The organism is Lewinella sp. JB7 (assembly GCF_024297185.1).
Lineage (GTDB): Bacteria > Bacteroidota > Bacteroidia > Chitinophagales > Saprospiraceae > Neolewinella.
Window position 1 is genome coordinate 230,685 of the sequence record NZ_JANCTD010000001.1, and the last position, 165,110, is coordinate 395,794.

The following is a 165,110-nucleotide window of genomic DNA, read 5'->3' on the forward strand; positions in this document are numbered from 1 at the left end:
ACGTCGACGCGGCGGGCTCCCTGACGAAGGCCATCGAGGACGTACAGACCTTTTTCCGGGAAAATGCCGTACAACTGCCCATCACGGTGGAGGTGCGTAACCTGGTCGAATTGATGGAAGTGCTGGAGGTCGGGCAAATCGACCGGATCATGCTCGATAACTTCGAAATTCCCCTGCTTCGGGAAGCCGTGGCGCACGTCGACCGGCGGTACGAAACCGAAGCCAGTGGTGGCATTACGCTGGACAGCATTCGTGCCGTCGCGGAAACGGGGGTAGATTTCATCTCCGTCGGTGCCCTCACCCACTCGGCCGTCAGCCTGGATCTGAGCCTTAAGGTAATCAAGTAAAAGACCGGCATCCGCCCATCCGAAGAAGGGGAATGCCGGTCCTACCCTTACCTGCTGCTCGTCTGTGGGTGAAGAAAACGCGCCTGGATTTGTCTAAGCGGTAGACGGACCGGGGTCAGGCATCACTACGTTGCAAAAATGTCCTCCCTCCGGTCCCCGGTTAAAGGATGAAAAAGGGAAGTATGCCGATCTGGGTTCAGAAGGGCAAGTCTTCGGCCGGAGTGACGGCGGTCCGTTCGGCCTTCTTCGCGGTCCGGCGCTTCGTGGTTTTCTTCGGTGCCGGCTCGGCTACCGCCATTTCCGCAAACTCGGGCTCGGCATCGATTTCGGTGGAATTCCGCTCCTTGGATCCGAGGAATGAAAACTCCTCCAGGATGATTTCCGCAGTCGTCCGCTGTTGATCGTGCTTGTCGGTCCACTTGTTGTAGCGGAGTGCGCCGGTCAGGGCTATTTGGGTGCCCTTCGTGAGGTAGCGCTCGAGGACGTCGACCACTTTTCCGAAGGCCTTGACCCGGTGCCATTCGGTGCGGTCGATCTTCTCCCCCTCGCGGTTGCGGTAGGTGTCGTTGGTGGCCAGGCTGAACTCGATTACCCGACTGCCGCTGGGAAGCGTCTTGCAGATGGGAAGCTGACCGACGTTGCCGATGAGGGTTACACTATTACGTACATTCATGATAAAAAGGATTGGTAATGGCTCGTGCCCCTTGTCGCATTAATATCGGACACGAGCATTGGTGAAGTAATTGCCGCCGCCTGATCGCTCGGTGAAGCAGTACACATTGCTTTCAATCGGTGACGATGCAAAGGTGAGGGCGGCCCAATCCAATAGTCGTCATTTAGACGTATGCTTGCGTATATAAACGAATGTAAACGTTTACTAACGATGAATATGTAGCATATATCGCTATTAATCAGTTACTTATGTGGATTTTGGTGGGATGGGAGCTGTCGCACTTTTTTTACTTTATTTTATGGCGACCAGGGCAGGAAGCACGGTGTGCGGCGTTCACCCAAACAAATTCACGGTGCCTCACGGTTTGGATTACATGACTGACTTCCCTATTCACTCCGTACTGGCTCGCTGCGCCGCGGCCGTCGCCGCAAAACCGCCCGCCGCGATGTTCGGTTTACGCGACGAAGGGTACGATACTCTGTACGAACAACTGATCAGCAGCATCATCAGCGTACGGACGTACGACGAGACGAGCACGGAAGTCAGTCGCAGATTATTCGCGCTGGCACGTACGCCCGAGGAAATGATCCGACTAGATCGCGAGACGCTCATCGATGCCATCAGTAAAGCAACCTTTCCGGGCGACAAGGCGGACAACATACTGGCGCTCAGCCACCGCATCGTGGCGGATTACGGAGGTGAGACGCCGGCGGATTTCGACCAGCTCACCGCCTTCCGGGGCGTGGGGCCGAAAGTGGCGAGCCTGGCTCTGGGTGTCGCGCTAAATCATCCCATCATCGCCGTCGATATTCACGTGCACCGCATTACGAATCGCTGGGGCTACGTAGCCACGAAAACGCCCGACCAGACCCGCAATGCCCTCACAAATAAACTCCCGCGCGACCTCTGGATCGAGATCAACCGCGTCCTGGTCCCCTTCGGAAAACACGTCTGCACCGGTACGCGCCCTAAGTGTCACAGCTGCCCGGTGGTTGATGACTGTGCGAGGGTGGGGGTAAAGTGGTAGCGTGGTACGAATAGTAATGTGGTATCAATTACAAATACCACACTACTATCGTACTACACGACTATCATACCATACTACTATCGTACCACACTACTATCGTACCATACTACTATCGTACCACATTACCATTTCACTTAACCACCACCTCCACCAAATATTCCTCCCCAAACTCTTCATTCAGCCGAGTGCGGATGCCTTCCCTGACCATGGTCAGTTGATTGCGGAGCGGCGCGTTGTTGACGTAGACGTACAGTTTACGGTTACGGACCAGAAAGTCGCGGGTATGCTGGGCAACGTGCTTGCCGAAGAATTTTTCCCACACCATCTTAGTGCGGGCCTTGAAGTAGCCGGCTTCGTTGTGACTGTTGCGGAGGAGACGCATGAACGCGACCTTCAACTCCTGGGGTTCGGGCTTTTTCGGCGGCGTTTTGTACATGGCGATTATTCTTCCTCTAAGAACCGTTTCCACTCGGCTTCGTTGCGTGCTACGCCGTCGACGACGAGAAATCGCTCCCAGTCGACGTTCGGATTATGACTGATGAGGGAGGTGATGCGCTCCGGATCGGTGTCCGTAATGAAAAGTTGACCGAAGGCCGAGCTCATGACAAGATCGAGGAGTTGCTTTACCCTCTCCCGGTCGAGTTTATCGAAGATATCGTCGAGCAGGAGGATGGGCGTGCGGTTGGTACTGGCTTCCAGCAAGCGATACTGGGCGAGCTTCAGGGAGAGTACGAACGATTTGAGTTGGCCCTGACTGGCGACGCGTCTTAGCGGGTGCTCGTTCTGGGTAAATACGAGTTCGTCCCGGTGAACGCCACCGGAGGTCCGTTGCAGGATGCGGTCCTTTTCCGCGCGTTCGCTCAGGAGAGACTCCCAGTCGGTGCCCGTGAGATGCGATTTGTACTCCAACCCCACTTCCTCCCGTTGGCCACTGATGGCGGCGTACGCCTGGGTAAGCAAGTCCGTAAAGGGGTCTACGAACGCCTGGCGTTTTTGGTGTATGTATTCGGCCGGGGCCTTCATCTGGGCGTCGTACACGCTGAGTAGCCCCGTGTGATCGTGGTGTCCTTCGAGTTCCTTCAGGCGGGCGTTGCGATTGTCCAGCAGCCGGTTGTAGGCAATGAGGTGATTGAGGTACTGCGGATCGGTCTGGCTGAGGCTGTTGTCGAGTAGTTTGCGGCGGGTGGCACTTCCCTCCAGGACCAGATTGATGTCGTCGGGGGTCACGATTACCACCGGGTAGCGGCCTACGTGCTCGCTGATACGGTCGTAGGCGGTACCGTTGCGCTCGATCACCTTGCGCTGGCGCTTGCGGAGCTTGACTACGATGCGGTCCTCGCGTTCGTCATCGAGGGTGAAGGTTCCGTCGATCCGGGCCACTCGATCCCCGTGACGAATGTTGTACTGGTCCACGCTGTTTCCGTAGCCCTTACTCATGCAGAGGTAGTAGATCGCCTCCAGCAGATTCGTCTTACCCGCCCCGTTGAAACCCACGAAGCAGTTCAGCCGCGGCGAAAAGCTCAGGCGCTGCTGAGCGTAATTCTTGAACTGGGTGAGCCGAAGGTGAGAAAGGTACAAGGAGAAGGACGATTTACAGTATGCGATGTACAATGTACCATTTTGCTCCACACGGTTCAGACGCAACACTTGGGCGGGGCCGCGGGTGCAAGGGCGGACACGGAAAAGCAAGCTAGGAGTAAATTCTATACGTCAAATGGCCGATTTCAAATTTTGCTCCGCACGGCACAGACGCAACACTTGGGCGGGGCCGCGGGTGCAGAGACATATACTGAAATAGCAAGCCACTAATCCACGAAGAAATTTAGCTGAGGCACGGCCGATCCGGGTAAAGAATATCAGCAGCAAGCAAAGGCGGAAATTTTAGACAGTCAATTTTAAATTTTACACCGCTACGTCATGCTCCCGCAAAGCGGCATTCAGACTGGTTTTCTTATCCGTACTTTCCTTCCGCTTCCCGATGATCAGCGCGCAGCTCACCTGATAGTCGCCGGCGGGAAACGACTTCGTATAACTTCCGGGAATGACTACGGAACGCTCGGGCACCACGCCCCGGTGAGTGACGGGTTCCGGACCGGTAACGTCGATGATGCGGGTGCTTTGGGTCAGCACGACGTTTGCGCCCAGTACGGCTTCCTTCCGTACCCGAACGCCCTCCACGACAATCGACCGCGAGCCGATGAAGCAGTCGTCCTCGATAATGGTGGGAGTAGCCTGTAGGGGTTCGAGGACACCCCCGATGCCTACCCCGCCGCTGAGGTGGACGTTGCGTCCGATCTGTCCGCAGCTGCCGACCGTGGCCCAGGTATCGACCATGGTGCCGCTGCCCACCCAGGCGCCGATGTTGACGTAGCTGGGCATCATGATGACGCCGCTTTCGAGGTAGGCTCCGTAGCGGGCTACGGCGTGGGGTACGACGCGCACCCCCTGGCTCGCGTAATCGCGCTTGAGTTCCATTTTGTCGTGAAACTCAAAGGGGCCTACCTCCACCGTTTCCATGTTCCGGATCGGAAAGTAGAGCACGACTGCCTTCTTCACCCAGTCATTGACGACCCAGTCACCGTCCTGACCCGGTTCGGCTACGCGCAGGCGGCCCTTGTCGAGTTCCTCGATGACGGCATTGATGGCTTCCCGGGTAGCGGTTTCCTGGAGGAGCGCGCGGTTGTCCCAGGCGGATTCTATGGTTTGACGAAGGTCTTGCATCTTGGTATAGCTGGTAAGCGGGCAAAGATGCGGAAAGTCCGGACAATGGGCTGGAATCAGCGCGGAGCCTTATATTCAGGGTACACTCTATCCGAACCCAGACTATGGCGACCGCCTACCGTATGTTACTCGTCGGCCTTCTGGCAAGCGTCCTGCCGCTATGCTTGCCCGCCCAGGAGACGACCGAACCGGTTCCGGCGCCGAATACGCGGGAGGAAATGCTGGTGCGGGGACTGGCGTATCTGGAAGCTGGTGAGCACGCACCGGCCCGGGAACTACTGATCTGCGTGGCCTTCGGCGAGGCGGATACGATATGGGAGGACAGTCTTTCCGGCCTGGCGCTGCATAAGCTCGGCGTGGTGGCCTTCAACGAGGCGAACGACTCGCTCGCCGCACACTGGTTCCGGGAGGCCATTACCGTGCGCGACCGTTACTACAAGGGCCCCCACAACGATCGTGCACACTCCCGCGGCGGACTAGCCGACCCCCTGCTATACCTGGGAAAGCTCGACGAAGCACTGGATGTCATCCGTGAAGCCGTAGCCATTTACGGAGCGGTCGACCGGGTTGATAGCCTGAACTGGCTCCGCAGCTTGAATACCCTGAGCAGCGTGGCCGTGGAATCCCGTAACTACCAACTCGGTCTGAGTGCCAGTTACCGTGCCCTCACCTTACTGGACGAAATGCCGCACCTCGCCCCCGGCGATGCTTTCTATACCTGCTACAACGCTTCCATCGTACAGCTACGGCTCGACAAGTTGCCGCAAGCCGCCGCCAATGCGCAACGCGCCCTGACGTACGTTGCCCGTACCGGGAGTAACCTGGCCGTCAACACCGCCAGTGCATACAATCAATTGGCCGTTGTGCAACGGGAACTCGGAAAGGAAGAAGAAAGCTACACTAATCTTTTGCGGGGGATGGAAACCCTGCTGGTCGGTGACCCCGATTCCCACGTACTCGGTTACCTCTACCTCAATCTCGCCGAGTACTACGGCGGCCGGGGAGATGCGAAACAGGGGAACCTCTACGATACCCGGGCTAAGGAAGTGTTTGCGCAATACGGTATGCTCAGAGAGTACGCGATCGTGGATAAATTTCCCCGCGCGCTCCACGCCATGGGACGCTCTGACCGCGCGCTCACCCTGGTCAACGAAAAACTGAAATACCTGGGCGATATGCCCGGCGACTCGATTACGCAGTGGGCCGCCGCCCACCCGGGTGATGTCGTTCCCATGATCGATCTACTGTCCGCACGCGCGGAGATCCTTGCCGATCTCGGAGAACGGAGTGACGCGATTCGGGACTATGCGACGGCCCTCTCCCTGCAGGATCAACTTAGGGCTCAAGTCAATGACTTTGAAAGCCGGAGCTACCTGAGCAAAAACCTGCGGCCGTTCTTCGACCGCGCCGTGGCACTGCACTTCGACAGTTACCGAGAGACGGGAGACACCATGCACTTGTGGGAGGCATTCGCCCTGAGTGAACGGGCGCGGGCCTACAGTCTGCTCGCCAATCTGCGCGCCCACGCGGACCCCAGTGAGGAGGAACGGCGGCTCAGTCAGCACGTTGCCGAACTGGAACGGGCGTCTACGGACAACCGACCGCAACAGCGGATCGCGCTTGCCCAGGCCCGCATAAAGCTGGACCGGCTACGGGACAACCGACAGTCTTCGGAATTGTACCGATTCGCCCTTGACCGGAAGGCCCTGACCGACCACATCCGAAACAACGACTGCACGTTGCTGGAATACTACCTGGGGTCCTCCATTAACTTACTGTTCGTGCTCACGCCGTCCGGGCAGCTTTCCGTCCATCCCATCGCGGATGGCGACGCGCTGAACGATCGCATCGCCCGGTGGCGACAAAGTATCGAGGAGGGGGAGTACCGCCGGAAGAGTCTGCGGCCACCCCCCACTCAGTTGGAACTGGATCGGCAATTTTTGGTGCAGGGGCTGGAGCTTACCAACCAGTTGATTCCGCTTTCCGTCAGACAATCATTGCACCTGCGGCCCCGCCTGTGCATCGTGCCGGACGGGGGATTGAACTACCTGCCTTTCGCGGCCCTGCCGTTGCGGGCGCAACCGCTTCCCCTCGACTATCACGTCGTGGATTATCTGCAGAGGATTACCGAGGTGCACTACGCGTACAGTGCCGGATTCATGCTACAGGTGGGAAAGCGTTCTCCCGCAACATATCAGGAGGATTTGCTCGCTTTCGCGCCGACGTTCCGGGCAGAGACGGGCCTGCAACCACTGGCGAATAATGCACACGAGGTGAGCCAGATTGCCGGACTGCTGCCCGCGGCGACTATCTTTTACGGCCGGGAAGCGAATCGTAGCAATTTTATGACGTCGCTGGGTCGTGCCCGAATACTGCACTTGTCGAGCCACGGCAGTGTCCACCCGGGAAATTCCAATCTGAGTTTCGTGGCCTTCAGCCAGCTGGGGGATAGCCTCGACCGCTCCGAAATGCTCTACTTTAACGACCTGCGCAACCTGCCGCTGAACAACGAACTGACGGTGCTGTCGGCCTGTGAAACCTCGCTCGGGGAACTGGCGGCCGGGGAGACGACCATGAGTTTTGCCAGTGCCCTGGCCAGCGCCGGGTCGCGTAGTACCCTGACGACGCTCTGGGAAGTTGACGACCGGGCGACGAAGGGGCTGATCGTGGATTTTTACCGTCGCTTAGTAGCGGGAGAGGGACGGGCAACGGCCCTGAACCGTGCGCAGTCGGATCACCGCTCGTCGCGCGACTACGCCCACCCCTACTACTGGTCCGGGGTGGTACTATACGGCGCTCCGGGACCGATCGAGCTGAACGACCGTGGGCTCGGGCAGTGGGCCTTCGGGGGGTGGGGCTGGCTCGTAGCGGGTATAGTCCCTATCGTCGGTCTGCTGCTTTACTACGTGTTGAAGTATCGCTACTCCGGGCGTCGCGAGAGTCCGGAGAGTTTGGCCGACAGTCGTTTCCAGTGACCGGGGAAGAAAAAGGCGCGCAGCAGTTTGACGGGGCGTTGGTGCTCGGAACGGACGGTGATGGAGCGATCGTCCTGCTCCACTCCGGTGATACCGAAGAGAGGCACCTCGACCGGAGAGCGGAACCCCGTTTTGGCCCGGAAGGTGAGATTGTCGAGCCTGACCCGAAACAGGTTGCGGACCGCGAAGGAGAGAAATACCGGTAAAAGCAACAGGGTGGAAGGCCCGAGGTCTTCCCCGGCGATCGCGGCGTACACGAGGTAAGCCGGTATGCCGATAATGCTGAAGAGCAGGATGAAGAGGGAGGCGTTGCGCATGGGGAAAAGGACCCCGGCGCGGTAATCCCGAAAAAGCAACCATAGTTCCGTGACCAGGCTGGCGGTAACGAGACCGGCCACCAGCCAGGCCACGGAGAAGGCCCATTCCGGCATACGACCGGGTAGGAAGCGATAGGCGGCGATGACGAACAATACCAGCAGGATACTGCCTACGTTGGCGATCAGTTGGTACGGCGGTGTTTTCATACCTCGCAGATGCGCAGTCCCTCCTCCAGGGACTTGATCTTATCGTCGTAAGTGGGAAGGAATTCCTGGGCAACGTAGCCCGTAAAGCCCGTCTCGTGGATCGCGCGGATGATGGCCGGGTAATTGAGTTCCTGGCTGTCGTTGATCTCGTGGCGGCCCGGTACGCCCCCCGTGTGGTAATGACCGATGTAGGGGTGATACTTATTGATGGTCGCGATGATGTCGCCCTCCATGATCTGCATGTGGTAAATATCGTAGAGGAGCTTAAAGCGGTCGGATCCGATCATTTCGGCCAGGGCGGCTCCCCACTGGGTGCGGTCACACATGTAATCGGGGTGGTTGACCTTACTGTTGAGCAACTCCATCTGGAGGGTTACGCCGGCTTCCTCGGCGAGTTTGACCATGGGCTTGAGGCCTACGGCGCAATTGATCATGCCGTCGTAGTCACTCATCCCCCGGCGGTTGCCGCTCATGACGATGACGCTGGGAATACCGTGGTCGGCGGCATCGCGAATAGCCTGGGTATAGTTGGCCCGTAGTTTTTCGTGGTTGGCCGGATTGTTCCAACCCTGATCGATGCTGAAATCGGATATCGTGCCCATGGCGCAGGTCATGCCGTACTTCTTCAGGGTGGGCCACTGGTCGACGGTCGTGAGCTCGATGCTCTTCAGGCCGACGTCGCCGCCCCGCTCGCAGAGTTCCTCGAGGGTCATACCGTTGTAGCACCAAAAGCAGGCACTGTGGTTGGTCGTAGCGGTGCCGGAGGTAGCGGTACGGGTTGCGGCATCGGTGGCGGCAATGGCCCGTCCCATGGCAAGAGTACCCAGACCGAGGGCGGTATTTTTAAGGACTTTACGGCGATTCATCGTTGGTGGATTGCATGATAGTGAACCGACAAGATAAGGCAATATTCTACGGTGGGCGAAGCAGGGGGGAAGCGAAAATGCCGATAAATGCGGGCGGGGAAGGGAAAAGAGGACTAGTTTAGTAACGGGTGCCCGGCTTGCCGGATCAAGCGGCGTGGCCCCGAATATCCACCGTAAAAGTGGCTTCACCCCCCATCAATTGTTCTCAGCTATGAAACCACCCAAACATTCTCTTCGCTGGCTTGGCGCCGGTCTGCTTGCCGCCGGGCTGTGGCTAACCCGCCGGCGGTCCAAGGAAAGCCCCCGGCAATCGGCACGATTACGCCCCAGTGATCCCGATAAGCCCACGCCCGACCTCCTGCGTTTCGATCGGCTGGGGGAAGCCGTTCATTACCGGGACCCCGAGCTGCCGAAGCTGGATGATGACTGTAGCTCGGAGGGTAACTACCGCATGGCGCGACTGTCCGGCTTTACGGCCGATAGTTTCACGCTCCACGTATACAACGGCTCGCCCGCCGTGCTACAGCTGCGGGTGTACGGCCGTGCGGGGGAAAAGATCAAACCACTGACGGAGTGTATCGGCATTGGTGGGGTCGTAAAGAAAGTCGCGGTGAGCCCCGGGCGGGAAAGCTTCGCGGAGTACATCGTACGCTTCAGTCTGGCGGATAACCCGGAGGGAAAATTCGATCCCGCGGACTTCGTCGCCCTGGCCGTTTACGAGCGGGAGCCGCCCCCGCAGCCCGGCATTCGGTACCGGAAGCTGGCCGGGGGAGGTGCGGACGACCCCGGGGCGGAGCTCTCCTTCAGTCATGACCGCAAATCCTTCCAACGCATTGTACTCAGCAGTTGCGAAGCGGACGGAGATTACCTGCGCAAGTGGGCGAGCAAGACGGGACTGGGCGAAGCGGAGGCCTACTTCGGCCCCCTGGGCAGCGTGGTGGTGCTCGGCGTGCCTCCGGGACTCGATCCCGACACGACCGGAGGGGCTACGGCGCGCATCCGGCCGGAGAAGAACACCGTAGATGCCACGGCCGAACCCGACTACATCGTTAATGCGCGAAACGCGAATGCGCCCACCGAGCGGAACGGAAAGGTGAGGAAAAATACCCGGGACCCGCTGGGGGGAGAGGATGACGACTTCCGTCCGCAGACCAAATTTGACGACGGGGAGCCACCGATCGTCGTGGCGGTGATTGACGGCGGAGTGGATTACTCCACCCACAATCAGGGTCACTGGCAGCCGAGTCGCTACGATCAACCGTTGGAATCGGAATTCGTCAAGACGGGCGGCCTGGGTTACGACTTCATTCATAAGGACTCCGATCCGCAAGATGAGGCCCCCCACGGGACCTACGTCGCGGGAGCGATCATCGGTGGTTACCGGGCGGCCGCGCCCCTCAAGCTGGTACACTTCAAAATCTTCGGGACGGAAGCTATCTCTTCCTATTTCGGCGCGTTGGTAGCTATCTACGAGGCGGCTACCGTAAAGAGCACTATCATCAATATGAGCTGGGGGATGTACGCTCCGAAGGCGCCACCGGCCCTTCAGTGCGCGCTGGAAGCGGCCGTGAAGCAGGGGTGTTACCTGGTTACTTCCGCCGGAAACGACCAGACGAATATCGACCAGACGCCCCAGTGGCCCGCTGCTTTCGCTCCCCGCTACCCGAAACATATGATCACGACGGCCTCGTTTCACCACCTGGGCAAACCGGACCGGAGCACGGTGCAGCTGCGGGACTTCTCGAACTTCGGTGCCCGCCACGTCACGGTTGCCGCCTACCAAACCACCCGGGTTCCGGAGTTCAATTCTCCGGACACCACTTTTCCGCTCGGTACCTCCATTTCCGCACCCATCGTGACGGCCACCCTGGCCCAGTTTCTGGCGGAAAACCCGGGAGCTACCCTGGCGGACTTTACCCAACTATACGAGCGGGCACCCGCCCTGGCCTCGGCGGTGACCGGGGGGGCGTACCTACCCGTGGAGCGGAGTGGGGTGGTGGGATAGCGGGCGGCTATATGTTGCGCCGGTTAAGCTCTCCCACCGCGTGGTCTACGGCGCGGGCGGTCAGGGCCATGTAGGTTAGGCTGGGGTTGACGCATGCCGCGCTAACCATGGCCGCTCCGTCGGTGACGTAGAGGTTTTTGCAGTTCCAGACCTGGTTGTGGCGGTTCAGAACGCTGGTCCGGGGATCGTTCCCCATACGGGCGGCCCCCATCTCGTGGATCGAGAAGCCCGGGTGTGCTTCCTGACGGAAAGTCTGAATGTTGCGTGCACCCGCGGCTTCCAGCATTTCCGCGGCGCAGTTGGCCATGTCGTCGCGCATACTCGCTTCGTTTTCGCCGAAGGCAACGTCCATGGTAAGGGTGGGCAGGCCGTCCTTGTCGAGCAGGTCTTCGTTGAGCGTTACCCGGTTGTCGGGGTTCGACAGGCATTCGCCGAAGCCGGTCATGCCGACGCTCCAGCCGCCCGGTTCGAGGAGTCGTTGTTTGAGGTCGGCTCCGAGGGCCAGGTCGGCTTCCCGGACGAGGCTCCACCAGCCGTCGCGGCTTGCACCTCCCTGATAACCGAATCCGCGCAGGTAGTCCTTTTCGGTATCGGAGGTGCCGAGGTTGACGAAGCGGGGAATGTAAAAGCCGTTGGGTTTACGGCCCTTATCGATCTGATCGCGGTGACCCTCGAAGGAGCCCGACGCACCGATGCGGTGGTGATGATCCATGATGTTGCGCCCCACCTGATCGTTGTCGTTGCCTAGTCCGTTGGGTTGCGCGTCCGACTTACTGGCGAGCAGAATAGCGGCGGTGTTGAGGGTAGAGGCGTTGAGGAAGACCACGCCCCGGCTGAAGTACTCGATTTCCTCACCGGTGTCCGTATGCTTGACCCGCACGCCGGAGGCCCTGCCGGCGTCGGCATCGTAGATCACCTCGCGCACGGCGGCGTGGTTCAGCAGGGTCATATTGCCGGTAGCACGGGCTACGGGAATGGTGCTCGAGTTGCTGGCGAAATATCCGCCGTAGGGGCAGCCGCGGATGCAACGGTTGCGGTAGACGCAGTTGCCGCGGGTGCCCAGGTGCACGTCCGGGTCGTAAGCAGTCAGGTGAGCCGCCCGCCCCGGGGTGACGCGTCGGTCGGGAAAGCGTTCCCGTACCCGATCCTGGAACTGGGTTTCGATGCAGTTGAAGGGCATTTCGGGCAGAAAGGGGCCATCGGGCAGCTGGGCGAGGTTCTCCGGGCGGCCGCTCACTCCGACGAAGGTGCTGGCCTTATCGTACCAGGGCTTGAGTTCGGCGTAGCGAATGGGCCAGTCGATGGCGATTCCCTCGCGGGCGTTGGCACTAAAGTCGAGATCGCTGAGTCGGTAACACTGCCGGCCCCACATGAGGCTACGCCCACCGGTCTGGTAGCCGCGGATCCAGTCGAAGCGGCGCTTTTCGGTGTAGGGATACTCGTCGTCCTTGACGAAAAAGTCCTTACTGCTCTGCCGCAGCACGTAGTCCTTGCGCCGCAGCTTTTCGTAGTGGGCCTCCTTTTCGGCGGCGGGCACCTGATCGCGGTAGGGTAGATCCCAGGGGTCGAGGTTCGCGGTGGGGTAGTCGCCGTGTTCGACCGGGCGGCCGCGTTCGAGTACGAGAGTCTTCAGTCCGGCCCGGCATAATTCCATAGCGGCCCAGCCCCCGCTGATGCCGGTGCCGACGACGATAGCGTCGTAGGTGTTGTTTTCTTTTCCTTTCACGAAATGCAAGTTATGACCTTTGCCCCCGGTCGGCCCCCGTTAACTATCTTTGCGACCAATATATTAACCGGCCGATAAATTATGAGTGAACAACGTGCAATTCTGCTATTAGCCGACGGGACCACCTACCACGGAAAGGCAGCGGGAAAGATCGGTACCACCATCGGGGAAATCTGTTTCAATACCGGAATGACGGGGTACCAGGAGATCTTCACCGACCCCAGTTATTACGGTCAGATCCTGGTGGCCACCAACGCCCACATCGGAAACTACGGAATCAGCGACACCGAGATCGAGTCGGATACCGTGAAGATCGCCGGCCTCATCTGCAAGAACTTTACCATTCCGTACAGCCGGCAGCAGGCCCAGTCGTCGATCCAGGACTACTTCGAACGGGAAGGGGTAGTCGGCATCAGCGACGTCGATACCCGGGCCATCGTGCGCCACATTCGGGATAAGGGAGCGATGAACGCCATCATCTCCAGCGACAATTTCGATCTCGACGATCTGCGCCGGCAACTCGACGCCGCGCCGAATATGGAAGGCTTGGAGCTCAGTAGCCACGTCACCACGAAGGAAGCCTACACCCTGGGCGACCCCAACGCTCCGATCAAGGTGGCCGTGCTGGATCTGGGAACCAAGAAGAACATCCTGCGGAATTTTCTGAGCCGTGATTGTTTCGTGAAGGTCTTCCCGGCCCGTACGTCGATCGAGGAAATCCGCGAATTCGGCGCCGATGGCCTGTTCATCAGTAACGGGCCCGGCGATCCGGGAGCCATGGATTACGCTGTGGACACCGCCCAGGCCATGCTGGCCGAGGATAAACCCATGTTCGGCATTTGTCTGGGACATCAGATCCTGGCCCGCGCCGTCGGTATCCCCACTTACAAGATGCACAACGGACACCGCGGTATCAATCATCCGGTCTTTAACCTGATTACGGGCAAGAGCGAAATCACCAGCCAGAACCACGGTTTCGGCGTGAGTCCGGAGGCCATCGAGCAGAATCTCGATATCGTGGAGGTGACCCACCGCAACCTGAACGACGACACCATCGAAGGCATCCGCGTCCGCGGAAAATCCGCCTTCAGCGTGCAGTACCATCCGGAGGCCAGCCCCGGCCCCCACGACGCGGCCTACCTGTTCGATCAGTTCGTGGACCTGATCAAGGAACGGCAGCAGGAAAGCGCCGGGTAGGTTACCAGACCCCGCCGGCTCTTCGCCGGTCCGCCCCCGCTCCCGCGTTCCCGCCCAGTACCTCCTTTAGTAAAGTCGCAATATCTTGCGCGCCATTAACATCCGACTATGAGTAGTATCCTTGACATCCGTGCCCGCCAGATTCTGGACAGCCGCGGCAACCCAACCGTAGAAGTAGAAGTAGTTACCGCCGAGGGGATCGTCGGTCGCGCCGCCGTACCCAGTGGAGCCAGTACCGGAAAGTACGAGGCCGTAGAACTGCGGGATGACGACAAGAACGTATACCTGGGAAAGGGCGTCCAGAAGGCCATTGCCAACGTCGAAGAAAAGATTGCCGAGGAGCTCCTGGGAGTTGACGTCACCGACCAACGTTACATCGATGAGTCGATGATCGATCTGGACGGTACGCCCAACAAGAGTAAACTGGGCGCCAACGCGATCCTGGGCGTAAGTCTGGCCGCCGCCAAGGCCGCCGCCCTGGAACTGAACCAGCCGCTGTACCGCTACATCGGCGGGGTGAACGCCCACACCATGCCGGTGCCGATGATGAACATCCTCAACGGCGGCAGCCACGCGGACAACAGCATCGACTTCCAGGAATTCATGATCATGCCCCTCGGCGCCGATACCTTCAGCGAATCCCTGCGGATGGGCGTGGAAACCTTCCACCACCTGAAAAAAGTACTTCAGAGCAAGGGGTACAGCACCAATGTCGGTGACGAGGGTGGGTTCGCCCCGAACATCAAGAGCAACGAGGAGGCTATCGAAATCGTGCTGCGTGCCATCGAATCAGCCGGCTACAAGCCCGGCGACGACATCATGATCGCCATGGACGCCGCGGCTTCCGAATTTTACGACAGCAAGGAAGGGGTGTACCACTTCCACAAGTCCGACGGCCGCAAGATCGAAAGCGCCGCCATGGTCGATTACTGGAAGGGATGGGTGGATAAGTACCCCATTTTCAGCATCGAGGACGGGCTGGACGAGGACGACTGGTCCGCCTGGGCCGCCCTGAACGCCAGCATCGGCGACCGGTGCCAGCTCGTCGGAGACGACCTTTTCGTGACCAATACCGAGCGGCTGAGCCGCGGAATCAAGGAGAAGAGTGCCAACAGTATTCTTATCAAGGTCAACCAGATCGGCTCGCTCACCGAGACCATCAACGCCGTCAGCATGGCCCAGCTCGCCGGTTACACGAGCGTGATGAGCCACCGGAGCGGGGAAACGGAGGATACGACCATCGCCGACCTGGCCGTAGCTCTGAATACCGGGCAGATCAAGACCGGTTCCGCTAGCCGGTCCGACCGGATCGCCAAGTATAACCAGCTGCTCCGTATCGAGGAGGAACTGGCGGAGACGGCATACTTTCCGGGGCGGCAGTTGGTTAAGTAGTAGACTACTATACTTAACCCTATCTTCACCACCATGGCCACCCGCAAAAGAACCAACCCCGTTACCGAGTTGTGGATGAAAGTGCCCGCTTATCTGCGGAACCGCTACTTCGTCACCCTCGTGTGCTTCACCGTGTTGATGCTCTTTTTCGACCGACACGACGTGGGTACCCAGTTTCGGCTAAATTCCACCGTGAACAGGCTGGAGGCGGATCTGAAGCGGTACGACAAGCTGACGGCGGAAGCGGAGGCCGAAAAGCTGGATATGGAGCAGAATCGCGAGCGCTTCGCCCGTGAGAACTACTACATGCAGCAGGACGATGAGGACGTATTCATCATTGTAGATAAATAAGGTGCTTCCGGTAACCGGCGGGGCCTAAACCCACAATAAATAAGATGGCAGTTTTAGTCACTAAAGATTCTAACGTAATTGTACAGGGCATCACCGGTAAGGAAGGTAGCTTCCACGCCGAGCAGATGATCGAATACGGCACCAACGTCGTTGGCGGCGTTACGCCCGGAAAGGGAGGACAGACCCACCTTGACCGGCCCGTATTTAATACCGTCGCCGACGCCGTCCGGGAAGCCGGAGCGGACGTGTCGGTCATTTTCGTCCCGCCCCCCTTCGCGGCGGACGCCATCATGGAGGCGGCCGCGGCCGGCATCAAGGTGATCATCTGCATCACGGAGGGCATCCCCGTACAGGATATGGTGAAGGTACGCTCCTACATCAACGACTACGAAACCCGCCTGATCGGGCCCAACTGCCCCGGCGTGATCACTCCCGGACAGGCCAAGTGCGGCATCATGCCCGGCTTCATTCACACCCCCGGTAAGATCGGTATCGTGAGTCGCTCCGGTACCCTGACCTACGAAGCCGTGGATCAGGTAACCAAGGCCGGCATGGGCCAGAGCACCTGCATCGGTATCGGCGGTGACCCCATCATCGGCACCACGACCAAGGACGCCGTCGAACTGCTGATGAACGACCCCGACACCGAGGGCATCATCATGATCGGTGAGATCGGCGGCACGATGGAGGCCGACGCCGCCCGCTACATCAAGGAACACGGAACCAAACCGGTAGTTGGATTCATCGCCGGGCAAACCGCTCCCAAGGGACGTACCATGGGCCACGCCGGCGCCATCGTCGGCGGCCACGAAGACACCGCCGAGGCCAAGATGAAGATCATGGAGGAGTGCGGCATTCACGTGGTCAAGAGCCCCGCGGACATCGGCAGCACGATGGTCAAGGCTCTCCGCTAGTACGATGCGGTTTCCAACCGCGCTGTACAATGCGGGTTCCGACCGCGCTGTACAATGCGGTTTCTGACCGCGCTGTACGATGCGGTCTCTGACCGCGCCAGTATAATGCGGTTTCCGACCGCGACAAAAAAAGGGCGCCGAGATCATCTCGGCGCCCTTCGCATGTACGGTAAGTCCGGTTCTAGTACCAGTCCTTCCCTCCCAGCTCGGCGTACACCCGTTCAATCCCCTCCCGGAGTTCGATCGAGTGCTTCCAGCCCATGGCGTGCAGCTTATCGACGTTCATCAGCTTCCGCGGCGTACCGTCGGGCTTGGAGCGGTCGTGGGTAATCTCCCCCTGGTACCCGACCACCTCCCTGATGGTCTGGGCCAGCTCGAGAATACTCAGGTCCTCCCCGGTGCCGACGTTTACGAAGCCGTAGTCACTGAAGTGGTGCATGAGATAAACGCAGGCGGCGGCCAGGTCATCGGCGTGGAGGAACTCCCGTTTCGGGGAGCCGGTTCCCCACATCACCACCTCCGGGCGGTTCTCCCGCTTGGCTTCGTGGAATTTCCGGATCAGGGCGGGCAGCACGTGGCTGGTTTCCAGGTCGTAGTTGTCGTTCGGTCCGTACAGGTTCGTCGGCATCACGGAGATGAAATCGCAACCGTACTGTGCCCGGTAGGCATCGCATAGTTTGATCCCCGTGATCTTAGCGATCGCGTAAGGTTCGTTGGTAGGTTCGAGCGGGCCGGTGAGCAGAGCGTCTTCCGTGAGGGGTTGGGGGGCCAGTTTCGGGTAGATGCAGGAGGAGCCGAGAAACTGCAGCTTCTTCACTCCGTGCACCCGGGCGGCCTCGATCACGTTGGCCTCGATCATGAGGTTGTCGTAGAGGAACTGCCCGCGGTAGACGTTATTCGCCAGGATCCCCCCCACCTTCGCGGCGGCCAGGAACACGTAGTCCGGCTGTTCGGCGGCGAAAAATTCGTTCACCGCGCGTTGGTCGCGCAGGTCGAGTTCGCTGCTCGTGCGGGTAATCAGGTTATCGTAGCCATCGGCGCGCAGTTTGCGGGCAATGGCCGAGCCCACCATACCGCGGTGGCCCGCGACGTAGATTTTATCGGTTGGGGTCATGTAATTTTGCTTTAACGGCTAGCTGACCACGGGTTGGCGACCGATGCTGTCGTAGTGGAAGCCGGCCTCCTGCATCCGCTCCAGGTCGTAGAGGTTACGGCCGTCGAAGATGATGGGAGCGTTCAGTAGGCTCTTCATCTTTTCGAAGTCGGGCGTGCGGAACACGCTCCACTCCGTCACGATGGCCAGAGCGTCGGCGCCCTCGAGGGCTTCGTACTGGTCTTCGCAGAAGGTCACCTTGTCCCCGTACAGCTTGCGCACGTGCTCGGTGGCTTCCGGATCGAATGCTCGCACCTGCGCGCCCGCCTCCAGGAGCCGGTCGATGGTGTAGAGGGCCGGAGCTTCCCGGATATCGTCCGTGTTGGGTTTGAAGGCCAGTCCCCAGAGCGCGATGGTCTTACCCTTGAGGTCTTCCCCGAAGTGCGCCTCCAGCTTGTCGGCGATGCGGAAGCGTTGCTTGGTATTGACGCTCATGACCGCGTTGAGGATGCGGAAGTCGTAGTCGTGCTGGCCGGCCGTGTGCGCGAGCGCCTGCACGTCCTTGGGGAAGCAGGAACCGCCGTAGCCGACACCGGGGAACAGGAAGCGCTTACCGATGCGCGTATCGCTGCCCATGCCCTTGCGGACCGCGTCGACGTCGGCGCCGGCCTTCTCGCAGAGGTTGGCGATCTCGTTCATGAAGGAGATCCGCGTAGCCAGGTAAGAGTTGGCGGCGTACTTCGTCATCTCGGCCGAACGCAGGTCCATGAAGATGATGGGGTTGCCCGAGCGTACGAAGGGTTCGTACAGCCGGCGCATCTTCTCTTCGGCCTTCTTGCTGTCGGTGCCGATAACGACGCGGTCGGGTTTGAGAAAGTCGTCGACCGCTACACCTTCCCGCAGGAACTCCGGGTTGGAGACCACGTCGAACAGGCTCTCGTCGAGGTTCTCGGCGAGGGCGGCGTGCACCTTCTCCGCCGTGCCCACGGGTACGGTACTCTTATCGATCACGATGGTATACTTCGTGATGATCTTGGAGAGGTCCTGGGCGACGCCGAGGATGTAGCGCAGATCGGCCGATCCGTCCTCTCCCGGAGGAGTGGGCAGGGCCAGGAAGATGATGTCGGAAGCATCGACGGCTTCCTTCAGATCGGTGGTAAACTTGAGGCGTCCCTGCCGCTGATTGCGCTCGAAGAGCACGTCCAGGTCGGGTTCGTAGATGGGCACCTGGCCCTGCTTCATTTTCTCTACTTTGTTCGCGTCGATATCGACGCAAATCACTTCGTTGCCGGTTTCGGCGAAGCATGTTCCGGTTACGAGTCCGACGTATCCGGTTCCAACTACTGCAATTTTCATAGTGTGGGGTTTTTGAAAAGGGGTTAGCGGCGGGTCCGCGGGAGCAACGTAGCTCATCAAAAGCCATGCCCGTGGGTACCCGCCCGAATGGTTATTAAGGGTTATTTGTTGTTTTCGGCGTCCGCCCGGGCCACGGCTTCCCGGAAGTAGGGGAGGGTGCGCCGGAGTCCTTCCTCCCGGCTCACCCGGGGAGACCAGCCCAGAATCTCGCGGGCACGGGTAATGTCGGGCTGCCGCACCTTAGGATCGTCCACGGGCAGCGGACGACGGTCGAGGTGGGCGTCGGGGTTCCCGACGAGTTCGAGGATCTCCTCGGCGAACTGCATGATGGTCGTTTCATCCTGGTTGCCGATGTTGACCGGTTGGGCGTAGTCACTCATCAGCAGGCGGTAGATCCCCTCTACCAGGTCATCGACGTAGCAGAAGGAACGCGTTTGGCTACCGTCGCCGAAGACGGTGAGGCCCTGGCCGCGGATCGCCTGGCTGAAGAAGGCGGGCAGTACGCGGCCGTCGTTGAGGCGCATACGGGGACCGTAGGTATTGAAGATGCGGACGATACGCGTTTCCACGCCGTGGAAGGTGTGGTAGGCCATCGTCATGGCTTCCTGGAAACGCTTGGCCTCGTCGTACACGCCCCGCGGGCCGACGGGGTTCACGTTGCCCCAGTAGTTCTCCTGCTGCGGGTGCTCGAGGGGGTCGCCGTAGACCTCGCTGGTGGAGGCGATCAGCATCCGGGCGTTCTTGGCCTTGGCCAAACCGAGGAGGTTGTGGGTGCCGAGACTGCCGACCTTCAGCGTCTGGATGGGCATTTTGAGGTAATCGATCGGGCTTGCCGGGCTGGCGAAGTGAAGGATGTAGTCCAGCTCCCCGGGAACGTGTACGAATTTACTGACGTCGTGGTAGTAAAATTCGAATTCCTTCCGGGGCATCAGGTGGGCAATGTTGTCCATCGAACCGGTGATCAGGTTGTCCATACCAATGACGTGGAAACCTTCCGCGATAAAGCGATCGGATAGGTGAGAACCCAAAAAGCCGGCCGCGCCGGTGATCAATACCTTTTTCATGTAACTGGGGTTGTAAATAGTGGGGGGCGGAAAAGGAAAACCAGGGAGGTCTTAGACCCCCCTGGTAACCATTAAATAGTCGAGTGTATTATTTGTTAAGTACCGTTTTGTTTTTCGCCGTAGCCTAGTTGAATGACACCTCACGCGTCAGTGCGGCGCCGGAATCAGTAGCCAGGCGTAACACGTAAGTTCCCGAGGGTAAGCGGCTCGGACGGGTGAAGAGCTTGTGGTCGCCCTTGCCGTCGACTCCGATCTCGTTGGCGAGTACCAGGCGACCGCGACCGTCGAAGAGGGAGTACCGCAGGCGGTTGCTGCCCGGGCTGTCGACGGCGATGAGGATGTCCCGGGGGTCCGAACCCGGATAGGGCTGGCCGATCGTCCATCCGTCTTCCGTCGACTCATCGGTATCCGCCGAGGCCTGCTCGTTACACTTGTTGGTCAGGGGCAGGTACTTGAAGTCGTCGTACAGCAGGCTCTTCACCTGGGTGGTGCGCACGTTGAACCAGTCTACGAGGATCGATCCGTACACGTCCCGGAAATCGAACTGCATGGGTACGCCGTCGCTTTGGGAAACGTCCTTGTTGATCTGGACGTTATCCCCGGTTACGGGGTTGTTGATACAGCTGCCGAAGAGGAACATCGGGCCGGCCGAACCGTGATCGGTACCGAAGCTGGCGTTGGGGCGGATCCGGCGACCGAACTCGCTGAAGGTCAGTCCCAGTACGCGCTCTTCCAGCCCCTGGGCCTTCAGATCGTTCTGAAAATCGCTAATGGCACGGCTGACGTCGCTGAGGAGTTGGGCGTGGGTACCCGTGGCGGTGTTGCTCTCGAATACCTGACCGGCGTGGGTGTCGAAGCCGTTCATGTAGACGGTGTACACCTTCGACTGCAATCCGCCGCTGATCATGCGGGCAACCTTCTTGAGCTGCTCACCCAGCGGGTTCGTGGAGTTCTTGGGGTAGAGATTCTCATCCCGGTACCGGTAGGTCACGGCGTTGCGGCCACGGTCGGCGGCTTCCTTGATTACGTCGTTGTAGCTGTTCGTCTGCCGCATGGTGGTGCGGATGAAGGCCAGCTCGTCGCCGTACTTGTCGTCGGACATCAGGCTGTTCGACATGGCCAGCGTGCGGACGTTATCGGGGTCGAGTACGGTCTGGCTGAAGTTGATCTCCGGTCCCTCGCAGGTGGGGTGGGCAACGTCGCCGATGGAAACGGCCGGGGGGTGGGGCTTGTCCGAGCTGGGGTAGCCCACCGGGTAGCCGGCGTACTGAGTATCGAGGTAGCGGCCCATCCAGCCGGAGGTGACGAACTCGTCCGCGGCGGATCCACTGGTGTAGATGTCGGTCGAACGGAAGTGGCTCCGGTTCTGGTTGGGATAGCCGACGCTCTGGATGATGCCGAGGCGGCCGTCGGTAAAGAGATTCCGCATGTCGCCCATTTGTGGGTGAAGTGCGAGAGTATCGTTCAGCTTTACCGTCTTCTTCTCCTCGATCATGATGCTCTTACGCACCGCGCTGAGGCCGGAGTACTGGTCGAGGGGGATGACGGTATTGAGGCCGTCGTTGCCTCCGAAGAGGTGGACGATCACCAGGATGCGGTCGGATTCCGGCGCGATCATGGAAGTGAAGCGCGAGGAACTGGCCCTGATACCGGTGATGGGGACGAGTGCGGGAATGCTGAAGGCTGCCGCCGTCTGTAGGAAATTTCTACGTTTCATGGGAGTCAGGGTTTATTGGAGTTGGAATTCGGCAAAGCCAACGAGCGTTTTAAAGAAGTCGCGCAGCCGGTCGTCTACGGGACGCGCATAGGTGTCTACCCCAGGATTTTGAATGTACTTGGTCACCTGCCATTTCCACTCACTGATGTCGGCACCCCGGGTGATCTTGTTGATCAGCAGGTTTCGCTGAGAAGTGGAGATCGGGCGGGGCAGGAAGACGAGGATCGTCTCGTCGACCACCTTATTAAGATCGTAAGGGTCGGTCAGGGACGTGATGTATCCGTAGTAGTTGAGGTCGATCCGGTCACCCTTGATGTGGTAGTCCTCATCCAGCAGGTTGTCTATGGCGATCTTGTCGCGCGACTGCATGAGGGCGGGGCTCAACCAGTGACGGTAATACTGCGGGGAGTCGTAGTACGCCTTCCAACCGGAGATGGTGGGGGGCTCCAGAAATTCAAGTTGCAGTTCGGAACAGTAATTGGCATACTGATCGCCCAGTTCGTACCGACGCTGCAGATTGAGGGTCTTGGTTTCGTGCCAGAACTCTCCGAGGGGGCGCAGCAGGCTGCACAGGTAGTCGTGAGGGTTCTTGATGATGGCCCCGCGGGTAGACTTCTCGTAGAAGTGCTGCGAACCGAGCAACTGGTACAGTACCGGCTTGATCTCGAAATTATTGGAGATCAGGGTATCGGCCAGTGGGTGGATGACGTGGGCCAGTACGTCGGAATCAATCTCGTAGTAGACGAAGTAACGGTACAGCCGCTTACAGAAGTTCAGAGCGGTGGCCTTGTAACTGAACAGGATGTCGATGACCTGCTTGTACTCGTTGGAGCCGCCGTTGCGGATCACCTTGTTGCCGAGGCGGTGACTCAGTTGCTTGTCGCCGGTGTCGTGGGTAGCGCTGTCGAAGTAGCTCTCCACCGGGATATTATCGTCGCTGTAGAGGAAGTCCTTGTTGCGCCATCCGGTGAGGGCGCGGGCCAGTGCCGCTACGTCCTGTTCGGTGTAGTTGGTGTAATCGCCTTCCGCCACCTGCTCGCCCTTGCCCAGGGTGAAAAGCTCCATGAGCTCACGGGCGTAGTTCTCGTTGGGGTTCTTGCTGTCGTTGGTGTGCCCGTCGAGGCAGAACAACATGCGGGGCTCGACCGTGATCCGCTGGATCATGGTGCGGAAGTTACCCACGGCCATTTCCTGGTACAGACGCAGCTGGCGGTACATCGCCCGGTGGTCGGTGATGGGACCCGAGATGGCGAAGTAGTTCAACCAGAAAAAGCACATTCTTTCCTGAATGTTGGTCTGGTCGACCCGCATCATGTTATTGTAGTACCATCCCTTAAGGGACTGGCCGCGGTAGCGGTTATCGCCACGATAGCTGGAATTCACCCAGGTCTGTCCCAGTTGAATGTACTCGTCGTAATCGTTCCGGTATTTGACCGGGGGGGAGGGAATCGGGGCTTCCTTCAGCAGGAGGTCCAGCGTAGCCTTGAGACCGGCTTTCTGAGCTGTTTTAATCTCTTTGAGCGAAGGACCTAAAACCGTACGGCGGAGAAGGTGAGCAGCTTTTTCGAGATCCCATTCCCCAGTATAGGGAGAGATCGGAGAAGCAGCAGTAGTCTGCTGCGTGGACTGTTTAGACAAATCTTCGGTATTTAAATGTAAAACAATCAGGTGAGGCCCCCGCGACTTGCGTCGTTGGAACTAATCTTGAGAGCTTTGCAAATTGGAATACCGTTAGAAGGCGTGTCATACCCAGGATTTCTCCCGGCGGCCCAAAATTACAAGGACCGTGTCTAAAAACCAAATCGTACATCAAAAACGGGAGCGAATCCGCCCCAAATCCGGCTTTCATCCCGGATGATTTCCGGCAATACAGACCCAAAACGGTCGCTATCGCTGGAAGGCAGCCGGTAATCGGCCGTCGAATATATAAACCTCCCGACCAAAGAATTTATTTTGTAGCTGACAAAAATATTCACGGTCGGGAGGCTCTTTCCTGATTATTCGTACTGATTGCGCACTTCAAACCCTTCCCGCTTCAGCAGCTGGTCGCGACGGAACAGCGTGACGTCAGCACGTACCATTTCGGAACACATGGCGGCCAGGTCGTAAGTGTGCTTCCAGTTGAGCTTCTCCTGCGCTTTGGTCGGATCGCCGAGCAACAATTCCACTTCGGTGGGGCGGAAGTAGCGCGGGTCAACGGATACCACTTTGGTGCCGACCGCCAGCGGAAAGTCGTCGTTGTGTACCTCGGAGATGATGCCTACTTCGTCGACACCTTCCCCCCGGAACTCCAGTTCGACTCCAACTTCCCGGAAGGACATCCGTACGAAGTCGCGCACGCGGGTCGTAATGCCGGTAGCGAGCACGAAGTCATCCGGTTCATCGTGCTGCAGAATTCGCCACATACCCTCTACGTAGTCCTTGGCGTGACCCCAGTCGCGCTGGGCGTCGAGGTTGCCGAGAAACAGTTCGTCCTGTAGGCCGAGGGAAATCTTGGCCACGGCCCGCGTGATCTTGCGCGTCACGAAGGTTTCTCCCCGGAGCGGGCTTTCGTGGTTAAACAGGATGCCGTTGCAGGCAAACATGCCGTAGGCTTCCCGATAATTTACCGTAATCCAGTAGGCGTACAGCTTAGCGACGGCGTAGGGGGAACGGGGATAGAAGGGGGTCGTCTCCGACTGGGGTACCTCCTGCACCAGTCCGTAAAGTTCCGACGTGGAGGCCTGGTAAAATTTGGTCTTCTCCGTGAGTCCCAACAGCCGGATGGCCTCCAGCAGGCGGGTGGTGCCGATGCCGTCGGCGTCGGCGGCGTATTCCGGCATGTCGAAGCTCACCTTGACGTGGCTCATGGCCGCCAGGTTGTAGATCTCGTCGGGCTGTACTTCCTGGACGATGCGAACCAAATTCGTAGAGTCGGTAAGGTCGCCGTAGTGAAGGATCAGGTTCCGCTCCGAAACATGGGGGTCCTGGTATAGGTGATCGATGCGGTCAGTATTGAACTGGGAGGCGCGGCGCTTGATGCCGTGCACCTCGTAACCCTTGCTGAGCAACAGCTCGGTTAGGTAGGCGCCGTCCTGACCGGTTACGCCGGTTATAATGGCCTTCTTTGACATATTTTTTGGTTATGAAGGGTAAGTGTGAAAAGAAAGGGGGAGCGGAGGGGCCAAATAGCTCCGACTCCGACACCCCCTCGTGAGGTCACCCTCAATGTGTAGATGTTTACCTTATAGCGCGTTTTCTTCGCCCTTAATTGCGTTGTAGACGGTCATTACTACGCAGCGAATGTCCATCAGCAAGCTCCAGTTCTCCAGGTACCACACATCGTACTCGACGCGCTTTTCCATTTTCCAAACCTCGTCGGTCGGTCCGCGGTAACCGTTGATCTGGGCCAGGCCCGTCACACCCGGCTTTACCTTATGCCGGATCATGAAGGTGTCGATGATGCGGGCGTACTCCTCCGTATGCTTGACCATGTGGGGGCGAGGGCCTACTACCGACATCTGACCCAGGAATACGTTGATGAACTGCGGAAACTCGTCCAGACTGGTCCGCCGGAGGAATGCCCCGACCTTGGTGATCCGATCGTCGCCGCGGGTAGCCTGCTTTTCGTTGGCGCGCTCGTTGATGCGCATGGAGCGGAACTTCCACATCCGGAACACATTATTGCGGTAACCGGTCCGTTCCTGACGGAAGAAGATGGGACCGGGATCCTCGCGGTAGATGGCGATGGCTACGATCGGCATCAGGATAGGAAAGATGAACAGAATCACCAGGGAACTGACGATGATGTCGAAGGTGCGCTTGATGAACTTGTTGCGCAGGGCCATCAGCGGTTCCTCCTTGAGCGTCAGCATGGACAGGTCGCCCAACTGCTGGCACTTGTACGTGCGGGGGAAGAGGGTAGTCTCCCGGGGAGCTACCTCGACGTCGATGAACTGGGTTTCACAGATGCGCATGATCTCGCGCTCTTCCTTGAGGGAAAGGTCGCTGTGAAAGAAGATCAGCTTGTCGATGTTGGGCCGGCTGAGTAGGTACGACTTCAGTTCCTCGTACTTACCGATGTTGGATACGTTAGCGTGGGGAGTGTTGCCGAACCGGCCGACGAATTCCGCGCTGCCCGGAAAGCAGTAGTCAAAGGCCTTGAAGAGCTGCTGTAGGTTCTCGGCCTTTCCTCCGACAATCACGTAGCGAAACTTCTCGAACGGACTCTCCTCCCGCAGGCGGTGGAACACTCGTCCGGTGGAGACCAGTATCAGGGCCAGACCGTGAGCCAGTAGAATGAAGGGGGTGTACGGGGCCTCCTGCAGCACGTTGTAGTAAAACAGGGAGGTGAAAGACAGCAGGAAGATCAGGATCTTGAAGACCTTGGAGAGTTGTTGCTCCATTCTTACCCGCTCGTACCATCGGTAAGCGTCAAAGTAAACGCAGAGCCAGCCCCATGCGATATTGACGAACACGACCAGGGCGAGGTTGCGCCCGTTGATCACGCTGTCGTAATCAAAGACGCCATAAGTGATCAGACTCGCCAGGAAAAAGGAGAGGTTGATCAGTATAAAATCCGTAGCGATAAGGTCATAACGGTGCGGAGTCGCCCGCAGCACCCTCGTATGCGAGGACGCGTTTAACTGGGATGAGATTTCCATGAATTGTGTTGTTTAGTGTCTAGTGTCAGAATCCGTCTAAAGCCAAAAAGAATATTCTCTTTATCTAAATTTTCAGCCGCAAAGATGCGTGCACCACGGCAGTCTGCCGCGCGCGCTCCGCTCAAAATTTCTCTGAGCCCCCTTTCTAGGGCGTTTATGTCTTCAGGTTCAATGGTTGTTCCAAGGTGGTGTTCCCGCACGACATCGTGCAGGGTAGTTCCGGCTTCGGCCGTAACCAATGCATGTCCTCCGACGGCCAGTATGTTCGTCAGTTTGGAGGGCATTACCAGGTCGGCCGCCGCTTTTTTCTGTAATACGAGATGGACGTCCGCCGCCGCAAGCGAGGCCGCCAGCCGGTTGAGGGGCTGGAGTGGCTTGAAGACGACATTATCCAGGTTTAGTTCCTCGGCCATCGCCATAAGGCGCGACTTCGCTCCACCTTCGCCAATAATGAGGAAGGTCAGATTCGGAACATCACGGAGACGCTGCGCAACGAGTAAAACATTTTCTAATCCTTGCTTCTCCCCCAGGTTGCCTGCGTACAGTACGATGCGATCTTGGTCAGTAAAACCCCAATCGCTCCTGGCGGATGCTTCTCGTGATACTGGGTATACGATTTTCTGGTCCACCCAGTTCGGGAAAAGGACGATATTTTCCTGATTTAGCCCTTTTTTAACAATCTTTCGTACCATACCGGTACTGATCGTCGACACGGCCGTCATCTTTCCGAGTAACCAGCGCTCGGCCTTTTCCAAAAAGCGCAGCAAACCCTCCTGCCGGATGATGCCCAGGTCGCGGGCGGCATCTACCTGAAGATCCTGAATGTGATTGATCACCGGCGTACCGTGTATCCACCAGTGGGGCAGTGCCACGAATCCGAGGTGGAAGGGCGGACTGATGCACAGGATCGCGTCGTAACGACGGAAGTACCGGGGAATCCAGTAGCGCAGTGAGCTGAGCACGAAACTGAATTCGTGAAGGATGCGCTTCACACCGGTGACCTCGCTGGGTACGTAGAGCGGGCACCGCAGGACGCGGACGCCGTCCAGCATCTCCTTCCGGTACCCCCCGCGGTAAGCGTCCATCACTTTCCATTGCGGATAGTAAGGCGGAGCGGTGATTACCTCCACTTCATCACCGGCGGCGGCAAAGTGCGCAGCCATCTCGCCCGTATACTTACCGATGCCGGTCAGTTCCGGGGCATAGTTTATGCCGTAAATCAAAATTTTCACAATAGCAGGACCGGCGGTTACTGCCGGCTTATATAAGGTTCATTATAAACACGCTGGGGCAAAATGGGAAGTCACATACGGGGCGGAACTTCACGGTGCTTATCTCACCTGATCTAAGCCATTTGCCTGAGATCGGGCGGACTCACCTTCGGGTGTAGTTCGGTCTTTGATCACCCGCGCGGGCGATCCCATACAGATCTTTCCCGGTGGGAGGTCCTTAAATACGGAGGATCTGGCACCAACAAGGGTCCCTCGTCCAACGGTAACCCCCGGAGCTATGTAGACATCAGTGGCTATCCAACATTCATCCGCTATATATATAGGGCGACTGAAGATAGCGAATTCGGGGCTTTCCGCGTCATGGCTACCGGTACAAAGATAGCTCTTTTGTGAAATAACCGCATTGTTTCCGATGCGAATGTTCCCGAGACTGTACAGGACCACGTCGTCACCGATCCAGGCGTGGTCGCCGATGGACACCTTCCAGGGAAACTGGGTGCGTACCGTCGGACGGATGATCGCGCCTTCCCCTACCGCGGCACCGAACCGGCGGAGCAGCCACCGCCGCCAGCCGTACATGAACTGGGGGGAGGGTCGGAACAGCAGTGCTTCGGTGATCCACCACAGTTGCACCATCCAGGCGGGCTTTCCCCGGAAGCCCTCCGGCATGCGGAACTTAGCGAGCTGTTGGTAGGTGCGCTGAGACATGCTTAGACGACGGTTGCGGGCTCCCGGTTGAGAAAGAGGTTTACGTCCAGGTCGTACTTGTCCTTGACCACTTCCTCGAGGGGGCGATGTTTCATCTCCCGTTTGATCTCAAAAATGGTGGAGTCGACCAGGAAGCGGAACCAGAATCCCTGCAGGAAATGGAAGATAAGCCCCTCCTTACCGTCCAGGAAGCCCAGCTTGATGATGTACCGGTGAAAGAGGTACATGAAACTGCGCAGGAATAGGGGGGAACGCTGAAACACCCGGCTCTTAAGCCAGCGCTTCCGCTCGATGGGATTGCCCATCAGGCGGGCGTGTACTTCCCCCGTGTCGGTTTCGGCCAATATGCTCTCCACGGCCTCGAATACCGCCCAGCGGGCGTGGGAAACGGTGAAATCGCGCAGACTGCTCATCACCCCGTCTTCCAGGTCAGCCCCGTCTCCGGCCTTAGCCGTGGAGCCCTCCACTACGAAGTGCTGGTCGTACACCTTGTTTTCGCAGTGCCCCAGGTGGCGCCGGTACAGGCGCAGGTGGTAGATGGGATGGTACCCCCCGTGCTTGATCCAGCGGTCCATGAAGATGGCCCGGCGGGCAAACATATAGCCGTCCACTTGCGCCCGCTGCGGGTCGAAGGAATCGTTGATCCACTGCGCCATACCGGGGGTCAGCCGCTCGCCGGCGTCGAGGTGCATCACCCATTCCGTCGGATTGGGAAGATTTTCCTGGGCCCAGTTGCGCTGGGCGGCGTAGTTCTTGAAGACGTGCTGTACGTAGGGAATACCACGCTGCTCGAGAATGTCGAGTGTACGGTCCTTCGAGTAGGAGTCCACGACGTAGATCGGCGCCTTCACGGTAGCCAGGGAGTCGAGGCAACGCTCGATATTTGCTTCCTCGTTGTAGGTGAGGATAACGATAGTAAGCTGTTTATTCATGACAGCATTTTTTGGTAGGCAGCTTCCCATTCGCCGACGTTGGCGTGGATGCTAAATTTCTCCCGGGCCAACCGGAGAGCATTCTTGTTGAGTTCCTTCATTTGGGGGGGGGATAGGGTATGGATGTGATCGATAATACGCGTAAGGCTCTCCGGATCATTATCGATCCAGTAGCCCGCCTTGTGTTCTTCCAGCACCTGCCAGGGCGTTCCCGTCGAAGCCACCGCCGGGGTCCCCTGGGCCAGTCCCTCCATAACTACAATGCCGAAGTTTTCAGTATGCGAGGGCATGAAAGTGAACCAGGCGGCCGCCAGCAGTTCTTCCTTTTCCCGTCCGTCGCGGTGACCGAGGAAGCGAATTTTGTTGGTCAGTCCCAGTTCCTCCACCTGCTTGACGAGGCCGTAGCCGTAGTCGTTGTAGTAGTCTCCGACGATCTTCAGGGTGAACTCTCCCCGTAGGAAAGCCTCCGATTTCGCCAGTGCCTCGATGAGGTTTTCCACGGCTTTTTTCGGGTCGATGCGGCCGATGTAGAGGAAGTATTTCTCCTTGGTAGTCACGATCGGCTCCGGCAATTCCATGTAGTTCGGAATCTGAATGATCTTGGCATCCGCCCCGAAATTGTTGCGGATGTACTCGGTCTCGGCGTCACAAGTAGAGTGGAACCAGAGTAAATTCTTGTTGACCATTTTGTTGATCATCCAGATGACCGCGGCCTTTTTTTTGCGGGAACGCAGGAGCATGGGCGGATCCAGATCGCCGCGCGATGACCAGAGCATGGGCTTGCCCACGAACCAGGAATTGATCATGGCCATCAGGAAGGACGATGGATAACTGATCATCGACAGATGCAGTATATCCGCCTTGCGCAGCTTACCGATGGCCCGCGCGATCACGCCCAGGGGTAGGTAGTGGATCGGATTGCGGGTGTAGACCACCGAACCGTAATCCGTGTCGAGCCAGCGCCCCCGGGGCATGGGCAGCGCCTGTCCGACGTCGGTGGTGGAGATCACCGCCCGGTGCCCCCGGCGGGTCAGCGCCTTAGTGATCCAGTATACGGTATTGTCCGGTCCGCCGGTCTGGGCCGGGTAAAAACTTCCGGTCGGGAAGAGGATGGTTAGTTTATCTTTCACAGTAAGCTGGAGTAAAGGGCGAGGTACTGATCGGCGATCGCCTCGATGTGGTAGTGGGCGGCGTTTTCGCGTCCCCGCTGAATCAGATCCCGGCGGTACCCTTCGTCTTCAATAACGCGGTCGATGCCCCGCCGGATGGCCGCCGGATCGTACGGGTCGACGAGCACGGCTCCGCCGTCACCGGCCACTTCCTGATGGGGAGACAGGCGACTGGTCACAACGGGGCGACCGGTCATCTGCGCCTCGAGGATCGGCAGGCCGAAGCCTTCGTACGTGGACACAAACGCCAGCAGATCGCAATTAGCGTACCGTTGCCGCACTTCCTCGTCGCTCAGGCCCGTCGCCCAGTGGGCGTCAATACGATATTCCTCCAGCAACTGGATATCGGCGGGGCTGGGCTGCCCGACGATCTCGAGCCGACAGGGAAGCCCACGCAGCGCCTCCGCCAGGCGGGGAAGATTTTTGTTGGGCTTCACTCCGATCTGGAGAATCGTAGGATAGTCGACGCGAAAGTCCTTCGGCGACAGCGTGAAGGCCGGGTCAACGAAATTGGGAATGACCCGCAGTTTGTCGGCGGGGCAGCGGGTCAGGGCCAGTACTTCCTGGCGGGTCTTTTCGCTGATCACGGTCACGGCCGCCGCCCGGCGGGCCGGCCATTCGAAGATCATCCAGCGGTAGAACCAGTAGCGCGGGTGCCACTTGGGGTAGCGGAGTAGGGGGTTACAGTCGTGGATGGTGATCACCGTCGGTCGGTGCAGCCGGAAGACGATTGAGTTTACGTCGCCGGTAATGTGGTTGACGGACGGCTGTTCACCGGAACTTGCCGGCTCCTGCGTCCCCGCCCAGCCTAAGTTGAGCCGCACGTTGGTCGGCGTGTTATTGTAGTGCGGCAGCTCCAGTCGCTTCACGTCGACTCCCCGCCGGGTGAACACGGCGGTCAGTTGGTCGAACAGCCGCTCGATGCTGAAGGCCGTCGGGTAGGGTTTTCGGTAGAAGAGCCGGACCTGCATGCGCTTACGGACGATTGAAACTAGCGATGATGAGCCCGCCGGACAGTACCGAAAAACCCAGCGCCGTAGGTTGACTCCACCCTCCCTGCAACACCTGCAAAAAGCCGAAGCTCAGCAGCAGGAAGGGAAGGGAGTTGTTGCGGAAGAGGGCGCCGATTCCCGCCAGCATCATCTGCCCCGCCAGCACGATGCGCAGCAGAATAACGATGATGCCCAGTATGGGGCCCATTTCCCCCGCCACCCGGTTCCACTCCCCTTCGGCGACCAGGAAGGTGCGGCCTCCGGTGAGGATCGTACTGCCGACGTTGGTCCCGAGTCCCAGGCCCTGACCGTACCACGGCGTATCTCCGGAAGAGAAGGCCTGGATCAGCCCCCCGAGAAAACGTTCTCCGAGGGTGCCTTCCAGTCCGCCTTCCGACTTGGCCGCCAGCGCGAAACGGGTAGTGAGTACTTCCACGCCGGTCTGAATGAAGCCGAAATTGGACAGGATGGCGATCAGCAGCGGACTGGCCACGAGGGCAATGAGGAGGGTACGGATGGAGCGGCCACTACGTAAACTGGCCACCACGAAGAAGAAAACGGTGAGCCCGACCTGAAACAGGTAACCCCGGCTGATGGACAAAGGAATGGCGGCGATCACGCTTACCGTTCCGGCCAGAAGTGTCAGCCGGTTGATGCGGGAAGGCTCCCCCCAGAAATAGAAGACGTAGGCAACGGCTAGTCCGTAAAAGGTCGTAAGGCCATTGGTGAACGAGAAAGTGCCCGACGGGCGGAAATATCCCATCGCGCCGCTGAAGCCCGCCCCCTCCACGTCACCACCGACGCCGCGGTTGACCCAGGCCGACTGGGGGCTGTAGAATTGCAGACCGATCAGCACCGTGATGAGCGGCAGGAGGTAGACGACGTATCGGCCCACCCGTTCGACCTCCTTGCGGTCGAAGACCTCCCCGATGATGAAGATGAGGAAGAAGTGCAGCACCAGCGTACGCAAGCCGAACACCGCGATGACCACGTTGCCGTGCGCGAAGGCCAGGGTGAGGAGCAGCGACAGAATGCCCGCCACCAGAAGCGGCAGGGTATAGATGTTGATCAAACGCCGGCCCGCCTGCCAGTACGATGCGATGATCAGTAACACCAGGGGGTCACGGACCAGCAGCAAGGGCGTGGCCAGGCCGGGGAGGATCCACTTCCGGATGGCCCCCTCGAAGATGAGGAGGAACACGTAGAGGTGGATCATCCGCCGCGTGAAGCGGTCGGCGGCCGCGACGGGAGGTAGCGGGGCAACGTAGGGCTGACTGAAGGAAAGCGCGGACAAGGGGAACTAGGAAAGAATCTTATCAATGGCGGCGGCCAATTCACTGCCGTATACCGACCAGGGGCGCCGGGCGGCGCGGGCGGATGCCGCCCGGCCCGCCTGCTCGATCTTGTCGGGGCGGGCGAGCAGTTCTTCAATTTGCGTGGCCAGCGCGTCGGTGGAGCCGGCCGGTACCAGAAATCCGTCGCGATCGTGCTCGATTAGATCGGGGCCGGCGGTCCGTTCGGTCGTGATCACGGGAGTACCCTGGGACATCGCTTCGGTAATTACGAGCCCGAACCCCTCGAAGTGGGAAGGGAAAACGAGCACGTCGTGCTCGCGCATGAGGGATAAAATCTCCGCATGCGGCAGACTACTGATGTGTTTGTGGTGCGCCAGCGCCTCGTTGAGAGCGGGGCAGTCCTCCCCGGGCAGCCGGCCGACGACGGTCAGAGCGACGCGATCGCCGAAGGGGCGGACGGCTTCGAACATCTCGGCTAAGCCCTTACGCTGGGAAAGGCCCCCGACAAAAAGCAGGCGTAGTTTTCTTCCCGTAGCGGGCAGGTATGTACGGTCCCGGACCGGGGGGGGGAAGCCGTAGGGGATGACGTGCACGGGGGCGAGCTTTCCGGGGTAATCGGCCAGGGTCTGAGCCGTAAAGCTGCTGGCGACGAAAATATGGTCGGCCAGTTCCAGCTCCCGGTCCTTGCGGGCGAGTTTGGTGGGGGAGTCCTGCATGCCCTTGATGGTCATGGCCCAGTCGGGGCGCTGTTCCACGACTTCTCCGAGCAACCGGCGGGCGGCCCGCCAGTAGCCGATGGGCAGGTCGTAGAGATTCAGGATGTCCAGCTCCCGGGCCTCCTCAAAGGTGGTCGCGGCGCCGTCTTCGTAAGCGTACACCGCCCGGGGGCGCTCCCGGGTCAGGCGGCCGGCTACCCGGCGATCGATACCCTGGTAAACGGCGTCCACGGAAAGGAGCCCGGTTTCGTGACGGGTCAGGCTACTGATTCCGGTCTTCGCGGCGAGCTGTCGACCGAGCTCCATCCAGGGATACAGGTGGGTCTTATCCTCCAGTTCGGCGGGGAAGGTCCGGCGTCCGAAATCCGCCAGTGGGCCGATCGCGCTCAGCGACGCGAAGGTATTGCCCGGATAGGCGGCAATGGCGGTGTGGAAATGACCCAGTAGCCCGGCCTTGTTGAGTCCGGTGAGTGCCGCCCGTACGTTGGCATTGCCGGTTGGGTGGGAGAAAGTGATCATTTGCTGAGGGTTGCGTCCAGGAGTTGCCGTTCGGAGGGGCGGGGCCCGCCCGTAGCGTTCTCCAGGTCCGTGATCATCGTCCGGGCAATGCGCGGTACGGAGATCACATTCGTATCCAGGTCACGCGCCGCGAGTTGGGCTGCTTGCAGGGCGGCCGGACTGAAATCGGAGAGAACGGCGCGATTAAGTTCGGCCCGAAAGAAGCTGGGCGTGGTGTCCGACACGCAGGGAGCCGCGACCGGTAACCGGTGCGTCAGAAATGCCGCGACGGTACCGCTCTTCCCGATCTCGTGGCGGAGTACGGGCGTCATTCCCAGGTCGGCGGTGCTGAGTTGGACGGATATTTCGTGGGCGGACCGGAATCCGATGGGCTTGACGTTTGCCGTAGGTAGCGCCTCGTTCAGTATGGCCGCCGCCGCGCTGACCTTCTTACGGCCGCCGCCGAGTAACAGGATCTCCAGTGGCCTGCCGGAGTCCGTGAGGTGCGTCTGCAGCGCGGAAAGGAAGTCCGTGACCGGGGACGGCGTTGCCAGTTGACTGAAGAATGCGACGCGGAAGGGCCGGTCCGTGATCTCCGGATCCGCCGGAGGTTCCGCCGTCCGTCCGATATTGGCGAAGAGCGGGAGGGGGCGGACGGGCGCTCCCTTACGCTGGAGCCGGTGGTGATAAGCGGGTAGGTGGGTGTGCACGACGGCCGGACGCAGGGCGGGCCCGAGCAACAGACTTACGGCCATTCGTTCCAGCCCGGTCAGCAATTGATCCTTCAGGTGCGTCCGGGAGCGGGGGGTTACCCACAACTCGTGAAACATGACGTGGCGCTCGGCCGACGTGTCCAGACGCGAAAGGGAGAGCAGCAGGTCAGCAGGAATACCCTTGCGGTTAAAGGCGTGGGGGACGTACTGCAGGCTGATCCATTCGGGATGAAAAGCGTCGGTAGCCTGCTGCAGTTTGGCGGTACGGTCGCTCGTCGGCGTACCGTAGGGGATCCGCAGGGTTTCGATCTGTATACCGCTTTCCATCTGCCGGGCGGCAGTGACGGTCGGCACCACCTTATCGTGGGTAGCGATGAGGAAGACGCGGTATTCGATCCGCTGCAATTCCGCCGCTAGCCGGCGCGTGTAGTCGCCTACACCGTCCTGACCGGGCTCCAGGGAACCGCAGAGAAAGAGGATACTGCGCATATCGGGTTAAGCGAGACTTTTATAGAAACGGCCCAGGAAGCGGAGGGCCCGGAGCAGCTGTTGCTTACTCTTCACCTTACCGTCGGGGAGGGGCCGTAGTTCACTGCCGTTGACGTTCTCCCAGAAGATAAGATCCGACTCCCGGGGGGGCTTCCCGTTGAAAAATTCCGGCACGAAGCGTCGGGTCCAGGGTTTAGGACCGATGGGGTGGTGCATCAGCCGCATACCGTAGATGAAGCCCATGGCTTCCGGGCCGATCGGAGCGATCGGTTGGGCGGTGATCATGGCGGCCAGGTTAAAGGAATCCTGGTTCGTGCTGAGCACGACGGCCGTGCGGTCGAATACCCGAAATTCATTCATATTTCCGCTGTGCGGAGCGAGCATGGCGAAGGCGTCGTTCCAGTCGTGAATGAACTGCTTGGTTTCGTGGGTCCAGCCCAGGAAACCGCTGTTGTAGTAGTCGTCCAGCTCGTTCGTTATTTCCCGCCCCTGTGCCCGGGCGAAGGCGGCCCACTTCTTACGGATGGGATGCCGCCGGTGGAAGACGAAGTTGACGTCGCCGCAGATGGCCACTCCCTCCCGCACCCACTCCCCGTAGAAGTCCATACGGGAGTTGATCACGATGTCTGAATCAAAAAAGTAATATTCCGTGGCTTCGGGGGCCAGCACTTCCGTTAGGTGCAAGAACCACTTCGGCTTCTCGTGGACCATGTGCAGGCTCCCGTTCAGTTCCACGAGCTCTACCTCCAGGCCGCTGGGCAGGGTGAAGGCCTGACCGTTCTTAGACGGGTGCAGGGGGGGCAACCAGGAGGGGAGGGCTTCCCGGTAGCCTACGATGACTTTGTCGACGTAGGTTCCGTGACGAACCATCGAATTCAGGAGCGCGGCGAGGCCGAGAAAGTATTCTCGCTCCGCAAGTGTGGTCATTATCTTCATAACGCGAAAGGACCGGGTGAGCGGCGGGGCCTTCTAAGGGTTTAAATGAACGGATTGGTCGGACCACTGCATCTTCAACAGCGTCTGGTAAAGAAAATCTGCAATGCGGTACCCCAGGGTAATTAGGCCGGAGTAAACGGAAAACATAATGACGCCGGCAAGGGTCGTGTAGTCGACGAAAAAGTAAAGGACGGCCACCTGACCCAAAATGTTCACGGCAATGAATAGGTAAGGATTGGGGATGATGCCACGGGACGAGGACATCATATAGGCAACCCCGGTGATGAGCCCCAGGCAGCTGCTCAGCGTCATCAGTACCAGTTCGTAATCGAGGTCCATGTAAGCGTCGCCCAGAATGTAAAGGAACAGATCGGGGAACAGGGCAACGCCCCCGACGATCGCTGCCGAGAGGACCAGGAGCAGACCGAGTACCTGAAAGAACCGGACGATTACCTGCTGCTTAACGGCCGGCAATCGCGCATAGCGGGGAACGATCAGCATATCGACCGACAGGCGCACCAGCATCAGCAGCATCATCAAGCGCGAAAGGGCTCCGATCTCGGCAATGCTCTTCGTGTCGCTGAAGAAGGCGACCAACCACACGGTGATCTGCCCCGATATGCAGTAGTAGATGCTGCCCGGCAGGATCTTTTTCACCTTAGCCATAATCCTGCGCCGGTAAGCGGGGCTGGCCGCGGTCTTCCAGTCGGCCTTGCGGATCGACAGTTTGCGTAACTGAACGTTGCCGACCACCTGCCCGAAGCCGGAAGCCAGGATGGCCAGGGCGGCGAAGGGAAAGAAAAGCAGTACGGGCAGGGTAAGAATCAGGCGGATCACGTTGATCTGCACGTTGATCTTCAGCAGCTCGTTGATGTTCTGGTGCAGCTTGGGGACGATCTGCAGCAGCGATCCGGATAGGGCCGCCATAAAGGCGGGGATAAGGCAGAGAATGAGTAAGGACGATTCCCACCACAACATTCCCTGATCGAGCAGCAAATAGAACAGGATGGGAATGGACACGATCAGGCTGCCGATGGCAAACTGTCTGCGCATGTGCATCCCCGTAGCGAGGATCTCACCCAGTTCCTTACGGTTCTGCCACTGCTTGCCTCCTTCGGCCATGACGCCTGTAGAGATGCCGCCATCCGCCAGTACCGTCATGGTCCCCAGCATCGTGTTGGCCAGCGTATAGTAAGCGTACTCGGATTGCGATAGCATCCGGATGATGTAGATGCCGACTACGAAGCCCACCCCCTGGATCAGGATCTGGGCCCCACCGGTAACGCTGATCAACTTACCCCACTTGATCAACTGGGGCGCGCGTGCGAACAGGCGGTTAAACATGGACAAGGGCCAAACTATTCTGGGGACGGGAAAAGCAGGGGAAGTAGCCGATGGCGTCGGCTATTACTGGTAATAACCGTAGCCGTAGCCGTAAGCGGCCTTCGGATTGATCCCGTTCACGATCATATTGAAGCGTGGCAACTTGCCCGCCTCTACCATCTCGTTAATGTAGGGCATGCTTTTCTTGGGCGTTACGCTCAGTCGCGTCACGAACAGCGTTACGTTGACGTACTCCTTCATGAGAAGCCCGTCCGTCACGATACCGACCGGCGGGGCATCCAGAATGATGACGTCGAATTCCCCCCGCAGGCGCTCGAGGAGCTCGGCCATCCGGTGCTCCATCAGCAGTTCGGCGGGATTCGGCGGAAGGGGGCCGCTGGGGATGATGAACAGCCGGTCCTGAGTCGTAGGCTTAATGATCTCCTCGTACGGCGACTTACCGATGAGGTAGTTGGACAGACCGTTGGTTTTCCGGTCGGCCTCCTTTTCCATCACCATTTCGGCCAGTTTCGGCTTCCGCATGTCGAGGCCGATGACGACGACCCGCTTTTTGGTCAGCGCCAGGGCGGCGGCGAGATTGGAGGAGATGAAGCTTTTGCCCTCTCCACTTACGCTGGACGTGATCATCACTACCGACGACTGTTCGCCGGGAAGTAGGAAGCCCAGGTTGGTCCGCAGCAGACGGAAACCTTCGGCAATACCGCTGCGCGTACTCTTATTGACCACCAGCGTACCGTGTTCGGGGCTCTTTACGATCCGCCCGACGATGGGGTAGGGGAGGTAATTCGTCACCTCATCCTCCGTGTTAATCGTGGTGCCCAGGAGTTCCCGCAGGAACATGGTACCCGCAGGTAAAATGAGCCCTACGCCAATGGCCAGTAGGTAAATCATTGGCTTGTTCGGGGAAATGGGATAGGGGCTGCTGCTGGCCCGGTCGATGATTCGCGTGTTAGGCACCTGAGCGGCAACGGTGAGGGCGGCTTCTTCCCGACGTTCCAGCAGGTACATGAACAGGTTCTGTTTGATCTCCTGCTGCCGCATGATCTGCAGCAGTTTTTGTTCGTTACCGGGGATGCGGGTCATCTGGTTCTCGAGCGGCCGGATGCGGTCCTGGATACGGGCGATCCGCTCGTTGGTTTCCCGCAGTACGGAGTTGATGCTCCGCAGGATGCTCTCCCGGATGTTGTTGAGCTTTTCGTTGTAGGTAGCCATGAGCGGGTGCTGCGGCGTATAGCCCTCCATGGTGTTGTCGCGGTCGAAAATGAGCTGGTTGTACTGTACGATGAGGTCGGTCAGTACCCCCGAAATGATTTCCGAAGCTACGGGCAGGGCTTCGAAGGTATTGTCCGAGGAAGTAAGGGTGCTACGGATCTCTTCGATGAGTTCCTGCCGCACCTGTAGCTCGGCCAGTTGGGCATCGGCCTCATTCAGTTGGGCCAGGTAATTGGCCCCCTGGGTCTGAATATCCACGCTGAGGTTCGCCCCGCGTTTGAAGCTGGCCACGTCCGATTCCACTTCGTACAGTTCCTCGGTCACGTATTCCAGCCGTTCCTCGATAAAGCTTAGGGTCTGTCCGCCGGTCTGGCTCTGTTGTTCCACGATCTGTTGTTCGTAGACGGCCACCAGCGCGTTCAGAATGTCGCGAGCCTTTTCGGGAATGGGATCCGAGAGCGCGAGATTTACCACGCCGGAGCGTTCCACCTGACTCACGCTCAGTGCTTTCGTATAGCTGGCGGCTACGTCGGCGGGATTCATAACGCTGATCTCGTAGATCGACCGGTGGTCGGTCGGGGGGAGGTCGGGGGTGGGGACGAGCCGGAAGTCACGACTGCCGATCGCGAAGGCCTGGGTGTAGGGTACGGTGGCCGTATCTCCTTCGCTGCGGATGAGGGAGAAGTTCTGCTCGTCGTCGAAGCGCACCATGACGCTGCCGTACTCCACAAGCTCGGCGGGTGCCGTGCTGGTTGCCGTGTCGGCCAGCACCAGGGTGAAGGATTCCGGCTGGTAGATTTCCGTGTTGCGTACCGATCCCTGGTGCACGTAACTGGTGTGCAGGCCCAGCAGATTCACGACCCGCTCCATGAGGTATTTCGAGCGCAGCATGTACACCTCATTGTCGATCACGTAGGTGTTTTCGAAACCGAGCTCCTGGGCGATTACCTCTTTGGACAGTCCGCTCTGACCTCCGGATTGCTCCTGGATCAGCATGGACATCTGGGCCATGTACACCGGCGTGGTGTACCGCAGGTTCAGCCAGGCCAGACCGACACAGAGGCCGATGACGAGCACGAACCAGTACCAGTTGCGCAGCATTCGGCTCATGAGCGCGGCGTAGTTCATCCGAATCTCCGGAGCAAAACCTCCGTTGTTCGGCACGCTGCCGCGCATCTGGGGCGCGAAATCCTCGGAAAAATTTTTCATAGTGGTAAGTTCAGCGGGGCGGCGGTTCTAGCGCGTAACCAGAGCAATGACGATGCCGGCAATGGACAAAACGGGGGACAGATAAGATAGCAAACGTTGTCCGGGATCGGAAACCGTCGCCGTACGGGCTTTGATGGGTTCTACGTAGATAACATCGTTCTGCTTGAGGTAGTAATATTCGGAAGCAAAGACCTCATCGGATTGGAGGTTCAGCCGTTTGTAGCTCCGCTCGCCGTCTTGCTCCCGCACGATGAGCACCGAGGAACGATTGGCGTAGTCGGTCAGATCACCCGCCATACCGATAGCCTCCAGGATCGTGACGCGGGAGTTGGGAAGGGGCACCACCCCCGGCAGGCCTACTTCTCCAAGCACCGTCACCTTGAAGTTAAGGTAACGCACGCTCACGACCGGGTCGATAATGTAAGTTTTCAGTTTCCCCCGGATGAGTTGTTGCAAAGATTCCACGGTCATGCCCGCTACCTCGATCCGTCCCAGCAACGGCAGGTCGATGAACCCGTCCTGATCCACGAGTTGCCCCTGAAACAGCTGCAGGTTCTGGTTACTTACCTGGCCGAGACCGCCGATGTTGCCGGCTTCGTTGAAGGGGGCCGCGGCGGCGGGGTCGACGCTCTCCACCTCGATGCGCAGTAGGTCACGCGGTTGAATGCGCAACTCCAGGGCGTTTTCGATGTCCTCCGTTTTTCCCTGGGGCACCCGGACGGAATCAAAATTGACGAGTTCTTTATAGGACACGCAGCCGGAAGTGGTGATCGTCACCAGGGCCAGCAGAAGGGTAAAAAGCCGCATTCGTTAAATTTATGGGTTAGTTCTCTGATTGGTGTCGGTAGATAACCGGGAAACGGCTACGCCGCCCACCAACCGGATAGCGGAACAAGATATAGCTTTCACGCCTCCGGCCTCTATGTGTCGGGGCAACACAATTCCGGGAAGGATGAAGGCGATCGTAGTACGCAATACAGTAGGCGGTGACTGGGGCCACCGAAGGATTAATTCGTTAAATTGGATCGACTGGCACTACCGACCGGGTCATTTGGGGAACGGTGGTGCGGAATTTGTTTAACGGATCATGAAGATTTAGGAAGCAATTTGAGTTGATCAGTCATAATCGATGTTCCGCTTATTCTAACCATCCCGCCGGAGCAAATTGGTCGACGCCCGGACATAATACCCGATGCGCCGATTCCGTACCCCCCGGACCGCTCGCGCGACCCGATGGTACCCCGGACGGATTCACAACGTCCAACGCGCCGGTCGTGGTACGTCCGCACGGTGTAGTCACCAATAATTGTTTGGCACCACCAAGGAACTGTGGGAGGGACATGCGATTGTGTATGTTCAAGTGTCGATGCTAACCGCCACGGAGCGGTAAGAGAGTAGGGTGGTGAGTGGGTGACCCCAAATTTCAGACCACAAACATAGGGGAACCAACAACTTATTACAAATCCCGGAGGGTGCCAGTGGTCGGGGAAGGAAGCGTGGGGCGGGGACGCGGGAGCCAGATACCACGGGGGCTATCGCCAGCGGTCACCCCGATAACTCGTGTCAACAAATCTTTAAGTTATCGTTAACAAGCCGGAATTCAGTCCCGGAGCAGACACCCGCAGCCCGTAGTGCTGTCGCCAAAGCGACCAAGCGGAAACCCTATCTGCCGGGGTTTGCCGCCGGATTCGATCGTCGAAGTGCTTTTTGTTATTCTTGATCACAGAGGGGGCTTCGTTTGTCGGCTTACGTGCATTTGCTACACGCTTCTTCCCTAGGGTCTCATTCCTGCTTACCTTGCGCCGCCTTCCGGAGTTCGCTACCTTTATAAGAACAAACGAGCGTGTAAAGCTTTTTACAGAAACCCGTACCACGATCCTCACCTTCCGTTTTTTCGTACGTATGGGTATTGCATTTTCCTAGCCCCGGCATGACTTTTTTTAAGCCATTCTTGAGATCACAGAAAACCGATTGAAAACTGTCGCGACACCAGCCCTTAGAGCCCACAATTAGAGAACTCCGAAAAGGCACCCAGCGACGCACACCCCCCGCCTCAATTATCTGTGGTTGCGGTATACCGCTGCCGGCAGGTGATTTTTCCACGTTTAATAGACTATCAGCGTTGTTCGGCTAGGTCAGCCACCACCCGCCTAGGGGCCGAACACGGAAAACGACACTAATGAAAGACACACTACAATTTTTAGCCAAAGGACCCTTGATGCTTTTTTGCCTGCTCTGCACCGCGGGGCTGTGGGCGGGTCCCGCCACCGCAACGGACAATCTACCCTACCCCTGGAGTGGTTTGCTCGTCGAAGCGCCCCGGGTAACGGCGAGTATTCCCGCCAACGGAGCATCCGGTGTATCCCTAACGACTTCCATCTCGGCCAATGAGCTGTACCTGCCCAACGGGAAGGACGGCATTTTCGGCGTGGACAATAACACCATCAGCAACCGCACGGTCAAACTCTTCAATGCCGCGACCGGAGTGGAGATCCCCTCTACGGCCAACGGTACGGGCGGGGGCGATGCCATCAACCTGACCCCTTCCATTCCTCTGGAAGCCAATACTTCCTACCGCTTCGTGATCGACGGGGTCAAGGACCTTACCGGAGCGGTGTTTGAAGTCTACACCGCGGTTTTCACCACCGCGGCGGATAATGGCGGCACCGGCTCCGCTCTGGACAACGTCTCCTTCCGTCAGGCGGGCAACGTGGCTACGGGCGAATTCTACACCTCGCTCACCATTGGACCCGACCGTAAGCTATACGCACTCCGGATATCCGGCACGATCGACCGTTGGAATATCGAGCTGGACGGTACGCTGACCGGGAAACAAACCATTCCCGTCATTGAAAATAAGTACGGGGAACGTGCCGCCATCGGCTTGGTATTTTCGCCCAATGCCACTTCCACCAATCTCGTGGCATTTGTCAGTCATTCGACGGGGGTTCTGACTAACGGTCCGGCCTGGGACGGCAAAATCAGCCGCCTCTCCGGTCCCGATCTGGCGACGGAAAATCTCATCGTAACCAACCTGCCCCGCTCCCGCCGCGACCACCTGGTAAACGGACTGACCTTCCGCCCGGGAGAGCCCAACGTCATGTACTTCAACGTCGGCAGTAACACCGCCGGCGGTGCTCCGGATAAGTCGTGGGGCTTCCGCCAGGAACGACTGCTGTCGGGAGCTACGCTCCGCCTGGACCTGGACAAGCTTCCCGCCAATAAGTGGCCCCTCAACGCCAAAACAACGATGGACCAGGCCGCCATCAACGCCGCCGACGTCAACTCCCCCACGCTGGGGAGCGGTACGGGAACGTACGAAGAGAACGGACAACAGTTTCCCGACGACGGTACTTACAACCCTTACTACACCGAGGCACCCCTGACCCTCTACGCTACCGGTATTCGTAACGCGTACGACCTGACCTGGCACTCCAACGGACAACTCTACATTCCCACCAACGGTACGGCCGGGGGAAGCAATACGCCCGCCTCCGTCGACGGCACCCGGCGCCCCAACGGGGAGATCTACCGGCACTCGAATTCCAAATTTCCGGTTGTCCCGGCCACCTTCAATAACAATACGCAGCGGGATTTTCTCTTTCGCGTGGATCCCACCAAATCACTCGGTTACTTCGGCCACGCCAACCCGCTTCGTGGCGAGTTCGTGCTTAACCGTGGACCGGTAGACGTATCAGGCTACCCCAATTCAGTATCTCCCGACCCCAACTACCGGGGCATCGCCTTCAACTTTGAGTACAATAAGTCGCCCAACGGCGTCATCGAATACCGCAGTACGGCGGAAGGCGGTAACCTGCAGGGAGCACTGCTGGTGTGTCGCTACAGCGGTGGCAGCGACATCATCGCGCTGGTGCCCAACGGCCCTAACGGAGACATCCTTACGAGCAAGATCGGCATTCCGGGCCTGACCGGATTCCAGGATCCGCTGGACCTGACCGAAGACCAGGTCACGGGTAACCTGTACGTGTCGGATTTCGGGCGACAGTCGATCGTCCTGGTCAAGCCAAGCGAGAACTCCTCTCCGGAACCCGCCATCCAGTTGAACCCGATTTCGGTCATCACGGACGATGTTGCCGATGGCGTACCGGGAGAAGATATTACGGTGTTCATCACGAATACGGGCAACGCCGCCCTGTTGCGTCCGACGGTAACTATATCCGGCGAGAACGGCGATCAGTTTACGGCTAATCTGTCTACCCTGCCTACCTCCCTGGACCCCAACCGTACGGCGACCTTCCTCATCAGTTTTAACCCCACCACGCCGGGGTCGAAAATAGCTACCCTGAAGGTTTCGGGGGAGAATACGGCCGTTTCCGCCGAGATCGAACTGCGCGGCCTGGGTAAGAAAGGTAAGGGAGGCAACAACGAGCCCTCACTTCAGCAGATCTTCGATACCTACGGTTACGCGATCGACGTCAACGATCGGGACCCGGGCACGAACATGATCGACCTGCCGTCGGGAAAGACCTACAACGACCTGATCGGAGACGAACTCCGCATTCAGTACTTCAAGCGGGCGGTAGATGCCCCCGTGACCATGGAAGTACTCAGCGTTTACGGACCGGAAGCGAATAACCCCATCGTGGGCTTCGGCTGGTACGAAAGCGGCATCAGCACCTCGGCCGCCGAACTCTTCACGGTAGAGAACAAGATCAGCGGGAACGGACAAACGCTCGCACCCGAGATAAACGGGGTTACCTCCTTCAATCCGGGAGAAAAAGTGTTCGGCTTCTATAGCCGCTGGCCCTTCTTCGGTAATCGCTACATCTATTCCGAAGACGCCCAGAACACTTTCGATCAGGCCATTCCCCACCACGTGCGGGTGTACGAGGTGCCGAACGTGGACAACACCTACATCGTAGCCTTCGAAGAGCATACGAGTGGATTTGACTACCAGGATATCGTGGTACTCGTCAAGAATGTGGAGCCCGCCCAACTGGTACTGGCCCCCCTCATCACGGCATCTCCTAACGAACTGCTGTTCGAGGCTTCCGAACGTACTCCAGCCCCCCAGCAGGAAACCAAGACGGTGACGATCACTAACTCCGGCAACGCTCCTTTGGAGATCACGGGTGTCCGGATCGGCACGACGACCTACGCTAACAACTTCTCCTTCACCGGCCCCACCTCCGTAGTGCTTGCTCCCGCGTCCTCGCAGGATTACACCGTGACGTATAAGCCGCAGCGCAATTCCCAGAACCTGGGTTACCAGGAAGGCAAACTGGTGTTCACCACCAATACGCAGGGAGGAAGCTTCACCCTCGGTCTGCACGGTCTGAAGACGATCGGCTACGAAGGGACCCTTGAGCCCCCGCTACAGGACGTAGTGAATACACTCGGCATTAAGATCAATGTGGGTTGGACGACCCTCAAGGGAAGCACCGACCCCGCTCTCCAGGGAGAAGAGATCAACGAACCGCTGTTTGAAGCCGCCGGTCCCGGACCGGTAGGCATCGTAGCCGTTGCCCGCTACTCGCCGGCGGAAACCCTTCCCTACGGTTGGTACACCCGCATCGGTGAGGACATTAAGCACAATCAAGTGGGCGTACTGGCCGACGGACTGCCCGAAGCACAGACGCTCTACCCACCCCAGCAGTCCGGATCGACCAGTTTCAACCCCAGCGTGGGTGCCTTCGGTCTGTACATCTACTCCAACTCCTTCGGTCGTTACAGTTACACCCAGGACGATATCAATAGCGGAACGGTGGCTCACCGCGCCCGTGTTTATCCGGTCCGCGATCGTCAGGGGGCTTTGGTACCCAATAGTATTCTCGTCGGTTTCGAAGACGCGGAGAATGGGGACTACCAGGACTACGTATTCGTGCTCACGAATGCCAAGCCCTACGTTGCTCCCGATCCCGCGCTCGTATTCGAGCCCAGCACCCTCAACGTAGGCGTTGTAGTGGGTAAGGTGTCCGGTCAGTATACCACGGACCTGATCGCCAATACCAACATCGCCGACGACGCGGTGACCCTCACGGCCGACCAGCCCTGGATCGTGCTTCCGAGCAGCTTTACGTACGGCGAGCAAATCGACGTTGCCGTCGATGCCACCAAGTTAGACGTAGGCATTTACACCGGTACCGTAACGGCTACGGCCGCCGGGTTCGAATCCGCCACGCTGACCGTTACCGCCACCGTGAACGAGAAAGTCCAGGACGGTACCATTAAGATCAACTTCCAGGATAACTCCTTCAATCCGCCCGCCGGCTACCTGGCCGACGTTGGTGCCGCTTACGGTCCGCGGGGCGGGGGTATGGTGTACGGGTGGATTAATCCCGCTACCAAGGCGCCCCTGGACAATACCGCGGCGGCCCGTGGCGACGAGCGGGGCATCACCAATTCAAGCTCCGATCAGGACAAGCTGATCCGCTCCTTCAACCATCTGGACATGTTTGGTCAGAACAATCCCCACGATTGGGAGATTGCGCTGCCCAACGGTCTGTACAAGATCGAACTGGCGGCGGGCGATATGGTGAACACGAACAGCCGTCACACCATCCGCGCCGAGGGCGAAACCGTAATCAACGATTTCATTCCCTCGAACGACAGTAAGTTTCAGGTTGGAATAGACACGATTCGGGTCAGCGACGGAAAACTGACCATCGATGATGTGGGCGCGCCGGACAACGGCAACTCTAAGATCATCTACCTTGATATCGTTCCCGTGGATAGCAGCGCCTTCGCGCCGGAAATCGCCGTCAACATCCGGGGCAACCGGAACCAAGCGGGAGAGTACTACGGCGAAGTAACGGTCAGCCTGTCCGCCACCGACAAATCGGGTAGCGGCGGCTTGGACGATATTTACTACACCCTCAACGGCGGAAGCCAGACGAAGTACGAGGGTCCGTTCAAGGTGACCATTGCGAACGGCGTACCGGCCCAGAGCAACGTGCTGACGGCAACGGTCGTGGATGACCTCGGTAACGTCGGCCGCTCCACGCGGTCGTTTACCCTGATCCCCAAGACGGGAGCCGTACTGCGGCTGCAGAACATGGAAGTCCTGTTGAATACGAAGCGGGGCCTGCCGGCCGACGATTTCTACACTTTCAACAAGATCGAACGGCCGACCAACTTCCAGGGCGACACAACCATTACCCGCCTGGAAAATACCATGCGGATCCACAACGACGGTTCCAGCCCGCTGGTCATCACGAAACTCACCACCACGGACGAAAGCAACTTCATCATCCTGGGCGACCTCGTCCCTAAGGATGGTCTGGTCATCGAGCCGGGGGCCTTCGTCGATGCCGAGATTCGTTTCGTGCACGAAGGAGCTCCCTACCGCACGCTGATTACCGAATACCTGGTCATCAACTCCAATGCCGATAATGGTGCCGACGTTTCGGCAACCTTCCGCGGCGCGTGGATGAAGACCCCGGAAGGAAGTAATGAGATCACGACCCAGCAGGTGTTCGAAGTCTTCGGCTTCGGAACCCAGATGGGTAAGGACGAAAACGGCGAGTACATCATCCGACCCAGTTCGGACATTCCCTCCGCCGCCGACGTGGATGCGGGTAAGGAAGGTGATCTGATCCTCTCGGAATTCTTCGTACAGGCCGATCCCACCCAGGAGGTACGCATCGTTCAGTTGGCGGCCCTGCACTCCCGGGGCGCGAACACGACTACCCTGCGAGACCCCAACAATAATATACCCAACACCATGCAGTTCGACCACGGTACCTCCTGGTTCCAGGCGCTGCTGCCCTGGTTGACGAACACCCGCCCGACCATTGCCGGTGACCGTACGGAGCGCATCGAGGTGCCCTTCTCCGTCACGGTGAACGGCTACAGTTCCCGCGGTGGCAACCTTAAGGGGGAATTCGCGGATAAGATCAATGGCATCAAATTCTATAAGGCCATTGACGCGGAAGGCCGCATCATCCCGAATGAGTACATCATTCTGCAGGACAACATCGGAAACGGATGTGGTGCCGGACAGGGCAACTGCGACTGGCAGGACAACGTCCTGTACATCATGAACGTACGGCCGCAGCAGCTGCCTACCGCCGCCGCTATCGCCAACGTTACGGTTGACGTACTGGAAGAGCGTACCTATGATGTCACGGGCTCCTTTAACAAAGGATATGCCGGTAACCGGCTTACCTACTCTGCTACCCTAACCAGCGGACAGGCATTACCCTCCTGGATCTCCTTCGATACCCTGACCGGAACCTTCCTGATTGTAGCCGGCGTAGACCAGGCCAACCAGAGTGTTCAGGTAAAGGTGACGGCCACGGATAATAACCGGATCGAGGTGTCTTCCACGTTCACCATTACCGTGCGGAATACGACCATCAACTGTACCGTCAATGCCAATGCCGACGGTCAGGAAAAAGTGCTCGACTGTACTACCGGCAGCGTGCGCCTCAACGGTAGCGTGTCGGCCGGCGAGTACCGGTGGACCGGCCCCAACGGGTTCACGTCCACCGCGCAGAACCCGCTGGTGAGCGTGGCCGGTACGTACACCCTGAAGACGACTGCTCCTAACTGCCCGTTGAGCAGCAAGGTGGAAGTACGTACGGGATTAACCCCGTCCAATCTTCAGATCAGTACTCCCTACACGACCTTCAGCTGCTCGGTAAGTTCCATCGAACTGACGGCGATCTCCGATGATGAGTCAGCCGCCATCCAGTGGTTCAATAGCAACAACCAACAGGTAAGTACCGCCAAAACGCTGGTGGTCACGACTCCGGGCACCTACCGGGCCGTCGCTACCAGTGCCGGCGGATGCCAGGCTTCGGTATCGGTCACGTTGAACGAGAATTACGATCCCGCCAGCGCCGGTCTTGACGGAGCCATCTCCGCCTGCCGCAATGGGGAGTCCTTCAGCCTCTACAGCCGACTGGCTGCCCTCGGGGGTAACCCCCAGGCGGGTGGTACATGGACGTACCAGGGCGCGGTGGTATCCGACGAATTCAATCCTTCCACTTCTCCCGCCGGTGTTTACGTGTACACCGCGGGGGGTGCTAACGGCTGTGACTTCGACGATGCCCGACTGACGGTGAGCCTGACGAATCCCGTCACTTACTATGCCGACATCGATCGGGATGGTTTCGGCGATCCGAATCAGGCCGTCCAGGCCTGTGTGGCTCCCCCGGGTTATGTCACCAACGGCTCCGACAACTGCCCCACCGTAAACTCGACGACGCTCGCCGACGCCGATGGTGACGGCATCGGAGATGGTTGTGATCCGGACGACGATAATGACGGAGTACTCGACATAGACGACTGTGAACCCTTCAACTCGCGCGTCGGGGTAGCTACCTGGTACTATGCGGATTTTGACGGCGACGGCTTCGGTGATCCCAATAACGGTTTCGCTACTTGTGCGCTGCCGCCCGCAAACTACGTGGCTAACAACACCGACAACTGTCCTGACAGCGCCAACCCGAACCAGATCGATACGGACGGTGACGGCATCGGTGATGTGTGTGACGGCTCGGCCAGTGGCTCCAGCATCTTCTGGCTCGAAGCCGAGTGTGGCGACGTAGGATCCAAGTGGATCAGTATGCGCAGCGACAGTGCTTCGAACGGTTCGTACATCGTATTCGAGAACGGCACCTCGACGGCGGCCCCCCCGGCCGATCTTGCCGAAAACCAGGTGCGTTTCACGATCAAGAACGTACAGGCCGGTACCTACCGCCTGTTCGGTCGCGCCTTTGCCCCCAGCCCCGCCGACGACTCTTTCTGGGTGCGGGTTAATGGAGGCGAATGGTTCCGTTGGTGGGAAGGATTCACCCACGGCGTATGGGGTTGGACCGAAGTGGGTAAGAACCCCTTCACCCTGCCCGACGGAACGGTGACCATCGATATTGCCTTCCGGGAGGACGGAGCGCTACTCGATAAACTCTACTTATCCCTGGACGGTAAGATCCCGACCGGCTTCGGTGAGGAGGCGATTAACTGTGCCTCAGTCAATGAGGTACCCATCGCGATCATTAACCTCCAGCCCCCCTACGGCTCGGCACCGCTCGCCGTGAACCTGGACGCCCGTGAATCACGGGACAACGACGGTTCGATTGCGAGCTACGAGTGGGATTGGGGAACGGGTACCGCCAGTGGACCCAACCCCCGCGTCACCTTCAACGAGGGAACTTACAACGTTACCCTCACGGTAACCGACGATGAAAACACCACGGGAACGGCCGTCGAAGTACTGCGGGTACTGAACGGTAACGAGGACACGGACGGAGACGGCATCATCAACAGCGAGGACATCTGCCCGCTGTTTGCCAACCCGAATCAGGTGCTCCCGACCTTCTACGCGGACTTCGATAACGACGGTCTGGGTGACCCGGCGGTATTCGTTGAGAATTGTGAAGCTCCCCTCGGGTACGTTTCCAATGCCGACGACAATTGCCCGGGCTTATCCTCCACCGACACTACGGACACGGACGGTGACGGCATTGGCGACGAGTGCGATGACGACGACGATGGTGACGGCGTACCGGACGATCAGGACTGTAACCCCCTCAACGAACGCGTGGGTAGATTCAATACCTACTACGCCGACGCGGACGGTGATGGCTTCGGTGACCCCGACGTCAGCATCACCGACTGTACGGCGCCCGAGGGATACGTACTCAACAATACCGATAACTGCCCATCGGTCGCCAATGCCGACCAAATGGACAGCGACAACGACGGCATCGGCAACGCTTGTGATGCTTCGGTCGTCGGAAAGCACATCTTCTGGCTGGAGGCCGAATGTGCCACGGTCGGATCCGGCTGGGTCGAGGGCAGCAGCAGCGGTGCCTCGAACGGCAAGTACGTTACGTTCCCGAGCGGAAACTCCTTCAACGAACCGCCTGCGGACGTTCCCGCCAACCGGGTCCGCTTCACGCTGAACAGCGTACAACCCGGCACCTACTACATCTTCCTTCGCCTGCTGGCAAAGGACGGTGGGGATGACTCCGTCTGGTTCCGCGTCAACAATGGCGACTGGGTCCGCTGGGCCAGCGGCATCGAACAGGGACCAAACTTTGCCTGGAACGAACTGGTCGGTAGCCCCCTGGAGCTGCCGGACGGAACGACCAACATTGATTTCGCCTACCGTGAGGACGGTATTCAACTGGATAAGCTTCACGTAAACCTCGACGGCATCAAGCCCACGGGTATCGGCGAGCAGGCCATTAACTGTGGTTTCAATCCTAATCAGGCTCCGGTGGCCGTTGCGGAAGCTACGCCAACCAGCGGTTTCGGTCCCCTCACCGTAGAACTGAACGCAGACCAGTCTACCGATGCCGATGGTGTCATCATCAGCTATAAGTGGAACTGGAACGGCGGATCGGCCGTCGGTGTCAATCCTACCGCCACCTTCGCCGATGGCAACTACGCCGTTACCCTGACGGTAGAGGATGAGGACGGAGCACAGGACACGGACGTCGTCAACATCACCGTAAATGCCAACCAAGCCGATAGCGACGGTGACGGCATTCGGGACGTGGAAGACAACTGTCCGACCGTCGCTAACCCCGATCAGAGCCAGGACACCTACTACGCCGACTTTGACGGTGACGGATACGGTGATCCCAACAATACCATCAAAGGATGCGTACTTCCCGCTAACTACGTGACCAATAAGTTGGACAACTGTCCCGACCGGACCTCCACTGACCTTACGGACACGGACGGCGACGGTATCGGAAACGTATGCGATACGGACGACGATAACGACGGCGTGGTTGACGGTCAAGACTGCTTCCCGCTGGACAGCACCCGTAGTACGGGTACCACCTACTACGCAGATTTCGACCGTGACGGCTTCGGTGACCCGAACACTTTCATTACGGCCTGTAATCAGCCGGCGGGTTACGTCCTGAATAAAGTGGATAACTGCCCATCCGTTCCCAACCCAACGCAGGCCGACGCCGACAACGACGGCATCGGTGATGCCTGTGATTCTTCCATTGCCGGAGTGAACGTATTCTGGCTGGAAGCCGAATGTGCTCAGGTCGGTGGAACGTGGAGCATCGAATCCGACACCACCGCCTCCGGCGGTAGCTACGTAGTCAGCAATACGGTAGAGTCGAAAAACGCGGCTCCGGAAGACATCCCGACCAACCGCGTCCGCTTCGCGCTTGACAAAGTGCGCGCCGGTCGGTACCACATCTTCGGACGGGTACTGGCGGCAACGACCGGAGACGATTCCTACTGGATTCGGATCAATAACAACAACTGGATCCAGTGGACCAACGGCATCGTAGCCGATGGTAAGTTCAACTGGAGCGAACTGGTGAACAGTCCCTTCAGTCTGCAACAGGGCTACAACACCATCGATATTGCCTTCCGCGAGAACGGCGGTAAGCTGGATAAGATCCACATCGATTACGATAGTGCGTTACCCACCGATAAGGGTGAACCCGCCATCAACTGTGGAGGAGCTACGGACGACAACCGTCGACCTGTTGCCTCCGCCGTGGCAACACCCCTGAGCGGACCGGCCCCTCTCAATGTGCAACTCGACGGTAGTGGCTCCACCGATGCCGACGGTAGCATTGTGAGCTACGCCTGGGCGTGGGATGGAGGCTCGGCTTCCGGAGTGAACCCCTCCATCACGCTGTCTACGCAGGGAACCTACAACATCATCCTGACGGTAACGGACGATAAAGGGGCTACCGCCACGGACCGCGTAACGGTCACGGTGGAACGAGCCGCCAACGTTGCTCCCGTAGCCGTCGCCGCCGCTCGCCCCGCCAGCGGGGCGGCTCCTCTGCGGGTCGACTTGATCGGTAGCGGCTCCAGCGATGAAGACGGAAGTATCGTATCCTATAACTGGAACTGGGGAAGCGGATCCGCCACGGGAGTGGTCGTGTCCCAAACCTTCACGACCGGTAACTACTCCGTTACCCTGACCGTCACCGACAACGAAGGGGCTACGGATACCGATGTAATCGCCATTCAGGCGTTCGCCGAAGGCGCGGATACCGATGGTGACGGCATTGCCGATGCCGACGATAACTGTCCTACCGTAGCGAATCCGGATCAGTCGCTGTCGGTCTTCTACGCGGATACGGACGGAGACGGCTTCGGTGATCCCAACGATTCCGTACAGGCATGTACCGCCCCGAGTGGATACGTGACCAACGCCGACGACAATTGCCCCACCTTCGCCTCGACGAACCTGACCGATAGTGACGGCGACGGAATAGGCGACGAATGCGATTCCGACAACGATAACGACGACGTCGAGAATTCGGTGGACTGTGATCCTTTCGACCCGAGTGTCGGACAAAGCGTCACCTACTACGCGGATACCGACCAGGATGGCTTCGGCGACCCGAACGATAGCCTCGTCGTCTGTGAGCAGCCGGTTAACTACGTTCTCAACAACACGGACAACTGTCCTTCCGTAGCCAACCCCGATCAGACGGATACCGACGGCGACGGACTTGGCGACAGCTGTGACGACAACGTGCTCGGCTTCACCGAATTCACCCTGGAGGCCGAATGTGCCTTCGTCGGCAACGACTGGGTCACGCGCTCCCATACGGATGCGTCCAGAGGTGAATACGTAGTGTACCTCGGTCCGGACTCTAAGTCCGTTCCGCCCGCCGACCTGGCCGCTACCCGCGTACGCTTCGTCGTAGAGAACGCCGAAGCCGGAGCCTTCCACCTCTTTGCCCGCGTCTTCGCGATCAATGGTGGCGACGACTCCTTCTGGGTACGGGTGAACGAAGGCGAGTGGAAGCAGTGGAACGGCTTCGCTCAGTACAATGCCTTCGGTTGGAGTAAAGTAACCAGCAGTGCGTTCACGCTACTGGCGGGAACGAACACTCTTGACTTCGCCTTCCGGGAAAATGGTGCCTACCTGGATAAGGTGCACCTGAACATGGAGAATATCAAACCGACCGGTTTCGGTGAACTCGCCGGCAACTGTACGGGGGACAATCCCAATCAGCCACCGGTAGCACGGGGTAAATCAAGTGTTACGAGCGGTTTCGCGCCGCTCAGCGTGACGCTCGATGGATCCGCCTCCACCGATAACGACGGCACGATCACTACCTACAGCTGGACCTGGAACGGTGGTTCCACCCAGGGGGTCAAGCCCACCGTCGTATTTGAAAACCCCGATGTGTACAACATCACGTTGACGGTAACCGACAACGAGGGTGCTACGGATACCGATGAACTATCGGTCACCGTCGTAGAATCCGTGAACGAGCTGCCGACGGCCGTTGCCGAGGCTACCCCCTCCACCGGATCTACACCACTTACGGTACAGCTCAGTGGCGCGCAGTCTTCCGATACGGATGGCGAGATCGTCAGCTACGACTGGTCATGGAATGGAGGTTCTACCACCGGTGTATCGCCGCAAATCGTACTTACCGGCGCTGCCGTCTACCAAGTCACCCTAACCGTAACCGATAACCGTGGAGGCACGGCTCAGGACTCGGTGACCGTGACCGTACTGGAGGCCGGCAGTGAGCCCCCGGTAGCCGTGGCTTCGGCTACGCCCACCTCCGGCATTGCGCCGCTGAACGTTCAGCTTGACGGTAGCGGTTCCAGCGATCCGGATGGTGAGATTACGGATTACGCCTGGTCCTGGACCGGCGGATCAGCCAGTGGAATTGCTCCCCAGGCTACCTTCGAAGTCGGTACCTACTGGGTTACGCTGACGGTGACGGATAACAACGGCAATGTGGCCACCGACTCCGTTTCCGTGACGGCCTTCCAGGACGAGACGGACACCGACGGAGATGGAGTATTCGATGCCGACGATAACTGTCCCACGGTCGCGAACCCCGATCAGCAACTTCCGGTGTACTACGCGGATGCCGACGGAGATGGCTTCGGTGATCCTAACGTCTCCGTACGGAGCTGTGAGGCGCCGGAGGGGTACGTACTGAACGCCCTGGATAATTGCCCCGACGTTAACTCACCCGATCTGACGGACACCGATGGTGACGGAATGGGAGATGTGTGCGATACCGACGATGACAATGACGGTGCCGAGGATTCCGTAGACTGTGATCCCCTGGATCCTGCGGTCACCTTCAAGCGCGTGTTCTTCGCCGATGCCGATGCGGATGGATTCGGAGACCCCGATGTGTACGTGTTCGCCTGCGAACAACCCGAAGGTTACGTGACGGATTATACCGATAACTGCCCCGCTGTCGCCAATCCGGATCAGCTCGACACCGATGGTGACGGTACGGGAGACGCCTGCGAGGAGGCTCCCGTGAATGACGGCAACTACTGGCTGGAAGCAGAGTGTATGGTCCTGAGCTCGGGATGGCAGACCGCTTCCCACTCAGCGGTATCCAATGGTGCCTACATCGGCTCTACGGGACAAAGCCGCTTCACCGCACCGACGGCTGCCTCCCCCGGATCCCAGATTTCCACCACGGTGGATGTCGAAGCCGATGGACGCTACCACCTTTTCTTCCGGATGAACGGTTGGAGAAATTCCAGCAACTCGTTCTGGGTCAAGATTGATGACTCTCCCTGGATCAACTTCTATAAGTATATCGGAGGAACCGAACTGCTGACGGAAGATTTCCAGTGGGTCAAAGTCAACGACAACGGTACCGACGTTTCCTTCGATCTGGCCGCCGGAGAACATACCCTGACCATCGCTAACCGCGAATCGTACAGCCTGCTCGACAAGGTGCTGCTGTCACAGTTCAAGTCACTACCCGCCGACTTCGGTGGTAAGGGCGTAAACTGTGAGGCCAACTTCACCGGCACCCCGCCGGAGAGTGGCCGCCAGAGCGACCCGCTGCCCTACACCCTGGGCGGTGAACAGCTGCCGGTCGTGGAATACGGTATCGACCTCTTCCCCAACCCGACCGCCGAAAGCCTGAACTTCGTGCTCGAAAGCGACCATGCCGGACGGGTAGACGTGATGATCATGGACATCAACGGACGCGTGATCCGCGATTACCAGTACGAGAAGGAAGACTTTATCCTCCAGGATAAACTCAACGTCTCCGAACTGCCCACCGGCACCTACAGTCTGCGGGTAATCGAGGGTAATCGTCAACTGGTCCGCAAGTTTGTCAAACTGCGCTAGTCGCCGATAGCCCCCTGACGCCAACGGCCCGGAACGAGTGATCGTTCCGGGCCGTTTTTTTAGGAGATGAGGCTCCAGCCCTTGACCGTCCGGAGATGGCGTTCGAGGTAAGCCTGGAGTCCGCGGTGTTCGGGCCGTTTGAGTTGGGGGTCGGCGCCGAGAATATCTTTCGCACGATCCCTGGCTACGGAGAGGATACGACCGTCCTGCGCCAGATCCGCAATCCGCATCTGCAGCACGCCGCTCTGCTGCGTGCCGTCGATCATGCCGGGCCCCCGCAACTTCAGGTCGGCCTCGGCGATCTTGAAGCCGTCGGTGGTCGCGACCATGGTATTGATGCGTTGCCGGCTCTCCTTGCTCAGCTTTACGCTGGACAACAGGATGCAAAAGCTTTCTTCGGCTCCCCGTCCCACCCGGCCCCGGAGCTGGTGAAGCTGACTAAGTCCGAAGCGCTCGGTGTGTACGATGACCATTATGGTGGCGTTGGGGACGTTCACGCCAACCTCGATCACCGTAGTGGCCATCATGATTTGGGTTTCCCCGTTCTTGAAGCGGGCCATTTCGAAGTCCTTGTCCTCCGGCTTCATTTTACCGTGGACGACGCTGATCTGGTATTCCGGGCGGGGAAACCGGTGCAGCATCTCGTCGTAGGCTTCTTCGAGGGCCAGTAGATCCAGCTTCTCGTTCTCCTCGATCAGGGGGTAAACGACGTACGCCTGCCGACCCTTGGCGATCTCTTCGCGAATGCGGCCGAACACCCGCTCCCGGCGGTGCTCCGTAAAGTGCACGGTCTTGATGGGGGTGCGGCCCGGCGGCAATTCATCGATCACGCTGACGTCCAGGTCCCCGTAGGCCGTCATGGCGAGGGTCCGGGGGATGGGCGTGGCCGTCATCACCAGCACGTGCGGAGGGTAGGGGGTATTCTTCTTCCACAGTTTGGCCCGCTGCTTTACGCCGAAACGGTGCTGTTCGTCAATAATGGCCAAGCCCAGATTCTTGAATACGACGGGCGGCTCGATCAGGGCGTGGGTGCCCAGCAGGATATCGATCTTTCCTTCCGCCAGATCCGCGAGCAGAGCCTTCCGGGCCTTCCCCTTCACGTTGCCGGAGAGAAAGGCCACCCGGAGATCCATGCCCTCCAGGTACGCCTGAATAGATTCGTAGTGTTGGTAAGCAAGGATCTCGGTGGGGGCCATCATACAGGCCTGGAAACCGTTATCGAGCGCCATGAGCATGGACATCAGGCCTACCATCGTCTTTCCCGAACCCACGTCACCCTGCAGCAGGCGGTTCATCTGAATGCCCCGCCCCAGATCCTGGCGGATCTCCCGCAGTACCCGCTTCTGCGCGCCGGTCAGGGTGAAGGGTAAGAAATCGCGGTAGAATTGATTAAAGTGCTCCCCGATCTGGTCGAAGGTGTATCCCGCCACCCGGGCCTCCCGGCTCACCTTCAATTGGAGTAGCCGCATCTGCAGCAGAAAGAGTTCTTCGAACTTTAACCGGCGGCGGGCGGCGTCCAGTTCCACCTGATTAGCCGGTAAATGGATCGTACGCACGGCCGCCGAATGACTGATGAGCCGTAGTTCATCCCGCAAGTACTCGGGAAGCATGTCCGGCAGATCGGCCGGCTGAAGCTGGTCGAGAACGCTGCGGATCAACTTGCGCCTCCCCCGCGTGTCAAGCCCCCGCTTATTCAGTTTTTCCGTACTCGCGTAGACAGGCTCAAAGGTAGCCGCGTCCTCCGCGACCGCGCGGTTGGCAAGCTCCATTTCCGGATGCGTAATGCTCAGTTTCCCGTTAAATTCCTGGACGGTCCCGTAGACCACGTATTCCTCACCGATCTGGTATGTACGATCGAGGTAGTTCACTCCCCGAAACCAGACGAGTTCCAGAGCGGCCCCGCTTTCGTCGCGTAAACGGCCTACCAGGCGCTTCTTCCGGTTTTCCCCTTTCGTGATCAGCGTGACCAGTTTCCCCTTTACCTGTACGTTGCCCTGGTCGGGCAATATGTCGATGATGCGGTAAAACTGCGTACGGTCGACGTAGCGGAAAGGATAGCTGTAGATCAGGTCGCCCAGCGTGAATATCTGTAGTTCCTTCGCCAGGAGTTCGGCCTTGGCGGGTCCGATCCCTCGCAGACTGGCGAGGCCGCGATCCAGTAAGCCGGCCTTGGATACGGAGGGCGTCATGCGCTTTTAAAACAATTTGCGGTAAATATACGGAGCCTCACCCCATTCCCATACGGTTCCGCATCGTCTCGTAGAGGAGAATTCCCGCCGCCACGGATACATTGAAGCTGTTGAGCGTTCCGGCCTGGGGTATGCGGAAGGTCACGTCGGCCGCCCGGGCCACGCCGGTGCTGATGCCTTCGTGCTCGGCACCCATCACGATGCATAAGGGACCCGTAAGTTCGAGCTCGTGCAGGTAGCGTTCCGCGTTCAGGTCACTGGCGATCACCCGTACCCCGCTCATCTGGAGAAATTCAACGGTGTTCACGAGGCTCTTCTCCCGGCATACCGGCAGGCGGGCGAGGGCTCCGGCGCTGCTCTTCACGGCATCCGCGGTCAGGCCGGCGCTGTTTTTCTGGGGGATGATGATGGTCTGCGCCCCGCAAACTTCCGCCGAACGGGCGATGGCGCCCAGGTTGCGCACGTCCGTCACCCCGTCCAGCAGCAGGAAAAGGGGGATCTCTCCGCGTTCGTACACCTGGGGGAGCACGTCCTCCACGCGGTGATAGGGCGCGGCGGCGAGTTGGGCCACGACGCCCTGGTGATTGCCGCGGACCATACGTTGCAGTTTCGCCTGGGGGATGAGCGTCATGGGTACGGCGTGCAGCTTACAGCTTTGCCGAAGTTCCTTCTCAAAATCTCCCCGTGTACCCTGTTGCAGATACACCTTATCTACGGGTTGTCCGGCAGCCAGTGCTTCCAGCACGGGGTGCCGGCCGTAGATCAGATCCTCGCGTTGCTTCATGCCGCAAGATAGGCTTAGGGGCGGGGTCGCAGGTGCAATGAGCGTACCACCCCCACCACCAGCAGTACCGCGATGCCCACCCCGATCCGGGTCCAGAAGTGCTGCCGCGTAATCACGGCGCTCTGCAGGTGAGCGGGGTTGGCCGCCCCCGGCGTGCCACGACCGGATTCCACCACCCAGTTACGGCGGTTGCTGTTGTCCAACCCCGGCAGGGCGAGCGCGTAGGTAAAGCTGCTGTCGGGGCGGGGCGGCAACTGGTAGGCGACCGCGTTGACGTAGCTGCCGTCGTGACTGTATAGCCCGATGCGGTCGTCTTCCTTATTCAGGCCGAAGGGGAGGCCGGCGACAAAGTCCGGCACGTCCGGGTAGGTGGCCCGAAACTTTTCCTCCTCCCGGCAAACGACCAGGTAAGTCCCGGCCTGCAGGGTGGTCGCGGGAAGTTCGAACCGTCTTCCGCTATCGTCGGTGAGGTACCAGCCGCCGATCGGCGCGGCGACCGTTCCCCGGTTATGGATTTCCAGCCAGTCGCCACCGTCCGTGCTGCGCGGACAGATCTCGTTGATGATGATTTCCCCGGCCAGCGGATGGGTAGCGGGCGCGAAAGTGGCCCGGATGGAATAGTCGCGTTTCGCGCTCAGATGCACTTCCAACCGGGGGGAAGTGCCGGGTACCGTCCCCTCCCAGCCCGTAAAGTGATAGCCGGGCTCGGCAACGGCCTCCAGGCTAAGGGGAACGTTGGCGAAGTACGTTCCGGTGAGCCCGTCACTCGCTACCTGGAGATTGGCGTTTAAAATTACGTAGCCCCCGCGACCGGCCACCAGGTCTACCGCGCGGTCCTCTCCTCCCGCGAAGTAATCCCGGAGGTGTTCGCGCAGGAAGGCGGGGCGCTTGGCCGCGAACTGTCGCAGTTTGTCGGTGTGGTAGTCCCAGTGATCCCGGTCCTGTTGCCACCGGGTCAGTTGCCGGGGCATCTCCTGCGCTACGGAAGCGATGGCGGCTTCGGTCCGCTCCGCGACGGCTTCGGCGCTGAAGTCAGTATGCAGGTAGTCGAGGGTGCGGTTGACGAAAGTGCGGCGGTAGTGCGCGTTGGTCAGCAAGCGGCGCTGAAAGAGCGTCGACCAGGGCGGATTAGGCCAGGAGGGGCCGTGGGCATCGGTGTAAAAAGCCAGTGTATTAGTCTTCCAGCCCTCCTCGCGGTGGAGGCCGAATCCCTGATCCACGTCATAGAGGATCCACCGGAAGCGGCCGTCGGGTCCGTCGGGGCGCCAGTAGCGGATGTTGCCGCCGGCATCGCGGTTATCGAAGTAGGTCTGAGCGATCTGGAGGCGCTGGAAGTTGTCGATGTCCATCAGTTCCGCCAGCCGCGCGTAATTCTCGGGCACCGTGAGGTCGGTGTTTTGTACGAAATCGCGGAGTCGTTCGTAGGCCCGGGAGCTGCCGTGCTTGACGGTCAGTTCGTGCTCGAGCAGGCTCAGGGAATCCTTATCGACATCGTGGTGGTCGGCCAGGAACCGGGGATTGATTTTTTCCCGCAGGTGGTACAGGCCCCAGTACTTCCCGTTGAGGTACACCCGGACGGGTCGGGCATCCTGAAGGTCGAGGTCCCAACTCTCATCGCGCAGCAGGCTCGTCAGTAAGGCATCGCGGACGTAGCTGCGGCCCCAGTCCGACCCACCGTTGCGCACCACCAGGAACCGGAAATCCTTGTTGCCCTCCGGTCCGAAGAGGGGGTAATCGATCTTCTTATTCCCGTAAGCTTCCCGGCCGGAGAGCGAGAACGACTTTTGGGGGAACGTGCGGCTCAGTCCGCCGAACATCCGCAGACCGAGCATACCGTTGTGGACGGGCGTCCCGTCGGGGAGCAGCAGATCTACGTGGCAGGGAAACTCCTTTCGCGTCCACCAGTTGGCCCCCGTGGGGTCCCAGACGCTGGTTCCCGGGTCCGGCCCGGGCATGAACCAGCCGCTGACGGGATTGAAGAGTCGCCAGGGGTCGATACCTACCGAAACGGTCAGCAGTTCCGAAGCGGGTTCGTCGATGAGGTAGCTCCCCCCGGTTTCCGGTCCGGACTGGGTAAAGCCGTCGAATACCGCCGCCCGCAGGACCGCCGTATGCTCCAGGGTCACGGGGGTGCCCACGTACCGCCGCGAACGTGGACTGGGCCGGCTTCCGTCAAGGGTGTAATACACGGCTCCCGCGTCCCCGCCCGAAATACGCACCTCCTGCCCCCGAGGGTAGTCTCCGGGGCCGGGTTCGAACGAAAGCGCTTGCCCCTGCGCGTCAAGTTCAGTGGCGGGCAGCAGTGGGGTGAGCAGGAAGAGGAGAAGCGTGAAGCGCAAGCCGAAACAGGCTTAAATGATTACTTTGTGGCAGCCGATTCTTGGCTGCACCAATTTACCAAATTCCCCATGGATTTCAGTCTGCACAACGACCAGCTCAGCATCAAGATTCAGTCAAACGGAGCCGAACTTAAGAGCCTGGTCAAGCGGTCTACCGGTCAGGAATACATGTGGGAGGGCGACCCCGCCGTATGGGGCAGTACCGCGCCGGTCCTGTTTCCGGTGATCGGAAAACTGAAGGACGAAAAAACGCGGATCGACGGCCGGGAGTACCGGATCCCCAAGCACGGGATCGTCCGCAACAACGACAAACTGGAATTCTTCTCCAAACTCGAGGATCGTATCGTATTCCGACTCTGTTCCGACGAGGAGAGTCTGGCCGTGTACCCCTATCACTTCGACTTTCGCATTACCTTTCGCCTGCGCAACGAACACCTCATCATCTACCACGAGGTGATGAATACCGACGATAAACCCATCTTCTTCCACCTCGGGGGCCACCCCGCTTTCCGGGTGCCGTTCTTCGAGGGGGAAGCCTACGAGGACTACCTGCTACGATTCGAACATCCGGAAGACAGCCGCAGCTACCGCGTCACCGATCAGGGTACGATCAGCGACGATACCCGCCCGGTACCCTGGCAAGCTGACGGGACGGAACTGCCGCTCACCCACGATCTCTTCAGCGAAGACGCCCTGGTCTTCAGGGATCTGGAGTCGCGCAGCGTAATCCTGGAAAGCCGGAAGAGCGGGCCCGTACTGAAGCTCGATTACGCCGGCTGGACTCACCTCGGCATCTGGGCTAAGACCAACGGAGATTTCGTCTGCATCGAGCCCTGGATCGGGCTGGCGGACCACGAGAACGCCGACGGTGAGTTTACCCACAAGGAGGGCATCATCGAACTGCAGCCGAACGAAGTGTACGAGATGAGCTACGACATCAAGATCCTGTAGCCCACGGGCCGTACAGGGGCTCGATCGCCCGGTAGAAGCGAAGCAGGTCGCCGTCGCGCAACCGCTTGCCCGCCGTCACCACCCGGATTTGCGTCAGCGCTTGCTCGATCACGGCGGCGGGCAGTCCGCTGCGCCGGGCCAGGTCCGCGGGGGGCGGATGCCCCTCCAACCAGTGAATGCCGAGACGGTGATTCAGGTGCTGGCGTAGACTGGCCAGTTCCCGCCGGGCCAGGGCGGCGTGGTCTCCCCTGCGGTAGAGCAGACGGCTCACCGTGTCGATGAAGCGCCGGCTGTCGTTGGTGCGCGCCGGCAGGGGAGGGATGACACGTTGGCGACGTCGGCCCCGAAACAGCACGTAAAGTATGGCGCCGGCCAGCAGGGTGTACCAGGCGAAGGCCAGTTCACGACGCTCCTGAACGTAGAGCAGGGTGGGGTTGCCGTCGAGCAAGTTGCGGCCGCCGTCGTAGTTGCGCGACGCGGCCTGCCGGCTACCGACGGTGCCCGGATCCCGCCGGTAGCGCCGGTGGTGCTCATCCCAGTACACGGGCCCCTCCGCGATGACCGACAGCATGGCTTCGGCGTAACGGTACTGCAGGGAGTCCAGCAGAAACCAGTTGGTAAAGAAAACCGGATTGGAGTGTACGTAGAAGTCGCCCGCTCCCCACCCGACGCGGATAAAGTTAACTCCGAAGGTATCGAGTACCCCGAGCACCCGGTTGTCGAGGGTGGAGTCGCAGAGCAGGCGTTCGTCGATGACGTGCAGGGGGGTAGGGGTGGGACGCCAAAACCGGACGTTGACAAGATCGAAAGCGGCTCCGTCGGGGTACCGGTAGGCGGTCACCGAGTCGGCGATCACCGTCGGAAAACGGTCCTGGCCGGCGTAGGAGGCCTCCCCGAACCGTTCGTAGTAGCAGTCATCGCCAAAGAGGTGATACGCCAGGTCTTCGGGAAGTTCGCTGACGGCCAGGAAGGCGGTATTGCCCCGCTCTACGTAGTTCAGCAGGCCGGTAACGGCTTCCTCCCGGTAAAAGGGCCAGTGCCCCACGAAGAGATAGTTCGTAGCCGCGACGCTGTCCAGTTGCCGGAAATCGATACTGTCCTGCAACCGGACCATACCCTCGGGGCGCGCCGCCAGCAGTTCGTGTAGGGCGTAGAGATCGAAGGGGTTGCGCTCGTCGTAGCGGTATGATTCCGACCAGTTCACCGACGGGCAACCGAAGAGACTCAGCAGGGCCCAGCCGGCAATTAGGTAGCGAAGGAGCAGGGGAGTTGTCATCGGACGCGTTCCGTGAGGTCCGTGAATTCCTGACGGGTAAGCCGGTAACTCAGGCGATCGATGCGGTGCTTCCCGTACCAGAATCGCTCGTAGGCGCGGACCGATTTGGTGAAGGGGGCGTACAGATCGCTGTCCATGAGTTGTTGCCGGTAATCCCGGTTGCTGAAGTGCGGCCGGTAGACGATCAGGTCCGCACGGTGGAGCCGATTCAGCAGATCGAGGTAGAGTAAGCGGACGGCGACGTCGTACTGGCCCGCGGCTTCGGCGCGTTGCAGTAAATGGGGAGAAAGACCCTGCCGTACGAATTCTTCTTCCCGAATCTCGGTGACGTCGACGGCTTCCGCGGCGGATGACGGGAACGGTTCGTCGCTGCGGTGTCGGGCGAGGTCCCTGGCGATGCGGTACAGCAGGAAAAGTAATCCGCCGATCAGTCCAACGGAAACGCCTACGATGATGGGCCGCCGGTAGGCGCTCAGGTCGATCACCGGGCCGGTAGATTCGACGGCGGGCGCGGGCGGCGGAGCATCGAAAACAACTTCCTGGCGCAGGGTCGCGAGGCGTTCCGCCGGGAAAACGGGCGATCCCCCCGACTGGCCGGAGGCGAACGGCGGCAAGCAGAGAAGCAAAAGCGGGAGCAGGTAGGGGACGAACTGCGGCATGGCGAACACTAAGGTAATCGTTCGGTAGAGGAGACGAAACCCGGCGACCGGTCTTCACGGACCCGGAGAAATTATTAAATTACCAACCTCGAAAACCGTCGGCTACACCGGTCGGCACAAAACCATGCACGTGAGTAAATTTGATGAGAAGATGGCCACCTACGAGGCTGCCCTGGCGAAAATCGATAAGGGCGGTGACAAGGAGCTTCTGCGGAAGGTCGCGAAGGGACTGGGCCCATCCATCTACAACACCGACTCCAACAAGGTCGCCTGCAGCGATAAGGCGGAGTTGAAGCGGGTAGTGGACAACTTCTGCAAGAAGAAGCTGGGCATGACCGACGAAGCCAAGGCCATGGAAGCGGTGCAGGCCGTATGCAAGAAGTACGTCGACCGCAGCAAGCACCGTGCCGTGTTCTACTACCTGGTGGCTAAGGAACTGGGAATGGAAAGCCACTACGACTAGTCAGGCCTTAATCGTTATCCTCCCGGATAAGCCTTCCGTCACCGCCCGGTATACGAGATCCGCTACGTCACTAGCGGCCAGGATGCGGGGCGGTGGCGTTTCCCCGTCCCAACTGCTGGTCAGCGTTGACCCCGGAGCGATCAGGGTAGCGGCCACGCCGGTCCCGGAAAGTTCCTGTTCCCACCCTTCGAACAGCCCCCGCAGCGCCTTTTTGGTGGCGGCATAGGCCGTCATGTGCGGTGAAGTATCGTCCGTAGCCGTGGAGCCGATGACGATCAGGTGCCCATGCCCCCGTTCGATCAGGGGAGGGAGCAGTATACGGGCCAGGTGGTGATTCGCCATGACGTTAAGGGTCCAGGACTCCGCGAAGACGTCCCTGGCGGGGTCGAGCAAGCTCCCGGGAGCATAGTAGCCGGCGTTGAGTACGATGAGGTCGTAGGGACCGCCGGGATCCGGATAGGTGGTGAGATCGGCCGTGACGGCGGTGATCCGCTCCGGAAATTCAGCGGCCAGTTGTCTGAGCGCGGAGGTGGTGCGCGCTACGGCCGTAACGTCATGACCGGCCCGGGCGAACCGTTCGGCACACGCCCTGCCGATACCGCGGGAGGCTCCCGTAATGAGTACGTTCATGGGCGCATGATAAGGGGCGGGGCCGCGGGAGCAAAGAAATTCCCGAAAGCGATGTCCACTTAGCTACCCGGATACCGGTCCCGTTAGTCGCTGTGCTTGAGCGTCAGGACGGAGCGGTACTTGCGCGGGTCGGCCAGAAAGGCGTCCAGTGCGCGACGGGTGTCAGGATCGATGAGGGGGAGGAGGGGTTGGGCAACGGCGGTGAAGTGGGTCATGGACTGGAGGATCTTTCGGTCCCATTCCCGGTAATAGCGGCTGAAGTCGTCCGGCCCTACGCATCCGCGGCAGTTGGCGTGACTGCAAACCAGGGGCATGGCGTACTGCAGGTTGAAGATGCCGTATTCGTCGGTGATCTGCTCCCCGGCCGCGATGTCGCGCAGGGCAACCTCAAAGCCGTAGCCCGTACTCATGGTGTTGCAGTTGCAGCAGTGGTTGACGTACTTGGCGAAGTCCCAGCTGACGATCCGGTTCCCCCGTTCGTCGATGTAGGAATACTTTTCCACCACTTCCTGCATCTGGGGAGAGTGGCGGCGGTATTCCTCGGGGGAGATCACGAGTTCCAGGCTGTCCTTGACGTACACCATCGTCCCGGCGGGAATCGGTGCGGTAGCGAAGACGCCGTAGCCGATTGGGTCCCCGATAAATCTTAACTCGGTATCTGGATGAATCACGACATTGGTTTTCGGACATCAATGTAGAGCATTCGGTAAGAGTGGGGAGAAAATTTTTCACGTCCGGCTGACGCCCCCCACGAAAGCGGGTGTCGGGGCGGTACACCAACGGCCGCCAATTCGTACTTTTACCTCACAATCATTCAGTTATTCGACCATGCCCGAAGCCACCACTACCCCAAAAAAATTCACCTCCAAGGCCGATTTTCACCAGACGGCACGTGCCGACCGCTACCAGTTTCACGACTATTATCTCGTAGACGATCTGCTGGAAGATTACCACCGCATGGCCCGCCGCGCCGTGCGTGACTGGGTGAAGGCCGAAGTTAGTCCCATCATCGAGGATGCCGCCATGCGGGGTGAATGTCCCACCCACCTGTTTAAGGGACTGGCCGAAGTCGGTGCTTTCGGCCCCAGCCTGCCCGAAGCCTACGGGGGGGGTGGTATGGACGAGATCGCCTACGGCGTCATCATGCAGGAACTCGAACGCTGCGACAGCGGACTGCGGTCCATGGCTTCCGTCCAGGGAAGTCTGGTGATGTACCCCATCTTCAAGTACGCCAGTGAGGAGGTAAAGCGCAAGTACCTTCCCAAACTCGGGAGTGGGGAATTTATCGGCTGTTTCGGCCTCACCGAGCCCGATGCCGGCTCCGATCCGGGTAGTATGCGGACGACCATCGTCGACGACGGCGATGCCTTCATCCTCAACGGTGCGAAGATGTGGATCACGAACAGCCCGATCGCTGACCTGGCCGTCGTGTGGGCCAAGGACGAGGAAGGAAAGGTCCGCGGCATGGTGGTCGAGGCCGGCACCCCCGGCTTCAGCGCACCGGAAATCAAGGGGAAGTGGAGCCTGCGGGCCAGCATCACCGGGGAGCTTGTCTTCGAAAACGTCCGGGTGCCGAAGGGCAACGTCTTTCCCGACATCCGGGGGCTCCGCGGACCGCTCTCCTGCCTCAGTAAGGCCCGGTACGGTATTGCCTGGGGGGCCATCGGCGCGGCCCTGGACTGTTACGATTCCGCCCTGCGTTACGGACTGGAGCGCGAGCAGTTCGGCAAACCCATTGCCGGCTTCCAATTGCAGCAGAAGAAGCTCGCGGAGATGATTACGGAGATCACCAAGGCACAGCTCCTGGCCTGGCGGTTAGGTACCCTCGCCAACCGGGGGGAGGCCACGCCGGCACAGATCAGTATGGCCAAGCGCAACAACGTACATATGGCTCTGGAGGTCGCCCGGGAGGCCCGGCAGATGCACGGGGGGATGGGCATCACCAACGAATACCCCATCATGCGTCATCTCATGAATCTGGAGACGGTGCTCACCTACGAGGGCACCCACGACGTGCACCTGCTGATCACCGGCCACGACGTGACGGGACTGAACGCCTTCGGCTAGATCAGTCGACCCACGTGACGATCAGTCGCTCCTGTTTGACGTTTTTGGAGCCTTCCGCGACTACCGTGATCCAGCGATCGTTTTCAATCTTGATGGGAATGCCGGGATTGTAGTAGAAGGCGTACCAGTTATCGTCGTAAACGTCGTAGGAAAGCTGATCGAAACCATCCGGGTCCTTCTCCACCAGCGCGGGGTAGGCCAGACGCATCGACTGAATGAAAATGTCGTTCGCCTCGGGTGTTACCTGATTGTAGTGGCGCATAACTACGTAGTCCTCCGACCAGTCGGCCTCCTCGACGAGTAAGGTGCTTTGCACCGGAAAGGGCGGGCCTCCGTACATATTCTGGAAATGGTTGGAATAGCGCAGCGTATCGTAACGGCCGTAGCTGTAGCCGTAGAAGAAATGCAGGTGCTGGAGCTCATCCACCAGTTTGTTGAGGATGCCTGCCTCGGTCGTATAGGTGGCCGCGAGGGGGTCCATGATGCTGCGGAAGAGCGCGGAATCCATGCCCGGTGACTTGAGGGCATCGGCGGTCATGGCATCGAAGGTGGCCTGCATGGCGTCGGCGAAGGTTTCCCAGTTTTCCAGCCGCTGGAAGGCGCCCACTTCGTTGGTCCGGTAGGTAATGCTGCTCAGATCATAGGCGGAAAGCATCTCCGTAATCGGCGGGGGAATGACCTGCGTCATCTCCATGTCGGTCCCGAAATAATACCGGATCAGGTAACTGCTGTCGTTTTCTTCCAGAACCTCGAAGGTGGACCGGTAACGCATCGTATCGGCCTTGGTCAGCGTATCGTTCCGGTAGTCCAGTTTGATCTTGGCCACCTCGAAGTTGTAGGTATCCCCCACGGACCAGTACGCGACGAAGGGATACTGGGTAGTGTCGGCCTGGGCGTGGAGTAGAAAGGGCCAGCAGGCAAGGAAGAAGCCGAGTAGTTTCATAGGGAGGTGGAAATCGAGGAGCAATAAATGCATTCCCCATTACCGGAAACGATCGTTTCAATACTTTTGTCTCTTTAACACCAATGAATTACGCTATTCCTTCCCCGACCCGGCCCTTCGGCACCCTCCTGCTTCTGCTACTTCTAACCTGCGGGCTGCACGCTCAGTACACGCCGCCCCTGCGCGGGGCCCTCCTCGTAACCGGTACCTTCGGAGAATTACGCAGCGATCACTTTCACGCAGGACTGGATTTCCGGGCAGCGGTCGGCACGCCCGTCTACGCCGTGCGGGAGGGCTACGTCAGTCGCATCCGGATAAGCGGTGGTGGCTACGGGCAGGCCGTGTACCTGGATCATCCGGACGGCAAGCGCAGCGTCTACGGCCATCTCGAGTCTCTGACTCCGGAACTGTTGGATACGATACGCGCCCTGCAGTATGCGCGGGAGACCTTTGAGATCGATCTGGCCCTGAACCCCGGGGATATTCCCGTTACCGCGGGGCAACGCATCGGCGCGGTGGGTAATCGGGGATTCAGTTTCGGACCGCACCTTCACTTTGAGATCCGGGAGTCAGCCACCGACGCCCCGCTCAATCCGCTTTCCCTGGGCTTCCGGGTACCGGATACGCGGAAACCCGAACTGCAGCAGCTCCGGGTGTACGAAGTCAGCGGCGCGGGGGAGCCGGTAACCACCAAAACGTTCGACCTGCCGGGGCGGGAGCTGCCGGATACCGTACGGGTGGGGTCCGAACGCGTGGCGTTCGCGGTGAAGGCCATCGACCGGCAGAATGCCATGCCGAACCGGAACGGCATTTACGGAGCCCGGATACTGGCGGACTCCCTTCCGCTCTTTTCCTTCGCCTACGACCGCATCCCCTACGACAAGACGGAATACCTGAACGCCCTTACCGATTACGCGGAGTGGAAGCGGAACCGCTCCTGGTTTTACCTGCTGCACGCCCGCACGCCGAAGGCCGTGTTCTGGAAGGCGGAGGCGGATAGTAGCGATACCGGCATTTTACGGCTATTCCCGGACCGGCCGGTCGCCGTGGACGTGGTGGGGTACGATTATGCCGGCAACGAGTCGGTGGTCTCATTCGTGGTGGTGTACGACCGGCGCATGGCTCCCGCGTCCCCGCCGAACCGGGCGTTCCAGTACTTTCTACCCGATGGCGAAGCCAGCATCATCGATACCGGATCCATGCGGCTGGAGCTGGACGGGAATGCCCTCTACGCACCCCTGCGCTTTCGCTACGTACGCCTGAGCGACGAGTCCGCGGACTACCTGAGCGATACCCATCAGTTGCAGGATGAGGAAACTCCGCTGCACGGTAGTGCCATTCTAACCCTGCGCGCCCGCACGCCCGTGCCTCCGGACCTCCGGGAAAAGGTGTACGTTGGACGCTGCGGTCCGGGAGGGGCATTCGCAAGTGCGGGAGGGGAGTGGCTGGATGACGGGCGCATGTCGACCCGCATTCGGGGCTTTGGGGACTACGCACTATTGATCGATACTTTCCCCCCCCGGGTCCGGATCGAACGCTTCGGAACGGACCTGCGTGGGGCAAACGCCTTCAGCCTGCTCGTGGAAAACGACGAGGGGGGTGAAATCACCTTTCGGGGGGAAGTCGACGGAAAGTGGGTCCTGCTGGAATACGACGCCAAGGACGGTCGCCTGACGCACACCTTCGCGGGCAACCGTATCGAAGCGGGGCGGAACCACCGGTTCTCCCTGCTGCTGCGGGATGCCCGGGGTAACGAAACGATCTTCGAGCGGTCCTTCCGGCGCTAGCGGTTCAGTTCGTCGATCAGGCGAACGATGGCGGCGAGCTTTTCCCGGTCGAGGGAATAGTAGATGTACTTGCCGTCGCGTTCGGCGGTCACGATGTCCGCTTTCCGGAGAATGGCGAGGTGCTGGGAAGCGACGGACTGCTCAATGCGCATGGCGACGAAAATGTCGGTTACGGTAAGCTTTTCCGTCGGCTTGAGCAGATCGATGATCGCCTGGCGCAGGTCATGATTGACGGCACGCAACAGCAACACCGCACGGCGAAGCTGATCGGGGTCAATGTTTACGTTGTCACCACCGCTTTCGGGTTGAGTATGTTGATCTTTATCGAGCATCGTATGCTGGGATATACGTTAACAATAACTCATATCCGCAGGCCTCCAACGGATGAGAATAATGTCAACTCAGTCAGGGGCAAAAAAAAGCCTTTAACGGTTAGGTTAAAGGCTACATAACAAACACTATGAACAACACAAGATCTTTAGGGTGGTGCGATTTCTTTCTTTCGGTGAGATCACAAAGATAGTAACTTAAAGTTCAATTTACCTATAAAAGTTAACTAAAGCGTCAATTTTTTCTTAAAAATTTCGGATTTCCCGCCTCATTTGCACAGTTAGCGGTTTCGACCGACCTTCAGCCCTCGCCCCGCGAACCATGAATCAGCAATCCATTCTTCAGTACGTACAACAACCCGCACTGCTGGCAAAGGTCGGTATGGAGGAGTTGCTGGAGATGGTGCGCGACTACCCTTACTCCCCGAACTTACGGCTGCTGGTCGTACTGAAAGCGAAGCAGGAACACGATCCTGATTTCGAGCGATACCTGAACCGCTACGCCGCGGCCACCTTCGACCGACCCCACCTCTTCGATCTGCTGGAGTCGATCAAACGCACGGAAGAGGAGCGGGGGGAAGTCCTCGAATTACTGGAACTGGAAGAACTCGAACTGGCCCCCCTGGCGGACCCCTTCGAGGAACTGCCGTCTCGCCTGAACGAAATACCGCCCCCCACTCCGGCGCCTCCACCACCGCCATCCGCGCCGGCCTACCGCGCGAAGACCGTGATCCCTGAACCCGACCCCACCGTAACCGACGACGGTACGGCGGCGGCGGACTGGACCGACGTGGCGGCGGCCTTCCACGCCGTGGTTGCCGCCCGGCCGCCGCGCTCCGAGCCGGTAGCGGCCGAAGTACGGACTCCGCCGCCGCACCCCGAGGACCCGGCCCGCTTCGCGGCCATCCTGGAGCGCAGAAGGAGTAAGGACAATTTACGGGCCCGGCTGCAACACCTTCGTCGGCTACGGGAGTCAGACGGCACGGCCGCTAGTAGCGGCGGTGGCGCGGGAGACAAGGTTGCCGTGGTCAGCGAAACCCTGGCGGCACTGCTGGTCAAGCAGGAGCAGTACCGCAACGCGATCAAGATGTACCGGCGGCTAATTTTGCTTTATCCGGAGAAAAAGACGATCTTTGCCGGCCTCATAAAAGAATTGAAGGAAAAATTATAGCCTTATGGTCAACCTCCTTACCATCCTGACCGGCGTAGTCTGTCTGCTGCTCATGCTCGTCGTGCTTATCCAGAACCCCAAGGGTGGTGGTATCGATTCTACCTTCGGAGGTGGTCAGGCTAATCAGATGCTGGGCGCTTCCCGTTCTACCGACGTTATCGAGAAGGTGACCTGGGGACTGGCCATCGCGCTCTTTACTCTCTGTATCCTTACTGCCCTGGCCGTCAGCTCCGTCGGTGCCGGCGCGTCGCTGGACGCGAATTTCTAACGGGCCACCCCGCTTAAGATTTAGTAAAAATCCCCCGCTCACGACCGTGAGCGGGGGATTTTTACGTGCCCCCGGCCGAGTTTTCGGGTCTACGCCAGGAAGGTATAGACGAAGGCTAGGATCAGAATGATGCTGATGGCCGCGATGTTGAAGCCCATCCGGGTACGGAAGAGTGCCGGATCGAGATCGATGGCCTTGTAGTCGTCCGCCGTCTTGTCGGTGTACAGCAAAGCAATGACGATTACGGACAGGACGACGAAGATCCAGGCCATGAGCTGGGGGACTCCCGGTACGGGCTGCAGCAACAATCGGATACCGGTGGCTAGTCCGACGCCGATCACGGCGATGCTCAGGCCGTTGCGGAGCTTGGTGTCCTTGATGAGTTTGCCGCTCAGGTCCCGCTTCTGCTGCTCGCCGTAGCCGCTCACCTTCTCCTGCTCGGCCACCCGTTGTTTTTCACTCTTGGCGGTGAGCGCGCTGACGATGATCATGAGGCCCGCGGAGAGAAGGAAGATGAAGGCCATCCGGTCGAGGAAGGGCAGGTCGGGCATCAGGGTCTGGAAGCCCCACGACAGAGGTACCGACGCCAGCACGACCACGAGCGCCGCCTCTGAGGTGCCCCGCCGGTAAAACATGCCGAAGACGAAGACGGTCAGTACGCCGGGACTGATGAAGCCGGTATATTCCTGAATTACCTGAAAGACCTGCCCCGCGTTGGCCAGGGCGGGGGCCACCATCGCACCGACGATCAGGGCTACGGCAGCCGAGATCTGACCTACCCGAACCTGACGACCCTGGGTCGCGCGGGGGTTGATGAACTTGTTGTAGATGTCCATGGTGAAGATGGTCGAGGTCGAGTTGACCATCGAGCTGATGGAAGACCCGATGGCCGCCACCAGCGCGGCGAAGGTGAGTCCCTTGAAGCCTACGCCCACGTAATTGGCCAGCACCCAGGGGAATGCCTGGTCGGCCTTGGTGATGGGCAGATTGGCCGGATCCTGTTCCCGCAGTAAGTACCAGGCGGCGATACCCGGCAGAACGGCGAAGAAGGGAATGAACAGCTTCATGAAAGCGGCGAAGGCCACGCCCCGCTGGGCTTCGGGCAGATCCTTAGCGGCCAGGGCCCGCTGAATGATGTACTGGTTGTTTCCCCAGTAGTAGCTGTTCACGATCCACATACCGCCCAGCAGCAGGGCCATGCCCGGAAGCAACTGGAAGGATGACTTATACTGGTCGCCCGCCACCAGGGCGGTCGCCTCCCCATCCGGATTCACACCGGTGGACAGTTCGTGGGCATTTGCCACGTCGAGGTAGGTGTCTCCGGGCTCGAAGAGCATCTCGAAGTGTTCGGGCAGGGCATTGTAGAGGTTTTCGATGCCGACCAGGAAGTTGCCGTCGCCGACCACCGAAAGGATGCCGTAGGCCGCGACCGTACCGCCTACCATCAGGACGATCACCTGCACCACGTCCGTCCACACCACCGCCTTCAGGCCACCGAATATGGAGAAGGAGGCCGAGTACAGGACCAGGCCGACGATACCGATCCACAGGTCCACGCCGAGCAGGGTTTGAATGGCCAGGGCACCGAGGTAGAGCACCGTGGCGATGTTGACGAAGACGAAGAGCGCGATCCAGAAGACGGACATGATGGTCCGTACCGTACCGTTATACCGCTCCTCCAGGAACTGCGGCATGGTATAAATCTCCTGCTTCAGGAATACCGGCAGGAAAAACTTGGCGACCAGGATGAGCGTGATGGCCGCCATCAGTTCGTAAGTCGCGATGGCCATCCCGAGCTCGAAGCCCGAGCCGTTCATGCCGATGATCTGTTCGGCGGAGATATTGGACGCGATCAGGGAGCCACCGACCGCCCACCAGGGAAGACTGCGACTGGCCAGGAAGTAATCGCTCGCCGTGTTCGTCTTTTCGCGGTTGGCGATCCAAACGCCGAAAGCGATGACGGCTACGATGTATACGGCGAAAATGATCGTATCGATCGTACCCAGTTGACCTAACTCCATGATATTCCTTTAAGCGGTGTGTGCGTCGTCTTCCCCCGGGGGGGGACGTAAAGCGCGACAATATAGCCCCTTATGGTCACTTGAGTCGGGCCATATCGAGGTACCGGAGTTCCCGTAGGTGAAAGACATTTTCCCGCAGCGGTGCTACCCGTTGCACGAAGTTGGCCCGCGCTGCCGCCTCGTCTCCCCGCAGCATTCCCCGGAGCAATTGCAGGATCAGGGCGGGGTAATTACTGCGGTACCCGATGCGGCCGAGGTAGCGCGCGAGGTTGTTGACGCCGTAATCCACGAACTCGGTATGCCCCAGGCGGTAGTGGCACCACAGTTGCAGCAGGCGTGCGTACACCACCAGGTCATAGCGCAGCGTGCTGCGGTCGTTGAGGATGGGGTCCAGGTAGTCGAGCGCCGGTTGGTGCCGGCCGTTGAGTACGTGCAGCACCGCCAGTTTGTAGTACAGCACGAGTTGTTTGTGTCGGTCAACCCCCGTAACCGCCCCGATCCGTTCGCCGAGCTGTTGCAGTTGGGCGGGCGCGCAGGAGCTATCCGCATCCAGTAAATAGCGGTCGAGTTCGGCACGAAACAGCACGATATCGGCCATGATCTCACTGTTTCGCTGCTGCTGGGTATTGCGGGTGTGGGAAACGAACTCCTGCAGCCGGGCGTAAAGGGCACGATGACCTTCGGCATCGTCACGTAGGAAGGCGATCAGTAGCCACCGGTCCATTCCCTTGATGTAGGAGTTGTTGTCCCGCTCGCGCAGCTCGTTGCGGGCCTCGATGATCGCCGTCCACTGGGCGGTGTGTTCCTGCGCCCGGTCGAGCTGTAGTTGATTGTAGTAATACCAGAACCGGCACTGGTGGCCGAGGATCCGCTCCTTGAAGGTCGCCGTGACCGGTATCGGATCGCTGAAGTAGTGGTGGTAGAGTTCGTAAAACTTGCGGGCCTCCTCCGCGGAAGATACGTGACCGTGCAGGATAAAGTGCCGCTGCAGGGTAAGCTGCAGGTTGGACAGGCGCACGGTACTGCTCATCACTTCCTGTCGCTTGCGGCTCTCGGTCGTAAGGGAGGTCATCCGCTCCGTAGAGGCCCGGGTGATGTGGCGGCTTTCGATGGTTTTTTCGAAGTCGATGATCAGCAGGTGGTGCAAATCCAGGTGGTAGGTGAAGGCCAGTTCCTTCGCCCGGGCCAGGATCTTCAGGGCGTGGAGGTACAACCCCCGGTCGTAAAGCAAATTCGCGTAGTCGATCTGCTCCCTTACCTGCACGCCGGGATCGCGGCGGCGGTGCTGCAGGCGCAGGGCATCCAGGATGCGGCCGTAGAGGTGACGTTGAATATTGACCAGTTGGGTAGGGCCGCTGAGGTCGAGGAGGCGGGTCAGGCCCGGGTCGTCCAGGCTGCCGCCATCGCTGAGGTGGCGAAAGAGGCGGTAGAATTTGTCGGAATTGGCCGAGGCCGTCTGATTGGTATAGCGGGTGAAGAACCGTTTTTCGGAGCTGTCGAGGCTGTTAATCAGTTCGATCAGCAGCTCTTTTTTGGCAATAGCCATAACAAAATAGTGGGTGAGTGGGGGAGAAAGGGAAGGATGTGTCTGAACGCATTAAATCAACCGGTTCGGGCCGGTAGGGGGAAAATAATCCGGAAGAGAGGACGGATTGGGAGCAAATAGCCGGATTACGGGCGAAGGTAAGCCATCACAAAATGATTGCCTTTATGATTTGAATGCCGCCCCGCGCCGAGGTGAACTTTGATCAACAGTTTTACCGATCGGGATCCTGCAAAAGACATTACTCACGCCTCACCGGGCAGTATCCTACCTAGTATATGAAAACGCTTACTCAACTCGTCAGCCTGCTGTTGCTTTCCGGCGGGCTACTGGCCCAGCAAAGATCGATATCCGGCACCGTAACCGACGCCGAAGGGCCCCTTATCGGAGCCACCGTCATGGCGGAAGGCACGACCATCGGAACCGTGACGGACTACGACGGCCACTTCGAACTACGGGTGCCGGAGGACGTCGCGCGGCTCCTCATTACCTATACGGGCTACGAAAGCCTCTCTCTACCTCTCGGCGCGGAAACGGAACTGGCCGTCACGCTCGCGGAATCCGCCCTCGATCTCAACGAAGTGGTGGTCACCGCCCTTGGGGTCAAACGGGAAAAGAAGTCGCTCGGTTACGCGGTGCAGGATCTCAGCGGTTCGGCCCTCGAACAAACGCGCAGTACGAACGTCGTGAATGGTCTTTCGGGAAAGGTCGCCGGCCTCCAGGTTACGGCGGCTAACGTGCCGGGCGGGGGGTCGCAGGTCACCATCCGCGGTAATTCCTCGGTCCTGGGCAACAACCAACCCCTCTACGTGATCGACGGCGTCCCCATGGAGAGCGACTTTGCCGCCCCCATCGACGGTGCCGTGGATAACAACATCTACGGAGGCGGCATCTCTGAGATCAGTCCGGACAACATCGAGTCGATGACCATCCTCAAGGGGGCCAATGCCGCAGCCCTCTACGGTAGTCGTGCCGCCAACGGGGTCATCCTGGTTACGACTAAAAGTGGAAAGGGCGCCGACGGGCTCACCGTAAGCTACGCCGGAAGTTATACGATAGAAAACCCCTTCGTCACTCCCGAATTCCAGAACATCTACGGTGGTGGAACCGGAGGGGTGACCTGGTACGCCGACGGCCGCAACGGCGGAATCACGGACCCCCTGGCCGTGGAACAATTCCGCAGTGCGTACCCCGATGCGCCCCTGGTGGGAACGGCCGGCGTGGACGAAAGCTGGGGCGCACCCATGGACGGGCGGCTCGTACGGCACTGGTGGTCGGGCGAGGAGGTGGCTCCCCTGGTACCCGTACCCGACAGCTGGAGCAATTTCTGGGACACCGGAAAAACGGCTAACAATACCCTGAGCATCTCCAACAACTACGGGACCGGCAACTTCCGCTTCAGCTTCGGCCGGGTGGAAGCCCAGGGATTGATGTACAACAATGACTACCGACGCGACAACTTCCGGCTCAACCTCGATCAGGAACTAGCTCCCAAATTCCGGGTCAGCGTAAGCTCCGAATACGTCAAATCCGGCAGCGATAACCGCCAGCAACCCGCCCTCTGGGAACTCGGTACCTGGCACCACCGTCACGACGACTGGGGACTCCTGCGGGACTACGAACAGTTCATGGACGTGCACATCGTGCGGGAGGGCGATGAGTATCCCTACGCCAACTGGCAGCACTCCTTCGCCATGAATCGATTTTACGAACAGGAGTACCTCACCAACGGCAACGATAAGGACCGCCTCCTCGGGAATATCGCTTTCACCTACGAGTTCCTTCCCAGCCTCAGCCTGATGGTCCGCGGCGGCACCGATCTCTGGACGGACACCCGGATATCCGTAAACCGCTCGGAGCGCATCAAGAGCGGCACCGAACGCACCCAGGCCTTCAGTGAAGACGTACTGCGCCGCCAGGAAACCAACCTGGACTTCATCCTCAGTTACAACAATTATTTCGGTGAAAACCTGAGCGTAAACGCGCAGTTCGGGGGCAATCACCGCACCAACTACTATAAGCGCAACTACATTGCCGTCAATGACGTCACGATCAACGGACTCTACAATGTTGCCAACAACGCCAGCCAGAACACCAACTCCAGCCGGATCGAGGAAAAGGAGGTAAACTCATTCTTCGGGGCCGCCAGCTTCGGATATAAAAACTTCCTCTACCTCGACCTGACCGCCCGCAACGACTGGTCGAGCACCCTGCCCGCAGCGAACAACAGCTACTTCTATCCCTCCGTCAGCCTGAGCGGCGTGCTCACCGACGCTTTCGATATTCGTTCTTCCGTGCTCAGTTACGCGAAGATCCGGGCCGGCTGGGCGCAGGTAGGCTCCGATACCGACCCCTACCGGCTGCGCCAGGTATACGATCCGACCACCCCCTGGAACGCCACGACTCCCGTCTTCCGGGAGCAAGGTACCATCGCCAGCACCGATCTGCGGCCGGAGCGTACGACCGGCAAGGAGGTGGGAGTCGACCTACGTTTCCTGCAGGGCCGCCTGGCTCTGGACGTCACCGGCTACGAACAGACTACCGAAGACCAGATCATCAACATTGCCGTGAGCCGGGCGACGGGCTACGAAAGCAAGCTCATCAACGCCGGAAAGGTGCGTAACCGGGGCGTAGAGGTGGTCCTCACCGGAGCGGTCGTCGATCTGCCGAAATTCGGCTGGGACGTAGCCGTCAATTACGCGAAGAACAACAATATGGTCCTCGAGCTCTACACCGACGAGAGCGGCAACGAGCTGGAGACCATCGTACTCCAGAGCCGCCGCGGGCTGAGTCTGGAAGCACGGGTGGGGCAGCCCTTCGGCACCCTATTCGGCAGCGGATTCGCCCGGGTACCGGACGGGCCCCTCGCCGGGCAGGTCATCTTCGAGAACGGCATCCCCGTCAAGGATCCCGACCTGAAGGTGCTCGGCAACGTAACCCCCGACTGGATCGGAGGCATTCGCAATAACTTCCGCATCGGGGCCTTCAGCGCCAATTTCCTGATTGACGCGAAGCTCGGGGGCAACATCGCCGAGGAAAGCTCTTCGATCGGTATGCAGACCGGCGTATACGCCCTGACCGCCGTCGGGCGGGAAGAGGGAGTCATCGGTGTCGGTGCCCGCAACATCGGTACCGAGGAAGCACCGGAATACGTCGTCAACGATGTCGTCAACGAAACCCGCGACGTGGTCGGTGCCCTGAGTGTCCGCTACGCCAACGAGGGTGCCATCTTCGATGCCAGTTTCGTGAAATTGCGGGAGGCCGGCATCACCTACGCCCTGCCCACGGTCCTGGTCGACCGCATTCCCTTCCTCCGGGCCGCCAGCATCAGCCTTATCGCCCGCAATCTGGCGATGCTGTACAGCAACCACAGCCAGGTGGATCCCGAATTCAACAGCTACGGCGGCAACCTGCAGGGTGCCCTGAACTACACTTCCATCCCCAGTACCCGCAGTTTCGGCGTCAACCTGAACGCTACGTTCTGACCGGGTTCGCCCCGCTCCCGCGTACCCGCAAAAACTAACTACCATGAAAGCAATTTATACCCTGCTTCCCCTTGCGCTATTCTTCCTGCTGACCACCGCCTGCGATGAAGGCTTCGGGGAGTTGAACGCCAACCCCAACGAGCCCGAACTCGTGCCCCCGGCCACGGTCTTTCCCCTGGCCGTGCGCGAAACCTTTGACCGTATTCACGGTCACCGCGACCGCAACCAACGCCTCAATCTCGACGGAGGCATGCTGTGGATGCAGTATTTCGCCCGCAACCAGTACGTGAACGAAGGAGATACCTATAACCCCGCCGCCACCCTGCGCAACGGTACCTGGGATGGCTTCTACACCGAAAGCCTCGTCAACCTGCAGACGGTGATCAACCTCACTTCCGATCCCGAGGGCATCTACTTCAACGAGAATTTTGCCGCCGCCGCCCTGATCATGCGCGAGTACGTATACTCGATCATGACCGACGTCTGGGGTGCCATCCCCTACGATCAGGCCCTGACCGGATCGACGGAAGGGAATCTCGCGCCGGTCTACAACAGCCAGGAAGAGGTGTACGCGGGCATTCTCGCCAACCTCAAGACGGCCAGCGACCAGCTCGACCCCGCTGGGCCACCCATCGATAAGGATATTCTCTTCGACGGGGACATCATGGCCTGGAAGAAATTCGCGAACAGCCTGCGCCTGCGCCTCGCCAACCGTCAGGCCGCGCAAGTACCGGCCGAAAGTCGCGCCATCTTCGCCGAGATCATGGGGAACCCGGCCCAGTATCCCATCATCACCTCCAACGACGATGCCTCTTTCTTCCGGCCAACCGCGCGGCAGAACGGGGAGAACAACAACAGTTGGCATGAAGTCATGGTCTTCGACAGCCGGGAGGACTGGTCCATTAGTACCACCCTCATCGACGCCATGACCGACGGCGACGGCAACGCAACCGATCCCCGCCTCGCCGTCTACGCCCAGCCCGCACAGGCCGGTGACCGGGCGGGCCGCTACGCCGGAGCACCCAACGGACTGCCGGAAGGTGACGCGGTAGCCTACTTCACGACCGCCAGCCGGCCGGGTACCTTCTTCATGCAGGAAACCACCTCGGTACCGATCATCACCTTCGCGGAGATCAATTTTATTCTGGCCGAGGCCGCCATGGACGGTGATTACACCGACGGATTGGGGGCCACCGATTACCTCAACGCCGGCATCGACGCCAACTTTGCCGCCTACGGGCTCGAGCGACCCACCGGGTACGTCGCCGGTCGCGGAGTGAGCCGGGAAACCATCTTTACCGAAAAGTGGAAGGCCCTCTTTCCGCAGGGCATCGAGGCCTGGACCGAATACCGGCGGACGGGCTTCCCCGTACTGCCGGAGCCGGACCCCCGTGCCGTTATGGAGAATGACGGTCACGTACCCACCCGCCTGCGCTACCCTGAATCCGAATACAGCCTCAACTCCGCGAACGTCACGGCGGCGGTAGCCATGAACGGCGGCCCCGACAACAAGCTCACCGAACTGTGGTGGGCGGAATAATCCCAAAAACTAGTACTATGAAATCCCTTCGCACGCTCTTTTTGCTGCCCGTCATGCTCCTGTTCACCGCCTGCCTGGACGATGAGCTGGCCTTTACGGTAGTCGCCTCGCCGGTCAACGCCGACATCGAACGGGTTGCGGATGCCCCGGACGGGACCGTCGCCTACCGGGCCACCTTCACCGAACTGGATAAAACCGGCATTCTCGACGTCAATGTCGGGATCATCGCTACGCCAGTTGTGGATCTCGAACTCCGGATCTTCAGTCAGACCCAGGACCTGCTCGAAACCCTCACCACCGACGCAAGCGGCCAAACCCTGTTTTCGGTGCCCGCCGCCTCGCTTACCGGCGTAACGCGCCTGGAATGGTCGGGTACCTACGACGGGGCGGCCTTCCGGATCATAACTAACCTGTAACCACCGCCCCCCCTCAGCCCTAACTCCCACCCACTCAACAATTATTTACGCATGACAACATTTACAACCCGCCGCCAGTGGCTACGCCGTGCCGCCCTCACCGGGGCCGGTCTAGCAACCCTGCCCACGCTTCCACTAAGCGCCCGATCGGTTGCGACGCCGACCGCTTTCCGGGAGCACCTCCCCCAGCTGGAGTGGGAGCACCAACGGACCGGCCAGCCCGCCCTGAAGGCTCGTATGCTGGCGAACGAGAACCCCTACGGACCTTCCCCACTGGCCATCGAAGCGATTGCCGCCTCCGCCGCGGCGGGTAACCGCTACCAACACGAGGCCGCCGCGGAACTGCGTCAGATGATCGCCACGCTGGAGGGCGTGCCCGAGGATCACATCATGTTGACCCCCGGATCTTCGGACGTGTTGGAGAAAATGGCCATCGTTCACTTCCTGCAGGGCGGCAACGTGGTAGCGGCCGATCCCGCCTACATGTCACTCATCAAAGTAAGCATGGGTATGGGGGGTGACTGGAACAAGGTCAGACTGACCGACGACTGGGCCCATGACCTGCCCGCGATGAAAGCGGCCATCAACGAGGACACCAAGATGGTGTACATCTGTAATCCTAACAACCCCACGGGTACGCTTACGGACAGTGCGGAGCTCCGGCAGTTCTGTCGGGACGTGGCCGATACCGTTCCGGTCTTCGTCGACGAAGCCTATCTGGAATTCCTGCCCGATTACCAGTCCCAGACGATGGTCCCCCTGATTCGGGAGGGCAAGAACGTGATCGTCGCCCGTACCTTCTCGAAGATCCACGGAATGGCCGGACTGCGCATCGGTTACGCGGTTGCCCTTCCCGAAACCCTGGAAAAAGTATACCGGATCAGTCGGGGCAACATGGGCCTCTGCAAAACCTCCCTGGAGGGTGCCATGGCCAGTATGCGGGATACGGATTTTCAGGAGATCAGCCGGCAGCAAACGGCCGCCTTTCGGGAGCAAACCTATGCCGGGCTCACCGGTCTCGGTCTGACGTACGTACCCAGCGTTACCAGCTTTATTCTCTTCCCCATTCAGATGGAGGGGAAGGCGTTTTTGGAGGGCATGTTCGATAAGGGGATCGGGGTACGGTCCTTCCACGTCCACGGACAGGACTACTGCCGCGTAAGCGTAGGCACGCCCGAGGAAGTCGACCTGTTTCTCGGCGCCCTGAAAGATGTCTTGGTGTAATCTTTTTGTTACTCCGCTCCGGGCATCATTGTTGGTGCCCGGAGCACCTTTTGACTACCGAACCCCCCCAATTGACTGATGAACCCAGCCGTACAAAAAACCATTGCCTTCGCCTTACTGATCCTGGCGGGTTATCTGCTGCAGCACAAGATCCGCGGCAAACAGGATCTCGCCGGGGTCAAGGTGCTCATCCTCAGCGTCATACTGCCGGCCACCATCTTCGTCGCCCTGCTGAAGGTGAGCATATCGCCCCGCCTGCTGCTGCTGCCCGCGCTCGCCCTGTTGCTGAACGCCGGCTTCTACTTCATCTCCTCCCGGGCTCTGCCCCACCTGGGGTTCCGGTCCGGGGATAAGGAATGGCGAACGATGATGATGCTCGTTCCCTCCCTGGCACCGGGCCTTAGCGCCTTCCCCTTTATTCTGGAATACCTGGGCGACGAACCGCTTGCCCTGGCCGCCCTGGCCGACGTCGGGAACAAGGTTTTCGTCCTGATCGTCCTCTATCTGATCGCTATGCGGTGGTACTACGGCAGTCGGGGAACCCACGCAAAAGTCACCGATCGGGCTTCTAAACTGAAAGATCTGGGGATGTCCCTGCTGAAGGAACCGGTAAATCTGGTGATCATCGCCGCGCTGGCCATGTTGGCTGCGGGACTTGACCTGAGCAGCCTTCCCTTTTTCGTGGAGGACACGGTAGCTCGCCTGGCCGCCCTGATGACGCCGATCGTGCTGCTGTTCATCGGTATGGCCGTCCGGTTCCGACGCCGGGAGATGGCGCAGATTTTGCGGGTGCTTTGCTTCCGTTCGGGTCTCGCCTTTCTGCTTAGCGCTACGCTTGTTTTGCTGGGCGGGCTTGGGGGGGCCATGGCCCTGCTCACCGTGGTCTTCGCACAGAGTGCAACCAGTTTCTGGCCGTTCGCGCACATGTCGGCCGTGGAGTCCCTGCGGGAAGAGGGCGCCCCCGCTGTATTCGATCTTGATCTGGGGCTCAACGTGCTGGCCTTTTCCCTGCCTTTTTCGACCGTGGTCATTCTGACCGTTCTCTCCTTCGGCGACTGGTTTTCGGCGCCCGCCGTGATTGGTCCGGTAGGTCTGCTGATGCTGATATTTCCCGCGGGCTATGCCCTTCGACCCTTGTTCCGTGCGGAGGAAGTGGAAAACGTGCGGGTGTAGGGCGGGTGCGCGGGAGCGGCGTCAGTCGTTGTCGCTGCGGTGTCCGGCAACGGAGGAGTGGCTTGCCAGGTAACGATTGAAGCTCGCTACGTCTTCTACCTCCGAGTCGTTATAGTGGGGAGGGAGGTCCAGGAAGAAGCTGTGGTCGTCCTTGCCGATCTTAGCGCTGAACACCAAGGTATCCGCTACTGAGTCGAAGTAGAAAAAGGAATGGTGGACGGCAAACAGGGGCATGTCGTCATCCTCTTCCTTTCCCAGGGGGGAGAGGATGAAATAGGTGATCTTCCCGTTGTCCTTGTTGCATACAATGTCCTCCAGCACCGCGACATCCACACCGACGGCCGACCGGACTTCGCTGCCAATCACGGAGGAAAGGGAAAAGATGGGAGTCTCCAACGAAGCTACTTTCTGACCGCGGCGCGTTTCGCGGTATGTGCCGCTTCCTTAGCCTGGTGGGTGTTCACGGCACCGATGATCGCCTGGATGATGGGGATCAGTAGTCGCCCGAGCCCGATGATCGACGTGAGCGTTTTGGCGCGATTACGACGCGATTTTTTGCTTCCGTCGTAGGCCCGCCCGTCCGGATACTCGTGGATGACCTTGGTTTCCTTTACGACGGGAACCTTTTGGTTGCCGGAAGAGAGAAGATTACTGAGTACCATGAGACCGACGATGGCCCCACCGGCGGGCAGTGCCACCTTCTTGAGGAGAAAGTTGCCGGCGTTGCCCTTCGTGGTTCCGATGCTGTGGGCGAATTCGCGCTTGGCGAGCTCCGTCTCCATCCGGACCTGTTTCTTCCGTTGTTGCAGTTCCGCCAGGCTGGTGATTTTTGATTTGCGTATCATGCTAAACTTCTTTTCCGTCGTGCTGAAAAAACTTACTGATCACCTTGCTGACCGTGGGGTCGGTAATCAGGCTCCGCTTCAGGAGAAGGACTACCAGAAAAATGAGCAACAGGATGATGGTCACCGCTCCGAACCCGTAAACACTATTGTCGAAGGCGTTGGCCAGGGCAAAGCCGAGGGTGAGAAGGGCGAATAGCAGGGTGATCAGCCCGACCACGGCGAGAATAACCGCCGTCAGAACGCCGGAAATCACGCCGGCGGAAGTTTCCGCCAGATTAAGTTTAAAGTACTCTATTTTCTTCTCAACCAGTCGGTTGACGTAGCCATAGCTCTCGCCGAGTTGTTCGAGCAGTTCTTCTTTTGCCTGCATGTTTTGGGATGTTTTAAATAGGAACGGCCATGCAGTGAAGGTTTCATTGCATGGCCGTTGTGTTGAAAGCTAGGTGAATCGGCAGCTTATGGCGGATTAGCTCTTGGTCGTACGGTCGATCTTTTCGCGGTTCTCGTCCATCTTCCGTTCGGCCTTATTGACGCCCCGGTTGAAGCTGCTCTCAGCCTCGCTGGCGGTAGACTTAGCGGATTCGCCGGCGGCATGTGCCTTTTGCTCGACGTTCTGCTTTACGGCGTCCGCCTGGGTGGAAGCCCACTGCTTGCCTTCTTCGAGTTTCGCCTTAGCCTGGGTGGTCAGGTCATTGGTCTTCGCCTTTGCCTGGTCGAGGTATTCCTGACCCTTGGTCTTGGCGGTATCTACGAACTGGTTGGCCTTGGTGGAAACCTGCTGGGTGTAGTCGTTGATCTGATTGCCGTACTCGTCAAACTGGGCACGTGCCTTGCGTTGCATGGTACGACCTTCGTTAGAATTGAGGTAGTAGCCTACCGCGATACCTGCGAGCAGACCAAAGCCAAGCGCCCACCCTTTTCCGGAACTATTGTTGTCATTCATGTTGTGGATAATTTAAGTTAGTGAGCATCAAAACGACGTTCAGTGAATAGATCGTGAGGAGGGGTGGAAATGTTCATTACACCCGGTTCAAGGGGCAATTTGGGGTGAAACACCCCCACTTCATGGGGTGGTTGTGATTAATATTACCTGCCGACATATCGTTGGCAACCGAACTGCCGTTCATGAGCTATCTTCGTGATCATCTTGTGGTGACACTTCAACCAAATAAACCCCAACAAGTGAATTTTCTCTCCAGCAACATCCGGTTTCTAAGGAAACGGCGGAAGTTGTCGCAACAACAGCTCGCTGACGATCTGGGCATTAAGCGCAGCAATATTGCTGCTTACGAAACTAAAAACGTCGAACCGCGGCTGTCGCTTATTAACGATATGGCGCGCTACTTTTCCGTTCCCCTGGAAGATATGGTAGTGACCGACATCGCTTCCCTAGGTTCCGAGGATGAGGTGATCAACGGGTTGAACCGCGTACTTAACCAAAACACCATCGAGGAAATCAAAGAAGTCTCCGAAAAGATTCAGCGCATGCTGGATGGCTTCAAGGTCTTTTACGAATTCAAACGCGAGATGAACGACGGCTCCGCCCTGGCAACCGACGGCGACATTGACAATTTTCTCGTCTTCATCAACCACATGTCGGAATACAACCGTCTCATCGAGAATAGCCTGAACCCTACCTCCGATTCCATTATGGGCGAGCGGGTCGACGAGGACGCTCATGCGTCTTCCGCGGTATACTCTATGGGCTAACCGCCTACCGTAGATTATCGGCCACTTCCTGCAGGCTTAGGGCGATCTCGTCGCTGCCGGGAACGTTCAACTGACGGATCATGGCAATACTCTTTCCGAGTTTGATCTGATTGTCGCGGCGGCGCTCCCACTCGATCTCACGCTGGGCCATGGCCTGTTCGTTCTGCTTGATGACGGCCGTGAGCAATTCGGGCAGGTTTCGCAGATTCTCCTTGAGTAGATAACCGGAGGCCCCGGTCAGAATAGCTTCGGCCACCTTTTCCTCGTCGTTGAGAATGCCGGTGATAAAGATGAAGGGCGTACTGTCCAGGTGTTCGCGCACGTACAGCAGCGCCTCGAGCCCGTTCATGTCCGGGAGGTTGTAGTCCGAAAGCACGACGTCCGGCTGAAACATGGTGACCTTGTCCTCAAACTCCGCGCGGTGGCGGGCCACGGCGAACAGGACATTCGGGTTGAACTTTCTCACCTGCCGCTTGACCAGTTCAAGGTCGACGGGCATATCCTCCAGCACAAATACTTTAAATATTTCGTCGCTCACGTTGTGGTATGATTTAGCTTATGAATTGTGCTCGATGAGTTCTACGATACTGCTGCCGCCCACGGCACCCTGTACCCGGTCGATCAGTTCCCCGTCCCGCACGAAGAGCAGGCCGGGAGGATTGGTGACGTTGAAGATTTTACAGATTCGGGGAGAGTCCTCTACATCGGCTACCGCAAAGAGGACCTTACCGTAACGCTTAGCCAGCCCTTCCAGTAAGGCGCGCATGATGATGCCGTGACCATCCCAGGAGGAAGTGATCAGCAGGAGAGAGAGCCCCGGACGGGTCAGAAGCTCGTTGATTTTCGCATCATCAAATTTCTCTAGGGTGTAGCTATGCATCGATAAAGTTCCAGATTCAATCCGGGTGAAGCAAAAGGCAGCAGTGTATAATGGGCCCGGGTAGGGCGACCTTGTTATGACAATCCTTGGTCGAGGTAACGAGGTCGAACGAAGCTTGTTCGCCAAGATCGGAATTTGTCGCTAGTCACCGGAATGGATGAGCGTCTCCACCGGAAATCGGCTTTGGCCCACTTACTGTATTTAGTCATTTCGTGAAATTGAGTGTGTGTTATATAGAAAATTAAATATGTTGTTTGTTTAATAGCAGCTATATACACCTATGGCATAATGTTTGATGTATAGTGTATGAGTGCAATTCACCACCTTACATACATTTTACACACACTAATATGACCAACCAGCAGTTCATGTCCGAAATGGACCGACTCGAGAACATTCTATTTTCCTTCGCACTCCGACTAACCCGCAATTACGAAGACGCCCAGGATCTCATGCAGGAGACCATCTTCCGCGCCTACAAGCACCGGGATAAGTTTGCCATGGGCACCAACTTTAAGAGCTGGTCTTCTACCATCATGCGCAACACGTACATCAACCGTTACCGCAAGATGAAAAGCCGCAAGCACGTCAACGAACCCGTAGAAAGCTTTCTGTTCGCGGTGGAAAACAAGAGCGCTATCGCCAACGGGGGTGAGATGAACATGCGCATGGAGGAACTGGAAGACAAGCTCCGTCAGATCAGCGAAATCTACAGCGTGCCCTTCCTGATGTTTTACCGTGGCTACGAGTACAAGGAAATCGCCAGTTACCTGAACATCCCCATCGGAACGGTCAAGAGCCGCATCTTTCTGGCCCGCAAAAAGTTGAAAGCGCTCATCGGTGAACGTCCCGCCGCCCTTTAGCCGTTAGCTAAATCTTAAATTTTCCGGTCTTACTGAATCAAATAGGTGAAACAATGCGGCATTGACCCCTAAATCCGGGGTTTATGTAAATCGTATGGTGACATGAAGCCGAACTTTATTTATTTGAAGTTGTAGCTTTACAAACCGGCGACTTACTTTGCCGCATACCCGTGTCAAACGAGTCACTCCCCGAGTGGCCGGTCACACACCCCGCTAGGGAAGGACTCGCAAACCAACAGTCCGTTCCGCAGCGGTTTTTTTTGGTTCAAGATTTCGTCAATGAGGCGTGAAAAATTTGTTTTTAATCCGCGTACCCTTCAGTACGATCGGCTGGGACAGTCCCTTAACCTCACCTTACTCAAGTCTTTTGGGTTTCTGTGTGCTGCCCTACTAACCGGTCTGTTGTTCACCGCGATCATTCACCGGTACTTCCCCAGCCCGGGAGAGCGCATGCTCCTGCAGGAGTTGGAGATCGCTAAGGCCGAAAACGACGCGCTGGCCGCCCGGTACGACGAACTTTCCGAAGTCGTATCTCACTTACACGATCGCAGCAATAATACCGTACGGCTAGCCCTGCGCATGGATCCAGTCGACGATGACGTATTTCTGGGTGGTAAGGGGGGACACGATGCCTACGACGACCTGCGCAGCTTTCCGAACGTCGGCGATAAGATGGCCGACCTTCGCGCCCGGGTCGATCGCCTTCGCTACCAAATCGATCTCCACAGTCGCTCCATGGACGAAGTGGCCGACGTAGCCCTGCGTAAGGAGGAAATGCTGGCTTCCATTCCGAGTATCAAGCCCATCCGCGGCGATCAGTTCAGCCGTAAGATGGAGAACCTTTCCGGCTTCGGCTTCCGGGTACACCCCACGCTCGGGGTAAACAAGATGCACTACGGCATCGACTTCAACTGCCGAAAGGGGACCGAAATTCAGGCGACCGGTAAGGGGGTCGTGGAATCCGCCGGTCAGCACGCGGGCTACGGAAACTGCGTCGTGATCGATCACGGTTACGGCTTCAAATCACGCTACGCCCACATGAGCGCGATCAAGGTGAAGAAAGGACAGGAAGTGGACCGGGGCCACCTGCTCGGCCTGGTGGGCAGCACCGGCCAGAGCACGGGCGATCACCTGCACTACGAAATTGAGAAAGACGGCGAACGGGTAGACCCTATCCAGTACTGCTACGATGGACTGACCACCGAAGAGTACCGCGAACTGGTGAAAGCCTCCCGCCAGATGAATATGTCTTTCGACGAATAACCGGGATTTTTTACAAACCATCCAACTTGGGGCAGTCACCTTTTGGTGATTGCCCCATTTGCGTTTTTACCGAAGATGGCTTCCGTGGAATTTTTACCGCACCCGCGGCCCCGCCCCCATGGCCGTTTGCTTCTTTCCACCGAAACGCTTGCAGAAAAGCTAGAAAAGGGTATCTTTGCACCCGCTTTGGACCTACCCACGGGACTGAAGCGTGCGAAACCATTGTTTTTAACTAATCAGTACACCTGATCCGATGAGAAATTACGAGACTACCTTTATCGTAGACCCAGTGCTGTCGGGGGATGAGATCAAAGCGACAGCTCAGGCGTACGTAGACAACCTCCAGAAGGAGGGCTGTGAGATTGTTTTTGTCGATGAGATGGGCCTGCGTACGCTGGCGTATGACATCAACAAGCGCAACAACGGTGTCTACTACTGTGTGGAGTACACCGCTCCAAACGGCGCCTTTCTGAGAAACTACGAACTCGGCATGCGCCGCGACGAACGCATCCTGCGCTTCCTGACGGTTGCCCTGGACAAGTACGGCGTGCAGTACAACGCCGACAAGCGCGCCGGTAAGATCGGCAAGGCTAAGCGTCATAAGCAGGAGAAGCCGGCCAAGACCGAGCCCGCCGCCCACGGCATCAGCCGCAAGAAGGCCGATAGCCCCCACCTCACCGGCGTGCCCTCGGGCGATGCCGAATCCTTCAAGGAAGAGGAATAACCACAGTAGCAACCCTTTAAACAATCCATCATGGCCAGTCGCGATGATATCAAGTTCCTCTCGAATCCGAAGATCGGAGGACGTAGAAAGAAGTACTGCCGCTTCCGTCGGTTCGGCATCAAGTACATCGATTACAAGGATCCCGATTTCCTGTTGACCTTCGTCAACGAGCAGGGTAAGATCCTGCCCCGCCGCATCACCGGCAACTCCCTGAAGTACCAGCGCAAGGTCGCCTCGGCCATCAAGCGCGCCCGTCACTTGGCGATGCTGCCGTACGTTACGGACTTGCTGAAGTAGGGTAGGAGGAATGGAAGCGGAATGAGCGGGTGACAGGATCACGTGGTCATAGGATCACGGGATGATTGGCTACCGGATGCTCTCTGAATATTCATTCCTCCACACATTTTTTAAACTAACCGGCGTATCGTACGGGGCACCGCTCCTAAAGGCCGGGACACCATAATAAATTTCAAATGTGAAGTTTGAGATTTTAAATTTCATACCATGAAAGTAATTATGCTGCAGGACGTCGAGAAGGTCGGCGATAAGCACGAAGTCGTAGAGGTAAAGGCCGGATTCGGCCGCAACTACCTCCTTCCCCGCGGGTTGGCCATCATCGGCAACCGCTCCAACCTGGGCCGCCTCAATGAGATGGTCCGTCGGGAAAATGCTCAGGAACAGAAGAAACTGGACGTGTACCGCGAAGTCGCCAAGAAACTGGAGGGCAAGACCCTGCGCGTTGGTGCCAAGTCCGGTACCAGTGGCCGCATCTTCGGTTCCATCACCCAGTTGCAGATCCGCAACCTACTCCAGGAGCAGTTTGGCGTGGACGTAGAACGCAAAAAGATCGTGCTGCCCGAGGAAGCTAAGGAACTCGGTACCTACTCCTTCACCATGCGCCTGCACCCCGAAGTGGTTCAGGAGATGGAGATGGAGATCGTTCAGGAATAAGCTTCCTCCCTCCCCAAACGCTTACGGGATTCTCGGTCCTATACCATTCCCTCCCGCATGAAATCGTGGAGGTGAACGAATCCCAAATATGCCCCCCGCCGGTCGGTTACGATCAACTGGCTGATGTTGTCGTCCTTTAGACGGGTGACGGCCGTGATCGCCAGATCGTCATCGTGAACCGATTTGGGGGACGTCGTCATCATATCCCGGGCAGCGATGCCGTCAAGGTTCGCGTGGCGATTGAGCATTCTTCGCAGATCGCCGTCCGTAATGATGCCCACCAGTTCCTGACTGAGTGGATCGATGACGGCGGTCGCCCCCAGGCACTTGCTGGTCATTTCGTACAGAGTATCCTTCAGCGAGGTTTCCGGGTAGACCAGGGGTCGCTCGTTGCGCGGATACAGATCACTTACTTTAAGGTACAACTGCTTCCCCAGTGACCCACCGGGATGAAACCGGGCGAAGTCGGCTGGGGTAAACCCCCGTAGGGCGAGCAGGGAAGTAGCCAGTGCGTCGCCCATGGCCATTTGCAGCGTGGTGCTGGTGGTGGGGGCTAACTCGTTAGGATCCGCCTCGCGTTCGAAGGGCGTCAGGAGCAGATAATCGGCCCGGCGGGCGAGGGTGGATTCCCTTTTGCTGGTCATGGCGATCAGGGTGTTGCCCATATTGCGAACGAGCAGGGAAAGCACATCGATCTCGGCAGTTTCTCCGCTTCGGCTCAGAACAAGTACGAAATCAGTGGGTTGTACCATACCGATATCGCCGTGGATCGCGTCGCCTGCGTGTAAAAAAAACGCGGGGGATCCGGTTGAGTTAAGGGTAGCTACAATCTTTTGGGCTACTAGGGCGGTTTTACCAACACCGGTTACGATGATGCGATCACCCCGCCGGAAAATGGCCTCCACGCAGTGGGTAAAGTCCTCTCCGATGCTGTCCGCCAGTTGCTCCAGTGCTCTGGCTTCGATGCGCAACGTTTGGCGGGCCGTTTCAGATATGGGGTGGGGATAATTCAAGTCGCTTTGTATTTTGGTCGCTCGGAGGCGAACGGCAAAGTTGAGGATGACTTTTGGTAAATTCTATCGTCTCATGAGTTGGAAACCGGAATTAGCACTATTTTAATGGGTATAGGATAACTTAACCTTAAAACTGCGGAATAAATCCGAATCCGATCTTCTTTCTGCGCTGTCGTAGAACTCGTGGCTTTTGCACGAGAAGGCAGACACATGCGTGTAGTTTGGTCGGAGCAAAGTGATACATCAAATGACTGTTAAAGCGTCAGTTAGTTTTCTTGAAGAAGCATTAGCCGAAAACTTCGGTTTCGATACGTTCAAGGGTAATCAGGAAGCCATCATCCAGTCGCTGTTCGACGGGAAAGATACCTTCGTAATCATGCCCACCGGTGGGGGCAAGAGCCTCTGCTACCAGTTGCCGGGCGTCATGATGGACGGGTGCGCCCTGGTCATCTCCCCGCTCATCGCCCTGATGAAAAATCAGGTCGACTCCATCCGTTCCCACGGCGAAAGCGACGAGATCGCCCACTTCCTCAATTCTTCCCTCTCCAAAACGCAGATGCGGCAGGTGAAGGAAGACATTACTTCCGGAAAGACCAAACTCCTGTTCGTCGCGCCGGAAACCCTGACCAAGGAGGAGAACATCGACTTTTTTCGTGAGGCGACCATTTCGTTTGTCGCCATCGACGAGGCTCACTGCATTTCCGAATGGGGCCACGACTTCCGACCGGAGTACCGCCGCATCCGCGAGATGCTGGATCTCATCGGTCACAACATCCCCATCATTGCCCTTACGGCCACGGCCACTCCGAAGGTACAGTCGGACATCGTGAAGAACCTCCGGATGGGGGATGATCACAATACCTTCGTGTCGTCCTTCAACCGCGATAACCTGTACTACGAGGTCCGGCCCAAGGGAAAGAAGGAATACACCTTCCGGCAGATCATTAAGATCGTGAAGGAGATGCCCGACCAGTCCGGCATCATCTACGTCCAGAGCCGTAAATCCGCCGAGGAGATCGCGCAGGCCCTCGTGGTGAATGGCATCAAGGCCGCCCCCTACCACGCCGGCCTCGACCCCAAGACCCGCTCGCGCACGCAGGACCAGTTCCTCATGGAGGATGTCGACGTCATCTGCGCTACGATCGCCTTCGGAATGGGCATCGACAAGCCCGACGTCCGCTTCGTCATGCACTACGATATTCCGAAATCGATCGAGAATTACTACCAGGAAACCGGCCGTGCCGGCCGCGATGGTCTGGGTGGCCGTTGCATTGCTTTCTACGCGTATAAGGATATCCTGAAGCTAGAAAAGTTTCTCCGGGACAAGCCGCTGATGGAGCGGGAAATGGGGGCCCAGCTTATGCAGGAGGTGATGTCCTACTCGGAGACCACCGCCTGCCGCCGCCGCTTCCTGCTGCACTATTTCGGGGAGGAATACGACGAGGCGAACTGCAACAAGATGTGTGACAACTGTCGTCATCCCCGCGAACGGGTTGAGGTCACTCAGGAAATGGTGCAGGCTCTCCAGTCCGTAAAGACGCTGGACGAGAACTACCCCCTGAAGACGCTCATCGAGTTCGTACTCGGTCAGGAGACGAAGCAGATGAAGGACTACGAATTCACCCAACTGCCCGGCTTCGGTAAGGGAAGTGGTAAGGAGGAAGTCTTCTGGAGCTCGGTGTTCCGTCAGGCGCTACTGAACAATCTGGTCCGCAAGGATATCGAATCCTACGGCACCATAATGCTGACCGATAAGGGTCGCGCCTTTCTGAAGAAGCCGGTCAAATTTGAGATCCCCATCGACCACGACTTCGAAAAGGAACTCGCCGAGGACATGCGCGGGGAGGCGGACGACGCTAAGGCCGTCGTGCTCGACGAAGCCCTGCTACTGGCACTTAAGGACCTACGTAAGAAGGAAGCTAAGCGCCTCGGCATTCCGCCCTTCGTGATCTTTCAGGACCCCTCCCTGGTGGATATGGCCACCCGCTACCCGGTCGATCTGGAGGAGATGAAGAATATCCACGGCGTCAGCATCGGTAAGGCCCGTCGGTACGCTACGCCCTTCCTGGTACTGATCGAAAAGTACTGTGAGGAGAATAATATCGATCGGCCCAGCGACTTCGTCGTCAAGCAGGTTGCGAACAAGTCCAAGACCAAGGTGAACATCATCCAGGGCGTAGACCGTAAACTGCCGTTGGAAGACATCGCGTCCGGCAATCAGCTGAGCATGGACGAGCTCCTCAACGAAATGGTGGTCATCGTATCCTCCGGCACGAAACTGAACATTGATTACTACATCGAGGAAGAAGTAGACGAGTACAGCCTGGAAGAAACCTACGAATACTTCATGAACGCCGAGACGGATGACCCGGACCTGGCCTTTCAGCAACTGCAGGAAGAAGACGTAACCATCGAGGAGATCAAACTCGTACGGATCAAGTTCCTGAGCGAAATGGCCAACTAGGCGGCGGCGCGCGGGAGCAACGAACGACCCCGGGAAGCCATACCCGCGAAAGCCCCGTATCCGAAAGGATACGGGGCTTTCGTGTGCTGGAGACGACGACTGCTTAACTCCTTAATCACCCTGGCGGGCTTGAAGTGCTGACGCCCCACGCCCATGCCAAAACCTGTGGTTTCGGACGGGTGCGGATGACGGTTTTGGAGGGATGACTGCGTGATCCCCCCCTCACACCCTTACCAAAACCTGTGGTTTCGGACGGGTGCGAATGACGATCTTGGAGGGATGACTGCGTGATCCCTGGTGGGGGGGGCGGCAAAGGACTCCAGCCCGCCCTATGGGGCTTAAAATGTTGACGCCCCACACCCTAACCGAAACCTGTGGTTTCGGACGGGTGCGGGGCGTCAACATTTGATCCGCTACGCGGATCGGGCCGGAGCCCTTTGCGGAGGATGAGGGATTCGAACCCCCGGTACCCGTGAGGGTACACCTGATTTCGAATCAGGCACGTTCAACCACTCCGCCAATCCTCCGGAAGTGGGGCAAATTTAAAACGCATTTACGAAACATTCTGTTTGAATAGCGTATATTTGATCCGTCGCGCACCTCCGCCCATGATTCGTTCCCGTCCCGCCTGTTTTCTACCGCGACCAATCGTCTGAATTTTTCAGTTTCTCGTGTATGTCTTCGGAGGAGTACGCCGCCGTGGCCCTCAGTCGTGTTCCGGCTATCGGGCCTAAACTATTCCGTTCACTCGTCAATCATTTCGGAACGGCCTCCGCCGTGCTGAGTGCCCGGCCGTCGGAGCTGCTGGAGGTTGATGGGATCGCGGAGAAGACCGCCGCTCAGTTCGCGGATAAGCGCTACCTGCGGGAAGCGGATCGCATCGGGGAGTACTGCTCCGCCCACCGCGTAAATATTTTGCACGTTGGCAGCGATGCTTATCCTGCGCCGTTACGGGAGTTTGATACGGCTCCCCCCGTACTGTACCACGAGGGCAGGACTGACTTCCTCGCCCCCCGGATGGTGGCTATCGTGGGTACCCGTCGGATGAGCTCACTCGGCGCGCGGCAGGTAGAACGGCTCATCGATCCACTCGCGGCGCGTGGGGTGCTCATCGTTAGCGGCCTGGCTTACGGCGTGGATATTGCCGCTCACCGGCGCGCACTGCACGTCGGACTGCCCACCCTGGCCGTTCTGGGTAGCGGCCTGCAACATATTTATCCGCGCGAGCACGCGGCCGTGGCGCGAAAATTTGCCGAGCGGGGTGGGGGACTCCTCACCGAATATCCCCCCTGGCAGTCGCCCGAACGCGAACACTTCCCGGCCCGCAACCGCATTGTGGCCATGCTGGCTGACATTACGGTGGTCGTCGAATCAGACACCTCCGGAGGGTCCATGATCACGGCGAACATGGCCCACGGTTACGGGCGCATGGTCGGCGCCTGCCCGGGACGGGGCGGGGATGCCCGTACGGCCGGTTGCAATGCCCTGATCCGTTCCGGTCGTGCGCAACTTATTGACGGGGCCGACGATCTGCTTAAACTGCTTAACTGGGGACCATCGACCGCGGGTCCTCAGCTGCAACTATTCGACCTGACCCCCGATGAGCAAACACTGGTGAAACTGCTGGATAACCAGGAGGTCCTGGCAATCGACGATTTTCTTCGGCGGTTGCGCGTACCACCGGCAACGCTCGCCGCCACCCTGCTTACGCTGGAAATGAAGGGCGCCATTACGGCCCTGCCGGGGCACCGGTACCGAATGTCAGCCGGTTGAGTGACAGCGGGCTTTCCTTATCCCGATGTTATTTTGGGCTAAAGCGGACGTGCGGGGTCTGAGCAAGTTCTATCTTTGGGCCATGAATTATTCGCGCGTACTATTCGGGCTGCTCGCCGTACTCCTGTACACGGCCTGCCCGCCCGCTCCCCAGAACACCACGGCTACAACCGGTCAGACCCGACCCGGGGATACGGCCATCCCTTCGGCCGCCGAGGCGCTGACCCGATCGACGGGCGGACCGAAGAACATCATCTTAATGATTGGCGACGGTATGGGCATCAGCCAGATTACCGCGGGCCTGTACAGTAACGGTAACCGGCTGAACCTGGAACGGTTTCCGGTGGTCGGCCTGCACAAAAGTTACAGCGGGGATAACCTGATCACGGATTCCGCCGCTGGAGCTACAGCCTTCAGCGCGGGCGTAAAAACGTACAACGGAGCGATCGGCGTCGACATGGATACGATGCCGGTGCCGACCATCCTGGAAATGGCCGAGGCGGCGGGTCTGCCTACGGGCCTGGTGGCCACTTCTTCCATCGTGCACGCTACTCCCGCCAGCTTCTACGCTCACGCGAACCACCGTCAGAATTACGAAGAGATCGCGGCGGACCTGATGGATACCGACATCGATCTGTTCATCGGCGGGGGGGCCAAGTTCTTCGAACGCCGCGAGATGGATACCCGGAACCTGAGTGACGAACTGCGGAAGCGGGGCAACGACGTACGCTCCTTCGTCGATACCGAGATGAAGGACCTCAAGGTGAACCGCGCGAAAAATTTCGCGTACTACACCGCCGACGGAGAGCCGGTACCCTTTAGTGAGGGCCGGGATTACCTGGTGGCCGCCAGCAAGCTCGCGGTGAATTATCTGGACGAACGCGACAAGGAAGATCGCGGATTTTTCCTCATGATCGAAGGATCCCAGATTGACTGGGGCGGGCACGCTAATAACAGCGCGTACATCATCTCCGAAATGATCGAATTTGACCAGGCCATCGGGGAAGTCCTCAACTTCGCGCAGCGCGACGGAGAAACCCTGGTGATCGTGACCGCCGACCACGAGACGGGCGGCTACGCCATAAACAACGGCTCGGTGATGGGGAGTATCGACGGACAGTTCACGTCGGATTACCACACGGCCGACCTGATTCCCGTATTTGCCTTTGGTCCGGGTGCCGAGCGCTTTTCCGGCATCTACGAAAACACGGCGATCTTCGATAAGATGAAGTTGCTGTACGGCTTCCGCTAGGGGTTCCCTGGGGTAATTTGACGCAACGATAACGTTTCATTGTGTAACACCGGACGGCCACCCGCGTTAAGCAGCTTGTAGGACTCGGGTCTAAACTTCGTCCGTAGTATATTCGGCGCAGCTATTCATCCTCTTACGATCATGAGTTCCATCAACAAAACTACCAACGTGCAAGTAAATATTCAGAACGGGGTGGATGACATCCACCAATCCCTTAAGAACTGGAAAACCATCATTTCCCAGTACCAGAAAGCCAATACCTGGCGCGCCATCGGGCAGCTGTTCAGCAGTTTCGGGCCCTTCCTGGCACTCTGGGTAGCGATGTACTTCAGCGTCGACTATTCCATCTGGCTTACCCTGGCTCTGGGTATGGTGAACGCCTTTTTCCTGGTCCGGATCTTCATTATCCAGCACGATTGTGGGCACTACAGCTTCCTCGGGAAGCGTAAGATGAACGACGCGATCGGCTTCGTCTGTTCCTTCTTCAGCTCCATTCCCTACACCTACTGGGCCCGGGTCCACAGCTTTCACCACGGCCATACGGGGCAGCTCGAGCACCGCGATATCGGCGATATCGACTTCCTCACCGTCGAAGAGTTCCGGCAACTGAATGCCTGGGGTCGGTTCAAGTACCGCGTGTTCCGGAATCCCGTGGTCCTTTTCATCCTGCTGCCCATGATCTACCTGGGCGTCGTTCTGCGTATGCCCCGGATCAATTTCCCCGGCTGGTCACCCATCATCCGTAAGCAACAAATCAATAACCTCCTGATCCTGGCCGCTTACGTCGGCTTAGGTTTCCTGGTGGGCTGGAAAGCCTTTTTGATCGTACAGGGAAGCATCATCTTCTTCTTCGGCATCATCGCGTTCTGGTTCTTCTACGTGCAGCACCAGCACGACCATACCTACATGCAGTGGTCCAAGAACTGGGACTACCTGACCGCGGCCATCAAGGGAGCGACCTTCTATAAGTTGCCGCGCGTTATGCACTTCCTGACCGGCAACATCGGTTACCACCATATCCACCACCTGAGCAGCCGTATTCCGAACTACAACCTGCGTCGTTGCGCTAAGGAGAACCCCGTGCTGCAGCGTCACGTGACCAAGATCACCTTCCTGCAGAGCCTTCCCCTGATGTTCAATAAACTCTGGGACGAAGAAAAACAGCGGATGATCTCCTTCCGGGAATTTTACCGCAGTGAGGGCAGCCGCCTCGCTGCCTAGGGAAGATACCCGACAGATAAACAGTCTTCAGCGACCCGCTCCGATCACCTTTCGGGCGGGTCGCCGAGTTTTATGCCCGTGGGGTCAACCCTCTTTCACCGCCAATTCCACCTGCTCGGCGCGACGGGCGGGAAGGATGGAGGCCAGCAACCCGATGAAGAGGACCGTGGCGGCGACCACGACGAAGTCCAGCGGGCGAAAGGATAGGGGATACGCCTCCGCCAGCGTCCCGGGTAAGCCTACTATACCGTAATGAGTTTGCACGAGGTAGATAAGGGTGGCTAATCCAAAGCCGGAAAGTAATCCGAGAGCGCAGATGAGCAGTCCTACCCGCAGAAAAACGTTGCGAATATCGCGGCCGACCATGCCCAGGCTACGCAGAATGACGATGTCCTTGCGCTTCTCCAGCACGATCATCCACAGGGCACCGATCAGGTTGAAGCTGATGAGGATCATCATCAGGGTCACGATGGCGTAGGCTACGTACTTCTCCACCCGCATCAGCTTAAGGATGCTATTCTCCTGCTCGAAGCGGTTCTGGACGATGAAGTCCTCCCCGACCGCCTCCCGTATGCGGTGGTAGGTATTTTCCGCGACGGCCCCGGGCCGTAACTTGATCTCCAGGCCGGAGACCACTCCTTCTTCCACGCCCATGATTTCACGGGCCAGGGAGAGTTTAATGAGCACCGCCTGGTTTTCAAAAGCTTCCTGACTTCTGACGATTCCTACCGGAAGCACCTCCCGTACCTGGTAGGGGAGACGCCCCGAGGCCAGTATAGTTCCACCGCCACGGGTACGGGGGCGGGGAACGTAGATCGAAAGAGCGTTGAATTGATTCAGGGGGTCGATCAGAAGTTCCTGCGCGAGGTTCTGTCCCACGATGGCACCCAGCGCGTCTACCTGGGGGTAGTCGAGGTCGTAGCGCCCTTCCTCGATCATCGTATCGATGCCGTTGATGGTAGCGTAGTCACTGTCCACGCCCTTCAGTGGGCCGAAGGCTTGGTGACCGAGATACTGAAAGCGGGCGGTCTCCTCCAGGGTTTGGGATATTACCCCGACGCCCTCTACTCTGCGGATGCGCGCGAGGAGTTCGTCGTCGGCGACAAAGGTCTTTCCCCGCGCCGCGGTGATGCGCACGTCGGGGTTGAGGTTGTTGAACATCCCCACGAAAATGTCCTCGAATCCATTAAATACGCTCAGGGCAATGATGAGCGACGCCGCACCGATGGCCACCCCGAAGGCGGCTACGAAGGTGATGATGTTGATGGCGTTCGTTGACTTGCGGGCAAAAAGGTACCGCCACGCCATCCGCGCGGAAAGATTCATGCCCCAAAGGTAGTTCAGTGCCGACTGACTACTTCAGTCGGTCGAGCAGATTATTCAGGTTGTCGATCTCCGACTCCGTCAGCCGCTCGCTGATCATCATGTCCAGCTGCCGCTTGTCGCGGTTGATGGTCGACAACAGTGATCGTCCCTGCGGAGTGACGGTAGCGCGATTGCTCCGGCGATCCTGATCGGAGGGGAATTTGGCAATGAGTTGCTTCTTTTCCAGGCGGTCCACCAAGCGACTGGCATCCGACATTTTATCGGCGAGCATGTCGCGGATTTCCTGAATCGAGAGCGACTCCGGAGAGCGGTCGTTCAGGATGCGCAGGATGTTGTACTGCTTGGGGGTGATGCCGTGGGGCTGAAGAAACTGCCGCATGCTGTTGTTGATCCAGCTGCAACTGTGCAAGATGTTGAAACGCAAATCCCGAAACATATCATCAGAGACGATTGCGCTTCGTCCAAAATCTTCGTTTTTCATTATGGTTAGGGCTTGATGTAATTGGGTACGAACGAAAAGAATTTACCGGGAAAGTACATACAAAGGTAACAAGACGGGGCAAATGTTCTGATATATTAGCAAATCTTACCACATTTTCGAGAAGAAATGGTGGTCTGACAAGTATAAGGCGTTAAACTACCCATTCGTTCGATCTTTGGGGAAATCTCCTTTAACGTGGAATTAAGACTCCGGCAACGGACATCACCGACCATTTGACGTTTAATTGTCCGAAAGCCAAACCAAATTATGAAAGCTTCCCTGATCCTTGCCCTTCTGTTTTCGGCCCTGTTGCCCCTCCGGGCGCAGACGCAACAATACCGTGCTTCCGCGGATAGTGACCCGGCGGCAAAACGGATCTTAGAACAGATTCGTGAGAAGTACGACGGCTTTAACACCCTCGCGGCTGACTTCAGTCTGGAGCTTGCCTTTCCCGGACAACCGGTAGAGATTCAACAGGGCGCGCTGAGCCGTCAGGGCGACCTAGTACGCTTCAAGCTCGGCGACCAGGAAGGGATCATCAATAAGGAGGCGGCCTACTTCATCCTTCACGCCAGCAAGGAGGTCCAGATCAACGACCTGCCGGCCCCCGGCGAAACGACCGGTATGCTTACCCCGCAAAATCTCTTCAGTTTCTACGAGGGCGATCAGTACGTTCTTGCTCTCCAGGGGGAGGAGGTCGTGAACGGACAACGCCTGCAGGTGATCGAAATGAAACCCCTCGACCGCGACGCCAGCGACTTTACCAAATTGCGGCTCCTGGCCAATAAAGGGCGGAAGGAGATCGTCTCCGTAAAGGCCTTCAGTCGGGACGGAAGTACCTATACCTTCCATCTGGATACACCCCGGGGCAACGCTCCGCTCGCCGACGGGACCTTTACTTTCCGCCAAGCCGAGTTTCCCGGCTACCACGTCGAGGACCTTCGCTTTTAGGGGGGCGGGGCCGCGGGTGCCGTGCCGGTAAAACCAAGTAGCGGTCTTCCCGTTTGACCAGCATGGAACGACCAACGCTTGTCATCGCCGGGGCCACCGGCTTCATCGGTCGTTGGTTTATCGAACGCTACCACCGGCAGTACCGCATCATCGCCCTCAGCCGTAGTGCCATGCGGACCGGGCCGGAATATACCAAGGCTGAATGGCGACAGGTAGAGCTTTACTCCATCACCAGCACCGAAGCGGCCATTCGCGGGGCGGACATGGCCCTTTACTTGGTGCATTCCATGTCGCCGTCGACGCGACTATCGCAGGGAAGTTTCGAGGATACCGACCTGCTGCTCGCCGATAACTTCGCCCGGGCCGCCCGGCAGACGGGTATCCAACAGATCCTTTTCATCGGGGGGCTGCTTCCGAGTGATGAGGTCCCCGAGCAGTATAGTCGACACCTGCGCAGCCGCCGAGAAGTAGAGGTGACACTGGCTTCCACGGACGTGCCGGTCACGACCCTGCGTGCCGGCATCATCGTGGGGCCCGGGGGTTCGTCTTTTCGTATGATCGAGAAGCTCGTACGGCGCCTTCCCGTAATGATCTGTCCGGCCTGGTGCCAATCCGAGACCCACCCCATTGCGCTGGAAGACACCCTACGTATCATCGATCACTGCCTGGGGCGGCCGTCGACTTACGGCCGCGCGATCGATATCGGCGGGCCCGAGACGACGACTTACATGCAAATGCTCCGTACGGTCGCCGGTCTGTTGAACAAACCCCGGCTCCTGCGCCGCGTCCGCTACTTTAGCCCCGGACTGTCTACCTACTGGGTGAGCACCTTCACCGATACCTCACCGGATCTCGTGAAACCGCTGGTGGAAAGTTTGCGTCACCGCATGGTAGCTGCCGGCAGCGACGTACTGGATGCCTTCCCCGATCGGCTCGATTTCACGGCCGCGGCCCGCCACGCACTCTTTACTACCGAGCGGCTTCCCCCCCTACCGGAGCGCGTCCCCGTACGGGAAGAAAAGAACACGGTGCGGAGCGTGCAGCGGCTCCCGAATCCACGGCGACATACGGCCACCTACGTGGCCCGGCTCTACCAACGCTGGCTGCCCGTTTTTTTCCGGGCCCTGATCGGCGTGAAGAGTGAGGGTGACCATTCGGTCTTCCGGGTGCTGGGCCTTCCGCTGCTGGAGCTTACGTTCATTCCCAGTCGAAGCGACGACCACCGCCAACTATTTTACATCGACGGGGGCCTGCTGGTACAGCGCAAGAATAAGGGGTGGCTGGAGTTTCGAAGCGTGCTGGACGGCAACTACGTCATATCGGCCATTCACGACTTCATACCCTCGCTTCCCTGGTACGTATACGTGAATACGCAGGCCCCCGCCCACTCCTGGGTGATGAAGCGCTTCGGAGAATATCTGGCGGGAACGGAGAGCCGGTGAGAACTCCGCCCCCCGGCGTCCGTTATGGGCGGTATGAGAATGCAAAGACTTAATAACGGGCTAGAGATTCCTCGCCTCGGCCTCGGCGTATGGCAAACCGACAACGGGACCGAAGCCATTCGCGCCATTCACTGGGCCTTCGACGCGGGCTACCGCCACGTAGACACCGCCCGCATCTATAAAAATGAGGAGGCGGTGGGGCAGGCCATCAAGCAGGCCGATCTGCCCCGGCAGGACATCTGGCTCACGACCAAAATCTGGAACGACGACATTCGGCAGGGACGGGCCACCGCGGCGCTGGAAGAAAGCTTACGACGGCTGGATACCGATTACGTCGACCTACTGCTGCTGCACTGGCCGGTAGACGGCAGCGTCGCGGCCTGGCAGGAACTCGAACGCGCCCTGGAGGCGGGAAAAGTCCGCAGCATCGGACTGAGTAACTTTATGGAGGACGACATTCGCAAGATTATCGGAGCGGGCAACGTGCGGCCGGCGGTCAATCAGATCGAATACCACCCCTATCTGGTGCAGGCCGACGCTATTTCCACGAGCGACGAATACGACATCGCGATTACGGCCTGGAGCCCACTGATGCAGGGGAAATTTCTGCAGGAGCCTCTGTTTGCCGAGATCGCGAAACGCTATGACCGGACCGCGGCTCAGGTAGTGTTACGGTGGTGCATCCAGAATGACGTGATCGTCATCCCGAAGAGCGTTCACCAGAAGCGAATCGTCGAAAACGGCCAACTCTTCGATTTCGAACTGGCGGAGAGCGATATGGTCGATATAGACAATCTGGAGCGTGGCCACCGCTTCGGACCCGACCCCCACGACTTTGACTTTTAGTATCCGAGGGAATCGACGCCGTCCACCGGGTACGCATTGCCGCTACGAATGATTAAATTACCGACATGAGTAGATCGCATTTTTCCATCCTCCGTTCTTCCCTGGCGGGCGGGGCGATCTCGGCGGTAATTATCTTTTTGGGCACCTATTTTCTGGGCAACATCACGGACGCGGAGGCCATCAACAACCTGCGGGAGATCCGGCCGACGCTGCGCTTTACGGCGAGCGGTGCCATGACGTCCACCGCCACGATCCTGGCCCTGATGCTTACCCTGTTGTCGTTCAGCCAGAACGCCGACCGGCAGCTTAAGGGATATCACTACGACCGAATCTGGTGGATCGCGCGCTTCGCGGCGATCGTATTTATTGCCGCCCTGATTTTGCTGATGTTTCTCAACGTGCCGATCAACAATGCCGAGGAAAAACTCTGGGGCACCTACAACGCCGTGTATTACGCGATGATCTCCTACGCCGCCATCATCGGAGGGTTCATGATCACCATCATCCTGTTGCTGTACCAGGCGGCACGCGATATCATTCTGATCGCTCACCCCAACCAAACGGCTACGGACCTCTACATAAGCGAGGAAGGGGAGGGATCACTCACCAAACGGGAACGCGAACGCATGCGGCCCCGCGAGTCGGAGATCGCCGATTCGGAGGGTTAAGCCCATCCAATCCCCGCAAATTTCCGTTATTTGCCAACCGGGCCGCAAGTGATGGTCCGCCGACGAACCCTACTACCGCCGGGGCGTTAGCCTGTTACCGCCCGGGGCGGGAAGTCGATCGTGACCAATCTTTCAAATTCTTATTTCGTTAATGGAAGCCCTTAAACAAAAATTCGCCGATAAGGCCCTCTCCCTCTACCAAGAACTCCGCACCATCTCGAAAGAAAAGGGCTCCCTTAAAGTAGATGAAGTTACCCTGCAGCAAGTCCTGGGCGGAGCACGCGGGATCAAAATGATGCTCTGGGAAACCAGCCAACTCGATCCCAATAAGGGGATTCGCTTCCGCGGCTATTCCATTCCGGAAATTAAGGAACAGCTTCCCAGCGGCCCACAGGGTGAGCCCAAACCGGAGGGACTTTTCTGGCTGATGCTCACGGGCGAGATTCCCACCGCCGAAGAGGTTGACGCCCTGACCCAGGAGTGGCACCGCCGGGCGGACGTACCCCAGCAGGTGTACACCACCCTCGACAGCATGCCGGCCGATACCCATCCCATGACGCAGTTCACCATCGGCATCATGGCGATGCAGTCAGACAGCGTCTTTTCCCGCCGTTACGCCGAGGGGCTGCCGAAATCCGAATACTGGGATGCCGTCTACGAGGACAGCATGAACCTCATTGCCCGGCTCCCGCGCGTCGCCGCCTACATCTACCGCCGCGCCTTTAAGGATGGTAAGCACATCGATCCCGATACGAGCCTGGACTACAGCGCCAACTACGCTCACCTGCTGGGCAGCGACGACGAGGACTTCCGCAGTCTTATGCGCCTGTACCTGACCATTCACGCCGATCACGAGGGCGGCAACGCTTCGGCCCATACCGTAAACCTGGTCAGTTCCACGCTCAGCGACCCTTACCTCTCCTTTGCCGCGGGCATGAACGCCCTGGCCGGACCGCTGCACGGCCTGGCCAACCAGGAGGTCATCAAGTGGATCTTCGAAATGATCGACGCTCTCGGCACCCAAACGCCGACCGAGCAGCAGATCGCGGATTACGTCCAGCAAACCCTGGACGAGGGGAAGGTGATCCCCGGCTACGGACACGCCGTGCTGCGCGAACCCGACCCCCGCTTTACCGCCCAGCGCCGCTTCGCCGAGCAGTACATCAAGGACAGCGACCTGATCACTACCGTCTGGAAGATCTTCGACGTGGTACCGCCGATCCTGCAGGGACTGGGTAAGGTCAAGAATCCCTGGCCGAACGTGGACGCTCACTCCGGCGCGTTACTCGTGCACTACGGCTTCCGCGAGTTCAGCTACTACACCGTACTGTTCGGGGTAAGCCGGGCACTCGGCGTACTGGCCGCCGGCATCTGGAGCCGCGCTCTGGGCATGCCCCTGGAACGCCCCAAGTCCGTAACCAGCGACTGGGTCAAAGCCCAGGTAAAAGATAAATAACCAACCTAAGCCAAGCCAAATATGAATGTCCCCGCTAACCTCCTGTACACCGAGGAACACGAATGGGTACTGATCGAGAGCGGTATCGCCACGATCGGTATTACGGATTTTGCCCAGGAACAGCTCGACGAACTCGTGTACGTGGAGGTCGATACGGTGGGAGAAACCCTGGACCGCAACGAGGTCTTCGGCACCGTGGAGGCCGTCAAAACGACGAGCGATCTTTTCATGCCCGTCGCCGGGAAGGTCATTGAGTTCAACCGTGAACTGGACGAGAACGAAGGCGACAACCCGACCATGGTCAACGAAGATCCCTACGGAAAGGGCTGGATCGTGAAGGTGGAGCTTACCGCCCCCGAGGATCGGGAGGGATTGCTCGACGCCGCCGCGTACCAGCAACTGATTGGTTAAAAAAAAACTATGGGCCACCCACCAAAGTCGGCCACCGCAACATCTTACCCCCGACTGCGCGTACAACGGTACGTTTGTCTGGCCTACGCCGCCCTGCTAACCTACGTGAGCCTTGCCCCCGGGCAACGCATTCCGGGAATTTTTGACTGGGGACGGCTATTTTCGCCGGATAAGGTTGCACATTTTGGCGCTTACGCCATTTTTGCAGTATTATTGTCTTTCTCAATCAGGACAACCTCCCGGTGGAAGCTTGCGGTTACCGCCGCTGCGGCCGCCGCGCTCTTCGGAGCGATTATGGAGGTGCTACAGGGCATTGCCGGAACCGGCCGGGATTTCGATCCCGTCGATATGGTCGCCAACCTGATCGGGGCTATTCTCGGGGGAGCATTCTACCTTGCCCTCCCGCAAAGTATGAAACAGTACTTCACAGCGGTGAAGTCGTAGCGATAACTATTTAAATTTTTGCCATGGGAGACCTATCAATTAGTGGTAGTGCCCTGGCGATCACTCTTGCAGCTATTCTGGCGGCACTCATTGGGCTCATCGTCATGATGCGCAATGTGTACAAGACCAGAACCGAAAAGGGAATCGCCGGTGAGTACACCGAAGCCGCCGACAAAAACACCTCGTACATCGAGAACCGCGCCAAGTACGAGCGGGTAGACGTATTCGGCCTCAGCTCCACCTTTTTCAACTTCGGCCTGGCCCTCGCCGTGGGCCTGTCCCTCCTCGCTTTCGCCTGGACGCAGTACTCCGCCGAGATCGTAATCCCCGAGGGTGCCCTGGAGCTGGACGAAGAAATCGAAATGGAGCCGCCCCGTACGGCCGAGCCCCCGCCGCCACCCCCGCCCCCGCCGCCCCCCGTCATCGAGGAAGTGCCGGAAGAGGAACTGATCGAGGAAGATCCCCCCGAGTTCGAGGATACCTCCGTCGATGAAGAAACCATCATTGAGGAAGCACCCCCCGAAGTGAAGGAAGATAAGGCACCGCCACCGCCGCCGCCACCGCCGCCACCGCCGCCCGCCCCCGAAGTGGAGGAGATCTTCAAGGTCGTAGAGCAAATGCCGCTCTTCCCCGGCTGCGACGATCTGGGCAGCTACGCCGAGAAGAAGGCTTGTGCGGATAAGAAGATGCTCGAGTTCATCTACGGCAACATCAAGTACCCCGCCATCGCCCGGGAGAACGGCGTGGAAGGAATGGCCGTAGTCTCCTTCGTTGTCGAGAAAGACGGAACCGTCACCGACGCCAAGGTAGTCCGCAACCCCGGTGCTAAAACCGGTGAGGAAGCCCTCCGCGTGGTCAACCTCATGAATGAGAAAGGCCTGAAGTGGAGCCCCGGAAAACAGGGTGGACGTAACGTTCGCGTACAGTTTAACCTCCCCGTGAAGTTCAAACTCGAGTAGACAAAGCTCCCCCATGTTTGGAGAAGAGCCGGTATCCGTTCAGGGTGTCGGCTCTTTTCGTTTGGTACCTGGCGGTCCACCCCTCCGTCGATCAACACGTACACCCGGGCCGCCCCGGCGGGCCACCGTGGTCCCGGGCTTCACCCTATCGATACCGGATAGTTGGAGTTGCTCGCGGGGTTCCCTGTTTGTCTCGCACGGGAGAAAGAAAGTTCCTTACGTGCCATATATTTGCCCCGCGCGGGATGTAGCGCAGCCCGGTAGCGCGCGTCGTTCGGGACGACGAGGCCGCTGGTTCGAATCCAGTCATCCCGACCCTTCCGAAGCCAGACTGCTCCGCAGTTTGGCTTTTTTTTTGCTCCCGCGTCCCCGCCCTAGTACATACCGAAGAAAAACGGGACGGCTAGCGTGGTCACTAGCCAAAAAATCAAGCTCAGCGGCGCCCCCACGCGGGTAAAATCTAGAAAGCGGTAGCGACCGGCGCTGTACACCATGGCGTTGGTCTGGTACCCCACGGGCGTCATAAAGCTGGCGGAAGCGGCAATGGCAACCGTCACCAGCAGGGGCATGGGGTCGATGCCCACCTGCTCGGCACACGCCAGGGCCACTGGCGCGAGGAGGGCCGCCGTGGCGTTGTTGCTCATCATTTCGGTGAGCAGATTGGTCGCCAGGTACAGGCCGGCCACCAGGGCAAAGGGACCCCAGGCGTAAATCGAACCGGTCAGTAGGGTAGCGATGTCGGCATCCAGTCCGCTGTTGCTCATGGCCCGGCCCAGACTAAGGGCACCGGCGAGTAGAAAGATGATCTTCCAGTCGATGGATTCGTACGCCTCCGACATTGTCACGGTACGGCCGAGCACCAGCACGCATACGCCCAGCAGGGCGGCGATGCTGATCGGAAGTAGACCCGACGTAGCCAGGGCGATGACGGACAAAATGAGTCCACTGACGAAGTAAAACCTACCGCGGTTGAAATCGGTGATGGCGTCGCTCGACAACAGAATGAAGGGGCTGTCCTGTTGCTGTTCGATGCGCTGCAATTCGTGCAGGTAGTGACTCTTCACTTCGGCCAGGATCACGTCGCCGGGGGTGAGGGGTAGGTTGTACAGCTTTTCGTGCATCGTTTCCTCGCGGTGACGAATGGCCAGGGGGACCGCGCGGTAGCTGCGCCGGAAGTCCACCTCCCGCAGGTTCTTACCGATGAATTCCGAATCGGGCGTCACCACCATTTCGATGAGGCTGCTGTTATCGCGTTCCAGTCCGGTGCCCATGACCCGCACGCTGCCGGAATTGTCCACGAGCCGCACCCAGTCCTTCAGGTTAAGGATCTTCTTGCGGTCGCAGCGAACCTTGAGGGTATCGCCCACTACGAGGCGAAAGTCGCCGGGGGGGAGTACGAAGGCCTGATCTTCCCGCCTTACCTCGATGATGTCCATGTCCAATTCGCGTACTAGCGGAGAATCCATGATGCGCTTCCCGGCCAGATCGGGATGGTCGAGGATGACGATTTCGGCCAGGTAATCGTGTAGGGCAAACTTTTCCGCGAGGCTGTCGTCGCCGTCGCGGTCGGGCAGCAGCCGACTACCGAAGTAGGTCAGGTAGGTAGCCCCGACGACCAGCAGTACCAATCCGATGGGCGCGAGGGTGAACATACTGAAGCCGGTACCGCCGTGATCCAGCGCGATACCGCTGACCAGAATATTCGTCGAGGTGCCGATAAGGGTACACAGCCCCCCGAAGATGCTCGCGAAGGAGAGTGGAATGAGCAGTTTGGATGCCTTGATCTTGGCCGTCGCGGCAATGCGGTTCACCACGGGGATGAATACGGCCACGACCGGAGTATTGTTGATGAAGGCGGAACACAGCGCCACCACCACGATCATGAACAGCAGGGCCCGCTTCGGCTGACGGCGAAACCGGGCCGCCATGCGGCCCGCCACCTGCTGCAGGGCTCCGGTCTTCAGCAGGGCGGCGGAGAGGACGAACATGAAGGCCACCGTCAGGGTCGCTTCGTTGCTGAAGCCCGCCAGTCCTTCCTGCGGACTGATGACGCCGCTGACCACCAGGGCCACTACGAGCAGCATGGCGATGAGGTCCACCGACAGCCACTCCGTGACGAACAGAATGACCGCCAGCAGGGCAATCAGCAGGGTAGCGATGGCGGGCGTGAGCATAGGCGGCGGCAAAGATAGAGCGTAGCGCTCCTCTTCGCGGTCGGTCCCTTCCCCGGCTGCTAGAACTGCTGCTCGTAGATGCTCTTCAGCTCCGCATTAGTTTCAGCGGCCTTGATGGCTTCCAGGCTCGTCCCCATTTCCATGATGAGCTTATTGAGCTCGCCGGATTCTTCCATGGCGTCGACGCGGGCCGAAAGATCGTTGCGCAGATCGTTGATGGCCTTGGTCGCGGCAAGGCGGCGCCAGGGGCTCTGCGACTGGTCGAGGGCCATATCCTTCAGCACGCTCACTCCCTGCGTTTGTTGGGCCGCCGGACCCTTCGCCAGCAGCGTTTGGTAGGCGGTGTAGAGAGCGATGGCGTCGTAGCCGTCCGTCGAGCCCAGGCGCTGTTCCAGGTAGGGCAGCTTTTCCAGGGCCCCCGTTTCGCTGTACAGCGTCGCCAGCGATCCACTGATGCTGGGGTTATCGATGGCCTCCAGTTCGGCGGCGGCGGCCGTCGCCGCGGCGGTATCGGTGGCCACCAGGGCCTGCAGGCCGGTAGCAACCACGGTGTAGGATTCCGCCTTCATGGCCGCGCGGGCGATGTCGGCCAGTTGGTCGTCCTCCGCTTCGGTGAGCAGCGCAATGGCCGTGGCGCGGACCTGGGAGTGTTCGTCGTTGCGGGCGATGTCGCGGATGATCTCCCGCTGATCATCGGTGGGCTCCTCCAGACTCTGCAGGGCGGTACCGCGAATGGCGTAGAAGGAATCGCGGAGGGCGGAGGTGAGGATCTCGTCGCGCAGTTCATCGCTGCCTTCCGTCATGGACAACCGTCCCACCGCGCTGTAGCGATCGAGGAAGGAGGGAGCGTAACGGTACTGGGCGGCCAGTTCTTCCGGCGACTTCTCGTACTCATACTCGGCCAGCAGTCGGTGCTCGGGGTCGAAAATGACGACATCGGGGCGGGCGGCGGCCGGGAAGGTGAAGGTCTGTTCGCGCTGTTCGATCACCACGGAATGGGTGGTGGCGGTACCGTTGGTGTATACCGCGATGTCGACCGGGAGACGGAAGACGGCGGGAACATTGTTGTCGGTCCGCTGCGTCTGCCGCACCGTTACCGAAACGCTGCCGTCGGTATAGTCGGTCGTGATGTTCAGTTGGGGGTGGCCCGCCTTCAGGTACCACTGGTCGAAGAACCAACTGAGGTCTTCTCCGGTGACGTCCTCGAAGGCAATGCGCAGCTCGTCGATCTCGACGGCCGAAAGCTTATTCTCGTTCAGGTAGTGATTGAGGCTGGCAAAGAAGGCTTCGTCGCCGACGTATCCGCGCAGCATGTGCAACACCGAGCCACCCTTGTTGTAGCTGTGGGCGTCAAACATCTGTTCCTTGTCGTCGTAATCGTACCAGATGAGCTCGTGGGGTTCGCCGTTGCGGACGGAGCCGAAGTAGCCCTGCCACTCATTGATGAGGTGGTAGTCGGCGGCGTCGCGACCGTACTTATTCTCCAGCCACAGGTACTCGCTGTAGTTGGCGAACCCTTCGTTGAGGGTGAGTTGGGACCAGCTTTCGCAGGTCACGTAGTCGCCGAACCAGTGGTGGAACATCTCGTGGGCCACGACCTTTTCGTTCTGGTCCACGTCGATCAGGTCGCGGGCCGTGCCGTTCATGTACTCTCCGAAGATCACGGCGGTGGTGTTCTCCATGGCGCCGCTGACGTAGTCGCGCACCACGACCTGGCTGTACTTCGGCCAGGGGTACTCTACGCCGGTGAGCTCGCTGAAGAAGGTGAGCATCTCGCGGGTATGGGGAAAGATAGCCTTGGCGTGGTCGGCGTACTTGGCCTCCATGTAATAGTTTACCGGAATGCCGTTCCACTTTTCGTCCTCCACGATCTCGAAGTCCCCGACGATCAGGGCAAACAGATAGGGGGCGTGGGGGATGTCCATCTTCCAGTAGTCGGTCCGCATTCCGTCGCCGGCCGGGGTGGAACTGACGAGGGTGCCGTTGGAGAGGGTTTCGTATTCGTCCTCGACGGTCACGTAGAGTTCCTGGGTCGTGCGTTCGTTGGGCTTATCGATGGTCGGGAACCAGCGGCTGTTGTTTTCCGTCTCGCCCTGCGTCCAGATCTGCCGGGGCTTGTCGCCCTCCTCTCCGCGGGGGTTGATGAAGAACAGTCCCTTATCGGAGGTGATGGCCTCCCCGGCACCGCCGCCGTCGTGGGGAATGGCCGTGTAGTCGATAACTACCGTAAACTCCTTGCCCCGGGTATAAGCCTTATCGAGTTGAATGGTTACCTGCTGCTGATCGTCGGGGTAGGTATATTTCAGCGGTTTCCCGTCGGCCGTGGTGATGGACTTAAAGTCGAAATGCTTGGCGTCCAGCGTCACTTCGGTAACGGGCTTGAAGATCGGCTTCAGGCGCAGCGTGGCCCTGCCGATCACCATTTCCCGGTCCCAGTCGAAGGAGATTTCCAGCTTGGTGTGCAGCAAGTCGTTGACGCGGGTGTAGGCAATGGCGCGCGGCTCGACCCGGGTGGCCGGGGCGGGGGACGCCGTTCCTTCCATTTCTTCCTCCGTGATGGTCCCGTTCGCTTCCGGAGTTACGGTCATGGTGTCCAGGTCCCGGGTTTCCGTGTAGGTCACCTCCGCGGGTGGGGGCGGGTCGATCTGTACGGGGTCGACAACGGGTCGGGTGGTATTACAGCTTACGGCCAGCAGCAGGGTGGCCAGTAGGCTCAGGATCGCGGATCGGTACATCAAGACTTGGTTTAAGCAAGTAGGACGCACCAGGACGCTAATTGTTTGGACAACGGACGTGCGTTAACGGGACTTTAGGGCGGCGGCGCGCGGGCGCGGCGTCGGTCGGTAGAAGAGCAACGGTTCGTGGCACTCAGTCGAAGCGGCGCAGGTCGTACTTGAAGCTGAGCAGGAAGTACTGTTGCAGGGCGTTGGTTTGCAGGTCCTCCGTATAGGTTTCGGTGACGTTGCGGGTCAGGGAGGTGTTCTGCCCAAGGATGTCGAAGGCGGAGAGGCTGAATTCGCCCCGGTCGTTCTCCATCACCTTCATGCCGATGCTGGCGTTCCAGAGCAGGTAATCCTGGTCGAAGCTTTCGTCCAGCCCCCGGTACAGCTGGTGGGTCAGGTCGGTACGGATCACGATGTTCGCGCCGGGAAGCCAGCTCAGGCGGGCGCGGCTTTTCTGCTGCAGGTAGTTGTTGTTGCTGGACACCTGCAGATCGTTGCGTACCCAGTTCATACTGCTGCGGGAGGAAAGGGTGAAGTCGACCCGTTCGCTGATGTTGCTGCTCAGGGTAAGGCCCAGACCGGTGGCCGTGGTGCGGGCATTGTTGAGTTGGTCGTCGATCAGGCCGGGGGCGTTGCGCAGATTGGCCGAAAGGTCGACGTTGAGGTTACTGCCCAGTGCTCCGACCGGGAAGCCGTAGGTCGTCAGCGCGCGCAGGGTCCAGTCGTTGTCCAGATTCACGGGGCGGGTCAGTTGCACGCCGCCGGCCGCTTCGGACAGGGTGGTGCTGTTGACGATCGCGTTGGCCGTGTAGCTGCCCCCGAGCAGGGCGAAAAAGACGCTGGAGCGTTCCGGGTCGGTCAGGTTATAGCGGGCCGTGAAGTTGTGGTCCGTGGCGGGGAGCAGGTCGGCGTTGCCCGTCGTGAGGAAGAGCGGATTGGAGTTGTCGATCACCTCCTGCAACTGCAGGATCGACGGCAGCTCCGTGCGGCTGCGGTAGTGGGCGGTCAGGTTGCCCGCATTGCCGGTCCGGTAGCGTAGGCGGAGCGTCGGCAGTACCGACCAGTAGCTGCGCTCGCCGGTCAGGCTGGCGTACTGTAGTCCGGCGGAGGCGCTGGCGTTCAGGCTTCCCTTCCGGTAGTTGATGCCCGTACCCACTTCCTGGGTGAAGTAGTCGTTGACGAACACGTTACTCAGGGTAGGATTCAGGACGGTGTACTCCTCACTGGTGGGGTCGAGGTCGTAGGTGAGCGTTTCGCTGTCTTCCCGGCGGTAACCGCTGGCGGCGGAAAAGAGCAGCATGGCGGAGCGGCTGAGGGGTTCGGTGTACCGGATGTTGACGCCCCCGTTCCACTGTCGCGTATCGAGCAGCGACTGCTGATCGAGTTGCTCGGTGGCGAGCGTATCCGCGGCCGAGGTGCCCGCGTACGTCAGGTAGCTGTTGCCCTCGTTCGGGCTGATGCCGCCGCTGAGGTTGACGGAAAGGGTACGGCCCCGGGTGGCGAAGCGGTGGCGCCAAAGGAGGTTATTGGAAAAATTGAGGGCCGTGAGGTCGGCGGTGTAGTCGCTTTGGTTGTCATTCAGCAACTGACCGCCCTCCAGGGTTTGTCCGAAGATGCTTTCCGTGCCGGTATTGCCCTGCCAGCTCAGGCGGGGACGGTAGATGAAGGAGTTGCGTTCGTCGAGGGTATACTCCAGTTTTCCGGTGAAACGGTGATTCGTGTTAACGCTGGTAGTTATTCCTTCCTCCAGGTAGGTCTCCCGCAGCCCCTCCGCGTCGAAGAACTGTCGGCTGATGTCGCTTTCGGTGTAGCTGTCCGCGCGGTTGAAAAAGTAGCTGCCCGTGGCCTCCAGTTTGTCGCTCCACGTATTGGAGTAGTTGATGCCGACGGCGTCGGACGCTACGATCCCCGCCTGGTCGCTGACGAGAAAGTCGCCGGCCGAATTACCGCCGGGGCCACCTTCTCCGCTCCCGCGTTGCCCGCCGCCTCTGCCGCCGCCGCCCGGTCCCCGCCGTCCGCCGCCGCTTGAAGCCGAACTGGTGACGCCGAGAAGGTCTTCCGAGGAGAAGTTTTGCTTGCTCACGTTGTTGGAAAGTCCCACCACGGAGATGCGGCGGTCGTCGTCGAACCAGTTGAGGTTGCCGCCCACGGAGTAGCGATCGTCGGTGCCGTAGCCGGCGTACCCGCTGCCGAACTCACCGTTGCGCATGGAGGGGCGGGTGATGATGTTTACCGTTTTGGTGGTCTCTCCGTCGTCGAAACCGGTGAACTGGGCCTGGTCGCTCTGCTGGTCGAACACTTCGATGCGCTGGATCACCTCCGCCGGCAGGTTGCGCAGGGCGGCCGTGGGGTCGTTGCCGAAGAAGGGGCGGCCATCCACGAGCACGCGCGCGACGTCCTCGCCCTGGGCCTGCACCTTACCGTCGGTAATCGTGATCGTAGGCATCTTCTCGATGAGGTCCTCGGCCGTGGCGTCCGGCATGGTCTTGTAAGCGTCGGCGTTGAACTCGGTCGTATCGCCGCGCTGGCGGACGGGCACGACGGATTCAGTGACCTCCACCTCTCCGAGCTCGATGCCGGCTATGAGCTTCAGGGCGGGCAATTGGAGGTCGCTATCCGCTACCGTAAGGGGCCGTTCCGCGGTTTGGTAGCCGAGAAAGCTGACGGTGAGGAGATAGCTGCCGGGAGTAAGCGCGGTAAGCACGAAATCACCGCTGGCATCCGTAGTGGTTTGGCGGGCCGGAGCTTCCGCACCGCTTGGAACCAGGCTGACGTACGCGCCGGGCAGCGGCAGGGTCTCACCGGCATCCACGACCCGGCCGCGGACGGTCTGGCTCAGCACGACGCCTGGGAGCCCGATAATCATAAGTAGGAGTAGGGTGATTCGCATAGGGAATATGTAGCGACGGCCTTCAGCCGTCACGCTGTTAGTTTAGCGACGGCCATTAACTGTCCGGCTGTTGGTTACGGTTATCCATAAAGACCGACGGCCCTCAACCATCACGCTACCTGGGTATGCCAGGCCACGTGACGGCTAAAGGCCGTCGGTACGGGTGATCGATTAGCTCCGGTCCTTGCCGCCCCTGCGGTCGCCTCTCTTACCTTCACCGCGACGGTTCTCCCGGTCGGCTTCGAGGGCTTCGAGTTTGACCAGTTGCTCGTCGTTGAGCACGGACTTCAGTTCCTCCCGGCGCGCTTCGTTGGCTTTCTCCACGATGTCACGCATGGCCGAGCGCTCGTCGCCGATTTCCTCACGGGCGCCTTTCACGGTTTCGGCGAACTGTAGGTTGATCGTCTGCACGCGTTCGGCCTGTTCGGGGGTGAGCTCGAGCACCTTGGTGAGGCGTTCGGTCTGCTGTTCGGCCTGGGCTACGGGGTCGTGGTTGCCGCCGCGCTGCGCGCTTACGGTGCCGACGGCCAGCACGAAGAGGAGGGAGAATAAGAATGCTTTCGTAGTTTTCATCTTGATTTGGTTTTGATGATGATTGGATAAGCGGGCGTTCCCGCGGTTTGTGATACAAAAGTGCCGCCGCCGCCCACCGTCCGCAATTCTTTTCAACCAACGGGCCGTTTTCATCAATGAACGGGCCGGATCGGGCTTTAATCCCCGCCGCCCACGGGCGACCTTTGCCGTATGGAAAGATTGAAGTTCTCACGGATTGCCGTGCAGGCGCTGGCCTGGGTCGGTTTGTGGGTGATCGTCTTTAGTGTACTGGGCGGCGGCGGCTTCGATACCTCCTTTCGCTTTTTCCGCCGGTTGGGGCCCTTACTGATCGCCATTGCCGCCCTGGTGATCGTAAACGGAGCGGTCCTGCTGCCCCGGCTGTACTTCACCGGCCGGCGGGGCTGGTACGTAGTCGCCGGAATCGCCGTCTTGCTGGCGGCCACCTTTCTGCTCCAGTACGGCTCGGTACCCGACCGATCCTTCCCCCTCAACCTGGGGCGTGGCGCGCGTCCGCGCGGACTCGGCATGGCCACCCTCCGGTTCTTTCTGCCCCTGGCCACGGCATTTCTGGGGTCTACCCTGATCGAGGTCATGCGGTACGCCGGCTACCGGGAGAAGCAGGCGGTACAGGCCCAGCGGGAACAGCTGGCTACGGAACTGAAATTTCTGAAATCCCAGGTCAATCCCCACTTCCTCTTCAACAGCCTCAACAACATCTATACCCTCACGCTGCTGCACGACGAGAAAGCTCCCGAAAGCCTCCTACGCCTGTCCGGGATGCTGCGGTACATGCTCTACGATTCCGAAACGGAAGTCGTACCGCTGGGACGGGAGATCGAGTACATCCGCAACTACATCGCCTTGTTACAGCTGAAGGACAGTCGGGGCCTCAACGTGACGGCCGAGCTGGACGATAGCCGCCCCGACCTGCCCATCGCGCCCCTGCTACTGATTCCCTTCGTGGAGAACGCCTTCAAACATAGCCGCATCGAGGACCTCGACCGGGGGTTCATCCACATCACGCTGACCACCCGCGCCCGGGGGATTGCGTTCACGGTAACCAACAGCCTACCGGCCGTGCAATCCTCCTCCGGCGACCGGGTGGGTGGGATCGGACTGGATAACGTCCGTAAGCGACTGGAACTGCTGTACCCCGACCGCCACCAACTGAGCGTGGAACCCCAGGCGGAACAATTTCGCATCACCCTAAGTCTGGAACTGACGTGAGTACGATCAACTGCCTCCTGGTCGACGACGAAGAACTGGCCCGTCGCCTGGTCCGCTCCTACTGCGATCGCCTGCCCGATCTTCAGGTCGTGGGCGAAGCGACCAATCCGGTCGAGGCCCTCGCGCAGCTGCGAAAGCTCGACGTTGATCTTCTGTTCCTCGACATCCAGATGCCGGAGATGACCGGACTGGATTTCCTGCGTTCCCTCCGCCGCCCCCCCGCGGTGATTCTCACCACCGCCTACGCCAATTACGCGCTGGAGGGCTTCGAACTGGACGTGGTGGACTACTTGGTCAAGCCCTTCGGTTTCGATCGCTTCGTTCGTGCCGTGGGTAAGGCCAGAGACTATCGCTTTTCCGAATCCGTCGGCTCCGGCGCGCCGCCGCCCGCCGATGCCGCTTCCCCGGCCTTTCAGCTCGTGCGCTCCGACCGTAAGGTGTACCGCATCCCCCACGCCGACATTCTGTACATCGAAAGCATGCGGGAGTACGTGGCTTACCACACGCCGGCCGGCCGCACCCTGGCCCTGGGCTCCCTGAAACAACTGGAGGAAGAACTGCCGGACAATTTTTTGCGGGTGCATAAGTCCTTCATCGTGGCCCGGGATAAGGTGGAGGTGCTCGAGGGCAACACCCTGCACATCGGCACGGCGCGTATACCCGTGGGGGGCAGCTACCGCGAACACGTGCGCGAAGAACTGTTTAGCTGATATGAACTACTACATCCTGTTCTACGAAGCCGCCGATGGCTACGTGGAAAGACGCCAGCCCTACCGCGATACCCACCTGAATATGGCCCGCCGCGCCCGGGAAGAGGGAAGTTTGATCCTCGCCGGTGCCTACGAGCCGGCCGACGGGGCCGCCCTGGTATTCCGGGGAGAAAGCGCGGAAGTCGCCGAGTCCTTCGCCCGCCAGGACCCCTACGTGCAGAACGGACTGGTGACGCGCTGGTGGGTGAAGCAGTGGGACGTGGTGGTGGAGTAGGGGAGGATTGGGTGATTGGATGGGCTACCTTTGCGCTTCCTTAAAAAGAGAGCTATGTATATCATCCCCGCAATTGATTTGATCGACGGTAAGTGCGTACGCCTGACGCAGGGCGACTACGCCCGTAAGACCGTGTACAACGAGGACCCCCTGGCGGTGGCGCGGGAGTTCGAGGCGGCGGGGCTGGAACGCTTGCACGTGGTCGACCTGGACGGGGCGCGGGGCGGCGGGATCGTCAATCATAAGGTGCTGGAGCGGATTGCCGGAGGGACGAAGCTGAAGATCGACTGGGGCGGCGGGATGAAGAGCGACGAGGACCTGCGAATCGCCTTCGAGGCCGGCGCCCATCAGGTGACGGGGGGCACGATTGCCGTAAAGCAGCCGGAAGTTTTTCTCGGCTGGCTCGAACGCTTCGGCCCCGAACGGATCATTCTGGGGACCGACGTGCGGGGCGACAAGATCGCCGTGAGTGGCTGGGAGGAAGCTAGTGACCGGGAGCTGTTCGAGTTCCTGGCGGATTACGTCCGGCAGGGGGTCCGATACACCATCTGTACCGACGTAAGCAAGGACGGTCTGCTACAGGGAACGGCCCGTGAATTGTACGCCCGTATCCGACGCGAACAACCGGAGGTGAAGCTGATCGCCAGCGGCGGGGTGGCAACGACGGAGGATCTCGATGCCCTGGCGGCCCTGGACTGTTACGGCGTGATCGTAGGGAAGGCAATCTACGAGGGGCGCATTACGCTGGCGGAGCTGCGGAGGTACTAAAATTCTTGAAGGAATCGCGTTAAGACATATTATTTTTCGATTGACTGCCGTTTAGCAGCCAGTATTCCCTATTCACTCACCTAATTACTGGATCACTGGTGGCTGGTTATCTGGCCCCACATCCTTTCGTTCCATTGCGGCGCCGGTACATCAACGGTTCCTTACGTGTTCACCACTCTCCGTTGCTAGTGCTTCGTCGGGGGAGTGAAGTTGTTATGCCTGCCCGGTTATTATAATCCCAATGCACAACCTTCCCCTTTCCCTCCTCTGGCTATGCCTTGTCCTGTCCGCACCTACCGGGGCGCAGACCGTCGTGCTCTTCTACGACTGGGAGAATACGGACCCCAAAGTAGCGGCTATCGGGCCCAACGCCACGTCCATCGGTGCCAATGTGGTCACTAAGACGCGGGTGGACGGCAACACCAGGGGGCTTGCCGCGGGCGCGGGAGCCAACAAGGCGGACATCGTCATGCAGATTCCCAGCGTCGCGCAGTTCAACGTGTCGGGCATCGATATTTCCTTCGATTACCAGCGGGACGAGACGACGGCCACTATCTTCAAGCGGGGTAACTTCGTCATGGGAGAAAACGGCATGAACATCAAGTACCGGGTTACTCAAGCCGGAGGAGCTTGTTCGGCGGTAATAAGTTCTCCGAACTTTACCATCCCGAACGATGACGTATACCGCAATTACCGCTTCACCTACGACGTCACCTCGGGGGCGGGCACCCTCTACCAAAACAGTACGGTCCTGTGGTCCAATACCGGAACCGAAACGCCGGGGCAGGAGCTCTGCTGGACCGGCGACAACGAGATCGTCATCGGAACCCTGATGGACGGCAGCGGAACCGGTAACGCCCTGATGGACAATCTACTGCTGCAGGAGCCCGCCTCCGGAAGCGGGTTGCCCATCGAACTGACGCACTTCGCCGCTACACCACAAGCCGGCCGCGTGCAGCTCTCCTGGACAACCGCGACCGAGACGGATAATGACTTTTTCGTGGTAGAGCGTTCGGGCAACGGTACTCACTGGGAATCAATCGCCCGGATCGCGGGGGCGGGCACTTCGACGGCAACGACGCGGTATGTCCACACGGACCACCACCCCCTGGCCGGAACCTCTTTCTACCGGATCAAGCAAGTTGACCTCGGGCAAACGTTCAGCTACTCCCCAATCGAGACGATCGAGGGGGGGGAACACCCTTGCCGTTGCCCCGGCCGCCTACCCCAACCCGACGAACGGCGTATTCCGGGTTCACGTACCGGAAACCACGGCGCTGCCCCGGATCTTCAATCCCGTCGGCCAGCCCGTATCCGGCAGCAATCGGATAAGCTCCGTCTCCTCCCGGCAGTACCGGGTGGATCTGACCGGGCTACCGGGTGGCCTGTACCGCATTCAGACCGGGACGGGCGTGGTGTCCGTACTCAAACGGTAGTCGCCGCAGCCGGTTGGTCGACTACCGGACGTCGACTATTCCGCGAAGGTGGTAGATGAAAGTGGATGGGACGGCACCGGGAAAGGAAGTTTGTTGCGACTCTTCTTTTTCACTAAGCCGATCAACCGATGGTCACCTCTAGCATACGCCTGCGAAACCGCCGGCGCTTCACCGGGACGATTTTGCTGACCGTAGCCGCGGGCCTACTGGTCCACCAGCTCGCCACCCGGATGCCCCGGCAGTTCGAGCGCTACGTAGGGCCGGAGCTCTACCTAGACCCCGCCGTCTGGGACACCTTCACGCTCATCTCACTCTACGGTACGTTACTAATTGCTGGAGCCGGACTCTTGCTCCGCACGAAGTGGAGTATATCCGTACTCGCCATCTTCGTCGTTTCTGTGCTCGAGGATGCGCTGGTGATACTTCTGGGATGGGCGACTTTTCCCCTGACCACCGTGGCTGCCATCCTCGTTGCCGGATGTACCCTGTTGTCCATCGCGCACTTGCGCCGAAGCTGGTCCGCTCACCCGGACCGACAGCGGAAGATCGTCACCGGCGTGCTCATCGGCCTGCCCCTCAACCTGTTTTTGCTCTGGTTGCTGGGCTAGGTAACGCACGTCAGGCTTGCGCCACGGACTGCGTATCACCCGGTAGCAGGGGGCGGCAGATGTCACGTAGGTAAGGATGGCCGGACTCGGTCACTTCCACCCGGAAGGGCGAGCGCCGCACGACGGCATCGACGGCCATCGCGTTCCACTGATCGACCGCGTGCGCGAGCGCGGGGCAGCGGCGGGATTCATCCTTCCAGTCGGTAAAGCCCCGACACAACAGGTTCTGGGTATGTTGGCGGGTGATTTGTTCGTCGCGGTTCAGGGTATGCCCCCGCGAAAGCGGCAGGTCTTTCCGTACCAGCACGCCATACTGATAGGCGGATACTTCGCGCTCGTTCTGCACGTAAGCATCCGGGCAGTCGCCGATGGAGGTGCTTCCGAGGGAAAGGTTGACCGTGCAATCGGCGGTCGTATACCCGGTAGGGGTATGGTGCAACAGGCCCTGCTGCTGTGCCCGCAAGAGCTCGTCCTGGGCGTGCACAAAGTGATCCAGACCGATGTCCCGGTAGCCGGCATCCTCCAGCATGCGCCGTGCCGTGGTGCAGGGTTCCGGCCCGGAGCTGACCAGCGAACACTCCCGGGATAGCGTGAGCTGCTCGGGTCGAAGCGCGAGCGCGTGCGTAAGCGTTCGTTTGACGGCGTACGTCGATCCGGTCGGCGTATTTCCCAGGTCGAAGCCGATGGACCGGTAGCCAAGATCGCGGACCGTGGCCACGGTCCGATCCAGGGAATTGTCCGGGGGTTGGTCGACTTCCAGGGTCAGGCCATCGAAACCGCGCTCCGCAAGCACGGCGAGTGAGGAGTGCCGGAGATCTTTACAACGGGATGCAACCACGAACGCGGAAGAAGCCACGGAATCTACCTCGGCCAGCAGTCCGTCCAGCAGGCGCATCAGGGAATCCGGGGGCCAGGCGGTGGGCGCTCCGCCGAGGTAGAGTTGTCGCAGGCGGGGCCGCCGGAGCAGCGCGTTACGGTAAATAGCAAACTCCCCCAGGAGGGCATCGATGTATGTTTCTTCGCAGCGGGGCAGGTTGACGTACAAATTGATCTCCGGCCGGCGGGCGAGGCTCCGGTTGAGCGCGTCCAACCACTGCCGCACGGACGGTGGTCCAGGCTCCCAGACGGAATAGTCAGGATAGCCGCCGTAATGGGGAAGTGGCCGGTCGTATGTCGTGGAAGAGCGCAAAGGAATCTTGAGTTTCCGTAAAGGTCTCCCGCACTACCGGATACCGGACTGATCGTGATCAACCGGGCAGTTGATACGTATCATCGACGGTGGCCGGCCAGCGCCAGTTCCGTACGGCGGGCAGGTCGCTGCCATAAGTGCGAATGTGGCGGTAGTGCTGGGCCAGCCGCTCCTGCATGGCGAGGTCCAGGTCCGTGCCGGCGGGCGTCGGGTCGATGCGGCGCAGGACGGCCCGGACCAGGTTGAAGCGGTCGATCTTGTTGAGCACCGCCACGTCGAAGTAGGTGGTGATGGTCCCCTCTTCGTGGTATCCGTGCACGTGCAGGTTGGCGTGGTTGGTGCGGCGATAAAGCAGTCGGTGGATTAACCACGGGTATCCGTGAAAATTGAAGATGATGGGTTTGTCGGTCGTGAAGTAGGCATCGAATTCTTCGTCGGATAGGCCGTGGGGATGCGCGGAGGCGGACTGTAATTTCATCAGGTCGACCACGTTGACCACCCGTACCCGTAGCTCGGGGAGCTCTTGCCGCAGGATACTCACCGCCGCCAGGGTTTCCAGGGTGGGCACGTCGCCGCAGCAGGCCATGACCACGTCGGGTTCGGTGGCGGCGGCGGTGCCGGCCCATTCCCAGACGCCGATTCCCCGCGCGCAGTGATCGGCGGCTTCGTTCATGGATAGCCACTGGGGAGCCTGGTACTTACCGGCGATCACCACGTTCACGTAGTTTTTACTGCGCTGGCAGTGGTCCCAAACGCTCAGCAGGCAGTTGGCATCCGGGGGCAGATACACCCGCACGACGGAGGCCTTTTTGTTCACGACATGGTCGATGAAGCCGGGATCCTGGTGAGTGAAGCCGTTGTGGGCCTGCTGCCATACGTGAGAAGAGAGCAGGTAGTTCAGGGATGCAATCGGCCTGCGCCACCGCAGCCCGGAAGCTACGTCCAACCACTTGGCGTGCTGATTGAACATGGAATCGACGACGTGTATGAAGGCCTCGTAGCTATTGAACAGCCCGTGTCGGCCGGTAAGCAAGTACCCCTCTAACCATCCCTGGCACTGGTGCTCGCTCAGCATCTCGACGACCCGACCGCTGGGGGCCAGGTGTTCATCTTCGGGCAATACGGGAAGCATCCACTGACGGTCGGTCGCCTCGAATACCTTCCCCAGTCGGTTGGAAAGGGTCTCGTCCGGGCCGAAAATCCGGAAGTTGCGATTATCGTTGTTTTCCCGCACGATGTCCCGGATGAAGGCACCGAGTACGTTGGTGTCCGCCGCCCGCACCGCCCCGGGTGCCGGAACGTCGATGCCGTACGCCCGAAAATCGGGTAAGCGTAACGGCCGGAGCAGGCGACCTCCGTTCGCGTGGGGATTGGCTCCCATGCGGCGATCACCGGTGGGGGCCAGTTGGGCAATGTCCTCCCGCAACCTGCCCGTCCGATCGAATAATTCCTCCGGCCGGTAGCTGCGCAGCCAGGATTCGAGTTCGTGCAGGGAGTCGGGCTCGGAGGGTGTTACCTGTATGGGTACCTGGTGCGCCCGAAAGCTTCCCTCCACGCCGGCGGGGCCCGTCCACCCCTTCGGCGTCCGTAGAACAATGAGTGGCCAGCGGGGGCAGGTGGGTATGTGTTCGGCCCGGGCCCGTTGCTGGATGGAGCGAATATCGCCGATTGCCGCATCCAGTGACGTCGCCATCCGCTCGTGGAGGACGCTTGGATCATCGCCTTCCACGAAACGAACGTCGTAGCCGTAGCCGCTCAGCAGGTCCTGCAATTCGGAGCGCGGAATTCGGGCCAGGATACTGGGGTTAGCGATCTTATATCCGTTCAGGTGTAATACGGGCAGGACGGCCCCGTCGGTCGCGGGGTTTAGAAATTTGTTTCCGTGCCAGGAAGTGGCCAGTGGTCCGGTTTCGGCCTCCCCGTCACCGACCACGCAGGCGACGATCAGGTCGGGGTTATCGAAAGCGGCCCCGAAGGCGTGGCTGAGGGAGTACCCCAGTTCGCCCCCCTCATGGATGGAGCCCGGGCACTCCGGCGATACGTGGCTCGGAATGCCCCCGGGGTAGGAGTACTGGGTGAAGAGTTTCTTGAGCCCGGCCGCGTTCTGGCCGACTTCCGGATATACTTCCGAATAGGTACCCTCCAGATAGGTGCAGGCGACCATGGCCTGCCCTCCGTGGCCGGGTCCGGAAATATAGATCATGTTCAGATCTAGTTCCTTGATAATGCGGTTGAGGTGTACGTAGATGAAGGTTTGCCCCGGCACGGTACCCCAGTGACCGAGCAGCGGGTGCTTGATGTCCGGAAAGCGGAGGGGTTGCCGTAGGAGCGGATTATTGCGCAGGTACATTTGTCCGACGGACAAGTAATTGGCGGCGCGCCAGTAGGCATCCAGACGGTGCAGAAGGGTAGGGTCGAGGGACATGATACATGGTTTTGGGTGGGGGGAGCCGCGGCTAATCGGTTGCGCCGTCCTCCGCCGTAAGGATGAGAAGGGGAAGTCGGGCCCGCATCACCGCGGCGCTGGTATTGCTCTTGCTCAACAGGCGGTGCAGCCAGGGGCGGTCGGGTCGGTACATGACGACCAGCTGGCACTTCTGCTCGAAGGCGAAGGCGAAAATCGCACCGACCAGGTCCTCCGCGACGCGGTCCGTATAGTTGGTCTGAAAGCTTACTCCCGGCCGGTCGAAGACATCGCGCAGGAGCCCGAAATTGAAGTCCGTCTCCTCATCGTCTTCCCCACCGCGGATGTGCAGAAACTCGATTCGGGGATGAAAGGGGCGGAAAGTCCGCAGGATGCCGCCCGCCCGGAAAGCTCCTATATCGTTAAGGTCCGTCGCGAAGCAAATAGCATCGAGGGGGCGGTAGCTCGCATTCCGTGGCACGACCAACACCGGGCACGGGGCCCGATTAATCAGGTAAGAGGCGTTGGTTCCGAGAAAATCGTCCCAGCCACTGTCGCGGCCGGCGGTACCCATCACGATCAGCTGGTTGCCTTCTTCCGCGACGTGTTGGCGGATGGTGTGACGGAGGTCGCCGACGCGAATGAACGTCTGGACGTCGGGGGGCTGGGTGAGTCCCTCGACGGGGGAGACGCCCTGGCCAAAAAAGTCGGTCATACGATCGTGGGCCTCGGCCTGCAGGGTGGCCGTGAGGGTGTCCATAAAGGCATCGAAGGTGGGGTTGGCGGTAGTGGGGGGAATGACGTGCAGCAGTTCGATACGGGCGTCGAGAACGTCGGCGAGTCGAAGCGCGTACCGGAACGCATTCGTGGCAACCTGTGAAAAGTCGGTGGGTACGAGAATCGAAGTGATGGTCTTCATAGCGGGCGTTGACTTGAGTGCCCTAAAATTGCCCGCCTTACCGCTCACGTGCATTGACGGTGGTCATCCCCCGGCCTGATTTTCGACAACTCCATTCGATCGTAGGGCCGCGGACATAACCGACTGACGTGAGTCAGAACCAGAAATGATTTTCATCAACGGCTGGGAAGAGACATTCCCCGAATTTCGGTGCAGGTTAAAATTCCTCCGCCATGAACAAGATCCTCGTCCCCGTAGACTTTTCCACGTCTTCCGCCGCCGCGCTGCGCTTCGCTACTTACTTATCCTCCGTCACGAACCTGCAGCTCGTGGTTATTCACGTCTTCGATTCCCTCATCGGCAGCAACCGCCCGGAAACTCCGACGGAGCGCGCGGCGGTCCGGGCGGCCCTCCGGGAGGAACTGGAGCGGTTTACCACCCGCCATGCCGCACGGTACCTGGCCACCCGCCCGGTCGAGATGCGCCTCGCCGAGGGGGTTCCGCCCGTGTACATCAAGTGGCGTAGCCAGGATGCGGACGTCGCCTTCATCGTGATGGGAGGAATCGGGACCGGCATCGGCGGCCAGCTCGACCTTTTCGGAGGCATCGCCCAACAGGTGTCTCAGGGTGGCGGGTGCCCGGTAATTATCATCCCCGACGATTTCAGTGACGACATGATGCGCAATACCGCGGGGCTCCTCCGGGGGGTGGGACAGGAACACGCACCGGCCTGAACCGAAACTACGGCCACGCACGCACGAGGGTAACCAGTCCGATCCCCAGGATCAGCAGGAGGGCGATGCGCCGGAATGCCGTCTGGGTGATCCCGCGGAGTACCCACTTGCCGAGCCAGGTTCCCAGCAGGCCGATCACGAATAAGTAGGGCAGGTAGATCCAGGCCGTGGCTCCGATAAATCCATTTTGGTAATAGACCACGGTCCGCGTAGCATCAATGGCCAGGTCAATGGCGGCCGAAGTGGCGATGAATCTGCTCTTCTCCAGGTCGAAGGCGGCCATGGTAACGCCGCGGATCGCGCCCCCCGACCCCAGCAGGCCGGCCGTGAAACCGGAAATGGCTCCCCCCACCATGGCCGGACGCGGGTGGGGGGCCACCTTCAGTCGGGTAAGCAGAAAGAGCAGGCTGAAACCGACGAGAAAAATTCCCAACAACATCTCCAGCCACGCCCCGGTCAGGACCCGGGTGAGCAAGCCTCCGACGATGACGAACGCCACGGAAGGGATACCGATGTAGAGGATCAAGCCCCGATCCATACCCTTACGGAATAGCGCGATTTTACTCACGTTGCTGGCAAGGTGAAAGACGGCGGTCAGCCCGAGCACGGTCTGAAAATCAAAGTAGAAGTTAGCCAGCGGAACGAAAAAGACCGACGAACCGAAGCCCCCCACGGTCCCAATAATCTCGGCAACCAGCGCGAGAACCAAAAACCAGACGGAAAGCTGCATGGGGAATTTTCCGGCAAAGGTGGTCGCCCCCCGCATGGGGCAAACTGACGCAAATCACCCGCCCCCCTGACATCGCGCAGCATCCGGGGGAAATCCGGCCGCGACATTTGTCACATACCAAAACGGCCCGTCATGCGCATTATCGTCCCAATCGATTTTTCCCCTACTTCTGCCCTCGCCCTGCGCCAGGCCGTTGAGCTCGCCGAGGCAGCCGGATACGGCCTCCACGTGGTACACGTCTACGACGGCTTCACCAACGATGGTGCCCTCATCGAACTTAAGGGCCGCCCCGAATCGGAGATCAAAGCCCGTCGGAAGCTCAATGAATTCCTGCGGGTCAACCTCGTGGTACCTACGCCGAGTCACGGACGGGGGGAGGCAAACCTTCCGGACTTCCGGGACAGCGTAATCCTCGGTGATCCTGGCCGGATAATCAATGACCTTTCAAAGGCGCCCGACACGGCACTGGTCATTATGGGCGGCGTAGGATCGGGGGTCGGTCCCGGGCGACCGGTGCTCTTCGGCAGCGTGGCCCGGGCGGTGGCGCTGGGCAGCCACTGTCCGGTATGGCTGGTCCCGAAGGGCTATGCTCCCCAACCCATCGACCGGGCCGCTCTGGCGTTCGACAGTGTAGAAGACCTGCGGCAAATCGATCACGGTTTCGCGGCGTGGCGGCAACACCTCGACCCCGCCATCAACTTCGTGCACGTCGTTCACGACGACGAGATGCTGGAGGCGCGGCAGCAAATGGACCTGCTGAACCACATTATGAAGGCGGATTTTCCCGGCTACCCCGTCGACCTGGACCTCATCCCCCCCGGCAAACTCGCGCAACGACTCGAGGAGTACCTGGCCGAGCGGACCATCGACTTACTCGTCATGGGGCGCAGTCACCGGTCCGCTATGGAACGCCTGTTCTCCGCCCCCTCGGCTAAGCCTATGCTCAGCCGCATCACCATCCCCTTCCTGATCATCCCCCTGACCACCCCTGCCAACTAATCCATCCCATGCGACACTTACTCGTCCCCACCGATTTCAGCCAGTCCGCGACCAACGCCATGCAGTACGCGGCAATTCTTGCCCGGGAGTTCGACGCTTCGGTCACCCTGGCCTACATCCACTCCCTGCCCATGGATCCAATGCGGATCGGTGAGGTAAGCGCCGAGCTCTACCGCGACGGGGAGGCCCAGATCAATGACGCCGCCACGGACCTGCGGGAACGGGGCCTGCGGGTCGAAGTGCGGGTGGAGTTGGGTACCCCGACCGCCCGCCTCAAGAGCATCATTCAAAATTCCGACGTCGATTTCGTCGTCATGGGCTGCCAGGGAGAACACTACATCCCCGCGAAGTTCTTCGGCAGCACCACCACGGCTCTCATGGATGAGGTCTCGGTACCCATCCTGGCCGTTCCCAATGACTTTGCTCCCGCGTTCCCGCAAAAGATCGTTTGGGCAACGGATGCCGTACCCGTGCGAACCACGGAAACGCTTTTTCCGCTTTTTGACCTGGTGGACCGGGCTACGACCGAACTGAACGTGTACCACTACCGGGGCAGGAAGGCCGCCGAATTCCCCGAAAAGCGGATCAAGGAGCTGCTGCAGGACGTCCGCTACGACCTCTTTACCCAGGCCAATGACGGCGCCACCGTCGAGCAGGCTATCCGGGGGTTCATCCGTACGATTAAGGCGGACCTGCTGGTGCTGGTCCACCGCGATTCCCGCTGGCTAAGTCGGGTGCTGATGTCTTCCAACACCCGACAGGCCGTATGGACCTCTCCCGTACCCGTCCTGATTCTGCAGGAACAACTCTCCTTCGCCCACTAATCCAGACCCATCATGACGTTCCTTCTCCGCGCCCTCACCTTTCTTATGTTCGTCAGCCTCATTCCCGGACCGGGAAGCAGTTGTACCGAAGATCAACGCATCGACTTTAGCTCCCTCGAGCGGCAACTGATGATCGTCTGGATCGCTACCGACTGGCACGACGCCTCGGTCCAAATGGCCTACAACGCACTGGCCCAGCAAAGCTGGCGGCAGCTCCGGGAAAAGTACGTGAGCCTGCCGCTGACCGGGCAGGAGCGGGATATGGTACGCATGTTCGACCTGTGGATGGCGGGACTCAGTACGTCGCTTGACAACGCCCAGGTCCAGAACACGATCATGCACCTGCAACAATTGCGTCACGCCCTGCACGACCTGCGCCCGCAGTACGGGGTCAACCACCCGGCGGACGTGCTCTACGATTTCTATTACCAGTGGGAGTGGGTAGAGGAAATCAGTCACGATCAACTAATGTGCCTGGTGGAATGGAACGAGTTCCGCGACGCCTACCACCGCGCCGCCCGGCAGTGGCAGGCCTTTCTGCCGCCGGCCATGGCCTACCGTGACCACCTTTTCCCCGGGCTCGCCACCGCCACCGCCCAGGCCGAAAACGCGCGGGTGGAGATGAACGTCGCCCTGGCGGAGTTCGAACAGTTGCTGCAACAGGCCGACCATTCACTCATGGCGGCTCCGAGTAAGGACGTGCACGATCAGTTCTTTTACTACCTGGCCGTCCTGACCGATTATCCCTTCACCGCTCCGGCGATCTAATGCAAACGTCATGAAAAATATCATCGTTCCCGTCGACTTTTCCGACACTTCCGCCGCCGCCGTCCGCTTCGGGACTTATCTGGCCGAGGTGATGGATCTGAATCTACGCATTGTCCACGTCTTCGACACTATGATCAGTACCTCACAGACCATTTCGTCGAGGGCGCGTGCGCAGGAGCAAACCAGACTGGCCAACCGCCTAGAGGAATTCGCCCGCCACCATGTCGAACCCGTACTCGCTACCTTCCAGGGCCGGCTGAACACCCTGCCGGCCATCCGGACGGCGGCGGTGGAAGGCACGGCGGCGCAAACCATACTGTGGCAGAGTACGGACGACGACACCGCCCTGATTGTTATGGGCGGCGTAGGTGCCGGGGCGGGCCTGCACCCACCCGGCATATTCGGGGAAGTGGCCCGGCACGTGGCCCAGCGGGGCGGTTGCCCGGTACTGCTCATCCCTAAAGATTACGGCTACCCGACGGTCGCCAAGTTGGCCATTGCCTTTGATGACGCGGATGACATCCGGCAGATGGGAAGCTTCGCCCGCCGAATGATCCAGGCCCTGCATCCGGAAGTGCATTTCGTCCACGTACGCAAACCCGATGCCCGGGAGGAGAGCCGCAACCGGGCCGCCTTCCGGGAACTGGCGCACGGACCGGACTTTCCGACTTACGTATACCACTTCGATGCGCTGCCGGACGGCAAGGTCGAGGAGAGTTTGTTGACCTACGTAGTCGAAAAGGATATTGATCTATTAGTACTGGGAGGTGAGCGGCGCGGTTTCTTCGACCGTCTCTTCGAGGCCAGCCACCTGAAGCCGCTGCTCCGGCGCTGTGCCGTCCCTTTGCTCGTTATCCCCTTCCCGGATTAAACGGAGGCTCCCCGGATCGGCCGGGCGGTCACGTCTTGCGGGCTCAGGATAAGGAGGGGAACGATGGAGTGTAAGACGGCCTCACGGGTATTGCTGCCGCCGAAGGTGCGCTGAAGCCAGGGTTTGCGGGGGCGGGTCATCACGATCAGGTCGCAGCCTCGTTTGGTGGCGAAGTCGAGGATGCTCCGGGAAATGTCGTCGGCGGTCAGATGTGTGAAGGTCACGCGTTGTGCCAGATCGCTCCCCCGGAACAGCTTGCGTAGAACGTCGAAGCTGTAGCCAACGTCCGGGGTGTTTTTATCCTGGACGTGTACAAAGTGGATGACCGGCCCGAAGGTGGCAAACACCCGAAATAGATTGTCGGCCCAGAGCGTACCCGTATCCTGTAGGTCGGTGGCGTAGCACAGCGCGCGCGGGGGATGGTAGGCCCACTTCCGGTGAACGACGAGCACGGGGCAGGGGGCGTGGTGAATGAGGCTGGAAGCATTCGTGCCCGTCAGGTCACGCCACCAGCCACTGCTCCCGTCGGTTCCCGCCACGATGAGGTGGTTATCTTCCCGGTTCACGTGCTGGCGAACGGTCGTGTTCAGATCGCCCTCCCGGATGAAGGCATCCACGCTGGGAATACCCCGTAACTCAGGGGAAGCCCGGCGCAAACCTTCCCGCTGAAATTCGTTCATGCGGGTGCGGGCCTTTTCCCGCATCAGGGTGCTCACGGCTCCGGTGAAGGTGCCGTAGCCGGGGTTGTCGACGTTCGGGGGGACGACGTGCAGCAGTTGGAGTTCCGCCCGCAGTTCCTCCGCCAGCCGCAGGGCGTAGACGTAAGCGTTGCGTGCGGCCGGACTGAAATCAACGGGCACGAGGATTGATCGGATGAAGTTCATGGCAGCTAGGATTCGGCAATTACAAAGGTATTTCCGGACCTACCCCCGGCCGGATGACGGGAATCATCCGGCCGGGTGATCTGGAACACCCCAACGACGCCCGGCCGGGATGAACTTTGAATCAAACAAAACGCCTCGGCCATGTCTCACATCCTTATTCCTACCGACTTCAGCATCCCTTCCCACAATGCTTACCGCTACGGACTGCACCTGGCCAAAGAGTTGGATCTGGACGTGGTACTGGTGCACTACTATAGTGGCTCCATCGATCCCCGCACCAGTCTGTACATCGGGGGCGATGGCAGCATTCAGGGAAGCTTTGAGGAAAGGCTCCGGCAGTTCGCCTACCCCAGCGGGGACGGTTCGCGTTACCCCCTGGTCGAACCGCCGAGCGGCGTGAACCTGAGCTTCGAAACCGACGTAAGCCTTACCCCGGCTACCGCCATCATCCGGCGGGCGGCCAGGGCCGACATCACCATGGTCGTCATGGCTCCCCGGAGTGGGAAGGCCATACTGGGAAAATGGCTGGGCAGTACCGCCACCACCGTAAGCGAAGCCTGCGATAAGCCCGTCTTCATCGTACCTCCCCACATGCGGTACCGGCCCTTTCGCCGTCTTGTCGTTGCCAATAACCACGCCACCGCCGATCCCTACCCGCTATGGCAGCTCTCGGAGTTGGCCGAGCATTTCGGGAGCAAGGTGGACTTCGTGCACGTGCAGCATGCCGGCGAAGATCGGCGGTTCGTTCCCTGGCAACTGATGGAACAACTCGTCGAAAGCGATGACGGCGCCCACTTTCCCTTCGAGGTGTCTACGGTGCAGGGGCGGGACCTCAGCCAGGGTCTGCTGGATTATGCGGATAACATCAGCGCCGACCTCATCGTGATCGTGAACCGTACCCGCACGCGGTGGCGCGCCTTTCTGCAGGCAACCCTCACTCAGGATCTCGCCCTCCGTTCGCGCATCCCCGTGCTGGTGCTTCATACAGCCAACGACGAACGCAACACTACCGCCTTCGAGTCGTACCGGGAAAGCGAAGAAGTATGAACCGCCTCCAACATCCCTGCCGCCTGGTGAGCATTCTCCTGCCGCTCGCATTCCTGATGCTCTCCTGTAGCGACGAACAACAGCTACTCGGCGTGCAGGCGGAACGGCAGTACGTCGACCTCCTGTACCACCTCCACGCGGGGGACGAAAGCGGAAGCGTCGCGGCGGTTCGGGACCTGGAGGTTACGTTGCGACAACTCCGCCGCCGCGGCTACCGTCCGCTGGCCACCGAAGAGTTCGATCGGATGCTGTACCACGTGGACCGGGCGGAGTGCGCTTTCGAAGATGCCCGCAACAGCATTGAGGACGGTGACCTATCCCTGGCGGAAGTACAGCTTGACCGGGCGGTTTACGAACTTTCCGTCGGTGACGCCGCCGTCTTCAACGAGCTCTACGTAGGCAGCATTTACGATTTCGTAGCCCTCTGGCTCGAGGTGGATCACCTCCTTACGCGTGCCGAAGACGCCACCTACTGGGACGAACTTATCGGTTGCGGCCTGGACGCCCGGGCGGCCTGGCAGATTGCCCGTCGCACGGACCCCTCCCCGTATATCTACCCCGACCTCGTCGCGGATCCCGGGGAGTTCCAGGCAGCCCGGGAACGACTTACGGATCAGCTGCAGGCCTTTCGCCAAGCGGTGAAATCGCGGGACCGCCGGCTGGTCGAAGGTCGGGCCCGACAAGTAAATGAGGCATTCTGGGATCTTCTGCGGTTGTTCGGAACGGCCACGAGCGAACTAGCGGGCTAGTAGCCCCCTCAGACCAGCAAGGAGTGCAGGGCATCCCGCTCCTCTACCCATACCTTCCTCCCCTCTACCCTTACCATCCCGTCGCGCTTGAATTCGGATAATGCCCGGGTGACGCTTTCCTTCGTCGTGCCCACCATCTGGGCCAGCTCTTCACGGGACAGGTCGATCGGTTCGCTGCCGTACTGCTGGGCCAGATCACACAGGATCAGCGCCGTACGCCGGCGGACGCTGTCGTAGGCCTGATGCACGAGCCGTTCACTGAAATCCACGACGCGCCGGGCGAGCGTCCGCATCAGGGCCTCGGTGACGAAGCGGTCGGTGTTCAGAAGTTGCAGGAGATTGGCAATGGGCAGGCGCTGACAGGTGACCCGTTCGCTGGATACTCTGGCGGTATAGTGGTACGGACTGCGTTCCAGGGCACTGGTTACCCCAAATATTTCCCCCTCGCCTACTTCGGCGATGATGTAATTTCGACCGTACTCGTGCGTACGGCTGAGGTGGACGTGGCCCGCCGTGATCCGGTAGATGTGGTGGGGATATTCCCCCTCCCGGACCATGGTCGCTCCCTGGTCGAATTCCTTACGCTGCCCTTCTTCCTCGAAGCACCGCAACAGTCTGGCGTTTCCCCGATCGGGGTCGCTGAGGTGGAGGGGAGGGGAAGCATCGGCCGGTTTCCGTTGACGGGTGGCGGCTTTCTTCAGCCGGGTACGGACCACCTGGAGCAACTCGTCCTTGTAGAAGGGTTTGGTGATGTAATCGTCGGCACCGAGGTTCATGCCCCGGCGGATGTCCTCCGATTCGGTCCGCGCGGTGATGAAAATGAAGGGGATGCCCGCGGTCCTTTCGTTCTCGGACAGCAGATTCAGCACGCCGAAGCCATCGAGTTGGGGCATCATAACATCACAGAGGACGAGGTCGGGCAGGTGCTCGATGGCGGCCCGGGCTCCGTCGAGGCCATCGGCCGCGGCGATAACCCTGAATCCGTAGAGTTCGAGGATCTCGGACAGGTTCTCGCGCACTTCCTGGTTATCTTCAATAACGAGCAGGGTTTCAGTCCGTGGTGCCATGATCGGGTTGTATGGGTAGTCGGAGGGTGAAGGTGGAGCCGGTGCCCAGTTCGCTCGTAAACTCGAGTTCACCGTGCAACAACTTGGTGTAATGGCTGACGATGTTGAGGCCGAGCCCGGAACCTTTGATGTTCTCGACGTTGCGCGCCCGGAAGAAGCGGTCAAAGAGATAGGCCTGATCTTCTTCGGGTATGCCGATGCCGTAATCGCGGACGCTGATGGAGACGCGATCCGCTTCGCCGCTGACCCCCACCTCGATCCGGCCGTCGCCCGGCGAGTACTTGGCGGCATTCGAAATAAGGTTGATGAGGGCGTGGCGCAACAGCTTCGGGTCGGTGACGATATTATCCGGAGCCCGGTCTACCCGCAGGCTGATTTCCTGCCCCTCACTAAACTGGCCCTCGCTGCTCTCGATACTGCTGGACAGAATGGACCGCAGGTTTACCGTCTGTGGGCGGAAGGGGACTTCTCCCTGTTCGAGCTGAGAGAGGGAAAGGAAATCATTCAGGATCTCGATCAGCTGGCCCACGGCATCCTTGATGCGGTGGATGTGGCGCTCCCGTTTGGGTTGCTGCGCGGAATCGCGGTAGAGCTCGATGAGTTCGATGGAACTGAGTACGGTACTCAGGGGAGTCTTGAACTCGTGGCTGGCCATACTTAGAAAGCGGCTCTTCAACTCGTTGAGTTCCCGTTCCTTACCCAGGGCCAGCCGCAGGTCCTCCTCCCGTCGGCGGAGTTCGGCGGTACGCTCCCGGACCTTGTCTTCCAGATTCCTGTTCAGGTCCTCGACCCGCTTCTGCGCCAACTTGAAACTGCTCAGGTCGTGCAGCATTCCGGTATAGAGGATTCCGCTGTCCAGTCTGACCTCGCTGACGGCCAGGCGCAGGGGGAACTCCCGGCCATCCTTGCACCGCCCCGTCACCTCCCGACCGATGCCGATGATGTGGGGAACGTGGGTACGTTGGTAGCGTTCGAGGTACTCATCGTGGTGGGTACGGTCGTACTCGGCCATGAGGATGTTGACCTTCTGACCGCGCAATTCATCGGGAGTATAGCCGAACAGTTCGCCGGCGGCCCGGTTGACGTTCTCGATCACCCCGTATTTATTCATGGTGATGATACCGTCGGTCGCCATTTCGAAGAGTGCCTTCAGGCGGAGGCTTTCGTCCTGGCTTAGTCGGTCGTTCGTCATAGTTTCGGGTGTAGGCGGGCTGCTTCGGGGGAGTAAAATACGGAAAAAGGGCGGCCTGCCGGTACACCCGGCAGCCGCCCGCTAAACCCCAAAGAAAGATTGTCGGGGACCTCTCACATCCCCGGGATCTACGCCACCTTATCCGTTGTTACGGTCGGGCGGGGCAGGTCGATGACTTTGGTGGTAGGCTGAGTTTTAGAAATCGGTTCATAGCGAATGCCCAATATGGCACTCAGGAAAATGGGGAAAGCAATAGCCGTTATGAAGTGAAGTCCACTAAATTCTCCGATCAGCACGAAGGCCATCATTAGATAAAACCGGATGACGATCTGATCGATCGATATAGCGTAGAAGCGCATAGCGTGGGCGATTTGGTGACAGACCAAAGTTCGTCGCGCAAACGTGGTTGAACATTGATCGACGTCATCGTTCGGCATGATCCGTGTCACCGGGCTTGTCCTTCCCCCCGACTGCCTACCTTTGGCCGCCATGAATTCCCCCCTCGAAATTACCCATCCCGGCGGAGCCCTGCGGGGCAGCATCGAACTCACCGGCTCCAAGTCCATTGCCAACCGGGCACTGCTGATTCGGGCCCTCACCCCGGGCGGCTTCCCCATTCATCGCATGGCCGCGGCCGACGACACGGTGCGGCTGCAGCGGCTGCTGGAATCCGACGACGATACCCTGGACTGCGGACCGGCCGGTACCACTTACCGCTTCCTCACCGGTTACCTCTGCCGCCGCCGGGGCACGCAGCTGCTCACGGGAAGCGAACGGATGAAGGAACGGCCCATCGGTATTCTCGTGGATGCCCTGCGCGCGCTAGGGGCCGATATCGAATACGCCGGTAAGGAGGGCTATCCCCCCCTGCGCATCGGATACAGCGCCCTGGATAAAAGCGATCGCATCAGCATCGCCGCCGATACGAGCAGTCAGTACATCTCCAGCTTGCTGATGCTGGCACCCACGCTGCCTACCGGCCTGAAACTGACCCTGGAGGGGGAAATCGTCAGTATGCCCTACATCCGGATGACCCTGGGGCTCATGTCCTACTTCGGGATTCACCACCACTGGGAGGGGCAGACCATCATCATTAATCCCCAGACCTACCAGTCCCGCGAATTTACCGTGGAAGCCGACTGGTCCGCCGCCAGCTACTATTACAGTCTGGCCGCCCTGGCCGGGGAAGCAGATCTACGGATCGGGGGGCTCTTCCGGGAAAGCCTGCAGGGGGATGCCGTGGTAAGTCGGCTCTACGAAGACTTCGGGGTGGAAACGCACTACGACGAGGCCGGTATCCACATGACCAAGGCCAGGGGCACCGCCGCCCCGGCCCTCTTCGAGCACGATTTCGTGGAGTGCCCCGACATTGCTCAGACGCTGATGGCCACCTGTGCCGGACTGGGGGTGCAGGGGCTGTACTCCGGTCTGCAGACTCTTTTCATCAAGGAAACCGACCGGGTGAAGGCCATGAAGGCGGAACTCGGAAAGCTGGGCGTGTCCTTGTACAAAATTCCCGCCCGGATGGCCGGCAAGACCGGCGTACAGTACTTCGCCCAGGAGGGGGAAGCCTCCTTCGCAGGCGGTACCCCCACCTTCGCGACCTACCACGACCACCGCATGGCCATGGCGCTGGCCCCCCTCGCCCTCCTGCACCCCGTGCGCATCGAAGACCCGCAGGTGGTGGAGAAGAGCTACCCCGCTTTCTACGACGACCTTGGCTCGCTGGGTTTCCGCACGGCGGGGGAATAAGAAGATACCGGAATGGCACGCAAAACCGGCGAAACGAGAACCACGCTTGAGCTGGACGGCCTGTCCGTTCCGGTGCGCATCATCACGGAACGGGGACGGCGTTCGACCATCGCTTCCGTGCGCCAGCGAGCGCTCTACATCCGCTTGCCCCACGGCCTGTCCGCGAGTTCCCGCGACCGACGGATCGCCGAAATGACCGAGTGGGCCCGGCGAACCGCCCGGGAAAAACCCGAAGCTTTCCGGCACTTCGCGGTGCCTCCGGCGGCCGATGCCTATCGCTTCGACTTCCGGGGAACCAGCTACCGGATCGAGGTCAGGACCGACGACCGGAGCGTGCACCGGATCGAGCGTACCGGGGAGGCTTGCTTACGGGTTCTACTTAGCTCCCGCGTTTCCCGCCCGAACCCTACCCAGGTAATTCCGAAGTTGCTGGCAAAATACTATGCCGGACAGTGCCTGCCCCTGATCGCCGAACGCGTGCGTCAACTCAACGATCAGCACTTCCGGCGCACCGTCCGGCGGGTCAGGCTGAGCGACACCTACACCCGCTGGGGCTCGTGCTCCCACGTAGGTAACATCAATCTAGCCACCCGTCTCCTGCTGGCGCCTACGGCCGTGCTCGACGCCGTCATCATCCACGAACTGGCCCACCTGGTGGAGCAGAACCACTCCCCCCGCTTCTGGGCGGAAGTGGCGCGCGCCCTGCCGGAATACCGGGTTTACGACGAGTGGCTGAAAGAACACGGCCCCGCCCTGCGTTTCCATCCCGTTGCCATCCGCTAATTTTGTCCCATGCGTCCACTTCTCTACGGCCTTTTGGCCCTGTTTTTATCCAGTTGCATCTCCCCCAAAAAGGCCGCCGAGCGCTACGAGCCACGAATCGATAGCCTGGCTACTCTGGTGGAGGTACGGAACGACACCATCCAGCGGCTTAGCCTGGCGCTCGAACGCAGCCGCGGCGGTAACGATATGCTGCTCGAAACCCAGAACCGCCTGCAGGACCGCCTGCTGGCCCAGGACGACGAGATCGAGCGCCTGCAACGAAGCCTCAGCTCCACTAGTAGCGATATGAGCGGACAGATCGAAGACCTACGACAGCGCCTCCTCGGCCGTCAGCGCACCCTGGATTCTCTCATCAACGCTCAGGCCCTGGCCGTCGGGCAGTACGCCGACGGACTACGCCGCGCCGCCAACCGTCTGAGCGATTCGCTGGAAACGAAACTGCCCCCTACGGACTTCGAGGTAAGCGAAGCTCCCGGGGAGGTTATCCTCAGCATCCAGGAGATGGTCCTGTTCCGGCCACGGTCGGTAGGGTACCTGGCCAACGGCAACGAAGTCGTACTCAAACTGGTGACCGAAACCCTGCAGCAGAACCCCCTGCTCAAATTGCGGATCGTAGGGCACACCGATAATCAACCCAACCCCCTGCGGGGTACCGACAACTGGAAGTACGGCGCCCTGCGCGCCACCAAGCTGGCCGACGAACTGGCCACCACCTACTACGTTAGCCCCAACCGGATCGTCGCCGCCAGCCAGGGGGAATACGGACCGAGCCGCAGCAACGCCACCGAGGAGGGGCGCACCCGCAACCGGCGCATCGACTTCGTCTTTACCAGCAACGTCGGCAACTTGCTCCGGGAACTGGAGAAGCTCACCCAAATTGGGGAGCAGTAAACAGTTTGCTAACTTTTGTTTTATATTTCGCAATAAGTTGATAACTTGTTGCCTAACCTTACGCACATGGTGGAACAGATCGACGTAACCCGGGTACTATTTTTAGACATAGAGACGGTCAGTGGCGAGCCGTCGTACGCGCGGCTGGACGATACCTTCCGCAAGCTCTGGGCGCACAAGGCACCCGGGGCGCTGAAGCGCTACGGGGAGGAGTTGACCGAGGAAGAACTGGTCGCTTCGTACACGGAAAAGGCGGGCATCTTCGCCGAATTCGGGAAGATCGTCTGCATCAGCGTCGGAGCCGTATACCGCGATAAGGACAAGCAATTGAAGATTCGCCTGAAGTCCTTCGCCGACCGTGACGAGGCCAAGCTGCTGACCGAGTTCAGCGAAATGCTCGACCAGTACTACGGTGACCCGGGCAAGTACTTTATCTGCGGCCACAACATCAAGGAGTTCGACGTCCCCTACATGTGTCGTCGTATGGTCACTCACCAACAGAAGTTGCCCGCGATGCTCGACATCAGCGGGAAGAAGCCCTGGGAGACCAAGCATTTGGTGGACACCATGGAACTCTGGAAGTTCGGGGACCGCAAGGCCTACGTCTCCCTGAAGCTGCTGGCCGCCGTGCTCGGTTTTCCTAGTCCCAAGGACGACATTGACGGGGCGGACGTAGGTCGGGTATTCTGGGAGGAGGATGACGTGGAACGCATCGCCGTATACTGCGAGAAGGACGTGTTAGCCACCGCCCAACTGTTTTTGCGCTACCAACGCAAACCTCTCTTCGCGGAGGAGCAGGTCTGCTACGTCGAGCGGTAGACCGCCGACATTCCGCGTATGGAGAGCGCGTGCCTACACGACAGCGACCTTTTCGGACGTTAGTCACCGTGGCCCCCCGGTAAGAAAATTGGTGCGGTCGTTAACTTACTCTCATGAAATGTTTCGTGTTCTGGCTAAGCCTTTGTGGGCTGAGCGCAGTTTCCGCCCAGGAGGGTAGCGTGCCCGCCCTGGATTTTCTACGTGATCACCGTGCCGAATTAGGCCTAACGTCCGGGGACCTCAGCGAGCTGCGTATCGAACAACGCTACGCCTCCCCGAGCGGCGTGGAGCACGTTTACGTCGGGCAGTATCTCTACGGGACGCCCGTGTTCAACGCGCAAGCTTCGGTGCACTTACGGGACGGTCGCGTCGGCTACCATACGTCGAGCCTGGAGGCCGACATCCGCCAACGCGCCGCGGTTACCGTTCCGACCCTCACCGCGCAGCGGGCTTTTCGCATCGCCCATCCCGCAGCCGGTGCACGCCTCGCTACGGCGGATCTGACCTACTTCCCCCTTCCCCACGACTCCGCTATTCGGCTGGCCTGGCAACTGACCGTAGAGAACGTCGATTCCAGCCGGCATTACCTCTCCATCGTTGACGCCGTCCGGGGAACGGAGCTGTACCGGACCCCACTGACCATCAGCTGCCAGTTCGAGGAGCAGGAATCGGACGCCGGCGGGGCCGCGGGTGCCGCGTTCACTACCGCAAAGCAAACTACCCTGGCATCTCCCCCCGACAGTGACGGGGCGCTGTACCACGTTTTCCCCTTCGGTCTTGAAAGCCCCAACGACGGCGGGCGGACCCTGCTCCAGAGTCCGGCCGATCCGCTCGCCTCTCCCTACGGCTGGCACGATACCGACGGGCAGCCGGGCCCGGAGTACACCAGTACGCGGGGCAACAACGTCTACGCCTACCGCGACGCCGATATGCAGGCCAACCAGCCCGACTCCGGTTTCGTAGCCGACGGCGGGCTGGAGCTGGATTTTGATTTCCCGTTTCAGCCGCGGCAGTCGCCCGACAGCATTTACCAATCTTCCCTGACGCAGCTGTTCTATCTGGGCAATATGATCCACGATTGGGCTTACCGTCACGGATTCGATGAGGCGGCCGGTAACTTTCAGTACAACAACTACGACCGGGGTGGAAAGGGCGGAGATCCGGTCCACGCCGAGACGCAGGACGGCTCCGGATCGAACAACGCCAATTTCTATACGGGCCGGGACGGCCGGGCCGCACGCATGCAGATGTACCTGTGGCGTAAGAACAGCCTGCTGAGCGTTACCGCGCCGAGTGAGCTGGTCGGACTACGCACGACCGGGGGTGCCACCTTCGGCAAAAAGATCGACGGCACCCCGTTACGGGCCGAGGTGGCCATCGGACTGGATGACTCGGGCACGCCCAACGAAGGCTGCGCCCCCCTCGTAAACTCCGCGGAGCTGAAGGGAAAGATCGCGCTGCTGACCCGCGGCAACTGTGCCTTTCAGCTCAAGGCTTACCACGCCGAGCAGGCCGGCGCCGTGGGCGTCATCATCGCTAATCCCGCCAACGGTATCCTGACCATGTCCGGCGTGAGCGAACCCAACGATATACCCGTCACGATCCCCGCCGTGCTTCTGCGGGAACGCGACTGCCAACCCCTGCGGGGGGTGATGGCCGCCGGCGGTACGGTTGCCGTGGAACTACGCGACAACGATCTGAGCCCACTGGACGGAGCCTTCGACAACGGGGTCGTCGCCCACGAATACGGCCACGGGATCAGCATACGCCTGGTGGGAGGGCCGCAGACGAACACCTGCCTCCTCAACGACGAGCAAATGGGGGAGGGGTGGTCCGACTTCTTTCTGCTGGCCTCCACCCCCCGGTCGATGACCCCGCAACCGACGGGCCGCGAGCCCCGGGGCATCGGGGTGTATTCGATGTCCGGCCAGGTCGGCGCCCGCGGGCTGCGCTCCCAGTACTACTCTACCGATTTCGCCATCAACACCCATACCTACGACGACGTGATCACCGCCGCCGTACCCCACGGAGTGGGGGAGACCTGGGCCTCCGTCCTCTGGGACATCTACTGGAAAATGGTGGATACTTACGGATTCGACGAAGATCTTCTGCGCGGTACGGGGGGCAACAACGCCGCCGTCCGCCTGGTCATCGAGGCAATGAAGTACACGCCCTGCAGTCCGGGCCTCGTCGATGGCCGCGACGCGCTGCTCGTCGCCGACCGCTTCGAAAACGACGGCGCCAACCAGTGCCTGTTGTGGGAGGTATTCCAGCGGCGCGGACTCGGTTATTCCGCCAGCCAGGGGGAGAGCACCCTCCGCAACGATAATCGGGAGGCCTTTGATCCGAACCCCGCCTGCATCCCGACGGTCAAATTGCTGAAGTCCGTGGATACTACTTCGGTGATGGCCGGTGAGCGGATCGAGTTCACCCTCGCGGTACGCAACGATAAGGCCGATCCGGCTACCGGCGTGGTCGTCACCGACGAACTGCCCGCCGGCCTTACGCTCGATGCCGGCAGCATTCGGGGAGCCAACGCCTTCCAACTTGACGGGAACCGGGTCACCTTCTGGCTCAACGAGATTGCCGCCGGGGAGCGGGAAGTGGTCGTGTACACGGCAACGACCGATCCGGAGCGCTTTAGTGAGCGATTCTTCTTTGACGGCGCCGAAGCCGATACTTCACTCCTCACCCCCGTGAGTTTACGGGGGACTCAGGGGTGGGAACGCAAAGACTCCCTGCCCCTCGCCGGCGATCGTGCCTGGTTCGTCGTCGACCCCGCCACCGCCCAGGATCACACACTGCAGCTAAGCGAACCGATCGCGGTTCGGGGATCACGTCCGGCACTGCGATTCCATACCCGTTACCGGACCGAGGCGGCCTACGATGCCGGTATCGTCCAGGTGAGCACCGACGGGACAAACTGGGAGAACGTGGATCACCGCTTCGTGCGCTACGGTTACCGGGGACTAATCAGCTCCCGGGGCACTCCCGAATTTCGCCACACGCCCACCTTCTGGGGTGATAGCGAGGGCTACCGGGAGGCCATCATCGACCTGTCGGATTACCAAAATGAGGACCTATACGTGCGCTGGCGATTCATTGCCGATGCATCCGCCGGCGCCGGAGGGTGGTGGCTCGATAACGTCGAGGTGTTGGACCTATTCAGCTACGACGGCATCGCTATGCTCCAAACGGAGGCCGGAGACCGGGATACGACTCGCGCCGCGGAACTGGGGGTGGTGGTTGACCGGGGTGCGCTCGTGAGCGGACTGGTAAATCCGACCGCCCGGAACGCCACCCTCCGGGTGTTTCCGAATCCGACCGCCGGTCCACTGACGGTCACCCTGCGTACGGAATCGGCGGGGGAGGTCGGATTTGAACTCTGGAGTGTTGCTGGCCGCCGGTTGCTCTCGGAGCGTCGGTGGCTCAGCGTCGGTGATCATTCCGTCACCCTGGCGGCCGGGGGGCTGCCGGCCGGGCACTACCATTTGCGCGTGAGCGAACCGGAAGCGTCCACCTCGGTGAAGATCACCATTCGCCGCTGATCAGAAGGGGTAGCCCAGGCCTAACTGGAAGGTAATATCGCCCAGGCCGAATTTGTCAAAACTGCGCCAGTAAGCACTCTCCGGGTAGTTGATCGGCTCACGGGGACGGATCGGTTCGCCGTCACCGAGTTGGGGGTAATTATACCGCAGGGGGATGGCGGCATCGAGTCGGAAAACGAAGTAGCTCAGATCGATGCGGATGCCGGTCCCCCCCGCCACCGCGAGTTGGCGGTAGAACGGTTGGTGGTAAAAGGGCGTGGAGCCTTCCTCCTGGCGGATTCGCCCCTTCAGCAAGAACTGAGAGCCCGGGCGGTCGGGGTCTTCCCGGACCGTCCAAACGTTACCGATGTCGGTGAAGACGGCACCCCGCACGAAGGAAAAGAGGTTGAAGCGGTACTCGAAGTTCAGTTCCAGTTGCAGGTCGCCCGTTTGGTATAGCCGCAGGTTGTTGTTGAAGCTACCGCTGGAGTCGTCGATGCTGAGGGTGTCCACGTAACCGCCCGGGCCGAGGCCCCGGGGCGCCCAGGCGCGCATGGAATTGGCACCCCCCGCAAAGAACTGCTTCACGTAAGGCAGCTCCTGCTCGCTGGTGAAGGGCCGGCCGATGCCGACGAGAAAGCGGGAGGCGAAGCTGCGCAGGGGGGAGAGCTGTTTGGCGTAGCGGGTATCCGCCACGAGCAGGGCGTAGCGGGCAAAGTCGTTGCGGGTATCGAGTTGGTCGTAGAGCTTCTGGGCCAGGAAGATCTCCGCGCCCGTCAGTTCGAACTGGGCATTGAGGGTGATCGAGCGACCCCGCCGGTCGGGGCGGCCGATCCGGGTATATTCCAGGTTACGGAACAGGAGGCTCAGAAAGTACTGATCGCTGATGCTGCGCCGGAGGCGCTGGTTGTTGTTGAGAATGATCTCGAAGGGCGGCTCGATCTTGAACTTGAGGATATCCAGCGCCGCGTGGTTGATGCGGTAGGAGGTCGTGGCCGACCGGCGAAAATCGTAGCCCAGCCGCGCGTTGGCGGTGGTGTAGGCGTAAAACGTCCGAATGAGTAGGTACTCGTAGGCCAGGCTATAGCGGGTGCTGGCCCGTTCGGAGAGTTGCTGGTAAAAGTCACTGGAAATCAAGCCCGTTCTGCGGGCCAGTCCGTAGATGCCGAAATCCTTGAAGCGGGGCAGGTTTAGGGTTGCTTCGGCCGCCAGGTCGATGGTGTTGAAAAACTGGGCGGAACTATCGGCACTAGGATTCACTTCTACCCCCGCCCGCAGGGCCACGGACAACAGTTCGGCCCCGCCGAATACATTGCGGTTCCGGAAATTAGGGCTCACGCTGACTCCGACCAGATTGTTGTTCTGGGCCCCGCCCGACGTACCGGTACTGTCGAGCAGGCTTCGGTTGGTGAAGTTCAGATCCAGGTCCACTCCGATGGCCATGCGCTTACTCGGAGACAGCTGAATTTCGTAATTGAGTACGTACTCCCGTTCCGGATCGGCGAGCTGGTTGATGCGGACGAAGCGATAAATACCGAGTGCCCCCAGGGATAGGTTGGTCTTCTCGTACGCTTCCCGGCTGTACAGGCTGTCCGTCTGCAGGAAGATATTGTCCGCCAGCAATTCCGGCCGCATCCGGAAGTCGGGAGTCGGAGAAAGGAAGCGGATGCCCTCCACGATGGTATCGCCGGGATAACCGGAGCCGGTGGCGTCGCGTGCGGGAGAGTAGTCGGTCAGCACGGTGATCTTCCCTACCCGGTACTTGCGGAAGGCGTTGTCTTCCTGGGGGGGAAGGATGCTCAGGTAAATATTGGCGTACCCCTGCCGCTGACTGGTGTCGATTTCCAGCTTGTCGAAGTAAGTGGCCGAGAAGTGGGCGTACCCCTCGTTGCGCAGCGCCTGGCCGATCCGGGATTTCTCCTCGTCGAAGGCGGTCAGGTTCAGGGGAGCGCCGGGCTGCAGCGCGCTTTCCTCCTTCAGGACCTGCAGCAAGCTGTCGATTTGTGGCTCGGGACTGCTGTAGGTGACCGTATCGATGAGGTAGCGGGTGCCGGGGTCGACGTGGTAGATCAGACTGACCTTGTGGTCCTTCCGCCGGTCGGCTTCGTGGTAAGCGGTGGCGTTGAAGTACCCCCGGTACCGCAGAAAGTCAGCCATCAGACCCGCTGACCGCCGGGACAGGCTGTCGCTGTACAGTACGGGCGGCTGACCGATGGTACTGCGCAAAAAGCGGTCGATGCGGGTGGTATCCCGGGGTTTGCTGTTGGCCAGGTAGAAGTGCTCCCGGGGAAACAGGAACAGAAAGTTGCCGTTGGGTCTTTGCCGGGTCAGCGTGGAGAGCTCGTAGAGGACGTCGCTGCGGTTCTCGATCTTGCTGCCCTTGCGAATCTCCACCCGCTGGGCGGTCAGCAGCTCCTCACTGTCATCGAGGTATTTCGTAACATTGCAGGACGTCAGCAGCAGGGCGGCTACTAAGCCCGGAACGACGCGGCGCAGACCCCCAGCCAGTATGCCCATCAGCTCCGGTACCATCAAGTTCATAAGCAGCCTGCGTCAGAAAAAAGTAAGGCAAAACTACCATAAATTCGCCGTTGAGGGTACCCGCATCGTGGAAGAGCTCCTGACCCAGGACCGCTACCGCGTTGATCACCTCTACGCGCTGGAAACCTGGGCCGATAACGCGGCGCGGCGAGCCGATGTTCCGCTGACCATCGTCACCCCCCGCGAGCTGGACCGGATCTCTCAGCTTACCACCCCCAACCAGGTCCTGGCCGTCGTGGACATGCCGACGGAGCCGACGGTGGCTCCCTCCGACCTGGCCGACAGCTGGTCGCTCTACCTCGACGGTATTCAGTCGCCGAGCAACCTGGGTGCCCTGCTGCGGATCGCCGACTGGTTTGGCTTCCCCTATGTTTTCGGCGGACCGGGCACCGCGGACTTGTACAACAGCAAGAGCATCCAGGCCAGTATGGGGTCGTTCCTGCGCGTCAGTTACCGGGAGTTGCCGCTCGCGGAGGTAACCGCCGACCGTCCCGGGCTAACCGTATTCGGGGCGGACCTGGAGGGGGAGAGTATTTACGCGATCACTCCTCCCACCGCCGGGGTACTCGTGATCGGCGCGGAGGGGCCGGGTATCGGGGCGGGGACGCGGGAGCGGGTCAATCGGTGGCTGACCATCCCCCGGGCTCCGGGGCGCCAAGCGGAGAGTCTGAACGCGGCGGTAGCAGCGGGTATTCTATGCAGTATCCTCCGTCAGTAGGTATCCTTACGCAGAAAGGCCCGAGAATATTTCCCGGGCCTTCCTCCTCTTCGCTGTTCCGCCAGTTACTTGATCCCAAGGGCTTTCCTCAGTCGCTCGGCGGCGAATTCCTGCGCCGCAACGGCCTGCTCGAGCACCGCAGCCATGCCGAAGAACTCGTGGGTAACGCCCCGGTAAAGTTTACGCTCCACCTTTACGCCCGCCTCCTTTAGCGCGCGCTCCAACTCTTCTCCCTCGGCTTCAAGGGGGTCGATTTCGGCGTTGATGATGGTCGTTGCGGGTAGCCCACTCAGGTCGGCGCTGGTCAGGTTGATAAGGGGGTTATCGTCGCTCTGCCAGTCGGGGTAGTAATAGTTGAAGAACCACTCCATGAGGCCGCGATTCAGGGGAAGCGCCTTTTCGTACTTGTCGTAGCTGGGGGATTGTACGTCACCGTCGGCAATGGGGTACACGGAAAGAATGTGTACGGGCAGGTTCACTCCCCGGTCCTTGGCCATCAGGGTAACGGCAAGGGCGAGGTTGCCACCGGCACTTTCACCGGCCGTAGCGATGCGGTCCGGATCGCCACCCAGGGAATCGGTGTTTTCCACCACCCACTGGTAGGCGGCGAAGGCGTCCTCATGGGCAACGGGATAGGTGTGCTCGGGTGCCTGACGGTAGGCTACCGATACGACGATCGCGCCCACTCGTTCGGCTAGCGCGATGGCTGAGGGCTGGTAGGTCTCCAGATCGGCGATCACCCAACCCCCGCCGTGGTAGTACACGATGACGGGCAGCGGCTCGTTACCGGCGTCGAGGGGCTTGTAGATGCGGACCAGCGTGCCATCGTCGGAACCTACGGGAAGCAGGCGGTGGGAGATGTCAACCTTCGGTTCCGTAGCGGGAATGCCGGTCTTCTTCAGCAGATCCGCTACCGCTTCGGCCGGAAGCATCGCATTGCGTACCTGGAAGGCCGTCAGGTCGACGAACTTAGGTGCCTCGTACGATTTTAGCTGCTCGATCACGGCCTGCATCTGCGGGTCAATGTTAGGTGCCCAGTCGGGGGCGGGACCCGTAGGCCGGATCTCCATGGGATCGGTCGTAGTGATGTCGGGACCGGTCTTCATCAGTTGATCCTTCGACTGATCCTGGGCGTGGACGTCGATAGAGATTAGTAAAGAAAATAACAACAGGGGGAAGGCTAATAAATTGCTCATATAGTAGAATCTTGGCTTTCTACTATAGGTTGTAGGTACACGAATATGTTCGACCTTACTTTCCCTTTCCCTGCACCAGCACGAGTAGCGTGTAGAACAGAATTTTGAAGTCGAGAGCCAGTGAGCGGTTCTCGATGTAGAGGATATCGAACTTGAGGCGCTGCACCATCTCTTCCACGGTACTGGCGTAACCGTACTTTACCTGTCCCCAGCTGGTGATACCCGGCCGGACGCGCAGCAGGTGGCGGTAGTGGGGCGCCCGGCTGCTGATGAGGTCGATGAAGAACTGCCGCTCCGGCCGGGGCCCGACGATCGACATCTCTCCCCGCAACACATTCCAGAACTGGGGGATCTCATCGAGCCGCCACTTACGCATCGTGGCGCCCCAGGGAGTGCACCGCTCGTCGTCGTCCTTACTCAACTGGGGCCCGGCCGTCTCGGCGTGCGTAAACATGGACCGGAACTTGATGATCCGGAAGGGCCTGCCGTTAAGCCCGATTCGTTCCTGGGTGTAGAATACGGGACCGGGGGAAGAAAACTTCACCCGCAAGGCCACGTACACACATAGGGGAAAGAGGAAAACCAGCAGCAGGGCGGAGGTAGCCACGTCGAGTACCCGTTTTACGACCCGTTGCCAGCGGGGCATCAGGTTCTGGCGAATCTCGATGAGGACGGCGCCGAAGACGTGGTTCATCTTTACCGTGCCGAGCATGATGTCGTACATGTCCGGGATGACCTTCACCAGCACCTGTTTTTCGTACACGCTCAGTACGCCGAGGAGATCGCGCAGTCGGTTATGCTGACTGGTGTCCACGGCGATGATGACCTCCTCGATGCTCCCCCCCTCGATGAGTGGCCCAAGATCGCCGAGATTGCCCAGTTTCGGTAGTCGGTCGGCCAGGGGATGCGTCGTCCGCTGCCGACCGTCCACGAAACCGACGAAGCGGTAGCCCAGTCCCTTCGGTCGGGAGATGATCTCCTCGTACAGATTCACGGCCCGCTCCCCGCCGCCTACGATCAGGGTATTGAAGGATACCTCCCCGGCCTTCAGGCGCTGACTCGCGCGGGTGAGCAGGTACATCCGTACGAAGGCCGTCAGAAAGAAGTGGAGGCCGAGCAGGGCCAGTAGGCTGCGGCCGTAGTAGGAATAGTCCGCCACCGCATCGTCGATCAGTACGGCGAAGAAAAGGACCAGGGTACCGACCACCGACAGGACCAGGGTGTGCATTAGGGTGGTGAACCGACTCAGGCGGTAGATGTCGCGGTACTGGTCGAAGAGGGTGTACGCCAGTACCCAGCACAAGGGAATGAAAAAACTGCCCCAGGCGTAGTTACCGTCCCGGAAAATGTCCCCGAGCCCCTCCACGGAACCCTCTACGGTGCCGCGGTACCAAAAGAAGAGGGTCCACGCCAGCCAGGCGGCCACCAGATCGCCGGCGATGTAGACCCATCCGTCACGCCGCCGCCGCGCGGCGGTATCCGGTGGTAAACCGGTGGTGTGGGGTAGGGAATGGGTCATTGGGGGCGGAGGTAAAGCAATTTAAGGTTGTCCAGGTAAACGGTGCCCCGGTCGCGTGCGTCGTCCAGCAGGGTGGATATGGCTACCCGGAGTTCGTCCAGGTCCGCCGATCCGATCACCGGGCCGAGATTAAAGTAGATCTTCGTCCACTCCGCCCGCGGCAGGAAGCCGGGGTCGAAGACCCGCACACCGATTCCGTTGCGTTGCCCGATCACCCCGAACACGGCGGGGGCATCGCTGCGATAGTCTACCTCCAACCAGACATTGATCGGAACGGTACCGAGACCGGTGAAGGTTTGGGCAGTGGCAATCTCGACGAGACGGTTGCTGTCCCGGAGTTCCACGGCACCCGCGGTCCCGCCACTTCTGACTACTTCCGTCTGGGGTACGAGCCCGCCGTCGCCCGCCACTACATCCGTGAAGGTACGGGGGCGGCCCGCCTCGAAATCCTCGATAAAACCGAAAACGGCGTCGTCGCGGTACCGGATGGGCAGAGTACCGAGATTTTGGGTCCGTCCGCTCACCGCGTCCAGGGTGCGCCGCACGGGAGCGTAGAAGGGGTAGATCTCAGGGGTCACGCTGCGACCATCCTGGCGAACCCCCGCCTCCAGGCGCAGCTCGGTGGGCCCTACGCGTAACAGGGGAATGCGGGCGGGCAGGGGGAACACACCAATAAAATCCTCGCCGGCGAAGGCCCAGACTTCGGTGATGTCGGCCGTGGCGGCACCCTCGTTTTCCTCCGTTTTCAGCTCGAATCCTTCCACCACGATCAGGGCCGGTGCCGTCTCCAGGTCGGGGGGGCAGGCGGTCAGGAGCAGGGCCGGAAGGAGCCAGAGGAGGGAGCGCATGCGGGGGTCAGGCTTGGGGGTCGTGCAGGCGGCGCTGGTTGTCGGCCACGGCGTCGGAGATGCGTTGGGCCAGGGAAAGGGCCCGGTAGCCGTCCTCGATGCTGACGGCGGCCGGTTTTCCCTCCCGGATGCTCCGGGCCAGGCTTTCCAGCTCCATCTGGATGGCGTTCACGGGGCCACTGGGTGGCTGGTCGACGTGGATGATGCGGTGGCCGCGGGGCGTTTCGAGGGGAAATTGTTGTCCGCGTTCCGGCACGTCGGTGGCCTCGGCATCGTACAGGCGCACCACCTGACTTTCTTTTTCCAGCAGGTCTAGGCTGATGTAGGCGTCGCGTTGGAAGAGCCGGACCTTGCGCATATTCTTGAGGCTGACCCGGGAGGCGGTAAGGTTGGCTACGGCTCCGTTGCGGAATTCGATGCGGGCATTGACGATGTCGGGCGTTTCGCTCAGGACGGCGACTCCGCTGGCCCGCACGTCGCTCACCTCGTCGTCGGCCAGTTTAAGCACGATGTCCAGATCGTGAATCATGAGATCGAGGACGACGCTAACGTCGGTACCGCGGGGGTTGAACATCGCCAGGCGGTGGGCCTCGATGAAGTAGGGGCGGACGCTGACGCCCTCCAGGGCCAGCAGCGCGGGGTTAAAGCGTTCGACGTGACCGACCTGTACGGTACGCTTAGTCCTTTGACTCAACTCGATCAGCTGCCGCGCCTCCTCCAGGGTTTCGGTGAGGGGCTTTTCCACGAACACGTGGCAGTTGCCTTCCAGCGCCTGTTTCACGACCGCAAAATGGGTGGAAGTAGGCGTGACGACGTCGACCACCTCGACGTCGGCGATCAGCTCCGCGGCGGTGGGGTAGGCCCGCACCCGAAACTCCGCGGCTACCCGTGCCGCGAGTTCGGCGTCGGCATCGTAGATGCCCACCAGTTCGTACGCTTCCCGGGCCAGGCGGATGCACTTGAGGTGGATCTTGCCCAGGTGGCCTACGCCGATGAGTCCGATCTTGAGCATACTGAATGGGTTGTGTGCCGGCAAAGCTAAGTCGTGCCGCCCACAACGCCGGGAAGGAAGCGGCGTGCGGTCGGACGGCATCCGAAGCGTTAAAAAACCCTTAGCGTGGGGCTATTAACAAAACATTAAGGAAGAATTTTCCCGTTGGAAGACCTCCGGGACCCCTGCAATTAAATTTCGTGGCTCACTGGCGGCCTTTAGAAATGAACGGCGGAACCGGATAGCGCCGACGATACGTCGGAAGAGGAAAGAGCTGCCAGAATGTAACAATAAACACCCGTTGCTAATCAACTGTTAAACAAACGGCGGCCGCCACCAAAACCCTTGCGCGGCGTAGGTGCACCGCCCTAGTTTTGCCGATTCAGGTGCAGGACAATGGTCCCGTTAGACCTGCCTGCCAGGACGAATTCATCGTCCGCCCCGCGCCCCGCTTTGCACGGCGGAGCGTCATTCTCTAACGAAATTATTTTTAATGAGCAAGCTGCAAAGGATGCTCTGCCAGTGGTTCTTTTTACTACTGGTGGCGGTCCCCTCCATAGCTGTCGCTTCTTACTCCTCACCCGTAAATTCCACCAGTCGAAGCCGTGCCCAGATGGTTCACCGGCTCGAGCGACTTAATCTCCCCCCCGGCATAGCCACCTCCGACGCCTTCGTGCAGCGGAAGATCACCGAGTACATGGGCGGTGGCGGTAGCAACACCGAGCGCATGCTCGGGCGGGCGAACCAGTACTTTCCCGTGTTCGACTTTTACCTCCGCAAGCACGAAATGCCGGCTTCCCTGAAGTACCTGGCCGTGGCGGAGTCCATGCTCGTTCCCCACGCCGTGTCTTCGGCCCGCGCCGCGGGTCTCTGGCAACTCATGCCGGCTACGGCCCGTGAAATGGGGTTGCGAGTGGATCAGGTCATCGACGAACGACTCGATATCCACCGAAGCACCGAGGCCGCCGTACTCATGCTTAAGGAACTTCATCTGCAGTTCGGCGACTGGCACCTGACGCTGGCCGCCTACAATGCCGGTCCGGGACGGGTGCGCCGCGCGATCCGCGCGGCCCGCAGCAACGACTACGAAAAGGTGAGTAAATACCTGCCGCGGGAGACCCGCCGGTACGTCTCCGCCTACCTGGCCGCCGCCTACGCCGTGAATTACTACGACGACCACGGCCTGAAGCCGATGGCCGCGGAGGGAACCGAAAGCGTGCGGGTGTATACCCACACGAACCTCGCTAAGGTGGCCCGGGAGTGTGGTGTTCGCCTCTCGACCCTGATCCGGATGAATCCGATGTTCGTGCAGCACTACATCCCGGCAAGCGCGCGGGGGTACCGTTTGCGGGTGCCGCGGGAGCAAAAGTATGCCGTTCAGCAATGGCTGTGGGGCCGGCCGAACCTGGTTGAGTTGCCCGTCGACGAGAACCTTGCCGTCGCCAACGAGGCGGCCTCCCTGATGGGTTTCGACCCCGCTCTTACGCTGCTCGGTAGCCGGGCCGAAGGCCTGGTGTACGACTCACCGGCATGGAACTTCCGCCTGCTGGAGGAACGGATGCTGCTGAGCTTCCTGAAGGATTACCGCGCCTTCGCGAGTCTATAGGTACTGCTTCTTGATGCGGTCGAGGGTGCGCTTACTCTCGCGCTGCCGAATGCTCTCCCGCTTATCGTACACTTTCTTACCCTGGACGAGGACCACCTCGACCTTGGCCAGTCCCCGCTCGTTCAGATACAGGCGGTAGGGGACAATGGTAAAGCCCTTTTCCTTGACTTTCTTTTCCCACTTGCGCAGCTCCTGGCGTTTGAGCAACAGCTTACGGGGGCGGCGTTCTTCGTGGTTGAACTGGTTGCCCTGTTTGTATTCGCCGATGTACAGTGATCGCAGAATGAGCTCACCACGGTCGAAGGCGCAGTAGCCGTCGCGGAGATTGACGTGACCGGCCCGGATGCTCTTGATTTCCGTACCCAGTAATTTGATACCCGCCTCTACGGATTCCAGAAACTCGTATTCGAACTTCGCCTTACGGTTGACGAACTCTTTCTCCTTATTCTTCTTGGCCATAGCTCGGATATAATACGTCGACCGGAGGAAAAGTTGCTCCCCCGGTGGACGCTTCCGTCGGTGATCCGAAGATTATGGGCGGCCGACTCGGACGAGCCGGGCCAGGTAGATCAGGCCGGACCGGGTAGTGGCCGTAAGGTAATAGATGCCGGCGGGCAGTGTCGCCAGACCGATACGTGTATTGCCGGGGGCGTGTACGCGGCGGAACAGTTCACGGCCGGCGTGATCGGTCAGCACCAGGGTAGCCTGCTCACCCAGGTCTACCATAGCCCACTCCGCGGCCGGATTAGGCCAAACGGCCAGCGGCCGTACGTCGCCACCCCGATTCCACACGGCGGTGGAGGAAGAGCGGTAATGGTAGTCGGTGTGCCCGTCCGGCAGGTACGTACTTGACAGGAGATCGAGGGAGTAATACGTTCGTTTATTTAGGTAGTCGGTCCGGCCCACGTACTGATTTTCCCAGTACGATCCGGCCGAAACTTCACCGGGCCGGTTGAAATCGTAATAAGTGTCGAACTGGATGGACTCGCGGAGTTCATCGTCGTAGGCGATCGTCTGAATGCGCGAGCGGAGCCACCGCTGGTTAGAAAGCTCCCAGTACTCGTAGTCGGAGGTGTCGGGGAGCCGGTGCTGGTTATACAGAAAGTGAGAACGGTTTAGGGGGCGTAAACTCGCATCTCCCTCGACGGCGTACACGGTTTCCGTGCTGAGTAAGTGGTCGGAGTAGGACCTTTCGACGAGGCTGGTGTAGTGCTCGGACGTATCGGTAACAAAATAGGTGTGGATCCGGGTATTGTCGCCCGCCGCGTCGTAGGTGTAGCGTTCCTCGTACGTCAGGGGGGTAGAATTCTGTTGTACGTGCCCCCGGGAAGTGAGCAGACGGCTGTTTTCGGAAAAGGTATTGTAGATCGAAAAGAGACGCTCCCAGGAAGAGTCGTCCGGTTGCCAGATATCGTAGGTCACGGAATCGACCTGACTGTAGGAAGTGCCGCGGGGATAGCTGGCGAACCGGGAATTCGGCACGAAGCTGCCCGTGGCTTGATCGTAAAGGTGAACCACCTGGAGGGTAGTCCGGTGTTGTTGGTCGAAAGTGATGTGCTGATCCATGATGGGAATCCAACCACCGTCGTAATTGGAAGACAGGGCCGAATACACCGAGGGTTCCCGGTCGGTATAGACGATCCGGGCAACGGGGCCGTGGGTCGTATCGTTAGGTGCCACCGCTACGGGGGCATAGGTCACGGTAGAATCCAGGTACATCGTGTCGTTCCGGGTACCGGTTAGGCGGGCGCGGAGTACGTCGACGGCTACCGACCGGTCCACAAAGGATTCCATTTGCGCGGTCAGGGCGGGTAACTGCGAGCGGAGGCCGGGGGAAAAGAGCTCCACCTGACCCGACAGTGGAAGGGTGAAGCAAGCAACGAGCAAGAACAGCGGTGTACGGATAGACATGACAAAACGATTTAGGCCGGCCGGCGGTCAGTTGGCGGCCGCCAGCCGCAGGTGGCGGGGCGTTGTGCCGGCGAACGCCCGAAATTCCCGGATCAGGTGAGCCGCGTCGGTGTAGCCGTACTGGTCGGCGAGACTGGACAGCGGGGGCCGGAAGGGATGGTGAAGGTGGAGAAAGGCCCGTTCGAAACGGGAAAACCGGAGGTACGTCTTGGGCGTTACCCCCGTTCGGCGGCGGAAAATCCGTTGCAGTTGGCGCTCACTAATTCCTACCCCAATACTAAGCTGGCGGACGGAGCGTGGAACCGCCGATCCGCCGTGAATGAGAAGCAAGGCCCGACGAAAGTGGCCGCGGGGCGTATACTGAAGGTGGTTGCGCCAGTCCGCCAGACTGGACAGAATAAACTGTCGCGTACCGTGCCGCTCGGCATCGCGCAGCAGCTCGATGGCGGTCCGGATGTATGAGGAAGTAACGGTGGCCATGGCGGGAAGGCAGGCAGGTGAACGTGGTCTTCCCTAAAATTAGCCCCGGGCGACGTAGCCCGCATTGTACAAACGCGCCGGTTTACGTTAAAAAAAGGCCGCTGGGCCCCTTCCGGGCGGGTCGGATGGCGCGGCTCAAATTTTCAGGAGCCGCGCGGTATAGTGCGCCCGCCGCGTAGTGGCACCAAGGTAGTAGGTGCCCGGCGGAAGGTCGGAAAGGTTGAGCTTATCCTGTCCGGGAGACCAGTTATGGGTGGATAGCAGCCGGCCGGTCTGATCGTAGAGGTAAAGTTCAACCGGCTCTTCCAGTTTAATTTCTAACGGGCCGTGGGTAGGATTCGGCCACGTAAGGAGGGGAAGAGCCGCCCGGGGCCGCTCGGTGACTGCGGTGGAGACGTCCTGGTAGAAATAACGAGTGCGCTCGTTCCGAAAGTAAAAGTTGCTTCCTTCCGGTAGGGTGTGGAACTTCACTTCGTGGAGGTAAGGGGTACCCGCCACGTAAGCGTAATTGATCCAACTTTTCTCCTCGCCGTCGTCGGGGTCGAAGGCCGTGGTGAATACGTCACTGACCAACCCGCCGGTACCGTAATCGTAGTTGTCCAGGCCGGAAATCGCCCATTCGTCTTCCGCCGGATCCCACAGGTAGGTGGCAACCGAATCCTGCTGGAGCGCGTCGGTGTACGTATAGGTGGTCCGCGACTCGGGGGTGCCCGTCTCGGTATCGTCCGCGCTGAACTGTATCTCTTCCCGGAGAAGGTGGTCGGCGTACGTCATCGTGGTAAAACCGGCGAGCGTCCGCTCATCGTCCACGGTCAGGTAAGTGTTGATCAGGTGATTATCGCGTTGATCGTTGTAAAGATATTCATCCTCGAATCCCAGTTCATACCCGTCAATGTTCATATACGTCAGGCTGCCAAGCATCCGGTCGTCATTATCGTAGGTGTTGCGGATCAGCAGACTTCGCACCCACTCCCTGCTTTCGTCGGACCAGATTTCCACGTACAGGCTATCCAACAGGTCCGGAGAGTTGCCGCGGTAAAACATCTCTAGGCGGGACTCCGGCAGCCAAGTGTTCAGCTGGCGGTCCCAGGTTTCCGCGAACTGCCGGACGGTACGCCCCCGCTCGTCCGACGTCACCCGCAGTTGCGTCGCGAAGTGCCACCTTCCTTCTCCCGGGACGGAAGTGATGGCCCGGACGATACCCGGGGAGACGGGATCGTAGACGGTCTTCTCTACGGCACCCTCGATGTAATTGCCCCCGCCGGCATCGTAGGCCCGGTAAGTGATCGTGGAATCCAGTTGCATCTCCTCGAGCGTGGACGTGGACTGCAGGACACGCAGGACCGGCTCGGTCAGTTCGCCGCGGTGGGTCTGTAGGGCGTGCGGGAGGCGCAGCTGGCCGGTTAGCGGACCCGCGATGAGGATAAGGCTCATAACCCAGGGCGTAGCGATGTTCATGGTGGATGGATTGTGGTCATTCAGGAGGATAGCGGCGCGGCGGTACGTACCATCCGCGGGGTCGCTCCGCAGAAGGAGCGGAATTCGCGGCTCAGGTGTGCCCCGTCGGCAAAGCCGTGGCGAAAGGCGACCTCCGCGTTGGGCAGCGGGGGGTGGTTCAGTAAGAAGTGGTAGGCGCGCTCGAACCGTAGGAGGCGCAGGTAAAGCTTCGGGGGCACTCCGGCCTGAGCGCGAAAGAGACGTTGCAAATGACGTTCGCTGATGCCCAGTGCCGTGCGAAGTTCGCTCACGGAACGGGGCCCGTCGGCATCATGAAGTAGGGTTAGTACCCGGTGAAATTGACGATGCTTACCGGCGGAAGTGGTCTTCCAGTGCCCGAAAGTTGCCAGAATGGTCTGCCGGGTGGAGGGTTCCTCGGCGGTTCGCAAACGGTCGATGACCTTGCGAACAAGTGTATTGTTCACCGGTGGCATGGTCATTAATTTCGCGGGGTATGGGCGGGGGCGGAGCTCCCGAACCGTTAGACGAAATTAGGTACCTGGAGGCCTGACCTAACTGAACAAAGCCGACTCGTTTAGTTAAATATTTTCCCGACAAGGCACGGATCAGGCGCGCAAATAACCTCCGCTCCGGAAAGTAAGAACGCACGCTGCGGAGGGCCAAAAAAAGAAAGGCGCCGCCGGGTCATGACGGGCCTTTCGATAAAGGTAAACTTTTACTGTGACGGGGTTAACTGCCCTCTTAGCTTTGGAGTTCGCTCTAAGCGGTGAAATCTTATTTGGAGTCTGTGCCGGGCCCGATGCTCTTCATCAGGAAGTCCGTCATCTTCGTATACAGGTGCAGCCGCGTGGGGCCGCCGTAAATGCCGTGGTTGCGGTTGGGGTAAAAGTAAGTGTCAAATTGCTTGTTGTGCATAATTAGTGCATTCGCCATTTCGGCGGTGTGCTGAAAGTGCACGTTATCGTCGCCCATACCGTGGACCAGCAACAGGTCGCCCTTCAGCCGGTCGGCGTAGTTGATCGGGCTATTATCGTCGTAACCTGCCGGGTTTTCGGCGTAGGTACGCATGTAACGTTCGGTGTAAATGGTATCGTACCACTTCCAGTTCGTTACCGGGGCCACGGCGATCGCGGCGGCAAAAACGTCGTTGCCCTGCAGGATTCCGTGGAGGGCCATGAACCCTCCGTAACTCCACCCGAAGATACCGATGCGGTCCTCGTCGATGTAGTCCTTAGCGCCCAGATAACGCGCCGCGCTGATTTGATCCTCCGTCTCCTGCTTGCCCAGGGTGAGGTAGGTCCCTTTCTTCATTTCCTGCCCCCGGGCGCCGGTGCCGCGATTATCAACCACCGCGACCACGAATCCCCGCTGCACCAGCAGCTGGAACCACGCCATATTCTGACCGCGCCAGTTATCGAGCACCTGCTGACTGCCGGGGCCGCCGTACACGTGCATGAGCAGGGGGTGCTTTCGGGAGGGATCCAGGGTTGCCGGCTTGATCAGGTAGCCGTTCAGTTCGGTCCCTTCCTCCGTAGTGAAGGTGAAAAATTCCGCGGGCTGGTAGCCGTAGTCGTTGACCTTTTCGGAAAGGTTCCGGTTGCTTACGATCTCCCGGATCTCGGTCCCGCTACCGTCCGTCACCACGACCCGGGCCGGTTGATTGATGGTCGAGTGGGTGAGCACGAAGTAGTCGTAAGTGCTGGAAAATTGGGCTTCGTTGTACCCGCGCTCCGCCGCCAGGGGGCGGGGCAGGTCGCGTCCGCGCAGACTCTTGGTGTACACCTCCCGTTGCATCGGATCGCGCCCGGCGGCCTGGAAGAACAGCCGACCGTCGTGGACGCCGTACAGGTCGGTCACGTCATAGCGGGCGGAAGTAAGCTGCCGGGGCTGGCCGCCGTCCATATCGTAGTGGTAGATCTGGTTAAAACCGTCTTGCTCGCTGGTCCAGATAAAACCGTCGTCGACGAAGGTCAGGTCGTCGGTTACGTCGACGTAGTAGGAATTCTCCTCCGTAAGCAGGGTGCGTTGCTCGTCGCGGTTGACGTTGAAGAGCAGCAGCTCCAGTTTGTTCTGGTGGCGGTTCATGCGCTGGGCGGTCAGCTCGTCGTCGTCGTTGGTCCACTTTACCCGGGGCAGGTAGTGCCACTCGTCGTCGGCGGAGCCGTTGACGGTGAGCAGGTCGGTCGTGTTTCCATTGTCCAGGTCGAAGACGTGCAGGCTCACTGTGCTGTTTTGTTCGCCCACTTTCGGGTACTTGAAGGTGACGTACTCCGGGTACATACCGTTGCGAAAGTTGGTGTACGTAAACTCGGGGACGGCCCGCTCGTCGAACTTGAGGTAGGCCAGGCGCTCTCCGTCGGTGTTCCAGTAAAGCGCCTTACTGAAGCCGAATTCTTCCTCGTACACCCAGTCGGTGGCGCCGTTGATGATGGCGTTGGTTTCTCCGTCCTGGGTGACCTGGGTCAGGCGTCCGTCCCTGAGGTTACGGATGTACACGTCGTTATCCACCACGAAGGCTACCCGTTCGCCGGTGGGGTCCAGGGTGGCCAGCCGGATCTTCTTTTCCGGGTACACGGGGGTAAGCGTACGGGCGTCCAGGTCGTAAACGTAGTAGAACGACTGGGAGCTGCGGCGGAACAACTGTTCCGTTTCACTGCTCAGGAGGATCTTCTCCTCGTCGTCGCTGAGGGTGTAGTCGTCGATACGCCCGCTGAAACCGGAATCGGTCGGCAGCGTGGCGGGATCGACCAGGGTGCCACTGCGCCGGCCGGTGGCGATGTCGTAGGTGACGATCGTGTTATCGTCGAGTTCGGCGTACGAGCGACCGTCGCTTAAGAAGTTGAAGCCGCTGACGCCATCGGGGTTGAAGGTGTAAGTCGCCCAGATATCCTCGAGCGTAATGGCTTTTTGTTGGGCGGCGAGGGGCAGCGAAAGGACGAACAGCAGGAGAAGGAGTACGCGCATTGAACTGTGGTAAACGTTGGTTAGGCGGATGTAGGAGACAACGGTGCTTCGCCCGTGGAGGTTGGCTGCCGCCCCCCACCGAGACGCTATCTTGGCCAAAATTATTTTATGGTCCTGTCCGCCGCATTGTGGAGAAGCATCGTCGGGGTGGCGCACCTGGGCGTGGTGATCGTCCTGGCGGCGGGTACCGGCTACGCGGCGTGGTACCTGTATACAGACTACGCCGAACTTTCGGCAACCTACCTGGCAAGCGGGCCCTTCTACCGGGATGCGGCGTGGACGACGGACTTTTTCACCCCCTCCGTCAAACAGGCGGGCGACCGGTTCGCGCTGTGCGGACTGGCGGCCGGGCTGGCCGGAATGCTGATCCTATACCGGAGTTGGCGCCGGTGCGCGGTTGGGACGTACCGTCCGCTTCTTTTTGCGTTCACCCGTACCGATGCGTGGGCGCTGGGCGCGATCGGCCTGGTACAGGTAGCCGCCTGGTGGTACGGTCAGTCGCTCCTGCCGCCCTCCTTCGACGAGGCCTTTTCGGCGGTAAACGCGGCGGGGGAGGGCCCCTTCCGGAGCCTTACCTACTACATGTTGCCCAACAACCACCTCCTGTTCAACGTCCTGAACGCGGGTTTCTCCGGCTGGACCACCGACCTGGTGTTTACGGGGCGCCTCCTCTCCCTGGGTGCCTACCTGGGGGTGAGCGTCGTGCAGTACTTCTGGCTGCGGGACGTGCTCGAGCGGCATCGGTGGCTGGCGGCAGCCGTGGTGCTCCTCCTCGCGCTTACGCTGCCGGTATGGGGCTTCGCGGTGCAGGCCCGGGGCTATGCTTTGCTGCTGTTCGGGAGCTGGTTGGCCTTCGTGGGGGCGTGGTACGCACAAGGCGGCGGGCGGGGACGCTGGAGCTGGCTGTTTTCGGGAGGCTGTGTCGTGGCCTACGCGGCGGTACCCGTGTTCCTGTACGCGCACCTGGCCCTGCTGGCGTGGATCCTTACGGGCTGGATCGGGCGGCGGCGGGTGGACGGGACGCTGCTGGCACCCCAGCTCGTGGCCGGCGTGGCCGTATTGTTGTTCTACCTGCCGGCCATCAGCTTCTCCGGCCTCTCCGCCATTACCGCCAACCGCTACGTGGCGGCGGCGACGGAAGGGTATGCGGAATTCGCGGTCCGCTTTCTTCCCACCCTGCCGGACTACGCCAACTACGCGACCCAGGCGTTGGCCGCGTGGTCCGTCTGGCTGATGCCCGCCCTGTACGTACTTCCGGTAATCGTCTGGTGGCGGTCTTCCTCCGCGACCTACCGCAGGCTGGCGCGTTTTCAACTGCTGCTGCTCGTCGCGACCGTCGGGGTGGTCCTGCTGATGCGGGCGGTGCCCTTTCACCGCAGCCTGATCTTCCAGTTGCATTTCGGCATCCTCATCGTGGTTCTGTTCCTGCAGCGGCTACCGGCCCTGCCGGTCGCCGTGGGGGCCACCGGCTTCGCGGCGCTGTACCTGGCGGCAAAGACACCGACCTACTTTTCCCTGCACCTCTACTACTACGACATTGTGCCCACCCACACCGCCGTGGCGCGCATGCTCGCTACGGTTCCGGACGGGGCGGCGGTCTACGCGACCGACGAGGGCTTCTACGCCCGTTACCTTCTACAGCAACGGGAGGTTCGGCTGGTAGACGAAGCCGGTACCGCGGACTTTTACGTCAGAGACGTACGGGAAACCTCACCCCCCGCCGCCTTCCGGCGGGTCGGTGAGGCGGCGGATATCGAGTTGTTTCAACGGGAGGAGGCCCCCGAATAAACGGAAGCATCGACGATCGGACGGCGGACCTGTATATTCACCACGACAAACACCGACACGCCATGGATCTACGCCCGATCAGCCTGCTTTTCCTGTTCTTTCTTTGCGCCCGCGTACCCGCCCAAACCTCCGACGCCTACAGCCGCCTGGCAAGCATCGCCGAGATCGAGCAAAAGCTCATGGTGCCCATGCGCGACGGCAAACGGCTGGCGACGGACGTGTACCGACCGAAAGGCGTGGCCAAAGCCCCCGTCATTCTGGTGCGCACCCCCTACCAGTTCAACGGCTGGGTGGACGGGGAAGAACAGACCCGCAATTACGAACGCGCCTACGAAGCCGTGAGCCGGGGCTACGCCTACGTCGTGCAGAACGAACGCGGTCGCTACTACAGCGAGGGGGAGTGGGACATTCTGGGTGTGCCCCTGACCGACGGTTACGACGCCATCGACTGGCTCAGTAAGCAAGCCTGGAGCAACGGAAACGTCGGCCTCTACGGATGCAGCTCCACCGCCGAATGGCAAATGGCCGTCGCCAGCCTCGGACATCCCGCCCTCAAGGCCATGGTGCCGATGGGGTACGGCGCCGGCGTGGGACGGGTAGGGGACTTCATGGAGCAGGGCAACTGGTACCGGGGCGGCGCCCAGCAGATGCTCTTCACCAGCTGGCTCTACCACGTGCAGCACGACCCCAACGGACCCCGGCTGCCGGAGGGGCTGAGCCGGGAAGACCTGCTGCGGTTGCAACGATTTTACGACATGGAGCCGGAGTACCCGGAAATCTCTTCCACGGAAATGCTCTCGACGCTGCCGGTAAGTGAGATCATCTCCGCGAACCACGGACCACGGGGCATCTACGAGGACATGATCGCCCGGAAGCCCAACGATCCGGCCTGGTTCGAGGGTGGCCTCTACCACGACGACATGCCCTTCGACGTGCCTACCTTCTGGTTCACGAGCTGGTACGACGTATCGATCAGCCCCAACCTGGCGCTGTTCAATCACGTGCGCGAAAATGCGGTGTCTCAGGAAGCCCGCGACAACCAGTACCTCTGGATCGCGCCCACGCTCCACTGCGCCTATACCCGCGCGACGGAAAACACCGTGGTCGGCGAACGCAGTGTCGGAGACGCCCGCTACGACTACGACGGCCTGATCTACGGCTTCTTCGACAAGTGGCTCAAGGAGGAAACCCCCGGGCTAACCGCAGGGACCCCTTCCCCTGCTGACGCGGACACCCTCGCCCGGGTCACTTACTACACCATGGGCAGTAATGAATGGCAGACCGCACCCGCCTGGCCCCCGCCCGCCGCGGAGATGGTCCCCTACTACCTCAGCAGCGACGGGGGTGCCAATACCCTGTACGGCGACGGCCGGCTGGTCCGCGAAATGCCCGCCCGGGATACCCCCGACCACTTCGTCTACGACCCCATGAACCCGGTATACAGCTACGGCGGAAACGTCTGCTGCACGGGTGACGCCATCGACGGGGGCAGCTACGACCAGCGGCGGCGGGAAGCCCGCAACGACGTGCTGGTGTACACCTCCGAGCCCTTCGCCGAGGATACCGAGGTGAGCGGCAGCGTCGAATCGACCCTCTACCTCAGCAGCGACGTAAAGGACACCGACCTGACGCTCAAGCTCATCGTCGTGGAGGAAGACGGTAGTGCCTACAACCTCGACGAAACCATCCAGCGGGTGCGCTACCGGGAAGGCTACGACAAGGAGGTCTTCATGGAGGAGGGGCAAGTGTACAAAGTGGATCTGACGCCCCTGAATACCAGCAACATGTTCCGGGCCGGACAGCGGCTGCGTATCGAGGTGAGCAGCAGCAACTTTCCCCGTTTCGAGCGCAACCTCAATACGGGCGGCAGCAACTTCGACGAGAAGGAGGGGGTAGTCGCCCGTAACGTCATCCACCACTCCCGGGAATACCCCAGTGTAGTACGGGTGCCGATCGTACGCCCGACGGCCCGTCGCTAATCCCCTTCCCCCATGAATCTCCGGCAACGCCTGCGCCAATCCGCCCCTCTCCACAACGTGTTCATGACGCTTCCGTCCCCGCGCCTGGCCGAGCGGATGGCCGCTACGGGCGTGGAGAGCATCACGCTGGATATGCAGCACGGCTCGATCGAGGACGGTCACCTGCTCGGGCTGCTCCAGGCGATCCGGGCGGGCGGGGGACTCGCGCTCACCCGACTAGCCTGGAACCGCCCCGAACTCACCATGAAGGCGCTGGACTACGGCGTGGAGGGCGTCATCTGCCCGATGGTCGATACGCCGGAGGAGGCCCGGGCATTCGTGCGGGCGGCCAAGTATCCTCCGGTGGGTAACCGCTCCTTCGGTCCGTTTCGCGCCGCGCTCCACTACGACGGAGACTACTTCGCGGCGGCCAACGGGGAAACCCTGGCGTTCGTGATGATCGAAACGGCGGCTGCGGCGGAGCAACTGGATGCCATTGCCGCTACACCCGGACTGGACGGTCTGTACATCGGTCCCTACGATCTGAGCGTGAGTCTGGGGCTGGCCGACAGGGCGGACTTTTCCGATCCACAGCTCTCGGCGGTGCTGGATCGCGTGATCGAATCAGCCGCGCGGCATAACCTCTTCACGGGCATCTTCACGACGCGCCCTACGGATGTGGCCGGCCTGGTGCAGCGGGGATTCGACATCGTCACCTGCGGTACGGAGGAACTGATCTTTCAGCGGGGCCTGCGCGACTGGATGGCGGACTTTTAGCGGGGCTACCGCCCGGAGGACCGATGCGGTAGATTTTCCTAAACCTAGGCGACCCCGGCTCCGTTGCACTGCCGATGCCCCTGCTCACCTTCAACGACTGCGGAATTTACTGCGAGCGCGCCGACGTGTACATCGACCCGTGGAAACCGGTCGACCGTGCGCTCATCACCCACGGCCACGCCGATCATTCCCGCTGGGGGAATAAATACTACCTGAGCACCCGGGCCGCGGCGCCGGTAATTCGGTACCGCCTGGGCGACATCAAGCTGGAAACCGTCGAATACGGCGAGGTGAAAACCATCAACGGCGTGAGGTTCAGCTTCCACCCCGCGGGACACATCATCGGCTCGGCGCAGATTCGCGTGGAGTACAAGGGGGAGATCTGGGTAGCCAGCGGAGACTACAAACTAGAGGATGACGGACTGTGCCAGCCCTACGAGCCCGTGCAGTGTCAGCACTTCATAACGGAATCGACCTTCGGGCTCCCCGTATACCGCTGGATTCCCCAGGAGGAACTCTTTGCCGACATCAACGACTGGTGGCGGGCCACCGCGGCCGAGGGGCGTACGGCCATCGTCACCGGCTACGCCCTGGGTAAGGCGCAACGCCTGCTCAACGGACTCGATACCTCCATCGGCCGCATCTTCACCCACGGGGCCATCGAAAACACCAACGAGGTGATCCGGCAGCAGGGGTTCTCCCTCCCGGAGACGACCCGCGTGACCCGGGAGGTGAACAAGAAGGAGTATCCGGGTAACATCGTCGTGGCAACTCCCGGCGCCATCGGCCAGCCCTGGGTGAAGAAATTCGGCAACGCCTCCATCGGGGCCGCCTCCGGCTGGATGACCTTGCGCGGTGCCCGGCGGCGGCGGGGTGCCGACCGCGGCTTCGTCCTCAGCGACCACTGCGACTGGCCGAGCCTGCTGGAAGCGATCCGGCTCACGGGCGCGGACAACATCTACGTTACTCACGGCTACACCTCCATCTTCAGCAAGTACCTCCGCGGACAGGGCTACAATGCCGTCGAGCTCGAAACCGAGTACGAAGGCGAACTGGCCGAGATCGAGACGAAGGGCAGTGAAGAAACTAATAAGGAAAATGCGGTGGCGGATGCGGATTGATCAGTTCACTTTTCGAGCGTCTTTCGCCCCCCAACCCCCAAGGGGGGAGGAAGCCAGTCTCCCGGTCACCGATGTAGCCGCGTCCTCCCCCCTCTGGGGGCCGGGGGGCCAGACGCGGCGTGTTGCAACGCGACCCTCGCTTTACCGTGAATCTTCCGTACCCCGTCTGGCTTTCGCCCCCCAGCCCCCAAAGGGGGAGGAAGCCAGTCTCCCGGTCACCGATGTAGCCGCGTCCTCCCCCCTCCGGGGGCCGGGGGGCCAAACGCGGCGTGTTGCAACTCGACCCTCACTCCACCGTGAATCTTCCGTACCCCGTCTGGCTTTCGCCCCCCAACCCCCAAAGGGGGAGGAAGCCAGTCTCCCGGTCACCGATGTAGCCGCGTCCTCCCCCCTCTGGGGGCCGGGGGGCCAGACGCGGCGTGTTGCAACGCGACCCTCACTCCACCGTGAAATTTCCGTACCCCG

At 59.8% G+C, this 165,110-nt stretch carries 131 protein-coding genes and 2 tRNA genes (1 of these 133 only partly in view); 63 read left to right on the forward strand and 70 right to left on the reverse strand.

What is annotated here, in order from left to right; genetic code table 11:
• On the forward strand, positions 1 to 347 hold the 3' end of the coding sequence (gene nadC / locus NMA52_RS00885) for a carboxylating nicotinate-nucleotide diphosphorylase (protein ID WP_254825741.1). The gene continues 520 nt to the left of window position 1, outside the view; only the last 347 of its 867 coding nucleotides appear in the window; its start codon lies beyond the left edge, outside the window; the stop codon is at positions 345 to 347.
• A 196-nt stretch (positions 348 to 543) separates the two neighbouring features.
• Here the strand turns inward: nadC and NMA52_RS00890 are convergent, their stop codons facing one another.
• Positions 544 to 1,020, reverse strand: a complete 477-nt coding sequence (locus NMA52_RS00890; protein WP_254825742.1) for a single-stranded DNA-binding protein — start codon at positions 1,018 to 1,020, stop codon at positions 544 to 546.
• A 373-nt stretch (positions 1,021 to 1,393) separates the two neighbouring features.
• On the opposite strand from NMA52_RS00890, the gene nth reads away from it, so the two are divergent.
• Positions 1,394 to 2,047, forward strand: a complete 654-nt coding sequence (gene nth, locus NMA52_RS00895; RefSeq protein WP_254825743.1) for an endonuclease III — start codon at positions 1,394 to 1,396, stop codon at positions 2,045 to 2,047.
• A gap of 130 nt (positions 2,048 to 2,177) precedes the next feature.
• Here the strand turns inward: nth and NMA52_RS00900 are convergent, their stop codons facing one another.
• The 3 genes from NMA52_RS00900 to NMA52_RS00910 all read right to left on the reverse strand — a co-directional run bounded on the left by NMA52_RS00900 (position 2,178) and on the right by NMA52_RS00910 (position 4,768).
• Positions 2,178 to 2,483, reverse strand: coding sequence for a DUF721 domain-containing protein (locus NMA52_RS00900; RefSeq protein WP_254825744.1), 306 nt, complete (start codon positions 2,481 to 2,483; stop codon positions 2,178 to 2,180).
• A 5-nt stretch (positions 2,484 to 2,488) separates the two neighbouring features.
• Entirely contained in the window at positions 2,489 to 3,625 is a 1,137-nt protein-coding gene (locus NMA52_RS00905; protein WP_254825745.1) for a DNA replication/repair protein RecF, read from the reverse strand.
• Between the two features lie 324 nt (positions 3,626 to 3,949).
• A complete protein-coding gene (locus NMA52_RS00910) occupies positions 3,950 to 4,768 on the reverse strand; it encodes a 2,3,4,5-tetrahydropyridine-2,6-dicarboxylate N-succinyltransferase (protein WP_254825746.1) in 819 nt (272 codons plus the stop codon).
• A 104-nt stretch (positions 4,769 to 4,872) separates the two neighbouring features.
• Here NMA52_RS00910 and NMA52_RS00915 point away from each other — a divergent pair, with 104 nt between their 5' ends.
• On the forward strand, positions 4,873 to 7,743 hold the full coding sequence (locus NMA52_RS00915) for a CHAT domain-containing protein (RefSeq protein WP_254825747.1): 2,871 nt from the start codon (positions 4,873 to 4,875) through the stop codon (positions 7,741 to 7,743).
• On the opposite strand, the gene NMA52_RS00920 is transcribed toward NMA52_RS00915, so the two are convergent.
• Together NMA52_RS00920 and NMA52_RS00925 are read right to left on the reverse strand one after the other, a co-directional pair.
• Complete coding sequence (locus NMA52_RS00920) at positions 7,689 to 8,267, reverse strand: hypothetical protein (RefSeq protein WP_254825748.1); 579 nt, start codon at positions 8,265 to 8,267, stop codon at positions 7,689 to 7,691. The genes NMA52_RS00915 and NMA52_RS00920 overlap by 55 nt on opposite strands.
• Positions 8,264 to 9,133: a hydroxypyruvate isomerase family protein gene (locus NMA52_RS00925; RefSeq protein ID WP_254825749.1), complete on the reverse strand. Its 870-nt coding sequence runs from the start codon at positions 9,131 to 9,133 to the stop codon at positions 8,264 to 8,266. Before NMA52_RS00925 ends, NMA52_RS00920 begins: the two co-directional genes overlap by 4 nt.
• Before the next feature lie 211 nt (positions 9,134 to 9,344).
• Between NMA52_RS00925 and NMA52_RS00930 the strand changes: the two genes are divergently transcribed.
• Positions 9,345 to 11,138 (forward strand): S8 family serine peptidase, encoded by a 1,794-nt coding sequence (locus NMA52_RS00930; protein ID WP_254825750.1) that lies wholly within the window; start codon positions 9,345 to 9,347, stop codon positions 11,136 to 11,138.
• A gap of 7 nt (positions 11,139 to 11,145) precedes the next feature.
• Here the strand turns inward: NMA52_RS00930 and NMA52_RS00935 are convergent, their stop codons facing one another.
• Entirely contained in the window at positions 11,146 to 12,864 is a 1,719-nt protein-coding gene (locus tag NMA52_RS00935; protein WP_254825751.1) for a GMC oxidoreductase, read from the reverse strand.
• Between the two features lie 81 nt (positions 12,865 to 12,945).
• Between NMA52_RS00935 and carA the strand changes: the two genes are divergently transcribed.
• The 4 genes from carA to sucD all read left to right on the forward strand — a co-directional run bounded on the left by carA (position 12,946) and on the right by sucD (position 16,718).
• Positions 12,946 to 14,061, forward strand: a complete 1,116-nt coding sequence (carA, locus tag NMA52_RS00940; protein WP_254825752.1) for a glutamine-hydrolyzing carbamoyl-phosphate synthase small subunit — start codon at positions 12,946 to 12,948, stop codon at positions 14,059 to 14,061.
• Positions 14,062 to 14,169: 108 nt separating this feature from the next.
• Positions 14,170 to 15,453, forward strand: coding sequence for a phosphopyruvate hydratase (gene eno, locus NMA52_RS00945; protein ID WP_254825753.1), 1,284 nt, complete (start codon positions 14,170 to 14,172; stop codon positions 15,451 to 15,453).
• Positions 15,454 to 15,486: 33 nt separating this feature from the next.
• Positions 15,487 to 15,804 carry a septum formation initiator family protein gene (locus NMA52_RS00950; RefSeq protein WP_254825754.1) on the forward strand — a complete coding sequence of 106 codons (318 nt, stop codon included), beginning with the start codon at positions 15,487 to 15,489 and terminating at the stop codon, positions 15,802 to 15,804.
• A gap of 44 nt (positions 15,805 to 15,848) precedes the next feature.
• Positions 15,849 to 16,718: a succinate--CoA ligase subunit alpha gene (gene sucD, locus NMA52_RS00955; RefSeq protein WP_254825755.1), complete on the forward strand. Its 870-nt coding sequence runs from the start codon at positions 15,849 to 15,851 to the stop codon at positions 16,716 to 16,718.
• A gap of 181 nt (positions 16,719 to 16,899) precedes the next feature.
• On the opposite strand, the gene NMA52_RS00960 is transcribed toward sucD, so the two are convergent.
• The 19 genes from NMA52_RS00960 to NMA52_RS01050 all read right to left on the reverse strand — a co-directional run bounded on the left by NMA52_RS00960 (position 16,900) and on the right by NMA52_RS01050 (position 40,843).
• Positions 16,900 to 17,832: a GDP-L-fucose synthase gene (locus tag NMA52_RS00960; protein WP_254825756.1), complete on the reverse strand. Its 933-nt coding sequence runs from the start codon at positions 17,830 to 17,832 to the stop codon at positions 16,900 to 16,902.
• 18 nt (positions 17,833 to 17,850) lie between these two features.
• Positions 17,851 to 19,167: a UDP-glucose/GDP-mannose dehydrogenase family protein gene (locus NMA52_RS00965; protein WP_254825757.1), complete on the reverse strand. Its 1,317-nt coding sequence runs from the start codon at positions 19,165 to 19,167 to the stop codon at positions 17,851 to 17,853.
• Between the two features lie 101 nt (positions 19,168 to 19,268).
• Positions 19,269 to 20,231 (reverse strand): UDP-glucuronic acid decarboxylase family protein, encoded by a 963-nt coding sequence (locus tag NMA52_RS00970; protein ID WP_254825758.1) that lies wholly within the window; start codon positions 20,229 to 20,231, stop codon positions 19,269 to 19,271.
• Between the two features lie 124 nt (positions 20,232 to 20,355).
• Positions 20,356 to 21,948 (reverse strand): DUF1501 domain-containing protein, encoded by a 1,593-nt coding sequence (locus NMA52_RS00975; RefSeq protein ID WP_254825759.1) that lies wholly within the window; start codon positions 21,946 to 21,948, stop codon positions 20,356 to 20,358.
• 12 nt (positions 21,949 to 21,960) lie between these two features.
• A complete protein-coding gene (locus tag NMA52_RS00980; RefSeq protein WP_254825760.1) occupies positions 21,961 to 23,586 on the reverse strand; it encodes a DUF1800 family protein in 1,626 nt (541 codons plus the stop codon).
• Between the two features lie 359 nt (positions 23,587 to 23,945).
• Positions 23,946 to 25,061: a GDP-mannose 4,6-dehydratase gene (gmd, locus tag NMA52_RS00985; protein WP_254825761.1), complete on the reverse strand. Its 1,116-nt coding sequence runs from the start codon at positions 25,059 to 25,061 to the stop codon at positions 23,946 to 23,948.
• 111 nt (positions 25,062 to 25,172) lie between these two features.
• Complete coding sequence (locus NMA52_RS00990) at positions 25,173 to 26,591, reverse strand: exopolysaccharide biosynthesis polyprenyl glycosylphosphotransferase (RefSeq protein ID WP_254825762.1); 1,419 nt, start codon at positions 26,589 to 26,591, stop codon at positions 25,173 to 25,175.
• The gene (locus tag NMA52_RS00995; protein WP_254825763.1) at positions 26,570 to 27,823 is read right to left on the reverse strand and encodes a WcaI family glycosyltransferase; all 1,254 of its coding nucleotides are present in this window, start codon (positions 27,821 to 27,823) and stop codon (positions 26,570 to 26,572) included. Before NMA52_RS00995 ends, NMA52_RS00990 begins: the two co-directional genes overlap by 22 nt.
• A gap of 99 nt (positions 27,824 to 27,922) precedes the next feature.
• Positions 27,923 to 28,531 (reverse strand): putative colanic acid biosynthesis acetyltransferase, encoded by a 609-nt coding sequence (locus NMA52_RS01000; RefSeq protein ID WP_254825764.1) that lies wholly within the window; start codon positions 28,529 to 28,531, stop codon positions 27,923 to 27,925.
• A 2-nt stretch (positions 28,532 to 28,533) separates the two neighbouring features.
• Positions 28,534 to 29,463 (reverse strand): glycosyltransferase family 2 protein, encoded by a 930-nt coding sequence (locus NMA52_RS01005; RefSeq protein WP_254825765.1) that lies wholly within the window; start codon positions 29,461 to 29,463, stop codon positions 28,534 to 28,536.
• Positions 29,460 to 30,593, reverse strand: coding sequence for a glycosyltransferase (locus NMA52_RS19020; protein ID WP_254825766.1), 1,134 nt, complete (start codon positions 30,591 to 30,593; stop codon positions 29,460 to 29,462). The genes NMA52_RS01005 and NMA52_RS19020 overlap by 4 nt, the downstream gene beginning before the upstream one ends.
• Positions 30,590 to 31,603 (reverse strand): glycosyltransferase family 1 protein, encoded by a 1,014-nt coding sequence (locus NMA52_RS01015; protein WP_254825767.1) that lies wholly within the window; start codon positions 31,601 to 31,603, stop codon positions 30,590 to 30,592. Before NMA52_RS01015 ends, NMA52_RS19020 begins: the two co-directional genes overlap by 4 nt.
• 4 nt (positions 31,604 to 31,607) lie before the next feature.
• Positions 31,608 to 32,918 carry a hypothetical protein gene (locus tag NMA52_RS01020; protein WP_254825768.1) on the reverse strand — a complete coding sequence of 437 codons (1,311 nt, stop codon included), beginning with the start codon at positions 32,916 to 32,918 and terminating at the stop codon, positions 31,608 to 31,610.
• A gap of 6 nt (positions 32,919 to 32,924) precedes the next feature.
• A complete protein-coding gene (locus NMA52_RS01025) occupies positions 32,925 to 34,154 on the reverse strand; it encodes a glycosyltransferase family 4 protein (protein WP_254825769.1) in 1,230 nt (409 codons plus the stop codon).
• A complete protein-coding gene (locus NMA52_RS01030; protein ID WP_254825770.1) occupies positions 34,151 to 35,335 on the reverse strand; it encodes a hypothetical protein in 1,185 nt (394 codons plus the stop codon). The genes NMA52_RS01025 and NMA52_RS01030 overlap by 4 nt, the downstream gene beginning before the upstream one ends.
• Before the next feature lie 6 nt (positions 35,336 to 35,341).
• Positions 35,342 to 36,262, reverse strand: coding sequence for a hypothetical protein (locus NMA52_RS01035; protein ID WP_254825771.1), 921 nt, complete (start codon positions 36,260 to 36,262; stop codon positions 35,342 to 35,344).
• Between the two features lie 42 nt (positions 36,263 to 36,304).
• A complete protein-coding gene (locus NMA52_RS01040) occupies positions 36,305 to 37,621 on the reverse strand; it encodes a lipopolysaccharide biosynthesis protein (protein WP_254825772.1) in 1,317 nt (438 codons plus the stop codon).
• Between the two features lie 57 nt (positions 37,622 to 37,678).
• Positions 37,679 to 40,036, reverse strand: a complete 2,358-nt coding sequence (locus NMA52_RS01045) for a polysaccharide biosynthesis tyrosine autokinase (RefSeq protein WP_254825773.1) — start codon at positions 40,034 to 40,036, stop codon at positions 37,679 to 37,681.
• A 27-nt stretch (positions 40,037 to 40,063) separates the two neighbouring features.
• The gene (locus NMA52_RS01050) at positions 40,064 to 40,843 is read right to left on the reverse strand and encodes a polysaccharide biosynthesis/export family protein (RefSeq protein WP_254825774.1); all 780 of its coding nucleotides are present in this window, start codon (positions 40,841 to 40,843) and stop codon (positions 40,064 to 40,066) included.
• Positions 40,844 to 42,254: 1,411 nt separating this feature from the next.
• Between NMA52_RS01050 and NMA52_RS01055 the strand changes: the two genes are divergently transcribed.
• On the forward strand, positions 42,255 to 56,075 hold the full coding sequence (locus NMA52_RS01055; protein WP_254825775.1) for a PKD domain-containing protein: 13,821 nt from the start codon (positions 42,255 to 42,257) through the stop codon (positions 56,073 to 56,075).
• Between the two features lie 59 nt (positions 56,076 to 56,134).
• Here NMA52_RS01055 and recG read toward each other — a convergent pair whose 3' ends face one another.
• The 3 genes from recG to NMA52_RS01070 are packed head-to-tail and all read right to left on the reverse strand — an operon-like array spanning position 56,135 to position 61,387.
• On the reverse strand, positions 56,135 to 58,264 hold the full coding sequence (gene recG, locus NMA52_RS01060) for an ATP-dependent DNA helicase RecG (protein WP_254825776.1): 2,130 nt from the start codon (positions 58,262 to 58,264) through the stop codon (positions 56,135 to 56,137).
• A 37-nt stretch (positions 58,265 to 58,301) separates the two neighbouring features.
• Positions 58,302 to 59,048 carry a 23S rRNA (guanosine(2251)-2'-O)-methyltransferase RlmB gene (gene rlmB, locus NMA52_RS01065; RefSeq protein WP_254825777.1) on the reverse strand — a complete coding sequence of 249 codons (747 nt, stop codon included), beginning with the start codon at positions 59,046 to 59,048 and terminating at the stop codon, positions 58,302 to 58,304.
• 14 nt (positions 59,049 to 59,062) lie between these two features.
• A complete protein-coding gene (locus tag NMA52_RS01070) occupies positions 59,063 to 61,387 on the reverse strand; it encodes a CotH kinase family protein (protein WP_254825778.1) in 2,325 nt (774 codons plus the stop codon).
• A gap of 27 nt (positions 61,388 to 61,414) precedes the next feature.
• On the opposite strand from NMA52_RS01070, the gene NMA52_RS01075 reads away from it, so the two are divergent.
• Positions 61,415 to 62,338 (forward strand): aldose 1-epimerase family protein, encoded by a 924-nt coding sequence (locus NMA52_RS01075; protein WP_254825779.1) that lies wholly within the window; start codon positions 61,415 to 61,417, stop codon positions 62,336 to 62,338.
• Here the strand turns inward: NMA52_RS01075 and NMA52_RS01080 are convergent.
• Positions 62,325 to 63,614: a DUF4350 domain-containing protein gene (locus NMA52_RS01080; RefSeq protein ID WP_254825780.1), complete on the reverse strand. Its 1,290-nt coding sequence runs from the start codon at positions 63,612 to 63,614 to the stop codon at positions 62,325 to 62,327. The two genes, NMA52_RS01075 and NMA52_RS01080, sit on opposite strands and share 14 nt — an antisense overlap.
• Complete coding sequence (locus NMA52_RS01085) at positions 63,611 to 64,273, reverse strand: DUF4129 domain-containing protein (protein WP_254825781.1); 663 nt, start codon at positions 64,271 to 64,273, stop codon at positions 63,611 to 63,613. The genes NMA52_RS01080 and NMA52_RS01085 overlap by 4 nt, the downstream gene beginning before the upstream one ends.
• Before the next feature lie 124 nt (positions 64,274 to 64,397).
• Here NMA52_RS01085 and NMA52_RS01090 point away from each other — a divergent pair, with 124 nt between their 5' ends.
• Positions 64,398 to 64,736 carry a DUF2853 family protein gene (locus tag NMA52_RS01090; RefSeq protein WP_371930933.1) on the forward strand — a complete coding sequence of 113 codons (339 nt, stop codon included), beginning with the start codon at positions 64,398 to 64,400 and terminating at the stop codon, positions 64,734 to 64,736.
• Here NMA52_RS01090 and NMA52_RS01095 read toward each other — a convergent pair whose 3' ends face one another.
• Both NMA52_RS01095 and NMA52_RS01100 read right to left on the reverse strand, forming a co-directional pair.
• A complete protein-coding gene (locus tag NMA52_RS01095) occupies positions 64,737 to 65,366 on the reverse strand; it encodes an SDR family oxidoreductase (protein WP_254825783.1) in 630 nt (209 codons plus the stop codon). It abuts the gene before it with no gap.
• An 83-nt stretch (positions 65,367 to 65,449) separates the two neighbouring features.
• On the reverse strand, positions 65,450 to 66,037 hold the full coding sequence (locus NMA52_RS01100; RefSeq protein ID WP_254825784.1) for an SET domain-containing protein-lysine N-methyltransferase: 588 nt from the start codon (positions 66,035 to 66,037) through the stop codon (positions 65,450 to 65,452).
• Positions 66,038 to 66,194: 157 nt separating this feature from the next.
• Here NMA52_RS01100 and NMA52_RS01105 point away from each other — a divergent pair, with 157 nt between their 5' ends.
• A complete protein-coding gene (locus tag NMA52_RS01105) occupies positions 66,195 to 67,433 on the forward strand; it encodes an acyl-CoA dehydrogenase family protein (protein WP_254825785.1) in 1,239 nt (412 codons plus the stop codon).
• A gap of 1 nt (position 67,434) precedes the next feature.
• Here the strand turns inward: NMA52_RS01105 and NMA52_RS01110 are convergent, their stop codons facing one another.
• Positions 67,435 to 68,376, reverse strand: a complete 942-nt coding sequence (locus tag NMA52_RS01110; RefSeq protein ID WP_254825786.1) for a hypothetical protein — start codon at positions 68,374 to 68,376, stop codon at positions 67,435 to 67,437.
• Between the two features lie 83 nt (positions 68,377 to 68,459).
• Between NMA52_RS01110 and NMA52_RS01115 the strand changes: the two genes are divergently transcribed.
• Entirely contained in the window at positions 68,460 to 70,163 is a 1,704-nt protein-coding gene (locus tag NMA52_RS01115) for a M23 family metallopeptidase (RefSeq protein WP_254825787.1), read from the forward strand.
• On the opposite strand, the gene NMA52_RS01120 is transcribed toward NMA52_RS01115, so the two are convergent.
• Positions 70,160 to 70,495, reverse strand: coding sequence for a helix-turn-helix transcriptional regulator (locus tag NMA52_RS01120; RefSeq protein WP_254825788.1), 336 nt, complete (start codon positions 70,493 to 70,495; stop codon positions 70,160 to 70,162). The genes NMA52_RS01115 and NMA52_RS01120 overlap by 4 nt on opposite strands.
• 319 nt (positions 70,496 to 70,814) lie before the next feature.
• On the opposite strand from NMA52_RS01120, the gene NMA52_RS01125 reads away from it, so the two are divergent.
• Together NMA52_RS01125 and secG are read left to right on the forward strand one after the other, a co-directional pair.
• A complete protein-coding gene (locus NMA52_RS01125) occupies positions 70,815 to 71,663 on the forward strand; it encodes a hypothetical protein (RefSeq protein ID WP_254825789.1) in 849 nt (282 codons plus the stop codon).
• Positions 71,664 to 71,667: 4 nt separating this feature from the next.
• Positions 71,668 to 71,931 carry a preprotein translocase subunit SecG gene (gene secG / locus NMA52_RS01130; protein WP_183495286.1) on the forward strand — a complete coding sequence of 88 codons (264 nt, stop codon included), beginning with the start codon at positions 71,668 to 71,670 and terminating at the stop codon, positions 71,929 to 71,931.
• Positions 71,932 to 72,020: 89 nt separating this feature from the next.
• Here the strand turns inward: secG and NMA52_RS01135 are convergent, their stop codons facing one another.
• Positions 72,021 to 73,952, reverse strand: coding sequence for a sodium/solute symporter (locus NMA52_RS01135; protein WP_254825790.1), 1,932 nt, complete (start codon positions 73,950 to 73,952; stop codon positions 72,021 to 72,023).
• A gap of 76 nt (positions 73,953 to 74,028) precedes the next feature.
• The gene (locus tag NMA52_RS01140; RefSeq protein ID WP_254825791.1) at positions 74,029 to 75,498 is read right to left on the reverse strand and encodes a hypothetical protein; all 1,470 of its coding nucleotides are present in this window, start codon (positions 75,496 to 75,498) and stop codon (positions 74,029 to 74,031) included.
• Positions 75,499 to 75,773: 275 nt separating this feature from the next.
• On the opposite strand from NMA52_RS01140, the gene NMA52_RS01145 reads away from it, so the two are divergent.
• The 5 genes from NMA52_RS01145 (at position 75,774) to NMA52_RS01165 (ending at position 83,333) form a co-directional block, all read left to right on the forward strand.
• On the forward strand, positions 75,774 to 78,980 hold the full coding sequence (locus NMA52_RS01145) for a SusC/RagA family TonB-linked outer membrane protein (RefSeq protein ID WP_254825792.1): 3,207 nt from the start codon (positions 75,774 to 75,776) through the stop codon (positions 78,978 to 78,980).
• Positions 78,981 to 79,023: 43 nt separating this feature from the next.
• A complete protein-coding gene (locus NMA52_RS01150) occupies positions 79,024 to 80,520 on the forward strand; it encodes a SusD/RagB family nutrient-binding outer membrane lipoprotein (protein WP_254825793.1) in 1,497 nt (498 codons plus the stop codon).
• Between the two features lie 17 nt (positions 80,521 to 80,537).
• Entirely contained in the window at positions 80,538 to 80,936 is a 399-nt protein-coding gene (locus NMA52_RS01155; protein ID WP_254825794.1) for a hypothetical protein, read from the forward strand.
• Positions 80,937 to 80,987: 51 nt separating this feature from the next.
• Entirely contained in the window at positions 80,988 to 82,160 is a 1,173-nt protein-coding gene (locus NMA52_RS01160) for a histidinol-phosphate transaminase (RefSeq protein ID WP_254825795.1), read from the forward strand.
• A gap of 78 nt (positions 82,161 to 82,238) precedes the next feature.
• A complete protein-coding gene (locus NMA52_RS01165) occupies positions 82,239 to 83,333 on the forward strand; it encodes a permease (RefSeq protein WP_254825796.1) in 1,095 nt (364 codons plus the stop codon).
• Between the two features lie 21 nt (positions 83,334 to 83,354).
• Here NMA52_RS01165 and NMA52_RS01170 read toward each other — a convergent pair whose 3' ends face one another.
• From NMA52_RS01170 to NMA52_RS01185, 4 genes are all read right to left on the reverse strand, one after another.
• Entirely contained in the window at positions 83,355 to 83,729 is a 375-nt protein-coding gene (locus tag NMA52_RS01170; protein ID WP_254825797.1) for a PRC-barrel domain-containing protein, read from the reverse strand.
• A gap of 5 nt (positions 83,730 to 83,734) precedes the next feature.
• Positions 83,735 to 84,178 (reverse strand): hypothetical protein, encoded by a 444-nt coding sequence (locus tag NMA52_RS01175; protein WP_254825798.1) that lies wholly within the window; start codon positions 84,176 to 84,178, stop codon positions 83,735 to 83,737.
• Between the two features lies 1 nt (position 84,179).
• On the reverse strand, positions 84,180 to 84,548 hold the full coding sequence (locus NMA52_RS01180) for a phage holin family protein (protein WP_254825799.1): 369 nt from the start codon (positions 84,546 to 84,548) through the stop codon (positions 84,180 to 84,182).
• 96 nt (positions 84,549 to 84,644) lie between these two features.
• On the reverse strand, positions 84,645 to 85,121 hold the full coding sequence (locus NMA52_RS01185; RefSeq protein WP_254825800.1) for a YtxH domain-containing protein: 477 nt from the start codon (positions 85,119 to 85,121) through the stop codon (positions 84,645 to 84,647).
• A gap of 239 nt (positions 85,122 to 85,360) precedes the next feature.
• Here NMA52_RS01185 and NMA52_RS01190 point away from each other — a divergent pair, with 239 nt between their 5' ends.
• Positions 85,361 to 85,888, forward strand: a complete 528-nt coding sequence (locus tag NMA52_RS01190) for a helix-turn-helix domain-containing protein (protein ID WP_254825801.1) — start codon at positions 85,361 to 85,363, stop codon at positions 85,886 to 85,888.
• A gap of 4 nt (positions 85,889 to 85,892) precedes the next feature.
• Here NMA52_RS01190 and NMA52_RS01195 read toward each other — a convergent pair whose 3' ends face one another.
• Together NMA52_RS01195 and NMA52_RS01200 are read right to left on the reverse strand one after the other, a co-directional pair.
• Positions 85,893 to 86,426, reverse strand: a complete 534-nt coding sequence (locus NMA52_RS01195) for a response regulator (protein WP_254825802.1) — start codon at positions 86,424 to 86,426, stop codon at positions 85,893 to 85,895.
• Positions 86,427 to 86,444: 18 nt separating this feature from the next.
• Entirely contained in the window at positions 86,445 to 86,768 is a 324-nt protein-coding gene (locus tag NMA52_RS01200; RefSeq protein ID WP_254825803.1) for a thioredoxin family protein, read from the reverse strand.
• 350 nt (positions 86,769 to 87,118) lie between these two features.
• Between NMA52_RS01200 and NMA52_RS01205 the strand changes: the two genes are divergently transcribed.
• The 5 genes from NMA52_RS01205 to rplI all read left to right on the forward strand — a co-directional run bounded on the left by NMA52_RS01205 (position 87,119) and on the right by rplI (position 90,569).
• A complete protein-coding gene (locus NMA52_RS01205; RefSeq protein WP_104418161.1) occupies positions 87,119 to 87,631 on the forward strand; it encodes an RNA polymerase sigma factor in 513 nt (170 codons plus the stop codon).
• Between the two features lie 279 nt (positions 87,632 to 87,910).
• Positions 87,911 to 88,894 carry a M23 family metallopeptidase gene (locus NMA52_RS01210; RefSeq protein ID WP_254825804.1) on the forward strand — a complete coding sequence of 328 codons (984 nt, stop codon included), beginning with the start codon at positions 87,911 to 87,913 and terminating at the stop codon, positions 88,892 to 88,894.
• Between the two features lie 253 nt (positions 88,895 to 89,147).
• Positions 89,148 to 89,618, forward strand: coding sequence for a 30S ribosomal protein S6 (gene rpsF, locus NMA52_RS01215; RefSeq protein ID WP_183495303.1), 471 nt, complete (start codon positions 89,148 to 89,150; stop codon positions 89,616 to 89,618).
• 30 nt (positions 89,619 to 89,648) lie between these two features.
• Positions 89,649 to 89,915 (forward strand): 30S ribosomal protein S18, encoded by a 267-nt coding sequence (gene rpsR, locus NMA52_RS01220; protein ID WP_136459451.1) that lies wholly within the window; start codon positions 89,649 to 89,651, stop codon positions 89,913 to 89,915.
• Positions 89,916 to 90,122: 207 nt separating this feature from the next.
• Positions 90,123 to 90,569: a 50S ribosomal protein L9 gene (gene rplI, locus NMA52_RS01225; protein WP_254825805.1), complete on the forward strand. Its 447-nt coding sequence runs from the start codon at positions 90,123 to 90,125 to the stop codon at positions 90,567 to 90,569.
• A 38-nt stretch (positions 90,570 to 90,607) separates the two neighbouring features.
• Here rplI and NMA52_RS01230 read toward each other — a convergent pair whose 3' ends face one another.
• Positions 90,608 to 91,582, reverse strand: coding sequence for an SIS domain-containing protein (locus tag NMA52_RS01230; protein ID WP_254825806.1), 975 nt, complete (start codon positions 91,580 to 91,582; stop codon positions 90,608 to 90,610).
• A 247-nt stretch (positions 91,583 to 91,829) separates the two neighbouring features.
• Here NMA52_RS01230 and NMA52_RS01235 point away from each other — a divergent pair, with 247 nt between their 5' ends.
• Entirely contained in the window at positions 91,830 to 94,046 is a 2,217-nt protein-coding gene (locus NMA52_RS01235; protein ID WP_254825807.1) for an ATP-dependent DNA helicase RecQ, read from the forward strand.
• Between the two features lie 440 nt (positions 94,047 to 94,486).
• On the opposite strand, the gene NMA52_RS01240 is transcribed toward NMA52_RS01235, so the two are convergent.
• Positions 94,487 to 94,573: transfer RNA gene (locus tag NMA52_RS01240), tRNA-Ser, on the reverse strand.
• 148 nt (positions 94,574 to 94,721) lie between these two features.
• On the opposite strand from NMA52_RS01240, the gene dprA reads away from it, so the two are divergent.
• The 3 genes from dprA to NMA52_RS01255 all read left to right on the forward strand — a co-directional run bounded on the left by dprA (position 94,722) and on the right by NMA52_RS01255 (position 98,292).
• Complete coding sequence (gene dprA, locus NMA52_RS01245) at positions 94,722 to 95,819, forward strand: DNA-processing protein DprA (RefSeq protein ID WP_254825808.1); 1,098 nt, start codon at positions 94,722 to 94,724, stop codon at positions 95,817 to 95,819.
• A gap of 82 nt (positions 95,820 to 95,901) precedes the next feature.
• Entirely contained in the window at positions 95,902 to 97,071 is a 1,170-nt protein-coding gene (locus NMA52_RS01250) for an alkaline phosphatase (protein WP_254825809.1), read from the forward strand.
• Positions 97,072 to 97,212: 141 nt separating this feature from the next.
• The gene (locus NMA52_RS01255; protein WP_254825810.1) at positions 97,213 to 98,292 is read left to right on the forward strand and encodes a fatty acid desaturase; all 1,080 of its coding nucleotides are present in this window, start codon (positions 97,213 to 97,215) and stop codon (positions 98,290 to 98,292) included.
• 84 nt (positions 98,293 to 98,376) lie between these two features.
• Here NMA52_RS01255 and NMA52_RS01260 read toward each other — a convergent pair whose 3' ends face one another.
• Entirely contained in the window at positions 98,377 to 99,618 is a 1,242-nt protein-coding gene (locus NMA52_RS01260; protein WP_254825811.1) for an ABC transporter permease, read from the reverse strand.
• Between the two features lie 28 nt (positions 99,619 to 99,646).
• Positions 99,647 to 100,042, reverse strand: a complete 396-nt coding sequence (locus NMA52_RS01265; RefSeq protein WP_254825812.1) for a MarR family winged helix-turn-helix transcriptional regulator — start codon at positions 100,040 to 100,042, stop codon at positions 99,647 to 99,649.
• Positions 100,043 to 100,366: 324 nt separating this feature from the next.
• Here NMA52_RS01265 and NMA52_RS01270 point away from each other — a divergent pair, with 324 nt between their 5' ends.
• From NMA52_RS01270 to NMA52_RS01310, 9 genes are all read left to right on the forward strand, one after another.
• Complete coding sequence (locus tag NMA52_RS01270; protein ID WP_254825813.1) at positions 100,367 to 101,050, forward strand: outer membrane lipoprotein carrier protein LolA; 684 nt, start codon at positions 100,367 to 100,369, stop codon at positions 101,048 to 101,050.
• A 62-nt stretch (positions 101,051 to 101,112) separates the two neighbouring features.
• Positions 101,113 to 102,492, forward strand: a complete 1,380-nt coding sequence (locus NMA52_RS01275; protein ID WP_254825814.1) for an NAD(P)H-binding protein — start codon at positions 101,113 to 101,115, stop codon at positions 102,490 to 102,492.
• A gap of 39 nt (positions 102,493 to 102,531) precedes the next feature.
• Positions 102,532 to 103,338 carry an aldo/keto reductase gene (locus NMA52_RS01280; RefSeq protein ID WP_254825815.1) on the forward strand — a complete coding sequence of 269 codons (807 nt, stop codon included), beginning with the start codon at positions 102,532 to 102,534 and terminating at the stop codon, positions 103,336 to 103,338.
• A gap of 65 nt (positions 103,339 to 103,403) precedes the next feature.
• On the forward strand, positions 103,404 to 104,006 hold the full coding sequence (locus tag NMA52_RS01285) for a hypothetical protein (RefSeq protein WP_254825816.1): 603 nt from the start codon (positions 103,404 to 103,406) through the stop codon (positions 104,004 to 104,006).
• A 151-nt stretch (positions 104,007 to 104,157) separates the two neighbouring features.
• On the forward strand, positions 104,158 to 105,462 hold the full coding sequence (locus tag NMA52_RS01290; RefSeq protein WP_254825817.1) for a citrate (Si)-synthase: 1,305 nt from the start codon (positions 104,158 to 104,160) through the stop codon (positions 105,460 to 105,462).
• A gap of 21 nt (positions 105,463 to 105,483) precedes the next feature.
• Entirely contained in the window at positions 105,484 to 105,873 is a 390-nt protein-coding gene (gene gcvH, locus NMA52_RS01295) for a glycine cleavage system protein GcvH (protein ID WP_254825818.1), read from the forward strand.
• Between the two features lie 9 nt (positions 105,874 to 105,882).
• On the forward strand, positions 105,883 to 106,317 hold the full coding sequence (locus NMA52_RS01300) for a VanZ family protein (RefSeq protein WP_254825819.1): 435 nt from the start codon (positions 105,883 to 105,885) through the stop codon (positions 106,315 to 106,317).
• A 23-nt stretch (positions 106,318 to 106,340) separates the two neighbouring features.
• Positions 106,341 to 107,276, forward strand: coding sequence for an energy transducer TonB (locus NMA52_RS01305; RefSeq protein ID WP_254825820.1), 936 nt, complete (start codon positions 106,341 to 106,343; stop codon positions 107,274 to 107,276).
• Between the two features lie 241 nt (positions 107,277 to 107,517).
• Positions 107,518 to 107,591: transfer RNA gene (locus NMA52_RS01310), tRNA-Pro, on the forward strand.
• A gap of 59 nt (positions 107,592 to 107,650) precedes the next feature.
• On the opposite strand, the gene NMA52_RS01315 is transcribed toward NMA52_RS01310, so the two are convergent.
• The 4 genes from NMA52_RS01315 to NMA52_RS01330 form a co-directional block, all read right to left on the reverse strand.
• A complete protein-coding gene (locus NMA52_RS01315; protein WP_254825821.1) occupies positions 107,651 to 109,450 on the reverse strand; it encodes an SLC13 family permease in 1,800 nt (599 codons plus the stop codon).
• Between the two features lie 59 nt (positions 109,451 to 109,509).
• Positions 109,510 to 112,185 carry a M1 family metallopeptidase gene (locus NMA52_RS01320; RefSeq protein ID WP_254825822.1) on the reverse strand — a complete coding sequence of 892 codons (2,676 nt, stop codon included), beginning with the start codon at positions 112,183 to 112,185 and terminating at the stop codon, positions 109,510 to 109,512.
• A gap of 133 nt (positions 112,186 to 112,318) precedes the next feature.
• Positions 112,319 to 115,063 (reverse strand): TonB-dependent receptor, encoded by a 2,745-nt coding sequence (locus NMA52_RS01325; protein WP_254825823.1) that lies wholly within the window; start codon positions 115,061 to 115,063, stop codon positions 112,319 to 112,321.
• Between the two features lie 171 nt (positions 115,064 to 115,234).
• Positions 115,235 to 115,636, reverse strand: a complete 402-nt coding sequence (locus NMA52_RS01330) for a Spy/CpxP family protein refolding chaperone (protein ID WP_254825824.1) — start codon at positions 115,634 to 115,636, stop codon at positions 115,235 to 115,237.
• A 171-nt stretch (positions 115,637 to 115,807) separates the two neighbouring features.
• Here NMA52_RS01330 and NMA52_RS01335 point away from each other — a divergent pair, with 171 nt between their 5' ends.
• The 6 genes from NMA52_RS01335 to NMA52_RS01360 all read left to right on the forward strand — a co-directional run bounded on the left by NMA52_RS01335 (position 115,808) and on the right by NMA52_RS01360 (position 120,641).
• A complete protein-coding gene (locus NMA52_RS01335; RefSeq protein WP_254825825.1) occupies positions 115,808 to 116,845 on the forward strand; it encodes a sensor histidine kinase in 1,038 nt (345 codons plus the stop codon).
• Positions 116,842 to 117,555, forward strand: coding sequence for a response regulator (locus NMA52_RS01340; protein WP_254825826.1), 714 nt, complete (start codon positions 116,842 to 116,844; stop codon positions 117,553 to 117,555). Before NMA52_RS01335 ends, NMA52_RS01340 begins: the two co-directional genes overlap by 4 nt.
• Position 117,556: 1 nt before the next feature.
• Positions 117,557 to 117,829 carry a YciI-like protein gene (locus NMA52_RS01345; protein ID WP_254825827.1) on the forward strand — a complete coding sequence of 91 codons (273 nt, stop codon included), beginning with the start codon at positions 117,557 to 117,559 and terminating at the stop codon, positions 117,827 to 117,829.
• A 54-nt stretch (positions 117,830 to 117,883) separates the two neighbouring features.
• Entirely contained in the window at positions 117,884 to 118,597 is a 714-nt protein-coding gene (hisA, locus tag NMA52_RS01350; protein ID WP_254825828.1) for a 1-(5-phosphoribosyl)-5-[(5-phosphoribosylamino)methylideneamino]imidazole-4-carboxamide isomerase, read from the forward strand.
• Positions 118,598 to 119,682: 1,085 nt separating this feature from the next.
• Positions 119,683 to 120,033, forward strand: a complete 351-nt coding sequence (locus NMA52_RS19025; protein ID WP_371930934.1) for a T9SS type A sorting domain-containing protein — start codon at positions 119,683 to 119,685, stop codon at positions 120,031 to 120,033.
• A gap of 128 nt (positions 120,034 to 120,161) precedes the next feature.
• Entirely contained in the window at positions 120,162 to 120,641 is a 480-nt protein-coding gene (locus tag NMA52_RS01360; RefSeq protein WP_254825830.1) for a hypothetical protein, read from the forward strand.
• 10 nt (positions 120,642 to 120,651) lie between these two features.
• On the opposite strand, the gene NMA52_RS01365 is transcribed toward NMA52_RS01360, so the two are convergent.
• Genes NMA52_RS01365 through NMA52_RS01375 form a run of 3 tightly spaced genes read right to left on the reverse strand, consistent with a single transcriptional unit; the run spans position 120,652 to position 125,153 of the window.
• Positions 120,652 to 121,830 carry a hypothetical protein gene (locus NMA52_RS01365; RefSeq protein ID WP_254825831.1) on the reverse strand — a complete coding sequence of 393 codons (1,179 nt, stop codon included), beginning with the start codon at positions 121,828 to 121,830 and terminating at the stop codon, positions 120,652 to 120,654.
• Between the two features lie 58 nt (positions 121,831 to 121,888).
• Complete coding sequence (locus NMA52_RS01370) at positions 121,889 to 124,255, reverse strand: phosphoketolase (RefSeq protein WP_254825832.1); 2,367 nt, start codon at positions 124,253 to 124,255, stop codon at positions 121,889 to 121,891.
• 31 nt (positions 124,256 to 124,286) lie between these two features.
• Positions 124,287 to 125,153: a universal stress protein gene (locus NMA52_RS01375; RefSeq protein ID WP_254825833.1), complete on the reverse strand. Its 867-nt coding sequence runs from the start codon at positions 125,151 to 125,153 to the stop codon at positions 124,287 to 124,289.
• Positions 125,154 to 125,365: 212 nt separating this feature from the next.
• Between NMA52_RS01375 and NMA52_RS01380 the strand changes: the two genes are divergently transcribed.
• On the forward strand, positions 125,366 to 125,866 hold the full coding sequence (locus NMA52_RS01380; protein WP_254825834.1) for a universal stress protein: 501 nt from the start codon (positions 125,366 to 125,368) through the stop codon (positions 125,864 to 125,866).
• Positions 125,867 to 125,873: 7 nt separating this feature from the next.
• Here the strand turns inward: NMA52_RS01380 and NMA52_RS01385 are convergent, their stop codons facing one another.
• The gene (locus NMA52_RS01385) at positions 125,874 to 126,596 is read right to left on the reverse strand and encodes a sulfite exporter TauE/SafE family protein (RefSeq protein ID WP_254825835.1); all 723 of its coding nucleotides are present in this window, start codon (positions 126,594 to 126,596) and stop codon (positions 125,874 to 125,876) included.
• Between the two features lie 132 nt (positions 126,597 to 126,728).
• Here NMA52_RS01385 and NMA52_RS01390 point away from each other — a divergent pair, with 132 nt between their 5' ends.
• The 4 genes from NMA52_RS01390 to NMA52_RS01405 are packed head-to-tail and all read left to right on the forward strand — an operon-like array spanning position 126,729 to position 130,058.
• Positions 126,729 to 127,595: a universal stress protein gene (locus tag NMA52_RS01390; protein WP_254825836.1), complete on the forward strand. Its 867-nt coding sequence runs from the start codon at positions 126,729 to 126,731 to the stop codon at positions 127,593 to 127,595.
• An 8-nt stretch (positions 127,596 to 127,603) separates the two neighbouring features.
• Complete coding sequence (locus NMA52_RS01395) at positions 127,604 to 128,419, forward strand: universal stress protein (RefSeq protein WP_254825837.1); 816 nt, start codon at positions 127,604 to 127,606, stop codon at positions 128,417 to 128,419.
• 12 nt (positions 128,420 to 128,431) lie between these two features.
• Positions 128,432 to 129,187 carry a hypothetical protein gene (locus tag NMA52_RS01400; RefSeq protein ID WP_254825838.1) on the forward strand — a complete coding sequence of 252 codons (756 nt, stop codon included), beginning with the start codon at positions 128,432 to 128,434 and terminating at the stop codon, positions 129,185 to 129,187.
• Positions 129,188 to 129,197: 10 nt separating this feature from the next.
• Positions 129,198 to 130,058 (forward strand): universal stress protein, encoded by an 861-nt coding sequence (locus NMA52_RS01405; protein ID WP_254825839.1) that lies wholly within the window; start codon positions 129,198 to 129,200, stop codon positions 130,056 to 130,058.
• On the opposite strand, the gene NMA52_RS01410 is transcribed toward NMA52_RS01405, so the two are convergent.
• Entirely contained in the window at positions 130,055 to 130,942 is an 888-nt protein-coding gene (locus NMA52_RS01410; protein ID WP_254825840.1) for a universal stress protein, read from the reverse strand. The genes NMA52_RS01405 and NMA52_RS01410 overlap by 4 nt on opposite strands.
• Before the next feature lie 141 nt (positions 130,943 to 131,083).
• Between NMA52_RS01410 and NMA52_RS01415 the strand changes: the two genes are divergently transcribed.
• A complete protein-coding gene (locus NMA52_RS01415) occupies positions 131,084 to 131,989 on the forward strand; it encodes a universal stress protein (RefSeq protein WP_254825841.1) in 906 nt (301 codons plus the stop codon).
• Positions 131,986 to 132,738: a hypothetical protein gene (locus NMA52_RS01420; RefSeq protein WP_254825842.1), complete on the forward strand. Its 753-nt coding sequence runs from the start codon at positions 131,986 to 131,988 to the stop codon at positions 132,736 to 132,738. Before NMA52_RS01415 ends, NMA52_RS01420 begins: the two co-directional genes overlap by 4 nt.
• 8 nt (positions 132,739 to 132,746) lie before the next feature.
• Here NMA52_RS01420 and NMA52_RS01425 read toward each other — a convergent pair whose 3' ends face one another.
• The 3 genes from NMA52_RS01425 to NMA52_RS01435 all read right to left on the reverse strand — a co-directional run bounded on the left by NMA52_RS01425 (position 132,747) and on the right by NMA52_RS01435 (position 135,356).
• A complete protein-coding gene (locus NMA52_RS01425; protein WP_254825843.1) occupies positions 132,747 to 133,805 on the reverse strand; it encodes a response regulator in 1,059 nt (352 codons plus the stop codon).
• The gene (locus NMA52_RS01430) at positions 133,789 to 134,997 is read right to left on the reverse strand and encodes a PAS domain-containing sensor histidine kinase (protein ID WP_254825844.1); all 1,209 of its coding nucleotides are present in this window, start codon (positions 134,995 to 134,997) and stop codon (positions 133,789 to 133,791) included. The genes NMA52_RS01425 and NMA52_RS01430 overlap by 17 nt, the downstream gene beginning before the upstream one ends.
• Before the next feature lie 128 nt (positions 134,998 to 135,125).
• Entirely contained in the window at positions 135,126 to 135,356 is a 231-nt protein-coding gene (locus NMA52_RS01435) for a hypothetical protein (RefSeq protein ID WP_254825845.1), read from the reverse strand.
• Positions 135,357 to 135,486: 130 nt separating this feature from the next.
• Between NMA52_RS01435 and NMA52_RS01440 the strand changes: the two genes are divergently transcribed.
• The 5 genes from NMA52_RS01440 to NMA52_RS01460 all read left to right on the forward strand — a co-directional run bounded on the left by NMA52_RS01440 (position 135,487) and on the right by NMA52_RS01460 (position 142,790).
• The gene (locus tag NMA52_RS01440) at positions 135,487 to 136,749 is read left to right on the forward strand and encodes a 3-phosphoshikimate 1-carboxyvinyltransferase (RefSeq protein ID WP_254825846.1); all 1,263 of its coding nucleotides are present in this window, start codon (positions 135,487 to 135,489) and stop codon (positions 136,747 to 136,749) included.
• Positions 136,750 to 136,761: 12 nt separating this feature from the next.
• Positions 136,762 to 137,532, forward strand: coding sequence for a M48 family metallopeptidase (locus NMA52_RS01445; RefSeq protein WP_254825847.1), 771 nt, complete (start codon positions 136,762 to 136,764; stop codon positions 137,530 to 137,532).
• A gap of 9 nt (positions 137,533 to 137,541) precedes the next feature.
• Complete coding sequence (locus tag NMA52_RS01450) at positions 137,542 to 138,423, forward strand: OmpA family protein (RefSeq protein WP_254825848.1); 882 nt, start codon at positions 137,542 to 137,544, stop codon at positions 138,421 to 138,423.
• 48 nt (positions 138,424 to 138,471) lie between these two features.
• The gene (locus NMA52_RS01455) at positions 138,472 to 139,242 is read left to right on the forward strand and encodes a ribonuclease H-like domain-containing protein (protein ID WP_254825849.1); all 771 of its coding nucleotides are present in this window, start codon (positions 138,472 to 138,474) and stop codon (positions 139,240 to 139,242) included.
• A gap of 113 nt (positions 139,243 to 139,355) precedes the next feature.
• Entirely contained in the window at positions 139,356 to 142,790 is a 3,435-nt protein-coding gene (locus tag NMA52_RS01460; RefSeq protein WP_254825850.1) for a M36 family metallopeptidase, read from the forward strand.
• Here NMA52_RS01460 and NMA52_RS01465 read toward each other — a convergent pair whose 3' ends face one another.
• On the reverse strand, positions 142,791 to 145,310 hold the full coding sequence (locus NMA52_RS01465; protein ID WP_254825851.1) for a BamA/TamA family outer membrane protein: 2,520 nt from the start codon (positions 145,308 to 145,310) through the stop codon (positions 142,791 to 142,793). It lies immediately after the preceding gene.
• Here NMA52_RS01465 and NMA52_RS01470 point away from each other — a divergent pair.
• A complete protein-coding gene (locus NMA52_RS01470; RefSeq protein ID WP_254825852.1) occupies positions 145,279 to 146,028 on the forward strand; it encodes an RNA methyltransferase in 750 nt (249 codons plus the stop codon). The two genes, NMA52_RS01465 and NMA52_RS01470, sit on opposite strands and share 32 nt — an antisense overlap.
• A gap of 65 nt (positions 146,029 to 146,093) precedes the next feature.
• Here the strand turns inward: NMA52_RS01470 and NMA52_RS01475 are convergent, their stop codons facing one another.
• From NMA52_RS01475 to NMA52_RS01490, 4 genes are read right to left on the reverse strand one after another with little or no spacing between them, the layout of a single operon-like run.
• Positions 146,094 to 147,224 (reverse strand): alpha/beta hydrolase, encoded by a 1,131-nt coding sequence (locus NMA52_RS01475; protein ID WP_254825853.1) that lies wholly within the window; start codon positions 147,222 to 147,224, stop codon positions 146,094 to 146,096.
• Positions 147,225 to 147,279: 55 nt separating this feature from the next.
• Positions 147,280 to 148,743, reverse strand: coding sequence for a sugar transferase (locus NMA52_RS01480; protein ID WP_254825854.1), 1,464 nt, complete (start codon positions 148,741 to 148,743; stop codon positions 147,280 to 147,282).
• Positions 148,740 to 149,591: a hypothetical protein gene (locus tag NMA52_RS01485; RefSeq protein WP_254825855.1), complete on the reverse strand. Its 852-nt coding sequence runs from the start codon at positions 149,589 to 149,591 to the stop codon at positions 148,740 to 148,742. The genes NMA52_RS01480 and NMA52_RS01485 overlap by 4 nt, the downstream gene beginning before the upstream one ends.
• A 7-nt stretch (positions 149,592 to 149,598) precedes the next feature.
• Entirely contained in the window at positions 149,599 to 150,603 is a 1,005-nt protein-coding gene (locus NMA52_RS01490; RefSeq protein ID WP_254825856.1) for a Gfo/Idh/MocA family protein, read from the reverse strand.
• 472 nt (positions 150,604 to 151,075) lie between these two features.
• Between NMA52_RS01490 and NMA52_RS01495 the strand changes: the two genes are divergently transcribed.
• Positions 151,076 to 152,188 carry a lytic transglycosylase domain-containing protein gene (locus NMA52_RS01495; RefSeq protein ID WP_254825857.1) on the forward strand — a complete coding sequence of 371 codons (1,113 nt, stop codon included), beginning with the start codon at positions 151,076 to 151,078 and terminating at the stop codon, positions 152,186 to 152,188.
• On the opposite strand, the gene smpB is transcribed toward NMA52_RS01495, so the two are convergent.
• From smpB to NMA52_RS01525, 6 genes are all read right to left on the reverse strand, one after another.
• The gene (smpB, locus tag NMA52_RS01500; RefSeq protein WP_254825858.1) at positions 152,183 to 152,647 is read right to left on the reverse strand and encodes an SsrA-binding protein SmpB; all 465 of its coding nucleotides are present in this window, start codon (positions 152,645 to 152,647) and stop codon (positions 152,183 to 152,185) included. The genes NMA52_RS01495 and smpB overlap by 6 nt on opposite strands.
• A 72-nt stretch (positions 152,648 to 152,719) precedes the next feature.
• Entirely contained in the window at positions 152,720 to 154,099 is a 1,380-nt protein-coding gene (locus NMA52_RS01505; protein WP_254825859.1) for a T9SS type A sorting domain-containing protein, read from the reverse strand.
• Between the two features lie 27 nt (positions 154,100 to 154,126).
• Positions 154,127 to 154,579 carry a helix-turn-helix domain-containing protein gene (locus NMA52_RS01510; protein WP_254825860.1) on the reverse strand — a complete coding sequence of 151 codons (453 nt, stop codon included), beginning with the start codon at positions 154,577 to 154,579 and terminating at the stop codon, positions 154,127 to 154,129.
• Between the two features lie 135 nt (positions 154,580 to 154,714).
• The gene (locus NMA52_RS01515) at positions 154,715 to 156,037 is read right to left on the reverse strand and encodes a T9SS type A sorting domain-containing protein (protein ID WP_254825861.1); all 1,323 of its coding nucleotides are present in this window, start codon (positions 156,035 to 156,037) and stop codon (positions 154,715 to 154,717) included.
• A gap of 20 nt (positions 156,038 to 156,057) precedes the next feature.
• Complete coding sequence (locus NMA52_RS01520) at positions 156,058 to 156,501, reverse strand: helix-turn-helix domain-containing protein (RefSeq protein ID WP_254825862.1); 444 nt, start codon at positions 156,499 to 156,501, stop codon at positions 156,058 to 156,060.
• Positions 156,502 to 156,811: 310 nt separating this feature from the next.
• On the reverse strand, positions 156,812 to 159,001 hold the full coding sequence (locus tag NMA52_RS01525) for a S9 family peptidase (RefSeq protein WP_254825863.1): 2,190 nt from the start codon (positions 158,999 to 159,001) through the stop codon (positions 156,812 to 156,814).
• 108 nt (positions 159,002 to 159,109) lie between these two features.
• Here NMA52_RS01525 and NMA52_RS01530 point away from each other — a divergent pair, with 108 nt between their 5' ends.
• From NMA52_RS01530 to NMA52_RS01545, 4 genes are all read left to right on the forward strand, one after another.
• Positions 159,110 to 160,789, forward strand: coding sequence for a hypothetical protein (locus NMA52_RS01530; protein WP_254825864.1), 1,680 nt, complete (start codon positions 159,110 to 159,112; stop codon positions 160,787 to 160,789).
• A gap of 62 nt (positions 160,790 to 160,851) precedes the next feature.
• Entirely contained in the window at positions 160,852 to 162,768 is a 1,917-nt protein-coding gene (locus tag NMA52_RS01535) for a CocE/NonD family hydrolase (protein ID WP_254825865.1), read from the forward strand.
• 12 nt (positions 162,769 to 162,780) lie between these two features.
• A complete protein-coding gene (locus NMA52_RS01540) occupies positions 162,781 to 163,524 on the forward strand; it encodes an HpcH/HpaI aldolase/citrate lyase family protein (protein ID WP_254825866.1) in 744 nt (247 codons plus the stop codon).
• 74 nt (positions 163,525 to 163,598) lie between these two features.
• Positions 163,599 to 164,645 carry a ligase-associated DNA damage response exonuclease gene (locus tag NMA52_RS01545; protein WP_254825867.1) on the forward strand — a complete coding sequence of 349 codons (1,047 nt, stop codon included), beginning with the start codon at positions 163,599 to 163,601 and terminating at the stop codon, positions 164,643 to 164,645.
• Positions 164,646 to 165,110: the final 465 nt, after the last annotated feature.

Bases quoted from the DNA above. Each gene is read 5' to 3' on its own strand.
- NMA52_RS00890 (WP_254825742.1), bottom strand. From the start codon at position 1,020: ATGAATGTACGTAATAGTGTAACCCTCATCGGCAACGTCGGTCAGCTT.
- nth (WP_254825743.1), top strand. From the start codon at position 1,394: ATGACTGACTTCCCTATTCACTCCGTACTGGCTCGCTGCGCCGCGGCC.
- NMA52_RS00900 (WP_254825744.1), bottom strand. From the start codon at position 2,483: ATGTACAAAACGCCGCCGAAAAAGCCCGAACCCCAGGAGTTGAAGGTC.
- NMA52_RS00910 (WP_254825746.1), bottom strand. From the start codon at position 4,768: ATGCAAGACCTTCGTCAAACCATAGAATCCGCCTGGGACAACCGCGCG.
- NMA52_RS00915 (WP_254825747.1), top strand. From the start codon at position 4,873: ATGGCGACCGCCTACCGTATGTTACTCGTCGGCCTTCTGGCAAGCGTC.
- NMA52_RS00920 (WP_254825748.1), bottom strand. From the start codon at position 8,267: ATGAAAACACCGCCGTACCAACTGATCGCCAACGTAGGCAGTATCCTG.
- NMA52_RS00925 (WP_254825749.1), bottom strand. From the start codon at position 9,133: ATGAATCGCCGTAAAGTCCTTAAAAATACCGCCCTCGGTCTGGGTACT.
- NMA52_RS00930 (WP_254825750.1), top strand. From the start codon at position 9,345: ATGAAACCACCCAAACATTCTCTTCGCTGGCTTGGCGCCGGTCTGCTT.
- carA (WP_254825752.1), top strand. From the start codon at position 12,946: ATGAGTGAACAACGTGCAATTCTGCTATTAGCCGACGGGACCACCTAC.
- eno (WP_254825753.1), top strand. From the start codon at position 14,170: ATGAGTAGTATCCTTGACATCCGTGCCCGCCAGATTCTGGACAGCCGC.
- NMA52_RS00950 (WP_254825754.1), top strand. From the start codon at position 15,487: ATGGCCACCCGCAAAAGAACCAACCCCGTTACCGAGTTGTGGATGAAA.
- sucD (WP_254825755.1), top strand. From the start codon at position 15,849: ATGGCAGTTTTAGTCACTAAAGATTCTAACGTAATTGTACAGGGCATC.
- NMA52_RS00960 (WP_254825756.1), bottom strand. From the start codon at position 17,832: ATGACCCCAACCGATAAAATCTACGTCGCGGGCCACCGCGGTATGGTG.
- NMA52_RS00965 (WP_254825757.1), bottom strand. From the start codon at position 19,167: ATGAAAATTGCAGTAGTTGGAACCGGATACGTCGGACTCGTAACCGGA.
- NMA52_RS00970 (WP_254825758.1), bottom strand. From the start codon at position 20,231: ATGAAAAAGGTATTGATCACCGGCGCGGCCGGCTTTTTGGGTTCTCAC.
- NMA52_RS00975 (WP_254825759.1), bottom strand. From the start codon at position 21,948: ATGAAACGTAGAAATTTCCTACAGACGGCGGCAGCCTTCAGCATTCCC.
- gmd (WP_254825761.1), bottom strand. From the start codon at position 25,061: ATGTCAAAGAAGGCCATTATAACCGGCGTAACCGGTCAGGACGGCGCC.
- NMA52_RS00990 (WP_254825762.1), bottom strand. From the start codon at position 26,591: ATGGAAATCTCATCCCAGTTAAACGCGTCCTCGCATACGAGGGTGCTG.
- NMA52_RS01000 (WP_254825764.1), bottom strand. From the start codon at position 28,531: ATGTCTCAGCGCACCTACCAACAGCTCGCTAAGTTCCGCATGCCGGAG.
- NMA52_RS01005 (WP_254825765.1), bottom strand. From the start codon at position 29,463: ATGAATAAACAGCTTACTATCGTTATCCTCACCTACAACGAGGAAGCA.
- NMA52_RS01015 (WP_254825767.1), bottom strand. From the start codon at position 31,603: ATGCAGGTCCGGCTCTTCTACCGAAAACCCTACCCGACGGCCTTCAGC.
- NMA52_RS01025 (WP_254825769.1), bottom strand. From the start codon at position 34,154: ATGATCACTTTCTCCCACCCAACCGGCAATGCCAACGTACGGGCGGCA.
- NMA52_RS01030 (WP_254825770.1), bottom strand. From the start codon at position 35,335: ATGCGCAGTATCCTCTTTCTCTGCGGTTCCCTGGAGCCCGGTCAGGAC.
- NMA52_RS01035 (WP_254825771.1), bottom strand. From the start codon at position 36,262: ATGACCACACTTGCGGAGCGAGAATACTTTCTCGGCCTCGCCGCGCTC.
- NMA52_RS01045 (WP_254825773.1), bottom strand. From the start codon at position 40,036: ATGAAAAATTTTTCCGAGGATTTCGCGCCCCAGATGCGCGGCAGCGTG.
- NMA52_RS01050 (WP_254825774.1), bottom strand. From the start codon at position 40,843: ATGCGGCTTTTTACCCTTCTGCTGGCCCTGGTGACGATCACCACTTCC.
- NMA52_RS01055 (WP_254825775.1), top strand. From the start codon at position 42,255: ATGCTTTTTTGCCTGCTCTGCACCGCGGGGCTGTGGGCGGGTCCCGCC.
- recG (WP_254825776.1), bottom strand. From the start codon at position 58,264: ATGACGCCCTCCGTATCCAAGGCCGGCTTACTGGATCGCGGCCTCGCC.
- rlmB (WP_254825777.1), bottom strand. From the start codon at position 59,048: ATGAAGCAACGCGAGGATCTGATCTACGGCCGGCACCCCGTGCTGGAA.
- NMA52_RS01080 (WP_254825780.1), bottom strand. From the start codon at position 63,614: ATGACAACTCCCCTGCTCCTTCGCTACCTAATTGCCGGCTGGGCCCTG.
- NMA52_RS01085 (WP_254825781.1), bottom strand. From the start codon at position 64,273: ATGCCGCAGTTCGTCCCCTACCTGCTCCCGCTTTTGCTTCTCTGCTTG.
- NMA52_RS01090 (WP_371930933.1), top strand. From the start codon at position 64,398: ATGCACGTGAGTAAATTTGATGAGAAGATGGCCACCTACGAGGCTGCC.
- NMA52_RS01095 (WP_254825783.1), bottom strand. From the start codon at position 65,366: ATGAACGTACTCATTACGGGAGCCTCCCGCGGTATCGGCAGGGCGTGT.
- NMA52_RS01105 (WP_254825785.1), top strand. From the start codon at position 66,195: ATGCCCGAAGCCACCACTACCCCAAAAAAATTCACCTCCAAGGCCGAT.
- NMA52_RS01110 (WP_254825786.1), bottom strand. From the start codon at position 68,376: ATGAAACTACTCGGCTTCTTCCTTGCCTGCTGGCCCTTTCTACTCCAC.
- NMA52_RS01115 (WP_254825787.1), top strand. From the start codon at position 68,460: ATGAATTACGCTATTCCTTCCCCGACCCGGCCCTTCGGCACCCTCCTG.
- NMA52_RS01120 (WP_254825788.1), bottom strand. From the start codon at position 70,495: ATGCTCGATAAAGATCAACATACTCAACCCGAAAGCGGTGGTGACAAC.
- NMA52_RS01125 (WP_254825789.1), top strand. From the start codon at position 70,815: ATGAATCAGCAATCCATTCTTCAGTACGTACAACAACCCGCACTGCTG.
- secG (WP_183495286.1), top strand. From the start codon at position 71,668: ATGGTCAACCTCCTTACCATCCTGACCGGCGTAGTCTGTCTGCTGCTC.
- NMA52_RS01135 (WP_254825790.1), bottom strand. From the start codon at position 73,952: ATGGAGTTAGGTCAACTGGGTACGATCGATACGATCATTTTCGCCGTA.
- NMA52_RS01140 (WP_254825791.1), bottom strand. From the start codon at position 75,498: ATGGCTATTGCCAAAAAAGAGCTGCTGATCGAACTGATTAACAGCCTC.
- NMA52_RS01145 (WP_254825792.1), top strand. From the start codon at position 75,774: ATGAAAACGCTTACTCAACTCGTCAGCCTGCTGTTGCTTTCCGGCGGG.
- NMA52_RS01150 (WP_254825793.1), top strand. From the start codon at position 79,024: ATGAAAGCAATTTATACCCTGCTTCCCCTTGCGCTATTCTTCCTGCTG.
- NMA52_RS01155 (WP_254825794.1), top strand. From the start codon at position 80,538: ATGAAATCCCTTCGCACGCTCTTTTTGCTGCCCGTCATGCTCCTGTTC.
- NMA52_RS01160 (WP_254825795.1), top strand. From the start codon at position 80,988: ATGACAACATTTACAACCCGCCGCCAGTGGCTACGCCGTGCCGCCCTC.
- NMA52_RS01165 (WP_254825796.1), top strand. From the start codon at position 82,239: ATGAACCCAGCCGTACAAAAAACCATTGCCTTCGCCTTACTGATCCTG.
- NMA52_RS01175 (WP_254825798.1), bottom strand. From the start codon at position 84,178: ATGATACGCAAATCAAAAATCACCAGCCTGGCGGAACTGCAACAACGG.
- NMA52_RS01180 (WP_254825799.1), bottom strand. From the start codon at position 84,548: ATGCAGGCAAAAGAAGAACTGCTCGAACAACTCGGCGAGAGCTATGGC.
- NMA52_RS01185 (WP_254825800.1), bottom strand. From the start codon at position 85,121: ATGAATGACAACAATAGTTCCGGAAAAGGGTGGGCGCTTGGCTTTGGT.
- NMA52_RS01200 (WP_254825803.1), bottom strand. From the start codon at position 86,768: ATGCATAGCTACACCCTAGAGAAATTTGATGATGCGAAAATCAACGAG.
- NMA52_RS01205 (WP_104418161.1), top strand. From the start codon at position 87,119: ATGACCAACCAGCAGTTCATGTCCGAAATGGACCGACTCGAGAACATT.
- NMA52_RS01210 (WP_254825804.1), top strand. From the start codon at position 87,911: ATGAGGCGTGAAAAATTTGTTTTTAATCCGCGTACCCTTCAGTACGAT.
- rpsF (WP_183495303.1), top strand. From the start codon at position 89,148: ATGAGAAATTACGAGACTACCTTTATCGTAGACCCAGTGCTGTCGGGG.
- rpsR (WP_136459451.1), top strand. From the start codon at position 89,649: ATGGCCAGTCGCGATGATATCAAGTTCCTCTCGAATCCGAAGATCGGA.
- rplI (WP_254825805.1), top strand. From the start codon at position 90,123: ATGAAAGTAATTATGCTGCAGGACGTCGAGAAGGTCGGCGATAAGCAC.
- NMA52_RS01235 (WP_254825807.1), top strand. From the start codon at position 91,830: ATGACTGTTAAAGCGTCAGTTAGTTTTCTTGAAGAAGCATTAGCCGAA.
- dprA (WP_254825808.1), top strand. From the start codon at position 94,722: ATGTCTTCGGAGGAGTACGCCGCCGTGGCCCTCAGTCGTGTTCCGGCT.
- NMA52_RS01250 (WP_254825809.1), top strand. From the start codon at position 95,902: ATGAATTATTCGCGCGTACTATTCGGGCTGCTCGCCGTACTCCTGTAC.
- NMA52_RS01255 (WP_254825810.1), top strand. From the start codon at position 97,213: ATGAGTTCCATCAACAAAACTACCAACGTGCAAGTAAATATTCAGAAC.
- NMA52_RS01260 (WP_254825811.1), bottom strand. From the start codon at position 99,618: ATGAATCTTTCCGCGCGGATGGCGTGGCGGTACCTTTTTGCCCGCAAG.
- NMA52_RS01270 (WP_254825813.1), top strand. From the start codon at position 100,367: ATGAAAGCTTCCCTGATCCTTGCCCTTCTGTTTTCGGCCCTGTTGCCC.
- NMA52_RS01275 (WP_254825814.1), top strand. From the start codon at position 101,113: ATGGAACGACCAACGCTTGTCATCGCCGGGGCCACCGGCTTCATCGGT.
- NMA52_RS01280 (WP_254825815.1), top strand. From the start codon at position 102,532: ATGCAAAGACTTAATAACGGGCTAGAGATTCCTCGCCTCGGCCTCGGC.
- NMA52_RS01285 (WP_254825816.1), top strand. From the start codon at position 103,404: ATGAGTAGATCGCATTTTTCCATCCTCCGTTCTTCCCTGGCGGGCGGG.
- NMA52_RS01290 (WP_254825817.1), top strand. From the start codon at position 104,158: ATGGAAGCCCTTAAACAAAAATTCGCCGATAAGGCCCTCTCCCTCTAC.
- gcvH (WP_254825818.1), top strand. From the start codon at position 105,484: ATGAATGTCCCCGCTAACCTCCTGTACACCGAGGAACACGAATGGGTA.
- NMA52_RS01300 (WP_254825819.1), top strand. From the start codon at position 105,883: ATGGGCCACCCACCAAAGTCGGCCACCGCAACATCTTACCCCCGACTG.
- NMA52_RS01305 (WP_254825820.1), top strand. From the start codon at position 106,341: ATGGGAGACCTATCAATTAGTGGTAGTGCCCTGGCGATCACTCTTGCA.
- NMA52_RS01315 (WP_254825821.1), bottom strand. From the start codon at position 109,450: ATGCTCACGCCCGCCATCGCTACCCTGCTGATTGCCCTGCTGGCGGTC.
- NMA52_RS01320 (WP_254825822.1), bottom strand. From the start codon at position 112,185: ATGTACCGATCCGCGATCCTGAGCCTACTGGCCACCCTGCTGCTGGCC.
- NMA52_RS01325 (WP_254825823.1), bottom strand. From the start codon at position 115,063: ATGCGAATCACCCTACTCCTACTTATGATTATCGGGCTCCCAGGCGTC.
- NMA52_RS01330 (WP_254825824.1), bottom strand. From the start codon at position 115,636: ATGAAAACTACGAAAGCATTCTTATTCTCCCTCCTCTTCGTGCTGGCC.
- NMA52_RS01335 (WP_254825825.1), top strand. From the start codon at position 115,808: ATGGAAAGATTGAAGTTCTCACGGATTGCCGTGCAGGCGCTGGCCTGG.
- NMA52_RS01345 (WP_254825827.1), top strand. From the start codon at position 117,557: ATGAACTACTACATCCTGTTCTACGAAGCCGCCGATGGCTACGTGGAA.
- hisA (WP_254825828.1), top strand. From the start codon at position 117,884: ATGTATATCATCCCCGCAATTGATTTGATCGACGGTAAGTGCGTACGC.
- NMA52_RS19025 (WP_371930934.1), top strand. From the start codon at position 119,683: ATGTCCACACGGACCACCACCCCCTGGCCGGAACCTCTTTCTACCGGA.
- NMA52_RS01360 (WP_254825830.1), top strand. From the start codon at position 120,162: ATGGTCACCTCTAGCATACGCCTGCGAAACCGCCGGCGCTTCACCGGG.
- NMA52_RS01370 (WP_254825832.1), bottom strand. From the start codon at position 124,255: ATGTCCCTCGACCCTACCCTTCTGCACCGTCTGGATGCCTACTGGCGC.
- NMA52_RS01375 (WP_254825833.1), bottom strand. From the start codon at position 125,153: ATGAAGACCATCACTTCGATTCTCGTACCCACCGACTTTTCACAGGTT.
- NMA52_RS01380 (WP_254825834.1), top strand. From the start codon at position 125,366: ATGAACAAGATCCTCGTCCCCGTAGACTTTTCCACGTCTTCCGCCGCC.
- NMA52_RS01385 (WP_254825835.1), bottom strand. From the start codon at position 126,596: ATGCAGCTTTCCGTCTGGTTTTTGGTTCTCGCGCTGGTTGCCGAGATT.
- NMA52_RS01390 (WP_254825836.1), top strand. From the start codon at position 126,729: ATGCGCATTATCGTCCCAATCGATTTTTCCCCTACTTCTGCCCTCGCC.
- NMA52_RS01395 (WP_254825837.1), top strand. From the start codon at position 127,604: ATGCGACACTTACTCGTCCCCACCGATTTCAGCCAGTCCGCGACCAAC.
- NMA52_RS01400 (WP_254825838.1), top strand. From the start codon at position 128,432: ATGACGTTCCTTCTCCGCGCCCTCACCTTTCTTATGTTCGTCAGCCTC.
- NMA52_RS01405 (WP_254825839.1), top strand. From the start codon at position 129,198: ATGAAAAATATCATCGTTCCCGTCGACTTTTCCGACACTTCCGCCGCC.
- NMA52_RS01410 (WP_254825840.1), bottom strand. From the start codon at position 130,942: ATGAACTTCATCCGATCAATCCTCGTGCCCGTTGATTTCAGTCCGGCC.
- NMA52_RS01415 (WP_254825841.1), top strand. From the start codon at position 131,084: ATGTCTCACATCCTTATTCCTACCGACTTCAGCATCCCTTCCCACAAT.
- NMA52_RS01420 (WP_254825842.1), top strand. From the start codon at position 131,986: ATGAACCGCCTCCAACATCCCTGCCGCCTGGTGAGCATTCTCCTGCCG.
- NMA52_RS01425 (WP_254825843.1), bottom strand. From the start codon at position 133,805: ATGGCACCACGGACTGAAACCCTGCTCGTTATTGAAGATAACCAGGAA.
- NMA52_RS01430 (WP_254825844.1), bottom strand. From the start codon at position 134,997: ATGACGAACGACCGACTAAGCCAGGACGAAAGCCTCCGCCTGAAGGCA.
- NMA52_RS01435 (WP_254825845.1), bottom strand. From the start codon at position 135,356: ATGCGCTTCTACGCTATATCGATCGATCAGATCGTCATCCGGTTTTAT.
- NMA52_RS01440 (WP_254825846.1), top strand. From the start codon at position 135,487: ATGAATTCCCCCCTCGAAATTACCCATCCCGGCGGAGCCCTGCGGGGC.
- NMA52_RS01445 (WP_254825847.1), top strand. From the start codon at position 136,762: ATGGCACGCAAAACCGGCGAAACGAGAACCACGCTTGAGCTGGACGGC.
- NMA52_RS01450 (WP_254825848.1), top strand. From the start codon at position 137,542: ATGCGTCCACTTCTCTACGGCCTTTTGGCCCTGTTTTTATCCAGTTGC.
- NMA52_RS01460 (WP_254825850.1), top strand. From the start codon at position 139,356: ATGAAATGTTTCGTGTTCTGGCTAAGCCTTTGTGGGCTGAGCGCAGTT.
- NMA52_RS01470 (WP_254825852.1), top strand. From the start codon at position 145,279: ATGCCCATCAGCTCCGGTACCATCAAGTTCATAAGCAGCCTGCGTCAG.
- NMA52_RS01465 (WP_254825851.1), bottom strand. From the start codon at position 145,310: ATGAACTTGATGGTACCGGAGCTGATGGGCATACTGGCTGGGGGTCTG.
- NMA52_RS01475 (WP_254825853.1), bottom strand. From the start codon at position 147,224: ATGAGCAATTTATTAGCCTTCCCCCTGTTGTTATTTTCTTTACTAATC.
- NMA52_RS01480 (WP_254825854.1), bottom strand. From the start codon at position 148,743: ATGACCCATTCCCTACCCCACACCACCGGTTTACCACCGGATACCGCC.
- NMA52_RS01485 (WP_254825855.1), bottom strand. From the start codon at position 149,591: ATGCGCTCCCTCCTCTGGCTCCTTCCGGCCCTGCTCCTGACCGCCTGC.
- NMA52_RS01490 (WP_254825856.1), bottom strand. From the start codon at position 150,603: ATGCTCAAGATCGGACTCATCGGCGTAGGCCACCTGGGCAAGATCCAC.
- NMA52_RS01495 (WP_254825857.1), top strand. From the start codon at position 151,076: ATGAGCAAGCTGCAAAGGATGCTCTGCCAGTGGTTCTTTTTACTACTG.
- smpB (WP_254825858.1), bottom strand. From the start codon at position 152,647: ATGGCCAAGAAGAATAAGGAGAAAGAGTTCGTCAACCGTAAGGCGAAG.
- NMA52_RS01505 (WP_254825859.1), bottom strand. From the start codon at position 154,099: ATGTCTATCCGTACACCGCTGTTCTTGCTCGTTGCTTGCTTCACCCTT.
- NMA52_RS01510 (WP_254825860.1), bottom strand. From the start codon at position 154,579: ATGGCCACCGTTACTTCCTCATACATCCGGACCGCCATCGAGCTGCTG.
- NMA52_RS01515 (WP_254825861.1), bottom strand. From the start codon at position 156,037: ATGAACATCGCTACGCCCTGGGTTATGAGCCTTATCCTCATCGCGGGT.
- NMA52_RS01525 (WP_254825863.1), bottom strand. From the start codon at position 159,001: ATGCGCGTACTCCTTCTCCTGCTGTTCGTCCTTTCGCTGCCCCTCGCC.
- NMA52_RS01530 (WP_254825864.1), top strand. From the start codon at position 159,110: ATGGTCCTGTCCGCCGCATTGTGGAGAAGCATCGTCGGGGTGGCGCAC.
- NMA52_RS01535 (WP_254825865.1), top strand. From the start codon at position 160,852: ATGGATCTACGCCCGATCAGCCTGCTTTTCCTGTTCTTTCTTTGCGCC.
- NMA52_RS01540 (WP_254825866.1), top strand. From the start codon at position 162,781: ATGAATCTCCGGCAACGCCTGCGCCAATCCGCCCCTCTCCACAACGTG.
- NMA52_RS01545 (WP_254825867.1), top strand. From the start codon at position 163,599: ATGCCCCTGCTCACCTTCAACGACTGCGGAATTTACTGCGAGCGCGCC.